Below are 230,686 nucleotides of genomic sequence, written 5' to 3' on the forward strand. Positions count from 1 at the left end.
TCATTGAAAAGGATTTACCTGCCCCGCGTTGATCCCAATTAATAACGATAAAGTGTTTCTCTAATTCTTTTTGAAAATGGCGAATAAATCCGATTTGTGCCATGCCAGGTCCGCCGTGACAGCATAATAAAATAGGCTGTTCTATGTTTTGCCCACGCATAAGGAGAGATTGTTTTCGATTATTAATCATAACGCTTTCCATCGTAGCGATACTATTAGGAATGAGTTGTTTATTTTCATTATAGAACTGTGGGGTATAGCTACGAAAAAGCATATTGAAAACCTCCTTTTCTGAAATCGTATGAATCGCACAGGCTATTTATTTTGCATATACTGTTAGAAAATCATTGTAACATACCATACTAGTGTCATTTCAACATGGGAGGAGGGGAAATTGTGACGATTGGAGAAATTATAGATTGTTTAAATAGACGTGAATCAATCGCTATTATAGCGAAACGCCTTGAAATAAGTCCATATACACTATCGAAGAAATTAAGATTAATTGGATATGAATATGACGGAGAGCAGAAGAAACGTATTTTTGTAGGAGATGGAGAAGAACCACGTCACTTACAACTCCAAGAAGCGACCGCCCTTCAACATGAGAAAACAGATTATCAATTATTAATTTATGAGCAATTACAAAGCATTTATGAATTACTAAGAAAAAGAGAAGAAGTAAGTGCACCAATTATGAGTAAAAGTACAGAGAAAAAGAAACGAACCTTTTCTATTAATAAAGAAGTATTAGCAAGATTAGACGTTATATCAGAATCGAAAGGAGTTCAAAAATCTAAACTTGTCGAAGAGGCACTCCAGCAATTTTTACAGCAATATGACTTTAGCAAAACATCACATTTTGATAACTAAAGAAAAGGATACTATGTTCATTGGAAGAACGAGTATCCTTTTCTTTGTTTCATGTATATTACGGATAAAATAAAGGGTAAGTGCATATCCTTTGCAATGAAAAATATGGATCGATTGTTAGGAAAATACTTAATTCACTTTTTGAATCCTTCCATCAATAACTGGTTGAATTGGCTCTTTTACTTGTTTTACATAATCGACTAGCGCTTCAAAGTCATTAGGGCCAGTTTCTGCATTTTTCCCATTTTTAAATGATACGAATCCATCACCACCAGAGGCTAGGAAAGCATTTGCAACTACGCTATACGTTTTAGATGGTGATAACTCTTCTCCATTTGTTAAGCGTATATCCGTAACCTTTTCACCGTTTGGTTTATTTGCATCCCAAGTGTATTGAATACCTGAAATTTGAAGCATTCTTGTCGTTCCTTTTTGCCATTGTTGATTTAAAATATCGCGAATGTCTTGACCTGTTAAATCTACTTTAATCAATTGATTTCCAAAAGGCTGAATGCCGTATAATTCGCCCCATGTAATGTCGCCAGCGTCTAAGTCATTACGAATGCCGCCAGGGTTCATAAGTGCGATTTGAGCTTGCATCGTTTGGCGCTGTGCATCGGCAATTAAATTTCCGAGAGTAGACTCACCAGCATCGTTTTGTTTACGATCGATAGGTGCTGTAGACTTTCCGATTACTTCATTTACAAGTGGTGCAATTTTTTCTTTATATTGATTTAACTTTTGTTGTACCTGTTTATCGGGCTCTACGCCTTCATGATATGTTGTAATAACTTCTGCTTGTTTCTTTACAATATCTTTTGTTTTACGATCAATTGTTACATCTACATCTGAGAAAGCCGTTCCGTAAGAGTTCGCTTGGACGATAAGTTTATTATTAACGGTACCATTTACATACGTATGACTATGTCCACCAAAAATAACATCAACTTCTGGATCTGTTTCATTTGCAATTCTAGTGAGGTCTCCATTTGTTACACCAGACTCATCAGTTGTTCCGCCAACATGAGCAAGGACGACGATGGATTTAACGCCGAGACGCTTTAATTGTTGCGTTGATTTATTAATAGCTTCAACTTCGTCAGTGATTTCTACATTTTTAAGCATAGTAGGCATAACGACATTTGGTGTATCAGTTGTAACAACCCCGATGAATCCTACAGGAACACCATCTACCATTTTTACAGTAAATGGTGGTAAAAATAAGCGACCAGTGGATTTGTTATAGAAGTTTGCAGCGACATATGGGAAGTTAGCACCTTTGAAATTCCCTGTTTTTTCGTGATAACCACCGTAAATGAGGCGTTTCATTTCATCGATGCCTTCATCAAATTCATGGTTTCCAATTGTACCAACATCAAATTTTAAGTCATTTAAAAATTCAATAGTCGGTTCATCTTGTAACAATGCTGAAACTGGTGGACTAGCTCCGACGACATCGCCAGCATGCACGAGAAGTGTGTTAGGGTTTTGTTTTTTACGCTCTTTTAAATAAGTAGCTAAGTAATCAGCGCCACCAGCTTCTTTGTTACTAATTTTTTTAACGGTATCTAGTTGTCCATGAAAATCATTAATACCAAGCATTTGTACGTCTATGTAGCGGTTTTGTTCAGCTGGAGTCTGAGATGGGGGAGCTGCGAATACGTTTGAAAAGGTAATGGTACTTAAAATAGCAACAGCAGGAATAATTTTTTTCCACATAATTTATTTCTCCTTTTTTTATAATCTGACATCATACGACATAATTTTAATAGATTCATAGGATTATATCTATATAAAAATTTAGTTTTTTCGAAAAATTAACATATTTACAAAAGATAAATAATAGAGTAAAGAGCCTTTTTTATTGTCGAGTTCATTGTGTATCTACTATAATGGAGAAAAAAGTAAAAGGTGAGTAGCATGAAGAAAAAGAAACAAAGACAATCGCAAGTGAATAAATCAGAGAAAGAGTCGCTTACATTAGGCGATCAATTAAATGATTCGTTAATGCAGCAATTAAAGAATAAGAAAAAAGAGTTGCAAGTGAGAGAAGAGAAAAAAGAGGCAGCGGAGCAGGAAAGAAAGCGCCAGGAACAAAAAGAACGTGAAAAGAATAAATCATTTGAAGAACTGTTAAGTGAAAGTAACCTTACTTGGAAAGACTTTAAATAATAATAAAAATGATCAGTGAATACCGCTGATCATTTTTTTGACGAGCTTGTAAGAAAAGGGGAGTTAGAATGAGAAAAATTGTAGTCGTTCCGCATGAAAATCATTGGAGTGAAAAATTTCAAGCGGAAGCCGAAAGATTAAAATCGGCGATGCCAGAAACGGTGAAAATGCATCACATTGGCAGTACATCAGTGCCAGGGCTGGCAGCTAAACCTATTATTGATATGATTATGGAAGTAGAAAGTATCGATAGAGTAGATTATTGGAACGAACGATTTAAAGAGCTTGGTTACATCGTAAAAGGGGAAAATGGTATTTCAGGACGCCGTTTTTTTATTCATGGAACTGAGGAAAAACGTTCGTATCACTTACATGTGTTTGAAAAAGGAAATCCTGAGATAGTAAGGCATTTAGCATTTCGTGATTATATGATGGCACATTGTGAAGAAGCAGAGGCATATGCAACTCTAAAAAAAGAATTAGCCGAAAAATATACATATGATGGCACTTTATATACGGAAGGGAAAAATGAGTTTGTACGTAATGTTGATGAAAAAGCGAAAAAATGGATAGAAAATAACGTGAATGAATGAGTTCACGTCATTTTTAATTTGTATAAAATTATTATGTAAACTGTACGTATGTTTTGACTTTTTAGATGAATCTTGTTGAAATAAAGTGGTGGTTTATAAAAAATGTAACAATGAAAGGGCGAACGACTGTGCATATTCCAACAACTACACTTCATAATGGCGTGAAAATGCCGATGATTGGTTTAGGCGTTTATAAAGCGAAAGAAGGCGACGAAGTAAAACAAGCAGTAAAAACAGCGTTAGAAGTTGGGTACCGTTCGATTGATACAGCGACTGTATATGAAAATGAAAGCGGTGTCGGAGAGGCAATTCGTGAATCAGGTATCCCACGAGAAGACTTATTTATTACGACAAAAGTTTGGAATGACGATCAAGGATACGAGGAGACACTCGAGGCGTTTGAAAAAAGTTTAAAAAAATTACAAATGGATTACGTAGATTTATATTTAATCCACTGGCCAATTAGAGGAAAGTATGTTGATACGTACCGAGCTTTAGAAAAATTGTACGAAGAAGGTAAAGTGCGTGCAATTGGTGTTTCTAATTTTCATAAACATCATTTAGAACTGTTATTACCAAATTGCAAAGTGAAGCCGATGGTAAACCAAGTGGAACTTCATCCAATGTTAGCGCAATTTGAATTGCGTAACTTCTGTCAAAGTGAGCAAATTCAAATGGAGGCGTGGAGTCCATTAATGAGAGGCGGGGAAGTGTTCCAGCACCCAATCATTCAAGCTATTGCGAAAAAATATGAAAAAACACCGGCGCAAGTTATACTACGGTGGGATATTCAAAGTGGGATAGTGACGATTCCTAAATCTGTTACACCATCTCGTATTAAAGAAAACTTTACTATTTTTGATTTCTCACTAACTGAAGAAGAGATGAATCAAATTAATACGTTAAATCGTAATTTACATGTAGGAACGAATCCTGATAAATATGATACGTTATAAAAAGACGCTACCAGTACTGGTAGCGTCTTTCTAACGATGCAAAGCATATGTATCATATTTAACAATTTTTTGAAGTTGTACATATCTTTCTTTTGTTAAAGGCGACTGTTGGCTAGCTTGTACATTTACCTGTAGTTGTTGAATAGAACTTGAACCAGGTATAACGGCTGCGATAGTTTCGTTATGTAAGCAATATTGAATAGCTGTTCCTGTTAAAGAGTTTTCTCCGATAACTTCTTTTATACTCCCGAGTGTTGTATTTAATTCATTGTAAGAATAGGAGAGATAATCCTTTTCTTTTACTTTCTCTACCTTTCTTACATTGTTGTCAGTTAAAATTCCTTTTGCGAGTGGTCCGCGAGCAATAACGCTTATTTGATGTTCATTAAGCATCGGGAACCATTCTTCAGGGCGGCGATTTAAGATGCTATATTCCATTAGTACACTTACGATATTGGAACGTTTTGCATACTCACGGATGACATTTGGGCGTATAGAAGAGATACCGTAATGGCGAATAATACCTTCTTTTTTTAATTCTTCAAAAGCGTCTATTGTTTCATCTATAGGATCTTCAATTGTTCCGCCATGCAGTTGATATAAATCAATGTAATCCGTTTGAAGTCTACGTAAACTTTCTTTTACTTCAGCCTTTATGTAAGCTTTGGAAGGATCCCAAGCCCAGCCGTTTTTTTCTTTTGTCCAACGATTTCCGACCTTTGTTGTAAGAACAATTTGGTCTCGTTTTCCTTTCAAGGCTTTTCCTACAAATTCTTCATTTAATCCATAATCATATAAATCCGCTGTATCAAAAAAATTGATTCCTAAATCGATTGCTTCATCGATAATGCGTATAGCTTCTGTTTCAGATGTACCGAGAGACATGCAGCCAAGGCCCATTTCTGTAACAAACAAATCTGAGTTTCCTAATTGACGTTTTTTCATAGGTCAACCTCCTTCCCTTTATTGTACGAGAGGGGAAAGAGGTTGACAAACGTTTACTTTTTATTTGCTGCAATCCACTCTTGTACAGTTGTATACTCTTTGCCATATTGTTTTAGTTTATGGCGAATTTGCCATGCTTTTCCGACTAACGTAACGCGATTTGGTAAAATATAGACTTTCATTTCTATCACGCTCCTTTCAATGTGGTAAAATGTATGAAGAAAGAATAGGAAATAGAACAGGGAGATGAAGTAGTATGAGTAATCTTGCAGAGAGAACAGTAAAAACTGAACCGATTTTTGATGGTAGAGTTATAAAAGTTCGTGTTGATGATGTAGTATTACCAAATGGAGAAATGAGTAAACGTGAAATTGTAAATCACCCTGGTGCAGTTGCTATTATTGCTATTACTGATGAAGGGAAAATTGTGCTTGTTGAGCAGTACCGTAAAGCGCTTGAAAAGGCGATTATAGAAATTCCTGCTGGGAAGTTAGAACCTGGGGAAAAACCAGAAGTAACAGCAGTTCGAGAATTAGAAGAAGAAACAGGATATGTATGTGAAAACATGGAACTTATTACATCTTTCTATACATCACCTGGTTTTGCAGATGAGATTTTATATGTATATAAAGCAACAGGATTAAAACAAAAAGAAAACAAAGCGGCTTTAGATGAAGATGAATTTGTGGAATTAATGGAAGTGTCATTAGAAGAAGCGATTGATCTTATGAAAGACCTTCGCATTCATGATGCAAAGACGATGTTTGCAGTACAATATTTACAACTACAAAAATAAACACTCGCCAAAGGCGAGTGTTTTTTAATTGATTTTTGCATATACACGTGCATCACGTAAGCTACCATCTGGCGCTAAGAAATCATTTTCCATTGTACCTTCTAAAATAAATTCTAAACGTTCTGCTAAGTTACATGCATTCGTATTTGTTGCATCAGTACGGATTTCAATTCTTCTAGCACCTAACTTATCAAAGGCAAATTGAATGGCACCTTTAATCGCTTCGGTCATATAGCCTTGTTTTGTATAGGCGCTATGCAGCCAGAAATGAAGTGAAAACTTTGGAATATCCCAGTTTTCAGGCTTGAGCGTTATAGCACCGATGAATGTACCAGCTACTTTATCGTATAAGTGAAAATCAAGTGTTTCGCGAAGTAAAAACTGTCCGTGAGCGTTACGAACAATTTCTTCAGCACTCTCTTCTGTTTCAGCGTCAATTGACATCCACGGTACTAAGTCTTCTAGAGAAGCTTGGATTGCTTCATATACTTCTGCACCATCACCTGGAAATGGTTTACGAACTTGTAAGCGTTCAGTTTGAAATAATGTTGGAAAATCTAATAATAATGGTTTCAAGAGAAATCCCTCCTATTCTCTACTTTTTAGTTTAGCAAAGTAGAGCGGAATTTCAATGTTAATTCGTCATACTTTTTTTCTTTCTTTCATACATTTTTAGTAATAGTGTGAACGGAGGGAAGAAAAATGTGGCGAAAAACTTGGCAAGACCGCGTAATGTCTCACATACAGGAAAACTCTTCATTATATATATTTAACGCTGTTTTATTATTGATGGGAGTAATATTTGGAGCAATTCTTGTGAATAGTTTACAAATAAATCAAAAACAAGATTTATCATTTTATTTACAGCGTTTTTTTGGACAAGTTTCTAAAGGAGAATTTGCTATCGCGGGCGAAATGTTTCGAGAAAGTTACTTTTCGCAGTTAAAATACATCGGCTTTATTTGGATTTTAGGGATTTCAATTATTGGATTGCCACTTATTTTTATTTTATTATTTGTAAAAGGAGTAGTTGTTGGATTTACAGTAGGCTTTTTAGTAAGTCAGCACGGATGGAATGGACTATTACTAGCATTTGTATCTGTATTGCCGCAAAATTTAATTATTATTCCAGTCTTTCTCGTTATGACAACAATTGCTGCAAGTTTTTCTTTACGGATGATTAGGCACCAATTTATCAGGAAAATAACCGAGCCACTATTACCATTATTAATTCGCTATACATGCTTCTTTCTTGTAATTGGAGTGGTATTAGCACTTGCTTCTAGTGTGGAGGCCTACGCATCACCAGTTTTAATGAAAGAAGTTGTTGAGGCTATTAATAAAAAATAAATACTTTTTGAGAATAATTATCAATTTGTTTTTATTGTTTTTTCTTTTGACAGAAGCCCTTCTTCTGATATAATGGTGTAAGAGTGGCGAGGAGGGAGTAGTACCGAATGGAAGAAAGAATTGAACGAATTAAGAAGCAATTACATGCAGCGAGCTATAAATTAACACCGCAACGTGAAGCAACAGTTCGTGTGCTGCTAGAAAATGAAGAAGATCATTTAAGCGCAGAAGATGTTTACCTCCTTGTAAAAGAAAAGTCGCCAGAGATCGGATTAGCAACCGTCTATCGAACTTTAGAGTTATTATCTGAGTTAAAAGTTGTCGATAAGATTAACTTCGGAGACGGTGTTTCACGCTATGACTTACGCCAAGAAGGTGCACAGCGTTTTCACCATCATTTGATTTGTACACAATGTGGTGCTGTACAAGAAATACAAGAAGATTTACTTGGTGAAGTGGAGAAAAAAGTAGAACGAGACTGGAGCTTTAAGGTGAAAGATCATCGTTTAACATTCCATGGGATTTGTAAAAATTGTCAAGAAAATGAAACGGATGAAAAATAACCTTTTCCTATTTATCTAGGAAGAGGTTTTTTATTTGAATAAGGTATAAATTGGTGAAAGCTTGGCATATGTTGTAATAACTTATATTTTGGAGGAATTTACAATGCGCCGAGCTTTAAAATTAACTTTTGATGGAATAAAAGTATTTTTATTATTTACAAGTTGTACGATTTTGTTTTATTTCGCTATACTATGGGTAAATGAAGAATACGAAAGCTATCATCGTTATGAAAAGCCAAAAGAAGAGACTGTAGAAAAAGTATCAGGGAATGAAGAACCGGCAAAGGATGCTTTCGTAAATAGAATGATGTTTTTCTATGAAAATGGGGAGTAGTGTAGATTGGAAGATCAATTAAAAGATTTTATTCATTATATGGTTGTCGAAAAGGGATTAGCGAAAAATACAGTAGTATCTTATGAACGTGATTTAAAAAGCTATGTAAAGTATTTGCAAAACGTAGAACAGGCGAAAACCTTTCATGAAGTGACACGTTTGCACATTGTTAACTTTTTGCAGTATTTAAAAGAAAATGGGAAATCTTCGAAAACATTGGCACGCCATATTGCATCGATCCGTTCGTTTCATCAATTTTTACTACGTGAACGAGCGGTAGAGCACGATCCATCAGTACATATTGAAACGCCGCAAGGAGAACGGAAATTACCAAAAGTATTATCAGTCGATGAAGTAGAGGCGTTGCTTCAAACACCTAAAATGACAAGTGCTTTTGGAATTCGTGATAAGGCAATGCTAGAGTTACTGTATGCAACAGGGCTTCGTGTTTCAGAATTAATCGCATTAAATTTAGAAGATGTACATTTAACGATGGGATTTGTTCGTTGCATAGGGAAAGGGAATAAAGAAAGAATTATTCCACTTGGAAGTTTAGCGACGGAAGCGATTCAAAAGTATATTGAAAAAGGAAGAAGCGAATTGATGGGTAAAAAAGTAGTAGATGCACTCTTTTTAAACCATCATGGTAACCGATTATCAAGACAAGGGTTTTGGAAAATTTTAAAACGATTAGCGAAAGAAGCGAATATTGCAAAAGAGCTGACACCTCATACGTTGCGTCACTCTTTTGCTACGCATTTATTAGAAAATGGGGCAGACTTACGTGCTGTACAAGAGATGCTTGGACATGCAGATATTTCAACGACGCAAATCTATACGCACGTTTCAAAAACTAGATTAAAAGATGTATATAAACAGTTCCATCCAAGAGCGTAGTCATAGTTACTATGCTCTTTTTTCATAGATTTAAAGCCTTTTCACAAAAACTTCACAAACATTTCGTACATTGTTTTCAGTGGAAGGCTGGAATATTACAATGTATTTCCTCTATACTAAAGAAAGTATGAAGGAGGAAATGATGATGAAAAAACTTATTATGACGTTATTTATCGCGATGCTAGCATTGGCTGGCTGTAATACAAACAAAGAAGAACCTAAAAAAGAACAGAAACTGGAAGCTGTAAAAGTAGCAGTTCAAACGAATCCGAAAGAAATTAAACCTGGTGAAAAAACAGAAGTACAAGCACTTGTTACACAAGGAAAAGAAAAAGTAACGGATGCTGATGACGTAAAGTTTGAAATTTGGAAAGATGGCGACGAGAAACACGAGATGTTAGAGGGTAAGCATAAAGGAAAAGGTGTTTATGCAGTAGAGAAAACATTCGAAACGGATGGAGTATATCATGTTATTGCTCATACAAATGCGCGTGAAATGCATGTTATGCCAGAAGTAAAAGTGGCTGTAGGAAATGCAAAAGTAGAGGATACGAAAAAAGAAAATGGTGATCACAGTGCAGGACACGGTGAGCATAAAAGTGACACAATGATTCATCTTATGGCTGGTGACATAAAAGCAAATGCTGAATCAACTATGAAAGTTCATTTGAAGCAAAAAGAAGAAGCATTAACTGGTGCTGAAGTGCAACTTGAGATTTGGAAAGATGGAGTTGAAAAACACGAATTTATTCCAGCGAAAGAAGGGAATAAAGGAGAGTATGAAGTTAAACATACTTTTAAAGAAAACGGTGCTTACAAAGTGAAAGTACATGTAAGAAAAGGCGAACTGCATGAGCATAAAGAAGAAACAGTAGAAGTAAAATAAAAAGTAGCTCTTTAGAGCTGCTTTTTTATTTTTATATTACGAAATAAATCATAAAATAATTAGCACTTCTTTGCATAATGAATTACAATAGAAGTGTGAAGAAAATGAGAAATTCTACGAAAATGTATTAAAAAGAAAGCGTAAACATGTTATGATATCAATATCAGATGTCTGACATCTGACTTAGAAAAAACTAGAAATGTTTTTGAATCGTTTAGAGAAAACGAAATAGGTTAGAGAATGATTTAAAGAAGCACTGTTTGACAATGAGAACGAAAGATAATTCTTATGGATAACAGTTTCACTTTATAGCGTTTTGAACATACTACAAGAAGTAGAACTGAACTTATAGGAGGTCGCAGTTATGAATAAATATAAACGTATTTTCCTAGTCGTAATGGACTCTGTGGGGATCGGTGAAGCGCCAGATGCTGAACAATTTGGTGATTTAGGTTCTGACACAATTGGCCATATTGCTGAACATATGAATGGATTACAAATGCCAAACATGGTGAAGTTAGGTCTTGGTAATATTCGTGAAATGAAAGGAATCTCTAAAGTAGAGAAGCCGCTTGGATATTATACAAAAATGCAAGAAAAATCAACTGGTAAAGATACAATGACAGGTCACTGGGAAATCATGGGCCTTTACATTGATACACCATTCCAAGTGTTCCCAGAAGGTTTTCCGAAAGAGTTACTTGATGAGTTAGAGGCAAAAACAGGCCGAAAAATTATCGGGAATAAGCCAGCTTCTGGAACAGAGATTCTTGATGAGCTTGGTCAAGAGCAAATGGAAACAGGTTCTTTAATTGTTTACACTTCTGCTGATAGCGTATTACAAATTGCAGCACATGAAGAAGTAGTACCGCTTGAAGAGTTATATAAAATTTGTAAAATTGCACGTGAATTAACATTAGATGAGAAGTACATGGTAGGACGTGTTATCGCTCGTCCGTTCCTTGGAGAGCCAGGAAACTTCACACGTACACCAAATCGTCATGACTATGCATTAAAACCATTTGGTCGTACAGTAATGAATGAATTAAAAGATAGTGACTACGATGTTATTGCTATCGGTAAAATTTCTGATATTTATGATGGCGAAGGGGTAACGGAATCACTTCGTACGAAGTCTAACATGGATGGAATGGATAAGCTTGTAGATACATTAAACATGGACTTTACAGGTCTTAGCTTCTTAAACTTAGTTGACTTTGATGCATTATTCGGTCATCGCCGTGATCCACAAGGATATGGAGAAGCTCTGCAAGAATATGATGCACGTCTTCCAGAAGTATTCGAAAAGCTAAAAGAAGATGATTTACTATTAATTACAGCAGACCACGGTAATGATCCAGTTCACCACGGTACTGATCATACACGTGAATATGTACCGTTACTAGCATATAGCCCAAGCATGAAAGAAGGCGGACAAGAATTAGCACTTCGCCAAACATTTGCTGACATTGGTGCAACTGTAGCAGAAAACTTCGGTGTTAAAATGCCAGAATACGGAACAAGCTTCTTAAACGAGCTAAAGAAATAGGGGGATAAACAGATGAATCGTGAACTTATTACAAAATCAGCTTCATACTTAAAAGAGAAATTTCAAGAAACACCACAAGTAGGACTAATCCTTGGATCTGGACTAGGTGTATTAGCAGATGAAATCGAGAACGCAGTAACAGTACCTTACAGTGAAATCCCTGAATTCCCAGTATCAACTGTAGAAGGTCATGCAGGTCAATTAGTATTCGGTACACTTCAAGGTGTTACTGTAGTAGCAATGCAAGGGCGCTTCCATTTCTACGAAGGATATGACATGCAAAAAGTAACATTCCCAGTTCGTGTTATGAAAGAACTAGGTGTAGAAACAGTTGTTGTAACGAATGCAGCTGGTGGTGTAAATACATCATTTGAGCCAGGTGATCTTATGTTAATTTCAGATCACATTAACTTCATGGGTACGAACCCATTAATCGGACCAAATGATTCTGAAATGGGTGTACGTTTCCCTGATATGTCTACATCATATACGACAGAACTTCGCGAAATGGCGAAACAAGTTGCAGCGGACTTAAATATTAAAGTTCAAGAAGGTGTGTACGTTGGAATGACAGGTCCTGTATATGAAACACCTGCTGAAATTCGTATGCTTCGTACACTTGGCGGCGATGCAGTTGGTATGTCAACAGTACCTGAAGTAATTGTAGCTCGTCATGCAGGTATGAAAGTACTAGGTATTTCTTGTATTTCAAATATGGCCGCTGGTATTTTAGATCAGCCACTTCACCACGATGAAGTAATTGAAACGACAGAACGTGTTAAAGCTAATTTCTTAGCATTAGTAAAAGCAATTGTAAAACAAATGAAGGGGTGACTTCACGATGAGAATGGTGGACCTAATTGCAAAAAAACGTGATGGACATGCATTAACGACAGAAGAAATCAACTTTATCGTTGAAGGATATACAAATGGTGATATTCCTGATTATCAAGTAAGTTCACTTGCAATGGCAATTTTCTTCCAAGATATGAACGATCAAGAGCGTGCTGATTTAACGATGGCAATGGTAAATAGCGGTGATACAATTGACTTATCAGCTATTGAAGGGGTAAAAGTAGATAAGCATTCAACAGGTGGCGTTGGTGATACAACAACACTTGTATTAGGTCCATTAGTAGCTGCTTTAGGTGTACCAGTAGCGAAAATGTCTGGACGTGGTTTAGGGCATACGGGTGGTACAATTGATAAATTAGAAGCAGTTCCAGGATTCCATGTGGAAATTGAAAATGATGAATTCATGCGTCTTGTAAATGAAAATAAAATTGCTGTTATCGGTCAAAGTGGAAACTTAACACCTGCTGATAAAAAGCTATATGCGCTTCGTGATGTAACAGCGACAGTAAACTCAATTCCGCTTATTGCAAGCTCGATTATGAGTAAAAAAATTGCTGCTGGTGCAGATGCAATTGTTCTTGATGTAAAAACTGGAGCAGGTGCATTTATGAAAACGGATGAAGATGCAAAACGCTTAGCAGAAGCAATGGTACGCATCGGTAATAACGTGGGTCGTAATACGATGGCAGTTATTTCTGATATGAGCCAACCGCTTGGTGAAGCAATCGGTAACGCATTAGAAGTACAAGAGGCAATTGATACATTACAAGGTAAAGGACCAAAAGATTTAGAAGAGTTATGTTTAACGCTTGGAAGTCAAATGGTATACCTTGCTGGACAAGCTTCATCTTTAGAAGATGCACGTGAAAAGTTAATTGAAGTAATGAACAACGGTAAAGCGCTAGAATCATTTAAAACGTTCTTATCAGCGCAAGGCGGCGATGCATCTGTTGTTGATGATCCTTCTAAATTACCACAAGCACAATTTAAAATTGAAGTGGAAGCGAAAGAAGACGGATATGTATCAGAAATCGTTGCAGATGAAATCGGAACAGCAGCAATGCTTCTAGGAGCAGGACGTGCGACGAAGGAATCTGAAATTGATTTAGCGGTTGGTTTAATGCTTCGCAAAAAAGTAGGAGATAGCGTGAAAAAAGGTGACTCTCTTGTTACAATTTACGCAAACCGCGAAAATGTTGAAGACGTAAAAGCGAAAATTTATGAGAACATGAAAATCGCTAAAAACCATGTAGATGCGCCGACATTAGTGCACGGCATCGTTACTAAATAATAAAGATGAGCCAAGGAGTATTTCTCCTTGGCTTTTTTTACTATTTTTTGTTTATAATAATAGTGGGTGAAATTATGATTAGAATTTGTGCAATAACGAAAAACAATGAAGTTTTATATGACGTTTCGCTAGAAGAAACACAAAAAGAAAACATCGTATGGTATTGGCTTGATTTATATAAGCCGACGAAAGAAGAGTATATATATATTTTACAAGATCACTTCAAATTCCATCCCCTTGCGATTGAAGATTGTGTAGAGTATGTACAGAGGCCAAAGGTAGATTTTTATGATGGATATAACTTTTTAGTTCTCCATGCATTCGGAGAAGACGGATTAGAACCGCATGAAATCGATTTATTTGTTAGTGATCGATATATAGTCTCTTTCCACTTTTCTCATAACAATGCGATTGAAAGAGTATGGAAAACGCTCGGTGAGAAGAAACGTATTAAGAAGAGTCCTTTACATGTGGCACATACAATTATTGACCAAATTGTAGATGACTATTTTGCACCTGTTTATTACATTGAAGACCATTTAAATGCAATTGATGATAATTTAACTGGTGAAACAGCAGGAAGCGTATTAGAAGAGGTATTTGATATACGTGCAGATTTATCTAAGCTAAGGCGTACGATTATTCCAATGCGTGATTTATTATACCGTATTTTAAATTCAACTCGATTTTACGGTATAAGTGATCATGAGATTTATTTTAAAGATATACATGATCATTTACTTAAACTGACTGAAATGATTGAAGCGAGCCGAGAGTTAACGGCAGATATTAGAGATAGCTATTTTTCATTAAACTCGCACCATATGAATAATATTATGAAAACATTAACTGTTTTCTCAACTATTTTCATGCCATTAACATTTATTGCGGGAGTATACGGAATGAACTTTTCACATATGCCAGAGTTAGGCGGACAGTATAGCTATTTTATTTGCCTACTTATCATGGCACTAATTGGCGGCGGAATGATGGCTTGGTTTTATAAAAAAGGATGGTTTAAGTAAAAAAACACCGAGGAAAATCCTCGGTGTTTCTTACTTAACCAATAGCGTGTAATACAAACATGGCTAAGAATAAGCATGTAATGATATACATAGACGGTGCGACTTCTTTACGCTTTCCAAGAGCAACTTTTAAGATAGGATAAGCAATAAATCCGAACGCAATGCCATCAGCGATACTATATGTGAGCGGGATCATAACGATAATTAAAAACGCTGGAAATCCTTCTGAAAAGTCGTTCAGAGGAATTTGTTGAATGCTTGTAATCATCAGACCGCCAATAATAATTAAGATAGGTGCAATGGCACTATCAGGAATTAATTTGACAAACGGAAGTGCAAACAGTGATGCGAAGAATAACAACCCTGTAACGATAGACGTCAGACCTGTTTTTCCGCCTGCAGTAATACCTGCGGCACTCTCTACTGTTGAAACGGTAGGGCTTGTGCCAAATAGACCACATGTCATTGCTGAAATTGCATTTGCTTGGTAAGCACGTGGGAATTTACGGTCATCTTCTAATAAGCCGTGCAGTAGTCCCATGTTCTCAAAAATAAGCACCATGCTTAAGGAGAATGTTGCAATCCAAAATGGTAAGGAAGAAAGTTTCCCAAATGACATAGCTCCAAACACATCGCCGTAATTAGCGAATGAAAACGAACTCTGTCCCACTTGACTCGTATCAACAAGACCAAACAGCCATGCTATACCAGTTCCAATTGCAATTGTCCATAAAAAGTTTCCACGTACGTTACGCACAAATAGCACAAGTGCAATGATAAGAGTAAGTAATGTCGCAAGAACGACAGGACTACTTAATTTCCCCATTGCAACAGCAGTATTTGGATTCGAAACGACTAAACCACCTTTTTGCAATCCGATAAAAGCTAAAAACAACCCGATACCGACAGTGATCGCTTCCTTTAAAGACTTTGGAATCGATACCGAAAGTACGCGAGCAATCGGTGTAAAAGCAGCAATTGAAAAAATAATACCGGCGATAAAAACAGCTGCCAATGCTTCTTGCCAAGTTAAACCAAGCGTATGCACAGCAGTGTACGTGAAGAATGCATTTACACCCATACCAGGGACAAGAATAGCAGGTGCATTTGCCCAAAATGCCATTAATAGACATCCTACAAATGAACTAAAAACAGTTGCTAAAATTCCAGCTTCAAGCGGAATGCCAGCATCTGATAAGATTGACGCATTTACAATCATAATATATACGATTGTGAAAAATGACGTGACTCCAGCTAAAACTTCTTGTTTTGGTGATGTTTGGTGTGAATCTAATTTAAATGTTCTTTCAAGTATTCCTTTCATGTTAAACCTTCTTTTTCATATCCCTCTCCCACCCGTGATATCTCTTCTGTAAGAGCTCACCGACCTTTATTATATCAGAACATCATGTTTTTACAACAATAAAAATGATAACGGTTACTTACAAGTGAAATTACTTATAAATACGTAAAAATAGCTCGGATAGAAGATATGATTTCTAATTCTCCCGATTGAATGGGCGGGGCTGCTTGTGCATGTAAAGTAGCATAGGATGCAACCTCCCGTGGTAATTGAGCAGATTCTTCAACGAGTGAGAGGGGAACAGGATTAATGTTTAAATTGTATGTACTCGCAATAGCACGAGCTTTTTCAACTGCCTGGTGCAGAGCTTGGATGAGCGCTTGTTCATAATATTTATTTGGATGAGATATTCGAAAGCGTAATCCTTTTGCTACATTTGCACCATTTGAAACAGCTATATCATATACTTCCCCTGCCTTTTGTACATTTAAAACGGTAATTTCATACAAATGCTCCACGCGGTATCCCTGTAGTAATGCTTTATCATTTACATATTCGTATTGAGGAGTAATTGTATACGAAATGGTTTCGATATCTTTGTCGGCAATACCTAGTTGTTTCAGTGCATCCAGCAATTGTTTTGATTGCACTGCATTTTCTTCTTGCGCTTGTTTTACATTTTTACTATCTGTTCGAATTCCGAGTGTTAATATGACAACATTTGGCTTTGCTTTTACAATTCCTTCTCCTTGTACAGTAATAGTCGCTTCTTTACCGGTATTTGCCGTACGCACATTATGTAAGTACGGATTCATTCCACTTTGCATTTTCCATCACCATCCTTTTTTATATGTATATGTGTGAACAAAAAAGAAATTTGTATGAAAAAGTTACATAAATGCGAATGTTAAGGAAAGAAAGCATATACAACATGGGTATTTATAGATTATAATATGTGTAAATATGATAAAAAAGGGACGAGGCTAGTGAACGAAAACAGAGAAACACTGATTTTAGATTTATCCGTATCATTTAGAAAGATGATACGTTTATTACAAAATGATATTAATACACGTTTTTCAGAGCATATGCCATATAACGAATTCTCTGTATTACGTGCGTTATTTTTAAAAAGTCCACAGATGGCTTCGCAAATTGCGAGTGAAGTAAACGTAACCTCCAGTCATATTACAGCTGTAACAGATCGTCTTGTACGAAAAGGGTTTGTAGAAAGAAAACGTTCAAATTCAGACCGTCGTATCGTGTATCTAGAAATTACAGAACACGGAAGAGAAGTGACTGAGAAACTTGAAGCTGTGCGTAAAGAATATTATAAAGAGAAATTTAAAGGTTGGAGCGACCAAGAGATAGAAATGGTATTAGAACTATTTGGTCGCGTATTATAATAAATGAGGATAGGAAGCGAGGGCTTTCCTATCCTTTTTCTTTTGAATAAAAACATTTTGAAACTCCGATACTTTAATTAAACAGATCGGAGGAAAGATTATGAAATATATTGTTGCACTTACCATTTTTCTTGGAAGTTTTTTCTGCTTTCATACATTCATGTACGCCGATACCCCTATCCAAGTCGTGCAAAAAGAAGTGAAGTATATTGAAAACGATAATACTGTCTTATATTCGAAATTATGGGTCCGCTCCATGCAAAATGCAGTATTATTCCACCATAGCGATAACATTCGTAATCAAGACACATTGCGTAATGTAACAAGTTCATCGCTCGTTAAAGCGAAGCAGCTGCCTTTTAAGAAAGCATCCCTGTATATTCCAAGATTATCGCAATATGTATCAAAAACAGGAAAAGAAAATATTCAAGTGTATTACATTGCGGTGCGCTATAATGTGAAAAAAGAAAATGCGTATCAACTAAATGGCATGAACTATTTTCTGCAAGTGTTTCTGAAAGAGCGTGGGGAATGGAAAATTGCTGAAAGTGTAGTTGCACCGACAGAGCAAATTGTGAAAAATGGAGATGGATTTGGGATGAAAGAAGAGATGGTGTATGGAGATAGGAGAGAGAATGTGAAATAACCTCCTCATGGGGAGGAGGTTATTTTATTTGAAGTTCCAAGAGACCTTCAATTTTAATATTTTATATAGAAGGAAATAGCTAATTATGCTTGTTCCGAACAAACCAACGTAAAAATTAAGCAACGAATGGGTCCCGCCAATTATTAAACCGCCGCTAATTCCAATACAGAAAATAGCGCAGAACATAAATGTTTTTTGAAGCTTTGGATATAGTAAGAAACTCCCATTACGCTCATTGACTGAACGAACATATAAATATATACCGAGTGGTAATAAAAGAATTATATTAGCAATAGGTCCAATCAATGTTTTTGCCGGTGGAACCTTTGTAAAGTTTGGTCCGTTATGACGCACTCCATCTGAATCGGTATAAGGACTTTGTGGATCATAATTAAAGTGAATATCAAATTCTTCTGCTGGACTAGAGATACGTATGTTTTCCATCACATCATGTATATGGCCATTGTTCTCATGAAAGTCAGTGTTTGAGTGAACAGCAAAGACTCCTGATATAAGTGATGGAAGTAAAGCTGGGAAGATTAATATAGCTGCAGTGAGAAATCCTTGCGATATAATATTCCCTGTAATTGTACCTACACATAAGGCAAGTGTATAAATAGCGATTAATACAATTAACATGTATATAAAGTAACTATGAAATGGGGAGAATACTTGATATTTATTATGAAAAGTCAACTTTTTCATAATAGCAAATAGTCCCCAGTTTAAAACGACAACAGCGGCGATATTACAGATTCCAAACAACCATTTTGTTATATAAAGGTGTGAACGTTTAAATGGCATAGACCATAACAAGTCGCTAGAGTTATTTTGTCTTTCCCATCCGATTAACGTACAGGCCAGAATGATAAGTGCACCACCTTGAAAGATGACAGGGTCCATAAGTGATAAACCAAAATTGTAATGATATACATATTCACCTTCTTTTTGCATCTTCATAAGGGATTGTTGTTCAATCGATGCCAAATAGTATTTGTACAACAAATTGTAGAAGCTAACGAGCCAAAACAGCCACACAACATATTTACTTTGTTGATACGTTCTTAACCATAATGCTTTTTGAAACATAGGATCTCTCCTTTAAAAAACTTTATAATTTGTTAGTCGTGATAATACAACATAAGTAATGATTCCAGCGAGAAACAAACCGATATAGTAGTTAAATACGAAACTAAATTGATTTATTTTATAGCCGCCTAGTAATGCAAAGTAAATGGTTGTCCCCCATACCCATATTTTTAAATGTTTTTGGAAAATAAATATTTTTTGAGTGTTTTCATTTGGCGATCGTGTATATAAATATGTCCCAAGTAGTAAATAAAATATTGTATAGAAAATAGGGACTAACATTGATTTGGCTGAATAATACGTATAAGATGCTGGATCTCTTAAAGTAGTTGAATCGTTGTCCTGCTTTCGGTATTCTAGATCATAGTTATAATGAATAGAAAAGCGATAAATTGGTGCAACTACATTTGTTTTTTGATTGATTTCATAAAGTTGGTCATACAAGTTGTGATTTTTAATATCTGTAGCCTCTAAATGGTTTATCGTAAATGTGTACACTAGTGGAATAAATGTAAGCCCCATTAGTAGCCATGGAATACAAAAAGCGACTTGTGACACGATGCTTCCAGTAAAAGTACCGATGCATAGTGCGGCTGTATAGACTGCGACATAAGAAACAATTGCATAAAGAAAGTATCGGTGAAATGGACTAAATGATTGATAATCAAAATGAATAGTTGTTCTATAAATAACATACATAAGAATCCAATTGATAAGTAACGAGCTCACAATACAAAAGGAACCGAAAGCCCATTTAGATAAGAAGACATTCTTTCTTTTAAAAGGCATCGTCATAAGTAGTGTATTAGATTGGTTGCTACGTTCCCATCCTATCAATAAGCAGGCTAAAGCAATGATAAGAACAGTTAACCAAAAACTATTACCTTCCCCTGGCGAAAAGGCATAAAAATAATAATACTGTTTCCCTTTCTCTTGTAATTCGTAATATTCAGCGAGTTCCATCTGAGCACTTCTATAGTAGCCAAAAGATAACAAGTAAAGCGAACTAAAGAAGAAGAGTAAAACAGCATATTTCCCGCGCTTCCAATTCCACATCCACAACGCCTTATGAAACATACCCATCCTCCTCAAGTGTCGTAACGAAGACATCTTCAAGCGACATTGTTAATTCTTCAATGAGTATTGGTTGCTCTTTATAAAACTTCTCAAGCGTTGTAGCAACATTTCCTTCGATTAAGATTGTATATACTTTTCCTGTTTGATTTAATATTTTAATATTGCTTAAGTTTTCTAGTTTTTGAGGTAGTGATCGCTCATAAGCGACTTGAATTTTAGCAAATTGTGATTTTGCATCGTCTAGTGATGTAATAGAAGATATGGTATGGCCTTTTAATATAATGATTGTATCTGCAATTTGTTCAACTTCATCTAAATGATGAGTTGAGATGAAAATAGTAATCTCTTTTTCAGCAACTTCTCCAACGAGAAATTGGAGGATTTGTCTTTTAACGATAGGATCCAATCCGTTTGTCGGTTCATCTAAAATGATATATTCTGCTTTTGCAGCAACGGCTAAAATGATCGCAAGTAGTGCTTTCATTCCTTTTGAGTAACTACGAATTCGCTTGTTTGGTAAGTTGAAACGTTCTAGCAGTTCGTAGAAATAGGATTCATCAAATGCTGTATAAACAGCTTTATAAAACTTTACAATTTCTTTTACTGTATATCCGTTCAGTATGTTAGTAGAATCCGGAACATATACGATTTTTTGTTTCGTTTCAGGATGCTGATGAATATCTGTATCTTCGTATGTAACCGTTCCTACATCAGGGTCCAAAATGCCGACCATCGTTCGTAATAAAGTTGTTTTCCCCGCACCGTTTCTTCCGAGTAATCCGACGATACTACCTTTTTGCAATGTGAAAGAAACATTATCTAAAATCGTTTGATTATCAATTGTTTTCTTCAGGTTTGTTACTTTCAACATCTGTATTTCCTCCAATCTCTTTATAGTATGAATCTATCCAATCGTGAATTTTATCTTTCGTAATCCCAAGATAAGAGGCTTCTAGTAGTAATTGATGAAATTGCTTTTCAACCATAGCGATTTTCCTTTCGTCTAATGTTGGGGTAATCGATTGGGCTACAAATGTTCCTTTGCCTCGTAATGTTTCAATAATCCCTTGTCGCTCTAATTCTTGATACGCTTTACTAACTGTGTTTGGATTTATAACGAGTAAAGAAGCAAGCTCGCGTACAGAAGGAAGCTTATCACTTGGAGCTAACATGTTTTTTAATACGAGTTCTTTTATGTTTTGAACAATTTGTTCCCATATCGGAGTGTTGCTTCTTGGATCAAGTTGAATATGCAAGAGCAATGTCTCCTTCCTGATGAATATTAAGTGTACTAATGTGTGTAATACACTTAATACAATATCGGCAATGAATTTATTTGTCAACTGAAATTAATAGAAAAATATGGTATTAAAAATTATTAAATTGGAAAAAATAGGTTTGATATAGAATGGAGGGTTAGTCATGAAGCGAGTTTTTGGAATACTTGTTTGTTTCATGTTATTGCTTTCTGGTACTTCAGTTAGTTTTGCACAATCTGAGAAAACGAAGCAGGAGAAAACAGAAGGAACCGCGCCGAAGTTAGCGGAACAAGCGTCGTCAGCAATTGTAATTGAGCAAGATACCGGTAAAGTTTTGTTTGAGAAAAATCCGAATGAAAAGTTACCACCTGCTAGTATGACGAAGATTATGACAATGCTATTAATTATGGAACAAGTTGAAAAAGGAAAATTAAAACTGACCGATAAAGTTAGAGCGAGTGAACACGCAGCTTCAATGGGTGGATCACAAATCTTTTTAGAGCCTGGGGAAGAGATGACCGTAAATGAAATGCTAAAGGGCATTGCAATTGCATCTGGAAATGACGCGTCTGTTGCAGTAGCAGAGCATATCGCTGGTTCAGAAGAAGGCTTTGTAAATATGATGAACAAAAAAGCGAAAGATTTAGGATTGAAAAATACTCATTTTCAAAATCCAACAGGTCTTCCAGCAAAAGATCATTATTCCACAGCAAACGATATGGCTATTATGGCGAAAGAATTGATGAAATATCCTCTTATTCGCAAATATACAGGTAAATATGAAGATTATTTACGTGAAAATACGGATAAGAAGTTTTGGCTCGTTAACACGAATAAGTTAGTACGTTTTTACCCTGGAGTAGATGGAGTGAAAACGGGCTTTACGACAGAAGCGAAATATTGTTTAACAGCATCAGCTGAAAAGAATGGAATGCGTGTTATTTCAGTTGTTATGGGTGCACCTACATCAAAAGAGCGGAACAATCAGGTGACGAAGCTGCTTGACTATGCATTTGGACAATATATGACAAAGAAATTGTATACGCGCGGTGAAAAAATTAAGACTGTACAAGTAGGAAAAGGTAAAAAAGAAAAAGTAGATTTAGTTGCGTCAGACAATGTGTCTCTTCTTATGAAGAAGGGCGAAAATATGGACAAAGTAAAACAAGAAGTAGTCGCTGAAAAGAAAGTAAAGGCACCGATTAAAAAGGGTGATGCACTTGGTACACTTGTTATTAAAAAGGACAAAGATGTTTTATTAAAACAAACAATTGTAGCCAAAGAAGATGTTGACGCAGCGAGCTGGTGGGAGTTATTTAAGAGAAGTTTTGGGATGTTTTCAACATCAAAATAGCGGCAAAAAATTTGCCGCTTTTCTGTTCGTATGTAACGGAATAATTGCTGAAAGGTTTCACATTATGGCGAAATAGTACTTCTTTTGTCAGTAGGAAGGATTCTTATTTCCTGTCACGAAAATCTATATGTATGCTAATGAGTAAAGTTTGAGCATAAGGAGGAAATCGTGTGAGTCTTTCCATGCAATTAGAAGTAAAGCGTGACGTCTTATGTGTGAGGCTAGCGGGTGAATTAGATCATCATACTGCTGAAGAGTTGCGAACGAAAGTAACAGATATGATTGAGACCCATGGTGTTCATCATATTGTTTTGAGCCTAGAGAACTTATCATTTATGGATAGTTCTGGTTTAGGTGTTATATTAGGCCGATATAAACATGTAAAGGGATTAGGTGGAGAAATGGTTGTTTGTGCAATTTCACCGCCTGTTAAGCGTTTGTTTGAAATGTCAGGTCTATTCAAAATTGTTCGTTTAGAAGAAAGTGAAGCGCATGCGCTCGCGACGTTGGGGGTGGCATAAATGAGAAATGAAATGAACCTTCAATTTTCAGCATTAAGTCAAAATGAATCATTCGCTCGTGTTACAGTAGCTGCTTTCATTGCACAATTAGATCCAACAATGGAAGAACTAACAGAAATTAAAACGGTTGTGTCTGAAGCGGTTACAAATTCAATTATTCATGGATACGAAGGAAATGCAGAAGGTGTTGTTTATATTTCGGTGATTTTGGAAGAAGCAATGGTGAAACTCACGATTCGAGATGAGGGGATTGGTATTTATAATTTAGATGAAGCAAGACAACCCCTTTTTACAACTAAACCTGAATTAGAGCGTTCGGGAATGGGATTTACTATCATGGAAAATTTTATGGATGAAGTAGAAGTTATTTCAAACGAATCTTTCGGGACAACAATCCATTTGACAAAATACTTATCAAATAGTAACGCTCTATGCAATTAAGGAGAATAGCCTATGGACATAGAGGTCAAAAATGAGAAGAAGAAACCTCAGTTAAAGGACCACGAGCTAAAAGCGTTAATTCAAAAAAGTCAAGATGGAGATCAACAAGCAAGAGACACAATCGTTCAAAGTAATATGCGTCTCGTATGGTCGGTTGTGCAGCGGTTTTTGAATCGAGGATACGAACCAGACGATTTATTTCAAATTGGATGTATTGGGCTCTTAAAATCGGTAGATAAATTTGATTTATCTTTCGACGTGAAATTTTCAACCTATGCAGTTCCAATGATTATTGGAGAAATTCAACGATTTTTACGTGACGATGGATCAGTGAAAGTAAGTAGATCTTTAAAAGAAACAGGAAACAAAGTTCGAAAGATGAGAGATGAGCTTTCGAAAGAATTCGGAAGGGCACCAACGATTAATGAAGTAGCAGAGGCGCTAGAACTAACGCCAGAAGAAGTTGTTCTGGCGCAAGAAGCGAGTCGTGCACCTTCATCTATACATGAAACTGTGTATGAAAACGATGGAGATCCAATTACCATTTTAGATCAAATTGCAGATCAATCTGAAACGAAATGGTTTGATAAAATTGCTTTAAAAGAAGCGATTAGAGAATTGGATGAGCGAGAACGTTTAATTGTATACTTACGTTATTATAAAGACCAAACGCAATCAGAAGTAGCAGAGCGTATTGGTATTTCACAAGTACAAGTTTCCAGACTTGAAAAGAAAATATTAAAACAGATGAAAGATCGAATAGATGAATGATTATCTATTCGATTTTTTTATGATTTTAATAGGTAGATTTTTAATTTTCATAAAAAATAACAGAATTTATTGAAAATTTAGTAATTTTAAAATATAATCCAAGTATGAACTTGTCACAAAGGGGGAAGGAAACATGGAGGAAACAAGGCAACAATGGGGAACGAGGGCCGGATTTATTTTCGCAGCGGTCGGCTCTGCAGTTGGATTAGGGAATATATGGCGTTTTCCTTATACAGCGTATGAAAATGGAGGAGGCGCATTCTTTTTACCGTACTTATTTGCATTATTAACGACTGGTATTTCATTGTTAGCATTTGAGTTTGCTCTTGGGCATCGTCATCGTGGTTCAGCGCCACTTACATTCTTCCGAATTAATCCACATGCTGAATTTATTGGATGGTGGCAAATGTGTGTAACGTTTATCGTTTCAACATATTATGCAGTAATTATTGCTTGGTCTATTTCGTATACGTACTTTGCAATTACTGGAGCATGGGGGAAAGACACGCAATCATTTTTATTTAAAGAATATTTACATGTTGCAGATAAGCCAGGGCAGTTTGGAGGACTTGTGCCAGAAGTATTAATTCCATTAGCGCTCGTTTGGATTATTGTGCTGGGTGTTGCATTTAAAGGCGTTAAGAAAGGAATCGAAGTTGTTAACCGCATTTTTATTCCGTTATTAGTTGTTATGTTCCTTATTATCGTTGTTCGTGCAGTGACAATGGAAGGTGCGATGCAAGGATTAGATGCATTCTTCAAACCAGATTGGAGTCGTATTTTTGATGGGAAAGTATGGCTTGCTGCTTACGGTCAAATTTTCTTTAGTTTATCGTTAGCATTCGGAATTATGATTACTTATTCTAGTTATTTACCGAAAAACTCAGATACAACAAATAATGCCTTTATTACTGGATTTGCAAATTCAGGATTTGAATTATTAGCAGGTATTGGTGTCTTTGCAGCTCTTGGGTTTATGGCAAATAACATGGGTGTACCGGTTGATAAAGTAGCTAGTGCTGGTGTAGGGCTTGCATTTGTTGTATTCCCGCAGATTATAAATGAGTTACCGATGTCATCGTTATTTGGCGTATTATTTTTCTTATCTTTAACGGTTGCTGGAATTACATCACTCATTTCACTTGCGGAAGTATGCTTTGCCGCTGTATCTGAAAAATTCAGCTTAAGTCGTCAAAAAACGATTGGAATTATGGGAACGCTTCTCGTGTTAGTTTCTCTTGTATTTGCAACACGTGGTGGACTTATGTTCCTAGATGTTGTTGATTATTTTGCTAACAATTTTGGATTGATTTCAATAGCACTTGTTGAAGTAGTGACAATAGGACTTATCTTGCGCCGTTTACCAGTTTATCAAAATCACGCAAACTTTGTATCTGATATAAAGTTAGGGACGTTTTGGAGAGTGAGTTTACTCGTTATTACCCCGCTTATGTTAGGGTATATGTTAATTGATGGCACAATCCAAAATATTAAAAAGAACTACGGAGATTATCCAACCGAGTTTGTTGTAACTTATGGTTGGTCAATTGCAGCGGCATTCCTAATAGTTGCAATAATCATTAGTCTGAAAAAATGGGATGCACAAATACATTCAGATTCTGCTAAGCTTGAAAAAGAATGGAAAGATCGAGGTGTTTCATGATGAGTGGATCAGCGATTATGATGATGGTGATTGGAATGGTAGTCATTTGGGGAGGACTTGCATTAAGTATCGCAAATTTATTTAAGAAAAAGGCATAAGCTAAAAACATCTGTACCGAAACGGTACAGATGTTTTTTTATGAAAAAATTGTATTAGAAAAAAATTCAATAACCATACTACAACTACGAGGAAGATTGAAGAGGTGAATGGAAATTGGAACAAACAATTTATATTAAAATGCGTAATCGCTTAAAAGTTTCTCCTACGTATGAAGTAAAGCTGGGTGATGTTGCTCAACTTGTAGGAGATTCTTTAGTAGTTGAGTCGTTACAAAATGAGATAGTTTACAACATAACAGCGCATGATAAGACACATGTTGTAATTGATGTTATGAAAGTAGTTGAGATTATTCAACAAAAAGCGTCTCATATACAAATTAATTTACTTGGTTCTGGACAAACTCTTGTTGAAATTATATATGAAAAAAAGAAAGTGCACCCAGTTTTCTTCGGACTTGTATGGTTGTTGCTTTTTATTGGAGCGGCCCTTGCGATTATATATTTCCATGAAGATGTAAGTATGCAACAAGTGCACCAACGGTTATATTACATGATTACTGGAGAATTTAAGGCGCAACCACTTTTATTTCAAATCCCATATTCATTAGGTCTTGGATTAGGTATGGTCTTGTTTTTTAATCATGTGTTTCAAAAGAGAATTAATGAAGAGCCGAGTCCGTTAGAAGTTGAAATGTTTCAATACCAGCAGTCGCTTGATCAATATGTAATTGTTCATGAAAACAAGGATAATATGAAACAACTTGCCGATGATTGAGTCTGGATTCGTTATTTTGATTGGTTTAGCCGGAGGGATTGCAGTAGGTAGCGGATATGTCGCATTTTTAGCCGTACTTGGTATAATCCCTCGTTTAGCTCAATTAACGAGAAGCGGAAAGCATATTCAATATTTGGAGTTGGCTGTTATTGCGGGTACTTTAACAGGGGCTTGGTGTAGTTTGAAAAATATTACGTTTCAAACGTCACAATATTGGCTCGTAATATTAGGGTTATTTTGTGGCACATTCATTGGAATGCTCGCTGCGGCATTAACGGAAGTGCTCAACGTTTTACCTATTTTAGCGAAACGAGTTGGAGTAGAGGGGAAAATTGTTGTTTTACTCGTTGCTCTTGTACTTGGAAAAGTAATAGGCTCGCTATTTCACTGGATTTATTTCGTAAAGTAGGAGGCAATATATAAATGACACCAAAAAAACTAAAGGATGACTACATAAATAAAGTGAAGGAGTACCATCCAAAACCAAACTATTTACTAAATTGTGTCAAGGCATTTCTTGTAGGTGGACTTATTTGTACAGTCGGAGAAGTAGTGACGAAATTTTATATACATTATTTTCATTTCAGTGAACAAGAGGCAGGAAATCCGACAGTTGCAACTCTTGTTTTATTATCGGCGATTTTAACTGGGTGTGGTGTATATGATAAAATCGGCCAGTTTGCTGGAGCGGGATCGGCAGTACCAGTTACTGGATTTGCGAATTCCATGGCGAGCGCTGCGCTAGAGCATCGGAGTGAAGGGATTGTTCTTGGGATTGCTACAAACATGTTTAAGCTTGCAGGAAGTGTTATCGTTTTTGGAGTTGTTGGTGCATACATTATTGGGTTAATAAGATATACCTTTAAAATATTTATGTCTTAAAGGAGGGGCTAGTATGAGGTTGACAGGAAAACAAACGTGGGTATTTCAAAATAATATTTACGTAAACGCAACAGGTACTGCTGTCGGTCCAAAAGAAGCTGAAGGCCCCCTTGGGAAGGATTTTGATATTTCGTATGCAGATTTGCATTGCGGAGAGGAAAACTGGGAACTTGCGGAACGAAGATTAATGTCAGACTCAATTCAACAAGCAGTGCAAAAAGGGAATATAAAACCATCGGAAATTGATTTCTTTTTAGCTGGCGATTTATTAAATCAAACAGTGACGGCAAATTATGTTGCTAGGGAGTTTGGCATTCCTTTTTTAGGAATGTTTAGCGCTTGTGCGACGTCAATGGAAACTTTAGCGATTGGATCAGCCTTTATAGACGGTGGATTTGCGAATCGTGTCTTAGCTACAGTAAGTAGTCATAATGCAACGGCTGAAAGGCAATTTCGTTTTCCAACAGAGTATGGAGGACAGAAGCCAGGAACAGCAAATTCAACTGTTACAGGTGCAGGATCCATATTAATTAGCAATGAAAAAAGTGCAATTAAAATTACGGCTGCTACGATTGGAAGAGTACAGGATTTAGGTATTGCGAATCCGTTAGATATGGGATCGGCAATGGCACCAGCTGCAGCTCATACAATTCAGCAACACTTTGAAGATTTAGGGAGAAGTGCAGCTGATTATGATTTGATTGTTACTGGTGATTTATCAGCTGTTGGGACACCGATTGCGAAACAGCTTTTACTTGAAGAAGGTTACGATCTCGGCCATATATACAATGATTGTGGATTAATGATCTACGATTCAAGTCAAGAAGAAGTGTTTGCAGGTGGTAGTGGCTGTGCTTGTTCAGCTGTTGTCACATATGGTCATTTATTACGCGAGATGCAAAAAGGGAATTTACAACGAATTTTTGTCGTTGCTACTGGTGCATTATTAAGTCCGATGATGATGCAACAGAAAGAAACGATTCCGACAATCGCGCACGGTGTTGTGTTTGAAAGAGTTAAAGGAGAGTGAATTGTGGATTTTGTATATGCATTTCTTGTAGGCGGAGCTATTTGTGTAATTGGCCAAGTATTGCTAGATTTTGCAAAGTTAACACCGGCTCATTTAATGGCAACTTTTGTAGTCATCGGAGCAATTTTAGATGGATTCGGATTGTACGATAAGCTTATAAAGTTTGCAGGTGCTGGGGCAACAGTACCTATTACAAGTTTTGGTCATTCACTATTACACGGAGCAATGCATGCGGCAGAAAAGCACGGATATTTAGGAATTGGTATTGGTATGTTTAGTTTAACGTCTGCGGGCATTTCTGCAGCGATATTATTTTCATTTTTTGTAGCACTTATATGTAAACCGAAAGGATAAATCAGATGAGACGAAGGGTTGTTTTGGTCACAGATGGAGATGAATATGCAAAGCGGGCAATTGAGCTGTTAACAAAGGAATTTGGGGGAAGGTGTATTTCAGCATCGCAAAGTAATCCAACCAAATTGACAGGGAAGAAAGTTGTTGAGCTTATTATGCAAACGCCATATGACCCTGTATTTGTCATGTTTGATGACAGCGGATTTATTGGAGAAGGATCTGGTGAAAAGGCTTTAAAATATGTAGCAACACATAAACAAATTGATGTACTTGGTATTTTAGCAGTAGCGTCTAATACACACCATTGGGAATGGGCACGTGTAGATGTAAGTGTAGATCGGAACGGGAATTTAACCGAATACGGTGTTGATAAATTTGGGCTTCCAGATGGTGAAATTGGCAGGATTAGTGGAGATACAATTTATTGCTTAGATGACTTGAATGTTCCCGTCATTGTTGGCGTTGGTGATATCGGCAAGATGTGTGGAAATGATGAATGGGAGAGAGGATCACCTATTACTAAAAAAGCAATTCAATTAATTTTGGAAAGGAGTGGTTTTTATGACGAATCCTAAAAAAGTAAATATCCCGATTTCATCTTTTTTAAGTGATAATGAAAATTACTTAAAGCAAACAGTTGGATTGGGTGTCACATACGATGTTGGTATTCGTAAATTTCAAATTTTAAACAAAGAAATTGGTGTGTTATTTGTAAATGGACTTTGTGATACGAACTATATAATCCCTATTTTAGAAGAAGCAGTGGATACAAATGAAATAAGGGATGTAGAAGAAGATACAGTAAAGTTGTTAGAGAATCGTTTAATTCATCAACAAGTAAGTAAAGTAAAAACGATGGACGATGTGATGCTCCAAGTGTTATCAGGACTTATTGTTATCTTTGTGGAAGGTGAAACGGAAGCCTTCGCAATAGATGTTCGTAGTTATCCAGGGCGGACACCGACAGAACCAGATACAGAAAAGGTAGTACGTGGTGCAAGGGATGGTTTTGTTGAAAATATCGTTGTAAATACAGCGTTAATTCGTAGAAGGATACGCGATCCTCGTCTTCGAAACGAAATGATTCGAGTGGGAGATAGATCACAAACTGATATTTGTATTACATATGTACAAGATGTTGCAAATCCGGATTTAGTGAAGATTATAAAGCAAGAGCTAAATAATATTGAAGTAGATGGAGTTACGATGGCGGATAAAACAATCGAAGAATTTGTAGTCAAACAAAGTTATAATCCATTCCCGCTTATTCGATATACAGAAAGGCCAGATGTAGCAGCGAATCATCTGTTAGAAGGACATGTGTTAGTACTTGTTGATACATCACCAAGTGCTATGATCACTCCAACAACATATTTCCACCATTTACAGCATGCAGAAGAGTTTAGACAAAATCCAGCTGTTGGCACATTTTTACGTTGGGTACGTTTTTTAGGTGTAATATTTTCGTTATTTTTACTACCGTTTTGGTTAGTTTTTGTATTTGATCCAACTCTTTTACCGGAAAACCTTGCTTTCATTGGACCAAATAAGATGACGCATTTACCGATTTTATTACAAATTTTGATGGCGGAAATCGGCCTCGAATTTTTAAGGATGGCTGCCATTCATACACCGACATCATTGTCGTCAGCAGCAGGATTAATTTCTGCCATATTAATTGGTCAAATTGCAATTGATGTAGGTTTGTTTGTACCAGAAGTTATTTTGTATGTAGCGGTTTCTATGATTGGATCATTTGCAACGCCGAGTTATGAACTAGGGCTTGGGAATAAGATTGGGAAATTGTTTGTCATTATTTTGACAGGTATCTTTCATGAAATGGGATTTGTAATAGGAATGACGATATTAATTCTATTTTTAACGTCTATAAAAAGCTTACAAACACCGTATTTATGGCCGTTTTTACCGTTTGATTGGGGTGCGTTAACGAAAATTTTACTCCGTCCAACTATGTCTAGTTTAAAAGTACGTCCTAGTATTGTACGACCTCAAAATGTAAAAAGACAAAAATAAGCGGGATTATGCTCCCGCTTATTTTTTTATCCCGCTATTTTCGGGCAGTAAGGCTCCCACTTCAAAAATCGACGTATGCGAGGATGTTAGGTGGGAGACAACTGCCCATAAAAGCCCAATTGGTGTGGGTTAATAATCAGCGGGGGGATGAACAAAACCCCTGTTGATTAAAGTTTCAATTTATCAAAAATTTATTGTTTTTTTAACAAAAATCAAACATTTTTTTTGTACAATTAGAGTAGATATTGTGTATGAAAGGGGAAGAGGACATGATTAAATTATTTGTAAGTGATTTAGATGATACGCTCGTTTACAATGTGAATGATATGAAAAAAGAAGATGAACGGGCACTTTGTTGGCTAGCTGAAAAAGGGACAAATATTTGTTTTGCCTCTGGCCGTTTCACACATCGAATTAATGAAGTCGTAAAAAGGTTTGCATTCCCGTATTACACAACTGGTTTAAATGGAGCAACAATGTTGCTACCGGATGGAAACGTGTTTCATGAATCAAATTTTGAAGATGGAGTTGCCCAGGAAATATATCGATATATACATGAAAAGAGACTAGCGGATATTGTTTGTGCAAATGAGCAGCGATATACAAAAAGAAAGAATGAACATCATCATACTTTTGAAGAGTATATGGGAGTGCATATTGCTGAAATCGAAGAACTAGAAGAGGAATTTGGGAAGACTGTACATCCTGCGAAATTGTTTGTTTTTGGAGAAGAAGCAAAAATTGTAGCATTAGATCAAGAGTTGCGAGACACATTTCATAGCGAAGCGGAAGTTTTTATATCGGGTAAGCGCTATGTTGACATTATGCCAAGAGGTGTAAGTAAAGGAAGCGCTTTGAAGCGATTAATGGAACATTTACAAATTGAAGCAAATGAAGTTGCATGTATTGGAGATTCTTTCAATGATATTTCTATGTTTGAAGTAACCCCGCACTCCTTCACACTCCATCATGCTCATCCGTATGTGAAGGGGAAAGCAAATCATGTTGTTCGTTCGGTTGAAGAAGCTGTTATGAAATTACCGTTACTTGTATGAAAAAAGAAGCTCGTCAGCGCGAGCTTCTTTTTTTACTTGAATAAAGATTTAACGAAATCAATGATACTAGAGAAGAAATCTTTTACTTTATCTAGGAAACTTTGTCCTTCTTCAGATCCTAAGAAGGCAGACACATGGTCTTTGGCTTTATCTAATTGGCTACCAACTTGGTTCCAATCGATATTAAGATTTTTCATTTTATCAAATAACGCTACTAAGTTATCTAGTTGTTCATCTGTTAATGTAATGCCGAGTTGATCAGCAATTTTTTTAATTAATGAACGTAAATCTTCAGTCGTTTTTGGCTGTTCTTTTGCAATTTCTTCTTTAACTTTTGCAACAAGTTGAACTGCTTTTTCTTCACCAATTTTATCACCGAGCTGTGCTGTTTGGACCATTTCTTCATTCGCTACTTTTTTTACTTCCTCGGGAATCTCTTTATTTGATGTTGTTTCATAAGCTTTCATTAAACCTGTTAAAGCAGCAGTTCCTGAAACTTTAAATGGTGCAGTAATTTGAATCTCTGCATCTTTTACACCAGCTGTAATAAGTGCATTTGTGTACATTGCATCTGTTATGGAATTAATGTTTTTTGAACGTACAATGAGACCAGATCCTGGCTTTGTGTATGTTATCATAGAAGAGGAAATTGCTCGCGTACCAATTTGTGCTTTTGGAACAATTCCGTCTAGAAATTTATGTTCTTCCGCATTAGACACAGTAATGATTGTAGCATCTTTTGGTGCTTTCATTTCTTTTAACAGATCTTGTTTTTGTTGTTCAGATAAGTTTTCTCCTAGTGTAACAATTGATTCTCCCTCAATGATGTCTGCAAATGAAGCTGTTGGCATCATAAACACCGTTACAGCTAATAGCAGAGCTAGTAATTTCGCTTTCACGAAAAATCGCTCCCTTTCTCTTTATGAAATTTTCGGGCAACACAGTTATTATAGTATATATTTCTTATTTGTCACCTAGCTTTTGCCACATTTCAAAAAAGAACGGTGTAGATTGTCGGATTCTTTTTGTTTCTAGTCATGAATGTGGTAATATAGTGCTGAGATAGTTGAAAGGAGACATATACGTATGAAAACTTTAGGATACATATTAATGGAAAATGGTGAAAAAATCGATTTAGAATTCTTCCCAGAGGAAGCGCCAAAAACAGTAGAAAACTTTAAAAAATTAGCAGAGCAAGGATTTTATGACGGTGTGACATTCCACCGTGTTATTCCTGGTTTCGTAAGCCAAGGTGGAGACCCAACAGGTACAGGTGCAGGTGGCCCAGGCTACTCTATTCCGTGTGAAACTGATGGAAACCCTCATAGACACCTTGTAGGATCACTTTCTATGGCTCATGCTGGCCGTAACACAGGTGGCAGCCAGTTCTTTGTTGTTCATGAGCCACAACCACATTTAGACGGTGTACATACTGTATTCGGTAAAGCAACAAGCGGTATTGAAACAGTATTAAACATGCGTCAAGGTGATGTAATGAAAGAAGTTAAAGTTTGGGAAGAATAAGTTATGAAAAAAGAGAGCTTTTGCTCTCTTTTTTATATTTAAAATAGGAATGGGTATTTCCATTGCAGTACACGGTACAAGTAGCACTTTGATTATCGTTAAAATATAGTGCGTATGAGAACAAACTTTTAACAAATTACATAGAATACATTAGATTATATGCTTCAAAAAATATTTATATTATATGGGCTTTGCTAGAATTACGTTGTTCTAAGGTGATGAGTATAGCAAATGTTTCTACTAATTTTCATAATAGCGTTGTCTCCTTTTTGGAAAATCTACTTAGAAAGAAATAGTGAGGAAACATGTATTTGACTTTCTTCTTTTCACTTTGTATGATTATCAAGTTGTTTTAAGCCCTTCTCACTCTGTTGAAAATATTGTAAAATGAATGTGATATGAAAAGAGTGGTTGAGGGGATTAATGGTTTGTAACTTTTGTAAGAAGGGATAAGGGTTATGTTAATTCGTTTTAAAAAAAGTTATGAAAAAATCGCAATGGGGCTTCTTTCGTTTATGCCAACTGAAAAAGATGTGAAAACATTACAATTGACAATGAAAGAGTATGAAGCGAAAGAGGATTGGCAATTGTATTTGTGGAAGCAAAATGAAGATTTTGTTGGAATAATGGGGATTGTAAAGAAAGAGAATCAAGTATTAGAAATTCAGCATTTGAGTGTGAACCCGTCTCACCGTCATATGGGGATTGGGACAAAGATGGTTCAAGAGTTAAAGAGTAAATTTCTTGAGTTTACAATTTGCGGAAATGAGCAAACAGCAAGTTTTTGCGAAAAGTGTAAAGGGCTTGAACAAAATATACATTCGTGAAAGCAGAGATAAGTAGTTTATTATCTCTGCTTTCTTTTTTGTAATTGTTCGTTTCGTTCAGTAATGACTTCTGTTCGATCGCGTAATGTGTGCTTATGAATGATATATTCACTAGGAGTAGCATTTACGTTTTTCCAAAGGAGGTTTTGCTTCTGACATAACTGTACGCAGTGTTTTTCTAACGATGCATCCGATAACGGTAAAAATAACGGAGTAAAGCTTTCTTTTTTATGTATAGATTGCAATCTTTTATTGAGTAAGAATAGAAGTTGTGTTTGATCTATTCCTAAACGAAGTAGAGGTATACTGTTTTTTTCTAAAAGTGTTATTGCGCTTTTCATCATCTTCTCTGCGCCATTCCAGTTAGAACGTCTTTGATGGTATAAGGACACTGCAATTTGAATGAGACCAACTAAGTAATTATCACGATTTCCTCTAGGTTTTGTTTTCCAATACTCTTCCAATATTTCATGACATTCAAAATAATCATAATCTCCGTGAAAGTGAATTAAAAATTGTATGTATTCGGTAGGATACATGTTTTTCGCCCCTATCTAACGGTTATAAATACAAGTGTATCATAGAAATATGAACAATAAACGACTAGGGAATTTCCCCTAGCCGTTATTGTTCATATTAGCAGAAGCAAGCTGCCCCTACAATAATTAGTAAAATAAACAGTACAACAAGTAATGCGAACCCACCGCTAAAACCACAATCAACGTGACCCATAGTTTTTTGACCTCCTACGTTGTTCTTACTACACTGTTATCATATGAAGCGGTGGGCATGATGACATAGGCATAGGTCTATTTTTAATTAAATTTCTTAAAAAGGTTGGATAGAACATGAGTATGCTCTATACTTATGTTGTTATAGAAAAAATGTGGTGGGATGCTTTGTGCAGTATAATTTTAAAGTAGAGGCTTTTGAAGGGCCTTTAGATCTATTGTTACATTTAATACATCGTTATGAAATCGATATATATAATATTCCTGTAGCGGATATTACAGAACAATATTTGTCCTATGTTCATACGATGAAGGAACTACAATTAGATGTTGCGAGTGAATATTTAGTAATGGCTGCAACGTTATTACAAATTAAAAGTAAAATGTTGTTGCCGAAACATGAAGAAGATGTAATTGATAACGGTGATGACTTTATAGATGACCCTCGTCAAGAGCTGATGGAGAGGTTAATTGAATATAAGAAATATAAGCAAGTTGCTACTGAGTTAAAAGAAAGAGAACAAGAAAGAGCACAGCTATATACACGTCCGCCAATTGATTTTACATCATTACAACAAGAAGAGGAGACAAACTTGCCTCTTGATGTTACGTTATATGATATGCTAGCGGCATTTCAAAAATTAATGCGCCGTAAAAAAGCAAAGCAACCTGTAACAACACGTGTTACTCGTCAAGAAATACCAATTGAACAGCGAATGACTGATATTCTAAAACAGTTAGAAATAAAAGGTGGTCGTCAAAGTTTTTATGATTTGTTTGCTGATGAAGAACGTGAAATAATGGTTGTAACATTTTTAGCAGTTCTTGAGCTTATGAAAAATCAACAAATCATCATTGAACAAGAACATAATTTTGATGAAATTTTTGTATCAAGCTCTAATAAATCCGCATAGAGCTGGTATGGGGAAATGGGATAGAAACATTTTATCTCATGTTAGGTTTTAATGAATCGTTTGGAACAAGAGAAGAAATATTGAACCGAACGCATTGACTGTGATTCGGTTTTTTGATGTGTATTTTTACTGGGAAAATAGGAGGAAGGAGCTCGAAAAATGGATAGAAAAGAACAAAAATCAATCATTGAAGGGCTTTTGTTTGTTTCTGGTGATGAAGGGATTTATCCAGAACAAATAGCGAAAGTTCTTGAAATTGAAATGAAAGAAGTAATTGATACTTTAGAAGAAATGCAAAAGGACTGTGAAGAGTCACATCGTGGTTTGCAAATTGTACAGTATGCAAAAGTATATCGATTTGCTACAAAGAAAGAACATGCTTCGTACTATCAAAAATTAATAGATATTCCAACGGCTGCCTCACTTTCTCAAGCTGCTCTTGAAACGTTAGCAATCGTTGCATATCGTCAACCGATTACAAGGACAGAAATGGAAGAGATTCGAGGGGTAAAAACGGACAAGGCGTTACAAACGTTAGTTTCACACTTACTTATAAAAGAAACTGGACGAGCAGAAGGTCCAGGGCGACCTATTTTATATGGGACGACAAAAGAATTTTTGGACACATTTGGATTGAAAACATTAGATGATTTACCACCACTTTCGGAAGAGAGTGAACAAATGAATGAAGCGGATTTATTCTTCGGTTCTTTACAAGAAATATCGAAATAAAAGCTTAGCATTTTGCTAAGCTTTTTTTGTATATCAATTATTTACAGTGCCATACTAAATGAAAAAAGGAGACGAGTTATGAGAGGTATGAGAAGTATTCTATTATTAGTTTCTGTTTTGTTATGCTTTTCTTTAAATAGCGCATCGGCTAAAAGATATATGATGTCCATTCATACTGCGTCTCCTTTACATATGCATCGGCTACATCTCAGTAAAATGAAAGTGAGTTTTTTGAAAGTGGGACAAGGTGATGCGACACTTATCATACTACCCAATGGACAAACAATGTTAATTGATGGAGGACCTTATGAAGCAGGAGAGGTTATTATTCAGAAATTAATTGAAAAAGGGATTAATCATTTAGATGTTATTGTCAGTACACATCCTGATATGGATCATATTGGAGGGCTAATTCCAATTGTAGAACAAATGCCAGTATCACTTATATTAGATAGTGGAAAAACATATAGTTCTTTTACTTACCATACGTATCGGAACAATATTAAGAAAAGGGGAATACCCTTCGTTTCAGTAAAAGAAGGACAATATATACCGCTAGATCCGCATGTTTCTATACAGGTATTAAACAATGGGAAATCGAAAGATGAAAATAATGAATCCTCAATCATTTTAAAGGTTCGATATGGAAAGGCAGATTTTTTATTAATGGGTGATGCTGATGTACGTACGGAACATGAAATATTAAAACAATTTGATGTACATGCTGATGTATTAAAAGTTGGTCATCATGGTTCATATACTTCAACAAGTGAAACATTTATAAAAAAAGTGGAACCGCAGTTCGCTATTCTGTCGTACGGGAGTAGCAATCCGTATGGACACCCTCACCAAAGTGTAGTAAGACGTTTAAAGCGACACGGTATAATGATATATGGAACTAATAAACGTACAGTGGAAATGGAAACAGATGGTGAACATATGACGATAGAGTCTAGCGGGTTAATGCCATTATTGAAATAATTCATATATTAGAGATGGATTGTTTCTTTTTGGAAAAAACGAATAATATATATTATAATTATGAGAGACGCAATAAATTTCCTTTTTTGTTAAACAAAAAAGGAAATTTCATTAGAATGTATAGACAACTACTCGTGTGTATATTAAGATGGAATTAGGCGAATAAGGTAATAATAACAAGTAGGTATTTCATGGGAAAGGATCGATGAAAATGAAAACGCAAATTGTCATCAATGCCAAAATTTATACAGGTCAAGAAGTAGTGGAAAACGGATTTATTCGTTACGCAGAAACAATTAAAGAAATTGGTTTGATGGCTCAATATGTACCACAAGAAAATGAAACTGTTTTTGATGCTACAGGGAAGCTTGTAATTCCGGGCATGATTGATGTTCATATTCATGGTGGATACGATATTGATGCGATGGATGCAAATAGCGATGGGTTAGTAACTCTAGGTAAAGAAATGTTAAAAGAAGGAGTTACAACTTACTTCCCAACAACAATGACACAAGCTCCAGAGGCGATTGAAGCAGCACTAATTGCTGCGAAGGAAGCAAAAGAAAAAGGAGCACATTTCGAATACGTTCACTTAGAAGGACCGTATGTTTCCAAGAAACGTGCAGGGGCACAACCGCTTGAAAATATCGTTCCTGCGAATATTGAGCAATTTAAACAATGGCAAGAAGCAAGCGGAAATTTGATTAAATTAGTAACATATGCACCAGAAGAAGAGGGAGCATTAGAGTTTGAACAATATCTTGCTGAAACTGGTGTAGTTGGCACAATGGGGCATACAGATGCAATTGATGCGCAACTAAAAAATAGAAACATTACACATGCGACACATTTATACAATCAAATGCGTGGATTACATCACCGTGAACCAGGAGTTGTTGGTCATGTGTTATTAAATCCAGATGTAATGGTTGAAGTAATTACAGATGGTATTCATATTCACCCTGATATGGTGAAATTAGCATATAAACTAAAAGGTCCGAAAAAAGTAAGTGTTATTACTGACGCAATGCGTGCAAAAGGTCTTGAAGATGGATTATATGAGCTTGGCGGACAGCCAGTACATGTAAAAGATGGTAGTGCTCGATTAGAAGATGGAACGTTAGCTGGTAGTATTCTAAAAATGGATCAAGCTTTCCGAAATGTAATTGAATTTACAGGTTGTTCAATCGAGGATGCAGTACTGATGACATCAGTGAACCAGGCAGAAGAATTTGGATTAAATAATAAAGGTGCACTAGTTGTAGGAAAAGATGCAGACTTTGTTGTGATGACTGAAGAATTACATGTATATGATACGGTTCGTTTAGGAATTCATATGAAGGAAGGGAAGTAATTAAATGAATATTCTTGTTATAAAAACTCAAGAAGAATTAGCAGAAGCAGGTTATAAATTAATTGAAAAAGTAGTAAAAACAAAAGAAAATCCAACATTAGGAATGGCTACAGGTAGCTCTCCATTAGGTATTTATGCAGAAATGCGAAAAAATAAACTTGATACAAGCCATGCAACCACTGTAAACTTAGATGAGTACGTAAATTTACCACATGAAGATAAAAACAGCTACCATTATTTCATGCAAGAACAGTTGTTTGATCATCTTCCATTTAAACAAACTTATGTACCAAACGGGATGGCAAGTGATTTAGAGGAAGAGTGCAAACGTTACGAGGGCATTCTAGCTGCTAACCCAGTTGACCTACAGATTCTTGGAATCGGTGAAAACGGTCACATCGGATTTAACGAGCCAGGAACACCGTTTAATTCTCCAACTAACATTGTAGAATTAACAGAATCTACACGCCAAGCAAATCTTCGCTTCTTCGAGAATGAAGAAGATGTGCCAACTCATGCGATTACAATGGGAATTGGAAGCATTATGAAAGCAAAACAAATTCTACTTGTTGCTATGGGTCCTAAAAAGGCAGAAGCTGTTAAAGAGTTATTGCAAGGTGAATATAGTGAAGCGTGTCCTGCTACAGTTTTACAACATCATCCGAATGTAACCGTAATCGCTGATCAAGAAGCTCTATCTTTATGCAGTGAGGCGATTGCTGATGAACATCGACAAGTATTCACCATTTCCGATCTATTATCAGATTCAAGAGTGGGTGAAACAGCTAATTGAGGGCGGCGAATGGAAGCCGGGAGATAAAATCCCATCTGAGAATGAACTTTGTGATAAGTTCGAAGTGAGTCGTATGACAATCAGACAGGCGATTAATAATTTAGTGGAACAAGGCTATTTATATCGGAAACGTGGAATTGGAACTTTTGTCCAACTTCCGAAAGTGGAGCAGAAATTGCAAGGAATGACGGGATTCACGGAAGATATGATATCTCGTGGGATGAATCCAAGTAGTCAATTACTTAGTTTCCGTCTAGTTCCAGCTACTGCTAAAATAGCAGATCGGCTGAGAATACAAGAGGGAGAATCGGTTTATGAAGTGAGGCGTATTCGCTTAGCAGATGATGAACCGATTGCTTTTGAGACGACATATTTGTCGCCAACTCTTGTAAAAGATATTAATGAAGAAATATTGCAACAATCTTTATATGAACATTTAGAGAAAAAACTAGGCTTTAAACTCGTTAGCGCTACTCAATCAATTGAAGCTTCTATTGCAACGGATAATGAAGCTGAACATCTGCATATTCCTAAAAAGGCGCCTGTACTTGTAATGCGTCAATGGTCATATTCAGAAGGTGAGATGCCGTTAGAGTACGTGAAATGTATTTATCGTGGGGATCGTTATAAATTTATTACGAACATCGCACGTAACAAATAATATATTTCAGCTTGTGAAGTATAGTGGATTTTTAATTGTTTAACATGTAAAGAAATAAAAATACGACTCATCCTTATAAGGAGTGAGTCGTATTTTTATTATGAGCAATAACGTGGTTAACAGCATCTTTAACCGTATCTACTACATAGTGAGCATGTTCTTTTACTGCTTTATCTGCTTGAGACATAGCAAAACTATGAGGAGTTAAAGAAAACATTGGAATATCATTGTAAGAATCCCCTATACAAGCAACTTCCTCTGGTTGTATTTGAAATTCTTTTAATAGAATAGAAATAGCAGAACCTTTACTAATATTCGGCGGCATTACATCTAAACATTGTTCTGCTGAAATGAACGTACTAACTTTTCCATGGAATTTTTCATCAATCTTTTTCTGAAGGAGTTGTAAGCTTTCTTTTGTTCCTCCAACAGAAATTTTATTTGGAAAAATTGTATCATCTATTTTCTGTAATAAATTAGGTTCTTCAACAGAAGTCATCGTTACTTGTTGTTCAAGCTCATGAATAAACGGTGTTTTCTCTTCAATGTAATAATTATGCTCATCACTAACGTAACGGAAATAAGGATCTTCATTTGTCATTGCTAATAAATCAGGTAAAATACTAGAGTCAAATGTAGCAGATAGTAGTTGTTTATTATCGTTTGTATATACAAATACACCATTCACACTAATGCGGTGGAAATTTGTATTAACTGCTTTCATTAAATCTGCAATTTCATTATCAAGTCTTCCTGAAGCGAAACAAAGAATTACATTTTGTTCAGCTAAACTGCGTAAAGCCATAACATCCTGCTCGTCGATAAGACCTCCGTGTTGCATCATTGTACCATCGATATCACTTACAAACATTTTAATCATGTTGTTATCTCCTTTCTATGTACAGTTGCTCTTACATTATACGCATCATATATAAACATGTCTAAAAAATGAATTTTTATTAAATGGTAGATGTTTTACATTGACGACAAATAAGAATGTTCTGTAACATAAAAGTAGGCTATTCAAGTACGAGGGTGGTGTTATATGAATAATTATCTAGAAATTAAAAAAGTTTTAAATAATAATGTCATCATTGCTAGCCATTCTGAACATGAGGAAGTAGTAGTGATTGGTAAAGGAATTGGATTTGGGAAAAAAGCGAACGATGTGCTAGGACAAGAACAAATTGAAAAAATGTTTGTTTTAAAAAACGAACGCGATCGTGAACAATACAAACTATTAGTGCCACATATTAGTGAAAAATTAATTGAATTGATGAACGATATTATGTTGTACATTCAAGAAAAAGCGATATCTCCACTAAATGAACATATTCATATTGCGTTAACAGATCATATTTCTTTTGCGATTAAAAGGCTAAAACAAGGTCTTACAATAGATAATCCTTTTTTAGTTGAAACGAAAATGTTGTATCCAGAGGAATATGAAATTGCTGAAGGTGTTGTAGAACTTTTAAATTCTCGTTTGCAGATTACATTGCCAGAAGGAGAAGTTGGTTTTATTGCACTCCATATTTACAGCTCGCTTACAAATTCAGATGTATCTTCAGTTAGTCAAAACTCCCGTCTCATTGCACAGCTTGTATCTTTAATTGAGACAAACTTACAAATTACATTAGATCAAGAAAGCATTCACTATTTACGCCTTATTCGTCATCTTCAATATGCGATTGAACGTGTGAAAAAAGGAGAGAAAGTAGAGGAATCAGAAAGTTTTGCGGACTTATTAAAGGCAGAATATCCAGTATGTTATAATTTAGCTTGGAAGCTAGTTAAGGTCATGCAAAAAGAATTACAACTTCCTGTATATGAAGCTGAAAGTATTTATTTAACGATGCATTTGCAACGCCTGGTGAAAGCAGAGCATGTGTAAAAAGACATATATTTTTGTCTAAAATGAAAACGTTAAAAAAAATGATTGAATCGCTTACAATAGTTATGTATAATAACTATTGCAAAGTTATACAAATTTCGACAAACACATTGAGGGAAATCACGAAAACGTTTGCCTTCATTATAGTGAACTTATACGTAAACCTATTTTTGACACGTGTTACTGATTCGATCAGGCATGAGTGGAGAAAAGTAAGGAATGTAAGCTAAAGAAAGGGATATACTACCCTTTGTATAGCTATCGTTCTATCTTTTTTTCCTCATGCCTTTTTGGCGTTTGTCGAAATGTATCAATATAGATAAGAGAGGAAGGGTTTCCATGTTTAAGAAGATCTTTGGTGTTCTTCAAAAAGTCGGAAAAGCGCTTATGCTTCCAGTAGCGATTTTACCGGCAGCAGGTATTTTACTTGGATTTGGTAATGCATTTCAAAATCCACAGTTAACAAATGTTATTCCTGCTTTAAAAGCAGATTGGTTCGTAATGGTTGCAAAAATTATGGAACAATCTGGTGATATTATTTTCGCTAACCTTGCATTATTATTCGCAGTTGGGGTGGCAATTGGTTTAGCTGGTGGTGACGGAGTAGCTGGTTTAGCAGCATTCGTTGGTTACTTAATTATGAACAAAACGATGAGTGTGTTCTTAGAAGTAGATAAGCTAGTGAAGGTAACAAGTACGGGTACAGACCCAGTAAAAATTGGATTTGCAGATCCTGCATATGCCAATGTATTAGGAATTCCAACACTGCAAACCGGGGTATTTGGTGGTATTATCATCGGTATAGTAGCGGCATATTGCTATAATAAATACTTCAATATTGAATTACCATCATACTTAGGTTTCTTTGCAGGTAAGCGTTTCGTACCGATCGCAACTGCAACATTCTCTTTAGTAGTAGGTATTATCATGTGTTTCGTTTGGCCATACATTCAAGGCGGCTTAAACACGTTCTCACATCAAATGATTGATGCAAATAGAACGTTAGCAGCATTTATATTTGGTTTAATTGAACGTTCATTGATTCCATTCGGATTACATCACATTTTCTATTCACCATTCTGGTTCGAGTTCGGTCAGTATACAAATGCAGCTGGCGAATTAATCCGCGGTGACCAAAAAATCTTTATGGCACAGTTAAAAGATGGTGTAGAATTAACAGCAGGTACATTTACAACTGGTAAGTATCCGTTCATGATGTTCGGTCTTCCAGCAGCAGCATTAGCAATGTACCATGAAGCACGTCCAGAAAATAAAAAATTAGCAGCAGGTATTTTAGGTTCTGCTGCATTAACATCTTTCTTAACAGGTATTACAGAACCACTTGAATTTTCATTCTTATTCGTAGCACCAGTATTATTCGGAATTCACGCTGTATTTGCTGGTCTATCATTTATGACAATGCAAATTTTAGGTGTTAAAATTGGTATGACATTCTCTGGTGGCTTAATCGACTTTATCTTATTCGGTGTACTACCAGGCCGTACAGCATGGTGGTGGGTAATTGTTGTTGGTCTTGTACTAGCAGTTATTTACTACTTCGGATTCCGCTTTGCAATCCGCAAGTGGGATTTAAAAACACCTGGTCGTGAAGTAGCAAATGCAAATGACGGCGCAGGGAAAGCAGAAGCTGGTGAACTTCCACGTGAAGTATTAGTAGCACTTGGTGGTAAAGAAAACATTGCGTCATTAGATGCTTGTATTACTCGTTTACGTGTTCAAGTTAACGAACAAAAAAATGTAAACAAAGATCGTTTAAAAGAGCTTGGTGCAGCCGGTGTACTTGAAGTTGGAAATAACATTCAAGCAATCTTTGGACCGAAATCTGACACATTAAAATCACAAATTCATGATATTATGTCAGGTCGTACACCTCATGTTGAAAAAGAAGAGCCGGTAAAAGTGGAAGAAGCTCCTCAGCAAGTTGATGAAAACGAAACAATCGTTTCACCAATCGAAGGAAAAATTTTACCGATTACAGAAGTACCTGACCAAGTATTCTCAGGAAAAATGATGGGAGACGGATTTGCAATTGAGCCAACTGAAGGAACAGTAGTTGCTCCAGTTAACGGTGAGATTGTCAATGTATTCCCTACAAAGCATGCGATTGGTATTCAATCTGAAGGCGGAAAAGAAATTTTAATCCACTTCGGTATCGATACTGTAAAATTAAATGGTGAAGGATTTGAGGCACTTGTAGCGCAAGGCGACAAAGTGAAACAAGGACAACCATTATTAAAAGTAGATCTTGCATTTGTAAAAGAGAATGCACCATCTATCATTACACCAATTGTCTTTACGAATTTACAACAAGGACAACAAGTTGAATTGAAAAAAGATGGAAATGTTAAGAAGGGCGAAAACGCTATTATTGACATTCAGTAGGAATTTGACGCAAAATGTTTATAATTATAGTAGGCGATGTGGTTGACCGAATATCGCCTATTATATACAATAGATGATGTAGTACTCACGTCTATACAACTAAAAAAAACTGTAATTTAAAGGAGATAAATTATCATGGAAAAAATCTTTAAAGTAACTAGCGATTCAGGAATTCATGCTCGTCCAGCAACTCTACTTGTAAACACTGCAAGCAAATTTGGTTCTGACATTAACTTAGAGTATAACGGAAAAAACGTTAACTTAAAATCAATCATGGGCGTTATGTCTTTAGGTATTCAACAAGGCGCGGAAATTAAGATCACTGCAAATGGTGATGATGCAGCTCAAGCACTAGCAGCTATCGAAGAAACTATGAAAAACGAAGGATTAGGAGAATAATGACTCTTAACATTCAAGGGATCGCTGCATCAAGTGGGATTGCTATTGCGAAGGCTTTCAGACTTGAAAATCCTGAATTTAACATTGAAAAGAAATCGATTACAAACGAAGCTGCTGAAATTGCACGCTTAGACGCTGCGCTTGAGAAAGCAAAATCTGAACTAGAAGCTATTAAGGACCACGCTTTTGCTGAGCTAGGTGCTGATAAAGCTGCTATCTTTGAAGCACATTTATTAGTATTAAACGATCCAGAATTAGTAAATCCAGTAAAAGATAAAGTAAACAGCGAAAAAGTAAATGCTGAATTTGCAATGGATGAAGTTGCATCAATGTTTATTTCTATGTTTGAAAACATGGATAACGAATATATGAAAGAACGTGCTGCGGATATTCGTGACGTAACAAAACGTGTTCTTGCACATTTACTAGGAATTAACTTCTCAAATCCTGGTACAATTTCTGAAGAAGTAATTATTATTGCTGAAGATTTAACACCATCTGATACAGCTCAGTTAAACCGTAAGTACGCAAAAGGTTTCACAACTGATATCGGTGGACGTACATCTCACTCTGCAATTATGGCTCGTTCTATGGAAATTCCAGCTGTTGTTGGTACGAAAGTTGTAATGGAGAAAATCCAAAATGGCGATATCGTAATCATCGACGGTTTAGATGGAGAAGTAATTGTAAACCCATCTGAAGAAACTCTTCGTTCTTTTGAAGAAAAGAAAGCGAAATTTGAAGAGCAAAAAGTTGAATGGGCAAAGTTAAAAGACCAAGCTACTGTAACAAGCGATGGACATCACGTTGAGCTTGTTGCTAATATCGGAACACCAAATGATGTACAAGGTATTATCGATAATGGCGGAGAAGGCGTTGGTTTATACCGCACAGAATTCTTATACATGGGCCGTGACAATCTTCCAACAGAAGAAGAACAGTTCGAAGCGTATAAAGCAGTTCTTGAAGGTGTAAAAGAAGGTCAACCTGTCGTTGTTCGTACACTTGACATCGGTGGAGATAAAGAGCTTCCATACTTACATTTACCAAAAGAAATGAATCCATTCTTAGGATACCGTGCAATTCGCTTATGTCTTGATGAGCAAGATGTGTTCCGTACACAACTTCGTGCATTACTTCGTGCTAGCGTATACGGTAACTTAAAAATTATGTTCCCAATGATTGCAACTCTTGATGAGTTCCGTCAGGCAAAAGCAATCTTATTAGAAGAGAAAGCAAAACTTGTAGAAGCGGGTACAACTGTTTCTGATTCTATTGAAGTAGGTATGATGGTTGAAATTCCAGCTTCAGCAGTATTAGCAGATCAATTCGCAAAAGAAGTTGATTTCTTCTCTATCGGAACAAATGACTTAATCCAATACACAATGGCTGCAGATCGTATGAACGAACAAGTATCTTACTTATACCAACCATATAACCCATCTATTTTACGTCTTGTAAAAATGGTTATCGATGCTGCTCATAAAGAGGGCAAATGGGCTGGTATGTGCGGTGAGATGGCGGGAGATTCACTTGCTATCCCATTACTATTAGGATTAGGCTTAGATGAGTTCAGTATGAGTGCAACATCTATCCTTCCTGCAAGAACACAACTAAGCAAGTTGTCAAAAGCAGAAATGGAAACATTAGCAGAAAAAGCATTAATGATGTCAACTGCTGAAGAAGTTGTTGAATTAGTTAAAAGCATATAATCATAAAAAAACCTGAGTCGATTTGAAATCGGTCTCAGGTTTTTTTTATGAGAAAAGTAAATCTTATTTTCTTACTATAGAGGATAAGGAACAGAATTAGATAGCGATTGCAACGATATCAGTTGGGCATACACGTAAAATACCAGTAAAAGTATTTTGATTTTGATTGTTCTTATCGTCTTTATTGTTATCTTTGTTGTTATTAGCTAAAGCAGAGAAAAGAGCAACTCCGTTAGCAAATCCTTCAAAAATTACGTTGCGGAATGTTCCGTTGCCTCTAATGCTTAAAAGAGAAAGCTCTGTTCCAACTGAAATGCTAGCAAGTACGTTACATACAGCAGGTCGTTGTTGTTTAACTTCTTCTCTCTCTTTCTCGCGATGGTCGCGATGGTCACACTCTCTTTCACGATGATGACAGTCTCTAAAGTTATCACAGCATCCAAATGATCCAAACATAATCCTCATCACCCCCTTCACACTTATAATCTATGTAAGTTCGACTGTTGGTGACTGGACAGAGAGTGGAAATTTTTCTAGGGGATTTTCTCATTTTAAAAGACTAGATGGGTGTTTATTACGAAATGATGTTTAAAATAGGGCAAATATCACAAAAAAATGTAAAGACCACCGAAATGAATGAAATAGGTAGCCTTTACACTTTTTTGCTTTTATATAAAACGATGATATATACAGGAAGAGCTAAGAGTAGTGGTGCAATGGATCGTGCAGTATGTTTTTCTGCTTCTAATTGGAACGCTTCTTCTTTTGGGAATTGTAACACTGATATGTTTGCAGCATCGCCAATAAAATATAGAAGTAGTACAGTTACTATGTAACTTAAAATTGCGATAAAGCTTCCGTATGAACTCAATGAAAATCCCTCTCTTGTTATCTATTTGTTATCATTGTATCACAATTGTAACAAAAATACACGGTTATATTCCGGTATTTTAACAAAATTCGACATGAAACGCCATGTGTGTTTATGATTATGGCATAAACTTTACTATACATCTATGTATAGATGTCGAATGAAATAATGTAATATTACGGATGTGTGACAGAATATAAAAAAACGAAGGTAATTTGATTACCTTCGTTTTTTTATTATTTTGCCCATTCACTCACTTGCTCTACGCTCATTCGTGGCGCAGGGTGCCCTTTTAGAGTTGATTCACCAATTGTAATAAGCATAATTGGTACGTAACGAGATGAAACATTGAATTCTTCTGTAAGTGCTTGTGGGTTGAAACCACCAATAGCGCAAGTGTCCCAGCCAGTTGCTTTAGCTGCAAGCATAAGTTGCATTGCTGCTAAAGATGCATTTGAAAAGGCTGCATCTCTTGGGAATTGTTCACGAGTATATGCAGATTCAATGTTTTTAGCTAAGCGCTCTTTTGCTTCTTCTTTCATAAAGCCTTGTTCTACAATTGGACCATAAACTGATTCAACGTTTTTATAAGCTTCTAAATCACCTAAAACAGCGACTACTGCAGAAGCATCAAGAATTTGTTGTTGGTTATAGGCAATTGGATGTAGTCGTTTTTGTACATCTTCTCCTTGGAAAACAAGGAATTTCCAGTGTTGCAGGTTCCAAGCAGAAGGTGCTTGTGCAGCTGCTGTTAAAATTTCATGTAATTCTGTAGATGAAATTTCTTTGTCTGGGTTGAATGCACGTGTAGATGTGCGTTCATATAGAACGTTAAAAAAGTTATCGTTTGTCATTATATATCCTCCAAATTACATATCAAAGTATTAAAAAATAAATGTAATATATTCTACTTACATTTTGTAAGTTGTCGAGTTTAAGAATATAATATCTTTATTTTAATTGTCAAGTTTTAGAGAGTAAGTTAGGGCATTCATACAAACGATACAACTCCTATCATCATACACTAAAAAAGGAATTTATAGAGTGAAACAGCGAAGATAACATTCTCAATTAGCTTGTTACTATATATCCCTCACTAATTAAAGTTTTGAGAACAGCTATTTATAAAACAGTTGTGAGGAATTCTGTAGAACAAGATATATGAAGTGAGTGAAGACTAGTGATGAACATACTACATTTTTTATTAGAGAATACGGTTTTCCAAAATGTATTACAAGATCTTCAGTTAAATGTCCTTTATATAGAAAACGGATGCACACATCAACAAACGATAGAAAATATTCATCCAAAATGTATGTTTATAGCAAATAGTTTTGAAGAAGGAGAACTATTGTTTCATAAAACTAAACCACATATTGTAATTATGTATGTCACAGATTTTTCTCAAATAAAATATATAAAGAATATGTATAATCCGCATAGTACATTCATTGTCATTTGGGATCAACAGATAACAAACGAGTTTACAGAGGTGCTTACGTTAGGAATACGTAATATTGTGATAGCGCCCGTAACTCCACAAGTCGTGTTAGAGGAAGTAAATAAAAGTTTGTATCAACTTTCTTTAGTGCGGCAAGTAAGTGTGCAACAAGAACTACTTCAGATGATGTTTGATTTTCGAGATGATCTATTATTTATAGTAGAAGATGATGAGATTGTTGATTGTAATACGAATTTTTTAGAGTTTTTCGGATATGAAAATTTGTTTGATTATCGTGAGCAACATTTAGTATTTGCTGAACATTTTATTAGAGAAAACGGATACTATTCGACGACTCATGATATAACCTGGTTAGACGACACATTATCATATGATAGAAGAATTAAGATGTCCAATTATGAAGGTGTAGTATCAACCTTTTTATTGCGTGCGACACCACTCCCAGAAGATTTATCGAGATTTATTGTAAAGTGCACAGAGATTACAGAATTAGATGAAATCTATCAAGAACAAGAAAGGCTTGCTATGATAGATTCGTTGACAGAGATTTATAATCGTATGAAGTTCCAACAAATACTAGAGGTAGAGTGGGACAATGTAATACGTAACGGTGAAAAAATAGCACTTGTTTTATTTGATATAGATAATTTTAAGAACGTAAATGACACATATGGCCATGATTTTGGTGACTTAGCATTAATACAACTTGCAGAGCTTATGAAATCTAAAGTGGAGCAGCAACATGTATTTGCAAGATGGGGAGGGGAAGAATTTATTATATTAGTGACAAATACAGTGGAAAAAGAAGCATTTCAAGTTGCAGAGTCATTACGATTTTTTATTGAAACAAAACAATTCTCTGGTATTTCAAAATTAACGGCGAGTTTTGGAGTGGCACTATATGAGCAAGGGATTACAAAAGAAGAATTAATGCAACGAGCGGATATTGCATTATATGAAGCGAAAAAAAATGGGAAAAATCAGGTGTGTATATATAGAAAAGAAAAAATGTGATTTTTCGCAACTAACTGTTGCGATTTTTTTTTATTGGCTGATAATAGAATATAGAAGGATCATTTTTCATGAGGGGATTATGGGGGAACAATATGATAAAAAAAAGAATGATGATTGCTGCACTATGTACTGTAGTTTGCGGTGGAGTATACTATTTTCTCTATAATCCGAATATAAAGGAAAGTACTGTGTTAACAACTAAGATGACTCCAGCAATTGAATCAGAAATACAAGAGAATATAGAAGAAAAAGAAAAGCAACAAATTGATTATGCTAGTATATCTCAAAAATTAGATCAATATTTAGTAGGAAAGCAATTTAATGGGACAGTTTTGGTGGCAGATAAAGAGCATGTTATATTGAATAAAGGATATGGATATGCTGATGTTCACAATAAAATAGAAAATACGCCTCAAACAAAATATCGTATCGGTTCTATTACGAAAACTGTTGTTGCTACATCTATTTTACAGCTACAAGAACAGGGGAAATTAAACATTCAGGACAATGTAAATAAATATATTCCTTCATTTCCAGCAGATAAAAATATTACTTTATATCATTTATTAACGCATACATCAGGTTTACCAGAGAACGGAAAAGGGAAAGTTAATGTAACTTCACGTATACAGCTAATAAATTGGATTGGAAGTCAAAAATTAGAGTTTCCACCAGGTGCAGGTTGGAAGTATACAGATTATAATTATATGGTGCTTGCTTATATTATAGAAAATATAACGAAAAAGCCTTTAGGAGATTATATAAAAGAAAATATATTTACTAAAGCAGAGATGAATGAATCAGGTATGGGAAATACCGTACCTGAAGATAAAAGTGTTACGAAAGGTTATGTGAAGAAAGATCAAGTGCTTGTACCTGCACAAGAAGTAAATATGGCCTGGTTATATGGTTGTGGTGAGATGTATACGACAGTTGGGGATATGAAAAAATTAGATGAAGCGATTATAAATGGAAAACTTCTATCAGAACAAAGTATACAGGTGATGTTTACACCTTCACCAGAAAGAAAATATGCTTTTAGTTTTTACATATATCCAGATTATATTCATAATCATGGGGTACTCTCTGGTTGGAATACGTTTAATAACTTTAATAAGGAAAAAGGAACATTTGTTATACTATTTTCAAATGTAAAAAATGGTTTGGATGATGATTTTAATAAAGAATTCCGAAAGATGGTAAGTGATTTATTAGAACAAAGGGGATGAGAATATGGAAAACAAAATTTTATCAATAGGTTTTATCGGTATTGGTGTAATGGGAAAAAGTATGGTTCATCATTTAATGCAAGACGGTCATAAAGTATATATATATAATAGAACGAAAGCGAAGACAGATTCTTTAGTGCAAGATGGTGCAAATTGGTGCGATACACCGAAAGAGTTAGTGAAGCAAGTGGATGTTGTAATGACGATGGTTGGATATCCTCATGATGTAGAAGAAGTGTACTTTGGGATAGATGGAATTTTAGAACATGCAAACGAGGGTACAATAGCAATAGATTTTACGACATCTACACCAACATTGGCAAAACGTATTAATGAAGTTGGTAAAAGAAAGAATATATATACGTTAGATGCGCCTGTATCTGGAGGAGATATCGGTGCTAAAGAAGCAAGACTCGCAATTATGGTCGGTGGAGAGAAAGAAATATATGACAGGTGTTTACCGTTATTTGAAAAACTAGGAACGAATATTCAGTTACAAGGACCAGCTGGGAGTGGTCAACATACAAAAATGTGCAATCAAATTGCGATTGCTTCCAACATGATTGGAGTATGTGAAGCTGTTGCTTACGCGAAAAAGGCTGGACTGAATCCAGATAAAGTATTAGAGAGTATTTCAACAGGTGCAGCAGGTAGCTGGTCATTAAGTAATTTAGCTCCTAGAATGTTAAAGGGTGACTTTGAACCAGGGTTTTATGTAAAGCATTTTATGAAAGATATGAAAATTGCTTTAGATGAGGCTGAAAAATTACAATTACCAGTACCAGGTTTAAGCTTGGCGAAAGAATTGTATGAAGAGTTAATTATGGATGGCGAAGAAAATAGTGGAACACAAGTGTTATATAAAAAATATATAAGGGGGTAAACATGATGGATCTTCAAACGTTTGATGAGATGATTGATGCTGTACAGCGAGCAACTTGTATACAAATAAATGAAAAACAAAAAGAAGCTTTTAAGAAAAAATATGATTTTGAGCCAAACTTCGAATATGGAAGAGATGAGAAGGAACATTATGTCATTCGAACTTCAAAAAAGATGTTAGAAGAAATGGAGTTTTATTTGGCATTAAAATATGATCGTGATGGGGTTGATCTTTATATGCAAGCTGAAATTGAAGGTATATGTCATGTCTCTGTTAGCTATAGTGAAGATGCACTACATCTACAAGAATTATTTCAATTTCTAGAAGAAAATAAATAAAAGTCCTCATTTGAGGACTTTTATTTATTTGTTTAATTTGTATCATTATAAGCTAGAAGCCCGGCGGCATCGTTCAATTGGGAATGGAATAACTTGTGCAAGATGGTTAGGACCGAATTGTTTTGCACGAGCATGGCGTAATATATAAAATGCACACAGAATCGAAACAGGAATAGCGCCGTACAAACCAAAAAATAAAGCGCTTACACAAGATGCAACAAATCCTAAAACACCAACTTCTAACTCTTCCATAATAGCTCCTAAAATAACAGGAATAGCTCCGCATGTAACTCCAAGTATAAGTGCAATAAGTAAACTCATGATTATCCCCCTCTGTTTGCGATATTATTTTCCTTATTAGTAATTGTAGTATATCATATATAAAACAGAATTTTCAGAAAAAATTTAAAAAAAGTTCAATAAATGTTCAAAAAATGTTAAAAAATCGAAGAGGATAATTCTCCCTTAAAAAGGAAGAAAAGAAGTTTTTGAGTAAATAAAAAATCAGACTTATTTCAGAAAATGAAATAAGTCTGTTCCATAGGAGGATGTATATATGTAGAGTGAATAAAGGGTTGGAAAAGGGGATCCAATTCCTTTTATTCAACTAACTACCTTAATAGATCGGAACCCAGCCTTCAGTTGTAACGAAAATACGAATAGCTACAACTTGACGATCATCTTGCAAGGTAAAATAATGTCTTGCATTTTCAGGAACAGATATTAGATCGCCAGGCTCAAGTTCAACGTCAAAGAATGTCCCATCTTTACCTTCAATAGCAAAGATGCCATGACCACTGACAATAAAGCGAACTTCATCATCTGTATGATGGTGTTCTTTTTGGAAATTAATTAATAATTCGTCAAGGTTAGGTGTACTATTTGAAAGTGAAATGACGTCATGTGCTTTATAACCTCGGCGTGCTGAAACATCAGCAATCTCTTTTGAAAACACCGCTAATATTTCAGCTTTGTTTTCATCTGTTAACGAATAATTTTCATTTAAATGAGTAGGAAGTTTAGAAATATTCCATTTCTCATATAAAACGCCTTCTTCTTGTAGAAATTTTGATACTTCCACCTCATTTTCAATGCGAGTATTTCCTTCATGAATACGAATTTGCGCCATTAGAAACGCCTCCTTGAATTGATAATAGTTTTATATGAAATTGGAATAAAAACTCATAAGCTTCTAATCTTTTCTTTGCATCAAAGCTATCTCGGCCCCATACAGTAATGCCATGGTTTCGAATTAATACTGCCCCTGAATCTCCTTGTATATGTTTTCGGAAGTTCTCACCAAGCGTTGGAATATGAGCATGGTTTTCAATAATAGGAATGTGAATTGTTGCATCTTCTTCCCAAATATCAAGAGCTTTAATAATTTCTTGATTTTGAAGGGTGACTGCATCATCATACAAATTTGTGATGACATTGTTATCAGTTGTATGAACATGAAGTACGCACCCGGCATTCGTATTGTTATAAACATGCGTATGCAATATTGTTTCTGCTGAAGGGCGTAGTTCAGTCTCTAAAACGGGAACTCCTAAATGATCTACTAAGAGAAAATCATCTGGAGTGGTTTTTGTTTTATCTTTACCGCTTGCTGTAATAAGGAAAGTAAGTGGCTCATGACTAACTTTTATGGAAATATTGCCACTTGTTGCTGGAAACCAATTTCGAGTTGTTAATTCTTTTTTTATTTCGCTTAAGTCATACCATTGACGAAAAAGTTGTTTCATGATTTCACCTCCAACAAATGTTTTAATTCAACTTGAACATCGTGAAATGTTTCAAACGGTGTATAAGCAATATGGTTTTCTTCACACTTTGTAATAAGAAAGTCACGAGCGAATACTTTATCTGCTTGTTTCGCAGCTTGTAAATCAGTAATAGAATCTCCGATTACAATATGGAAGTCATTTGTATCACTTAATTTACGGATTAAAGATGATTTACATAATCCACAATGATTTTGACAGTGATGATCACACGGATGAGGCCACTTAACTGTAATATATTCATTTGAAAAGTCTGTTTCATTACAGTAAATTTGCTCTTTTGGAATGATCCCCTGTAAGAGTGGATAGACGAAGAAATCCATTCCACCGGATATAACGTAAAAAGAAATATTATTGTCATTTGTAAATTGTATAAATTCATGGAAGCCACTACGGATTTCGGCAGTTTCTTTTAAAAACTGAATGATATCATCGTGCAAATTAGTTGGTAGCAATTGAAATAATTGAAAAACACCTTCTTGAATAGAAAGTTCTTGTGATAAAATTCTTTGCTTTACTTCTTCTGCTTCTGGTGGTGCGAATTTTTCCATAATGGACATAATGTTATCGTTATTTGTAATCGTACCATCGAAATCACAAAACACTTGAATACTCATAACTTCACCTCATGAGAAGGATTTCCCCATATTTGTAGTGCGCTATGCAAATTTATGTCATCTACTTCATGGAGTGGTTTACTTTGCAAAGTTGCTTCAATTGCAGCACGGAATGCTTTACCACCGCCTTGTGCTCCGTTCGGATGACCATGAATCCCACCGCCAGCATTAATAACAGAATCTTTACCGAAATCTCGCAAGATAAAGGGAACGAAACCAGGGTGAATACCAGCAGACGGAACAGAAAAACTCTTCTTGAAAAATGCATCGTCTTCAGTTAAATGTTTTGAGATGGCAAGAGCCTCTTCCTTTTCTAACGCAACACTTCCATATGGAGACGGGAATAAAGAAAAATCAGCGCCAGCATAACGTAGTAGCTTTCCAAGTAATAATGGAGATGAAATGCCATATAACTGTGATGCTGAATAAGCACCACTTACAGCAGGGTGTGCCATAATAGGAACTGGGATTTCATCATCTTCTGCAAGTGATTGTAGTACATCTAGTCCGTAAGCAAATACGTTAAATAATAGAATATCAGCCCCAGCTTGCACTGCGCGTTTCGCATTTTCTTTTAAATCAAAAGTTCGTCCTGTTAAATTTACGGCATATAACGTTTTATGGCCGTATGTTTCATATACGGATTGTAAAACTTCTTTTCCAGATACAATTCGCTTCGTTAGTGGTGTTAAGGGATTCTCAAATAAAATTTCATCATCTTTTACGATATCCACGCCACCAATCGCTTGATCGCGTAATTGAGTTTTTAAGTATCCAATGTTTCGTCCAATCATTCCTTTAAAAATGCTCATTAAAAGGGGACGGTCATACACTTGTATAAGGTTTCGAATACCATCTATGCCGAACCTTGGACCAGGGAAATGCTCTTTTAACTCGTCTGAAAAAGTTAAGTCAATTAATTTCACTTCGCCATCAAGTGATAGCTTCCCGAATGTAGTTGTTAAAATTGCTGGTAAGTCTGGACTGAAATTTAATAATGGGTATTCGATTTCAATGATCCCGCGTTTTACTTTTTTACCTAGATACGAATTGATATGTTCCTGTTCATCTAATTCCTCAATATGAATAACATTGCCCTTATGTTGTTTTAATTGTTCTTGCAATAAGTGTGGCAAATGAGTCCAAGAGCCAATTGTTAAACCGAGTGCAATTTGCTCAGCTTTTTTTTCTAAGTTATGTGAATCGTCATGGATTAAATACGTCGCTATAATTCTGCTCATTGTAAAACCTCCTAGTTAAATAAAAAAACCTCTCAGCTAAGGAGAGGTTTTTTTACAACCAGCTCCTTATCTGTCAGCGTAATGCTGCGAGAATTAGCACCGTGTCTACAATTGTAGATCGGTTGCCGGGTTTCGTCGGGCTCGTCCCTCCACCTGCTCTTGATAAGAAGTATTTAGAAATGTTTAAATTTTTAAGATAACTGAATTTTGTCAGATATTTTTCATGTTGTCAATTACTTTTTGAAAAAATTTAATTTATCAATTCGATTAATGGCTTCTCGTAATCTATCTTCTGTATGCAAGAGACCAACACGTACATACCCCTCGCCATGCTCACCAAATCCAACACCAGGAGCAACTGCAACGTGTGCTTTTTCTAGTAAAATATCAGAAAATTGCTCAGATGTATATCCTTCTGGTACAGGAAGCCATGCGAAGAATGATCCTGTTGGAATATCTACATTCCAACCAATTGAGTGACAAGCTGAAATAAGAGCGTTTCTCCTAGATTCGTAACTATTTACAAGATTTGTTACACAAGACTGTGAACTTAATAGTGCTTCGCGGGCTGCGTCTTGAACTGCACCAAAAATACTAACATACATATGATCTTGCAATAGGTTAATTGTTTCAATGACACTTTCATTCCCGACCGCAAAAGCAATACGCCACCCAGCCATATTGAAAGTTTTTGATAATGTGTAAATTTCAATGCCTGTATCTTTAGCGCCGTCTGCTTGCAAGAAACTAACAGGTTTTTGGCCATCAAACCCAATAGCGCCGTAAGCAAAATCGTGAACAACTAATATATTATGTTTATTAGCAAAACAAATGGTTTTATCAAAAAAATCTTTTGATGCAGTAGCACCCGTAGGATTATTTGGATAGTTTAAGAACATTAACTTTGCTTGCTCGGCGATAGAGTCATCAATTGTTGTGTAATCTGGTAAAAATTTATTTTCTGCAATAAGCGGTATTGTTTCAAAGTGTGCTTTTGCTAAAGCAACCCCTGATAAATAATCTGGATAGCCTGGATCTGGAACGAGAATAGTATCACCGGGGTTTGTAAAACAAATTGGTAATTCTACTAATCCGGCCTTTCCACCAAACAAAATAGCAACTTCAGTTTTGGGATTTAATTCTACGCCGTATTCACGTTTATAGAATGTTGCCACGGCTTCTTTTAAGCTTTCATGTCCGCGAAATGGCGGATATTTATGATGAATGGTCTTTTCGGCAGCATCTTGCAAAGCTTTTACGATATGCTGCGGGGTTGGTTGATCTGGATTACCTTGACCTAGATTAATAACATCGTGACCAGCTGCAACGACTTTGTTAACTTTTGCAACAAGTGAAGCGAAAAATTGCGTTGGCAATGATGTTACTATATCAGAAGGTTGAAATAATTTCATACTTTCCACCTCTTTTGAAAGTTGTTACAATTCTAGTGACAAATGATATAATCTTTCCAGTATTTTGTAAAGAAAAAAATTAAGAATGGGGCTGAAAACATGAAAGTCGCATGTATTCAAATGGATATTGCTTTTGGAGATGTAGAAAAAAATATTGAGAATGCTAAAAATAAAATAAGCGAAGCGATGAAGGAGAGACCCGATGTTGTCGTCTTACCAGAACTATGGACAACAGGATATGATTTAACGAGGCTTTCTGAAATTGCAGATATGGATGGGGTGGAAACGAAAGAAAAATTGAAAGAGTGGTCGAAGCAATATGGTGTACATATTGTTGGTGGTTCCATAGCAAAGCAAACAGAGCAAGGTGTTACAAATACAATGTATGTAGTAACTAATAAAGGCCAGCTAGTCAATGAATATAGTAAAGTACATTTATTTCAGCTGATGGATGAACATAAATATTTAGTAGCGGGTAATGAAACAGGTGAATTTAAGCTAGATGATGTAGAGTGCGCTGGCACAATTTGTTATGATATTCGTTTTCCGGAGTGGATGCGTGTTCATACTGCTAAAGGTGCAAAAGTTTTATTTGTTGTAGCAGAATGGCCATTAGTTCGTTTAGCACATTGGCGCTTGCTTTTACAGGCGAGGGCGGTTGAAAATCAGTGTTATGTTGTTGCGTGTAATCGAGCAGGAAAGGATCCGAACAATGAGTTTGCAGGTCATTCTTTAATAGTGGATCCTTGGGGAGAAGTTGTAGTAGAGGCAAATGAAGAGGAAGCTATTTTATTCGGAGAGCTTAAATTTGAGAAAATAAAAGAGGTTCGTAAAGGAATTCCAGTTTTTGCAGATCGTCGTCCAGAATTATACAAATAAAATATTGACAAGTGATTTTTATTCTTGGTATAGTCTTCAACATAAAGTTAAAAATTCAAAAAATTATACAACTCTTATCAAGAGCAGGTGGAGGGATTTGGCCCGATGAAGCCCAGCAACCGACCGTAATACCATTGTGAAATGGGGCGTTTATGACGCCAAAAGGCACGGTGCTAATTCCAGCAGAAAGTAAAATTTCTGGCAGATAAGAGGGGAGAAGATAAACTTCAAACCTCTTTCTCAGTGGAAAGAGGTTTTTCTGCGTCAGAAAAACCTCTGAATTTAAAAAGGGGGAGAAGACGATGGGATATTATTCATTAACAGAAATAACAGCTGTGCAATATGCGAAAGAACATGGCTATTTTGAAAAGAAAGCAAATGTAGTTTGTCATGAAATTGGAGATGGAAACTTAAATTACGTGTTCAAATTAGATGATGGAGAGAAGTCAATTATAATAAAACAGGCACTCCCATATGCGAAAGTAGTTGGTGAGAGCTGGCCGTTGTCTATAAAAAGAGCAACGATTGAAAATAAGGCATTACAAATTTTTGAGAAGTATGTACCAGAATATGTTCCGGTAGTATACAGTCATGATGAAGAGTTAGCAGTAACAGTAATGGAAGATTTATCAAGGTTAATCATTACAAGAAGAGGATTGATAGACGGAGAAGAGTATCCGCTTTTATCGCAGCATATCGGTCGTTTTCTAGCCCATGTTTTATTTTACACTTCGGATTTTGGTTTACAGTCAGAAGAGAAAAGGGTACTAGAGGGGACATTTGTAAATCCGGATCTTTGTAAAATTACAGAAGATCTAGTGTTTACAGATCCGTTTGGATATTACGATACGAACGATTATGAACCGGATTTACAGCTAGATGTTGATGAACTTTGGAGTGATAAAACTTTAAAACTAAAAGTAGCGCAGTATAAATATAAATTTTTAACGAGAAAAGAAACGCTTATTCATGGGGATTTACATACTGGTAGTATTTTCTCATCACCTTCTGAAACAAAAGTGATTGATCCAGAATTTGCAACGTATGGTCCATTTGGATTTGATCTTGGTCAATTTATTGCAAATTTATTATTAAATGCGTTATCACGTGAAGAGGAAAAAAGAAGTGTGCTATTTTTCCATATTGAGAAAACATGGAGTTATTTTGTAGAAGCTTTTACGAAGTTATGGATTGGAGAAGGTGTAGAAGCATATACGAAAGAGAAACAATGGTTGCCAATTATTTTGCAAAATATTTTTGCAGATGCCGTTGGATTTGCCGGATGTGAGCTTATCCGTAGAACAATTGGCTTAGCGCATGTAGCTGATTTAGATGAAATAACAAATAAAGAAATGAGAATTCAAGCTAAGAAACAAGCGATATCTTTAGGTAAACAACTAATAAAATATGAATCTAAGAGTGCTGATATTCAACTATTCCAAGCATTATTTCAACAGACAGTTTCTGGAGGCGTAAAAGCATGAGTATAATTGTTACTGTTCCGAGATCTGTAAGTTGGAAAGGTGATGCAATTGCGTTGTTAAATCAAACAAAATTGCCGCATAGTACAGAATATAAAACATTAACGACTATTGAAGAGGTATGGAAAAGTATCATAATGTTAGAAGTACACGGAGATTATAAACGAGAAATTGCATCATTATTTGAAAAACAAGCTAATAAATAATAGCTTGTTTTTTTATGCCTAAATTGCCTATTCTCTCTTATTTATATAATGAAAGGAGGTGAAAAATATGGAAGAGTGGATCAGGATGATAGGTAATGTGGGATTTCCAATTGTTGTAACATTATATTTACTCCATCGTATTGAAAGTAAATTAGATGGGGTAATTGTTGCAATAGAAAAGTTACCGCCGCAATTACTAAAGTACGACGATCCTCGTGATAAAAAATAAAGTTTGCTCTTCGTGAGCAAACTTTATTTTTATCCCGCATTAATGGGCAGTAAGACCCCCACCTCAAAATTCAGCGAAAGCAAAGAAGTTAGGTGGGGGATCAACTGCCCATAAAAGCCCGATTGGTTCAACTAATAATCAGTGGGGGATGAAGAAAACCCCCACTGATTAAAGTTTCACTTTATTGGGCAGTATACCCACCATCGATAACGACAGCTTGACCCGTTATACCTTTAGCTTTTTCACTCGCTAAAAACATAGCATAATCAGCGATTTCTTGTACTTGTAATAAGCGTTTTTGTGGTACAAGTGGATAAATGACATCCTCTAAAACATTTTCAAGTGGTACATTTCGTGTTGTAGCTAAATCTTGCAGCTGATTACGTACAAGGAGGGTATCGACATAGCCAGGACAAAGTGCATTAACAGTAATTCCGTGGGTAGCACCTTCTAAAGCCGCAACTTTTGTTAATCCAATTACACCATGTTTTGCGCTATTGTAAGCGGATTTCCCTGCAAATCCAACAAGACCATTAATGGAAGCGACATTAATAATCCGGCCATACTTTTGTTTTTTCATAATCGGAAAGGCATGCTTAATTGCGATAAACGGAGCGATTTGCATAATTTTAATTAGCAACTCGAACTTTTCAGTTGGAAAATCTTCAATTGGTGAGACATGTTGCATTCCTGCGTTGTTAATCAACACATCTAATGCACCAAAATGACTAACTGTTTGAGAAATTGCAGCTGTAATTTCTTCTTCAGATGTAACATCACATTTTAAGCCGATAGCTTGAAATCCTTCTTTTTGTAATTGTTCAGCAGCTTCTTTCGCACGCTCTTCAAGTCGGTCACTAATAACAACTTTTGCACCTTCTTTTGCAAAAGCGTTCCCCATTTCATATCCAATACCACTCGCAGCACCTGTTAAAAAGACAACTCGATTTGTAACCATGATGAAAAACACTCCTTTATATAAAAATTCTCGTATTGCTCTATTTAGAGGAAGAATCATAAAATTCCTGCAAACATTTGGAAAAAACATAACTAGCTATCTTGTTTTGCAAAATAGTCTCTGCTATACTATTTTGTAAAGCAAGATACTTACGCTTTTCTATCTTGTAAAACAAGATAGTGGGAGGATTTGAAATATGTCGACAAGTCAAATGCTGAAAGGGATTTTAGAAGGATGCTTACTTGCTATTATTTCTGAAGGTGAAATATACGGTTATGAAATGAGTGAAAAATTAGCGAAGTATGGTTTTACGATGGCAAGTGAAGGAAGTATTTATCCCTTATTAATAAGAATGCAAAAAGAAGGATTAATAACAAGTGTAATGAAGGAATCTCCATCTGGTCCAAAACGGAAGTATTATACGTTAACAGAAAATGGCGAGGATGCACTGGATGAATTTATAGGCCGCTGGGAAGCGATGCAAAGTAGTGTGGAACGTCTACTTGAAGGGAAGGGGAGAAAAAAATAATGCTATCGAATGAAGCACGTAAGTTTTTATTAGATATGAGATTGTTTTTGACTGCAAAGAGTGTGAAAGAAAGCGACATTGAAAGCTTTTTAGAAGATGCGGAGTTGCATTTAATAGAAGGTGAGAGTGAAGGGAAAAGTGTAGAAGATATTTTTGGAGGCTCACCGAAAGAATATGCAAATGAACTTGTAAAAGTAATGGAAAGGGATAGACAGGAAACGTGGAAGCAAATTGGTTTTACGGTAATGAATATCGTAGCATTTTGGATTATTGCTTCTATCTTAGTAGTGAATAATGGGATTTTACAGCTTTCACTTATGCAGTGTATTGGTTATAGTTTCACATTAATGTTAGCTGTTATAGGTCCTAATTTTTTGCTCCGCAAAATGACCTTTGTAACAAGCTTTACAAAAACATGGTTTTCTATGTGGTCTTTAGTCATGATCGCGCCAATGTTTTTAATAGGGGCTGTTACGATATTAGACATGATATATCCTACAAAAATGCTTACATTCACCGAGGTGCAAAGTTATATATTAGCTGGTGCGATTTTTATTATCACAGTAGCGATAAATATATATTTTGAAGGATGGTTTAAAAACTTATATTTAATTGTTCCGCTTTCTATTATGTTAGTGTTTAAAACATTTACATCGGAAGATCTCATGCCAATGTTATTTCAAATTATATGTTTATACGGAAGTTTGTTTATTTTAATTTTCGTTGAAATTATGATGAAGGCGAATAGAAGAGAAGCGGTTAAATAAGGGAGGGGCTATAATGAAAGTTTCTAAAGAAGGCGAAAAGTTTTTAATCGATACGAAAGTATATTTAATAACAAAAGGGATTAAAGAAGAAGATGTGGATGCCTTTTTAGAAGATGCAGAACTTCATTTAATAGAAGGAGAAAAAAAGGGGAAGACGGTAAGCGATATATTTGGTGATTCACCGAAAGAGTATGCAGAAGAGTTAGCTAAAGAGATGGAGAAGGATAAAAGCGGGAGTATAAAAAGTATTCTTGCAATGATAATTGGTATTGGTGGGTATTGGTTACTTACAAATATTTTATTTGAAAGTCCTAATCAGCAATTTACGTTAACAAATGTACAGTTAATCGGTTATCCCATCGTCTTGATCATTACGATTATTGGAACAATTGTCGCTTTTAGAATGTCTTCTTTTAAAAGTAAGTTAGTAGAGTTTGGAATTATTTATGTAATAGTAATGGTTCCTATTTTACTATTAGTATTATTAATGTTTATGAATAAATGGTATGGTACACCGATCTTACAATTGTCAACAATACAAACGTATATATTAGCAGCAATTATCTTTTTGTTACTTCTTATTGGTGAAGTGTATGTTCTTGGTTGGATGGGTGTTTTGGCGCTAATTGTTCCTCTAACAATTATGTTTTTATTTAAAGACTTAGAAGAAAGAAGTGTATTTGGGGGAATTGCAAAGATTCTACTTCTGTATGGAAGTATATATGGATTAATGAAATGGTATTTAAAAATTGAAGAGCGAAAAAATGTGAACTAGGAATTCAATAGGAAAGCGGCTACTCTGGATATACAAAAATTATTTCCAAAGAAATATTATATTATGATTTTCAGAGGATCTGAGTTTTCTGTTCATAATATGTTGTTATTTCTAGCAGCCGATATTTGATTTGCTAAATACAATATATTGTTTTAAACAGTAACACGACAGTTACTGTTTTTTTCTTTGCAATAAGGGACTTTGTAAAGAGAGTGCTTTTTGTTCGTTCGTTAATAGGGATTGAATATGGACATTTTCAGGACGAGGTACGATCGGATACATAAGATTTGCTGGAGAAGGGTGGTGTTCCGAGCTAGTTGGAGAATGAGGATCTGCGTGAGTAAGTTTTCCATGAACACGCCTTGTAAATAAAATATGACCAATTTCGTGAGCGAGCGTATATATATTTTTCATAGGAGCTGCCGAGTTTGTTAAAACGATGTAACCAGTAAGTTGTTGTTGTTTTGCTAAAGAGTAAGCGCAGGCAATTACTGCTGTTTCTTTGAAATAATCACTGCCAATATAACAAATATAAAGATCGCATTCTGGAGCTTCATTTACACACGTTTGGAAAAAGGATGCTAATTTTTCCTGACTTTGAATGGAATTTTTATAACTAATTTCACGGTCAGAAAAACGGAAAAGCTCATTTAACACAATTACTTCTTGAATTTGAAAGGTAATAGGGTGCCAAATTGATTCTGCAACAGCTAAATCTTTTGCAATACGGTCGTCAGAAATATTAGCGCCTGGAGTAATGCAAATACATATATTGACGTATGGATTCATAAGGAACACCTCAAATGAAGAAATTCTTCCTATAATATATGTGAGGAAAAGGGCCTATGTATGGATAAACGCCTTGTTTATTTCACGAATATACAGACTACAAGTCGAAAAAAATTCATAGTTCTATAACGTAGTATGGTTATCTTTTTGATATAGTAAAGGAAAGGGGGAGAATATATGTATACATTAAAAATCGTTTCAGACAGAGAAGCTCTTTATCAATTTGCAAGTTATGTTAGAGTTGTGCAAGGGGTTGAAGATGTATATGTAGAGGTGGGAGAACCTTTATATGAACATCCGTTAATGAAGTTTTATGTACATATTACGCTTAAAGAAACATATGAGCAGCATAAAGCGTTACAAGAAATAGCAAGATTAGTAGAATTGGGTCGTTTTACATATGTCCATTATCGTAATGATGAAATTGAGGAAGCTTTTGAAGCTGTAAAATATGAAAGTTTTAAGAAATAAAAGATGAAAAAAGGAGGCGAAAGCTTCCTTTTTTTCTTTAAAATTACATCAACAAAAGGAGAAGAATTTTGTTATGATAAGGAAGGGTGAGGAAAGGAGAGTTTACATATTGGGGTATATTGAAGAGTTACGTAAAGTCGTTGGTACAAGACCACTTATTCTAGTAGGATCAGCAATCATTATATTAAATGAAAAGCAAGAAGTATTACTTCAATATCGTTCAGATACATATGATTGGGGTGTACCTGGTGGGGCGATGGAATTAGGAGAGACGACAGAAGAAACCGCTCGTAGAGAATTATTCGAAGAGACGGGGTTGCATGCAAAAATAATGCAATTTCTTGGTGTCTTATCAGGAAAAGAAGTATACTTCCGTTATCCTAATGGAGATGAAATTTTTAATGTTATTCATCTGTATCAGGGACATTATGTGAGTGGAGAATTAAAGCTCGATCATGAAGGATTGCAACTCCAATATTTTCAGGTAGATAAGTTGCCAAAATTGAATGAAACGACAGAGAAAATTTTGCAAAAGTTTTTATATGCGTTAACAGAATAGAAGGGTAATTCCTTCTATTTTTATTATATTAAATATTTTGATTTTTTAGTATGTTTATAGTATGATAGTTGTAGATATACATCTTATGGAATTTCACCTAAAAACTGAGTAGGGTACATAAGAGAGGGGCAAGTACAAGATGCATAATGTTGTTATTACAGCTGCAGTTCGTTCGCCAATTGGAACTTTTGGGGGAGCGCTAAAAAATGTAACACCAGTGGAATTAGCTGTTCCTGTACTTCAGGAAGCTGTAAAACGAGGCGGAGTGGAACCACATGAAGTTGATGAAGTGATTTTAGGTCATTGTATTCAAAGAACTGATGAAGCAAATACTGCAAGAACAGCTGCATTAGCAGCAGGATTTCCTGACACAGTTACTGGTTATACGATTCAACGTCAATGTTCTTCAGGTATGCAAGCAATTATGTCCGCTGCAATGCAAATTCAATTAGGTGTAAGTGATATTGTTGTTGCAGGTGGAGTAGAAGCAATGAGTTCAAGCCCTTATGCATTAAAACAACACCGCTGGGGACAACGTCTACAACATGGAGAAATCCGTGATACAGTGTGGGAAATATTAGAAGATCCATTGCATCATATTATGATGGGTGAAACAGCGGAAAATTTAGTTGACCAATATGAAATTACAAGGGAGGAACAAGATGAAGTTGCTCTTCGCAGTCACACACTAGCACTACAAGCGATTGAGTCTGGATACTTTGACGATCAAATTGTTCCTATTACAATAAAAGAACGTAGAAAAGAAGTTGTATTTTCGAAGGATGAACATCCGCGTGCAGATATTACAGCGGAAAAATTAGCAGGATTAAAACCAGCTTTCCGTAAAGATGGATCTGTAACTGCAGGGAATGCATCTGGTCTGAATGACGGAAGTGCGGTTCTAGTATTAATGAGCGAAGAAAAAGCGAAAGAAAAAGGCTTACAACCGTTAGCTAGAATTGTTGGATATTCAGTAGCTGGAGTAGATCCGAAAATTATGGGTATTGGGCCAGCACCAGCAATTCGTAAAGGATTAGAAAAAGTAGATTGGTCATTAGAAGATGCAGACTTACTTGAAATTAATGAAGCTTTCGCTGCACAATATTTAGCTGTAGAAAAAGAATTAGGTTTAGATCGTGAGAAAGTAAATGTAAACGGTAGTGGTGTAGGACTTGGGCACCCAATCGGTTGTACAGGAGCTCGTATTACGGTAAGTTTAATTCACGAATTAAAACGACGTGGCTTAGAAAAAGGAATTGCTTCTCTATGCGTCGGCGGCGGTATTGGGGTAGCATTATTTATAGAAGCATTATAAAAAAGAAGCAGCAATCGCTGCTTCTTTTTTTTACGACTCGAATAAGTGATGAAATAATCGATCTCGGTTTTCAAAGAAAAGTTTCGTCGTTTGGTAATGCTCTGTTTCTTCCAATGTAGATTCATGAATTCCTTCTTGCGTTAAAGAGTATATAGTAGATTCAGGATAAGCCATTAAAATAGGAGAATGCGTTGCGATAACAAATTGTGAACCTTGCTTAGCTAATTCATGCATCCGAATGAGCATGGAAAGTTGCCTCATCGGGGATAAAGCTGCCTCAGGCTCATCTAAAATGTATAAGCCTTGTCCTGAAAAACGGTTCATGAATAATGAGAAGAATGATTCACCGTGTGATTGTTTGTGAAGTGAGATACCACCATAGGAGTTGATAACTGGATTCCCACGTGCTTCTCTATCAGCATCTATTTCATCGATATAAGAAGCAACATTATAAAATGATTCAGCACGAAGAAAGAAACCGTCGTTTGGTGTATTGAAACTTTTGGAAATTCGAAGATATTTATGCAAAGATGAATGTGAATCGTTTGTGCTAAAGCGGAAATTCTTCGTTCCACCTTCTGCGTTAAAACCTAAAGCAACTGCAATCGCTTCGAGTAATGTTGATTTACCTGTCCCATTTTCTCCGATAATGAATGTTACATTTGGATGGAAAAGGAGCGATTGTAACGTTCGAATAGCGGGTAAACAGTAAGGATATGCGGAAAAGCTAGGGATATTTTCTTTTTTTAATGTGACACTTTTTAAAAAGGGTACGTCAATCAATATATAAACCTCGATTCATAACGGATTTTGATTCTAAAAAAGCAGCAAATACAAGTGTAAGACAACTTGCTATTAATAATGTATATTGAAGTGCGCCAGCCGAATGTCATTCTCTTCCATAGAAAAATCCGATGTATGTACTTACAAACAAGATAAACAGAACAAGAAAAAAAGACCAGTGAATCCTTCCTTGTTTTCTGAATATTCCATGTGGATTATAACACGTAAAATATCATATTCCAATGTGAAAATAAATATTGCATTAAGATCAATGCTCTCGTTATGATAGATGGTATTCTATTGAAAATATGAAAAGGAGTAAACATATGCCGTTTACATTCGCACATCCAGCAGCAGTTCTTCCTTTTGCGAAAAAGCATTCTACATATATTTCAGTAACGGCTCTTATATTAGGTAGTATGGCGCCTGACTTTGAATATTTTTTACACTTTAGACCGTATGGTGTTATTGGGCATACATGGCTTGGGTTTCTATATTTAAATCTGCCTCTTGTCTTACTGTTAGCGTACGGGTACCATTACATTTTAAAAAAGCCTTTTATAACGCATTTACCTAAACCGCTTGCTGGCTACTATACATATGTAGTAGATGAGAGGTGGGGGATTCATACATGGAAAAATCTTTTTGTATTTTGCTATTCTGCATTATTTGGTATGCTCACGCATGTCGTTTGGGATGCGTTTACGCATAAGACAGGCTATTTTGTTATGAAAATACCACTGTTGCAACGAGAATTGCATAGTATCCCAGTTTATAAATATATGCAGCATGGGAGTACATGTATTGGTTTTCTATTACTATTCTGGGTATTATGGAAGTATAAAAATGAAATGGGGAAAGATCTTATTGTAGCTTCGGAAAAAAGAAAGTATTGGATTTCAGTAATTGTTGTGGCAGCTATTATATTTATTGTGCACGCGTTAGTAGATCCCTATTTTCATATTTCCCAAATTGGAGGTATAATAGTATCTGGACTGACAAGTTCATTTTGTGGACTTCTCATTGTTTCTATAGTTTACAAAGCAAGGGACTAATTTATATTCATGAATGATAGTGTTAGGAGAAATTAAATGATGAAAGCATGGAAAAGTATTTTTGTATTATGTAGTTTTCTTCTTATGTTAAGTGGTTGCTTCCATCAAGAAGAAAAGAAAGCTGAACCGAAGAAGAAAGAAGCTATTCCTGAAACGAAAGAATATGGTGGGCGTGAGCTGAAAAAAGTAGGACAACAAGTGAAAGAAACAGGGTGGGGTACTTTCAAGTTAGAGCAGATTCATTCTGTGAATCAAACATTTGAAGTAGCGCCAATGAAAATTCATGTACAAGATGTGAAAGTGATCTCTTTATCACAGATGAGTGAAGATGCAAAAAATACATTAAAAGTATATACGGCATTAACTCCTGAAGAAGTAAAGCGTAGATTAGGAGATAAGGTAAGCCAAGAAGACGCGGAATTATATGCATCGCTAAGTGGAACAGAGATTAGCGATACGATTCGTTACGTTGAGATTACATATAAGGTGGAAAATAGCGGGAATAAAAACATGCAATTTTTCTCTATGAATGATGTTACGGTTAATGATAAGCAACATTTTAAAGTAGCGACTCAAAACTTTTTATATGATGAAGATACGCTCGTTGGTACAAAAAATGTATCAAGAGAAGACTATAAGCCTGGTGAAACAAGAGATGGAATTATCGGTTTAATACTTGATGACGGAAAAGAAAAGGTAAAAGATATTAAGTTTACTACGGATGATTTAATGGCAGGAGACTCAGAAACACAAGAGGTTGTTAAAGAATCACAAACTTTTAATATCTCACTTTCTGAGTAAGGTGTTTTTTTAAATGTAAGCAAAAACAGTCAGCGTTCAAAACATTATGCTGACTGTTTTTTTATTTCTTTTATGTATGCATCTACATTCTGAAAAGGTACTTTAATTTTAAACGCATCTTTTTGTTCATTAAATTGCTTTTCATTATAGGGACCAAAACGTTTATTGTGCTTTACGTCAATAATCCAATAGTGTTCACTTTTTTTATTTGCTATTGCTCCGTCAGGATTATTCGGATCAGACTTTTCTTCAATTTGTTTTGCAATAATGTATTTATCGTCCCAACCGATGTCTGTAATTTTTGCAGGGATGTATTGTGTGGCATATACAGCATCTTGCGAGGGGAAAAGTTCAAATGCATTTCCAGAAGTACGTATGAGTTCGTATTCATCGTTTATCGTATAAGTTAAGTGACTTGTATTTCCTGTACAACCAGTTAATAGGAAGGCGATGAATAGGATTATCCATTTTTTCAATATGGGAACCTCCTTTACAATGCTGTTGTAACACATTGTACAAGAAAAGTAAGAGAAACGCTAGTTTACAATGTTTTTTAGAAGTGGTACGATGAAACGGGTAAAGAAGGATACGAAGGAGTCGACATAAAATGAAGTTGAAGATGCATCGTCCAGCGTTTGTAATGAATCGCATAGGTGCTTCCCTAATTGACATGTTTTTAATCTCGGTTATGTATGGTGCAATAGTAGCTATTATGACCGGAAACTATAGTTCTATTTTTAATCGCTTTAATATAAGTTTTGGTGACTTTAGATATGATCTCACATTAGCTTTCATATTAATGGCGCTATATTTTATTTTGTTACCTTTTATTTGGAACGGTGCTACACTTGGTAAGAAGGTAACTAGAACAAAATTAATTTCATTGAAGAATGAAAGACTAACTTTACAAACATTAATTTTACGATTTTTTGCATTGTTATTACCAAACATATTGCTGCTTGGAATTCCATTATTATGTAACATATACATGATGTTGTTCCGCAAAGATAATTGTGGTTTTCATGATTTAATTGCAAAGACGAAAGTGATCAGTCTTGTATAATAAAAAAAGCCCTTTTTATTTCTAAATAAAAAGGGCTTTTTTTTATCCCGTTATTTGTGGGCAGTAAGACTCTCACCTCGAAATTCAATGAATGCGAGGAAGTTAGGAGGGAGGTAAAGGTTCATATTCTTAATTCTAATAGATTGAAAATTAAGAAAATGATATAATGATTAAAAATAATATCTTTATATAATAAGGGGGAAGTTAAAATGACAGGAGGTAGCATAATTTTTTGGGGGATATTAATATGTATTGGTTTAGTGTTTGATCAGCGTAATAGTAAGAAAAAAGAAGGAGTAAAAAAGTGATCGCTTACAAGTTGTGGAGTGAACTTTTCTTGCTTGCAGACTAATCTAATCTTATAAAGGAGTACAGATAAAACAATTAACGTCATCTTTTATGAAACAGCAAGAAGAAATGGTGCTAAGTGATTTACCGATTTTTGGTGTTATCAGCACAAAAGGACAATCATTTCATACAGTAGAAGCCTAGTATAATAATGAAAACCGCCCTCAGTATATATGTGGACGGTTTTTTTGTATGTTATATAGAAGAAATATATTTTTAGCGAATACGTTGTTCTGTTTGAGTGTCAAAGAAATGCGCTTTATTCATATCAAATGCCAGTTTAATTTGGTCACCAGGTGAAAATATATGTCTTGCATCAACACGTGCTGCAAAATCTTGATTGCCAAGTTTCATATATAAAATAGATTCAGCGCCTAACAATTCAGCAACTTCGATTTTTGTTGTGAAGGCAGTAGATTGTGAAGCTTCTAAAAATAATAGTTCATCATGAATGTCTTCAGGACGAATACCTAAAACAATCTCCTTATTTACATAGCCTTGTTCACGTAATAGCTTCATTTTTCCTTCAGATACTTTGACTTTTATTGCGTTGTCTATAACGAAATCGGTTTCAGTTAATTTACCACGGAAGAAATTCATCGCTGGAGAGCCGATAAATCCACCAACGAAAATATTTTCAGGTGTTTCATATACTTCTTTTGGAGTTCCGATTTGTTGGATCTTTCCGTCTTTCATAACAACAAGACGGGAAGCCATTGTCATCGCTTCAGTTTGATCATGTGTTACATAAATTGTTGTTGTTCCAAGGCGGTGGTGTAACTTAGAAATTTCTGATCGCATTGCAACACGGAGTTTTGCATCTAAGTTTGATAAAGGTTCATCCATTAAGAAAACTTTCGCGTCTCGAACGATTGCTCTACCTAACGCAACACGTTGGCGTTGTCCACCTGATAATGCTTTCGGTTTTCTATCTAAATACTGTTCAAGTCCTAAAATTCGCGCTGCATCTTTCACACGACGATCGATTTCATCTTTTGGTATCTTTCGAAGTTTTAATCCAAAGGCCATATTATCATATACACTCATATGTGGATAAAGAGCATAGTTTTGGAAGACCATTGCGATATCTCGATCTTTTGGTGGGACATCGTTCATTAACTTACCATCTATTGAGAACTCTCCTTTTGAAATATCTTCAAGGCCAGCTACCATTCGTAAAGTTGTAGATTTTCCGCAACCAGAAGGACCGACAAATACGATAAACTCTTTATCTTGAATGTGTAAATTAAAATCTGTTACAGCTGTTACGTTATTATCATATATCTTATAAATATTTTCTAATTTCAGTTCTGCCATGGTATTTCCCCCTAGAAAAAATTATGCAAACGTTTTCTTTGAGTTCATTATAAACTAATAGATTCAAAAAATAAATAAAAAAATAAAACGTTTTCATTAATTAGAGGAATACGAGTGATTTGCGCATGTTTTATTAGAAAAAGAAGAATAAAAATTGTAAGCGCTATTTTAAATTGAGATAGAATCTGTTATCATTCATTAATGAAAACGTTTGCGCCTTGAAAAATAGAGAAAATCGAATTATTAATGAAATGGGGTAGCATAATGGAAAAACAATGGTGGAAAGAAAGTGTAGTATATCAAATTTATCCTCGTAGCTTTATGGATAGTAATGGTGATGGTATAGGTGATCTTCGTGGTATTATCTCAAAGCTAGATTACTTAAAAGAATTAGGGATTAATGTAATTTGGTTATCGCCGGTCTATGAATCTCCAAATGATGATAACGGTTATGATATAAGTGATTATTGTAAAATAATGAATGAGTTCGGAACAATGGAAGATTGGGATGAGCTATTACATGAAATGCATGAACGTAATATGAAGCTTATGATGGACTTAGTTGTTAATCACACTTCTGATGAACATAATTGGTTTATTGAATCACGCAAATCGAAAGAAAATAAATATAGAGATTACTATATATGGCGTCCTGGAAAAGAAGGGAAAGAGCCGAATAACTGGGGAGCAGCTTTTAGTGGATCTGCATGGCAGTATGATGAAATGACAGATGAATATTATTTACATCTGTTTTCTAAAAAACAGCCAGATCTAAACTGGGATAATGAAAAGGTAAGAAAAGATGTTTATGAAATGATGAAGTTTTGGTTAGAAAAAGGAATTGATGGATTCCGTATGGATGTAATAAATTTTATTTCTAAAGAAGAAGGTTTACCAACTGTTAAAACGGATGAAGAGGGATATGTTTCAGGGCATAAGCATTTTATGAACGGACCGAATATTCATAACTATTTACATGAAATGAACGAAGAAGTATTGTCTCACTATGATGTTATGACAGTTGGTGAAATGCCGGGTGTAACAACGGAAGAAGCCAAATTGTATACAGGGGAAGACCGTAAAGAATTACAAATGGTATTCCAATTTGAACATATGGATTTAGATTCAGGAGAAGGGGGGAAATGGGATGTAAAATCATGTTCACTTCTTACTTTAAAAGAGAATTTAACAAAGTGGCAAAAAGCATTAGAACATACAGGTTGGAATAGTCTATATTGGAATAACCATGACCAGCCTCGCGTTGTATCTCGTTTCGGTAATGATGGAATGTATCGTACTGAATCTGCAAAAATGTTAGCAACAGTTCTTCATATGATGAAGGGAACACCGTATATTTATCAAGGAGAAGAAATCGGAATGACTAACGTTCGATTTGAATCAATTGATGAATATCGAGATATTGAAACTTTAAATATGTACAATGAAAAAGTGGTAGATCGTGGTGAAGATAAGGAAAAAGTGATGCGATCTATTTATATAAAAGGTCGAGATAATGCTAGAACACCGATACAGTGGGATGATAGTGAACATGCTGGATTTACAACGGGTGAACCATGGATTGCGGTAAATCCAAATTACAAGGAGATTAATGTGAAACAAGCAATGCAAGACGAAAACTCAATTTTTTATTACTATAAAAAATTAATTGAGTTACGTAAAAATAATGAGATTGTTGTGTATGGATCATATGACCTAATATTAGAGAATGACCCATCTATTTTTGCTTACGTAAGAACATATGGGGAAGAAAAACTTCTTGTTATTGCAAACTTTACTGCGGATGAGAGTGTATTTAAATTGCCTGAAGACATTATTTATAGTGAATCAGAGTTATTAATACACAATTACGACGTGGAAATCGAATCAATAGACAACATTACATTATGTCCGTATGAAGCAATGGTATTTAAATTAAAATAAAAAAAATCCTTATGCCATCTTGGCATAAGGATTTTTTGATTACCACTTTAATATTGAGAATCCGTACGGAGGAAGTGTAACTTGTAATACACTTGCTTCTGCTGAAAATTCTTCGTTTGTATATATATTGACTATTTTCTTCCCTGTAATATGGATAGGGAGAGAAGCTGTAATTTCATCGTTAGTAGGATTTAAAACGAAAAAGATAGTTTCATCTTCATATGTTTTCGTATAAGAAATATAATTATGCTCATCATTTGCTTCGATGAATTGGAAAGTACCATGCCCTCCAAATGCTTTATACTGTTTCCGTAATGAAAGTAATGTTTGTATATGTGTAAATAACAGATGGTCTTGTTCTTTTGGATCCCAAATCATACATTTGCGGCAACCAGGGTCCATTCCGCCATCCATACCGATTTCGTCTCCATAATAAATACAAGGAGAACCGATGAATGAAAGGTGAAATACATAGAGCAACTTTAACTTATTTTTATCACCGTTACATGTTGTTAAAATTCTTGGTGTATCATGGCTGTCTAATAAATGAAATGCAGCCTCGTTTACATTCATAGAGTAGGAATGTAAAGAGTCTGTAATTTGTTTCATAAATTCACTTGCTTTAATGGAATCGTTAGCAAAGTAAGAAAGTAGAGCGTTTGTAACTGGATAGCTCATGACAGCATCAAATTGATCTCCTTGTAGCCATGGGAGGGCATCGTGCCAAATTTCGCCTAAAATATATACTTCCGGATTTAATGTTTTTATTTCACTTCGGAATTCTCTCCAAAAGTTGTGATCCACTTCATTTGCTACATCAAGGCGCCAACCATCTATATGGAATTCTCTTACCCAATAACGACCTACTTCAAGTAAGTATTCTTTTACATCTGGGTGTGCTGTATTTAATTTAGGCATATACGGTGTAAATGCGAAAGCATCATAATTAGGAAGTGGGTCGGTTATAATCGGAAATTCATGAATGTGGAACCACTCTTTATAAATTGATTTCTCGCCGTTTGCTAGTACGTCTTGGAATTTATCGAAAAAGTATCCGCTATGATTAAAGACGGCGTCGAGCATAACTTTTATACCATGTTTATGGCATGCCCCAACAAGTTCTTTAAAAGTTTCTTTCGTTCCGAATTGTGGATCGATTTCCATGTAGTCAATTGTGTCATATTTATGGTTTGAATGAGCTTTGAAAATAGGTGTGAAATATATTCCTGTAATGCCAAGCTTAACAAGGTAATCAAGATTTTGAATAATACCAGCAAAATCTCCGCCGAAAAAATTAGTTGGAGTTGGCTCAGCACTTCCCCAAGGAAGGGTATTTTCTGGATTTAGCGCGCAATCTCCATTTGCGAATCGTTCTGGGAAAATTTGATACCATACTGTTTCTTTAATCCAGGCCGGTGCTTTGAATACATCATTTGCATGAATAAATGGAAAACAGAAAAAGTTACCAACGTCATCATTTGGAATGGTAGAAAAAAATCCTCGCTCTGCATAAATAAGAGTTTCGGTATCATTTTTCAATTCAAACCCATAACGTAAGCGTTTAAATTTTGGCTCGATTGAAATGGACCAATAATCAAATAATGCAGTAGAACCAGTTTTTTTCATCGGTGTACTTGATGAAATCCATTTCCCGTCTTTCCATTCGTAAGGATCCCCGTAAATAAGGGTGGTACTGTGAACGTCGTCTTTCTTTGTGCGCATGCGGATGTGAATTGTTTTTTCATCGTAAGCGTATGCATAATTATCTTTCGGTCTATGATAAATCGCCTCTTTAAACATATAGAAAATCCCCCTTTAATATCTCTATACATATTATTACCTTAAGTGTAATAATAAAGACTATATTGCAAACGATTGCCTTTCTCTTAGCTTTAATATTGCTTATAAGAGTAGTATTCATTTCATATAAAGTCAATGTATAAAGAGTATAATGATATTTTTTTTAAAATTAATATTTGCAAAATGAATAAAAGAATGTATAATGATAGACAAATAGCGCAAACGTTTTCATAGATTGAGATAATGTTTGCGCTTCTATTTAAATATTAAATGCAAACGTTTTCAATCAGTAAGGTACATAGACAATTTAGGGAGGTTTTTTGGGATGAAGAAAGCATTATCATTATTAACGGTTTCAGCACTATCAATTGGTATGTTATCTGCATGTGGACCGAAAGATTCAGGGAAAAAAGAAGAAAGCAAATCGAAGAAAGACTACGATCTTCTTGTTTGGGAAGATGAGAAAAAAGGCGTTGGTTTAGAGCCGGCAGTGAAAAGTTTTGAAAAGAAATATAATGTGAAAGTAAAAGTTGAAGAGGTTCAGATGACGAAACAAATTGAAAAACTTCGTCTCGACGGTCCAGCTGGTACAGGGCCAGATGTTGTAACATTGCCACATGATCATATTGGTAATGCGGTAACAGAAGGGCTACTTTCAGAGGTGAAAGTGGATGATACAGTAAAAAGTAAATTTACAGATTTATCAATAGAAGCACAAACATATAATGGAAAATTATATGGTTTACCAAAAGCAATTGAAACACCAATCTTTATTTATAATAAAAAATTAATGCCAAAAGCACCAGAAACGATGGACGAGTTGTTTAACTTCTCAAAAGACTTTACGAAAGATGACAAGTACGGATTTTTAGCACTTGGAGATAACTTCTACTTCGCTAATGCATTTATGGCAGGTATGGGCGGCTATGTATTTGGTGAGAAAGACGGAAAGCCAAATGCAAATGATATTGGATTAAATAATAGCGGTGCAGTACAAGGTGCTGAATATATTCAAAAATGGTACAAAGAAAAGCTATTCCCAAAAGGTATTATCGGTGAATCTGGTGGTTCAGCTGCAGATGGATTATTTAATGAAGGAAAAGCAGCATCTATTATGAATGGTCCATGGGCATTCCAAGCGATGGACAAGGCTGGAATTGATTATGGTGTTGCTCCAATGCCAAAATTACCAAATGGTCAACCGATGAAAACGTTCGTTGGTGTAAAAGGATGGCATGTAACAAGCTTCTCTAAACAAAATGATTTAGCTACAAAATTCACTGAGTGGGTTACAAATGAAGAAAATGCGAAAATTCGATTTGAGAAAACGAAAGAAATTCCTCCAGTAAAATCAGTAATGGAAGATCCAATGATTAAAGAAAATGAGGCTGCAAAAGCGGTTGCGACTCAATCGGAAAATGGAATTCCAATGCCAAATATTCCAGAAATGCAGGAAGTTTGGAAACCAGCTGGGGATGCGCTTCAATTAGTTGTATCAAATAAACAAGAGCCAAAAGCAGCACTTGATAATGCAGTGAAACAAATTAAAGGTAATATTGAGGCAAATCATAGTCAGAAAAAATAAGGTGAAATTCGTGCCTCTAAATATGAGAGGCACGAATTCTCTCCCTTCCAAGTAGGAAGGAAAAAGGGGGAAGGAACATGCAAACATCTATGGAACCAGCGAAAGAGTTAAACGGTTCAAAGCATAGGAAAATGGCGACTATGTTATCGATCATTCCAGGTATTGGTCAGCTATATAATAAACAATATGTAAAAGGTCTTATTTTTCTAGTATTAACAGGTTCATTTATTGTAGCATTTGCTGATTTATTAAATATAGGATTATGGGGAATTGTAACGCTTGGTACAGAAGTTCCACGTGACCATTCGGTCTTTCTATTAGTAGAAGGGATTTTGGCACTTATCGTTATAGTATTCGGACTAGGAATATATGCATTTAACTTATATGATGCATACCAAAATGGGAAGAAACGTGATATAGGGACACCACTAAACTCTGTAAAAGAGCAATATCGTAACTTATTAGATCAAGGTTTCCCATATTTAATGGTTTCACCAGGATTTCTATTACTTATTTTTGTTGTTGTATTTCCAATCATTTTTGTTATCTTAATTGGATTTACGAATTATGATTTATATCACTCTCCTCCAGCTAAATTAGTAGATTGGGTGGGCTTTAAAAACTTTATTGATATTTTCACATTACCAATGTGGAGAGATACATTTTTAAGTGTATTTTCTTGGACTGTCATTTGGACATTCGTTGCAACGACATTACAAGTTGCACTTGGTATATTTTTAGCGATTATCGTAAATCAGCCTGGTATTAAAGGTAAGGCAATTATTCGAACAATCTTTATTTTACCGTGGGCTGTTCCAGCATTCGTATCTATTCTTGTATTTGCTGGTATGTTTAATGAAACATTTGGAGCGATTAACAATCAAGTATTAGCTTTATTCGGAATTGAAAAAGTTGCTTGGATGACAGATCCATTTTGGTCGAAGATTGCTTTAATTATGATCCAAACGTGGCTAGGCTTCCCGTTCGTCTTTGCAATGACAACAGGTATATTGCAATCGATTCCAGGAGAATTATATGAAGCGGCTAAAGTAGATGGAGCAACTGCTTGGCAACAGTTCCGCAAAATTACATTGCCACTTGTTTTATATGCAACAGCGCCAATATTAATTACGCAATATACGTTTAACTTTAATAATTTTAGTATTATTTATCTATTTAATAGCGGGGGACCTGCTGTGTCTGGACAAAATGCAGGTGGAACGGATATTTTAATTTCATGGATTTATAAGCTAACGATGACTTCGGCTCAGTACGGCAAAGCAGCAGCTCTTACAATGATTTTATCGTTAATCGTTATTACAGTTGCGTTATGGCAATTTAAGAGAACAAAATCATTCCAAGAAGAGGATATGATGTAAATGAATATTAAACGACAAAAGATGTTACGTCTTTCATTAAGTTATTTAGTTATCTTCATAATGTGTGCGATTATTTTCTATCCATTACTATGGATAATTGGCTCATCGTTTAATCCAGGAGATAGTTTGTCTGGTTCTAGTATTATTCCGAAAAATGCCACGTTAGATCATTATCGCAAGCTACTTGATCTCGATTCAAGTAATTACTTACTTTGGTATAAAAATACTTTAAAAGTTAGCGTTATGACGATGATTTTTTCTGTGTTAGCCATTAGCTTTACTGCTTATGCATTTTCGAGATATCGTTTTGTTGGAAGGAAGAATGGTTTATTAACATTTTTAATTCTCCAAATGATCCCGAATTTTGCAGCGTTAATCGCGCTATATATATTAGCTCAGTTAACAGGATTAATTGATACACATCTTGCATTAATTTTAATTTATGTGGGCGGAGCAATTCCGATGAATACATGGCTTATGAAAGGGTATTTTGATACGATTCCAAAAGAGTTGGATGAATCAGCTCGAATGGATGGAGCGGGGCACTTTCGTATTTTTTGGCAAATTATTATGCCGCTTGCGAAACCAATCATAGCGGTTGTAGCGTTATTCACTTTCATCGGTCCATTTACAGATTTTATTTTAGCAAGTATTATTTTACGCTCACCAGAAAATTATACTTTAGCAGTTGGGCTATATGAAATGGTAGCGAAAAAATTTGGTAATGAATTTACAACATTTGCAGCTGGATCAGTATTAATTGCAATTCCGATTTCTATTTTATTCTTATCGCTACAAAAATATTTTGTCTCCGGTTTAACAGCTGGAGGTACGAAAGGGTGAAAATGGGACATTACGTCCCATTTTTCTTTTCATCTCCCTATAAAAAATTGTAGGGAGATGAAAAGAGATTTGACATCACATGCGAAAAGATGTGAAATAAATAGTATATTATAGTATAGGAAAATAAAGCTATATCCCTTACAATACATGGAGAGGGAGAATATGATAAGTTTTGCAAGATAGAATAAATGAAAGTTTACGACTTCTCCTATTACTTGCAACGGGTGCAAGATAAAAATATATGAAATATGGCAGAGAAGTGAAAGGAGGAGATTTTTATGACAGTTACAATTAAAGATGTGGCGAAGAAGGCGAACGTAGCACCATCGACAGTTTCCCGTGTAATTGCTGATAATCCAAGTATAAGTGAAAAAACAAAGCGCCGTGTTCGGAAAGTAATGAGTGAACTAGGGTATCACCCCAATTTAAATGCAAGAAATCTTGCGAACCAAACGACGAAGACGCTTGGTCTTGTTATGCCGAGTTCTGCAAGTAAAGCTTTTCAAAATCCATTTTTCCCGGAAGTTATAAGAGGGATAAGTTCGTTTGCACACGTGGAAGGCTATGCGCTTTATATGTCGACAGGTGAAACGGAAGAAGAAATTTTTAATGGCGTTGCAAAAATGGTACAAGGGCGTCAAATTGGTGGCATTATTCTTCTATATTCAAGAGAGAACGACCGGATTATTCAATATTTGCATGACCAAAACTTCCCGTTTGTATTAATTGGAAAACCATATGATCGAAAAGATGAAATTACATATGTAGATAATGACAATTATTCAGCGGCAAGAGAAGTAGCAGAATATTTAATTTCACTAGGCCATAAGCAAATCGCGTTCATTGGTGGTGGCTCAGACTTACTTGTAACGAGAGAGCGTTTAGCAGGTATGAGTGATGCTTTAAAACTGGCAGACATTGTATTACCAAAAGAGTATATTTTACATTTTGATTTTTCGAGGGAAAGTGGTCAACAAGCAGTTGAGGAATTAATGGGACTGAAGCAACCGCCGACGGCAATTATGGCAACGGATGATTTAATCGGACTTGGTGTGTTAAGTGCTCTTTCTAAAAAAGGATTTGTTGTACCGAATGATGTTTCTATTGTAAGCTTTAATAATGCTTTATTATCAGAAATTTCGAGTCCGCCGCTTTCGACAGTGGATGTGAATATATATCAGTTAGGTTATGAAGCAGCAAAAGCTTTAGTTGATAAAGTAGAGAATACTGAGTCTACTGCAAAGTGTATCATTATTCCGCATAAATTACTGAAGCGTCAAACTTGCGAGCATTACGCATAAAAAAAGCTAAGAGTTCAACTCTTAGCTTTTTTGTGTTAGAAAGGCTTCTAATCGATCGCAGCCTTCTTTTAAAGTTTCGATACTATACGCATAAGAAAGGCGGAGATACCCTTCACCATATTCAGAAAATGCTGTTCCAGGAACAACGGCTAACCCAGCTTCTTTTACAAGATCAAGTGCAAAATCAAATGATGAAGATGTTAAATGGCCGACATATGGGAATAAGTAAAATGCACCTGTTGGCTTTTCAACTTTTAATCCCATTTGAATGAGTCTATTATAGACGTAATCACGGCGCTTTTTGTATTGGTGGCGCATCATCTTTGGTGCGTCTTTAGCAGCTGTTAATGCTTCGATTGCAGCATATTGAGCGATTGAAGTAGCGCACGTGACATTGTACTGATGAACTTTTAATATATGTCCTGCTAAATAGCTTGGTGCGAATAATAGACCGATACGCCAGCCAGTCATAGAATGAGATTTTGATAAACCGTTAATGACGATAGTCTTATCACGCATTTCTGGGAAATGAGCGATAGATGTGTGTGTTTGTTCATATACAAGTTCGCTGTAAATTTCGTCAGAAAGAACAAAAATATTTTTATTTTTTAATACATCTACAATATTTTTTAGCTCTTCTCTTGATAAAGTTACACCAGTTGGATTAGAAGGATACGGCAAAACAACACATCTTGTTTTTTCTGTAATAGCATTTTCTAGCGCTTCGGCTGTTAAACGGAACCCAGTTTCACGAACATCTATAAAAATAGGCGTTGCACCGCATAATCGAATAATAGGCTCGTATCCAGGATAAATAGGGGCAGGTAAAATTACTTCCGTTCCTGGCTCTAAAATTGTTCGGAATGCAACATCAATTGCTTCGCTAGCACCGATTGTAACGATGGTTTCGTTTTCAGGTGAATAGTGTAAATCGTAGTTAGCTTTTACAAAATTACAAGCTGCTTCGCGTAATGCTAGTAAACCAGCGTTATGTGTATAGCTTGTATAATTTTCTGTAATGGCCCGTTTAGCAGCTTCTTTTACTAAAGAAGGTGTAGGGAAGTCGGGTTGCCCAATTGTTAAAGAGATGAGATTATCATAGTTTTGAATCATGTTAGAGAATTGACGGATTCCAGAAATTTGGATGTCCTTCACTCTAGGATTAATGAATTGTTCCATTATATCTCCCTTTCTTCCGTTTGAAAATTAAGTTCATTTTATCATATTTTCTATGATTACGCTTTGTATATGTTATTTAGAAAGAGAGAGAAAAGAGAAAAGAGAAAAAAAGCCGCTGTAAGCGACTTTTTAATATCCGTATTCCCAATCTATTTCATCTTCATTCCAAAGTACAGAGGATACTTTGCCAAGGTGAACAACTGACTCGTTCACAGCACATGTGCAATTTTCTTCTCCTGTTTTATGCTGTAACTCCTCATACACTGATTTTTCAACATTTTCTAGAACAACCAAATTTTCTTCTTTTAAAACAAGCGTAGTACCCGCCATATTTATCTTCCTCCTACTAAAGTAATGATCACTTATTTGTAAACATAGATAGTATGGATTATATGCTGTATTTTGCTATAGTTGTCCGTATCGTGAAGTGTTTTTATATTTTCTTTGTAATCCGTATTCATTGTATACCGCCCGAAGGAAATTTGGTACAGGGTTTACAATCATTTCGAAAATCTGTAACAATTATTCTGGGACGTTAACAAAGAATTAACAAATATGTTAAGAAAAATCAAAATTTTAAAACAAATACACTTGTAAAATGATATAATCATATCAAAATACATATAGGGGATGAGAGGCTATGGAGCTTATCCGTGATTTAATGATCCAAATTGCCATCATTATTTTACCGCTCTTTTTATATGAAGCCATTCGTTTAAATCGTTATCAAGAAATGCTTCCGAAGCCGAATCGCTACTTTATTATGTTTTTATCTAGTGTTACACTCGTTCTCTCCATGACATACTCTATTTGTTTTGGTGACGTTTGCGGGTATAACTTTCATCCAATCCCAATTGTTAGTGGTCTTCTATATGGTGGGATTGTTGGCTTAATTCCAGCTATTATCTTTGTTGCATATGAATGGTTTTTAAAGGGAATTAATTGGCTTCCGGTGGTAGAAGTAATATTTTTATTGGTAGTTCCATTGTTTCTATCAAAGAAATGGTCTCTCTTTTCTAGAGATAAGAAGTTAATTTTAGCATTTATGATTTCATCATTTTATGTACTTGTATCCTTAGTATTTGGTATGGTGAATGTTCTATTAGAAACAGGTTTTACACCGTATATTTCTTATTTGTATAGCGGATTTATATTTGCTTCGATTACTATGGTTATGACTATGGTGTTTCAGGTGTATTTAACGGAATATTTAAACGAAAATGCATTACTACGTACAGAGATGCAAAAATCGGAAAAACTTAATATTGTAAGTGAATTAGCAGCAAGCGTTGCACATGAAGTACGAAATCCCCTCACTGTTGTAAGAGGATTTATCCAATTGCTAGAAAGTACAGAAGATGTGAAGAATAAGGATTATATGCGTCTCGTATTAGCTGAATTGGATCGGGCGGAGCAAATTATTTCAGATTACTTGAATTTAGCAAGGCCACAAATTGAGAAAAAAGAACACATCTGTTTATCCGCGCAATTAATAGAAATGACCACTCTTATGTCATCATTTGCAGCGATGCAAGGTGTATATTTACAAGTTGAGATTTCGGAGAGTCTTTATACGATTGGTGATAAGACGAAATTGAAGCAAGCTATTATGAATGTTGTTAAAAATGGTATTGAAGCAATTCAAGGAAATAAAGGATATTTAAAAGTAACGGCCATTCAAAAAGATGAAACAATTGTAATAAGGGTTAAAGATAGCGGTGTTGGAATGACAAAAGAACAGTTAGCGAGACTCGGACAACCATATTATTCTTTAAAAGAAAAAGGGACAGGATTAGGACTTATGGTAACATTTAGTATTTTACAAGCGCATAATGGTACACTGGAATATAAAAGCGAAAGTGGAAAAGGGACTGAAGCGATTATTATATTGCCAGCTGTAAGAAATAAGGAATAAAAGTTACCGATGGAAGGTAACTTTTTATTTTATATAGGAAATTTTATTCATTTGTTTTCTCTTGTTTTGTTCGGCTAAATAAACTTCTAAAAGATTGAAAGAAGCTTTGTTCTTTTGAGGCGGCGACTAATCTCTTTGTTTCTTGAATTTCACGGATAACTTGCATAAGTTGTGCATCACGGTTGCTGTCTTTATTATAAAATTGATTTACGAGTTTATTCATTTTTTCTTCTTGCTTGGATTCTCGTTTATACATATGATTCATTAATAAGTCCATCTTTTCTTTTTGCAAGGCATCTGTTTGAGCAGCATGATCAACTAATTCTTGTAGCATTTTCTCTTGAGAACCTTCTTTTACATAAACTTGTTGCATCAATTCATCTAATTTTTCATCTTTCAAACGATTTTGTGTAATAAGAGTAGAATTTTGATGAATAATTGCTTCGTTTAATTGAGCGAGCATTTCAAGTTTTAACATGAACTCCTCAAAGTTCCGTCCATCTTCTTTTTCTTTTGGTTGTACTTCTTGCTTATCTTGAATAATTGGTACAGGTGGGGCCTCTTTTTCTTTTAAAATAATAGGAATCGTTTCTGAAATATCCTCTTGTAATGTAGCAGCTCTTTCATGTATAGATTTCAATAGTTTTAAATCATCCAGTTTATAAATACGAGCATCAGCTGTTTTTGAAATGATATACCCATGTTCCTCTAATAGTTGGCTATATTTTCGAACTATATGTTTTGGGATGCCTGTTTTATTTGTAACATCTTTCGTTTTATAAATAGCTTCCATGAGATTTCCTCCCCAAAAAGTATCGTATATATCATTTCAATCTTTTATGAGGACTTCCTTTGAAAAAGAATGTCGGAAGGTTATTAGTTTTCTACAGCATTAGCGAAATGATGAGGAAAAATGAGTGTTTTTGGCGAAATAGCAAGGCTGCGCGAAAATAATGTCTGAAAACATATACAGGAGAAGTTTGTTATAATAACTGAGGAAAAGAAACTGGTAAAAACATGGAGGTATACATGAAGCAATTAAAAGGTATTATCATTTCAATTATTGCAATTCTGTCTATTTTAGTAGCGGTCTATGAAGTACTTGTGCCAGAGGATACAAGTGTAAAAAAAACAAATACATATGATCAAGTGTTAGAATTTCCGAAAGAACGTTATCCAGAGACAGGAAAACATATTACGGATGCTATAAAAGAAGGACATTCAGAAGTTTGTACAATCGACCGTGGTGGTGCTGCGGATAGAAGAAAATTGTCATTAGCTCCATACCCATCAAAAAAAGGGTATGATCGTGATGAATGGCCTATGGCAATGTGCAAAGAAGGCGGAAAAGGAGCACATATTGAATATATAAGTCCATCAGATAATCGCGGAGCAGGTTCTTGGGTAGGAAATAAGTTGGATAAATACCCAGATGGCACGCGTGTGAAATTTGATGTGAAGTAGTAGTTGCATATTTCATAATGAAGGAGAATGGGAACTATGGAGTTAACAATTTCTTATTCGCAATTAATGTTGATGAACTATAACGGTGAGCAGCCTTACGTAGACTGGACAGATGAAGATTTTGAAAGGGGCTATGCTAAGGCGGATGGAACTGTTATTTTTGAAGCACTTTCTGATTATACTTGTGAAATAAAAGTGACTTGCGGGAAACATATTGAGAAAAAAGAAGTGATTAGAACGGTAACGGTTCCTTTTACAGTTGAAAATGAAAGTATCGTTATAACGAGTATTCTTTCAAATAAATTTCAAATCACTATTCCAAATGGTGAATATACAGTGGTATTACAGGCAATTCCTCTTGAAGAGCCAACGGATGATGAATTATATAAAATACAATATGAATTCTTTTTTGAAAGTAAAGAATAAAAAATGGGTTATCCTCAAGAAGGATAGCCCATTTTTGTTATGCGTTTGTTTTTAAAAGGGAACGAGCATCTTTTGCTGCTTGCACCATGTGTTCTAAAGCTGGAATAACTTCTTCTGTTTTTCTAGTTTTTAAACCACAGTCAGGATTAATCCAGAAATATTTAGGATCACATACTTGTAAAGATTGTTCTACGATTTTAAACATTTCATCTTTACTTGGTACACGCGGGCTATGAATATCGTATACCCCTAGACCGATACCTTTTTCATATGTTGTGTGTTTTAATGTATCGATAAATTCTCCGTGACTTCTTGATGTTTCGATAGAAATTACATCCGCATCTAATGCGCGAATTGCATCTACAATATCTTCGAAGTTACTGTAACACATATGCGTATGAATTTGCGTTTCATTGGTTACAGAAGATGTTGCTAAAAGGAAGGATTGAACTGCCCATGTAATATATGCATCCCAATCTTTTTCTTTTAGTGGCATTCCTTCCCGAAGTGCTGGCTCGTCGACTTGGATCACTCTAATTCCAGACGACTCAAGTAATTCAATTTCATGACGAAGAGCTAATGCAATTTGATACGAAACTTCTTTTCTTGGAATATCATTTCGAACGAAGGACCAATTTAAAATTGTAACAGGTCCTGTTAGCATTCCCTTTACAACTTTGTCCGTTAGACTTTGTGCATAAACAGTTTCTTTAATAGTCATTCCGTTAATAAAGGCTACATCACCATAAATAACAGGCGGTTTCACGCAACGAGAACCGTATGATTGTACCCATCCATTTTTAGTGAATGAGAAACCAGCAAGGCGCTCACCAAAATATTCGACCATGTCAGTTCTTTCAAATTCACCATGGACAAGAACATCAAGACCGATTTCTTCTTGATAACGAATCCATTTTTCAGTCTCTTTTTTAATAAATTGCTCATATTGTTCGTTTGAAATAACGCCGTTACGCCATTCTTTTCGGGTTTGGCGAACTTCAGTTGTTTGCGGGAAGCTACCGATAGTTGTTGTTGGTAACAATGGTAACTGCAGGGCAACTTGTTGTAATTCGTATCGTTTTTCAAATGGAAGAGGACGAGAAAAATCTTCTTCTTGTAGTGCTGTTCGTGCTGCTTTGACGTCTTCTCGGTTACGTGCAGCAGATGAACGAATTGTATGATGTACATTGCGATATGTTTCCAGTTCTTTACTAATGCTTTCTGTACCTTGAGTCAGAGCAGAATGAATAAGAACTAGCTCTTCTAATTTTTGATTTGCAAATGCTAGTGCATCAAATAGCTCGGTTGATAAGTGTGTTTCTTCGGTTTTATCGATTGGTGAATGCAATAAGCTACAAGAAGGCTGAACAATGAAATCTTTTGTTTGGACTTGATTTTGTAACGTTGTAAACAACGTAAGAACTTCATCAAGGTGAGCTCTCCAAATGTTACGTCCATCTATACAACCAACCGCTAAAGTTTTGTTAGATGGGAATCCATATTTTGAAATAGCATGTAGGTTACCGGCTTTACCGTGAACGAAATCTAATCCAATACCTGATACTGGGAATGTAATAATCTCTTCATAGTTTTCTTCTACACTATCAAAATATGTTTGTAAAAGAAGATTCGCGTTTGGAACTTCTTTACGAATAGCTTCATAAATTTCTTTAGCTTGTTGAATCTCTTCGTTTGTTAAAGAGGCAAAAATTGGTTCGTCGATTTGAATAATTTGAGCACCAGCTGCATGTAGTTCTGAAAGAAGTTGTACATAAGGTGCAACTAACTGTTTTAAAATCGTAGTAAATTGATCTTGTTTATAGCCTTTTGCTAATTTTAAGAAGGTATATGGTCCTAAAATAACAGGTTTTCCGTCTACTCCTAATTCTTGCTTTGCTTCTTCATATAAACGAAGAGGACGATTATCTTTTAAAGAGATTTGCAATCCTTCTTCATATTCAGGAACGATATAATGATAGTTTGTGTTAAACCATTTGGTCATTTCAGAAGCAACGTGATCTTTAGAGCCACGTGCCATCGCAAAATATACATCAAGGTAAGATGTAAACTCTGAAAAACGCGACGGTATGAATCCTAACATGTAAGCCGTATCCAGAACGTGGTCATAATATGTAAAATCGCCTACTGGAATTAATTCAATTCCTTTTTCTTGCTGTACCTTTACGTGTTGAAGGCGAATTTCTTTCATTGTCGTTAAAAATTGCTCTTCATCAATTTTATTGGACCAAAAAGCTTCTAATGTTTTTTTCCACTCTCGTTGTAGTCCGATACGTGGATAACCTAAGTTACTTGTTTGAATTGCCATTTCAAATTCCTCCCTAATTGAAAGTAAGCATTTCCGTTTACTAGGAAATACCTATAACAAAAAGCATAAAGGCATAGAAAAATAAGCCTTCCTTTTTGTCCTTAACACCTCATCATCATCCGTGAGTCTATCAGTGTTGTTAAAATAGGCAGGTCTCCTGACTTATGCTTCATATAATTTCTTTCACCTTCCCGTTTTCACAGTGGCACAAAAAAAGAAATCTCAGCATTTACAGTGGCGGGACCGTGTTGGAGTTTCACCAAACTTCCCTTTTAAACACGAAGCGAAATGTTCGTGTACCTATTTTCCTTTTGAAAGGAATTTAACAAGCGATATGATATTGAAACAAATTCTAACACAATTTTTAGAATTTTGTCTACTGTTTTAAAATAAGAAAATTCCAAAGTTTTTATTTCTTATTTTTTCATTTTTCTGTTTTTTATAAAGTGAAGAGTGAGCTGCAAAGGTGAAATAAAATGAGGATTAATCCTATAAAGAAGAGGGATATCTTCTTTATAGGATTAATTTTTATCTATATCAATTTCTGAAAGGCGTCCTGCAACGGCATCTGTAAGGAGAGTGTTTAACCATTGTAATTCCACGGTAATATGTTCAATAACGCTTTGTAAAATATATAGTTGTGCACGTGGGATTTTTCCTTTACTACAATCATATATAGTTTGCATTTTATGTAAATATTGAACGGTGTCATTTTTCTTTTTTTCTAAAATAGGGACTAACTCTTGATCATCACCAAAGTGAGTGAAAGAGAGTGCTGAATAGATTGGTTTATATATTTGGTTTTTTGCTTCGAACTGTTTTAATAGTAATGTGTGAAATATCCGTTTACCTTCTTCGGTTATATGAAAGATTGTTTTATCTGGTCGATTTGTATCTCGAACAACGGTTGTAATGTTAATCGCGCCTTGCTTTTCTAATTGCTCGAAGGCGTAGTAAAGTGATCCTTTTGCATATTTAATATAACAATCCATTTGTCGTTCTTTCATGATGTGCTGCACTTCATATGGATGTTTATCTCCTTCGAGTAGCAAGCCGAGAATGACTAATTTCATGCTCATTCTGTCTCAACTCCTGTATATAAAAACTTTATACATATTATAAACGGCATATCCTTTTTCATAAAGGGATATGCCGTTCCTTTTTTTATTCTAACTTACTTGTTTTTGTTTCGTTTTTGGTCCTGTAAATAGGCGTTCATTTCCCATAAGTAAAATACAAATAATACTTAGTACAGCCGGGATAAGTGCCCAGAAGAATGTATTGGCAATAGATGTAGCAAGAGCTTCTTTAATGCCAGTTAATATTTCAGCGGGTATTTTATCTGTAGCACCTGGTGATAATAAGAAACTTGTGTCGCCACCTTTTGGGGCTAATTTTGCTAGTTCAGGAGGGAACACAGCGTTTAGTTTATCCGTAAAAATATGACTTTGAATTGTACCAAAAATCGTTACCCCAAGAGTCATACCGAGTGAACGGAAGAATGAGTTTGTTGATGTAGCAGCACCACGGTCTCTCATTTCTAATTTGTGGATAGAAGACATACTTAAAACTGAGAACGAGAATCCAACACCGAGTCCAGCGAGAATCATAAATAGTGTTACGAGTACACGAGGTGTGTCCATTGTTAAAGTGCTTAGTAAATAAATACCAAGAACGAAGAAAACGCCAGACACTATCATAATGTTACGATAGCTTGTTCGTGAAGCTAACTGTCCACCTGCTTGACTTCCAATTACAGAGCCGACCATCATTGGTGTTAAAATTAATCCAGCATTTGAGGCAGAACCACCTAGAACACCTTGAATGAAGATTGGAATATAAACTGTACAGATGATAAAAGCGGCACCATAGAAAAAGGCAACGCCTTGGCTAGCTGCGAATAAAGGTTTTTTAAATAGATGGAAAGAAATGATAGGCTCACTTGCTTTTCGTTCTACGAAGAAGAAAATAATAAGCATAATAACAACAGTTGTAAATAAACCGATAATTACATTAGAGTCCCATGCATACGTTTTTCCACCAAGTTCTAGTGCAAACATTAAACAGATGATACTAATGACAAGTGTAATGGCACCAGCCCAATCAATTTTTTGTTTTCTAAATTCTAGAGATTCACTGTAGTATTTAGTAATGAAGAAGAAGGAGATAAGTCCTAATGGAATATTAATATAAAAAACCCAATGCCAACTTATATAGTCTGTAATATAAGCACCTAATAAAGGCCCAAATACACTAGATGTACCGAATACAGCACCAAATAACCCTGTCATTTTTCCACGTTTTTCTGGTGGGAATATGTCGTACATAATTGTGAAGGCGATAGGCATAAGGGCGCCACCACCGATACCTTGAATTGCTCTATAAATACTTAGTTGCTCAATACTTGAAGCTGTTCCACAAAGTGCAGAACCGAATAAGAAAAGAATGAGCCCGCCAATATAAAAACGTTTCCGTCCGTACATATCAGAAAGTTTTCCGAAAATAGGCATCCCTGCCATTGTTGCTACCATATATGCTGATGTGACCCAAACGAATTTGTCAAATCCTCCTAAGTCTCCGACAATCGTTGCCATTGCGGTTGCAACGATTGTATTATCCATTGCGGCCATTAAAATACCAAGTAGTAAACCAGCAACAACGAACTTTATATTGTTGGAATCTTTTTTTGATAGTTGAGTTTCCAAATATAACCCTCCTTTAATAATAAGTAAACTGCATAAAGCATTAGGTACAGTGCATAAAAGCTGTATGTATAGTTTCTTTCGAATCATTTTACATAAGTGCACTGATATGCCATAAAGAATATTATAGTCAAACTTGACTAAAAGGCAAACTTTTTCTTCCGTCAAAATATTCTTTTGTATGGACAGCAAACGAGTGAGTAATACTTAATATTGTTATAAGGTCAATGAAGGAAATTGTAAAAAAATATTTCAGTAAGAATACGCCCTGTTAACAGATCAAAAATGGTTTTTTCTTTATATTGTCGAATAGGATAAAAGGAAGAGAAATATTAAATATCGTTTGTAACAAGCGTTAAGAATTTTTGGAGTTTATTGTGTAAAGAGGAAGAATAGGATTGTATGGATGGTACATCTGAAATGAGGTGAATATATATTATGAAAATATGGGAGCAAATTTCGGATCAAGGAAGGGATTCGATACCGCTACAGCCAGTATTGTGGATTGATGGCTCAAAAAAGGAAAGCGAACTTCCTAATGTAGCAGTTACATTACAAATCCGTAGTATGTATCAAGAGAAATTTTCATATGAATTGATCTATGATGTAAATGACATACTTATTATTCGAATTGAAGTTGAAAATAAAGGAATTGAAGTGATTTCGCGAGTGGTTGTAAGTCATATGATTCGAGATTATTTTGCATATATTCCAAATTCATTGAAGGTAAATAAGGGGATGAGCGAGTTTTTATTCCAGCTTGTAAGATGGCGAATTGATAATTTATTACCGAATGAGAAGGTGGAACTAAGTTGTAAAATAAAAGTAAATAAAGATAAAGCTCTCAAAAATGCTTTATTTCAGGCTACATACACATTTCAACATAAAGAAGTCTTATATGGTCCACTGCAAACAAATGAAGTTGTCGTGCGGCAATGATAAAAAGGAACCTGTGTGAAAGGTTCCTTTTTTAATGAAGGTTGTGTTTCTTGAGTATTTTCTTTTGTTCTATTCCTTTTTTTCCTACATAGTTATTTTTATAGCCAAAATATAAAATAAATAGAAATGAAGCAACGTTTACAATAGCGTCGATTTGATCGTTTGTAATAAAATTTATTCCGAAAGAGGTAAATAGTAATTTTAATGATAACAAAAAACCAGCTAGTAAACGAATAGCATCTGATAGATTTTCTTTTTGTAGCATATAGGTCACTCCTCTCTATAAACGATATATAGTATATATATGAAATAAAATAGAAATGGTATACAAGCTTAAGCAGAAATGTACATTGAATATGTACATTTTTTATTTGGTAGAAAAACATTATTAATATAGAAGCATATATTGGTATAGAAAGGAGGAGAAGTATGAAATATAAAGGAAAAATTAGTGGATTATTATTTGGGAATACTGTTGCGGTTACAGAATGGATTGCGCTTCAGGATGTAATTGCAAAATTAGATTCGCGATCATTTTATACTGTCTTTATTATTTATATTTTGCAATTGTTGCTAAGCTTTTATTTTGGCCATTGGTACGATAAAAGGGCAAACGGACGTGTGAATATGGAAGTAGGAGGAATGGCAAGTAATGATTTTGTTGTTGATTTTTTTGGGAAAGTAGCTGCTTTATCTGAACGAGATTCTCGTAATATTACAGTGTACATTCTTTCAGTTAAAGAGTGGGAAGGATTAAAGGAAACAGTGCAAGAAAAAAAGCTAGAAGTGTTAGTACAAAGATTGGAGCGTACCATTGTAAATACGATTCGAAAGGGTGATGTCGTTACAAAATGGGATGAAAATAAATATGTTATTGTAGCGATTGATAATGGACATGAAAAATCAACAATAACAAACAGATTAATAAAAAATATTGAGAGTGAAATAGAAAGTGGTTTACTAAGTATAACATTATTATTTGGGGCGGCTAGTTATCCAGTAGAAGGAAAAACTTTTGAAGAATTGTTAAGAAAAGCACAGAATCAATTGTATCAGTATAGAAATTTACAAGGTGAGGAGTAAAACTTTGAGTTAAAGAAGTATGATATAAAGAAGTTTTGAATGTAACATTTTTTTGACTTTTATTACAAAAAGAACTTTCATTGTAATAAAAGTCTTTAAAAATATATGAAATAGGCATATAATTATGATGGATGTGTCAATGCATTTGCACAATGTGTTTCATTTTAAAAGTGTAGGGGAAAGCATACTCTACACTTTTCCTTTTTAGGGAATAAAAAGAATATTTGTAAGTTGTTGCGAGGTAGTAGTTGTGCTGTGTAAAATGAACTAAGAGATTATTTGATAGAAAGCCAGAAAGGGAATGATAGACGTGAGAGACCAACGATCATCTTTTATCAGGTGAAATATTACAGTTGTTCTTCTAATTATGATGGATTTGGTGAATTTCGTTGTACTTTAAGTTAATACATAGTGTAAAAAATACCAAGTAAAATATACTTAAAAGATGGATATGAAACTGCTAAATAATTCAAAGAGAATAACGTAAAATGTAATTTCAAGTAATAAATGTATACAAGCATTATAAATAATATTGATGATCTTCGTAAAAAAGATGCGAGTGTGAAGTGTATAGAAGGATTACATGATTTTCATAGCTTTTTTACACAATGGTCGTTTATAAGTAGGAGGAAAAGATGTTGAAATATAGTAAATTAGCAATTGTAACCGCGTTATCAATGATTTTATTAGCTGGTTGTTTTGGACCGAAACCAGAAGAGGAATTATATGTTGCGTTTGAAAATGCTGCCAAGCAAGAAAAGACAATGTTTGAAGATGCAAAAAAACTTGAAACTTTAGAGAAAGAAGGACAAGAATTATATAACCAAATTGTTCAAGAAGGAAAAGATAATAATCAGGTTGTTAAAGAAAAGCTTAATCAAGCAGTAAAGAATACAGATGAAAGAGAAAAAGTGCTTACAAAAGAAAAAGAGGCTTTAAATAAAGCACAAGAAGAAGTGAAGTCAGTTGATAAGTATGTGAATAAAATTGAAGATAATAAATTAAAAGACCAAGCAGATAAAGTTAAAAGTACGTATGAGAAAAGACATGAATCATTTAACAAGATGTTTGATAGCTATAATAAATCTTTAAAGCAAGAAAAAGAGTTATACACAATGTTACAAGATAAAGGTACTAAATTAAAAGATATTAGTGAAAAAGTAAAAGTAGTAAATCAATCTTATAAAGATATTGAGTCAGAAAAAGATAAGTTTAATGAATTCACAAAGTCTTATAATGCAGAAAAAGTAGCTTTCTATAAACAAGCAAATATTAAAATTAAAGAAGAGAAAAAATAAAACAGTTTGGCNNGCCAAACTGTTTTATTTTTTTGTATAAGTACGGCTATACCATGGAACAGGTTCACTTAATTTTTTTTCTTGTTTCAATGCTTCAGGACCAATATAATCTTGAAGTGTTTTTTTTGCTACTGTTAAAGATAAGGTTGTTTTCGGGTTTCGATAGGAGGATTCAAGATGACCAAGGTGTGGTAAAATTCGAAAATCTTCTTTCGTAGGAGGGATATGGAAAAAATAATCGCCTAAACGTATAAGAACATCAGATTGTTGTTGACTAAAACGTGGATTTCTAGAAAAATGTAATCCTTCTTTAATTGCTTTTTTTTCAGCGATTAGACGTTCTAAAGCAGCCTTTTTTAACCAGTATAAGTACTTGGGATTAGTTGCAGCTTTGGCATGACGATTCACAACGAAAACAGATTGAGCTAGTCGATTAATAGAATGTTGGTTGTGTAATTGAGATTGTGGTTGTGAAGGTTTCATATTGAATCTCCTTTCAATTTTTCATTATTATACCATAAATAAAAGAGGTTTTTATTATATGCAAAAAGTGATTGTATATATTTTCAATATTAAAGCAATATTGTTACAAAAAACAACTATTTTGTATAATAGTAATAGAATGTGTTTTAGAAATTTGATAATGAAAGAGTGAGAAGTTTGAAAGAAATATTAAAACAACAATATGCCATTATTGACATTGGCTCTAATACAATGCGTTTAGTAATTTACGAAAAACAAAATGGGAAGTTTTATAAAGAGATTGAAAATACGAAGGTAGTTGCTAGGTTAAGAAATTATTTAGTTGATGGTGTATTAATTGATGAGGGAATAGAAGTGTTGTTACAAACGTTATTTCAATTTCAAGAAAGTACACGGTTTCATAAGTTGCATCATGTACTTTGTGTTGCAACAGCGACAATTAGACAGGCTGAGAATCAAGATGTAATTAAAAAACTTGTTGAAGGACAAACAGACTTTACTCTTAGAGTATTATCAGAATATGAGGAAGCACGTTATGGCTATATAGCAGTTATGAATTCTACGTCGTTTTCAGACGGGGTTACAGTTGATATTGGTGGGGGAAGTACGGAAGTTACATATTTCCGAAATAGAGAGATTTTACAGTACCATAGCTTTCCTTTTGGAGCGCTTTCTTTAAAGCGACAATTTATTCAAGGTGATATTCCTACAACAGAAGAGATAGAGAAAATTCAAGAGTATTTAGAGCAGCAATTCAGAACGTTACCTTGGTTAATCGGTAAAAAATTGCCGCTTATCGCAATTGGTGGTAGTGCAAGAAATATGGTGAAAATCCATCAGAATTTAATTTGTTATCCTATAGCAGGAGTACATTTATATAAAATGAAAGAAGAAGATATTCGAAGTGTGAAAGATGAATTAAAAGAATTATCGTTCATAGAACTTCAAAAATTGGAAGGATTAGCAAAGGATCGAGCAGATACAATTATCCCAGCAGTCGAAGTATTTCATACACTTGTTAATGTTATAGAGGCACCGGCATTTGTATTAAGTAGAAAAGGATTAAGAGAAGGGGTTTTCTATGAAGAATTGACGAAAGATTTAGGGATTTCATATTATCCGAACGTAGTCGAAGAAAGCTTGCATTTATTATCACATGAATACGAAATGGATATGGAATTCGTCATTCAACTTATTAAACATGGGAGATTAATTTGTCAACAGCTTGAAGAAGCGGGGCTTATTTCTATGTCAGCTAAAGAATGGGAAGTATTCCATCGAGCAGCGAAAGTATTCAATATAGGAAAATATATAGACGAAGAAGCGAGTCGTTTACATACGTTTTATTTATTAGCGAATAAAACAATTGATGGTATGATGCATAAAGATCGGGTTAGGTTAGCGCTTATTGCATCTTATAAATCAAAAATGTTATTTAAACAACATCTATCTCCATTCGAAGGTTGGTTTGATAAAAGCGAACAAAAAAAAATTCGCCTATTAGGGGCTGTCTTACAATTTTCAGCTGCTTTAAATGTAAGACAAAGATTGCTTGTTGACACGATATCCATAACAGAAAACAAGGAAGGATTAACGTTTAGAATTTTATGTGAGCAATCGGCATTAGCAGAAAAAATGCAAGCTGAAAAACAAAAAAAACAGCTAGAAAGAGTATTAAAAACGAATATTCACTTGTCATTTGAATTAAAATGATGCGTTGTACGGATGTCTTTACAAAAAATTAACACCTTGGAATATTGTAATTTGATAAAATAAAAATAATTAAATTATATTAAAAAAGTTTCAAGGGGAAGTGTGAAGAAAATGGAATTGCTAAAGGGGAATGTAGTGAATTTAAATGATACAGCTTACTATAATAATCGCGAGTTAAGTTGGTTAGCTTTTAATGAACGTGTACTACAAGAAGCGCAAGATGAAAGTAATCCACTTTTGGAAAGATTAAAGTTTATTAGCATTTTTAGTTCGAACTTAGATGAATTTTTTATGGTGCGCGTGGCAGGTTTGAAAGATCAAGTAAGCGCAGGATTTAACCAACCAGAAAATAAAGCGGGGTTAACACCGAAAAAGCAGTTGAATAAGATTGCGGTAAAAGCTCATGAACTAATGACGGTACAATATAATACATTTAAAAATTATGTATTACCAGCACTTGAACTAGAGGGGATTGAACGTCTAACATTTCATGATTTGACGAAAGAGCAAAGAGAATTTATTGAAGAATATTTCGATGAACAAATTTTCCCAGTGTTAACTCCTGTAGCAATTGATGCGTACCGTCCATTTCCAATGTTGTTAAATAAAAGTTTGAATTTAGCTACTATTTTATATGATGAGAAGCAAGCGGAAGAAGAAAATCGTACGAAGTTAGGGATTGTACAAGTGCCTTCTTTACTAGAGCGTTTCATCTTTTTACCGAGTGAAGGACAAAAGCATAAATTTATTTTATTAGAAGATGTCATTAGTGGTTTTACCCATAAATTATTCACAGGATATAAAGTATCATCTGTTACTCGTTTCCGTATTACACGTAATGCGGACTTAACAATACATGAGGAAGGTGCACGTGATTTATTAAAAGTAATTGAAAAAGAATTGAAAAAACGTAAGTGGGGAGCTGCTGTTCGTTTAGAAGTTGGGAAAGAACACATCGATGAAAGGGTATTGGCGTTATTGTATGAGGTGTTAGAAGTAAAAGATGAAGATGTATACATGATGGATGGACCGTTAGATTTAACATGCTTATTCTCTTTATATAAAAAATTAGCACCACTATATGAGCATCTTGTATACCCAGCTCTTATTCCACAGCCTCCTCAAGATTTAAGTGATGAGGAAGATGTATTTGAAAAAGCGCTAGAACATGATATTTTATTACATCATCCTTTTGAGTCATTTCAGCCAGTCGTTGATTTTGTTCGTGATGCAGCAGATGACTCGAATGTACTTGCAATCAAACAAACATTATATCGTGTGAGTGGAGATTCTCCGATTATTCAGGCGCTAAAAGTAGCGGCTGAAAAAGGAAAACAAGTGACAGTGTTGGTGGAGTTAAAAGCAAGGTTTGATGAAGAGAACAATGTTCATTGGGCTAAAGAATTAGAACAGGCTGGATGTCACGTTATTTATGGTGTGAGTCACTTGAAGACGCATAGTAAAATCACGCTAGTTGTAAGAAGAAAAAACGGAAAAATCGAAAGGTTCGTACATCTTGGGACCGGAAATTATAATGATGCAACAGCGAAGCTATATACCGATTTTGGCTATATTACATCACGAAAAGACTTTGGAGTCGATGCAACAAATTTCTTTAATTATTTGAGTGGTTATACAACGAAACCACATTTTCATCATTTATCGGTTGCACCATTTGATATAAGAGAGCAATTTATGGATTTAATAGATGAAGAAATTCGTTATCATAGGCAATATGGAAATGGATATATTATTGCTAAGATGAATTCATTAACAGATAAACCATTAATAAAAAAAATGTATGAGGCATCACAAGCGGGAGTAAAGGTAGAACTCATCGTTCGAGGAACATGTTGTTTAAGACCTGGTATTCCAAATGTAAGTGAAAATATTCGTGTAGTTAGTGTAGTTGGAAGGTATTTAGAACATAGCCGAATTTATTATTTCCATCACAATGGAGATGAGAAAATATATTTATCTTCAGCTGATTTGATGACGCGAAATATGGAAAAAAGAGTAGAAATATCTTTCCCTATTTTAGATATTGAAATGAAAGCAAGAATAAAGGCGATTTTACAGCTTATTTTAGCTGATAATGTGAAAACAAGGGAACAAAATAAAGATGGTGACTATTATTATATTATTAATGGTAGTACAGAAGAAATTGATAGCCAAGTGAATTTGTTTAAGATGGCATATCAAAATACAGACGCTGAATAATAAAAAAAAGTAAAAACCTCTTATTGAAATGAAGAGGTTTTTACTTTTTTCTACTCATATGCTCCAAAAATGGGAGGATAGGCAGAAATAATAGTTTTTATTATAAGCGTGTAATGAGGTGGTTCGTTGAGTGAATAACATTTGAAAGAATCGTTATTTTAAATTAGTAATAGTATGGTTGTTGACAAGGTCCACCATAACAAGGATAAGGTGCTGGTGGTGGGAAAGGTGGTGGATAAGGCGGATAAAACGGTCTAGGACCGAAAGCTAATGCACCACCGAGTAATCCGCCAGCAATTCCAGCTAGAAATGGAACGCCGAAAAATGGAAAGAATCGTGAGTCGCCTACTGGGCCAATAGGTGCTGAACGAACTGGGAATGGTTGATAATATGGATACATGAATAAACCTCCTTTATTGGACTCACTTTTATCATATGGTAAACGAAACGTGGATGAGCGCGTACAAGAAAGGATATGTAAGAAAATAGGCGAATTATTACGAATGTTGTAGGGTGAAGAGTGTAATTTCAGGTTTTGACATAAACCGGAATGGGACACGTGTTCTTCCAAGTCCGCGATTAACATAGAGAGTTAAATCTTGAATGTTATAGAAACCTTCAACGTATTGTTGTGCAAGTGAAGGGGTAATGATAGCACCTAAAAACGGAATTTGTACTTGTCCGCCATGGCTATGTCCAGAAAGTTGAAGATCGATTGGGTATGTAGCGATTTGTGAGGCAATATCTGGTTCGTGAACAAGAACAATTGTATAAATATTTTGCTGCGCATGTCGTAATGTTTCCCTTATTCTCGGTTTACCGAGTAGTATATCATCAAGACCGAAAATAGAAATTTCACTATTATCTAGTAAACGAATTCGTTTTTCGCTATTTTGTAATAGTTCAAATCCAGATTCACGCATGATGTGATCATAGTATTCAGTTCCATATCCGCCGTGATCATGGTTACCATAAATAGCAAATTTACCGAAGGGTGCTTGTATATTCTTTAAAATGGATGCAACGAAAGGAGTGTCAGTATATGTTTGGTAATTATCAATGAGATCACCAGTAAAAAGGACAATATCTGGGTTTGCAGCATTAATCTTAGAAATGATTTGAGATAAATGTTGGAGCGAGAAATAGTATCCGAGATGTAAGTCGCTAAACTGAAGAATCTTCATACCGTGAAAACTTTTTGGTATAAGCTGTGATTTAAGTGTGTGCTGTGTAAAAGAGAGCATATAGGGTTCGATGTATTTAGCGTAATAATAACCGATACTAGTGGTTATAAATGAATATAGACAAGTGCGCATGCCAACTTTTAAAAAATTTCTTCTTGTAATTTGCTTCATAAAAGTATGAGTATACCTATTTGGTTTATATCATGTGTTTTTGTTCCATATACAGGTTACTCAAATCTCCTTTCAGTTTTATTTAAAATATATTTTAAATAATAAAGTAGTAGTATAGATTATAGAGAAAATGAATGAAAAGAAACCTCTTTACGTTAAAATATCAGAAAACTTAAAAAATATAAAGATTTCTATCAAATAAAGTGATAAAATGAATGTGTATTCATTTTTGGGAGGGATATATGTGAAAGAGAAGGTAGTAATTATAACAGGTGGATCGAGTGGAATGGGAAAAGGAATGGCAACTCGTTTTGCAAAAGAAGGGGCACGAGTTGTTATTACAGGGCGTACAAAAGAAAAATTAGAGGAAACAAAGTTAGAAATTGAACAGTTTCCAGGGCAAGTATTGCCTGTACAAATGGATGTACGAAATACTGAAGATATTCAGAAAATGATTGAACATATTGATGAAAAGTTCGGACGAATTGATATTTTAATAAATAATGCAGCTGGCAACTTTATTTGTCCAGCAGAAGATTTATCTGTGAATGGCTGGAATTCGGTCATTAATATTGTGTTAAATGGTACATTTTATTGCAGTCAAGCTGTCGGAAAGTATTGGATTGAGAAAGGTATAAAAGGAAATATCATTAACATGGTAGCGACATATGCATGGGATGCAGGTCCAGGAGTTATTCATTCAGCTGCAGCAAAGGCTGGAGTATTAGCAATGACGAAAACGCTTGCTGTTGAGTGGGGACGTAAATATGGAATACGAGTTAACGCGATCGCACCAGGGCCGATTGAACGTACGGGCGGTGCCGATAAATTATGGATTTCAGAAGAAATGGCTAAGCGTACACTACAAAGTGTGCCACTTGGAAGACTAGGTACGCCAGAAGAAATTGCGGGTCTAGCTTATTATTTATGTTCAGATGAAGCTGCGTACATAAATGGAACATGCATGACAATGGACGGAGGACAACACTTGCATCAATATCCATTTTAAGAGGGATGACCAAATGAATGTTTGATTCATTTTTCGTGGTAAAATGTGACGGAATTGTGACATGTGAAAGAAAGGTATTTACAAGAGGTCATATATACGGTATATTTAAGACCTCTTTTTTCTTCATAGTAGAATTGCTAATTCCCCTTAGCATTTTACCCCTCTAATCCCTTCAGGAGAACTGAAGGGATTTTTTATTATTTTTCCGTAAATATCGTGTTATAATTTTTGAAAAGTAAAGGGAGGGAAGCACGTTGATAGATGCATTAGATGTAATGAGTAACTTGGATAAAGTCCTTCCTTATTATCAAGCTATTTTTAGTGCTGATGAACATACAGTAATTGGATATGAAGTAGTAGGACGTATTCAAACAGAAGAGGGCATACAAAGTTTAGCTTCGTTCTTTCATGATGATTCTATTCCAAGTGAGTTTCAACTGGAAGCGGATAACATCATAGTAGAAAAAGCTTTAAACCGTTATTTAGAAAGTGATCAAAAATTATTATTATTTATACATCGGAATGCTAATGTATTAATGAATGATGAAGATGAAAGTTTACTTCAACTTTTATTAATGTATGAAAAACAAGGTTTGAATTTGAAACATATTGTTTTAGAAATAACAGAGCATGAATGCAAAGAAGATATAGAACAATTTAATCATTTGCTTATGTATTATCGTACATATGGTATTCAAATTTCGATTAATAAAGTTGGAACGGGTACAAGTAATTTAGAACGTATTAGCGTGTTAGCGCCTGATATTTTAAAAGTAGATTTAACAAACTTAAGGCAAACTGCACTTATACAATCTTATCAAGATATTTTATATTCCTTATCTTTACTTGCTAGAAGAATTGGTGCGACATTGTTATATGAAGAAATAGATGCTTTTTATCAACTACAATATGCTTGGAAAAACGGTGGTAGATACTATCAAGGTAATTATTTAAAAGAATGTTTACCTGATTTTATTGAAACGAATGTTTTAAAAGAGCGACTTGGTAATGAGTGTCATCAATTTATTCAGCATGAGAAAAAGAAGTTGCAAAAAATTTATCATTTAACAGAGATGTTACGTGATCGAATTGGTGATGTTCTGTCAAAACAAAAAAAGAATGAAGATATAAATGATTGGTTATTACAATTTAGCCAAAGTATATCACAATGTAGTTTTCGCATATTTATTTGCAATGAAGATGGTTTTCAACAATCAGGTAATATTATGAAAAAAGATGGGGAATGGATTGTGATGCCGGAGTATTATATGAAGAACTGGAGTTGGCGTCCGTATTTTCTTGAGAATATTATGAAAATGCGTTTTGAAAATAAGGCGAGACTTTCAGATTTATATGCCGATATTGAAACTGGTGAAATGGTACGGACATTTTCTTTCCCGATTGATGATGAAAACTTTTTATTTATAGATTTATCTTATGAATATTTATATGAAGAAGATGTTTTATTTTAATGCACGAAGAGATTCGTGCATTTTTTGTTTGTTTTTATCAGAAATTGGTAATAGTGAAAATGGTGATGAAAATGCTGTCTATCGTTGTAAAGATTTTACGAACGAAACCATCCCTTTCTTTGCATAATCATTGTTACAATGATTACTACAAAGACAAGTTCTTTTAAAAGGAAGGTGAAAAAATGAGGAAATATGGAATATGGTTTGTTCTATTTGTTTGTGTTGCCTTTCTCGTTGGTTATAGTGTCACAACTGTTTTAGGGAAAGAAGAAGTGAAAGTCGATCGGAAAGAAGTGTTTACAACGATACAAAAAGGCTATGAGACCCAATTTTCAATTCGTGGGAAGCGTTTGCCGATGAACAAGATGATAGAGACGTTATCACCGTATTTTACAGATAATTTCCTTCAAGTATTTACAGATGAAAATAGTAGAAGTGATAAGCAAAGTGGTGAATATTTACTTCCAGCAAAAGCAGCGCCGTTTTCTTTTAATTCAGAAACGAAAATGTCGTATGATGAAGAGCATAAAAATTTATATGTATATGAGCGGGCGAAAAGTGGTCAATATCAAATTATAACCTTGCAAAGGGATCAAGGGAAATGGAAACTAGCAGGGTATCATGAAAGTCAGGAACTTTTAACTGAAATAAAAAGGTTACAACAATTATAAGAATAGGAATAGGTAGAAACCTATTCCTATTCTATATTGAGTAGCTGTTGTAATTTTTCGATTTGAAAACCTGCAACCACTTCTCCATCGATTATAACTGTTGGAGTTGAATAGGAATCATAGTCGTATAAAAGACGATTGCGAGCAGCAGCGTCTTTTTTTACGTCAAATTCTTCATATGCAACGTTATTATGCTTTAAAAATTCTTTCACAATGACACATGGCGGACAATCGGGTTGTGTGTAAACCTCAATTTTTTTCATTGTAATTCCTCCTTTTTTCTGTTTTTTATTATATTCTTCTAGTATAAAAATCGCAATAAAGAGGGGAAAAGATGTTCTTTCTATTTTTTCCTTCGAATTTCGACAAATTTTTAGTTGAGTTTCTTGCCAAGAACCTTTATCCTAGAGTGTGGAACATTTTTTCTGTTATGACGGATAGAATGAGTATAGCTGTAAAACCTATTGGTAGGCAGATTAGAGAAAGGAGAGATTTCATGTCTCTACTCCAAGGAATTTTAACTCGACTTGTTAGTCTACAAGAACAAGCTGTAAGCGGTGAAGTAGCACAACGCTACTTTGAAGTGAACGGTGAACGCAAATGTAGCGTGAAATTTTTCGATAAAAGTGAAATGTATGAGTTAGAAGTGTATCAACAAGGTGAAAAACCTCAAGTGTATCAATTCGATAATATCGATATGGTTGCAATTGAGATTTATGACATCATTTCTTGATACATATAAAAAAGGTACTGCCATATGGCGGTACCTTTTTTAGTTCTATTACTTCCCAATATATGTATAGGAGTTTGTCGTTTTTCCTACAATGGTAATAAAGTGAAATTTTAGTCGGTGAGGGTTTGTCTATCTCACCGGATTAGTAGCACACACCAATCGGTCTGCTTGCAAATAGCGGAATAAATATAATAAGGAGGTTTGTAGTATGGAGCGTTTACCAGTTGTGGTTTGCCCTAATTGCCAAAATTCTGATGAGATTATTCATGTATTAACAGCTCAATCTAATCAAAATGTAATTTATACGTGCCAAGTATGCCATTATGTAATTCGAAATATTGAAACGAATAAAGGATAGTAAGTTATAATTTTTATTTTTGTCCCATACAATGAGAATACGAAAAGTCTGTCTAATTGAAAGGACGTGACTATGTGGACGGTGAACATAAATTTTATAATGTTTCAGAGAGACATTTGAATTTTGATATGGTCTTTAACCGCATTTGTAGTTTCATTGAAAAGGATCCACGAAATTTATATCGATTATCTATTGGGACAGACTCACAAGCACATCAAAAGGATACGAGATTTATTACGGCAATCCATATTCATCGTGTTGGAAAAGGAGCCTGGGGATGTTTACACCACAGGTCAGTAAAAGATAAGCCGGAAACATTACGGGAGAAAATATATTTAGAAACGCAGTTTAGTCAAGAAATCGCATGCCTATTTACTCCTAATCATATACAAACAATATGGGACTTATTGCATCCATATGCTCAAGATGGGGCCGGATTTATAATGGAAATTCATTTGGACATAGGGAATGATGGCTTAACAAAAGAATTTATTTTAGATATGACAGCGAAAATTCAAGCGATGGGATTAACTGCAAAAATTAAGCCGGATGCTTATGCGGCATTTAGTTATGCAAATCGATATACGAAATAACAAGAAATACATTCTATATGTTTATGTTACATGTTTCTTGTTTGAAACTGAATATTACATCTATTAAATAGGTCGAAGATTGTATATAATGAAGATAACGATGCGAGTATAAGGAGAGGGGTATATGCAAGGGGAACTTGTTTTAACGAAAGAAGAACAAAGTTTGTTACTAGATATTCTATTTCAGCAAAATTATGCGAGTGAAATTTTAGCTGTGGAACTTACGGATATTGAGAATGGTTTAAAACAGACAGATGTGACGCAATATAAAAAAATCACAAGGTTATTTTACAGATTGAAAAATAAAGGGTATTAAGAGCTACCGGAATGGTAGTCTTTTTTTTGTGTTGTATGCTAAAATAACTGTGTAATTGTATTTTTATTGAAATAAATTTAGGACAAAATAATAATATGAAAACGCTGTCATAAAATATGAATAGAGTCGGTGAATATAAGCAGGAAAAGGGAAAATGGGGGATGTAACATGATTAGTATTCCGAAAGACGAGTTTCAACAAATTCTTGTGAAGGATTTAATGATTTCATCAGAAAAGGTAGCGCATGTCCAAATCGGGAATGGTTTAGAGCATGCTTTACTTGTTCTTGTAAAATCTGGATATTCGGCGATACCTGTTTTAGACCCAACGTATAAACTGCATGGGTTGATTAGTACTGCTATGATATTAGACGGTATGTTAGGTTTAGAGCGTATTGAATTTGAAAGGCTTGAGAATATGAAGGTGGAACAAGTGATGAAAGAAGATATTCCGGTTCTTAAGTTAGAAGATTCATTTGCTAAAGCTTTGGAAATGACAATTGATCATCCTTTTATTTGCGCTGTCAATGAAGATGGCTATTTTGAGGGTATTTTAACACGCCGAGCTATTTTAAAATTGTTGAATAAAAAAGTGAGACAGCATAATCGATAACATGAGAAAAGTGGCTTCATAGAAACGGAGAAGTCACTTTTTTTTTCGTGCATATCAGTGGTGTATGTATTATATTTAAAAAGATAAAAAACATAAGAAAAGTTTGAACGGAAAAATCATATTTTCTGTATAAAAGTATTTCGTTAAATTAAGGATGAAAAGCTTATTGAAATAAGGTGTATGGAAGCTAAGGAAAGAGGGAGAAAGTTGCAAATTGATGATTTTCAAATGATGGTTGTGTTAGCTCAGGAATCAAATATGAGAAAAGCGGCGGAACGTTTATTTGTTTCCCAACCTGCGCTTAGTCAACGATTACAATCTATGGAGAAACAATGGGGAATGAAGTTTTTTATTCGCTCACAAAAAGGATTGACAATTACACCTGAAGGGGAAAAAGTTGCGAATTATGCAAAGGAAATGTTGCAAAGGGAAGAGGATATTAAAAGTGAGTTAGCTGTTTTTAGAACAGAAACTCACGGAACGTTAAAAATAGCTGTCGCATCGGTTATTGGTCAATATTGGCTTCCGCCGGTATTGAAAAAGTTTGTACATAAATATCCGTCTGTGAAGATATCTCTGTTCACTGGTTGGAGCAGTGAGGTACAAAAACAATTTTATGAGGGCGACGTTCATGTTGCTATATTAAGGGGATCACAGGAATATAAAGGGCAAAAGACGCAATTATTTGAAGATGAATTATATTTAGTTGATAAAGAAATAAAAGATATTTCGATGCTAAAAGAAACAAATAGACCATTTATTCAATTTAAAAGTGATTCGACTTATTATGGACAAATACAAAATTGGTGGTACGGGTTATTCTCTAATCCGCCTAAGCGAACAATTGTAGTTGACCAAATTGAAACGTGCAAACAACTTGTTTTAAATGGTATAGGTTATGCTCTATTGCCTTCTACTGTTTTAAAAGAAGTGCAGGGAAATATGTATAAAACACCTGTTCAATTAACAAGAGAAACATGGTTATTGACGAGTGAATCGGCAAGACAATTGAAGCAAGTACAAGCATTTTTAGAAATTATAGAAGAAATTCAAATGGAAAAATAGGATTATTATCTTGCTACTCGCTCTATCGTTTGGTAGAGTAACATTATAAATGGATTTAGGAGGCAACAAGAATGAAAATGATGGACGCTAACGAAATTATTTCGTTTATTCAAAAAAGTGAAAAGAAAACTCCTGTAAAGGTATACATAAAAGGGGATTTAAAAGAAGTAACATTCCCTGAAACAGTACAAGCATTTGTAAATAAAAAGTCTGGTGTATTATTTGGGGAATGGTCTGAAATTAAGACAATTCTTGATGAAAATAACAAGTACATCGTTGACTACGTTGTAGAAAACGATCGTCGTAATTCTGCAATTCCAATGCTTGATTTAAAAGGTATTAAAGCTCGCATTGAGCCAGGCGCGATTATTCGTGACCACGTTGAAATCGGCGACAACGCTGTTATTATGATGAATGCAACAATTAACATCGGTGCTGTAATTGGTGAAGGTTCTATGATCGACATGAATGCAGTACTTGGTGGACGTGCAACTGTTGGTAAAAACTGTCACGTAGGTGCAGGTGCTGTACTTGCAGGTGTTATTGAGCCACCTTCAGCAAAGCCAGTTATCGTTGAAGATGATGTTGTAATTGGTGCAAACGTAGTTGTATTAGAGGGCGTTACAGTAGGTAAAGGGGCAGTTGTAGCAGCAGGAGCTGTTGTAACAGAAGATGTTCCTCCATATACAGTTGTTGCAGGTACTCCAGCACGTGTAATTAAAGAAATTGATGAGAAGACAAAAGCAAAAACTGAAATTAAACAAGAGCTTCGTCAATTAAACCCAGAGAAATAAAAACAAAAAAGCGTAAGAGCATAAATGAGCTCTTACGCTTTTTATAGATAGAGGTGCAAAAATGACAGTGAGCAAATTCGTCCAAATTCGTAGAGACTTACACAAAATCCCGGAAATTGGATTTAAAGAGTGGAAAACACAACAGTATATTTTAGATTATATAGGAACGCTTTCGAATGAATATGTGGAAGTGAAAGTATGGAAAACGGGTGTCATTGTTAAAGTAAATGGAAAAAATCCAGAAAAAATTATAGGTTATCGTGCAGATATAGATGGTTTACCAATTACAGAGGAAACTGGATATGAGTTTACTTCTATCCATGAAGGCATGATGCATGCATGCGGACATGATTTACATACAACAATCGGTTTAGGCCTTCTAACAGCAGCTGTAACGGAAAGAATAGATGATGACCTTGTATTTCTATTCCAACCAGCAGAAGAAGGGCCAGGGGGGGCTCTTCCTATGTTAGAAAGTGAAGAGTTAAAAGAATGGAAACCGAATATAATTCTAGGCCTTCATATTGCACCTGAATACGCTGTAGGAACAATTGCCACAAAAGAAGGTCTGTTATTTGCGAATACATCAGAATTATATGTTGATTTAAAAGGAAAAGGTGGACATGCTGCTTACCCGCATACTGCAAATGATATGATTGTTGCAGCGAGCCACCTTGTTACACAACTGCAATCTGTTATTAGTCGTAATGTGAACCCTCTTGACAGTGCGGTAATTACAATTGGAAAAATCACAGGTGGTACAGTTCAAAATATTATAGCAGAAAAATCTCGCTTAGAAGGCACAATCCGTACATTATCAGTAGAATCAATGAAGCGTGTGAAAAGCAGAATTGAGGCAATTGTTGCAGGTATAGAAGCCTCCTTCCAATGTGAAGCAGTTATTGACTACGGAGCGATGTATCACCAAGTGTATAATCATGAAGAATTAACGAAAGAGTTTATGCAATTTGTACGTGAACAAACTGATATGAATGTAATTACATGTACTGAGGCAATGACAGGTGAAGATTTTGGTTATATGCTTCGAGAGATTCCTGGATTTATGTTTTGGCTTGGAGTAAATTCAGAATATGGTTTACATCATGCGAAATTAAAACCAGACGAAGAAGCGATTGAAAAGGCGATTCTATTTATAGACCAATATGTAAAGTGGAAAGGGAATAGAAATTAACAAATTCAATTGGTTGTCTAATAATGAGCAGGGGTTTTTAGCCACTGCTCATTATTAATTGTCGGTCATTAGAAGTAACTATTGTATATCTGTTTACTTTTCGTGTGAAAAATGTGTAAAATCAATGTGAAACATAGAAAAAGGGTGGGGAATTACGTGCAAATTAGCAGTGCAATTTTGTGTTGCGTCTTATATGCTTATGTTATTATTGCTGCGGTTTATTTTGGGATAAGTTTTTATGCTTACCGTTTAGCTGATAATAATGAGTATGGCGAAACATATAAATGGGTGAAGAGATATTTATCGCCTGTACTAGAAATTATGAATGGGTTTGTACTCTTTTTATTTATTGGATTAATTGCTTTCTCAACGAGTTTAGTTGGGAATAAAACTACGTTATTTGTATTAGGTATCATTATTTTTATGTTGTTAGGCATCAGGATTGGTAATACGGTGTTTTGGAATGAGAGAAAAGTAGATGGTTGGACGGGAATGTTGATCCCTTGTATGCTAGCTGCAATCGTGACAAATATAGAACATGAATATTATCAATTGCATTTTTGGCTTATTATCGTTTTAACAATTCTTTCTGTTTTATATATAAGTACAGTAGTACTAACATACATTGCACATGAAAAAGGAGATGTTAAAGGTACTCGCTTCTTTAGAGGGCGAGCACTATTTTGGAGTGTGCCAACGATGGCGGTTATAGGGATTATTGCGATATTAGTAAATGGATATCAATTTTCTAATTGGCAACTGTTTTTAGAAAATTGGTGGGGTTTCATCCTATCACTTATTGCTTTTTTAGGTGCAACGCACTATTTATTCCATCAACATCATTACATATGGGCGCTGTTATTTGCATTTACGCAGCTTCTATTTGCTTTTTTTGGTCAAGAAACACTATTGTTCGTTTTTGAAACATTTAGTTCATTTGGAAATATATTTGTATTTGGCATGTTACTTGTTGGTATCACCTTTTATTTACAACAATATTTTTATATACAAAAACAAAAATAAATGCGATCTACAGGTTTTTGTGACGTATATAAAGTATGTTACAATGAAAATACATAGTACTTGAAGTTATTGGAGGAGTTCCTGTGAGTGAGAAAGAAAAAGAATTTGCTGTCATTGGGCTCGGGCGTTTCGGTGGAAGTATTTGCCGAGAACTAGCTCAATTAGGTATGGAAGTAATGGCAATTGATTCAGACGAGGATAAAATTAATGAATTTGCAAATATAGCTTCGCATGCTGTAATTGCAGATTCAACAGATGAGATGGTATTAAAAAGTCTAGGTATTCGTAATTTTGATCATGTAGTTGTTGCTATTGGAGATAATTTAAATTCAAGTATTTTAACAACGTTAATTTTGAAAGAGTTAGGTGTAAAAAATATTACTGTAAAAGCTCAAAATGATTATCATGAAAAAGTATTAAGTAAGATAGGTGCAGACCATATTGTGCATCCAGAACGTGATATGGGAAAACGGATTGCTAATAACATTGCATCAAGTAATGTGTTAGACTATCTTGAGCTTTCAGATGAGCATAGTATTGTAGAAATTATTGCAAATAAAAAAATTGATGGGCATTCTTTGATCGAATTAGATATCCGTGCGAAGTTTGGATTGAATATTGTAGCAATTAAACGCGGTAAAGAAGTTATCGTCTCTCCTCGAGCTACGGAAAATATTCAAACGGGGGATATATTAATTGTAATTGGTCATGATGATGAAGTAGATCGCTTTAAACACTTTTTAAGATAAGAAAAAAGGACAATGTCATGAAGGCATTGTCCTTTTTTTTTATATTTCCATAATGATTGGTAAAATCATTGGACGACGTTTCGTTTTCTCGTATAGGAATGGTGCCAATGTATCTGTAATTTCATTTTTAATTTCAGACCATTGTGTTGTTTTACGCTCCATTACTTTTTCTAAATGAGTTGTAATTAATGTTTGTGCATCATTGATTAAATCGCTGCTTTCGCGCATGTACACGAAACCGCGGGAGATGATATCAGGTCCTGCTGCAACTTTAAATTCTTTCATATCAATGCTTACAACTACAATAACAAGTCCCTCTTCAGAAAGGATACGACGATCGCGTAATACGATATTACCGATATCTCCAATACCATTTCCATCAATGTAGACAGAGCCAGATGGAATTTTTCCAGCTACGCTTGCTTCATCTGAACGTAAAGCAAGAACATCTCCATTATCCATGATGAAACAGTTTTCTTCTGGAATGCCACAATCATTCGCTAATTTCATATGCATACGTTGCATACGATACTCACCATGAATTGGCATGAAATACTTCGGTTTAATTAGACGCAGCATTAGTTTTTGCTCTTCTTGTCCACCATGTCCACTCGTATGGATGTTTGAAAGTTTACCATGAATTACATCAGCGCCAGCGCGATACAACATATTAATTGTACGGCTTACACTAATTGTATTTCCTGGAATTGGTGAAGAAGAAAATACAACTGTATCGCCAGGGATAATTTGAATTTGACGGTGTGTCCCGTTTGCGATACGTGAAAGTGCTGCCATTGGTTCACCTTGACTACCTGTACATAGAATAACAACTTTATTAGCTGGTAGGCGGTTTAATTGAGATGCATCTATGAATGTATCTTTTGGACAACGGATGTAACCGAGATTCTGTCCAATCTCAATAGCTGCTTCCATACTTCGACCAAATACAGCCACTTTACGATTGTTTTCAACGGCAGCTTCAATCACTTGTTGTAGACGATGGATATTTGATGCAAAGGTTGCGAAAATGATACGGCCGTCAACCTTGCGGAAAATATCTTGAATGCTATCACCAACGCGGCGTTCAGACATTGTAAAGTTTGGAACTTCACTATTTGTACTATCAGATAAGAGACAAAGTACACCGTCTTTTCCGATTTCAGCCATTTTTGTTAAGTCCGCTGGTTCACCGACTGGTGTGAAATCAAATTTGAAATCACCAGTATGAACAACTTGTCCTTGAGGTGTTTTCACAACAACTCCGTATGAATCTGGGATACTGTGAGTTGTACGGAAGAAGGAAACAGATGTCTTTTTAAATTTAATCACATCATCTTCTTGAATTTCATAAAGTTTTGCTTTACGAAGTAATCCGTGCTCTTCTAATTTGTTTTTGATTAGTGCAATTGCTAATTTTCCACCATAAATCGGAATGTTCACTTGACGCAATAAGTAAGGAATTCCACCGATATGATCTTCGTGACCATGTGTAATGAATAATCCTTTGATTTTATCTTCATTTCGCACAAAATAAGTGTAATCTGGTATTACATAATCGATTCCGAGGAGTTCGTCTTCTGGAAACTTAATTCCAGCGTCGATTATAATAATTTCATCTTGAAATTGAACAGCATATGTATTTTTACCGATTTCACCAAGTCCACCTAAAGCAAAAACGGCAGCCTGATCATTCTTTAGAAATTTCATATGACTATACGATCTCCGCTAATGTTAAATCAGCGTTTTGTTTTTCATATTCAAGATGAGCACCAGTAACAGACTGAACAAACTCGATATTATATGCGAACTTATTTAATTTTTTACGAACATCCTTTTCAGACGTAGCCTCTAAATATAAAACTTTTGTATTTTCACGTACTGGAACCTCAGTCATTTTTTCTTGATAAAATACTTTAAAAATCATTGGGAAAACCTCTCCTTGTCTATGTTTTGCATTATCTGTTACTTATTATAAAGCAAACAGTCACGATTTTCATGTTTTTTCGAATGAGAATGAAGAAAAAGCCCGAAATGGGCACAATTTAAGCGATTGTCTTTTTACGGACTAGATCGTTTAAATAACGCTTGAGCTTTTTCTTCAGCTTCTTCAGCATGATTACTCCTTCCTTTCCTTATTTTAAACATGCATATTACTAGTGAAAACTCCGTCTCTAGTATAAGAAAGAGGACAAAAGTGAATTGTGAATTTTGTCCTATCTCATATAGTGAAAGTTATTCTATAGTAACGTTTAGTAGCCGTTAGTTATAGGTATAGTATGAGAAAGAATGGAAAAGAAAATTCATACGAACAAGTATCCACATTTTTTACTAATATATATATGCAGGTTTCATAAATAAGGTTAGAAAGTGAACGCTTTCTTCACAGATGTTTAATATGTTATACTTTTTTTTAGAATTTGAAAAGCGATAATCAAAATGGGAATGTAAAGTGCCAGAGAGGATTTTGACAAATGAATGATAAAATTGTCTTTTTTGATATTGATGGAACATTATTAGATCATGATAAAAAAATACCGCAATCTACACGGGATGCAGTAAAACATTTACAAGAAAAAGGTGTGCATGTAGCAATTGCGACAGGACGTGCGCCGTTTATGTTTGAAGATATTCGTAAGGAACTTAATATACATAATTATGTTAGTTTTAATGGACAATATGTTGTCTTCGAAGATGAAGTAATATTTAATAATCCGCTACATCCAGATGCTCTACATAAGTTTACTCAGTTTGCAAAACAAGAAGGATATCCACTTGTATATCTTGATCATCAAGATATGAGAGCATCAGTGGAATATCATGATTATGTGAAAGAAGGATTCGGAAGCTTAAACTTTGAGCATCCAGCATATGAACCTGATTTTTATGAGAAACGTGATATTTATCAGACACTTCTTTTCTGCGAAGTAAATGAAGAGGAAAAGTTTATTAATCAGTACCCAGATTTTCATTTTATTCGTTGGCATGCGTATTCAATGGATATCATTCCAAATGGTGGTTCTAAAGCGAAAGGGATTGAGAAATTCATTGAGAAATTAGGATTTAACCGTGAACAAGTGTATGCATTTGGGGATGGTTTAAATGATTTGGAAATGATTGAAGCAGTTGGGACAGGTATTGTGATGGGAAATGGTCATGAAGATTTGAAAAAACTTGCGAATCATGTGACAAAGGATGTTAGTGAAGACGGTATATACCATGGATTAAAATGGGCTGGATTGCTATAAGTATATATGGGACCCATTTCATAAAATAAAAAGGCGGGAGATTAACTTCCGCCTTTTTTTGTGGGCTAATAAATCAGAGGGGATAGTCCACACTGATTAAAGTTTCACTTTATTATTATCGCTCTAGAGGTTTTGAATCATCGGGAGCAGTAAATGGATTTTCTTTATTAATATGGTCATAGAACATAACACCATTTAAATGATCAATCTCATGTTGGAATACGATTGCGGGTAAACCTTTTAAACGTAATTTTACTTCTTCGCCGTTAATAGATGTCGCTTTCACTGTAATTCTTGTGTAGCGAGGGACATAGCCAGGTACTTCACGGTCTACAGATAGACAGCCTTCACCGCTTGGTAAATATGTACGTTCAACAGAATGACTAATGATTTTTGGATTGAATAATGCATGGCTATATAACGTACCATTCGTATCAGTTACATGAACCGCGATCATTTTCTTAGAAATACCAATTTGCGGAGCTGCTAATCCGATTCCAGGGCGTAAACTGTATTTTTCAGCCATTTCAGGATCTTGGCTATTTATTACAAAGTCAATCATTTCTTTAAGGGTATTTGTATCTTCTTCACTCGCCGGTAACGACACCTCTTCTGCAACATCTCGCAAAATTGGGTCTCCTTCGCGAATTACATCATTCATTGTAAGCATATGTAATCTCTCCTTTCCTCTTTAGTCTACCAAAGGAGATGGAAAAAGTCATCGGCAAGTAAGGGGGGCTATTTGCAAAGCGTTCTTCTATAGATGAGTTATGTGCGTGATAAAAAGAAAAGACGGCAAAGCCGTCTGTTTCTTTCCATAGTTGTTTCATTTTACATTAGCGAATGCAAGCAGCACCAACGATAATTAAAAGGATAAACAACACAACGATTAAGGCAAAGCCGCGTCCAGATCCGCCACAAGAACCGCCATAACCGTAGGAAGGATATGAACAAGTTGGATAGCAATATGAGTATCCGTACATGAGATGACCTCCTTTATCATTTCCCGCTAATACTGCGGTTACTATAATGTATGGAAGAGGGTGTGGAAATGTATAGGTGTTTACCTAAAAAAGGAAGAAGAGTTTGTATATTTTTGTGGAGAAGAGAGAAAAACTAAAGAGAATTAAATCGTTTACATATTATTCTAAGAGCAAAAACAAGTTAAAAAGGGAATAATATAACAGTAGGTTAATGCTTACTAATACAGATGTGAAAAATAAAAACACGTTTGTGGAGAAGAAACCTGCAGATTATTTATAAAAAAACGTATTCAAAGTAATTGACATCGCAATTAGAATAGTTGTAAACTAAAAAACGTGATCAAGATTGTATTAATAAGTTTTTGAAAAAACATTAGTACAGATTGTTAGGTACACAAAATTATTCTCAACCGACAGATAAATTTGTTGGTTTACATTGTTGCGTTTTCAGTTTAGCTAATAGCTGGTGAAAGCGTTTCAGAATATGGTTCAAGAGAGGAAGAGGTGAACGGAATGGGTACTAAAACAAAAAAGACCCTATTTAATGTTGATGAGCAAATGAAAGCTATCGCAGCTCAATTTGAAACATTACAAATTTTAAATGAAAAAGGCGAAGTTGTGAATGAAGCAGCTATGCCTGAATTATCTGATGATCAATTAAAAGAATTAATGCGCCGTATGGTGTATACTCGCGTACTAGATCAACGTTCTATTTCTTTAAACCGTCAAGGACGTTTAGGTTTCTACGCACCAACAGCTGGACAAGAGGCTTCTCAATTAGCGAGTCATTTCGCACTTGAAGCAGAAGATTTCATCTTACCAGGATATCGTGATGTGCCACAATTAGTATGGCACGGTTTACCATTATACCAAGCATTCTTATTCTCTCGTGGACATTTCATGGGTAACCAAATGCCTGAGAATGTAAATGCACTTGCTCCACAAATCATTATCGGTGCGCAAATCATCCAAACTGCTGGTGTTGCGTTAGGTATGAAACTACGTGGTAAAAAATCTGTTGCAATTACTTACACTGGTGACGGTGGTGCTTCACAAGGTGACTTCTACGAAGGTATGAACTTTGCGGGTGCATTCAAAGCTCCAGCAATCTTCGTTGTACAAAACAACCGTTATGCAATCTCTACTCCAGTAGAAAAGCAATCTGCAGCTAAAACTGTAGCTCAAAAAGCAGTAGCAGCAGGTATTTACGGAATTCAAGTAGACGGTATGGATCCATTAGCTGTATACGCAGCAACTGCTTTCGCTCGTGAGCGCGCAGTAAACGGCGAAGGCCCTACTTTAATCGAGACTTTAACATTCCGTTACGGTCCACATACAATGGCTGGTGATGACCCAACTCGTTACCGTACAAAAGATATCGAAAACGAATGGGAACAAAAAGATCCAATCGTACGCTTCCGTGCATTCTTAGAAAACAAAGGCCTATGGTCTCAAGAAGTTGAAGAGAAAGTAATCGAAGAAGCAAAAGAAGATATCAAACAAGCAATTGCTAAGGCTGACCAAGCTCCAAAACAAAAAGTTACTGATTTAATGGAAATCATGTACGAAAAAATGCCTTACAACTTAGCTGAACAATATGAAATTTACAAAGAAAAGGAGTCGAAGTAAGCCATGGCTCAAATGACAATGATTCAAGCAATCACTGATGCTTTACGCGTTGAAATGAAAAATGACCCTAACGTACTTGTGTTTGGTGAAGACGTTGGTGTAAACGGCGGAGTATTCCGTGCTACTGAAGGTTTACAAGCTGAATTCGGTGAAGATCGTGTAATGGATACTCCACTTGCAGAGTCTGGTATTGGTGGACTTGCAGTTGGACTTGCACTTGAAGGTTTCCGTCCAGTTCCAGAAATCCAATTCTTCGGTTTCGTTTATGAAGTAATGGATTCAATTTCTGGTCAATTAGCTCGTCTGCGTTACCGTTCTGGTGGACGTTGGACTGCTCCAGTAACAGTTCGTTCTCCATTCGGTGGTGGTGTTCATACTCCTGAACTACATGCTGATAGCTTAGAAGGATTAGTGGCTCAACAACCTGGTCTAAAAGTTGTTATTCCATCTACTCCATACGATGCAAAAGGTCTTTTAATTGCTGCGATTCGTGACAACGATCCAGTTATCTACTTAGAGCATATGAAATTGTACCGTTCATTCCGTCAAGATGTACCAGAAGGCGAATACACAATTGATTTAGGTAAAGCTGATATCAAACGTGAAGGTACAGATGTATCTGTTATCGCTTACGGTGCTATGGTTCATGCTGCATTAAAAGCTGCTGAAGAACTTGAAAAAGAAGGTATCTCTTTAGAGGTTGTTGACTTACGTACAGTTCAACCATTAGATATCGAAACAATCATCGCTTCTGTTGAAAAAACAGGTCGCGTAGTTGTAGTTCAAGAAGCTCAAAAACAAGCTGGTATTGCAGCTAACGTTGTAGCGGAAATTAACGACCGTGCAATTTTAAACTTAGAAGCTCCAGTTGTACGTGTTGCAGCTGCTGATACAGTATTCCCATTCTCTCAAGCTGAGAGCGTATGGTTACCAAACCACAAAGATATTGTTGAAGCTGTTAACAAAGTAATGAACTTCTAATTTTTAGCTTTTCATGTGCAAAAGAAATCAGCACATGCTGGTTTCTTTTGTACATATTCCATAATAATGAAATGAATCAGGGGGCTGAATTCCGTGGCATTTGAATTTAAACTACCAGATATCGGTGAAGGTATCCACGAAGGTGAAATCGTAAAATGGTTTATTAAACCAGGCGATGAAGTAAATGAAGACGATGTACTTCTTGAAGTACAAAATGATAAAGCAGTAGTAGAAATCCCTTCTCCTGTTAAAGGTAAAGTACTTGAAGTACTTGTAGAAGAAGGAACAGTTGCAATCGTAGGAGATACATTAATTAAATTTGATGCTCCTGGATACGAAAACCTTAAATTTAAAGGTGACGATCATGATGCAGCTCCAGCTGAAGAAGCAGCAGTAGAAGCTCCAGCAGCGGAAGCTACTCCAGCAGCAACTGCAGAAGTAGTAAATGAGCGCGTAATCGCTATGCCATCTGTTCGTAAATATGCTCGTGAAAAAGGTGTAGACATTCATAAAGTAGCTGGTTCTGGTAAGAACGGTCGCGTTGTGAAAGCTGACATCGATGCATTTGCAAATGGTGGACAAACTGTAGCAGCAACTGAAGCTCCAGCAGCAGTAGAAGCTACTCCAGCAGCAGCGAAAGAAGAAGCACCAAAAGCACAACCAATCCCAGCTGGTGAATATCCAGAAACTCGTGAGAAAATGAGTGGTATCCGTAAAGCGATTGCGAAAGCAATGGTTAACTCTAAGCATACAGCTCCTCACGTAACATTAATGGATGAAGTTGATGTAACTGAGCTTGTTGCTCATCGTAAGAAGTTCAAAGCTGTTGCAGCTGACAAAGGTATTAAATTAACTTACCTTCCATACGTTGTTAAAGCTTTAACATCTGCATTACGTGAATTCCCAATGTTGAACACTGCTTTAGACGATGCTTCTCAAGAAATCGTTCACAAACATTACTTCAACATCGGTATCGCAGCTGATACAGACAAAGGTCTATTAGTACCAGTTGTTAAAGATACAGATCGTAAATCAATCTTCACTATTTCTAACGAGATCAACGATCTTGCTGGTAAAGCACGTGATGGTCGTTTAGCTCCAGCTGAAATGAAAGGTGCTTCTTGCACAATTACAAACATTGGTTCTGCAGGTGGACAATGGTTCACTCCAGTTATCAATCACCCAGAAGTAGCAATCCTTGGTATCGGCCGTATCGCTGAAAAACCAGTTGTGAAAAATGGTGAGATTGTAGCAGCTCCAGTATTAGCATTATCTCTAAGCTTTGACCATCGTTTAATTGACGGCGCAACTGCTCAAAAAGCATTAAACCAAATTAAACGTCTATTGAATGACCCACAATTATTAGTAATGGAGGCGTAATAACAATGGTAGTAGGAGATTTCCCAATTGAATTAGATACAGTCGTTGTTGGTGCAGGTCCTGGTGGATACGTTGCGGCAATTCGTGCAGCACAATTAGGTCAAAAGGTAGCAATTATCGAAAAAGCTAACCTTGGTGGCGTATGCTTAAACGTTGGATGTATTCCTTCAAAAGCGTTAATCAATGCAGGTCACCGTTATGAGAATGCAATGCATTCTGATGACATGGGTATCACTGCAGAGAACGTAAAAGTTGACTTTACAAAAGTTCAAGAATGGAAAAACGGCGTAGTTAAGAAATTAACTGGCGGTGTTGAAGGCCTTCTTAAAGGTAACAAAGTTGAAATCATTCGCGGTGAAGCTTACTTCGTAGATGCTAACACATTACGCGTAATGACTGAAGATGCAGCTCAAACTTATACGTTTAAAAATGCTGTTCTTGCAACTGGTTCTACACCAATCGAAATTCCTGGATTCAAATACTCTAAACGTGTTATCAACTCTACAGGCGCTCTAAGCTTACCTGAAATTCCTAAAAAACTTGTTGTAATCGGCGGCGGTTACATCGGTATGGAATTAGGTACTGCATATGCTAACTTCGGTACAGAAGTTACTGTAGTAGAAGCTGGCGACGAAATCTTAGCTGGTTTCGAAAAAGCAATGAGCTCTGTTGTTAAACGTGCCCTTCAGAAAAAAGGCAATGTAAATATCCATACAAAAGCTATGGCTAAAGGCGTTGTAGAAACTGAAACTGGCGTAACAGTTAGCTTCGAAGTTAACGGCGAAGTGAAAACTGTAGAAGCAGATTACGTATTAGTAACTGTAGGTCGTCGTCCAAACACTCAAGAAATCGGTCTTGAGCAAGTTGGAGTTAAAATGACTGACCGCGGTATCATCGAAATCGATGAGCAATGCCGTACAAACGTATCAAACATCTATGCAATCGGTGATATCGTTCCTGGACCACCATTAGCTCACAAAGCTTCTTACGAAGGTAAAGTAGCTGTTGAAGCAATTAGTGGCCATGCATCAGCAATCGATTACATCGGAATTCCAGCAGTATGTTTCACTGATCCAGAATTAGCATCTGTTGGTTACACTAAGAAACAAGCAGAAGAAGCAGGAATGACTGTAGCTGTATCTAAGTTCCCATTCGCTGCAAACGGTCGTGCATTATCATTAAACAGCACTGACGGTTTCCTACAACTTGTAACACGTAAAGAAGATGGTCTTCTTGTAGGTGCTCAAGTTGCAGGCGCAGGCGCTTCTGATATTATTTCTGAGATTGGTTTAGCTATCGAAGCTGGTATGACAGCAGAAGATATCGCTCAAACAATCCACGCTCACCCAACATTAGGTGAGATCACAATGGAAGCAGCTGAAGTTGCTCTTGGAATGCCAATTCACATTGTAAAATAATTTAAGTAATGCAAATAACCCACCTCTTATTTTAAGAGGTGGGTTATTTTTATAAGCTGATTTGTAAAGGTCTTTATATGTACTTGTCGAATGAATAATACTTTAATGGACTGTTACGAATATATGCTACTTCAAAAGAAGTATAAATACTATCGTATAATATGTAATTGATTCAAACTAAATCCCATATATTAATAAAATAGAGCATGTCAAAGGAGAAGGTTCCATGAAAATTTTACATGTTATATTTTATCATTTTTTACTATGGAGTGGTTTTGCCGTTGTCTTAACATTATCGAATGGTGATAAGTTTCATTATAAAGTGATGCTCTTTTTCGTATTTCTTTATTTAGCATATGTGATTGCATGTTTTGTATTACATGTAAGGAAACAGGCTTTATTTCTTACGTGTTCGAATTGTATACTCTTTTTAATTATATTTTCCATTTTTTAAACTAACGTTTATAGAAATACATTGTCCTTCCATTAAATAATTGTAATTCTCCTTCTAATTTCTTCGCTAGAAAACGGCAAAATTCATTTGCTTTTCCTTTATCACCAAATGTTGCATTAGGTGGTAAAGAAATTTGAATGAAAGATTGCTCATTTTCTGTTCCAACACCAACATAAATTGAGTCATATCGATCATGACTGGATTGAAGTTTTAGTGTTGTTGCTGATGTATCTAAAATTTCATAAGGAAAAGCGGTATTTGTATAAGCATAATTAATTTGAACGCCGGTTTGGGAAGTAACTGTTTTATAGTAATGAAAAAGTTGTTTTATATCATCTATTGAAACAGATTGTTGATTGGATTTAGGTACAAGCGTAATAAAGGCATGTTGCATATAAGTTCCCCCTAACTTAATAGAATAATATCATTCTACATCCTACTGAATTTTTTGACAATTAAAAGGAGTATTACTTTTTTTGTTTAATATATTATAAGTAGGAAAGGTGATTTAGAAAGGTGGAAGCCCATGTTTGAAAAATTGTATGATGAGCATGAAAGTGTGAAGGTACGATTTTTAGGATTTATGACACATGATACTCGTTATGATTTTGGGGTTATTTATACAAATATGTTTTTTGGAAAGCCACTTATTGTTTGCATGCAAACGGGAAGGTCTACTTTACTTGGACAAGATGATGTGGAGAATGTTCAATATATACAGGAAATTTTTAAGTTAGGAACGGAAGAGGAAGCAGCGGAGTTAGCTCAGTTTTTTAAATTTCTTGTTCCGTCTACGTCATTGCATGCAGAATTTGAAGAATAATTAATGTGAAACAGTCGTACGTATGGATATGGCTGTTTTTTTATGTGAATATCGCATACTAATTAAAATCAAAAATATTTAATGTGTTATACTAAAAACCTATTGACGTAAAAAGTATAACATATTAAAATAAAGACAGAAAGTTAAGCGGTTACAAAAGTTTTTGGGATTATAAACTTAGGGGGAAATGAAAAATGGGAACAATCGTATGTCAAGATTGTGAAGGTACAATTGCACACTTCGAGGATGAGAAAGTAACGGTACTTTACGGGAAATGTGGATCTTGCGGATGTGATCACACAGAGCATACAAAAGCCCAATAATTGATAGGAATGGACAACTAAAAGTTTTTAGGACCATAAACTTAGGGGGAAATTGAAAATGGGAACAATCGTATGTCAAGTATGCGAAGGAACAATCGCGCATTTTGAAGATGAGAAAACGACAGTACTTTACGGAAAATGTGGTACAAATTGTGACTGTGCTAGTAGAGATAATGCGAAAGCTTAATGATAAATAAGTAGATTACTATTAAAACTTAGGGGGAAATGAAAAATGGGAACAATCGTATGCCAAGTATGTGAAGGAACAATTGCACATTTTGAAGATGAAAAATCAACAGTACTATATGGGAAATGTGGGTCTCATTGCGAATGTGACCATAAAGATCATACAAAAGCTTAATAATAAGAAAAAGCGCCTACATGTGTGGGCGCTTTTTTTTAATAAATTGTAGTTGTATGGCCAACTGTTGCAACGATTGCATCATCTCTAATTGGAATAAACCCTATGGCTGTTTGAGGTGTGTTTGGAGAAGCATAATGGCTCATAATACGGCTATCAATACGGGTAATGGTATCGGTCAAAAAAGCTGAAATGAAAGCGTAAGGGACTCGTCGTTCATTTAGAGAGTAGATAATTTCTTCTTTTGTTTTTACACCTACACCATGTCCGTAAAAAAAGAAATTTCCTAGATAGATTGTGTTTTCTCCTTGCCACTCAATCGTAGCTGGATTCACTTGTGGGTTTTTAAAGTAAACGAGATCGCCAGGAACAAGATCACCACCTGTTTTTGTTATGAGCTTTAAATCTTGATCGTAGTCCCATGTATAAAGTAAAAGGTTTGCAAATAGACGGTTGAAAGTTTCTTCTTCGTACAATGATAGTAAAGCTTTATAAAAAATAATTATCATAGCAGTGGCGCATTCGGTCCCATATAGTTTCCCATTTTTGAAAATATCTTGGATGGCAATAGAAGGTGATTTGTTTGGAAGGAGCTGGAATCCCCCTAGTGATGTTCTTTCCCAAAACTGAGGGTTGCAAAAGGATTGTTGAAACGTACGAAACTGAAATCCACTTTGAAAAAGTTCTAATGCAGAAGTAATAATGTTAACTCGCAAATTTAAATCAAAGCTGAGTTCGTCAGCTGTTCGGAAGGAATAAACTTCTTGATTTCCCGCCATTATGGATAAAATTTGTTGCTTCTCAGCTGCAAATGGCTCATATTCATTTGTGATATAAGGGTGTACAATAGAACGGCCTATTACAATCATAATGGTATCCCCACCTATTACATTACATTCTTTAGTATCGTATGAAGAAAGAGAAAAAAGGTGAAAGAAAAGCCTATCAACTGATAGGCTTGTACTCTTTAATAACACGTAATGTTTGTAATGTCATATCTTCAGGACCTTGTACAGGTAAACCTGCTTCTAAATTTTTACGAATATACTCTAAATTATCTTGTGTAATAATTTCCCCCGGAGTAAAGATTGGAATCCCTGGTGGATAAACCATAACAAAATCAGCTATAATACGACCCGCTGCATTTTCAAATGGAATGACTTCTGTTTCCGAATAAAAAGCATCTCGAGGAGAAAGTGCTAGCACCGGTATTTCTGGAATTTCTACTTGTACTTGAACACCTTTATCCGCCCTATTTTTAAATGTTGTTGCTAAATCTTGTAATGCTGCAATAAGTGTATTTGTATCACTTTCTGTATCTCCCAAAGTGATAAGACATAGTATGTTGTATAAATCTGAGAGTTCTACTTCAATATTATATTGCTCTCTAAGCCATACTTCAGCCTGATGACCGGTAATACCTAAATCTTTCACAGATACAATTATCTTTGTAGGATCATAGTTAAAAGTAGCGTCTGTACCTAACATTTCTTTTCCAGGACAGTAAAGGTGCTCAATAGCATTTATAGCATCACGAACATGTTCAGCTAATTGTATTGTGTGTTCTATGAGCACTTTACCCTCTGTAGCAAGACGTTTTCTTGCTACATCAAGAGATGCTAATAAGATGTAAGAAGTTGATGTAGTCGTAAGCATGCTAATAATAGATTGAACATGTTTTACGTTCACAAGACCTTCTTTCACATTAAGAATAGAACTTTGAGTTAAAGAGCCTCCTAATTTGTGAACACTTGTTGCTGCCATATCTGCACCCGCTTGCATCGCTGACATCGGCAATTCATCGTGAAAATGAATATGAACGCCATGAGCCTCATCGACTAGTACAGGGATATCGTAAGAATGTGCTAATTGTACGATCTGTTCTAAGTCTGCAGCAAAGCCAAAGTATGTTGGATTAATAACAAGTAAGCCTTTCGCATCTGAGTGCTCTTCAAGTGCCTTTTTGACAGATTGAATTGTGATTCCGTGAGAAATACCAAGTTTTGGATCGATTTCAGGATGCATGAAAATAGGTTTCGCACCTGAGAAAATAATAGCTGACATTACTGATTTATGCACGTTTCGTGGCACTAGGATTTTGTCACCAGGACCGCAAACGCTCATCACCATTGTCATAATAGCACCACTTGTACCTTGAATAGAAAAGAAGGTATGATCTGCACCAAATGCAGCAGCAGCTAAATCCTGCGCTTCTTTAATCATACCTTTTGGATGATGTAAATCATCGAGTGGCGCAATATTAATTAAATCAATTGCTAACGCATTATGCCCAATAAATTCGCGAAATGTAGGATCCATGCCCTGTCCTTTTTTATGACCAGGAATATGGAATTGAATTGGATTTCGCTTACTGTGTTCAACTAAAGCGGTAAACAATGGTGTTTCGTATTGGGACAATCTATACACCCCTTCTTCTTCATAATATTTAGTGTAATTTGTTTTATATAATCCTGTTTTAAAAAAGGGGAAGTCCTTTTTTAAAATGAGGCTTGTTTTTCTGCCATTCACAAAAGTGTTTTTGAGATGGGAGGTTCACTTTATTTTCTATAAAACAAAAGCATTATATCACCAATAATTATAGATGTATAGAAAAAAATATTTTTATGGTGAGTATGTTTAATAGTTAGGCTCAAATAATTAATAGAGGAAGACAATTCCATCAAAATGAATAAATAGTGTATAATGCAAAGTGGCTATAGTAAAGAAGGAAAAAACCTCTTTAAGATAGCATATTGAAACAAGAAGAAATGATAAATGAGGTGCAAAATGGAATATCAATATCCGTTAGATTATGATTGGTCAAATGAGGAAATGGTTACAATTGTAAAGTTTTATGAAGCCATTGAGAAAGCACATGAAAAAGGGATAATAAGAGAAGAATTAATGGGGTTATATCGTCGCTTTAAAGAGATTGTTCCGTCGAAAGCAGAAGAAAAGAAAATTGATAAAGAGTTTCAAGAGGTAAGCGGATATTCAATATATCGTGCCATTCAAAGGGCAAAAGAAGTCGAAGAACAAAAGATTGTAAAAATGTAAAAAATATTTTGAAAAATAAAAACTGAAGTGATATAATGTGATAACAACTAAAAACGGACAATATAAATTGTCCGTTTTCTACTATCGATTACAAAGTGCATATAAAGGAAGGAGTGATTGCATCGTAGATTCAATCTTAGCAAGGAATTGTTCGTTGGTCATTGCTGAAAACTCCTCTGGTGATATATGAATACCAACTAATAATTCTGCTTTTTTTACAGTAGCTAAACGTTCAATCATCTTTTGTAAGTCTTCTGTTTCAAGTATTTTATGTAATTTTACACTTGGTTTAGTATGGTCAATGGACCAAACGAAGTCATTTGGAATATTTGTTTTTAAATCATTTAAATGTTCTAAGAAGGCGTGAGCCGTCTCCACTTTTTGTGGACACTCATAGATTAAACCAAAGTATATGAAGGCATGAGTACCCCATAACCCAATTTGGAAATGTGGTAACATTTTATATCCCCGTTTATTTGTTGAAAAAGCAACCCAAGTATCGTTTGGTGGATTGACTTTGCGACGTGCATGTTTTGCAACATGATAAAAAAAGTTTTCATCAGTTTGTTTGGATAAATACTCTGCAAACTGTTCCCCTAAAGCTTCTAGCTTAGGATGAATATTCGTTTTAATTGCACTCATTCGTTCTTCGAGACCATCAACTGTAAAGACCTCAAAATCAGTTGATTTGAATGTTTGTAGTGTCATGATTGTTCCTCCAACTCCTATTTTGCTTTTATTTTAGCATAGCTTGTACTATTCATAAAAAAAACAGCACAAAAAAATTTAAATAAAAAAATATAATTTTGTTGCATAGATGATTTATCCAACATAGTATAGTATAAAACAAAAAATCAGAAAATTGAATTAATTCTAGTCCGAGGGCAGACGAATATTGGGAGGAGGCAAATAATATGAGACAGGTGATTAATGCGTTAAAGAGAACAGATGCTGAAAAGAGAATTCCGGTGCTACGTTTGGAGCTAGATTATGAATTAGCAACTTTATATGATGCGATGATGGAAAACGATAAACAGAAAAAAGAAGAGTGTGTACAAAAGTTAGAAGTGTTAAGACTTGAAATGATTCGTTTAGAAGCGTAATAATAGTATATGTATAAAAAATTAGTTGGTGCGAACCTTATAAAGGGTTCGTTTTTTCTGTGAACAGTAAAGATCGGAGTGTTTAAACATGCACGAGGTATGGAAAGACATCGATACACACGCGAAACAATGGATTCGAGACGCAGGAGAGCGTTTAATGGTATCAATGAAAAAAGCCCTTATTATAGAGACGAAATCAAATGCAGCGGATTTAGTAACGAATATGGACAGAGAAACGGAGCAGTTTTTAATTGGGAAAATTAAAGAAACATACCCGGACCATTATATTTTAGGCGAAGAAGGTTACGGAGATGAGGTTACTTCATCTGATGGGGTTGTTTGGTTAATTGATCCAATTGATGGCACGATGAACTTTGTTCATCAAAAAAGAAATTTCGCAATTTCAATTGGGATTTATGAGAACGGTATCGGAAAGATTGGCCTTATTTATGACCCTGTTCATAATGAATTATATCATGCGGTAAAGGGGGAAGGGGCTTTTTGTAATGATGTATCTATTCCGATGCTGGAAGAAGGGACAGTAGAGCAAGGGATCATTGCTCTAAATGCAATATGGCTTACCGACAACCCGTTGCTTAATATGGAAAAAATGATGACGCTTGTTAAGAAAGCGAGAGGCACTAGGTCATATGGTTGTGCAGCATTAGAAATGGTATACGTTGCAACAGGAAGAATAGATGCATATGTAACACCGAGATTATCACCATGGGATTTTGGTGGCGGACAAATAATAGTAGAGGAAGTTGGGGGAAAGGTGACAACATTCTCCGGAAATCCACTTTCTATCGTAGAGAAGAGCAGTGTGTTAGTTGGAAAACCAAGGGTATATGAAGAAATATTACCATTCGTATCGCAATAACAAAAAAAGTAAGAGGCTATGAAAGAAGCTTCTTACTTTTTAACGTTATTGCGATTTACGCATTTTTCTTTTTGTTACAAAACCGTATCCAACTGTAACAAATGTGCCGATAATGCAAATAATAATACCGATGGGACTATTTTCAGCAATCATAATGCCGATACCAATTAAGAAAATCACACCGATAATTGCGGTTAATAAAAAGCGATATTGAATGTGTTCCATTTCTTCACCCTCCAATCTCATTTTACTTTCACAAAAGTAAGAATACAACTATATTTTCATTCTTGCTCTTATTTTGATTGCCATTGTATCCCCTTCGCTCTTATAATAGAGAAGGATTAAAAAGACACTAGGAGTTGGACATGTTGAAAAAACGACAAGATTTACGTAACATAGCAATTATTGCCCACGTTGACCATGGTAAAACAACACTTGTTGACCAGTTATTACGTCAAGCGGGAACGTTCCGTGCGAATGAACATATTGAAGAACGCGCAATGGACTCAAATGATCTAGAAAGAGAACGTGGTATTACGATTTTAGCGAAAAATACTGCGATTCACTATGAAGATAAACGAATTAACATTTTAGATACACCTGGTCATGCTGACTTCGGTGGAGAAGTAGAACGTATCATGAAAATGGTTGATGGTGTTCTACTTGTTGTTGATGCATATGAAGGTTGTATGCCACAAACACGATTTGTTTTAAAGAAGGCTCTTGAGCAAAACTTAACTCCAATCGTTGTTGTAAACAAAATTGACCGTGACTTTGCTCGCCCTGACGAAGTAGTTGATGAAGTTGTTGACTTATTCATCGAGCTTGGTGCAAACGAAGATCAATTAGAGTTCCCTGTTGTATTTGCATCAGCAATGAACGGAACAGCAAGCTTAGATTCAAATCCAGCAAATCAAGAAGAGAATATGAAATCATTGTTTGACACAATTATTGAACATATTCCAGCACCAGTTGATAACAGTGAAGAGCCACTTCAATTCCAAGTAGCACTTCTTGATTACAATGACTATGTTGGTCGTATCGGAGTTGGACGCGTATTCCGCGGTACAATGAAAGTAGGACAACAAGTTGCATTAATGAAGGTTGACGGAAGTGTAAAACAATTCCGTGTAACGAAATTATTTGGTTACATTGGATTAAAACGTCAAGAAATTGAAGAAGCAAAAGCTGGAGATTTAGTAGCTGTTTCAGGTATGGAAGACATTAACGTTGGTGAAACAGTATGCCCAGTTGAGCATGAAGAGGCTTTACCATTATTACGTATCGATGAGCCAACACTACAAATGACATTCCTTGTAAATAACAGCCCATTTGCAGGTCGTGAAGGTAAATACATTACATCTCGTAAAATTGAAGAGCGTCTTCGTTCACAATTAGAAACAGATGTAAGTTTACGTGTAGATAATACAGATTCTCCTGATGCATGGATTGTATCTGGACGTGGAGAATTACATTTATCTATCTTAATCGAAAACATGCGTCGTGAAGGTTATGAGTTACAAGTATCTAAGCCGGAAGTAATCATTAAAGAAGTTGATGGCGTAAGATGTGAGCCTGTAGAACGTGTGCAAATTGATGTACCTGAAGAATACACTGGTTCTATTATGGAATCTATGGGTGCTCGTAAAGGTGAAATGTTAGATATGGTGAATAACGGAAACGGTCAAGTTCGCCTTACTTTCATGGTTCCAGCACGTGGTTTAATTGGTTACACTACAGAATTCCTAACATTAACTCGTGGTTACGGTATTTTAAACCATACATTTGATAGCTACCAACCAGTACATGCTGGACAAGTTGGTGGACGTCGCCAAGGTGTTCTAGTTTCACTTGAAGCAGGAAAAGCATCACAATACGGCATTATGCAAGTTGAAGACCGTGGTGTAATCTTCGTTGAACCAGGTACAGAAGTTTATGCTGGTATGATTGTCGGAGAACACACTCGTGAGAATGATTTAACAGTTAACGTTGTAAAAATGAAACAACAAACTAACATTCGTTCTGCGACGAAAGATCAAACTTCAACAATGAAAAAACCACGCTTAATGACTTTAGAAGAGTCATTAGAGTACTTAAACGAAGACGAGTTCTGTGAAGTAACTCCAGAATCAATTCGTCTACGTAAAAAGATTCTTGATAAGAGTGAGCGCGAAAGAGCTGCTAAGAAAAAGAAATCTGTAGAAGCGTAAAATATTAGAACAGCTACCTTTGATTAAGGTAGCTGTTCTTTTTGTGTGCATTTTTTAGAAAATTTACTCTTTTTTTGTGGACAGTAATTTTTTCGCGGGTTACTCTTGTATTAAGTACAGACATAAGTTTTGTTTTTTATGAGAAGGGGGGATAAATAGTGTTAGAAAGAATGTCGTTTTTTGCGAAATTGTGTAAAGTTGACGAAAATCCAGAACTAGGGATGTGGTTATTGTATGGCATCATGATTATATTAAGTGCACTTGTGTATAATTTGGGGTTCGCAAGAAAATTATCGATAATAAAAAATATAGTGATATATATATCATTAGCGATCGGATGTACGGTTTTAACTTTCTTTGCAGTTTTTTTACCTGTTGGCGAGGGGCTTGTTGTGGCGGCAATTGTACTTGGGATTTATAGGCTACGTTTACGCCAAGTGAAACAACAAAAAGTAGGATAAGAAGGGAGAGAGAGTTCATGCGTTCAGTACAAGATGCGCTATATAATTGGTTAACAATTAAAACAGTTGCGGAAGCACGTCCAGATGATCGTGCTGCAGAAGAAACGTATTTGTTATTTCAAAATATGATATATGAAGAACATAAATTGAAGAATGTGGAAGTTAAAAAGAATGAGGAAATGTACTTAATTACATATGAAATTGATGGGGAAAGAAAATCTGCAAGATTTCCGTTAGAAGCTATTGATTGTTTCTTGGATCAGATGAATCGGGAACCCGAAAAATATAAATAAGTCCTTATCGATATGATTAAGGACTTATTTATATTTTACCAATCGTCTTCTACTTTTTTATCACGATATAGTCGGAAATTACCACTTGCATGACGTTCCATCGTACGCTCTGCAATTCGTTCTGAACATTCCATGCACATATATGTATGAATAGGGCGATTACGCAGTTTTTTTGCCATAGGATTTTCATCATCTAACATATCTTTTTTATCACAAATCATACATTTGACTCTCATTTCGTCACCTCAATACGAATTCTATCAGTATAAGTATATCATGGAAGTGTAATGTTTTTGAATAATAGCAGGAAAAAATAATATTTTCGCAATTCGAAAAATAAGTTATGATAAGGATATATTAAGTATATTTGGAGGTGGAAATATGGCGAATGTAGTAGAGCCTACATTAACAGATGATTTAGTACAAACATTACGTAAAGAATGTATTGTTATGGTAGCAACAACAGATTTCGAAAAACAAGTTCCTAACGTAAGTGCTATTTCTTGGGTGTATGCAGTGAGTGAAACTAGTATTCGATTTGCAGTAGATCAACGTTCACGTATTGTGGAAAATATACGGCATAGTACTGGAGTGGTATTGACTATAATGGCGAATGGATCCGTATTTTCCATAAGTGGTGCAGGTGAAATTTTGACAGATAAAATGGAAGGCATTCCTCTAAAATTAACTGTAATAGAAGTAAATGTGCAAGAAGTACGTGATGTTATGTTTTATGGAGCAAAACTTGCAATTGAACCAACATATGAAAAAACATACGATCTTCGGGCAGCAAAAAAACTGGATAACCAAGTGTTGGTAGGGATGAAAGAGTTATAAATGAGATGAATAAGGGAATCGTTCATTAACTTTGGGAATCAGTTATTGTGATTTAACGTTAATATTTAAAATTAAAAGTAATATATTGAATAGAAATGAATAAAAAATAAAGAAAAGGTTTAATTGCTATAATTTTCGATTCTACCTCGTTTATACGGTACATATAATTATAACAATGGTTCGTCCATATTATATGGATGAAACCCTTGTTCTACAAATTTAAAAGTGGAGTCAGGGGGTAACAGGTTGGATAAAATTTATGTGTTAGATACGAATGTACTTTTGCAGGATCCTTTATCTATTTTTTCATTTGAAACCAATGAAGTAGTGATTCCAGCAGTTGTATTAGAAGAGGTTGATTCGAAGAAACGTTATATGGACGAAGTAGGAAGAAACGCTCGTTATGTATCTAAGTTAATAGATAAATTTCGTGAAATAGGAAAGCTGCATGAAAGCATTCCGCTAGAAAACGGCGGTACATTTCGTATTGAATTAAATCATCGTTCATTTGTTCAACTACAAGATATTTTTGTAGAAAAAACAAATGATAATCGAATTTTAGCAGTAGCAAAAAATCTATCTTTAGAAGAACAAGAAAAAGAGGACGGGAAGTCTGTTATTTTAGTAAGTAAAGATGTGCTCGTAAGGGTAAAAGCTGATGCAATTGGATTGAAGGCTGAAGATTATTTAAGTGATCGCGTAATTGAGGTAGATAATATATACTCAGGATTTTTAGAAGGATATATATCAAAAGAACAATTGGATTATTTTTATGAAAAAGGTGAATTACCTTTATCTGAAATTGCAAATCATCCTTTTTATCCAAATCAGTTTGTAGTAATGAAAGATGCACTAGGGGGTTCTAGTTCTGCACTTGGAATTGTGGATCACTTAGGTAAGAAGGTGAAGAAGCTTATTTTTCATAATGAGCAAGTGTGGGGGATACGACCACGAAACGTGCAGCAAATAATGGGATTAGAATTGTTACTTCGCGAAGATATTCCGCTTGTAACGTTAACAGGGAAAGCTGGTACAGGAAAAACGTTACTTGCATTAGCTTCGGGATTAATGCAAACGGAAGATTTAGGATTATATAAAAAATTACTTGTTGCAAGACCAATTGTTCCAGTCGGAAAAGATATCGGTTATTTACCAGGAGAAAAAGAAGAAAAGTTAAGACCATGGATGCAGCCGATTTTTGATAATCTAGAGTATTTATTTAATACGAAAAAGCCAGGGGAATTAGATGCTATTTTAGCTGGAATGGGTTCGATTGAAGTAGAAGCACTTACTTATATACGCGGCAGAAGTATTCCAGACCAATTCATTATTATTGATGAGGCACAAAATTTAACGAAGCATGAAGTGAAGACGATATTAACGCGAGTAGGAGAGAAAAGTAAGATCGTATTAATGGGAGATCCCCAGCAAATCGATCACCCTTATTTAGATGAATATAATAATGGTTTAACATATGTTGTAGAGAAGTTTAAAGAACAGCGTATCAGTGGTCATGTAAAGTTTGTTAAAGGAGAGCGTTCTAATTTAGCTCAACTAGCAGCGGATTTATTATAAAAAGGAGTGAGCTTAAGCTCACTCCTTTTTTACCTTTTAATGATACAGTTTAAATGATGGTAAATTTACGGATGTTACGGATTGGATTTTGTCTATTAGACCCATCATTAAAATATAAATGAACGGGTCCATCCTCTTTTAATGGTTTTCCTTCTTTTGAAAAGCCAAGAATAGCTTTTTCGACGGTTTCTAATGGAAGTGTAATGGTAGTATCTACTGTTTCAATTTCAACTTGCATAGCGTCTTCTAGAATTTCAGCGTTAGTAAGGAAAGGATGAAATGGTATACCAAATGTTCCAGTAATCAATTGCTCTTTTTTATATTTCTTAACACTTTGCTGTATTGGTGGAAAAGCAGCCCCATCACGAATTTCGCGATCCCAATGTTCTGAGGTGTGTTTTAAATAAGTCTCCATTTCTGACGGTTCTTCTCTAGTTTCATCAAAGAAAGTTGTTAAATCTACTTTTCGGTCATCAAAAATCCAAACAGTTGGATCGATAGTGATTGGAAAACGAACTTTCCCATTAATAAATAAAATTTCGCTCATTGTTGTTCCCCCATTTGTGTTATACTCCCACTTTTCAGTATAATAGTATTAGACACTGTTGTCACAAAAAATGTTTCTATTGCAATTTATTAAAACTATCGCTAATATTAATAGATAGGAGAGAGTAGGACGGAAACGGAGGGAATCAATTTGGCGTCTGAGACAGTATCAAATCATCAGGAAAAGGCACTAGCCCTTCTACGAGCGGATGCAGAGAAGATTTTAAGACTTATTAAGGTGCAAATGGACCATCTTACAATGCCGCAATGTCCATTATATGAAGAAGTGTTAGACACGCAGATGTTTGGACTATCCCGCGAGGTCGATTTTGCAGTTCGCCTTGGTCTTATTGCAGAAGAACAAGGGAAAGCAATGTTAGGTGAGCTCGAACGTGAGTTATCTGCACTTCATGAAGCATTTACAAACAAACAACAATAACGGGTTCAAATAAGGGGGCTCAAACTAAATTAGTTTGAGCTTTTTATTTGTATAATAAAGCAGGAAGAATCTATGTACATATGGAATAAAACAATAATTAAATTGAAACAGAGAGAGGAAATGAAATGAAAAAAGTATGGAAATCGATGGATTATTCATTATTACTTCCTCTTGTTATCTTATGTGTGTTGGGAGTTATAATGGTATATAGTTCAAGTTCCATTGTTGCGATTTCAAGGTTTGATAAACCAGCAAATTTCTTTTTTAAAAGACAATTAATTACTTTAATTGCTGGGACAATGGTATTAATCATTATTTCTATTATCCCATATAAAGTTTGGAGAAAACGAATTTTTTTGTTGGGGAGCTACGGTGCTAGTGTTGCCTTATTAGCCGCAGCAGCCTTTTTCACTAAGTCAGTGAACGGTGCAAACGGATGGGTATTTGGAATACAGCCTGCGGAATTTGTGAAGATAACTGTTATCCTCGTGTTAGCTCATTTTTTTGCAAAAAAACAAGAAACGAATACACCTGTTTTTAAAGGATCAGGCCCGGTACTTATTGGTGTTGCTATAATCATGTTTTTAATATTAAAGCAAAATGATTTAGGTACTGATTTGCTAATTGCAGGAACAGTAGGAATTATGTTTCTTTGTTCGGGAGTACAAGTTAACTTATGGATTAAACGAATTGTTTTAACTTCTATAGTATGGGTTCCGGCATTATATTTTCTTGGTAAGTATGCATTAGATCCGTATCAAAAGGCACGTTTTTCAGTTTTTCTTGATCCGTTTAATGACCCTCAAAAAGATGGATTCCAATTAATAAATTCTTTTATTGGAATTGCATCAGGAGGATTAAACGGTCGAGGGTTAGGGAACAGTGTGCAAAAGTATGGATACTTACCAGAACCACAAACAGATTTTATTATGGCGATTATATCTGAAGAACTAGGCTTTATAGGTGTAGCTATCATTTTAATCTGTTTATTACTTATTATTATTCGGGCGTTTAGAATTGCACAAAAATGTAAAGATCCATTTGGAAGTTTAATTGCAATTGGAATTGCAAGTTTGTTTGGAGTTCAAACCTTTATTAATGTCGGTGGTATGTCTGGGTTAATACCGCTTACAGGGGTGCCTTTACCGTTTGTTAGTTACGGTGGTAGTTCTCTGTTAGCTAACTTACTTGCGATGGGGATATTATTGAATATTGCTAGTCATGTAAAACGACAAGAGAAACAACAGAAACAACAGAATGAGGTAATGAAAGAAAGAGAACAAGATGGACCACGTCTTGTAGTTGTAAAATAAAAAAACACATTGTGCTCTAGAGTGCGATGTGTTTTTTATTTTTTAGAAATATTAAATATGATGCATTAATTAGTGTTAATAATAAAAAATATATCACATTTAATTAAATGTGATATACAATTAAGTTGTTAGCAAAGTAAGAGGTATGCTATACTATTTTTGTGAAACAAATTGATCAGAAAACTTATCATTTGTTAAAAAATAAGGTATGATGGATAAAAATAAAGTGAAGCTTTCTAAGTATAATATAATGTGGAAAGTGAAGAACTTCACGCTCTTTAGGGCGTGTACATATTTTATCTCTAGAGTGGTAGGAAAGTAGAGGGGGAAAATCATGACAAAGCTGCAACGTATTCAAAAAGTATTGGTAGCTAACCGTGGAGAGATTGCAATTCGTGTGTTTCGAGCTTGTTCGGAACTTGGATTAAAAACAGTTGCAATCTATTCTAAAGAGGATAGCGGTTCTTATCATCGTTATAAAGCCGATGAGTCCTATTTAGTTGGGGAAGGGAAAAAGCCAATTGATGCTTATCTAGATATTGAGGGCATTATTGAGATTGCGAAAGGTAATCATGTAGATGCAATCCACCCTGGATATGGTTTCTTGTCAGAAAATATTCAATTTGCGAAACGTTGTGAAGAAGAAGGGATTATCTTTATTGGTCCAAAAAGTAAGCATTTGGATATGTTTGGAGATAAAGTGAAAGCAAGAACACAAGCGCAGCTAGCACAAATTCCGGTTATTCCTGGTAGTGATGGCCCGGTAGATTCAATAGAAGAAGTTGAAGAATTTGCTGAAAAGTATGATTACCCGATTATTATTAAGGCGTCCCTTGGTGGTGGCGGTCGAGGTATGCGTATTGTGCGTACGAGTGAAGAATTAAGAGAATCGTATAATCGAGCGAAATCAGAGGCTAAAGCAGCCTTTGGTAATGATGAAGTGTACGTTGAGAAATTCGTTGAAAAACCTAAACATATAGAAGTACAAATTTTAGCAGATGAAGAGGGCAATGTTGTTCATTTATATGAGCGTGACTGTTCTGTACAACGTCGTCACCAAAAAGTTGTCGAAATTGCACCGAGTGTGTCTCTTTCAAACGATTTGCGTGAGCGTATTTGTGAAGCTGCTGTTAAATTGACAAAGAATGTGAATTATTTAAACGCAGGAACAGTAGAATTCCTTGTAAAAGATAATGAGTTCTATTTCATTGAAGTAAATCCACGTGTTCAAGTAGAACATACGATTACAGAGATGATTACAGGAGTGGATATCGTTCAATCACAAATTTTAATAGCTGATGGACATGCATTACATAGTAATATAGTAGGTGTACCTAAGCAAGAAGAAGTGGTTGTACATGGATTTGCAATCCAATCTCGTGTAACGACTGAGGATCCACTAAATAATTTCATGCCGGATACAGGAAAAATAATGGCGTACCGATCAGGCGGTGGTTTTGGTGTGCGTCTTGATACAGGTAATAGCTTCCAAGGTGCAGTTATTACACCTTACTATGATTCTTTACTTGTAAAAGTTACAACTTGGGCGCTTACTTTTGAACAAGCTGCTGCAAAAATGGAACGTAACTTAAAAGAATTCCGTATTCGTGGTATTAAAACAAATATTCCATTCCTAGAGAATGTAGTAAAACATAAAAACTTCTTATCAGGAGAATATGATACTTCGTTTATTGATGTGTCACCTGAACTATTCTTGTTCCCGAAACGTAAAGACCGTGGAACGAAAATGTTAAATTATATTGGTTCAGTAACAGTAAACGGTTTCCCAGGAGTAGGGAAAAAAGAGAAGCCAATTTTCCCTGATGCTCGCATACCAAGCATAAAACACTCAGAGCCAATCCAAAATGGAACGAAACAAATTTTGGACGAGCGTGGAGCGGATGGATTAGTAAAGTGGGTACAAGATCAAAAACGTGTACTTTTAACGGATACAACATTCCGTGATGGACATCAGTCATTACTTGCAACTCGTATTCGTACAAAAGATTTACATCAAATTGCAGAGCCAACAGCGAGAATGTTACCAAACCTATTCTCAGCTGAAATGTGGGGCGGTGCAACGTTTGATGTTGCGTATCGCTTCTTAAAGGAAGATCCATGGGAACGATTACTAGATCTTCGTGAAAAAATGCCGAATGTTTTATTCCAAATGTTACTTCGTTCTTCAAACGCAGTAGGTTATAAAAACTATCCAGATAATTTAATTCAAAAATTTGTGGAATGTTCTGCTCAAGCTGGAATTGATGTGTTCCGTATTTTTGATAGCTTAAACTGGGTTGAAGGTATGAGAGTTGCGATTGATGCAGTACGAGATACTGGCAAAATTGCAGAAGCTACAATGTGCTACACAGGAGATATTCATGATCCGTTACGTAGTAAATATGATTTAAATTACTATAAAAACTTAGCAAAAGAGTTAGAAGCATCAGGAGCTCACATTTTAGGTATTAAAGATATGGCGGGCTTATTAAAACCAAACGCAGCATATGATCTAGTTTCTGCATTAAAAGAGACGGTATCGATTCCGATTCACCTGCACACACACGATACGAGTGGAAATGGTATATTAACGTATACGAAGGCAATTGAAGCAGGAGTTGACATTGTCGATGTAGCAGTGAGCTCTATGGCGGGTCAAACGTCGCAACCAAGTGCGAACACACTATACTATGCATTAGGCGGAAACGAAAGACAACCAGATGTTAATATAGATTCATTAGAAAAATTATCTCATTACTGGGAAGATGTACGTAAATACTATGCATCGTTTGAAAGTGGTATGAATGCACCTCACACAGAGGTATATATGCACGAAATGCCGGGCGGGCAGTATAGTAATCTTCAGCAACAAGCGAAAGCTGTTGGTTTAGGAGATCGCTTCGATGAAGTAAAAGTAATGTACCGTCGTGTGAATGACATGTTTGGTGATATTGTTAAAGTAACGCCATCATCTAAAGTTGTCGGTGATATGGCATTATTTATGGTTCAAAATCATTTAACAGAGCAAGATGTTTTAGAGCGTGGGCATTCTATGGACTTCCCAGGATCTGTTGTTGAAATGTTCTCTGGTGATTTAGGTCAACCGTACGGTGGTTTCCCGAAAGAATTACAAAAGATTATTTTAAAAGGGAAAGAGCCGTTAACAGTAAGACCAGGAGAATTACTAGAGCCAGTAGATTTTGACGCATTAAAAGAAGAGTTATTCCATAAACTTGGACGCGAAGTAACGATTTTTGATGTAGTTGCGTATGCCTTGTATCCAAAAGTATTTATGGACTATGAAAAAGTTGCTGAGCTTTATGGAAATGTATCTGTGCTTGATACACCGACATTCTTCTATGGTATGAGACTTGGCGAAGAGATTGATGTGGAAATTGAACAAGGTAAGACATTGATGGTTAAACTAGTATCAATTGGAGAACCTCAGCCGGATGGAAATCGTGTTCTTTACTTGGAATTCAACGGTCAGCCACGTGAAATTGTTGTGAAAGACGAAAGTGTGAAAGCAACAGTTGCCCAACGTATGAAAGGAAACCGTGAAAACCCAAACCATATTAACGCAACGATGCCAGGAACGGTTATTAAAGTAGTTGTAAAAGAAGGCGATGAAGTGAAAAAAGGCGATTCTATGGCAATTACGGAAGCGATGAAAATGGAAACGACAGTTCAAGCACCATTCAATGGTAAAGTGAAGAAAGTATATGTAAATGATGGTGATGCAATTCAAACGGGTGACTTACTCATTGAATTAGATCATTAAAATAAAGAAAAAGAGCTGTGAGAGAACAGCTCTTTTTTCATTACAAATAATACCTTGCCGAATTGGCAAGGTATTAAAGTTTTACTTTATTTTGTTTTGTTTAGAAGTTGTTCCAGCTTCTCTTGCATTGAAGGTACTTCTTGTACCTAACATAACTAAATAGCATAGTACAGCAAACAAGCAAGAAATGAAGAGTGAATGTAATAATGCCATTGATAAGCTAGCATTTGTAAATACGACTAAAACTCCCACTACGGCTTGAAGTGTAACAAGGATAAATGAAATGATCCATCCCCAGTATACTACACGTTGCTGTTTGTAATGGCGAATAGCGATAATCATCGCGTATAGTATCCAAGCGAAAATCAACATCGCTGCAAATCTATGTCCCATTTGAACCCATTCATGTAGTTGAGTTGGCATAGGTCTATTTTTGCTACATAAGGGAAAGTCTGGACAGGCTAAGCTAGCTCGTTCGTGACGTACTAAAGCCCCTGTATAGACAACAATATAGCAGTAAATTGTTACACCATAAATATGAAATTTCATTTTTTTGTCCATAATAAGTGAACGTGCATCAAATTTCTGATCAATTTCAAAGATAAGACACGTTAACAAAATGACAGAAGCGAATGAAATTAAGGAAATACCGAAATGGATAGCAAGTACAGCTGGTATTTGTCCCCAAACAACTGCTGCTGCTCCCATTAGTGCTTGGGCAACTAAAAACACGAAGGATAAAATTGCTAACGTTTTTGTTTCGCGCACATGTTTATAATATTTCCAGGACAAGATACAAAGAAGAGTAACCAGGATTCCTGCTGATCCCGATGTTAAGCGGTGACTTAGTTCAATAATAGTTTCCATTGATAAATTAGATGGAATAAGTTCACCGTTACAAAGTGGCCATGATTTACCGCAACCTTGTCCTGAACCTGTTTTTGTAACTAAAGCGCCTCCTAGTAAAACCATTAATAAATCGAGACTTGTAATGACTGCTAACCATTTAATAAAGCGTTGCAATCTCTTTCACCATCTTTCTGCTATGAAGTTATTGCGAAATATTTTCATTCCATTATGTATAGAATAAAAGGTACTACAGTCCTATGATATATAAAAAATAATAAAATAGCAAAGAAATGAAGGGAAAGAGTAAAGTGTGTAGTATAAAGAAAAAAATGGGATTTTAAATACATATTTTAGGTAAAAATGAGGCTATTTTGAAAAGAAATGGGGAGAATACATGCTAAATATGACAAAATAGTTTATTATAGAAGATAACATCATGTTATGATAAGGATAGGTTAGAATAAAGTTTTTTATTATTCGACACAAAAAGTTCATGTTTTCTTCACAAATTGTTCGGGAAATATGATTTAATATATTGGAGTATGGGCGTAGATTAGTAGTAGAATGGTTTAACAATATTTCTACTGTAATAATATTGCTATATAGAAGCGAAATATTTCGCTTAGAAAGATGATAGGTTTAAGAGGGGGTTAAAGTGATGAACCATGCAACAAGTGAGCTGCATGATGAGTCAGCTGTTTCAAGTGTACCGGAAACAACTCGGTTACAAGATTTATCAGCGCTCGTTAAAATGGGGATTGTAAACTCAAATACACTTACTGTATTTACAGGATTTTGGTTGGCTTTACATTTTAATGGATTGAGTGTTATGGACCATCTAGATAAGCTGTTTTTCACAATCGTTGGTTCGGCATTAATTATGGCAGGGGTATGTTGTTTAAATAACTACATTGACCGAGATATCGATCCATTAATGGAAAGAACAAAAAACCGTCCAACGGTAACAGGTAAATATAAACCTGGTTTTGCACTTGCATTTGGACTTGTAATTTTACTTCTCGGCTTTGCATTTTTATTACTTACGACACCAATGGCGGTGTTAATTGCATTTATTGGTGCCTTCACATATGTAGTCTTATATACATTATGGACGAAGAGAAAATATACGTTAAATACTGTTGTAGGTAGTATATCAGGAGCAGTTCCACCTTTAATTGGATGGGCGGCAATTGATCCGTCTTTAGGTCATCCAATTGCTTGGATGTTATTTTTAATTATGTTTATTTGGCAAATCCCACATTTCCTTGCGTTAGCGATGAAACGTGTTGATGAATATCGAAATGCAGGAATCCCAATGCTTCCTGTTGTACAGGGATTTGATATTACGAAACGTCAGATTATGATTTGGACAGTATGCTTATTACCACTACCATTTTATATGAGTGGGCTTGGAGTAACATTCATGGTAATTGCAACATTGCTTAACATCGGATGGATCGCATTAGGGTTTTATGGCTACCGTAAGCAAGATGACATCAAATGGTCCGTAAAAATGTTTGTTTACTCCCTGAATTACTTGACAATCTTATTTGTGTCAATGATTGTAGTTACATTCTTCTAAGACAACGACATAATTGGATTTCTTTACGTTGAGATTTACTTTACTTAACTATAAAGTACAATCTAATTCACAAAGAAAGTGGGGGTTGTTTGTATGAAGAAACAGTGGCGACTGCTTTCGTTCGTTTCACTGCTGGCTTTACTGCTAGGGGGATGCGGTAAAGCCTTTCAATCTACTTTAATTCCGCAAGGGGAAGTAGCAAAAATGCAATATGATCTACTCTTACTAGCGAGTGCAATCATGGTAGGAGTAGTATTAGTAGTTACTATTATTTTCTTATATGTAATTGTGCGTTTCCGACAAAAGAAAGGTCAGGAAGATTATATTCCAGAGCAAGTTGAAGGGAACCACAAACTAGAAATTATATGGACAGTTATTCCGATTATACTTTTATTAATCTTAGCTGTTCCGACGGTTACATATACATTCAAACTTGCTGATGTAAGTGCGATGGAGAAAAAGAATATTGATAAAGATACTATCGTTGTTGATGTAACAGCGAATCTTTATTGGTGGGAATTTTCTTACAAATCAGAAAAAATAGTAACTTCTCAAGATTTAGTCATCCCCACAGGTAAGAAAGTGTATTTGAATTTGAAGGGTGCCGATATTAAACATTCATTTTGGGTTCCATCTTTAGCTGGGAAAATGGATACCAACACAGATAATGTGAACAAAATGTGGTTAAAGGCAGATAAATCAGGCACTTATAATGGTTTTTGTACAGAATTTTGCGGCCCATCACATTCTTTAATGCAATTTAAAGTGAAAGCTTTAGATGAAAGCGAGTACAAAAAATGGCTTGCTGATATGAAAAAGATTGATGGGAAAAAAGAAGTAGCTTCAACAAAAGCACAAGAGGGCCAAGAAATATTTAATAAAAGTTGTATTGGTTGTCATGCAGTTGGATCTAATGATAGTAGACCACCTTCCGCTCGTATCGCACCAAACTTAGCGAACTTTGCTGATCGCGATATGGTTGCCGGTATTGCCGAAAACAATGAAGAAAATTTGAAAAAATGGCTTAAAGATCCTGAAAATATGAAGCCAGGAAATAAAATGACTGGTAAATATGGCAACTTAACGGATGATCAAATTGATGCATTAAATGCATATTTACAAACGTTAAAAGTTGAAAAGTAAAGAGGGATTATTCGCGAAGGGGAGGTTGAAGACGTGAGTTCTGTAGCAAAAAAACAGGGGATGGGTGCTGTCATATGGGATTATTTAACGACAGTAGACCATAAAAAGATTGCCATTCTCTATTTAATTGCAGGTGGATTGTTTTTTATAGTAGGCGGACTAGAAGCATTATTTATTCGCCTTCAATTAGCGATTCCTAACAATGCCTTTCTTGTTGGGGATGCTTATAATCAAGTATTAACGATGCACGGTACAACAATGATTTTCCTCGCAGCTATGCCACTCGTGTTTGCATTTATGAACGCCGCCGTACCGCTTCAAATTGGTGCGCGTGATGTAGCGTTCCCGTTTTTGAATTCACTTGGATTTTGGTTATTTTTCTTTGGTGGAGTATTTTTAAATTTAAGTTGGTTTTTAGGTGGAGCACCAGATGCAGGTTGGACATCTTATGCATCTTTAGCTTTAGCCTCTAAAGGACATGGTGTTGATTTTTATGTACTTGGTTTGCAGATATCAGGTATTGGTACATTGATTGGAGGTATTAACTTCCTTGTTACGATCATTAATATGCGTGCACCAGGAATGACATATATGCGCATGCCGATGTTTACATGGACAACATTTGTAACATCTTCACTTATATTATTTGCATTTCCACCGTTAACTGTAGGGTTAGGGCTTCTAATGTTAGATCGTTTGTTTGGCACAAGTTTCTTTAATCCAGCATTAGGTGGGAACACAATTATATGGGAGCATTTATTCTGGATCTTCGGTCATCCAGAAGTATACATTCTTATACTCCCAGCTTTCGGAATATTCTCAGAAATCTTCGCTACATTTTCGAAGAAACGATTATTTGGTTATTCATCGATGGTGTTCGCGACTGTATTAATTGGATTTTTAGGCTTTATGGTATGGGCGCATCATATGTTCACCGTCGGTCTTGGTCCTGTTGCAAATGCTATCTTCTCAGTTGCAACAATGGCGATTGCAGTTCCGACAGGTATTAAAATATTTAACTGGCTCTTTACAATGTGGGGCGGAAGTATTCGATTCACAACACCTATGATGTGGGCAGTAGCTTTTATTCCATCATTCGTAATGGGTGGAGTTACCGGCGTTATGCTTGCGTCTGCACCAGCTGATTATCAGTTCCATGATAATTATTTCGTAGTAGCACACTTCCATTATGTAATTGTCGGCGGTGTTGTATTTGGTTTACTTGCAGGTGCGCATTATTATTGGCCGCTTATGTTTAATAAAGTATTAAATGAAACGTTAGGAAAGATAACGTTTTGGTTATTCTTTATCGGTTTCCATTTAACGTTCTTTATCCAACATTTCCTTGGTTTAATCGGTATGCCTCGTCGTTACTACACATATTTAGAGGGGCAAGGATTGGAAATGGGGAATATGATAAGTTCTATTGGAGCTGTGTTTATGGCCCTTGGAACGATTGTTCTTTTATTCAATGTAATTAAAACGACAGTGTCAAAAGAGAAGGCTGGACGTGATCCATGGGATGCACGTACATTGGAGTGGACAATGCCGGCACCTACACCGGAATATAATTTCAAACAATTACCATTTGTTCGTGGGTTAGATCCATTTTGGATTGAAAAACGCGAAGGTAATAAAGAGATGACAGCTGCGGAACCAGTTGGTGATATTCATATGCCGAATGCTTCATTTTCACCGTTTGTTATTTCTCTAGGTCTATTTATAGCCGCTTTTGGTGCGATGTATATGCAAGGTGGCAAAGATAAATTTTGGTTATTAGTAGCAATTATAGGTTTAATCATTACATTCGGTACAATGTTCCTTCGCTCAGTAAAAGATGATCATGGATATCATATTCATAAGGAAGACTTAGAAGATAAGGGGGGCAAGGCATAATGCATGTAGATGAAAAATTAACGAATGAAACATTTCCAGCAGAGCCTGAAAAAGCAACCCTTGAGGGGAAAAATAAGTTTGTTGGTTTTTGGTTATTTCTTGGAGGCGAAACAGTGTTGTTCGCTTCCTTGTTTGGCACATATCTAGCGTTAAAGAATTCTACAAATGGTGGGCCGACATCTCAAGAGATGTTTCAAATGCCGCTTGTTTTCATCATGACGATGCTTTTGTTAACAAGTAGTTTGACGAGTGTGTATGCAATGTATCATATGAAAAATTTCAACTTTAAGAAAATGAAACTGTGGCTACTTATAACAGTGTTGCTTGGCTTAGGATTTTTGGGATTTGAAATATATGAGTTTTATCATTATACACATGAATTTAAGCATACTATGAGAAGCAGTGCATTTGGTTCTGCATTTTATGCTCTTGTTGGTACACATGGACTCCACGTATTGTTTGGATTGTGTTGGATATTGACATTAATCTTTAGAAATGCGAAGCGGGGCTTAAATTTATACAATGCACCAAAGTTTTATGTTGCATCAATTTATTGGCACTTTATTGACGTAGTTTGGGTGTTTATTTTCACTGTAGTATATTTGATGGGAATGGTGGGATAAACAATGGCAATTAAGCAAACGAATAATCCTAAGGTTGATCTTGTTTATCGGAAAAGAAAAAGTGCAGAGGAAATGAAGCACCAAGTTATTACGTTTGCACTAATGATATTCCTAACATTAGTTGCATTTGTAGCAGTGGCATATCCAAAAACTTTTAGTCCGATGTTCTCTGTTCCGTTTATTTTACTATTAGCAGTGGTGCAAGTAATTTTTCAATTGTATTATTTTATGCATATGAGCCATAAAGGACATGAGGCGGCGAGTTTCTTTCTCTATTCGGGCTTGTTAATAGGTCTAATTACAATATTAGCTTTCATGACAATTGTGTGGATTTAAAAAGTGAAAAACCGGGGACTTGTGCTATCACAGTCCCCTCTTCACGTTAAGTGAAAAGAGAAAACAGTTTTTAGAAGGTAGGTGTGGAAAATGGGTAACTTATGGATATTCGGTTTTCAAGCTTTATGGAGTCCTATATTTATGTTGTTTATGATCTCTATTTTAATAGGGTACTTTTTAATTATTGGACCGTATAGAGAACGATTTGAAAATGCGACTAAAGTGAGTAAAAAACAGATTTTTTATTTTACGGTTGGAATTGCTCTTTTGTATTTTGTAAAGGGGGGGCCGATCGATTTAATAGGACATATTGTATTTAGTGCACATATGTTTGAAATGGCGATTATGTATATTGCAGTACCACCTTTATTACTACTTGGTATACCAGTTTGGTTGTATCGTTATGTTACTTCTTTTAAGTTTATTCAAGTTATGTTGAAAATCTTTGCAAAACCACTGATTGCTTTGTTGGTATTTAATGGTTTATTTTCCTTGTATCATTTGCCAGTTGTATTCGATACTGTAAAACAAAATCAAATTGCACATCCTATTTGCCTTGCTATTTTGTTTTTTGCAGCAATGATGATGTGGTGGCCGATGTTAAATCCGCTGCCGGAATATCAAACATTAAGTGATATAAAGAAACTTGGTTACATGTTTGCTAATGGTATTTTATTAACGCCAGCTTGTGCGTTAATCATTTTTGCGACTGCTCCATTATTTGCAACATATACAGATCCGGCTGCTTGGATGAAGGCGATGGAGCTTTGTGTGCCGGCTGGTACTTTATCAGATTTAAATATTACTGGACCAGAATTTTTACATTGGATGCCGATAGTGCAAGACCAACAAACAGGTGGTATCATTATGAAAATTGTCCAGGAAATAGTATACGGTACAATTATCGGCTATGTATTCTTTAGATGGGCACGTAGAGAGCGTGAAAAGGATAAAGAGCAGTTGCAACAATTACCACCTTATTTGCAGACGAAATAAAGTGAAACTTTAATCAGTGGGGGGACATCCCCCGCTAATTATTAGCCTTCACCAATCGGGCGTTTATTGCCCGATAAATAGCGAAATAAAAAACGAGCGCATCATATTGATGCGCTCGTTTTTGGTTACTCGATAATTTGAAATTCCTTTAACTCTTTTTCGACATTTTGTAGGAGTTGTTCGCATTTTTGGAGTACATTCGTTGGGAAAGTCTCATCATCACCATATTCAACGCCGTGAGGATAATAATGTTTTCCTAGTAAGGGAGGGAGTAGTTTTACTTCAGCGTGCCTGCTACCGATGTCACCTTCAGCAGCAAAACCTTGCACCCGTAAATAATAAACATCCTTTAAAATTTCAAATTTATAATCGTATGTAACCCGTTCATAATCCCACTGTCCAGCAAGTACAAAATGGTTCTTTTCCATAATTTCAGTTAAAAGTGTTAAATCAACGACGGCCCCATTAAATTTTGTATTTGTAAATTGCATATAATACCTCCTTTTTTAATGTTACATCATTATTTTTATAATAGTATGAATAATAAGAAAGTGCAATTCATATTGAGAGAAAAGGGATAATCCAGACTTTTTTTGCGAAAATATGATATAGTGAAAAGAGTACGGTACACACAAAAAAGGAAAGAAAAGGATTTGTGTATATCTCAATTTTATGTTTTGTGCAGGAGGTATATCGTTTGAAAAAAATATTGCGTATCGTAATGATTACATTTTTAATTTTAGCTATTGATTTATACGGGAAATTACTCGTGTCACAATATATATTAACCCCATCTCAATCAAAGCAAGAAAATAAAATTGTGAAAAAGAAAAAGCAAGTTAATGAGGACTCCTCAGACACTGTGTTAAATATGATTGGTGGGGACTCTGAAATTTTATTAGCAAAGTGGGGAGAACCATCTCGAATAGAGCCATCTGCTTACGGATATGAATGGTGGGTGTACAATCAGGATTTAGCTCAGTATGTTCAATTTGGAGTTGCTGAACGCAAAGTTGTAACAGCGTATGTTGCTGGTGAACAAGTTAAGGTACCACCTTATTATATAAATGAAAAATATGAAGATGTATACAAAAAGAATCCACTATCGCATGAGATTTCATTAAAAAGAGGAAAGAATAGTTATCAATTTGAGTTATCGGATACTGAAGTAATGGAACAACCATTAATACCTGTAGAAGGTGGATGGGCACAATTATATTTTGATCATTTTACTCATGAGCTTGTTGGTGTTCGTTATATGGATGATGAAACCTTATTACGTCAAAGACCGTATCAGCTTGTTTATTCAGGTGAATTAATAGCAGAACAACCATTGACACCAGAAAAAATGAAACAAGTAGAGAATGGAAATATGCAACAAATTTTTGATTTAACAAACATTATTCGAAGTCGTCATGAACTACCATTGTTAACGTGGGATCAACCAACAGCAGATGTTGCTATTGGGCACAGTAAAGATATGAAAGACAATAATTACTTTTCACACGATTCACCTACATTAGGTACGTTAGGAGATCGTTTGCAACGTGGACAAGTAGGGTTTCAACTTGCTGGTGAGAACATAGCGGCACAACATAGTGATGGAATTGCGGCGGTGCAAGGTTGGTTAAATAGTGAGGGCCATAGAAAAAATATATTAAATGAACAATTTACTGGATTAGGTGTTGGGGTATATGATAAATTTTATACGCAAAACTTTATTCGAAAATAAAGTGGAGTTTTAAGCTGTAGGATGTACATCTTACTGCAAGTCATTAGCTCTTACTAATCGGGTATTTATAGCTAATTATTCTCTCATTTGTGAACAAGTGGGATAAAAAGGTGCATGAATCGTCTAAAAATAGGCGAACCATGCGCCTTTTTTTTCTTACAATATAGTAGATATATATGAAGAGGTGAGGAGTATGCCAACAACAAAAGGGCCGTTACATCCATCGATTCAACAGTTTAAAGAATTTGTAAATCATCACCCTAAAATGGTTCATGAGGTTAGAAGTGGGCAAAAAACTTGGCAACAATTTTATGAGGAATGGTACTTACTTGGTGAAGAAGATCCAATATGGGCGACTTATAGACCTGATGGAGCACCTGCTTTTTCTTCAGTAAAAGAAAATAAAAAGGAAAAAGAAAAAGATAATCGAACTGAAGAGGAAAAAACTGCTGATGTGATGGGACAAATGCTTTCTTTCTTTAAAAAGTTAGATGTAGAACAAATGCAACATCATTTAGCTAATGTTACGAGTGCTATTGGTAGCGTGCAACAAGTTATTCAACAATTTCAAGGAAAACGCACGCAGCAAGAACACAGTACTTCAGAAAATAATCCGTTTTTCTTTCAGAAGGATTAGGGGGAAAGAGGATGAGAGCAGAACTTATGGAGTTTATAAAGGCGGATGAGGATTTATCTCGCTATATTCGCGAGCAGCCATACTGGTATAGAAAATTAGCGCGAAACCCTGAAGAAAAAGAGGCTTTTGAACTAGCGGCAATGCAACATTTCAAAAAAACGATACCAGATAAAGTGGAAAAATTTCAAAATCAATTGGCAGTTGCTTCGATTATGATTGATATGTTTCAGTATATGAAGCAGCAAAATGCGACATAATTGGAAGGGAAAACTATGTCCGTCATGCAGAACTTTTGTTACAATAGAAACGGATTATTTAAAAAGGAGTTGCAGCATGACGGAAATTTGTTTAGTACGACATGGACAAACTGATTGGAATTTTCAAGAGATTATTCAGGGGCGTGAAGATATTCCACTAAATGAAGTTGGAAAGAAGCAAGCGAGTCAAAGTGCAGCTGCTTTGCAAGCAGAATCATGGGATATAATTATAAGTAGCCCGTTAATTAGAGCACAAGAAACGGCTAAGGAAATCGCAGAGGCTGCTGGATTACATTCGATTTTATTAGATGAGCGATTTGTTGAACGGAATTTTGGAGAGGCTTCAGGCAAGCCGGTTGCGGATGTAAGGGGGTTAATTGCAGAGGGTAAAGTAGAAGGTATGGAGCAAGATGAGGAAATTGTAGCTCGTTGCTTTGCAGCTTTGAAAGATGTTGCAGCAACCCATACTGGTAAACGTATTATCATTGTTGCCCATTCACATGCGATAAAAGCAATTTTACATGCAATAGCACCAGATGAAGTTTCGTTTAAAACGCCATTAAAAAACGCATGTATTAGTTATGTGAAAGAAAATATTGGGAAATGGGATGTTCTGAAATATAATATAGCAGAACATATTAATGCATAAGTTTGTATGAAGATTGTGTGAAAAAGAGTTACGATTATATCTGTCTTTTAAGTTAGGTACTTCCATTAGTAGTTCTACTCTAAATGTGTTATGATGAATACTCGGAGGTGTCTCTCATGATTGTAGCGACGCTGGAAAGCGTATTAATATTAGATAAGGCAGAGCAGCTTGCAAAAGCGATCATCTGTTCAGATATAGCAGAAGATTATCGTAAGTGTTATAAAGAATTGCATGAAGATATGGAAGTTCAGACGTTAATTCAGCAATTTACAGCGATGAAAGAACGATATGAGGAAGTGCAGCGTTTTGGTAAATACCATCCTGACTATACTTATGTATCGACGAAAATGAGGGAATTAAAGCGTTCTATAGACTTGCATGATAAGATTGCGGCCTTTAAACAAGTAGAAAACGCTTTGCAAAAGTTATTAGATGAAGTTAGTGTAGCAATCGGTTCGGAAGTATCTTCTTCCATTAAAGTTCCAACAGGAAATCCATTTTTCGATGCTGGTGGCTGTGGTGGAGGTTGTGGTACTGGCGGCGGTTGCGGTTGTAAAAAAACGGGGTAACTTACCCCGTTTTTTAGAAGATGGAAGAAAACGTATACAGAGTTTGTCCTATAATGTCATAAATTTCTGATTGGTTTTCATAAAATATAAAAATATAAGTTTTTAAAAGGAGAAGATGGAGAAGATTATGTTCGGGCAACGACAAAGTATGATTGTTTATTTACATTCATTGAAACATGCCAAGATTTTAAGGAAATATGGTAACATACATTACATATCAAAACGATTAAAGTATGCAGTTGTATATTGTGATATGGAACAAATTGAGCATATGATGCATAAATTGAACAAGCTTCCTTTTGTGAAAAAGATAGAACAGTCGTACCGCCCGTTTTTAAAAACGGAATTTGAAAATTCACGTCCTGATCGGGCAAAAGAATACGATTATAGTTAAGTAAAAAATCCCCCGCTAAATTTAACGGGGGATTTTTTTGGTTGAATAATGTGTTATTTCATTGGAGGAATGAAATTGTTCATTCGTAAAATACCAATGAGGTGATTGAAAAACAGTTCTTTTTCAGGGAAAGTGGTTGACGGCTTTACGGTAAAGGTAGTAACTTTTTTTCCGAGTTGATCTGCTGTTTCTTCAAATAAAACGACACGTTTACTTTTTTTATTTTCAAGTACAGGAATGCCTTCGCGACATATGTATAATGGCTGGAAATCACCAGTAGTTGTCGGTTTTAATATTACAGCAAGTGAGCACACTTTTTTATCGTTTTTTATCGTTTCAAATTGTAACATATGTGTGATGCGTTCTTGATTTGCTTTAGCAATCTCAAGTAATTCATATATATCAGAGTAACCTTCTCCGAGTTCTATAAAGCGTTGAATCATATTTATTCCTCCTCTTTCTTTTACTGTACCATCTCACTTTTTAAATGAAAAGTGGACAAAGAAAAAAACCCTGCAAAGCAGGGCCCTTCTTATACTAGTATGTACTAGTAAGAAGGCAAAGGGAGAGGAGAAACCGGAGGAAGAACTTATGGGGAAACGTAAGTCTTCTCCGCGGTTGGCAACAACATCGAAGGTGATGTTGTTATATTTATTTATGTCCAATCTAAATGAAGATATACATAATGAAATTAAAATTTATGTTTGGCTTTTTATTTTTCTTTTTTTTATTTTATGATAGGATAAAAAAGGTAAAGTAGAGTTGCTGTACATAAAGGGTTCTTGTTCGCAAATAGTGAGATGAATATGTAAGAAATAGCGAACTGTTATTTTAACTAAAGTTCTCTATTGGTTAAGTAACGAATTAGTGAAGAATAGTACGGTTTGGTAGCGATTACCGAATTGTGAAGGGCTTTCTGTAATCGCACGATAGATTGAAATAAAGGTAGTGACAACAGATGAGAGTAGTTTCAGGAAAATGTAAAGGACATCCACTTAAAGCGGTTCCTGGTAATACAACACGTCCAACGACAGATAAAGTAAAAGAATCTATTTTTAATATGATAGGCCCTTATTTTGATGGTGGTACCGCTCTTGATTTATTTGGCGGTAGTGGTGGCCTTGGGATTGAGGCTATAAGTAGAGGGATTGATAAAGCGATTTTTGTTGATCGAGATAGTAAAGCGATAAAAGTAATTCATCAAAATTTAGAAAGTTGTAGGATACAAGAACAAGCTGAAGTGTATCGAAATGATGCAGAGCGTGCGGTGAAGGCACTAATAAAGCGTGAAATATCATTCGATCTTATACTAATCGATCCTCCATATAAAGATCAAAAAATTGTATCTTTAATAAGTGTGATGGATCAACATGGATTGCTACACAGAGATGGTTTAATTATGTCAGAGCATGGAAATGATGTGGTTTTACCTGATTCTATAGGAGACCTTGTAAAAGTACGAGCTGAAAATTATGGGATTACAGCAATATCGATTTATAAGTATGAAGGTGAGGGGACAGAATGACAAGTATAGCTATTTCTTCCGGAAGTTTTGATCCAATTACCCTTGGACATTTAGATATTATTAAAAGGGGAGCGAAAGTATTTGATGAGGTGTATGTAGTTGTTTTGAACAATTCATCAAAAAAACCGTTCTTTTCAGTTGAAGAGCGTTTAGAGTTAATTCGAGAAGCAACAAAGGAAATCCCAAATGTAAAAGTGGATTCGCATAGTGGTTTATTAGTGGAATATGCAAAAATGCGTAATGCAAATGCAATTTTACGTGGTTTACGAGCGGTCTCTGATTTTGAATATGAGATGCAAATTACTTCTATGAACAGAAAATTAGATGAAAATATTGAAACCTTCTTTATTATGACAAACAACCAATACTCATTTTTAAGCTCGAGTATTGTGAAAGAAGTTGCGAGATATGGAGGAAGTGTAGTAGATCTTGTTCCCCCTATTGTTGAGCGTGCGTTAAAAGAAAAGTTTCAAACCCCGTTAAAGTGAACGGGGTTTTTCTTTATTACTGCGTAAAAATAATAAGATAACATATAAATATAAACAAAATAATGTGAATATCGGTCCGTAGTGTACAAAAGATGACCAAACCTTATTTAGTACAAAAGAATGATTTGATAAAAAAACGGGAATATCTTTTTGCATAGGCGAAAAAGAACTCACTTTTTCATAAAAGGGTCCCCAAAATATAACGGTAAAAATAGGGGCAAGAATACTTTGGATAATTCGTGCGAAAAAATATGGTTTAAATCGGATGTCTGTTTCGGCTAAAATGCTGGCAACTTGGGCCTGAATAGAAAGACCGCTGAATGCTAAAATGAAGCTTGTTACCATGGCTTGTTGAAGAAGTTGCGTTTCATTTATTTGACTAATCATTTGGCTTCCAAGTGTCATTTCAAAAATGCCAGATAATATCGGAATACTAAATTCAGTTGATAGTTGGAAGAATAATAAAATATGTTGCATAATAAAAGAAAATGCTGCTGTGATATGAAAAACAGTAATCATTTTATTTAAAACAGAGAATAAAATAATAAACCCGCCAATCATAAGCAAGGTTTGAACAGAAGAAACGATAGCATCCCCGAGTAATTTTCCTATTGGCCTTTTTTCTTGCATACGTGTTTGGTGGAGGACTGAAAAAGGGTTTTGAAAGGGACGTTTTTTAGTAGTGTGTTTGTCGTTTGTGTGAGTAGTGTTATGACCATAAAAACGCATAAGTAGTCCGACGGCAAAATTACTTAAATAATGTGCAGCAGCTAATACGATTCCTAATTTCGGATTATTGAAAAAACCGATAGAAACAGCTCCGAAAATAAAAAGTGGGTTCGAAGAGTTAGTAAAAGATACAAGGCGCTCTGCTTCAATTTGTGTTAGTTGATTACTTTTACGTAGTCTAGCGCTTAATTTTGCGCCAGCAGGGAATCCTGAAGCCATTCCCATTGCCCAAACAAATCCGCCTATCCCTGGAACACGGAACAGTGGCCGCATTAATGGTTCTAATATAACGCCGATAAATTTCACAACACCAATACTAATTAGAAGTTCCGCAATAATGAAAAACGGTAATAGTGAAGGGAATACAACTTCCCACCATATATTTAACCCTCGAATGGAAGCTTGCAAAGCAGCTTGGGGGTGGAGTACAAGAGAAAAGGTCAAAAATAATGTTGATATGGTAAGGAAAGCGGTTTTCCATTTTTCATACATGTAAGTAAATCCCCCTTTGTCCCAAAAACGTTCATTTCAGTATACGTGGATACGTGGTGAATTTAGACCATAAGTATGAAAAAGGGATGAAAAAAATTAAAGGGTGAGAAAAATGAAAGAACCGAAGATTGGCTTAGCGCTTGGATCTGGGGGAGCAAAAGGATTTGCTCATATTGGCGTTATAAAAGTTTTAAGGGAAAATGGTATACCGATTCATATGATTGCAGGGAGTAGTATGGGGGCTTTAATAGGGACCTTTTACGCAGCTGGCTGTAACGTCGAAAGATTGTATAAACTAGCGACTGTTTTTAAAAGGAAATATTATTTAGATTTCACAGTCCCCAAAATGGGATTTATTGCTGGAAAACGTGTCAAAGATATGATTAAAATGTTTACATATAATAAAAAATTAGAAGAGTTAGATATCCCGACGGCTGTTGTGGCTACTGACATCTTGAAGGGGGAAAAAGTGGTTTTTACAAGTGGTCCGGTTGCAGAGGCAGTGAGGGCTAGTATATCTGTACCTGGAGTGTTCGTACCAGAGAAAATAGATGGGCGATTATTAGTGGATGGCGGAGTTATTGATCGCATTCCTGTTTCGGTTGTGAAAGAGTTAGGTGCTGATATTGTTATTGCTGTTGATGTATCTCCAATTAAGGTCAATGGTGAGGTTACGTCTATTTATGATGTAATTATGCAGAGTATTGAAATTATGCAACATGAGCTTGTAATGAATCGGGAAATTGCATCGGATTTAATGATGCGACCAGCTGTAGAACAATTTAGTTCACGTGCTTTTACAAACATTGAAGACATTATTCGAGTCGGAGAAGTAGAAGCGGAAAAACATGTTGCAAATATTAATTTATTAATCGAGCAGTGGAAGGAGAAACATAATGTTTAAGCGTTTTCGGTTTATATATGCAATTTTAATAGGTGTTATATTGGCGATGTTACTTGTTTATGTGCGTTTGCCATATTATGTAACAAAACCAGGGATGGCAGCGAAATTAGAGCCATACGTTCAAGTTGAGGGTGGCACAAAAGAATCCGGTGATTTTATGCTTGTTACGGTTTCGATGGGACCGGCAAATGTGGTGAATTTAATAGCAGCGCAGTTTAACAAATATACACATGTATCGAAAGCGGAAGAAATACTACAAAGAGGCGAGAGTGATGAAGAATATCAATTTCGCCAAAATTATGCAATGAAAGATTCGCAAAATGCAGCGATTTACAATGCTTATAAACGTGCGAATCGTTCGGTTTCTTTTGAAAATAAAGGTGTATTAGTAGCCGGAGTCTCGAAGGGGATGCCGTCAGAAGGAAAGCTTAAACTTGGAGATGTCATCGTAGCTGTAGATGGAAAAACATTCGAAAAGGCGGAGCAATTTATTGAATATATGACAGGGAAAAAAGAAGGCGATACAGTAAGTATTGAGTACAAAAGAGGCGAAAAACAACTTAAAGAAAATTTAAATGTTAAGACAATCCCGAATGGAAATGGGCGTGTTGGTATAGGTGTCGCCATCGTTACGGAAAGGGAATTAGTAGTAGATCCGAAAGTGAAAATCGACTCTCATGAAATAGGAGGCCCATCAGCAGGTTTAATGTTTACATTAGAAATATATAATCAACTTGTGGAAGAAGATTTAACGAAAGGACATGAAATAGCTGGAACGGGTACAATCAATGAACAAGGGGAAATTGGTCCAATTGGTGGTATTCAGCAAAAAGTGGTAGCTGCTAGCGATGCTGGGGCTGAAGTGTTCTTTGCACCAAATGAAAAAGGTGCGGAGAAATCGAATTATAAAGATGCCCTTGAGGCCGCGAAAGACATTAAAACAAAAATGAAAATTGTACCAGTGGATACACTGGATGATGCGTTGAAGTATTTGGAAAAAATGGATGCGAAAAAATAAACCTCTCTGAAATAGAGAGGTTTTTCTTATAGAAATGTTGTAGTTGTTTCATCGTAACGAATTGGATGGTGTGTTACGTCTTGTTTTAATAATTGTGTGCGTAATGGTTCGTGCATTATGGAGAAATATATAGCATTTGCTTTTCGCTCTATATCTAAAGTAGGATGGTCAAATGTTTTTGTATGGGTAAGGATTGGGAGCTCGATTTTTTTCTTGTTTTTTGAAAGGTAAGTTTGTCCTTTTTGTGACATACCAAGTAGACGAATATACGGTGCATGTTGATCTATATTTGCGCTATGTATTTCTTCTTTTGTTGTGTTTGTTAAAATGTGTGTACAAGCTCTTTGTAATCTAGTCCACGTATAACGTTTTGTTTTTAAGGCTTCCATGAATGAGTGGAAGGAGGAACTGTTTTGTATTTTTGATAAAATACGATGCTCTAAACCTTCTTCTATTTCATATATATGTCGTAAGTCCCTAGGAGACATCGTCATGAGTTTGTATTTGAAAAATGAAAAGTATTGTTCCCAATTATGTAATATCCCGTAGTTCTGTTTATAGTTTGCTAAAAGAGAAGCAGTTGCTTTTGGGATAAAAGGAGCAATTTCTGTAAATGAACCATTCTCGCTAAAAAGTTGTTTGCGAATACTCGTTGCGCTTGCGATATGTTGGTCATTAAACGTTTCATCATGATAATGAGAGGCGAATCTTTTTATAGTTTGCGATTGCATAGAACTATTTTGCGTCAGAATCGCTTTTATGTATTGAAAGCCTAAAATGTTATTCGGTTGTGACATATCGATGTTTTTTTCGGATGGTAAAATGTGTAGAAAGGCTTCAGATGTAGCTTTTGCATAGCTATTTCCTGCGTCCATAAATTGCTTGACAAGACGATTGAAATTTTCTTCTTCGTTTTTTTGTACAGAGATGGTATTATAAAAATTTTCGATTTGGCCATCTTCACTACCGAAACAAATTTCAGAAACGTGTAAGGCGTTTAAAATGGAAATAGCACCATTTGCAAAGGTTTCAGCTTTTTGTGTTGCAAATGCGTATGGAAGCTCTACAACAAGGTCTACACCGCTTGCTAAGGCCATCTTAGTACGATACCATTTGGAAATGAGTGCGGGCTCACCACGCTGTAAAAAAGGGCCACTCATAACGGCAATTAATATGTCAGAGTGTGTTAACTTTTTTGTTTGTTGCACATGATAATCATGACCGTTATGAAAAGGGTTATATTCAACAACAATACCACTAGCTTTTATGGTAATCTCTCCTTTCGATGTAGCATCTTTTTGAAAAACGTGATACTCTATATATTATTTACTATGATGACTTCATTATAGTGTAAAGAAAAAACATTGACAAATATAAAATGGCTAGCTATAATTTTGTTTGTTGCCTTGAGGTGATATGATATGAAATGGTCCATCCATCAATTGAATAAATTGAGAAATAAAGGATTGACATTGGATGAGATGGTAGATGTAAGTGAGCTAAAAGAGGTCGAGAAAGATATTCGTGAAATTAATCCTGTTCATGTAACAGGAAGAGTTGATTTTGGCTCCGGGAAGTTTACGTTCCATCTACATATAACTGGAAGCATGGTTTTACCATGTTCTCGCTCTTTAGTAGATGTGACATTACCATTTGACATTAAAACAACTGAGGTGTTCCAAACTTCAGAAGAAGAGTTTGAAACAGATGCTGAAATTCATTGTTTAGAAGGAGAAGTACTTGACTTACTGCCCGTAATCAAGGAAAATATACTTTTGGAGATTCCAATGCAAATTTTCAGTGATGATGTTTCTGGTGGAGCACCGATGCAAGGTCAAGACTGGCAAGTGATTTCGGAAGAAAACAAAGAAAAGCCTGTTGATCCAAGATTGGCGGGACTTGCAAAGTTTTTTGACAAATAATCGGAAGACTGGTTTAGGCCTTCATATGAAAATAACTATTTCTTTTAAGGAGGTGGGAAGAATGGCTGTACCTTTTAGAAGAACTTCTAAAACAGTAAAAAGAAAGCGTCGTACGCATTTCAAATTATCAGTACCTGGTATGGTAGAGTGCCCAAGCTGTGGTGAAGCGAAATTAGCTCACCGTGTATGTAAAGCATGCGGTACTTACAAAGGTAAAGAAGTAATCAGCAAGTAATTGCGGGGAAATAAACGTAGAAGATATCTTCTACGTTTATTTTTTTTGTCTTATTCTTTAGTTGTTATATTCTATCTTTTCTAGTAACTGCATATGCTTAATAAAAAATGCATAGGGAGGACTAGAGAGATGGCGACAACAAGACAAGATGCTTGGACTGATGATGAAGATTTGCTTCTGGCAGAAGTAGTACTCCGGCATATTCAAGAGGGTGGAACGCAACTTTCTGCCTTTAAAGAGGTGGGCAGACATTTGTCTCGTACACCAGCAGCATGCGGATTTAGATGGAATTCTTACGTGAGAAAGCAATATAAAGAACGCATTGAAGAAGCAAAACAACTTCGTAAAGTAGAGAATTATGAAGTGAAAGAGACAAAGGTATTAGAGCCTATGTCAATTACGCTGAATGATGTTATTGATTTCTTGCAAAATTATAAAGATGAAAACTCTTTAATGGTGTTGCAACAACAAGTTGAATCATTACAAACAGAGAGAGAACGACTTCTGGAGCGATTATCAGTATATGAGGAAGAGTATCGAACGTTGCTTGATTATATTGATCAAAAAAGAAGTGTAATGGTAGCGGAAAGAAATAGTGCTCGTTCGAATGGAAAGTTAGAGAAGTTAAAGAAATAAAAAAACAGCTGTTACGCAGCTGTTTTTTTTATTTTCTTATGCAGACTCTTCGTTTGTAACCGCATTCAAATTTGTTTCTGGATGCCAAATATAAAAATCACCATCAGGTACTGATACGGGTTGGAAATTTAATTTATCCCAAAAACCAGCCGAATGGATACGTGCTATCGTCTTAACTGGGAATTGTAGTTGTTTTGCATAATCCACAAGCATTTGTCCGAATCCTTGTTTTTGAAAAGTCGGTAACACTTCAAGTTTATAAAGTTCTAGGTAAGGACCAGTAATTTCAAATGGTTCTCCACCATTCCTTTTCATATATAGACTCATACGTGCGATTAGCGATCCACCATAATAAATACCATAAAATGGAGATTCACTATCATTTTCAATAATGTTTGCTTGTAACTCTTCCAACATAGAAAGTTCTAGAGCTCCGCAACCTTTAAATTTTTTGAATTCATCTAATGTTTTATAATTGATGAGCAAGCGCTCAACTTTTGGGAATCCCATTACATCACATCCTTTTCTTATCTTGTTGAATCCAGAAAAGTAAAAATATTTATAATAATATTATAACTCATTTTTTTATTTTTATGAAGAAGATAGTATATTTCTTTTATTATTTTTTTAGGGATTTGCTAAACTAAGAGTAAAAGTATGTTAATAGGTAGTATATACATAGTGAAAGAAGAGATTCCATTTGTTTGTTAGGAGACAGTGCAATCGCAGGTTGTGTTCATGTAATTTAGGAAGAGATAAAGGGAGGAAAGGCAAGGAAATTTAATATAAATTCCTTGGATGAAAATGAAAATTGGAATTGTTGGATCAGGGGCTATCGGCCTATTGTATACATTTTATTTACAAAAAAGTAATCAAGATGTTACGTTGTTTACAAGGACAGCTGAGCAGGCTGAAGAATTGAATGAAACGGGTGTAACTTGTATTAGAGATGGGAAACGTGAAACGGTATTTCCGTCCGTTTTACCGATAGAAAGTATGTTAGGTCAGAAGTTAGATTATACATTTATTGCAGTGAAGCAATATCATATAATTGACATATTACCGTTTGTGCAGGGAGAATCATCATTAATCTTTTTGCAAAACGGAATGTCGCATCTTCATGCTATGCAAAAAATTAGGAATGAGAATATAGCTGTTGGTATTGTAGAACATGGTGCGAAAAAAGAAGAAAGGCATACGGTCCATCATACCGGAATAGGAGTAACAAAGTTTGGGATAGTGCGTGGTTCATCTGTATATTTTAAAAAAGTATTCAATTGTTTTTCTTTTGCTCATTTTCCAATTCAAATAGAAGATGATTGGAAAGGCGTTATGTACAAAAAATTAGTAGTAAATGTATGTATTAATCCATTGACAGCATTACTGCGAGTTCAGAACGGTGAGTTGATTACGAATCCGTTTTTTTATCAAATGATGGAGCAAGTATTTAGGGAAGTTGCATTTCTTGTTAAAGAAGAACAAGAAATGGTATGGGAAATGGTACGAAGTATATGTGAAAGAACGTCTCATAATACATCATCTATGCTGGCTGATGTAAGAGCGGCTAGACAAACGGAAATTGATGCGATTGTTGGATATGTATTAGAAGAAGCTAAGAAACAGCGACGACCGGTTCCGACACTTCAATTTTTATTCGATGCAATAAAAGGATTAGAAGCAAGGGTATAAGTGTTATTCTTTGCTTTTACGTGTAACATTGACTACAATGTGGATTGGTGAGAGAACTGGATACGAAAGGAAGAATTATATGGAGATAAAAGAAATCTCTGTTCCGCAACAAGGTGTTGTAGCGGACTATATGAACGGTAAAAAAGAGATACAGTCGTGTTTTGATTATATGTTAACAGAAGATGCCTTTAAACAACGTGTACATGATTTGCGCGAAAGGGAGTTTTTTCGTCAAGATTTAGTAGCGCATTTATTAGAATATAATACAAAATTGCAAGCGGGAGAATCTACAATTCGAAATGTAAAAGCGCTTGGAGATGAAAATACATATGTTGTTATAGCTGGACAACAAGCAGGGTTATTAACTGGACCGCTTTATACAATTCATAAAATCATTTCGATTTTACAGCTTGCGAAGGAAAAGGAAGAAAGTTTAGGTGTAAGAGTTGTTCCTGTCTTTTGGATTGCTGGTGAAGATCATGATATGGATGAGATTAACCATACTTTTGTGACGAAAAATGAAAAAATAAAAAAGACTATTTTTCATGATCGTAATCCGAAAAAGGCGAGTGCTTCTGAATCTGAACTTTCTGTTGAAGACTGTAGGAAGTGGATTGAAGACATTTTTAAAACATACCCAGAAACGAATTTTACAAAGGATGTATTAAGATTTGTTGATGACGCTTTGAATAAATCGAATACGTATGTAGATTTCTTTGCGTACCTTATTACGAAAATGTTTGCTAAGTCTGGTTTAATTCTTGTCGATTCGCATCATCCTGAATTAAGAAAGTTAGAAGTTCCCTTTTTCAAACGAATTATAAGTAAGTATAAAGAAGTGCAAGAAGGGCTTCATAATCAACAGGAAGTAATTAAAGAATTAGGGTATAAGCCAATTATTGAAACAAAGTCTAACGCAGTGCATATATTCATGGAAATTGATAATGAGCGAGTGTTACTTGAAGACATTCAAGGGAAGTTTGTTGGGAAAGATGGAGCACATTCCTTTTCATATGAAGAATTGATTGAAGAGATAGAGAAAAGTCCAGAACGTTTTAGTAATAATGTTGTAACACGTCCTCTTATGCAAGAGTATGTATTTCCTACGCTCGCATTTATTGGAGGACCAGGAGAGTTAGCCTATTGGAGTGAATTGCAACAAGTATTCCATACTGTCGGCTTCCAGATGCCACCTGTCGTTCCTCGTCTTACAATTACTTATGTAGAGAGAGCTATAACGACAGATTTAACCGATTTACAGTTGCAAGAGAGTGAGCCGTTTTTAAATAATATTGATAAACTGCGTGAAAATTGGTTGTCTAATCAAATAGAGGAACCGATTGATGATCGTTTTACAGAAGCGAAACAAGAAATCGTTGCTATTCATACATCGTTACAGCAGTTTGTGAAGAAAATAGATCCAGGATTAAGTGAGTTTGCAGGGAAGAATGAGTTGAAAATCAATGAACAAATTGAACTGTTGGAAAGAATGTTGAAAAGAAATGTTGAGAAAAAACATGAAGTCCAGTTAAATAAATTCCGCCGTATACAATTTGCACTTCGTCCGTTAGGAGCGCCGCAAGAACGTGTGTGGAATGTATGTTATTATTTAAATCAGTTTGGTTTGGATTTTGTTGATCGAGTAATGGAAAATTCATTTTCTTGGGATGGAAAACATCATGTTATAAAACTATAGAATCTTGCTCTTTGGAGCAGGATTTTATTTTTACTCCGTTGAATTTACTGTGAAGTGAAATTTTTCTGAATTATCATTTTATGTCCAATGGAGATTGTATGTATGCAGGATACTTAAATATATGACAAAATAGCACAAAATGTAAACGTATTATTCTCTTTTTCGACAGTTTTTTATTTAAATTCCCGCAAAAGATGATAAAATTTAGTATATAATAAAAGAAAATAGCGATTTGTATAGTATACTGCCTTTGTTGGTAAGTTAACTGAGTCGTTCTTTAGTAGTATTTCGTTCTCTAATCGTGAGAAATGCGTTTAGAGGAAGAAATGCATTTAACATAAATTAATTGGAAAAAGAGTAGGTGCAACAATGTTTAAACACGTAACAGTGCTTTTGAAAGAAACAGTAGACGGCTTAGATATAAAGCCAGATGGTACATATGTAGATTGTACACTGGGGGGAGGAGGACACAGTTCTTATTTATTATCCCAATTAACTGATGGCGGAAAATTAATAGCGTTTGATCAAGATGAGATAGCGATTCAAAACGCGAAAGAAAAGTTCTCTTCATACGGTGAACAGTTTATAACGGTAAAGAGCAATTTCCGTTATTTATCTGAAAAACTACAGGAATTAGGTATAACAGAAGTAGACGGTATTTTATTCGATTTAGGTGTTTCATCCCCACAATTAGATACACCAGAGCGTGGCTTTAGTTATCATCATGATGCACCGTTAGATATGCGGATGGATCAAGATGCCCCATTAACAGCATATGATGTTGTAAATAGCTGGTCATATGAACAACTCGTAAGAATTTTCTTCCAGTATGGTGAAGAGAAATTTTCAAAGCAAATAGCAAGGAAAATTGAAGCGTATCGTGAGAATAAAGCTATTGAAACGACAGGAGAATTAGTGGAACTAATTAAAGAAGGTATTCCGGCTCCTGCGCGTAGAACTGGTGGACATCCTGCGAAGCGAGTGTTCCAGGCAATCCGTATTGCTGTAAATGATGAATTGAAAGTATTTGAAGAAGCGTTGGAATCTGCAATCGAGATGGTCAAGCCTGGTGGAAGAGTTAGTGTTATAACATTCCATTCTTTAGAAGACCGTATTTGTAAAACAACGTTTAAGCGAAATAGTACAACGCCACAATTGCCGCCAGGATTACCAATTATTCCTGATGAATTTAAGCCGAAATTAAAGCTTATTACAAGAAAACCGATTTTACCTTCTGATATAGAGTTAGAAGAAAATAATCGAGCGCGTTCTGCGAAGTTGAGAATCGCTGAAAAACGATAAAAAGGAGAGAGAGGTATGACTAACTTAGCTGTAAAGTACAAACAACAAGCGCAAGAAGAGGTACAGATTCAAACGCCCCCACAGCAGATGGTTAAGCCGAAGGTTAAAGCAAAGATTACAAGGATCGAAAAAGTGATGTATGTAGCGTTTATTGGCTTTTTATTGTATGCCTGTGTGGCTTTTATTGGGAATAAAGCGGGCCTTTATCAAGTTAATGTAGAAGCAGCGACGATCGAAGAAAAAATTGTACAGCAGCAAAAAGAAAATCAAGAATTGCAGGCTGAAGTAGAGAAGTTAAGTCGCTATGAACGAATCGCTGAAGTTGCAAAAAAACACGGGCTAGAAATTAATGCGAATAATGTGAAAGGCCTCAAGTAAGGCAATAGGTGTGAAGGAAAGATGAAGACAAATATGACCAAATTTCATACCAATAAGGGAGCAGGTTATTTTATGATATTTTTCCTCCTGCTCTTTTTGCTATTATTAGCCCGATTTTTTTACATACAAGCAACCGGAACAGTGCATAATCATGATTTAGATGAACTTGCGAAGCAAAAACATAGTAAAACAGGAGTTCTCGAAGCGAATCGAGGAACGATTTATGACCAAAATGGTCATGTGTTAGCGCAAGACGCAAACTCGTATAAACTTGTAGCGGAATTAAAAGGTGCTAACCCCGTTAAGAATAAAGAGGATACCGCAAAGAAAATTGCGGGAGTACTCGGAAAAGGCGAAGAGGAAATTTTAGCTGCGTTAAATAAGGAAGGCAGAAGTCAAGTCGAATTTGGAACGATAGGTAAGGATTTGACGAAAGGACAGAAGGAACAAATAGAAGCGTTAAAGTTGCCGGGAATATCTTTTATTACAGAAAATGCAAGAGTCTATCCAAACGGTGATTTTGCATCTTACGTCATAGGTCATGCGAAACCAAATGATAAGGGAACCTCGGTAGGTCAATTTGGCCTAGAAAAAAGTTTGGATAAATATTTAAGTGCTTCTAACGGAGAAGTAGCTTATACAGGTGATCGTAAAGGCGTCTCTCTTGATGGTGGAAAAGTAAATGTAAAGGCACCTAAAAATGGAGATAACGTGTATTTAACAATTGATCAACGTATCCAAAGTTATTTAGAAGATGCGATGAAAGCGGCAAGTGAGCAATATGATCCAGAAAGTTTAATAGGGATTGTTGCAGATCCGAAAACTGGAAAAATATTAGCGATGTCTACTAAACCTAGTTATGACCCTAATGATCGTCAAATTAAATATTTCTTTAATGATGCGATTTCAAATGCATTTGAACCTGGATCAACAATGAAGATTTTCACATTAGCGGCAGCTATTAATGAAGGTGTGTACAAGGGACAAGATTATTATCAATCTGGTACATATCAAGTCGGAGATCGGAAAATAAAAGATCATAACGGCGGTGCTGGATGGGGTTCTATTACATTTGATGAAGGGGTAGAGCGCTCTTCAAACGTAGCTTTTGCAATTTTAGGGGATCAAAAACTTGGTCCAGAACGGTTCCGTAAATATATCCATGCTTTTGGTTTAGATGAAAAAACGAATATTGATTTACCTGGTGAAGGTTCGAATACAATTTTATTTGATCAGCAAATACAGCAAGTAACAACAGCTTTTGGTCAAGGTTCTACTGTAACGCCAATTCAGCTTGTGCAAGCTGCAACAGCCATTGCGAATGATGGGAAAATGATGAAACCATATACAATTGACAAAATTGTAGATCCGATAACAGGGAAAGTGCAATTAGAACATAAGCCAGAAGAAGTTGGAAAACCTGTTACGAAAGAAACAGCAGCGCAAGTAAGAGAGTTGTTAGAACGTGTTGTTACATCTCCGAAAGGAACAGGAACTGCTTATAAAGTTGATGGATATTCGGTTGGTGGTAAAACAGGGACAGCACAAATTCCGGATGGGAAAGGTGGCTATATGACAGGAAGAGAGAATTATATATTCTCATTCTTAGGGATGGCACCAATGGACGATCCGCAACTTGTTGTGTACTTAGCTGTTAAAAAGCCGAAATTGAAAGATGATGAGAGCGGCGCACAGCCTATAGCTGATATTTTTAAATATGTAACAAAAAATAGTTTAGAGTATTTAAAAATTAAGCCAACTGAAGTGAAAGATCCGAAAAAACATTTGAAAGAGCAACAAACTGCTGTCCCAGATGTAACTGGAAAAACGATGGCTGAAGCGGGAAAAGCGATTGATAAAGCAAAACTACGTCCAATCGTATTAGGTGAAGGGAAAGTGCAACAACAAGTACCGAAAGCGACTGAACAGACATTAAAAGGTGATCGGGTCTTCTTAGTGGGAGATAAGCCTACAATGCCAAATATACAAGGATGGGCATTGCGTGATGTTATGAATTTAGCAAAAACATTACAGCTTAACTTAAAACCGTCTGGTACCGGGTACGTAACCGAACAAAGTATAGCAGAAGGGACGTTACTGCAACCGGGTACAGAATTAGGAGTAACACTTGTACCACCACTCGAACCACAACAAGAAGCTGAACAACCGTAACGGTAATAAGTAAAAAGTTCTAATTAAATAAGTACAAGCATATATTGGAACAAGCTAGGCGTAAAGGAGGCTTGTTCCAATATGCGTGTATCAAATGTAACAGTTAGAAAACGACTTATTTTTATACTCATATCAGGTATACTTATTTTCACTATCATCGATATTCGTCTTGGATATGTGCAGTTTTTTCTTGGGAATATGTTGACAGATCGTGCGAAGGATTCGTGGAGTCGTAACATTACTTTTGAACCAGAGCGTGGGAAGATTTTAGACCGAAATGGTGTGGAACTTGCCACGAATAAAAGTGCGCCAACTGTCTTTGTTGTACCGAGGCAAATTGAAAAACCAGCAGAGACTGCAGAGAAGTTAGCTGCAGTATTAGGTGTGGAAAAAGACGAGATTTACAAGAGGATTACAAAAAAAGAGTCGATTGTAAGGTTAGATAAGGGCGGAAGAAAAATATCACATGACAAAGCAAAAGAGGTACGAGGATTAAGTTTGAAGGGTGTGTATATCGCAGAGGATTCTATCCGGTACTATCCATTTGGGAACTTTTTATCACACGTATTAGGTTTTGCGGGTAGCGATAACCAAGGTCTTATGGGACTAGAAAAATATTATGACAAAGAGTTAAATGGGGATAAAGGTCATGTGCGTTTTTTTGCAGATGCGAAAGGTCAAAGGATGCCAAATATTGGTGATGACTTCAAAAAACCAGAAGCGGGTCTGAATTTAGGATTAACAATCGATGCGCGTATTACAAGAATTATGGAAAGAGAAATGAATATCGCGGAGTCAACGTATAATCCAGATGGTATGATTGCAATTGCAATGAATCCAAAAAACGGTGAAATTTTAGGAATGTCGAGTCGGCCGAGTTTTGATCCTGCAGATTTTCAAAGTGTTTCTCCAGAAGTTTATAACAGAAATTTACCTGTATGGAGTACCTATGAGCCTGGTTCAACATTTAAGATCATTACGTTAGCGGCCGCTTTGAATGAAAATTTAGTAGACTTAGAGAAAGATACATTTTATGATGATGGAGCAGCTGAAGTTGGTGGGGCTAGATTAAAATGTTGGAAAGCAGGAGGTCATGGTAGCCAAACGTTTTTAGAGGTAGTTCAAAACTCGTGTAACCCAGGATTTATTGAACTGGGGGATCGTCTTGGCAAAGACCGATTGTTTAAGTATATTCGAGATTTTGGTTTTGGACAGAAAACTGGAATCGACTTGCAAGGTGAAGGTAGCGGGATTTTATTTAATTTAGATAAAGTCGGTCCAGTTGAGCAAGCAACAACTTCATTCGGTCAAGGTGTTTCTGTTACACCAATACAACAAGTAGCAGCAGTAGCGGCTGCTGTAAATGGTGGAACGTTGTATCAACCGTATATCGCTAAGGAATTTATTGATCCGAAAAATAATCAAGTTGTAAGTAAAAAGACACCTGTTGAGAAAAGGAAAGTTATTTCCAAGGAAACTTCAGAAAAAGTTCGTTATGCATTAGAGAATGTTGTAGCGAAAGGGTCTGGTAAAGGTGCATATATTGATGGATATCGCGTAGGTGGAAAAACAGGAACCGCTCAAAAAGTAAAGGATGGGAAATATTTAGAAAATAACTATATTGTATCCTTTATCGGTTTTGCTCCAGTAGACGATCCACAAATTGTTGTTTATGTTGCTGTTGATAATCCAAAAGGAGTCACGCAATTTGGTGGAGTAGTAGCGGCTCCGATTGTTGGGAATATTCTTCGGGATGCACTTCCTGTTATGGGAGTGAAGCCGAGAAAAGAACAAGTTGAGAGAGAATATAAATGGGGCGATATACCAACTGTGGAAGTCCCTAATTTAATTGGTATGAAAAAGAAAGATTTACAGACGCAACTTGTCGATTTGAAGCTCGATATAAGTGGTGATGGTGAGAAAGTAATTAAACAATCACCGGAAGCTGGAGCTAAAGTAAAGGAAGGCTCAAAAATTAGAATTTACTTCGGGAATTAAAGGTAACATAGTACGTTTTATGGTACAATTGGTGGAAGTGAGTTCTTTGTAGAAGAGTTACTTAATTTGAGATAATAAGTGTCTCATTAATAAATAGGTCTATCTATTAGACGAAGTAGCACTTACCTCCTATTTTAAATAACTAGGAGGTAACGTGTTGCTTACTAAAAAAGAGATAAATAAACAATGTAGAGAGGGTTTAGTGAAATGAAGTTGCATACACTTGTATCATGTTTGCATGATTTTCCAGTTGTTCCAAAAGAAAATCCAGAAATCACATCTATTGAAGCTGATTCACGTAAAGTGAGAGAGGGAAGCTTATTTGTATGTATGAAAGGATATACGGTTGATAGCCATGATTTTGCTAAGCAAGCAGCGGCACAGGGAGCGGCTGCTATTGTTGCGGAAAGACCAATTGATGTTGACGTTCCAGTTGTACTTGTGAAAAATACTTTTCGTTCGTTAGCGGTTCTAGCTGATTATTTTTATGGTCAACCAACACACAAGTTACATTTAATTGGAATTACAGGTACAAATGGAAAGACAACAACATCGCATATTATGGATGAGATTATGCGCGCACATGGTCATAAAACAGGGCTAATTGGAACGATTAATATGAAAATCGGTGATGAAACATTTGAGGTGAAAAATACAACGCCAGATGCACTAACACTTCAACAGACGTTTTCAAAAATGGTTGAACAAGGTGTGGATAGCACAGTAATGGAAGTTTCGTCTCATGCTTTAGATCTTGGGCGTGTACACGGATGTGACTACGATGTTGCAGTGTTTACGAATTTAACGCAAGATCATTTAGACTATCATAAAACGATGGAAGAATATAAACATGCAAAGGGACTGCTATTTGCACAGCTTGGCAATAGGTATAATCATAATCGTGAAAAGTACGCTGTATTGAATAATGATGATGCCGTAGCCGAGGAGTATATGAGAAGTACTGCGGCAACGGTTGTAACGTATGGTATTGATACAACGAGTGACATTATGGCGAAAGATATCATTATGACGAGTGGCGGGACTACATTTATGCTTGTAACACCTTATGAAAGTGTAAATGTTACGATGAAACTGATCGGTAAATTTAATGTATATAACGTACTGGCAGCAACAGCTGCAGGACTTGTTTCTGGCGTAAGTTTAGAAACAATCATTAATGTTATAAAGAATCTTGCTGGGGTTCCTGGACGTTTTGAAGTTGTTGATAGTGGACAAAATTATACAGTTATTGTTGATTATGCACATACACCAGATAGCTTAGAGAACGTGTTGCAAACAGCGCAGCAGTTTGCAAAAGGGGATGTATATTGTATTGTTGGTTGCGGTGGTGATAGAGATCGAACGAAGAGACCAATAATGGCAAGTGTTGCAACAAAATATGCAACTTATGCTATTTATACATCAGATAATCCAAGAAGTGAAGATCCAGCGGCTATTTTAGATGATATGGTCAATGGTGCAAATGGGAATAATTATGAAGTAATTACTGATAGAAAAGAAGCGATACACCGTGCAATTGCGAAAGCGAAGGCTGAAGATATCATTATTATTGCGGGTAAGGGACATGAAACGTATCAAATTATTGGTAAAGAAGTGCATCATTTTGACGATCGTGAAGTTGCTAAAGAAGCAATTGCAGGGCGTTTAAACAACGAAGAGTAACAACGTGAGAGGAGGACTACATGTGCTTGAGCAAGGTTTATTAGTAACGGCTGGGGTAGCATTCTTAATTTCTGTTGCCCTTTCGCCATTATTTATTCCATTTTTAAGAAAATTAAAGTTCGGACAGAGTATTCGTGACGAGGGACCAAAGTCACATCAAAAAAAATCAGGGACACCGACGATGGGTGGTATTGTCATATATGTATCTATGATGGTGACTACTCTTATTATGGCGATTAAGTTTAACCATTTAGGTGCAGAAGTTTCTTTATTATTATTGGTGACATTTGGTTACGGATTGATTGGATTTTTAGATGACTACATAAAGGTAGTTAAGAAAAGAAATCTTGGTTTAACATCAAAACAAAAGTTAATAGGGCAGCTTATTATTGCTATTGCTTTCTTTTTAATTGGAAAAGGGCAAGCATTTCACACATACATCATGATTCCAGGAACGGATGTTAAGTTTGAATTAGGTTGGGCTTATTTTGTTCTTGTATTATTTATGCTTATTGGTGGATCAAATGCGGTGAACTTAACAGATGGTTTAGATGGTTTATTATCAGGAACAGCTGCTATTGCATTTGGAGCATTTAGTATTATTGCAGTCGCACAAGAGCAATTTGGAGTAGCGATATTCTGTATGGCAGTTGTAGGAGCTGTACTTGGATTTTTAGTATTCAATGCGAATCCAGCGAAAGTATTTATGGGTGATACAGGTTCTTTAGCTTTAGGTGGTGCCATCGCAGCTGTGGCGATTTTGTTAAAACAAGAATTGTTACTTGTTGTTATTGGCGGCGTATTCGTAGCGGAAACTTTATCTGTTATTATTCAAGTTATTTCGTTTAAAACAACAGGAAAACGTGTCTTTAAAATGAGTCCATTACACCATCATTATGAATTATGTGGTTGGTCAGAGTGGCGCGTGGTTGTAACGTTTTGGTCTGTAGGATTTTTATTAGCTGTGTTAGGAATTTATATCGGGGTGTGGATGTAATTGAAAACTGTAACTGAATTTCAAAATAAAAATATTCTTGTATTAGGCATTGCAAAAAGTGGTTATGCAGCAGCTACCTTGTTACAAAAATTAGGGGCGAATGTTATTGTAAATGACGGAAAGCCTTTAGCTGGAAATGTGCTCGCTGCAGAATTGCAAGCAAAAGGAATGGACGTTGTATGCGGTGGGCATCCTTTAGAATTGTTAGAGAGAAACATTTCTCTTGTTGTAAAAAATCCAGGTATCCCGTATTCTAATCCAATATTAGTTGCTGCGAAAGAAAAGCAAATTCCAATTGTTACAGAAGTCGAATTAGCATATCGTATTTCAGAAGCGCCATTTGTTGGAATTACGGGGTCTAACGGTAAAACGACGACGACAATGCTTACATTTGAAATGTTAAAAGAAGGACAAAAGCATCCTGTTATTGCAGGGAACATAGGGACTGTAGCTTGTGAAGTAGCGCATGATGCAAAAGAAAATGAAGTTGTAGTTACAGAACTTTCATCGTTCCAATTGATGGGAGTAGAATTGTTCCAGCCTAAAATTGCTGCGTTTTTAAATTTATTTGAAGCCCACTTAGATTACCATGGAACGAAGAAGGAATATGGTTTAGCAAAAGCAAATATTTTTAAAAACCAAACAGAAAACGATTATAGTGTAATGAATGCAGATGATGCAGATGTAATGGCTTTATCTGCGGATACTAAAGGTCAAAAAGTACTGTTTTCGACAACGAAAGAAATTGAAGATGGTGCATGTATAAAAAATAATGCTCTTTATTTTAAAGGTGAAAAAATTGTTGAAGTAAGCGATATCGTTTTACCAGGGCAGCATAATTTAGAAAATATTTTAGCGGCGATGAGTATTGCGAAATTGTTAGGTGTTTCTAACGAAGCGATTACGGTAGTATTAAAGCGTTTCACAGGTGTAAAACATCGTTTAGAATATGTAACAACGATTAACAATCGTAAATTTTATAATGACTCAAAAGCAACGAATATGTTAGCAACTGAGAAAGCTTTATCTGCGTTTACACAACCGATTGTGTTATTAGCAGGTGGACTTGATCGTGGAAATGAATTCGATGATTTAATTCCATATTTCAAAAATGTAAAAGCGATTGTAACATTTGGACAAACGGCACCAAAATTAGTAAGAGCGGCAGAAAAAGCGGGATTAGGTATAATTGAAAGTGTCGATACTTTAGATGAAGCAGTAGTGAAAGCTTACGCTCATTCTACAGATGGCGATGTAATTCTTCTTTCTCCAGCATGTGCAAGCTGGGATCAATTTAAAACATTTGAAGAAAGAGGAGACATTTTTATACAAGCTGTGCATAAACTTATATAAAGTAAAACAAAACATCAGTAGGTTAACACCTACTGATGTTTTGTTACATAGGGCAAATGTTTCTGTCCAAAGAGGTGGTGTTCATGGGTAATGAAGAAAACGCCTGATTTTATTCTCATCATCGTTACACTTGTGTTGTTGACAATCGGAATGATTATGGTTTATAGTGCGAGTGCGGTTTGGGCCTCTTATAAAATGGGGGATTCATTCTTTTTTGCAAAAAGACAATTGCTGTTTGCAGGTATTGGTGTAGTGGCTATGTTTTTAATCATGAAAATTGATTATTGGGTGTGGCGCAAATATTCAAAAGTAATCTTGCTAATTTGCTTCATTCTTCTTATTCTCGTTCTTATCCCAGGGGTAGGTCTTGTTCGTGGTGGGGCGCGAAGTTGGATTGGAATTGGAGCATTTTCTATTCAACCGTCAGAATTTATGAAGTTTGCGATGATTATTTTCTTAGCAAAATTTTTAGCGGAACGACAAAAATTAATTACATCTTTTAAACGTGGTTTACTACCAGCTCTTAGTTTTGTGTTTCTTGCTTTTGTGATGATTATGTTACAGCCGGATCTTGGTACAGGAACGGTAATGGTTGGGACATGTATCATTATGATATTTATCTCGGGAGCAAGGGTTTTTCACTTTGCAATGTTTGGTTTGCTTGGTGTAGCAGGATTTGTAGGGTTAATTGCATCAGCACCGTATCGAATGAAACGCATAACATCATATTTAGATCCGTGGTCAGATCCGCTTGGAAGTGGATTTCAAATTATTCAATCGCTACTCGCAATTGGACCTGGTGGGTTATTCGGGCTTGGACTTGGACAAAGTAGACAAAAATTTCTTTATTTACCTGAACCACAAACAGACTTTATATTTGCAATCTTATCCGAGGAATTAGGTTTTATTGGTGGTTCATTTGTGTTATTATTATTTAGTCTATTATTATGGCGCGGGATTCGTATCGCATTAGGAGCGCCAGATTTATATGGTACGTTTTTAGCAGTAGGTATTGTGGCGATGATTGCGATTCAAGTAATGATTAATGTTGGTGTTGTAACAGGACTCATGCCTGTTACGGGGATTACTTTGCCGTTTTTAAGTTATGGTGGATCAAGTTTGACATTAATGTTAATGGCAGTAGGTGTATTATTAAATATAAGTCGCCATTCTCGCTACTAAACCCTGTTTATAAGACAGGGTTTTTCGTATGTGTGTGTGAAAATACAATATGTATATAGAAATAAATACAATTGAAATAAAAAAAGAGAAGCGGAGGAGTTAGTAGTGCGTGTATTAGTAAGTGGTGGGGGCACTGGAGGGCATATTTATCCGGCTCTTGCTTTAATTAGAGAAATAAAAAAATTAAATCCAGAGGCAAGATTTTTATATATTGGTACGGAAAATGGATTAGAGAGTACAATCGTTCCAAAAGCAGGTATACCGTTTCAATCTATTGTAATAAGTGGATTTAAACGTAAAATATCTTTAGACAATGTGAAAACGGTGATGCGTTTTCTAAAGGGTGTACAAGATAGTAAACGATATATTCGTCGTTTTAATCCGGATATTGTGATTGGTACAGGTGGATATGTATGTGGACCGGTTGTATATGCCGCAGCAAAATTAGGTATTCCAACTATTGTACATGAACAAAATAGTGTACCAGGTGTAACGAATAAATTTTTAAGTCGTTACGTTGATAAAGTTGCTGTTTGTTTTGAAGCAGCTACAGAACATTTTCCGCAGTCAAAAGTGGTAATGACAGGTAATCCACGAGCATCAGAGGTAATGGATCAAAATGGAATGAAAGGGAAACGCTCAGTTGGGCTATCTCTTCCTAAAAAGTCCGTACTTATTTTTGGTGGGAGCCGTGGAGCTAGACCGATAAACGACGCTTTCGTAGAAGCGATTGAACAGTTTGGGAACAAAAGCTATGAAATATTGTATGTAACAGGTGAAGTACATTATGACAAAGTGATGGAAGCTGTGAAGCAAAAAGGGAATCCGAATAATGTTATTATTAAGCCATTTATTCATAATATGCCAGAGGTACTAACTGGCGTAGACCTTGTTGTTTCAAGAGCGGGGGCAACAACACTTGCAGAATTAACGGCGTTAGGTAAGCCAAGTGTGTTAATCCCAAGTCCGTACGTAACAAATAACCATCAGGAAAAGAATGCACGTTCAGTTGTTGATAAAGGAGCGGCAAAAATGTTGCTTGAAAAAGATTTAACAGCTGAAACGCTTATTCGTGATATTGATGAGATTTTATTAGATGCACAAACATTACAAAATATGAAGCTAGCTGCTAAACAACTAGGTATTCCAGATGCAGCGAATAAGCTGTATGAAGTAATGAATAAGCTTGTTAAAAAATAACGTTAGGTGAACGCCCTGCATATTACTGTAATAAGGAGACTTAATATGGGGGAGAGCGTCTATGGAACAATTAGTAAATGAGCTTATAGAAGCAAATGTTGGTCGCGTGTTAGTTAACGAGCCGTTAGCACGTTATACAACTATGAAAATAGGTGGACCAGCTGATATTTTAATTGTGCCAAACCATGTTGCCGGTATTGAGAAAACATTGCAGTTAGTAAAGCAATATAAAACAAAGTGGACTGTAATTGGTCGTGGTTCAAACCTTCTTGTATCTGATCAAGGTATAGAAGGCGTTGTTATTCGTTTAGGAGAAGGATTAGACCACTTAGAGGTCGAAAAACATAGGGTAAGAGTTGGTGGTGGATATCCCCTTATTAAATTGTCAACATTACTTAGTCGCCAAGGGTTAGCCGGACTGGAATTTGCAAGTGGTATTCCAGGAAGTGTCGGTGGTGCAGTATATATGAATGCAGGTGCGCACAAATCAGATATATCAAATATATTATCAAAGGCTCTTATTCTCTTTGAAAACGGAACAATTGATTGGTTAACGAATAGAGAAATGGAGTTTTCGTATCGTACATCTGTATTGCAAACGAAACGTCCTGGTATTGTTTTGGAAGCGGAGTTTCAATTGCAGGTAGGAGAGCGTGAGAAAATCGTAAGAAACATGCAAAAGAATAAAGATTATCGCCGTGAAACACAACCATGGAATCATCCTTGTGCAGGAAGTGTATTTCGGAATCCTATCCCATATTTTGCAGGAGAGTTAATAGAAAAAGCAGGGCTTCGTGGTTATAAAATAGGTGGAGCTCAAATTTCTGAAATGCATGGGAATTTTATTATTAATACTGGGGGATCCTCAGCACAAGATGTAATAGACTTGATTGCATTAATAAAGCATACAATTAAGGATAAATTTGGTGTAGAAATGCATACAGAAGTAGAAATCATTGGAAGATAACGGTTATTCGTTCCGCTCATTATCATTTATGTTATAATAAGAAGATAAGAACGGCATGAGGAACATGCCGTTCTTTATGTTACATAGGGGGATCGTACATGAAAAATAGTAAAGTGATTAAACTACAAGATCGTGTACCAAAATTAAAAAATCAAAAGAAAAAAAACAAAAAAAATGTTAATCATCGGCTGATTTTATACATATCAATTTTATTTTTATTAGTACTCTTTTTAATTTATTTTCGGTCTCCGCTTAGTAATATAAAAAAGATAAGTGTGTATGGAAATCATTATATGACAGATGAACAAGTAATGAAGGAATCGGGTGTGACATATGATACAAGTTATTTCCGAGTAACAGCACATAAAGCAGAAGAAAACTTAACGAAACGAAAAGAAATTAAAGCGGTAAATGTAAAAAAACGTTTTCCAAACAAAATCGATGTTCATATTGAAGAATATTTAACGATTGGTTATATAAACAAAGATGGAAAATTACAACCGTTATTAGAAAATGGGAAAACACTTGATGTACTCCCAAATGGAAAACTTCCTGTTGCGGCACCAATTTTTGAACCTTTTAAAGAGCAGAAAATGAAGGAGTTAATTGCGGAACTAGAAAAATTAACACCGACTATTTTAAGGTCTATTTCTGAGATTCATTATTCACCGACGAACGCGAATGAAGACCATCTTACTTTATATATGAATGAAGGATATGAAGTGAGCACTACGATTCAAAACTTCGCAAAGCGTATGGAAGCTTATCCGCTTATATTAAAAACAATTGATCCAGGTAAAAAGGTATTAATTGACTTAGAAGTAGGGGCATATACGAAAGAGTTAGGAGCGGAGGGAAAAAAAGAATAGAACGATAGTTTTTACTCCGTTATTTATAGAAAAAAACAAAACGAATGTTCTGTTGTCTGCATGTGAATTTACAAGAATGGTTCATTTGATGAAAAATATGTAAAAATTCTTAGATTCATACTAGGATTGGTACAAGTTTCACTTTTCTATGAGTACATCTTAGTGTAGACTTATACTTGGCGGTAATCTTTACACTTGAAATAGAATTATTTCAAGATACGCAATTATTCACATTTTACTGCGATATTCTTAAATGAATGTTAAATAAAAATAAGAAAAATATAGGGTTAAAAAAGGGAAACGTATAAAGACGTTGAATATTTTTCTTATAAATAGTAAAGTTGCGATTGTTGTTCCATATATTGAGTTGTATGGTATAAATAAAGAAGGAGGTGCCAAAGAATGAACAGCAATGAAATATATGTTAGTCTTGACATCGGTACATCCAATGTTAAAGTCATCATTGGTGAAATGGTTAATGACAGCTTAAACATAATAGGTGTTGGAAATGTAAAGTCAAATGGTTTAAAGAAGGGATCGATAGTCGATATAGATGAGACTGTTCGATCAATTAAAAAAGCAATTGAACAAGCTGAGCGCATGGTGGGAATCCACATTGAGCAAGTTGTAGTAGGTGTCAATGCAAACCAGGTACAGCTACTTCCTTGTCACGGAGTAGTCGCTGTTTCAAATGAAGATCGTGAAATCGGAAATGAAGATGTCTTACGCGTTCTAGATGCAGCACAAGTTGTGTCAATTGCTCCTGAACGTGAATTTATTGATGTGGTACCTCGACAGTTCATTGTAGACGGTCTTGACGAGATTAACGATCCACGCGGGATGATCGGTGTAAGATTAGAAATGGAAGGTACACTTATTACAGGCTCGAGAACTTTACTACATAACCTACTTCGTTGTGTAGAAAAAGCAGGTCTTGAAATTGTTGATATTTGTCTTCAACCTTTAGCGGCTGCAACAGTTGCTATATCTTCAGATGAAAAAAATAGAGGAGTGGCCCTTGTTGATATTGGGGGAGGCTCAACAACTTTATCTATTTTTAAAGATGGAGAGTTACAAGCAACGAGCGTATTGCCATTAGGTGGAGACCATATAACGAAGGATATTGCGATTGGGTTGAAAACTTCGACAGAAAATGCAGATCAAATTAAGTTGAAATATGGACATGCTTTTTATGATACAGCATCTGAAGAAGAAATGTTTACAGTTCCTATTATGGGAAGTGATCAAACAGAACAGTATTCACAATTGGAATTATCGGATATTATCGAGGCTCGTGTAGAGGAAATTTTAATGTTTGTTCAAGATGAAGTGCGTAAGTTAGGAATAAAGCAAGTTGCTTCTGGCTATGTACTAACTGGCGGAATTGCTTCTATGCCAGGTGTTCTTGATCTTGCATATGATATCTTACATGAAAATGTTCGTATAGCAACTCCTGATTATATTGGTGTGCGTGAGCCACAATATACAATTGGAGTTGGTTTAATTAAACACTCATATCAAAAAGCTAAATTACGTGGAAAAAACGTGCAGGAAAAGCAAGAGCATTTTGAACCAGTACCAGCACCAATGCCGGTACAACAGCAACCTGCGAAACAAAAAACTCGTAATCAAAACAATAATAATCAAAATGATGACCGTATGATGTCAAAAGTAAAACGTGTATTCCGTTATTTATGGGATTAAAATTGGACACGAAAAATGAGGTTCTAGGGGGATTTCGACATGTTAGAGTTTGATACTACTCAAGATCAATTAGCGAATATAAAAGTTATCGGTGTCGGCGGTGGCGGAAACAATGCTGTAAACCGTATGATCGAACACGGTGTACAAGGTGTAGACTTTATCGCTGTGAATACTGATGCACAAGCATTAAATCTATCAAAAGCTGAAACGAAAATGCAAATTGGTGGAAAATTAACGCGTGGACTTGGTGCGGGCGCAAACCCTGAAGTAGGGAAAAAAGCGGCAGAAGAAAGTAAAGAACAGATCCAAGAAGCACTTCGTGGTGCAGATATGGTATTCGTAACTGCTGGTATGGGTGGCGGTACTGGAACTGGTGCAGCTCCAGTTGTTGCTCAAGTTGCAAAAGAATTAGGTGCGTTAACAGTTGGTGTGGTAACACGTCCATTTACATTTGAAGGACGTAAGCGTGCAACACAAGCTGCATCTGGTATTGCGGCATTTAAAGAAAATGTAGATACACTTATTGTAATTCCAAACGATCGCTTATTAGAGATTGTTGATAAAAATACACCGATGTTAGAAGCATTCCGTGAAGCTGATAACGTATTACGTCAAGGTGTTCAAGGTATTTCTGATTTAATTGCTACACCGGGTCTTATTAACTTAGACTTTGCAGACGTAAAGACAATTATGTCTAATAGAGGTTCTGCTTTAATGGGTATCGGTTCTGGTAATGGGGAAAATCGTGCTGCTGAAGCTGCGAAAAAAGCGATTTCTAGTCCATTATTAGAAACATCTATTGATGGAGCTCAAGGTGTTATTATGAACATTACGGGTGGAGCTAACTTAAGCTTATACGAAGTGCAAGAAGCGGCAGATATTGTAGCTTCAGCTTCAGATCCAGAAGTAAATATGATTTTCGGTTCTGTAATTAATGAAGGATTAAAAGATGATATCGTTGTCACTGTAATTGCAACTGGTTTTGATGATAGCGCTGCGACTCAGCCACCAAAACCAATTATCCGTCCGACTGCGAATCATACACAACAACCAGTAGCTCAACCTTCAAAACAACGTGAAGTAAAACGTGAAATGAAACGTGAAGAGCCGGCTGTACAGGAACGTCATTCAGATTCAGATGATATCGATATTCCAGCATTTTTACGTAACCGTCGTAGACGATAAGGAAAGGAGCTTTCATGCTCCTTTTTTTTGTTGTCTAAATGGAAGAGATCTGCTAAGCAGGTCTTTTTTTATTTTTTGATGGAGAGCTTAATATTTTGAGATGTAGGTTGTGAAAAGTAGTTAATAACGTTCTGTACATATAGTTCACCTAATATGTATATAAATAAGAAATTCATATTATTCTATGAAAAATAAACTTTTATTTTTTACCGACAGATTATGTCTAGAAATCACAAAATAACAAAAAAACCCCTCCGCAAATTGACACACTTTCCTATTGGATATGCATTATACTAGTCTCAACTTAAAAAAAGAGGTGAATTGTTTGGTTGTTTACGCCGACGTCGTTTGGTTGTTAAACGCCTGCATTGATTTTCTTTTACTTTTATTAACGGCTACCGTGTTAAAAAAGAGGATCAAAAGATGGAGGCTCGTGTTAGGGGCATTTATAGGTTCAACCATTGTTATTTTCGCCTTTACTCCTTTTGCTTCTATGATGACACATCCAATTATGAAACTGCTATACTCGTTACTTATTGTGTATGCAGCATTTGGGTTTTCGACGTTTAGGAATTATACACAAACTGTTTTTACTTTTTACTTTGTAACCTTTATGGTTGGCGGAGGGTTAATGGGAACTCATTTCTTTTTGCAAACGAATGAAATGGTAAATGGATTAGTTCAATCTCAATCAATTTCTTACGGTGATCCAATTAGTTGGTTGTTTGTTATTTTCGGTTTTCCTGTGATTTACTATTTTTCTAAAAAGCGTATTGAAAGCGTAGAAATCACGAAAATACACTATGACCAAATTGTGAAAGTGAAAATTCAATTAGCTGGAGAGGAACTAGAACTAGCAGGGCTCATTGATAGTGGGAACCAACTTTACGACCCGTTAACAAAAACACCCGTTATGATAATGCATATTTCATCATTAGAACATTGTTTGCCAGATTGGTTAACAGAACAAATTTATTCCAAAACAGAAATTCCTCAAATACCAGAAAATGATTCTGGATGGGCGACAAAATTGCGTTTAATTCCTTTCCGAGCAGTGGGGGTAGAGAATCAATTTTTATGGGCAATTAAGCCAGATAATGTGCAAGTTTATCATGAAGGCAGTTCTATTGTTGTAAACAAAGTATTGATAGGATTAAATACACAACAATTGTCTACCAATGGAGAGTATCAATGTATTGTACATCCAAAAATGTTGATTTCGCAAAAGATGGTAATCGCTTAATTATGGGAGGCGGGATAATATGATGAAATTTAAATTTTATTTAGTATACCTTTGGTATAAAGTATTGCTGAAATTAGGAATTAAGACCGATGAAATTTATTACATAGGTGGAAGTGAAGCGTTGCCACCGCCGTTAACGAAAGAAGAAGAGGAAGTTCTTTTGAATAAATTGCCAAAAGGGGATCAGGCAGCAAGGTCATTACTTATTGAACGTAATTTACGGCTTGTTGTATATATAGCAAGAAAGTTTGAAAATACAGGGATAAATATTGAGGACTTGATTAGTATAGGAACAATTGGACTAATTAAAGCAGTAAATACATTTAATCCAGAAAAGAAAATAAAATTAGCAACATATGCATCTCGTTGTATAGAAAATGAGATATTAATGCATTTGCGTCGAAATAATAAAAACCGTTCGGAAGTTTCTTTTGACGAACCACTTAACATTGATTGGGATGGGAATGAACTGTTGTTATCAGATGTTTTAGGTACTGATGATGATATTATTACAAAAGATCTGGAAGCTACTGTAGATCGTCATCTTCTAATGAAGGCATTGCATCAATTAAATGATCGTGAAAAACAAATTATGGAGCTTCGGTTTGGGCTAGCTGGTGGAGAAGAAAAGACACAAAAAGATGTGGCTGATATGCTTGGGATATCACAGTCCTATATTTCTCGCTTAGAAAAAAGAATTATAAAAAGGTTACGAAAAGAATTTAATAAAATGGTGTGAAGAATAAGACCAGTCGGTATCTAGACTGGTCTTATTCTCTTTTGGTGCGTTAGGAAATGCAATATTCGTGAAAAATGATAGGAAAACTACATGCATAAAATCTCCTTCAAAGGAAATACTTTACACTGTACAGCAACTCCCGATAGGAGGGAACACTTTGACGAGAAACAAAGTAGAAATTTGCGGTGTTGACACAGCTAAACTTCCAGTACTAAAAAATGAAGAGATGCGTAAATTATTTCGTGAAATGCAAAGTGGAGAGATAAGCGCAAGAGAGAAATTAGTGAATGGAAACTTACGTCTTGTACTGAGCGTCATCCAAAGATTTAATAACAGAGGAGAATATGTTGATGATTTATTTCAAGTTGGCTGTATTGGACTTATGAAATCCATTGATAACTTTGATTTAGGTCAAAATGTAAAATTTTCAACGTATGCTGTGCCGATGATTATCGGAGAAATACGCAGATATTTGCGTGATAACAATCCGATTCGCGTATCTCGCTCATTACGAGATATTGCGTATAAAGCATTGCAAGTAAGAGAGAAATTAATTGCTGAAAACTCGAAAGAACCAACAGCAATGGATATTGCGAAAGTTCTTGAAGTGACACATGAAGAGATTGTTTTTGCACTAGATGCCATTCAAGACCCGGTTTCATTATTCGAACCGATTTATAATGACGGAGGAGATCCGATTTTTGTTATGGATCAGTTAAGTGATGAAAAACAAAAGGACGAGCAGTGGGTTGAAGAATTAGCGTTGAAAGAAGGGATGAAGCGTTTAAATGATCGTGAGAAAATGATTATTCGAAAACGTTTTTTCCAAGGAAAGACACAGATGGAAGTTGCCGAAGAAATTGGGATTTCTCAAGCACAAGTATCACGTTTGGAGAAGTCTGCTATTAAGCAAATGAATAAGACGATTCAAGGATAAGGTTCTCACCAGTTATGGTGAGGCCTTTTTATATGTCATATAGTTTTCATAGTAGGGAGAACGTGTTCATATAATGAAAATAGTATGGGTCTTAGCATGTTACTTCCTGTGATTATGAGAAACTTTGGTGTGTGTATTTCCAATTCGCCATATAAGGGAGAGGATGAAATTGATACAAATTTCGGAGTTACAGATGAAGGATGTTATAAATATTTCAGATGGAAAAAGACTTGGAAATATTGGAGATGTTGAAATTGATATGAACACAGGAAAGGTTCAGGCTATTATTATTTCTAAACAGGCACGTATGCTAGGGATGTTTGGGAAAGACGTAGAGATTGTAATTCCTTGGAAAGAAATTGTGAAAATTGGGGAAGATGTCATACTTGTTAGAGTAAATCCTGTTAATTCTGTAACAGAACCAATACAAACACCGACAATTTCATAAAGAATATTACAAATTCCTCTTTTTTTTCTGTTGGCATTATGAAAAAATAAAAGTATGGTAAAATAGACAGGAAGTACCATGCTTTTTTATGTTATTTTAATTAAAAGGGGCCGCTTTGTTATGAGAGAACCATTTAAATATGTGGACGGTATACTGTATTTACAAGCGTGGAAAGAACTTGGAAACATTACTGTTGGATTTACAACAAAAGATGGTGGGGTAAGTACGGGCTCCTTTCATGCGATGAATTTAGGATTACATGTGAATGATATCGTGGAGAACGTTCATGAAAACAGACGCATTTTAGCAAATAAGTTACAAAAACCATTAGAGAACTGGATTTGCTCTGAACAAGTTCATGATCACCGTGTTGAAAAAGTAGGACAACAGGAAAAAGGAAGAGGCGTCTATTCATATGAGGACGGCATTTCAAAAACAGATGGCATTTATACGAGTGATAAAGAGGTTCTTTTAACGTCTTGTTACGCGGATTGTGTTCCGCTCTATTTTTATGCGCCATCACATGGTATGATAGGACTTGCGCATGCTGGCTGGAAAGGGACTGTAAAAGAGATTGCAAAGGAAATGATTCAACAATGGAATACAGAAGGGATTTCAAGTGATGAAATTCATGTTGCAATCGGACCGGCAATCGGGTCTTGTTGTTATGTTGTTGATGATCGAGTGTTAACAGCAGCACAGCAAGTAGTAAAGGGTTCTGTTCCTTATGAAAAAGTTTCTGATGGGCAGTACGCAATTAATTTAAAAGAAATTAATCGTATATTATGTGTACAAGCAGGCATAAAAGAAGAGCATATTGTAATGTCATCTCTTTGTACAAACTGTGAAGAACAACTATTTTTCTCTCATCGCCGCGATCAGGGGAAGACAGGAAGAATGTTGAGTTTCATAGGTTTTAAGGAGGAAGGAAACAAGTGACAGTACAAGAAAACTTAGCAATTGTAAATGAAGCTATTAAAGAATCGTGTGCACGAGCTGGACGTTCGTTGCAGGATATTAAACTTGTTGCAGTTACAAAAACTGTAGGTATTGAAAAAACAAACGAAGTAATTGAAGCCGGAATTGTCGATTTAGGTGAAAATAGAAATGAAGGTTTTTTACAGAAATATGAGCAATTTGATTCAAAAGTAAAGTGGCATTTTATTGGATCATTACAAACGAGAAAAGTAAAAGAAATTATAAATCAGATTGATTATTTACATTCGTTAGATCGCCTTTCACTTGCAAAGGAAATTCAAAAACGTGCTGAAAAGAAAGTTAAATGCTTTATTCAAGTAAAAACATCATCTGAAGAATCCAAGCAAGGATTGGCAAAAGAAGAAACTGTTTCTTTTATTCAAAGTTTGCAAGAATTTGATAAGATTGAAGTGATCGGTCTAATGACAATGGCTCCGTTTACAGCGGAAGAAGAAGAAATCAGACGTTGTTTTAAGGACTTGCGTATTCTACAAACAGAAGTACAGGAGCTAGAATTATTACATGCGCCATGTAAAGAATTATCAATGGGGATGTCCAATGATTACATGATTGCAATTGAAGAAGGTGCTACATATATTCGTTTGGGGACGATTTTAGTAGGGAAAGCGTAAAAGAAAGGAGAATCTTATTATGAGTTGGTCGAAAGTAAAATACTTCTTTTTTGATACACCGGAAGAAAAAGAAGCAGCTCAATATAGTTATGAAAAGGAGCAAACAGACATGAAAAAGCAGCAAGATCCGCCAGAACAACAAGATGTTACGTTTGCGAAAGCACAACCGAAACAAAATGTTGTGAGCATCGAAACAGCAAAGCAACCTTCAAAAGTTGTTTTATTAGAACCGCGCACATATTCTGAAGCACAAGGGATTGCGGATCATTTAAAAGGTAGACGAGCTGTTGTGATTAATTTGCAAAGAATGTCTACTGATCAAGCAGTACGTATCGTTGACTTTTTAAGTGGCACTGTATACGCTATAGGCGGGGACATTCAAAAAATAGGACCGAAAACATTTATGTGTACGCCTGAAAATGTAGACATTGTTGGTGCAATTTCAGAGTTATTCGGTGAAGAAGAAGAAACAAATATAAAGAGGTGGTAATACGCCATGGTAACAGTTTTAAACGTTTTACTTTCTGCTATCGAGATTTACTCGTGGGCACTTATTATTTACATTCTCCTATCATGGTTTCCTGGTGCAAAGGAATCAACTTTTGGAGATTTTCTTGCACGTATTTGTGAACCGTATTTAGAACCATTTCGCAGATTTATTCCGCCGCTTGGTATGATTGATATTTCTCCACTCGTTGCGATTTTTGCGCTAAAACTTGCTAAAATTGGTCTAGTAAGTTTATTCAACTATTTCTTATAGTAAGAGGTTAAATACATGAGCATCTACGAGCATTTCAGGCCTGATGAAGAGGTCTTTGTGGATAAAGTGTTAGAGTGGAAGCGAACGGCGGAGTACCATCAAGTGAAATTAACAGATTTCCTTGATCCAAGGCAGCAACAAATTGTTTCTATGGTAATAGGGCAGGGTGATGTTGCTGTGCGATTTGATGGTGCAACGCCTCACGCGGAGCGTAGAAGAGCAATCATTTATCCAGACTATCTAGAATTAAATGAAGAAGAATTTCAAGTAGAAGTATTAGAAATTGACTATCCTTCCAAGTTTTATACGCTAGAACATAGGCAAATATTAGGTACATTTATGTCACTTGGTTTAACGAGAGAAAAATGTGGTGATATTTTGCTTCAAGAAAATCGTGCCCAAATTGTAGTTGCAAAAGAAATCGTATCGTATATTGAGATGAACTTACAATCAATAGGGAAAGTAAAAGTCTCCTTATCATCAGTGCAAGGAGAACAAATTCTACAGATTAATGAAACGTGGGGAGAGAAATCTGGAACGGTTTCTTCACTTCGTTTAGATGTTATGTTAGCTGAAATGTTACATCTATCCAGACAGAAAATACAGCCTTTAATAAAAAATGGTTTAGTAAAAGTCAATTGGAAAACCGTAGAACAAACTTCTTATGAATGTTATCCAGGAGATGTTTTTTCGGTGAGAGGATATGGACGAAGTAAATTATTTTCTGTAGAAGGTAGAACAAAACGCGACAAATGGAGAATTTTGTATGGTATACTAAAATGATTGGTTTTTTAGAAGGAAATCCTCCTATTTTGTCGAAGAAAAGATATAATTGAAAGAGGAAATTTAGATAATTACTTGGAGGTGGCGTTGTGCCGTTAACACCATTAGATATTCATAACAAAGAATTTGGTCGCGGATTCCGTGGCTATGATGAAGATCAAGTAAATGAGTTTCTTGATCAAATTATCAAAGATTATGAATTAGTCATTCGTGAGAAAAAAGCTTTAGAAGAAAAAGTTGCGCAATTAGAAGGAAAGTTAGATCATTTCTCTAATATTGAAGATACGTTAAACAAATCTATCGTTGTTGCACAAGAAGCAGCGGAAGAAGTAAAACGTAATGCGCAAAAAGAAGCGAAATTAATTGTACGTGAAGCTGAAAAGAATGCAGATCGTATCATTAACGAAGCTTTAGTAAAATCAAGAAAAGTTGCTTTTGATATTGAAGAGTTAAAAAAACAAGCAAAAGTATTCCGTACACGTTTCCGTATGTTATTAGAAACACAGCTTGAAATGCTAAATAACGATGATTGGGACAAACTAATTGAGTTAGAAGACGAAGTGGACGAGCTGTTGAAAAAAGAAGAAACAGTGTAAGCTTGACGTTTTTCTCATTATTACATATAATTTTAAAACAACATATTTATTAAGAAAAACGAAGATAGGGATAAGTACCTTTTCAAACCTTATATAGCGAACTGAGGATAGTGTAAGCTCAGGATAAGGAGATATGGGAATATCACCCTGGAGTTCCGCGCTGAACAAACCGAGTAAGCGTAGGCGTATATTCGCGTTAAGAATATAAAGAGGATCTTATACATACGTATATGGTCTACTAGGGTGGTACCGCGGGAGACTTTCTCGTCCCTTTTTGGGATGAGAAGGTCTCTTTTTTATTCCGTTTTTTAAGTATTTCTTTTATACATGTAAGGAGGAATTTAGCATGGAGTACAAAAATACATTACTGATGCCAAAAACAGAGTTCCCAATGCGTGGGAATTTACCAAAACGTGAGCCTGCAATGCAAGAAAAATGGGCTGAAATGAATATTTATGAAAAAGTGCAAGAGCATACAAAAGGTCGTCCTTTATTTGTATTGCATGATGGACCTCCATATGCGAATGGTGACATTCATATGGGACATGCATTAAATAAAGTATTGAAAGACTTTATTGTTCGCTATAAATCAATGACTGGTTTCAATGCACCATATGTACCAGGCTGGGATACGCACGGTTTACCAATTGAACAAGCTTTAACAAATAAAGGCGTAAAACGTAAAGAAATGACAGTTGCTGAGTTCCGTAAGTTATGTGCAGAATATGCATATGAACAAGTAGAACGTCAACGTGAACAATTTAAGCGTCTAGGTGTACGCGCAGATTGGGATAATCCATATATTACTTTAGAGCCAGCTTATGAAGCACAACAAATTAAAGTGTTTGGTGATATGGCGAAAAAAGGTTATATCTATAAAGGACAAAAACCAGTTTACTGGTCTCCAACGAGTGAATCAGCTTTAGCTGAAGCTGAAATTGAATACCAAGATAAAAAATCAGCATCTATTTACGTAGCATTCCCTGTAAAAGACGGAAAAAACGTATTAGAAGGTGATGAGAAATTTATCATTTGGACAACAACACCTTGGACGTTACCAGCGAACTTAGGTATTTCTGTTCACCCAGAACTTGAATACAGCATCGTGAAAGTGAATAATGAAAAATATATTATTGCTTCTGAACTATTTGAGACAGTTGCAAAAACGTTAGAGTGGGAAAACACTGAAGTTGTGAAAACGGTAAAAGGTAGCGAACTTGAGTATACAGTTGCAAAGCATCCATTCTACGATCGTGATTCATTAGTTATGCTAGGAGATCACGTAACAACAGATGCAGGTACAGGTTGTGTTCATACAGCACCAGGACACGGGGAAGATGACTTCATTGTTGGTAAAAAGTATGGATTAGAAGTACTTTGCCCAGTTGATGATAAAGGTGTATTAACAGAGGAAGCACCTGGATTTGAAGGCTTATTCTATGATAAAGCTAACAAGCCAATTACAGAAAAATTAGAAGAAGTAGGCGCGTTACTGAAACTAACATTCATTACGCATTCATATCCACATGATTGGAGAACGAAAAAACCTATTATTTTCCGTGCGACAGCACAGTGGTTTGCATCTATTGAAGCATTCCGTAAAGAGTTATTAGAAGCTGTTGCGGAAACAAAATGGGTACCAGCATGGGGCGAAACTCGTCTTCATAACATGGTTCGTGACCGTGGTGACTGGTGTATTTCTCGTCAGCGTGCATGGGGTGTGCCAATTCCTGTATTCTATGCTGAGAATGGTGATCCAATTATTACGGATGAAACAATTAACCACGTAGCAGATTTATTCCGTGAACACGGTTCTAACGTATGGTTCGAGCGTGAAGCGAAAGATCTATTACCAGAAGGATTTACACATCCAGGTAGCCCAAATGGTGAATTCCGTAAAGAAACAGACATCATGGATGTATGGTTTGATTCAGGTTCTTCTCACCAAGCAGTATTAGAAGAGCGCGATGACTTACAACGTCCAGCTGATTTATATTTAGAAGGATCTGACCAATATCGTGGTTGGTTTAACTCTTCATTATCAACAGCAGTTGCTGTAACAGGTAAAGCACCATACAAAGGCGTACTAAGCCATGGTTTCGTATTAGATGGTGAAGGACGTAAAATGAGTAAGTCGATTGGAAACATCGTCGTACCGAAGAAAATTATGGATCAATTAGGCGGAGACATTTTACGCTTATGGGTATCTTCTGTTGACTATCAATCTGATGTACGTATTTCAGATGATATTTTAAAACAAGTAGCAGAAGTATATCGTAAAATCCGTAACACATTCCGTTTCTTATTAGGAAACTTAGATGACTTTAAGCCAGGTGAAAATACTGTGGCGGTAGCTGAACTTCGTGAAGTAGATCGTTATATGCTAGTGAAATTAAATGACTTAATTACAAAAGTAAAAGAAGCATATGAAACATATGACTTTGCTGCTGTGTATCATGCAATTCACAACTTCTGTACAATCGATTTAAGTTCATTCTACTTAGACTTTGCAAAAGACATTTTATACATTGAAGGTGCAAACCACGAAGATCGCCGCGCGATTCAAACTGTATTATATGATGTTCTTGTTGCGTTAACGAAACTTGTAACACCAATCTTACCGCATACAGCAGATGAAGTATGGCCATACATCCCAGGTGTAACAGAAGAAAGTGTACAATTAACTGATATGCCAGAAGCTGCAGAAATAGATGGTGCGGAAGCATTAAAAACAAAATGGGATGCATTTATGACACTACGTGATGACGTATTAAAAGCGTTAGAAGTAGCACGTAATGAAAAAGTAATTGGTAAGTCATTAAATGCAAGCATTACGCTATATCCGACTGTAGAAATGAAGGCTATGTTAGAGTCTATTAGCGAAGACTTAAAGCAATTATTCATCGTTTCTGAGTATAAACTTGGTGGTATGATGGAAGAAGCTCCAGCAGATGCGCCGAAGTATGAACATACAGCGGTTGTTGTTGCTCAAGCAACTGGTGAAACATGTGAACGTTGTTGGGTAGTTTCAGAAACAATTGGTAAGGATGCTGAACATGAAACATTGTGTGAGCGTTGTGCAACAGTTGTTAAAGAAAACTATGTAAAATAATAAAAAAACTGACTGCTATTGATGGCAGTCAGTTTTTTTATTGATGATATATCAAAGTAACTTTCAGGCTCTTTCCTGTGAAGGAAAAATGTGTGTGAGGTAAGCAAATAGATTTCGGACACACTAACTGTACATTACAGCTAGGAGGAATGTACACGTGAATGAAATCTACATGGAGATAAAAGAAGAATTGCAATTGATGAGAAAAGAGTTGCAAGAGAGACTAGCTAAAGAAGTAATGCACAAATATGATACGGAGTTCAGCCAAGAACTTGGATATGAAATTAAGGAAGAGATAAAGAAAAAACTACTATTACATGATATAAAAGAGGATTTAAAAGATGTAGAACGTGCATTATTTAAAATGGAAATAGATATGTACGGTATTTGTGAAGAGACGGGGAGAGTAATTCCAGCGAAACAAATGAAAACAATGCCCACTGCTCGTACGATTCATGAATTTTTCTATGAAAAGGTAAATGTATGAATACGCACAACGATATTATATTACCTTTTTTTAATTTATTTTATTCTTCTATAAAGGTTCATTGTGAAAAGGTAGCAGCTATGCTAAAATTTTGAGGTACACTGTCTTTATGGGGGAAATGAAAATGATATATTATGTAATAGCGTTATTTGTCATTGCCATCGATCAAATATCGAAATGGCTAATTGTAAAGAACATGGAATTGGGTACGAGCATTCCGATTATCGATAATGTATTATACATAACATCACATCGAAATAGAGGAGCTGCCTGGGGTATTTTAGAAAATAAAATGTGGTTCTTCTACATTATTACAGTTGTTTTCGTAGTATTTATCGTATTTTATATGAAAAAATATGCAAAAACAGACAAACTTCTAGGTATTTCATTAGGTCTCATTTTAGGCGGAGCAATTGGCAATTTTATTGATCGTGTATTTAGACAAGAAGTAGTGGATTTCATTCACGTGTATATTTTCTCGTACAACTATCCAGTATTCAATATAGCTGACTCAGCATTATGTATTGGAGTTGTATTAATTATTATTCAAACAGTATTAGAAGGAAAGAAAACGAAGGAGTAATTGGATGAGTGAAGTAGTACAAGTAACAGTTGCAGAAGAGCAAAAAAGCGAGCGAATTGATAAATTCGTGGCAGAAATAAACAGTGAATGGTCACGTTCACAAGTGCAGCAATGGATTAAAGATGCTGTTGTAACAGTAAATGGGAAAGCGGTTAAAGGGAATTATAAAGTAAAAGGAAATGATGAAATTACAGTAACGATTCCTGAACCAGAAGCGTTAGATATTCAACCAGAAGATATGAATTTAGAAATTTATTATGAAGATGCAGATGTACTTGTTGTAAATAAGCCACGTGGTATGGTTGTGCATCCAGCACCAGGGCATACAAGTGGTACACTTGTAAACGGACTTATGCATCATTGTACAGATTTATCAGGTATTAACGGTGTAATGCGTCCAGGTATCGTGCATCGTATCGATAAGGATACATCTGGATTATTAATGGTTGCTAAAAATGATATGGCACATGAATCCCTTGTAAATCAGCTTGTAGCAAAAACAGTAACGAGACGCTACAAAGCGATTGTACACGGCGTGATTCCACATGATAAGGGAACTATCGATGCTCCAATTGGTCGCGATAAGAAAGAACGTCAAAGTATGACAGTTGATGAAAATGGTAAGAACGCTGTTACGCACTTCCAAGTGTTAGAACGCTTTAAAGACTTTACACTTGTAGAATGTCGCTTAGAAACGGGGCGTACGCACCAAATTCGTGTTCATATGAAATATATTGGCTATCCACTTGCAGGAGATCCAAAGTATGGTCCAAAGAAAACGTTAGATATGAATGGACAAGCACTTCACGCAGGTATTTTAGGATTTGACCACCCTCGTACTGGTGAATATATTCAGTTCGAGGCACCGATTCCAGAAGTATTTGAAGAAGTATTAAATATTTTACGGAAATAGTATTGACAAATCATAAGAAAACTGAGATACTGACAACAGTTAAATAATGATCCTTTAACACAGCCCCGTGAGGTTGAGAAGGTAACGGTTTGAAATACTTAGGGTATGCTGTACCCTTTTTTCAAAAGTCCTCTCGCACACGCTGAGAGGACTTTTTTTATACCATTCCTCTCACGCAAGAAAAAAAGCTTGGAGGTGTAGAGCATGCAAGAGAAAGCTGTAGTTTTAGATGACCAAATGATTCGCCGCGCTTTAACACGAATTAGTCATGAAATCGTGGAACGAAATAAAGGTGTCGATAATTGTGTTCTTGTCGGAATTAAAACACGTGGAATTTTTATTGCACAACGTTTGGCAGAACGAATTGGTCAAATTGAAGGAAAAGAGATGGAAGTAGGAGAGTTAGATATTACGTTATATCGTGATGATTTAACACTACAATCAAAGAATGAAGAACCGCTAGTAAAAGGTTCAGATATTCCTGTAGATATTACAAAGAAAAAAGTAATCCTTGTAGATGATGTATTATATACAGGGAGAACAGTTCGAGCAGCAATGGATGCTCTTATGGATTTAGGTAGACCATCACAAATTCAACTGGCTGTTCTTGTTGATAGAGGTCATCGTGAGTTACCAATTCGAGCTGATTATGTAGGAAAGAACATTCCAACATCAAGTGAAGAGCGTATCGAAGTTGATTTGCAAGAGACAGATCAACAAGATCGAGTAAGCATATACGATAAGTAAAGCCCTTTTAAATGTAGTCCTGTGAGGCTGCCAAAGGGTCTTGGCTTTCATATGTCAAATTTGGCATACGAAAGTGTAGGACTCTTTGTGCACAGGCACAAAGAGTTTTTTTATTGCAAAGATTATAACTGAAGGAGGATGTAACAATGGAACAAAAGCCAGTGTTAGACATTAATGAAGTACCGAAACCGGGAAAATGGTTATTTTTAAGTATACAACATTTGTTCGCGATGTTTGGATCAACAGTGCTTGTTCCGTTTTTAACAGGATTGAATCCGTCAGTAGCTTTAATATCAAGTGGATTAGGAACGCTAGCGTTTCTTCTTATAACGAAAGGGCAAGTACCTGCATACTTAGGTTCATCATTCGCATTCATCGCACCAATTATAACAGCGAAAACAGCAGGTGGCCCAGGAGCGGCGATGCTTGGTGGTTTACTTGCAGGACTTGTGTACATCTTAATTTCAATCGGAATTAAGAAGTCTGGATCAGCATGGATTATGAAATTACTTCCGCCAATCGTAGTTGGCCCAGTTGTAATGGTAATCGGTTTAGCTTTAGCGCAAACTGCGGTAAATATGGCGATGAACGGCGCAGATGGAAAGTATAGCTTTACACACTTTTCAGTAGCTTTAGTAACATTAGCAATTACAATTATCTGCTCCATATTCGGAAGAGGATTCTTCAGCATCATACCAGTTTTACTTGGAATCATCGGCGGATATATCTTCGCTTACTTCCAAGGGCTAGTAGACTTAAAGCCGGTAGCTGAGGCAAAATGGTTTGTTGTACCTGATTTCACAATACCATTTGTAACATATACACCAGAGTTTTCATGGAAGATTGTACTCTTAATGGTACCAGTTGCACTTGTAACAATTTCAGAACATATCGGACATCAAATTGTACTTGGAAATGTTATTAAAAGGGATTTAATTGAAAAACCAGGTTTACACCGTTCGATCTTTGGGGATGGAGTAGCAACATTAATCGCATCACTAATAGGTGGACCACCGAATACAACATACGGTGAAAACATCGGTGTGCTAGCAATTACGAGAGCGTACAGTGTATACTTATTCATCGGTTCAGCAGTATTCGCAATCATATTCGGGTTTGTCGGTAAGATTTCCGCACTGATCCACTCCATACCAACACCAGTTATGGGCGGTGTATCAATCTTACTATTCGGTGTAATCGCATCAAGTGGATTACGCATGATGGTAGATGATAAAACAGACTTAAGCGACAAACGCAACTTAATGATTGCATCAGTAATACTAGTAATCGGCATTGGTGGAGCGGTACTTAAAGTAGGAGAATCGTTCCAAGTAGAAGGAATGGCACTAGCAGCAATTGTAGGTGTACTGTTAAATCTACTACTACCAGAAACAAAACAAGCAAAAAATACAAAACAATCTAAGCAGATTGCTTCATAAAAACAACCTTTTAAATCAGTCCTGTGAGACAGAAAAGGGTGGCTTCTTCCTTGCACCCTAGTCTTACATGACTAGGGTATTTTTATACAAATGTTGTTATAAAAATTCATAAGTGCTATCATAAAAATCAGAAAGATGAGGGATGACGATGAGCCATTTGTTAACGATGAGTGAATTATCGGAGCAAGAAATTTCAGAAATCCTAAAAGACGCAGAAGATTTTGCGAATGGAAAAGAGAAAAAAACAACAGAGCAAACATTTGTAGCAAACTTGTTCTTTGAAAATAGTACGAGAACGAGATTTAGCTTCGAAGTTGCTGAGAAGAGATTAGGGCTTGACGTGTTAAACTTTTCAGCAGATTCATCTAGCGTACAAAAAGGAGAAACGTTATACGATACGATAAGAACACTAGAATCAGTCGGAACAAAAGCGGTAGTCATTCGCCATGAGCAAGATCGCTACTTCGATGAGCTGAAAGATCAAGTGAACATTCCAATCTTAAATGCTGGAGACGGATGTGGAAATCATCCAACGCAGTGCTTACTAGACCTTTTAACGATTAAACAAGAGTTTGGAAGTTTTGAAGGTTTGAAGATTGCGATAGTTGGGGATGTTCGTCATAGCCGTGTAGCACGTTCTAATGCAGAAGCGTTAACGAAGCTAGGTGCGACAATTTACTTTGCAAGTCCAGAAGAGTGGAAAGATGAAGAGAACACATTTGGAACATACAAAGCACTAGATGAGCTTGTTCCAGAAGTGGATGTGATGATGTTACTCCGTGTACAACATGAGCGTCATGATCATTATGAAACAGACATTATGAAAGAATATCATGAGAAACACGGATTAACAGTGGAAAGAGAAAAGCGTATGAAAGAAGGAAGCATTATTATGCATCCAGCTCCAGTAAATCGTGATGTTGAAATTGCAAGTGAACTTGTTGAGTGTGAGCGTTCACGCATATTCAAACAAATGGAAAATGGAGTTTACGTAAGAATGGCTGTACTAAAACGCGCCTTACCAAATGTATTAGGAGGAATGAAACATGAATTACTTGTTTAAAAATGGTCGTTATATGAATGAAGAAGGAAAAATCGTAGCAACAGATCTTCTCGTACAAGACGGTAAAATCGCTAAGGTAGCAGAAAATATTACGGCAGATAATGCTGAAGTAATCGATGTGAACGGAAAGTTAATTGCACCTGGATTAGTAGATGTACACGTACATCTTCGTGAGCCAGGTGGTGAACATAAAGAAACAATTGAAACAGGTACACTAGCAGCGGCAAAAGGCGGATTCACTACTATTTGTGCAATGCCAAATACACGCCCTGTACCAGATTGCAGAGAACATATGGAAGACCTGCAAAAACGTATTCAAGAAAAAGCGCATGTCAACGTCCTACCATATGGAGCAATTACAGTACGCCAAGCAGGTTCTGAAATGACAGATTTTGAAACGTTAAAAGAACTTGGAGCATTCGCTTTCACTGATGACGGTGTAGGCGTACAAGATGCGAGCATGATGTTAGCTGCTATGAAGCGTGCAGCGAAGTTAAATATGGCGGTTGTTGCACACTGTGAAGAAAATACACTTATTAATAAAGGTTGTGTACATGAAGGGAAGTTTTCTGAGAAACACGGACTAAACGGTATCCCATCAGTATGTGAATCTGTACATATTGCAAGGGACATACTGCTTGCTGAAGCAGCAGATTGTCACTATCACGTATGTCACGTAAGTACGAAAGGATCTGTACGTGTCATCCGCGATGCAAAACGTGCTGGCATTAAAGTAACAGCAGAAGTAACACCGCATCACTTAGTGTTATGTGAAGATGATATCCCATCAGCTGATCCTAACTTCAAAATGAACCCACCGCTTCGTGGAAAAGAAGATCACGCAGCGTTAATTGAAGGATTATTAGATGGAACAATTGATATGATCGCAACTGACCATGCACCGCATACAGCGGAAGAGAAAGCACAAGGAATTGAAAGAGCACCATTCGGAATCACTGGTTTTGAAACAGCATTCCCGCTTCTATACACAAACCTTGTGAAAAAGGGAGTTATTACATTAGAACAGTTAATTCAGTTCTTAACAGAAAAGCCAGCTGATACATTCGGCTTAGAAGCAGGTCGCCTGAAAGAAGGTAGAACAGCTGATATTACAATCATTGATTTAGAACAAGAAGAAGAGATTGATCCAACAACATTCTTATCAAAAGGAAAAAATACACCATTCGCAGGTTGGAAATGCCAAGGATGGCCGGTAATGACAATCGTTGGTGGTAAGATCGCATGGCAAAAGGAGAGTGCATTAGTATGAAAAGACAACTTATCTTAGAAGATGGAACAGTATTAATTGGAAAAGGTTTCGGGGGAGAAATCGAAAAGTCAGGTGAGGTTGTATTTACAACAGGAATGACTGGATATCAAGAAACATTATCTGATCCATCATATTGCGGTCAAATCGTAACATTTACGTACCCATTAATCGGAAACTACGGCATTAACCGAGACGATTTTGAATCTATTCACCCATCTGTAAATGGTTTAATCGTAAACGAAATTTGTGATCACCCATCAAACTTCCGTAATGAAATTTCGTTAAATGATTACTTGAAAGAAAGAAATATCCCAGGATTAGCAGGGATTGATACGAGAAAATTAACGAGAAAAATTCGTCAATACGGTACATTACGCGGACGTCTTTGTAACATGGATGCAGATGTAGAGGACATTGTGAGCCAATTGAAAGCAACTGTCTTTACAGATCATGTAAAACGCGTATCAACAAAAGATCCATACCCAAGTCCAGGCCGTGGTCATCGCGTTGTACTTGTAGACTTCGGAATGAAACATGGTATTCTGCGAGAATTAAATAAGCGTGACTGTGATGTAATTGTAGTACCTTACAATACAACAGCAGAAGAGATTTTACGCCTTAGCCCAGATGGAATTATGTTAAGTAATGGACCTGGGGATCCAAAAGATGTACCAGAAGCAATTGAAATGTTAAAAGACATTATCGGTAAAGTTCCTTTATTCGGAATTTGCCTAGGGCATCAACTATTTGCTCTAGCATCTGGTGCAAATACAAGTAAGTTAAAATTCGGTCACCGTGGTTTAAATCATCCAGTGAAAAATCTTGCAACTGGAAAAGTAGCAATCACTTCTCAAAACCATGGTTATGCAGTAGAAGAAGAGTCAGTTGAAAATACAGAGCTTGAAATTACACATGTTGCTTTAAATGATGGAACAGTAGAAGGTCTTCGTCATACGAAGTTCCCAGCATTTACAGTACAATATCATCCAGAAGCTTCAGCAGGACCAGAAGATGCAAATGATTTATTCGAAGATTTCTTAGAAATGATTGAAAACTTCAAGAAAGAAGGGGAAGAGTTATGCCAAAACGCCTAGACATTAACACAATTTTAGTAATCGGATCAGGACCAATTGTAATTGGGCAAGCAGCGGAGTTTGACTACTCTGGTACACAAGCTTGTCAATCTCTAAGAGAAGAAGGTTACAAAGTAATCCTTGTTAACTCTAACCCAGCAACAATTATGACAGATACTGCGACAGCAGATAAAGTATATATAGAACCATTAACATTAGAATTCGTAAGCCGTATTATTCGTAAAGAACGTCCAGATGCAATCTTACCAACATTAGGTGGTCAAACAGGCTTAAATATGGCGGTTGAACTTGCGAAATCAGGCATACTTGAAGAATGCGGAGTTGAAATTTTAGGAACAAAATTATCAGCAATCGAGCAAGCTGAGGATCGCGATTTATTCCGTACATTAATGCAGGATTTAAATGAACCAATTCCATCTAGCACGATCATTCATACGCTAGAAGAAGCACATGAATTTGTAAAAGAAATTGGTTATCCAGTTATTGTTCGCCCAGCATTTACAATGGGAGGAACAGGTGGCGGAATCTGTAGTAATGAAGAAGAACTAATTGAAATCGTATCAGGTGGATTAAAACATAGTCCAGTAACACAATGTTTATTAGAAAAGAGCATTGCTGGTTGTAAGGAAATTGAATATGAAGTAATGCGTGATTCGAATGATAACGCGATTGTAGTATGTAACATGGAAAACATTGATCCAGTTGGGGTTCACACAGGTGATTCTATCGTAGTAGCACCGAGCCAAACATTAAGCGACCGTGAATATCAAATGTTACGAAACACTTCATTACGAATTATTCGCGCATTAGGAATTGAAGGTGGATGTAACGTTCAGCTTGCACTTGATCCACATAGCTTCCAATACTATGTAATCGAAGTAAACCCGCGTGTAAGTCGTTCATCTGCACTAGCATCTAAAGCAACTGGATATCCAATTGCGAAGCTAGCGGCAAAAATTGCAGTCGGTTTAACATTAGATGAAATTATAAATCCAGTAACACAAAAAACATACGCTTGCTTCGAGCCAGCATTAGACTATGTGGTTTCAAAAATTCCACGTTGGCCATTTGATAAGTTTGAATCAGCAAACAGAACACTTGGTACACAAATGAAGGCGACTGGTGAAGTTATGTCGATCGGACGTAACTTAGAGCAATCGTTATTAAAAGCGGTTCGTTCTTTAGAACTGGGCGTTTATCACTTAGAGTTAGACCACTTAAAAGAGCTTGATAAAGAAACAATGAAAAAGCGTATTATAAAAGCAGATGATGAGCGACTGTTTATTGTAGCAGAAGCGATCCGTCAAGGTGTAACGAAAGAAGAAATTAACGAATGGTGTGAAATGGACTTCTTCTTCTTACAAAAAGTTGAAAACATTGTAAATATGGAACGTGAAGTAAAAGCGAATGTAGGAAATATGGAAGTGTTACAATCTGCGAAAGAAATGGGCTTCAGTGACCATTACATTGCAGCTGCTTGGAACAAAACAGAGCGCGAAATTTACGATATGCGTAAAGAAAGCAATATTACGCCTGTGTATAAAATGGTAGATACTTGTGCGGCGGAGTTTGAATCTGCAACACCATATTACTACAGCACGTATGGTGATGAAAATGAATCGGTTATAACGGATCGTAAGAGTGTGGTTGTACTAGGGTCTGGTCCAATCCGTATCGGTCAAGGTGTTGAGTTTGACTACGCAACAGTTCACTCTGTATGGGCAATTAAAGAAGCTGGATATGAGGCAATCATTGTTAATAATAACCCAGAAACAGTTTCAACAGACTTCAGTATTTCTGACAAATTATACTTTGAACCATTAACAATAGAAGATGTAATGCACATCATTGATTTAGAAAAACCAGAAGGTGTTATCGTACAGTTCGGTGGACAAACGGCAATTAACTTAGCTGCTAAATTAGAAGCACACGGTGTGAAAATCTTAGGAACATCACTTGAAGATTTAGACCGTGCGGAAGATCGTGATAAATTCGAAGCTGCTTTAACAAAGCTTGGTATCCCGCAACCAGTTGGTAAAACAGCAACGACTGTAGAACAAGCGGTAGCAATCGCTGAAGAAATTGGTTACCCAGTATTAGTAAGACCATCTTACGTACTAGGTGGACGTGCGATGGAAATCGTATATCGTCAAGAAGAACTGCTGCACTACATGAAAAATGCAGTTAAAGTTCATGCAGATCATCCGGTATTAATCGACCGTTACATGGTTGGTAAAGAAATTGAAGTAGATGCAATTTCAGATGGTGAGAATGTATTCATTCCAGGTATTATGGAACATATTGAACGCGCTGGAGTTCACTCTGGGGATTCAATTGGAGTATATCCACCACAAAGTTTATCTGAAAAACTAAAAGAACAAATCATTGAACATACAATTGCACTTGGAAAAGGATTAAACATTGTTGGATTACTAAATATCCAGTTTGTAGTATTCAAAGATCAAGTGTACGTAATTGAAGTAAATCCACGTGCGAGCCGTACGGTACCGTTCTTAAGTAAAATTACAGGCGTACCGATGGCGAATGTTGCAACGAAAGTTATTTTAGGTCAAGACCTAGTAGAGCAAGGATACGGAACTGGTTATCACCCAGAAGAGAAAGAAGTATATGTAAAAGCTCCGGTATTCTCATTTGCGAAACTACGCTCAGTTGATACAACATTAGGACCTGAAATGAAATCAACAGGGGAAGTAATGGGTAAAGACTTAACGCTTGAAAAAGCATTATACAAAGGTCTAGTTGCTTCTGGAATTAATATTCCAACGCACGGATCAGTAATCATCACAGTAGCGGATAAAGATAAAGAAGAGGCAATGGAAATTGCAAAACGTTTCCACGAAATTGGTTATAACTTATTAGCAACAGCTGGAACAGCACAATCGTTAGCAGAGCAAAATATTCCAGTGCAAGTTGTAAACAAAATTGATTCTGAAGAATACAACTTACTAGATATTATCCGTCAAGGAAAAGCACAGTTTGTCATCAATACATTAACAAAAGGTAAACAACCAGCGCGTGATGGTTTCCGCATTCGCCGTGAGTCAGTAGAAAATGGTGTAGCTTGCTTAACATCACTTGATACAACGAGAGCAATCTTACGAGTATTAGAATCTATGACATTCTCAGCTCATTCAATGAAAGAAATTACGCAAACAAAGCGTCACGAGGTGGTACATGCATGATGCAAAAGCAAAATATGATCGTCGTTAACCAAAAAGAAATCGCAAAAAACATTTACGAATTAGTGCTTCAAGGAACGTTAGTACAGCAAATGAACGAACCAGGGCAGTTTGTACACATTAAGGTAGCAGAGGGCATTGCGCCCCTTCTGCGCCGCCCGATTAGTATTTGTAATGTAGATCAAGAGAAGAACGAATTTACAATGCTATACCGTGCAGAAGGACAAGGGACAAAAACATTAGCAACTAGAAAACAAGGTGAAATGGTAGACGTTCTAGGACCATTAGGACACGGTTTTCCTGTAGAAGAAGCAGAAGCTGGACAAACAGCTTTATTAGTAGGCGGGGGAATTGGTGTACCACCACTTTATGAATTATCCCAGCGCCTTGTTGCAAAAGGTGTACGTGTGATTCACATCTTAGGTTTTCAAACGAAAGATGTTGTTTTCTATGAAGAAAAATTTGCAGAACTTGGTGATACGTATGTTGCGACAGTAGACGGTACACACGGTACAAAAGGGTTTGTCACAGATGTAATTGATAATTACGGAATTGACTTTGACATTCTTTATTCATGTGGCCCGTTAGCGATGCTTCGTGCATTAGAAGGACGTTACAAAGAGAAAAAAGCCTATATTTCATTAGAAGAACGTATGGGCTGTGGTATTGGAGCTTGTTTCGCATGTGTATGCCACTTACAAGAAGATCCAAGTGGACATTCTTACAAGAAGGTGTGTAGCGACGGACCAGTATTTCCAATCGGGGAGGTTGTACTATGAACAGATTGCAAGTTGAATTACCAGGATTATCATTAAAAAATCCAATTATACCGGCATCTGGATGCTTTGGATTTGGTCGTGAATATGCACAGTTTTACGATTTAAGTGTACTAGGATCAATCATGATTAAAGCGACGACAGAACAACCACGTTATGGAAATCCGACGCCTCGTGTTGCTGAAACACCAGGCGGCATGTTAAATGCCATCGGGCTTCAAAACCCAGGGCTAGAAAAAGTAATGAATTCTGAATTACCTTTTCTCGAGCAATTTGACCTTCCGATTATTGCGAACGTTGCAGGCTCACAAGCTGAGGATTACGTAGCGGTTGCAAAGGAAATTTCTAAAGCACCTAATGTTCATGCACTAGAGTTAAACATTTCTTGTCCAAACGTAAAAACAGGTGGTATCGCCTTTGGTACAAATCCTGAAATTGCTGCTGATTTAACGAAGCGAGTAAAAGAGGTTTCTGAAGTACCTGTATACGTCAAATTGTCACCGAACGTGGCAAACATAGTGGAAATTGCGAAAGCGATTGAAAATGCAGGTGCAGATGGTTTAACGATGATTAATACATTGCTTGGTATGCGTCTAGATTTAAAAACAGCTAAACCAATTTTAGCAAACCGTACAGGCGGACTATCAGGACCTGCGATTAAGCCAGTAGCAATTCGTATGGTACATGAAGTAAGTCAAGCGGTTAACATTCCAATTATCGGAATGGGTGGTATTGAAACAGCTGAAGATGTAATTGAATTCTTCTACGCTGGCGCAAGCGCAGTTGCAGTAGGTACAGCGAACTTTATCGATCCGTTCGTATGTCCGACAATTATTGAAGAGTTACCAGCACTATTAGATGAACTAGGATTTGATCACATTTCGGAATGTCAAGGAAGGAGCTGGAAGCAAACATGTCACAGTCGTTAATCGTTGCACTAGATTTTCCAGGGAAACAAGAAGTAGAGCAATTCTTACACCACTTTGAAGGGGAAGAGTTATTTGTCAAAGTAGGTATGGAGTTATTCTACAAAGAAGGCCCTGCGATTATTACGTACTTAAAAGAAAAGGGACATAAGATCTTCCTAGATTTAAAACTTCATGATATTCCGAATACAGTAAAAAGCGCTATGCGTAGCCTAGCTAGTCTAGATGTTGATATGGTAAATGTTCATGCTGCTGGGGGAAGTAGCATGATGAAAGCTGCGATTGAGGGATTAGAGGAAGGTAAGCAAGAAGGAAAAGAGAGACCGATTTGTATTGCAGTTACACAACTAACAAGCACTTCGGAAGCTATGATGAAAAAAGAGATCGGCATTGAGAAAACGTTAGAAGAAGCGGTTGCTCATTATGCAAAATTAACGAAAGAAAGTGGACTTGATGGAGTTGTTTGTTCAACACTTGAAGTTCCAAAATTACGTGAAGTATGCGGAAATGAATTTGTAACAGTAACACCGGGGATTCGTCTTGCAAGTGATGATGTAAATGACCAGGTGCGCGTAGCAACACCGAAACGTGCGAGGGAACTTGGTTCAAGTTATATCGTAGTTGGACGTAGTATTACAAAAGCAGAAAATCCGCTTGAAGCGTATAAAACAGTAAAACAACAGTGGGAAGGTGTAACAGTATGAAAAAAGAAATCGCATCGCATTTATTAGAAATTGGAGCAGTATTTTTACAACCGAATGATCCATTCACTTGGTCTTCTGGTATGAAATCACCAATTTATTGTGATAATCGTTTAACTTTATCTTATCCAAAAGTACGCCAAGCGATTGCAGCTGGATTAGAAGAGTTAATTAAAGAGCACTTCCCAACTGTAGAAGTTATTGCAGGAACAGCAACTGCTGGTATTGCGCACGCTGCATGGGTAAGCGATCGTATGGATTTACCAATGTGCTACGTGCGTAGTAAAGCAAAAGGCCACGGTAAAGGGAACCAAATCGAAGGAAAAGCTGAAAAAGGTCAAAAAGTAGTAGTAGTAGAAGACTTAATTTCAACTGGTGGTAGTGCAATTACATGTGTAGAAGCACTTCGCGAAGCTGGCTGTGAAGTATTAGGTATCGTATCAATCTTCACATACGAGCTTGAGTCAGGAAAAGAGAAACTAGAAGCTGCAAACGTAGCGTCATATTCTTTAAGTGACTACAGTGCATTAACTGAAGTTGCAGCAGAAAAAGGTATGATCGGACAAGCTGAAACGAAAAAATTACAAGAGTGGCGTAAAAATCCAGCTGACGAGGCTTGGGTTACAGCGTAATACGAGAAAAGACGACTGCGGGGGAACGCGGTCGTCTTTTTATATTATTGTTAGAAAATCATATGACAATCTCCTTACTAATAACTACTTAGCGTTTTCTGCAACTTCATATCCTCTCACAAACAATAGCGTCATATAAGAAACAATAAACGAGAAGATGCTATACATGCCAACCCAAAAGAAAAATTTTGGAGTGAAGGCGATAACACCTATTATTAAAAAACTAGCAAACGTTACAATCGGCATTACGTAATACGTTTTCGTTCTACGTGTTCCAATAACAGAAACGATAAAGATAAGTAATGGACAAATTAATAAGACGAAAATCAATTCATTCATAGTTATGTCCCCTTTTCTAATTGCAGTAATCTGTTTTTCGTAAACGTTTTGAAAGAAATACTCTCCTAATATAATTTCGCTAAGTAATAACGAATTCCTTTTGAAAGTCAGTACATTATGATGAATTGTACAATAAAAAAACGTAAGCAAGAGAATAGTTGCTTACGTTATAGGATAAACATCGCAACGATTGTGGTGACAATTAAACCAATCACAACTGGTAAAAAGTTGCGGCGTGCAAGTTCAAATGGATCTACTTTACAAATTGCAGCGGCAGGAATAAGTGCCCAAGGAATTAAGGTTCCGCCCCCGGTCCATATAGCAGCGATTTGTCCGAGTGCTGTTAGGGTAGCTGTTCCATGACCAAGTGCTGTACCGAAAAGATTTGCAATCGAACCAGCAAGTGAAATGCCGGAAAATCCTGATCCATCTAAACCGGTAATGACACCGACGATAGTTAATGTACCAGCCGATACGTATTGATTTAACGGAACAGTTTGAGATAAGGCGATCCCTAAGTCGTTAATGATTCCATGTGAACCTTTCGGTAAATAGTCTCCAATAATTTTTACAAAGCCACTATCCCCTAAATAAAAGAGTGCAGCAATTGGAATAACTGGACCAAAAATTTTAAATCCAAATTGGAGCCCTTCTATAAAATAATCGGTCGTTTTATTCAGGCCATTTCCTTTGTAGGCGATGAGAGAAATGATAATAATCATAATAACTGTCGTTCCGCCGATTAGTGCTGTAGCATCGCTTCCTTGCAGTTTAAACTGCATCATACAAAGGATATCAATGATATATACGATAGGGATACATATAGCGAGCCATTTCTTTATGCGAGGAGATAATAAAATAGTAGTTTTAGATGATTCAGTTGATGAAGAAGAGTCTTGCAACGATAATCCTGTATGAAATTCTTTCCGTAAGAAGAAAAAAGCGACAGAAGTTGTAACAACGCCCATAACAATAACGAGGGGAACACTTGCAGATACGACGCTGGAAACAGGGAGACCAGCAGCGTCCGCTGTTAATTTCGGAGCGCCCTGAATAACGAAGTCGCCTGACAAGGCGATGCCGTGTCCAAATAAGTTCATAGCAATTGCGACTCCAATTGGAGGAAGGCCGACGCGTACAGCGACTGGTAATAAAATAGCTCCCATTAAGGCTACAGCTGGAGAAGGCCAAAAGAAGAAAGAAATTGTCATCATTAAAAGGCCGATAATCCAGTAGGCGAGGGTAGGGGTACGAATCATTTTTGTAAATGGTGAAATCATCGTATCATTTATGCCAGTATGAACGAGTAGATTGCTCATTGATACGATAATGGAGATGATTAATATAGTTGGTAATAATTCAGTAATGGCGTAAATGAAGCTTTGGAAAATACCGCTAATGGCAAGAGGGATAGAACTTGTTGCGGTAAGTGCTAACAAAAAGATAAAAACGATACAAATGATCGTTGTATCTTTTCGCAGAATAAAAAAGGTAATGATAGTCAGTAAACAAAGAACATAGAGAGCGTGTAAAAGCGTTAATTCAACTCCCATAACATTCACATCCTTTAGGCGTTCGTGTAGTTCATTGTATGAAAGCAATGAAAGTATGTGAGTATAGGAAAAAGAAAAAAATGAAATTTCATGTACTGTAATGGTCAGGAGTAAAAATGGATGGTAAAATACAATTAATCCTAAAAATGGAATTAAAGGAGAGGTAGAATGGGGGAGTACGAATGAGAGAGAAAATAGGATATTATGGTGTGCTCATTTGTTTACTATTATCGGTTATTTCAGGGCAATTTCTTAAAAGTGAATGGGTACCAGTTATATTATGTATAGGAGTATTGATTTTTGCCCCTATGTATCGCTGGAATGAATGGAAAGCGTATAGTCGAAAAAAGAAAATGGTTTTCAGCATCGAGTTTGTCATTATAATTAGCACGATACCGTTTTTGTTATTGAAAGGAAATAAGATAATAGATGGAATTGTAATGTTTCAAGAGTGGTTGTTTATTGCGAAATTGCTATATTTAATATGCATTCTCATAGCAATAGTAGTGATTGCTAAAAAAGTAAATAAAATAATATTTGCTAATGAATAGAAGAAAGTGCCACCGAATAAGGTGGCACTTTCTTACTTCACTGAATGAGCTTTTTGCATCTTTTTAATTAAACGAATTTGTCCGCGATGATTGATTTCATCTTCAAATACGTGAAACCACTTAAAGTAGTTATTTGCTGGTTTGTCATACCAAAAAGCTGTCGTTTTAAATAACCATTCATCAGGTAACGATTGAAAAGTTTCGATCGTTTTGGAACGTACTTCTTGTAATGTATGGATGTAAAATTCGATCGAGTTTCCTTTTATTTTCTCGCGTCCAAGATCACCTAACTCAATAGCAGGTAACCACCGTTCTAATTCAGCCTCCGTTGGTTCACGGTCTTCAAAAGTATGAATTTGGTAGTAAAATTCAACAGCAGCCATATGGTACAATAACATGCCAATTGAATTTGCTTCATCATCATATAAATAATCAAGTTCTTCAATTGTTAAATCTTCCACCGCTTGCATCGTTGTGTAACGAGCGTAATTCATCATGGAAACAAGTTTTGAAAATTCTACATGTAAACCATCTATTTTATCGATTACAAAGTTCAATTAAAATTCCCCCTCTTTAGACGAATACTCCAGAGAAAGAATTCTATGTGCAGAGAAAAAATCCTGTTAAAAATTTTATAATATTAACAAGGAATCACAATTAGCTCTCTATTTGATTTTGTAATAACTTCATATCCGTCTTTTGTAATGACGATATCGTCTTCAATTCTACAACCGCCCCAGTTTGGTATGTAAATACCTGGTTCTACTGTAACGACCATACCTTCTTCTAAAGTAGCTTTACTTTCTTGAGATAGGCGAAGAGGTTCATGTATTTCTAAGCCAAGACCGTGCCCGGTAGAGTGACCAAAATATTGACCGTATCCATGTTCTGTAATGTAATCTCTCGTTACATCATCAATACTTTTCGCAGTTTCTCCAGGCTTAATTGCTTCCGTTCCGCGTTTTAATGCTTCCCGTACAACATTGTATATTTTTTTGAATTCCTCTGACGGCTCGCCGATGGCTACAGTACGTGTTATATCGGAACAATAACCATTGTAAAGTGCACCGAAATCTAATGTAACGATATCGCCAGGCTCGATTATTTTATTAGATGCAACTCCATGAGGAAGTGACGAGCGAACGCCAGAAGCTACAATGATTTGGAACGATGAAGATGTAGCCCCTTTTTTTCGCATGAAAAATTCTAATTCATCTCGTACATCAGTTTCGCTTATTCCTGGTTTTAGAAATGTAAGAATGTGGTGAAATGCTTCGTCAGCGATGGTAGCTGCAATTTTCATTGTTTCTATTTCAGGTGTGTCTTTAATGAGGCGAATATTTTCAATGATTTCGCAAACTGGAACCATTTCCGTATGTATATATTTTTGTAGTTTCTTAAATTGTTGCAAAGTTATATTGTTTTCTTCAATGCCAAGTTTTTGGATATTTAATTTTGATACTTGATTTGCAACTTCTTTTTCTAAATTCCCATTATGCATAATGATTTCAGCTTCTTTTATTTGTGATTTTGCTTGATCTACATAGCGGAAATCAGTTATAAAAACAGCCGTATCCGTAGAGATTAAGACGACGCCAGCACTACCTGTAAAGTCTGTTGCGTATTGGCGATTTTCTTTCTTTGTAATGAGTAACCCGTCAATCCCATAGTTTTGTAGTTGTTTTTGGATTTTATTAATTTGTAAAGTCATGTTAATTCCTCCCCCTATTCACAGTATTGAATAAAGCAAATAGCATGCCAAAAAATATCTTTAGAGAAAAGATAGTGAGAATTACATATGTTTTAGAGAAAATAAGCAATTTAGCCCATTATTTGTGGACGGTGGGCTGCCCGTGAAATACATATTCCTTCAATTAGCAGTGGGAGAATGAAAAAAACATCAACTCAAGACTCAATTTCTTTACACACTGTAAAAAAATTTATACAAATATGAGATAGTACTGTCAAAAGTTTTGATAATATTGAAGTTAGGAAAAGAAAGTATAAGCAACTTTTAGATTGTATATTTGGAAAAATAGTATATTATTTGTTTTATTTGAATATAAAATTTAACATATAAATACATGATGATTATTGATATAATAGGTAATTGTTGGATTTCCCTCGAAGATAGGGATACGTAACGAATATGAAAGGGATAAGGATTGTGAGTACATGAAGAAATTAAATAAAGTGATGTCATTTTGCTTGGTAGCTAGTATGTTCGTTGTAACAGGCTGTGAAAAAAGTAATAACAATGCTCAACTAAGTGAAAAAATTGAGCAGCTGGATGAAGCACCAGAAGTGACAGAGAAGGAAGCTAAAAAAATTGTAAGAAAGAGTGTAGATAAAATTGCAAACTCTTTTAGTGAAATGGAAAAAGAGAATGGCTGGAGTCGAAATAATCCTGGAGATTTGGGTACAGCTAAAAAAGGAGTTAAGGGATTAGTTTCAGATAAGTTTGTGGAGAAACAGCTTCCAGGATTGCTTGATACATTTAATAGGTCAAGGGAAACGGATATGTTGCCATTTCCAATTCATATTGAGCCAGACGTGAGGATAACGTATTCACAGAAAAATGATGTTTTAAAGATTGAGACGCTTACCCTTGCAAATGATATGGGGAATGAAGCGGAGACGTGGGAATTTATTTTTGTTTATACAGATGGAAAATGGTTAATGGATGGATGGTCATCGAATACACCAGCAGATTTAAAGTTAACGAAAGAAGAAGCTAACGAAATTCTTAGAGTTCAAGGTTTCAAGAATGTCTCTTTTGTTAGAGAAGAGAATAGTGGCAATAAGAAATATATTTTTAAAGAAAGTAACGGAGTAGTTGCTGTGGATGCCCAAACATCTGTTATTACTAAGGTAGAGGATAAAGAACAAGAAAAGGTAACGAAACAAGATTCTATTCAAGAGAAAGAAACAGCTAAGGGAAATGATTCCAGTATGTATACTAGTTCAAAAGAAGAAAAGCAGCCCCAAAAAGAATCTTCTTCAGTAGTAGGTAAAACTAAGGTTCTAAATGAGTTAGCTGCTCTAGAAAACCAAGAAAAACATACAAACGTTGTGTCAACAAATGACATAGTAAATGAAATAGAAGGAAATTATCAACTGTGGGATAATAAACTAAATGAAATTTATAGTACATTAAAGAGTACTATGTCAGCTGACGCGTTTCAGTCGTTGAAAACGAAACAAGTTGCATGGGTTAAAGAAAAGGAAAGTAGAGTGCAAGCAATTGCTACAGATGAAAATAATGGAACGATGAGATATATCGAAGCTGCAGATGAAAAATATAAGATGACAAAAGAAAGATGTTATGAATTAGTGAATGGATATATGAACTAAATTGAAACATAAAAAAATGCGTTGCTTGCAAGCAACGCATTTTTTTATGTTTATGCTTTTAATTTCATTACAGTATCAGCATCCGGTGTTACATATACAGTTTGCTGATTGTCATATGTAACAAAACCAAGTTTTGCACCACTCGGTTTTTTGACATGACGTATTTTTGTGAAATCAACGGGTACAGAGCTAGACTCTTTTGCTTTACTGTAATAAGCGGCAAGTTTTGCTGCTTCTAGTAAAGTTTCTTGAGCAGGTTCTAAAGAACGAATGACAACGTGAGAACCAGGTATGTCTTTCGTATGTAACCAAATTTCATCACGACGGGCAAATTTCGTTGTTAAATAATCATTTTGCTTATTGTTTTTACCAACAAAAATCTCTGTACCATCACTAGCTAAATATTTATCCAATACTGGTTTTGTAGGCTTTTTCTTTGCATTTTTCGTCTTACGATTACGCACATAGCCTTCTTCAGCTAGCTCCTCACGAATTTCTTCAATATCTTTTGAAGAAGCAGCTTCCATTTGTTGAAGTAAGCTATCAAAATAAAGAATTTCTTCATTTGTTTTTTCGATTTGTTCTTCTACCACAACAACTGAATTTTTCGCTTTTTGGTACTTTTGGAAATAGCGTTGTGCATTGTCAGATGGTGTTTTTAAAGGATCTAATGTGATCTTTACAGTGCCGCCATTTTCATCGTAATAGTTAACGACTTCAATATCTTTATCACCTTTTTTTAAAGCGTACATATTGGCTGTAAGAAGCTCTCCAAATAATTGATATTTATCTGCTTTTCCAGCATCTTGTAATGTTTTTTCAAGTTTAATAAGTTTTTTCTCATTTTTGTTTTTTTCGTTTTGCATAAAGCGTTCTAAATCATGAGCTTGTTGTTTTACACGGTCTCGCTCTGCTTTTCCGAAAAAGAAACGGTCTAGCAATTCGCTTACAGATGAGAAAGTTTTTTCTTCCCCGTGCAAGTGTGTAAGTGAGAAAAGATAAAAGAATTCTTTCCCGTTTGCAGTAATCATTGTTGGTGTATATGTATGAGTTAGTAATGGTTTTTGTATGGAGAAAAATGCTTCAGATAAAGCTTTTTCATTTACCATACCTGCTCTTTTCACAACTTCTTTTGCGAATAACGGTGATATTCCTGTAAAAGTGCCGACAAGCTGTTTATCCATGTTTCCAGATAGAAAGTCTAGAGGTCTAATAAATTCATCATCTGTTTCAATCTGAATCGGGTTAATTTTATGTTGTGCTGGCGGTGCAATATATTCAGCTCCAGCGTATACAGTTCGATGTCGGTTTACTGCTAAAGAAACGTGTTTTAAGCTATCTAAAATATTATTTGTTTTTGTATCTACTAAAATGATGTTACTATGTCGTCCCATTATTTCAATTACTAATGTTTTTTGTGATTCATCACCAATTTCATTTCTGCTGCGCACTGTGATTTGAATAATACGCTCTAAATCGATTTGTTCTATTTTTTCAATGAAACCACCTTCTAAATGCTTACGAAGAAGCATGCAAAACATTGGCGGAAGTGCAGGTGAATCGTAATTTTGATTTGTTAAGTGTAACCGCGCATATGTCGGGTGAGCGGAGAGAATCAGTTTTTGGTTCTTTCCGTTTGCTCGAATATGTAATAAAATCTCATATTTTGAAGGTTGATATATTTTCGAAATTCGTCCCGTGTAAAGAGAATTTGCAATTTCATGTGTAATCGCTCTTGTAAATAATCCATCGAATGACATGATAAAACACTCCTTTCTAACTAAAAGTTAATTATAGCATTTTTTTGGACGAGGCTGAATAAGCTTTCAATAGAGTATGTCTGGAATCAGGAGGTCGATAGCAGGATGAACTGGTATGGAATGCGGGCACATGAAGTGGAAGAAAGAACGAATACAAATGTGAAGGTGGGACTTACAGAGAAAGAAGCAGAGGGCCGAATCAAGAAATTTGGTGCAAATGAATTAGATGAAGCAAAAAGGCCTTCTGCACTCATGGTATTTTTAGCGCAATTTAAAGATTTCATGGTACTTGTTTTGTTTGGAGCAACAATCGTTTCTGCATTTTTAGGTGAATATATTGATTCTATTGCTATTGTTGCCATTGTTATTATCAATGGTATTCTCGGCTTTTTCCAAGAGAGAAAGGCTGAAAAATCATTAGAGGCTTTAAAGGAACTAGCCGCCCCACAAGTTACTGTAATGCGGAATGGAAAGTGGGTAAAGGCACCATCTAAAGCACTTGTTTTAGGTGACATCATTAAATTTTCCAGTGGTGATCGTATTGGGGCTGATGTACGTCTCGTTGAGGCATCGAGTTTATATATCGAAGAATCTGCTTTGACAGGAGAGTCAGTACCAGTGCAAAAGAAGGTAGAAGCATTGCAGGGGCAAGACGTTTCAATTGGTGATCAAAAAAATATGGCTTTTATGGGTACGATGATTACGCGAGGGTCTGGAACAGGAGTCGTTGTGGCAACTGGTATGAATACAGCGATGGGCCAAATTGCAAATATGTTACAAAATGCAGAGCAAATGGAAACGCCGCTACAAAGAAGATTAGAGCAACTCGGAAAAATATTAATTATTGTGGCGCTTATTTTGACAGCGCTTGTTGTATTAGCAGGTGTGTATCAAGGGAATGAAGTATACCATATGTTTTTAGCAGGCGTGTCACTAGCAGTTGCTGCTATTCCAGAAGGGTTACCAGCAATTGTTACAGTAGCTTTATCGCTTGGTGTACAGCGCATGATAAAAAAGAGAGCAATTGTAAGAAAGCTACCAGCTGTAGAAACGTTAGGGTGTGCTTCTGTTATATGTTCTGATAAAACAGGAACAATGACGCAAAACAAAATGATGGTAACACATATGTGGTCAGGTGGAGAATTGTGGAAAGTGACAGGTCAAGGATATGAACCTAATGGGGCTTTTATGAAAGGTGAAAAAGAAATAGATCCAGGTAAGACGAAGGCGCTTTATCAATTACTTACATTTGGTTCACTATGTAACAATGCAAATATTATTCAAAAGAAAAAAGCGTATGTATTAGATGGAGACCCAACAGAGGGGGCATTAGTAGCTGCCGCAATGAAAGCAGGGATAACACGTGATGCGCTGAAAGGGAAGTTCGAAATTATTCGTGAATTTCCATTTGATTCGACCCGAAAAATGATGAGTGTAATTGTGCGAGATCGAGAGGGGAAAAAGTTTGTTGTGACAAAAGGAGCACCAGATGTCCTTTTGCAAATGAGTCAAACGATCTTATGGGCGGATAAGCAGCAACCATTAAGTGAGTTGTATAGAAAAGAAGTACAGGCGGCTATTCATAGTTTAGGGAGTCAAGCACTTCGAACAATTGCAGTTGCATTTAAGCCATTAAAAGCAACGGACTCTATTGAGCATGAAAGAGACGTTGAAAAAGATTTTATGTTAGTCGGGATACAAGGAATGATTGATCCGCCAAGGCCAGAGGTAGAACAGGCGGTAAAAGAGTGTAAAGAAGCTGGTATTCGAACAGTGATGATTACAGGAGATCATAAAGTGACAGCAATGGCAATTGCGGAACAATTAGGGGTTTTACCACCAGGTGGACGCGTTGTTGAAGGAGTAGAACTTGCGAATATGGATGTCGAGGAACTAGAAAATATTGTAGAAGATACGTATGTATTTGCTCGTGTATCACCTGAACATAAATTAAAAATTGTTAAGGCGCTGCAAAATAAAGGGCATATAGTAGCGATGACAGGTGATGGAGTGAACGATGCCCCGGCCATAAAAACAGCAGATATCGGGATAGCGATGGGAATTACAGGGACAGATGTTGCGAAAGAAGCTTCTTCACTTGTTTTGCTAGACGATAATTTTGCTACGATAAAATCAGCAATTAAAGAAGGCAGAAATATATACGAGAACATACGTAAGTTTATTCGATACTTACTAGCGTCAAACGTTGGAGAAATTTTAGTAATGTTATTTGCAATGTTACTTGCATTACCGCTGCCGATGGTTCCAATTCAAATTCTATGGGTGAATTTAGTTACTGACGGTTTACCAGCGATGGCATTAGGCTTGGATAAAGCTGAAGGAGATGTGATGAAGAGAACGCCGCGCCATCCGAAAGAAGGAGTATTCGCTAGAGGGCTTGCGTGGAAAATTATTAGCCGAGGATTTCTCATTGGGGCAGTGACTTTAGTGGCGTTTATTATTGCATATAATCAACATCCAAATGAACTGAAATATGCGCAAACTGTAGCATTTGCGACGTTGGTGCTTGCGCAACTTATTCATGTGTTTGATTGTCGTAGTGAACATTCTGTCTTCCACCGCAATCCATTTGGGAACGTGTATTTAGTTGGAGCGGTTATCATTTCTTTACTGTTAATGCTAGTGGTTATATATTATCCACCGTTACAACCGATCTTTAGCACAATGCCAATACAAGCAAGAGATTGGTTGTTAATTGGAGGGTTGTCATCAATTCCGACCTTCTTACTAGTAGGATCTTTATTAACAGGGAAAAAAGGGAAGAAGAAAAAGCCAGTATTATATAAGAAGGGATTAAACTTCAAATAGTCAATGAAATGAAAATGTGATATAATTTACAGAAGGTAGTAGAGCCTTGTCTCTATTACCTTTTTCATTGAGTTATTTCATGGCTTGGATGTGATAAAGATGATTTGTAGTATGACGGGATTTGGAAGGTCAAAAGTAGAGAATGATACTTTTCAAATTACAGTAGAAATGAAGTCGGTGAACCATCGTTTTTTAGAAATGAGTATTCGACTTCCGAAGCAAATGATAATGTTTGAAGACAAAATTCGTAAAATAATTGCAAAGCAAGTTCGCCGTGGACGTATTGAAGTGTCCATTAGCATAGTGGGTGAAGGGCTTGTTGAAAGAAAATTAAGTGTGAATTGGGCGCTTCTCGAGCAGTACCAATCCATTATGGAAGATATAAAAGGAAAATTTCAATTACAAGATCCTATTACATTGCAACAACTAATGGCAATGCCAGAAGTAACGGCAATTGAAGAAGTAGAAAATGTAAATGAACAATTTGAGAACAGTTTATATGAGGCTGTTCGCCAAGCCGCTCAAATGTTAAAAACGATGAGAGATGGCGAAGGAGAACGATTACATAAAGATATAGCGTACCGTTTACAAGAGATTCACAATTGTGTAAATGCAATTATTCCACATGCACCAATTGTTACACAAAAATATCGTGAACGATTAGAAAATCGCTTAAAAGAATTACATAATCAAGATTTAGATGAACAAAGATTGTTAACAGAAGTGGCAATATTTGCAGAACGTTCTGATATTCACGAAGAATTGGTTCGTTTACAAAGTCATATAGAGCAATTTCGTGAAGCGTTGCAAATTGCAGAGCCCGTTGGAAGGAAAATGGACTTCATCGTGCAAGAAATGCATAGGGAAGTGAATACGATTGGTTCGAAGGCAAATGACTTAACAATTTCAAAATATGTTGTAGAAATGAAAAATAACCTTGAAAAAATTCGTGAACAAGTACAAAATATTGAGTAGCTTTCAAAAAATATATAAAGTTATACGTGGTGGAGAAATCGGATAGACTTACTAGGAGGCGCAAACTATGGCCATGCGGTTTTTAAATATTGGATACGGAAATATTGTATCTGCTCATCGAATTATTGCTATTGTAAGTCCGGAGTCAGCTCCTATTAAACGAACAGTACAGGAAGCACGTGAACATAATGCTTTGCTTGATGCTACGTATGGGAGAAAAACAAGGGCGGTTATTGTTATGGATGATGGGCATGTTGTATTAAGTCCAATTCAGCCAGAGACGATTGCACATCGTTTGAATAATAAAGAAGATTTAAGTGAGGAAGGGTAGGTTTTACATATTTATGAGAAGTAGAAGAGGATTGCTCATCGTTCTTTCAGGACCTTCTGGGGTTGGGAAAGGAACGGTTCGAAAAGAGCTATTTAGCCATGAGGATACACGTTTTCAGTACTCTATTTCAGTAACGACACGTAAACCGCGTGAAGGTGAAGTAGATGGTGTAGATTATTTCTTTAAAGAGAGAGAAGAATTTGAAGAAATGATTCGTAATGAAAAATTACTTGAGTGGGCTGAGTTCGTAGGTAATTATTACGGAACACCAATTGACTATGTTGAAAAAACATTACAAGAAGGAAAAGATGTATTCTTAGAAATTGAAGTGCAAGGAGCAATTCAAGTTAAGAAAGCTTTCCCAGAAGGTGTATTTATTTTCTTAGCACCTCCAAGTTTATCTGAACTAAAGAACCGAATTGTTGGTCGTGGTACAGAAACTGAAGATGTTATTGAAAATCGTTTAACTGTAGCGAAAGAAGAAATCGAAATGATGGACGCTTATGACTATGTTGTAGAAAACGATCAAGTTGAATTAGCTTGTGATAGAATTAAAGCAATTGTGGTTGGGGAACATTGCCGCCGCGAAAGAGTAGCAAAATATTATAAAGAAATGACGGAGGGTCTATAATTATGTTAAATCCATCAATTGACTCATTATTAACAAAAATCGATTCTAAATATACGCTTGTAACAGTAGCTGCAAAGCGTGCACGTGAGATGCAACTTGCGGACAATTGTGTTATTGAAAAGCCTGTTTCTCATAAATGTGTAGGTAAATCATTAGAAGAAATCGATGCAGAAGTATTAAAATATGTACCAAGTGAAGATAAAGTATCTGAATAAGACTTTGCCTTCGACAATTTAAAACATAGACTTTATAATTTTCTATGTAACGGTAACAACCTATTTACAAGTAGGTTGTTATTTTTTTATGATAGGGACGAAATGTTGGTACTGACGAGCTGGAAATTCTATTTCAGTGTTATAAGTTTGAAAAAGAAAGAGGACGAGTCATATGCTAAAAGGGAAAAAGATACTTCTATGTGTAACAGGAGGCATTGCGGTTTTTAAAGCGGCTGCGTTAACGAGTAAATTGACACAAGCGGGTGCTATTGTAAAAGTAATGATGAGTGAGTCGGCAATGAAGTTTGTTACGCCTCTTACATTCCAAGCACTTTCTCGCCATGATGTATATACGGATACATTCGATGAGAAAGACTCAGCTGTTATTGCTCATATCGATTTAGCAGATTGGGCGGATGTAGTACTTGTGGCACCTGCTACAGCCAATTGTATTGGGAAGTTGGCTGTAGGTATTGCGGATGATATGATTACAACTACTTTGTTAGCTACTACAGCTCCAGTGTGGATTGCACCCGCTATGAATGTGCATATGTATGAAAATAAAATTGTTCAAAAAAATATGATGACGTTAAAAACGCTAGGATATACATTTATTGAGCCTGGGGAAGGCTTTTTAGCGTGTGGATATGTAGCGAAGGGCAGACTAGAAGAACCTGAAGCAATTATTGCGCGTTTAGAGGAAGCTTTCTCAGAACAAAAACCACTGCAAGGAAAGAGAATATTAATAACTGCTGGCCCGACGCGTGAAAAGGTTGATCCAGTTCGTTTTATGACGAATTTTTCTTCTGGAAAAATGGGGTATGCGATTGCAGAAGTGGCAGCGAACCTAGGTGCTGATGTCATACTTGTTTCAGGACCGACAGCATTAAATCCGCCAGTACATGTAACAACGATACAAGTGGAATCTGCACAAGATATGTTAGAAGCAGTTCTTCAACATTATCCAAATGTAGATGTTGTCATTAAAACAGCGGCGGTTGCAGATTATCGCCCGAAATATGTTCATGATAATAAAATGAAAAAACAAAATGGTGATGCTGTAATTGAATTAGAGAGAACAGTAGATATTTTAAAAACGTTAGGTGAGAAGAAGGACAAACAGCTACTTATCGGATTTGCTGCGGAAACGACAAAAGTAGAGGAGTACGCAACGAGAAAGTTATGTGAGAAAAATGCGAATATGATTGTTGCGAATGATGTAAAAGCGCAAGGAGCCGGATTTGGTACAGATACGAATATTGTAACAATGTATAGAAAAGATGGAGAAGTTATTGGGTTGCCACTTTTAACGAAGAAAGAGGTAGCTCGTGAAATATTAAAGCAAATTGAAATGATGTTAGAAGATGATCGTTTATGAAATTTGCAAGTGTAATTGTTGATGTACCTGCCCGTCAGACGGATCGACCGTTTGATTACATTATCCCTAAAAAATGGGAAGATATTGTACAGACAGGAATGCGTGTAGTAGTTCCATTTGGTCCAAGGAAATTGCAAGGTTTTATTGTTGGAATCAAAGGCTCGGTTGACGTAGAAAGTAAGAAGTTAAAGACGATCCATGAAATATTAGATGTAACACCGGTTTTAAATGATGAATTATTAAAGCTTGGATATTGGCTTACAAGTGAAACGTTATGTTATATGATTTCGGCTTTTCAAGTGATGCTTCCAACAGCGATCAAAGCAACGTATAAAAAGCGTCTACAACTTTGTAAACAAGAAGAAGTAGCACCTGAAATAGTATATTTATTTCAGGATAAGGAAGCGATCGATTTTGAAGCAATTGCGGCACAACCACATTTATACCGGACTATTCAACAAGAAATAAAAAATGGAACGATTGAAGTCGTTTATCAAGTGAAAGATAAAGTACAAAAGAAAAAACAAAGAGTCGTTCAGCCGGAGTTACCGGAAGAGAAATTAGAATTAGCAGCATTTGAACTGAAAAGTAAAAAACAACAAGATGTACTTTATTATTTTGTGGAAAATTATAAAAGTGTACCGTTGAAAGTAATAACAGAAGAATTGCAAATAACAGACGCTCCAATAAAAGCACTTGTTAAAAAGGGGTTACTCTCAGAAAAGTATGTGGAAGTATACCGAAATCCGTATGACGATGATGATTTTGAACAAACGAAACCATTTCCACTTACGGGGGAACAAAAACAAGTCATTACACCGATTTTATCATCAATTACAAATGAAACTTACAATCCATTTTTACTATATGGTGTTACAGGAAGTGGAAAGACGGAAGTATATTTACAATCTATAGCAGCGGTGCTCAAGAAAGGGAAAGAAGCTATTGTACTTGTTCCTGAAATTGCGCTAACGCCTCAAATGGTAGATCGCTTTAAAGGTAGGTTTGGCTCACAAGTTGCAGTTCTTCATAGTGCGCTGTCTGTTGGAGAAAAATATGATGAATGGCGTAAGATTTTAAGAAAAGAAGTGAAAGTGGTAGTTGGTGCACGATCAGCTATTTTTGCTCCTTTTGAAAATTTAGGAATTATCATTATTGATGAAGAGCATGAATCGAGTTATAAGCAAGAAGATAATCCGAAGTATCATGCAAGGGATGTAGCAGTGTGGAGGGGACAGTATCACAAGTGTCCTATTGTTCTTGGCAGTGCAACACCGACACTTGAATCGTTTGCAAGAGCGAAAAAAGGTGTTTATGAATTACTAACGATGGAAAAACGTATGAACGAACAAGCTTTACCGACAGTAGAGATTGTTGACATGCGTGAAGAACTTCGTGATGGTAATCGTTCAATGTTTTCGAAGGCGCTACATGAAAAAATAGCAGATCGATTAGAAAAGAAAGAACAAATGGTTCTTTTTTTAAATAGAAGAGGTCACTCTACATTTGTAATGTGCAGAGATTGTGGATATGTCGTACAGTGTCCGCATTGTGATATTTCGTTAACCTATCATAAAATGAATCATCGTTTAAAATGTCATTATTGCAGTCATGAAGAAAATATGCCAACTGCGTGCCCTGCTTGTAATAGTACTCATATTCGTTTCTTTGGTACGGGAACACAAAAGGTAGAAGAAGAAATCACAAAATTATTCCCAGAGGCGCGAGTTATTCGAATGGACGTGGATACAACAAGCCGTAAAGGAATGCATGAAAAATTATTAAAGGCATTTGGTGAAGAGAAAGCAGACATATTACTTGGAACACAAATGATTGCTAAAGGACTTGATTTTCCGAAAGTGACGCTTGTTGGAGTGTTAACGGCAGATACAATGCTGCACTTACCAGATTTTCGGGCGAGTGAAAAGACATATCAATTATTGACGCAAGTCAGTGGGCGTGCTGGAAGACATGAATTGCCAGGGGAAGTTGTAATTCAAACGTATACACCCGAGCATTACAGTGTAGAATTAGCAAAGAATCAACAATATGATGTGTTTTTTGAACAAGAAATGCAAATGAGGCGAACAAGACAATACCCACCGTATTATTACGTTGTGCTTGTAACGGTGTCTCATCCAGAATTATTAAAGGCAGTCCAAGTTACAGAAAAAATCGTCGGACATTTACGAACGCATTGCACGGAGCAAACAATGGTGTTAGGGCCAGTTGCTTCAGCAATTCCAAGGATAAAAGATAGATATCGTTACCAATGCATGATAAAATACAAACGGGAACCAAACTTAAAGAACGTGCTCAAAATGGTAAATGAACATTATCAAGCAGAAATGCAAAAAGAGCTACAAATCTCAATTGATTTTAATCCAACAATGTTAATGTAGCGGAGGGAAATATGGCAGTTTTAGAAATAGTAAAGCATCCAAATGAAGTGTTAGAAACACCATGTGAAAGAGTAATTAACTTTGATAAAAAGTTAGTGAAATTGTTGAAAGATATGCATGAAACAATGTTAATTGCGGACGGGGTCGGTTTAGCTGCGCCTCAAGTAGGTGTGAGCTTGCAAGTAGCGGTTGTTGATATTGATGATGATACTGGGAAAATCGAGTTAATCAATCCATCAATACTAGAAAAACGTGGTGAACAATTAGGTCCTGAAGGGTGTTTAAGCTTCCCAGGACTTTACGGTGAAGTGGAACGTGCCGATTATATTAAAGTAAGAGCGCAAAATCGCCGAGGTAAAATATTTTTATTAGAAGCGGAAGGCTTCTTGGCGCGTGCGATTCAGCATGAAATCGATCATTTACACGGTGTTTTATTTACATCGAAAGTGACGAGATATTATGAAGAAGGCGAATTAGAATAGGTTTAAAAGGAGCGGTTTTTGAATGATGAAAGTAGTATTTATGGGAACACCGGACTTTTCTGTTCCGGTGCTTCGTCGTCTTATCGAGGACGGATATGACGTAGTTGGTGTTGTAACACAACCTGATCGTCCAGTAGGCAGAAAAAAGGTTTTAACACCTACTCCTGTTAAAGTGGAAGCAGAAAAACATGGTATTCCAGTATTACAGCCATTAAAAATTCGTGAAAAAGACGAATATGAAAAGGTATTGGCACTAGAGCCGGACTTAATCGTAACAGCAGCATTTGGGCAAATCGTACCGAATGAAATTTTAGAAGCGCCAAAGTACGGATGTATTAATGTCCACGCGTCATTACTTCCAGAACTACGCGGTGGTGCACCGATTCATTATGCGATTATGGAAGGCAAAGAAAAAACAGGTATTACAATTATGTATATGGTGGAAAAATTAGATGCTGGCGATATATTAACGCAAGTAGAAGTAGAAATTGAAGAGCGTGAAACAACAGGTTCATTATTTGATAAGTTAAGCGAAGCAGGAGCACACCTTTTATCTAAAACGGTTCCTTTACTAATTCAGGGTAAACTAGAACCAATTAAACAAAGTGAAGCTGAAGTGACGTTTGCATATAATATTAAACGCGAGCAAGAGATAATTGATTGGACAAAAACAGGCGAGGAAGTATACAATCACATTCGCGGATTGAATCCATGGCCAGTTGCTTATACGACTTTGGCAGGACAAGTTATTAAAGTATGGTGGGGAGAGAAGGTCTCTATTACAAAGAAAGCTGAACCAGGTACAATAGTAGCTCTTGAAGAAGATGGGTTTGTTGTTGCAACAGGGAATGAGACAGGTGTTAAAATCACTGAATTGCAACCATCTGGCAAAAAGCGTATGAGTTGTTCACAATTTTTACGTGGAACAAAACCTGAAATTGGTACGAAGTTAGGAGAAAATGCATGAGACAAAATGTTCGTGAGTTAGCTCTTGATGGCTTAATTCAAGTAGAAAAAAGTGGTGCATATAGCAACTTACTTTTAAATAACCTAATTGAAAAAAGTACAATTGATAGAAAAGATGTTGGTTTGTTAACGGAGATTGTATATGGAACGATTCAGCGCCGTGACACACTAGATTATTATTTGCAACCATTTTTAAGAAAAAAGGTTGAGGCGTGGGTAAGAGTATTACTTCGTCTATCTTTATATCAAATGATATATTTAGACCGAGTTCCAGAAAGAGCTGCTATTCATGAAGCAGTTGAAATTGCAAAACGTCGTGGTCACAAAGGTATTTCCGGTATGGTGAACGGTGTGTTGCGTTCAATCCAAAGAGAAGGTGTACCTTCTTTAGACGAAATTAAGGATCCAGTAGAACGTCTTGCAATTGCAATGAGTCACCCAGTTTGGCTTGTACAAGAGTGGACTTCTGAATATGGCTTAGAGACAGCAGAGAAAATGTGCGAAGTAAACATGTTACCACCTGTACCTACAGCACGTGTGAATGTAGATAAGGTAACAGTAGAAGAAGCAATTGAGTTACTGGCAAATGAGGGAATAGAGGCAAAACGCGGCGACTTGTCAGATGATGCAATTCAAATTGAAAAAGGAAATGTGGCGCATACAGAGGCGTTCAAAAAAGGATTCCTTTCTATTCAAGATGAAAGCTCTATGCTTGTAGCACGTGCCTTAGAACCGGATGAGGGAGATGTAGTTCTTGATAGTTGTGCTGCTCCAGGCGGAAAAACAACGCACATTGCAGAACGATTAAAAGGAACTGGTAAGGTCATGTCTCTTGATTTACATGCACACAAAGTACGTTTAATTAAACAACAAGCAGATCGACTTGGTCTAGAAAATGTAGAAACAAAGGCATTAGATGCTAGAAAAGTGCAAGAACACTTTGCAAATGAAAGTTTTGATAAAATATTGGTAGATGCACCATGTTCTGGATTTGGTGTTATTAGACGTAAACCTGATATTAAGTTAGGTAAAGATAAGGGCGATAGTGAAAGATTATCGACGATTCAACTTGCGATACTAGAAAAAATAGCACCATTGTTAAAACAAGGTGGTCGCCTTGTTTATAGTACGTGCACAATTGAAAAAATAGAAAATGAACAAGTAATAAAGCAATTTTTACAAGAGCATCCTGAATTTGAATGGGATACTACGATAAAAGATCGCATGCCAGAAAAGTTAAGTCCGTATATTGATGAAGGTCAAGTACGAATTTTACCGCATTATTTTGCAACAGATGGCTTTTATATTGCTTGTTTAAGGAAGAAGGTGTAGCATCATGGAAACGACTGTAAAAAAACAAAAGAAAAATCTAGAAACAAAAAAACCATCAATTTACTCTTTACAACTTCATGAAATGCAAGATTGGTTAAAGGAACAAGGAGAACCTAAGTTCCGTGCAGGACAAATTTTTGACTGGCTATATAAAAAACGTGTGAAAAATTATGAGGATATGTCAAACCTTTCTAAAGGATTGCGTGATAAATTGTCGAATTCCTTTGATATTACTACTTTAAACACGTTAGTAAAACAAACGTCTTCGGATGGGACAATTAAGTTCTTATTCCAGTTATATGATGGATACTCTATTGAAACGGTATTAATGCGACATGAATATGGAAATTCCATTTGTGTAACAACGCAAGTTGGTTGCCGCATTGGCTGTACGTTCTGTGCATCTACACTTGGTGGGCTAAAACGAAACCTAGAAGCTGGAGAAATTGTAGCGCAAGTAGTAGAAGTGCAACGTGCGCTTGATGAAACGGAAGAACGTGTAAGTTCTCTTGTTGTTATGGGAATTGGAGAACCATTTGATAACTACGATAATTTAATGGGATTTTTACGCATCACTAACCATGAAAAAGGACTTCATATTGGTGCGAGACATATGACAGTTTCAACAAGTGGAATTGTTCCAAAAATTTATAAGTTCGCTGAAGAAGATATGCAAATCAATTTTGCGATTTCATTGCATGCTGCAAATACAGAGTTACGTTCAAAATTAATGCCGATTAACCGTGCTTATAAGCTACCGGATTTAATGGAAGCTGTTAAATACTATGTAAATAGAACAGGGCGTCGTATTACATTTGAATATGGCTTATTTGGAGGAGAAAATGACCAAGTTGAGCACGCTGAAGAACTTGCTGCGCTCTTAAAAGGTGTAAAATGTCATGTGAACTTAATTCCGGTAAACTACGTGCCAGAACGTGATTATGTACGTACGCCACGAGAGCAAATTTTCTTATTTGAAAAGACGCTAAAAGATCGTGGAGTGAATGTAACAATTCGCCGTGAACAAGGTCATGATATTGATGCAGCCTGCGGTCAGTTGCGTGCAAAGGAGCGCAAAGAAGAGACGAGGTGACGAGATGAAAGCCGTGTTTCTATCGGATAAAGGGAAAGTTCGCCAACATAATGAAGATAGTGCAGGAGTTTTTCGCAATTTAGATGGAAATATTTTAGCGGTAGTAGCAGATGGAATGGGAGGTCATCGGGCTGGCGATGTAGCTAGCTCGATGGCTATTCAATTATTCCATGATTATTGGAAGCAAACGCATAATATGAATGAGCCTAAAAAGGTAGAAGAGTGGTTACATAAGAGTGTTGGAATTATTAATGAACGTATTTATGAATATTCTAAACAACATATAGAATGTAATGGTATGGGAACAACGATTATCATAGCAATTTGTACGGCTAATTTTGTAACAATTGGTCATATAGGAGATAGTCGTTGTTATATGGTATCAGAGGGAGTAATATCGCTTGTAACGGAAGATCATTCCCTTGTAAATGAACTTGTGAGACATGGTGAAATTTCAAAGGAAGACGCAGAATATCACCCGAAAAAGAATGTGTTGTTAAGAGCGCTAGGAACAGAAGAAAAAGTCGGATTAGATGTTAAAACATTGGTGCTGGAGGAAGATGATCAGTTACTTCTTTGCTCTGATGGATTATCTAACAAAGTTTCTATTACTGATATGCAACAAATTTTACAGTTAAATGAACAGCTCGAAGCTAAGGGGCAAAGTCTCATTCAATTGGCGAATGATCGTGGTGGAGAGGATAATATTACCCTTGTTCTTATTGATTATGCGGATTCGACAAACGAAAGTAGGTGAAGTGCAACGTGCTGATTGGAAAACGCTTAAATGACCGTTATAAGCTGCTGAAAATGATTGGCGGCGGAGGAATGGCCAATGTATATTTAGCTCATGATGACATACTCGGCCGAGATGTAGCGGTGAAAATATTAAGACTCGACTATTCAAATAACGAAGAGTTTATTAAACGTTTCCATCGAGAAGCGCAATCTGTTACAACGTTGTCGCATCCAAATATTGTGAATATGTATGATGTTGGGGAAGAGGATGGTATATATTATCTTGTAATGGAGTATGTACCTGGACAAACATTGAAGCAATACATAATTGAGCGAGGGATATTACCTATAGGTGAAGCTCTTGATATTATGGAGCAGTTAACATCCGCTATGGCACACGCTCATCATTTTGAAATTGTGCATCGTGATATAAAACCGCACAATATATTAATTCGAGCTGATGGAGTAGTAAAAGTAACAGATTTTGGAATTGCGACAGCTACAAGTGCAACAACAATTACACATACGAATTCGGTGCTCGGTTCGGTGCATTATTTATCACCAGAACAAGCGCGTGGTGGTATAGCGAATAAACAGTCAGATATTTATTCACTTGGTATAGTTATGTTTGAATTGTTAACAGGAAGACAGCCATTTTCAGGTGAATCTGCTGTTGCTATAGCTTTAAAACATTTACAAAGTGAAATACCATCTCCAAAAAGATGGAATGAAAATATTCCACAAAGTGTTGAAAATATTATATTAAAGGCAACTGCGAAAGATCCGTTCCATCGGTATCAATCCGCTAATGCGATGAAGAGAGATATTGAAACAGCGCTATACCCTGAACGGATAAATGAACAACCATTTTACATACCGGAAGATATGGAAGCAACAAAAGCGATTCCGATTATTCAACAAGAACAATTATTTGAAAATGTAAGTGATGAAACAATTGTTTTAAAAGGAAGTAAAGTGGATGAACAAGTAAGAAAAGAAGCCGCTGAATTAGATAAGAAGAAAAAACGAAGCAACAAATGGCTCAAAGTTTTAATTACAACATTTTTACTTTTAGCAATTGGAATCACATTAGCGCTTACTGTTATCCCGGGATTCTTCATTCCAAAAGATGTAAAAGTTCCTGATGTAGCTGGTATGAAATATACGACAGCTGTAAATACATTAGTAGAAAAGGGGTTTGAGGTGGCGGAACCCAATATTGTATATACAGATGATGTTGAAGCGGGGGATGTAATAAAAACAGACCCTGTAGCAGGTAGAGTAGTGAAAGAAAACTCTAAAATTACTATCTATCAATCAGGTGGAAAAAAGAAAAGTAAGATGAAGGATTTCACTGGACAAAATTTCGAGAGTGTAAAACCTGAGTTAGAAGAAAGATATAAGCAGGTTACAGAAAATTATATTGAAAATGATAAACCTAAAGGTGAAATTGTAGAGCAAATACCATCACCTGATCAAATGATTATAGAAGGTGAACAAGAAGTAAAGATTTGGATAAGTAAAGGTCCTTATCAAATTAGACCGGGTGATTTTTCAAGATGGACTGAAAATAGTGTAACTAGTTATTTGAATGAGAGAAAACTAACTCCAGATATAAAACGAGAGTATTCAGATACAGTTGATAAAGGTCTTGTAATTTCGCAATTTCCAAAGCCAGGAACACCGTTAAAAGAAGGAGATAAAGTGACGATTATCATATCTGATGGTCCTAAGCCGAAAGTAACGAAAACGGTGAAAGTGGATAACATTTCTATCCCGTACGAGTCTTCTGTAATTGGTGAGAAAAAACCGCAAACCATAGAAATTTATAAAGAAGATATGCAACAAAAAATGGATAGACCGGTTGAAACGAGAACGATTACTGAGTCAGCGACTATTTCTTTAGAATTTGTAATTCAAGAAGGTGCAAAGGGACACTATAAAATTGTGCGAGATGGAGTAACGATTATCGATAAAGAAGTACCATATCCAAATCAATAATAGTGAACGTCATTGCTTTTTTACTTTTGCCTGTTATGCTGTCTACGAAGTGGACGGTATAACAGGCAAAAATATATGATTCAAAAAGCTATTAAAGTGGATGCGGCCGTAAATATTATTTTTCATTTGATGGGTTTTGAAATAATTGTTTGAAGAGTATAAATCCATTCATTTTTAATTACAGCATCACTTTATACAAAATAAAGGAGAATTATATGCCAGAAGGAAAAATTGTAAAAGCTCTAAGCGGGTTTTATTATGTGCAGCATGAAGAGGGGATTACACAATGTCGCGGGCGTGGTGTATTTAGAAAGAATAAAATTACGCCACTTGTAGGAGACCAAGTCGTTTTTCAAGCAGATAACCCAACGGAAGGCTACGTGCTTGAAGTATTTGATCGGAAAAATGAACTTGTTAGGCCTCCTATTGCTAATGTTGATCAAGCGATCCTCGTTTTCTCTGCAGTAGAACCAGATTTTAATCCGGGACTGTTAGATCGATTTTTAGTGCTGATTGAATACCATAACATTAAGCCGATTATTTGTATTAGCAAGATGGATTTAGTAGATGAAAAGATGAAAACAACCGTTGAAGCTTATGCGAATGATTATCGTGAAATGGGTTATGATGTATTGTTTACTTCTATAAATACATCTGAAAGTATTGATATTTTAAAGCCATTTTTAGAAGGTTGTGTTTCTGTGGTTGCAGGCCAATCAGGTGTTGGGAAATCTTCCATGTTAAACGTATTACGTCCAGATTTAGAACTGAAAACTAATGATATTTCCTCACATTTAGGACGCGGGAAACATACGACAAGACATGTGGAATTAATCGCAGTTGGAAGTGGACTTGTTGCAGATACGCCTGGTTTTAGTTCACTTGATTTCATAGATATAGAAGTAGAAGATCTTACATATTGTTTTCCAGAGTTGAAAGAAGCGAGCCAATATTGTAAATTTAGAGGGTGTACACATCTTTCTGAACCGAAATGTGCGGTGAAAGCTGCGGTTGAAGAAGGGAAAATTACTGAATATCGTTACAAGAATTACAAACAATTCGTGGAAGAAATTAGAGAGAGAAAGCCGAGGTATTAGTCATGATTAAAATTGCACCATCGATTTTATCAGCAGATTTTTCAAGACTAGGGGAAGAAATTAAAGATGTAGAAAAAGGTGGAGCAGATTACATCCACGTTGATGTAATGGATGGACATTTCGTGCCGAATATTACAATTGGACCGTTAATTGTAGAAGCTATCCGCCCGATTACATCATTACCATTAGATGTACATTTAATGATTGAAAATCCTGATAACTACATCCCTACTTTCGCAAAAGCGGGAGCAGATATTATTACTGTTCATGTAGAAGCTTGTCCTCATCTGCATCGTACAATTCAATTAATTAAATCTCATGGAATTAAAGCTGGGGTTGTACTAAATCCGCATACGCCAGTTTCAGCGATTGAACATGTATTAGAAGATGTAGATATGGTATTACTTATGACTGTAAACCCTGGATTTGGTGGGCAGAAATTTATCCATTCTGTACTACCGAAAGTTAAACAAGTTGCAGAAATGGTTAAAGAGCGAAATCTAGACGTGGAAATTGAAATTGATGGTGGTGTTAACGCTGAAACGGCAAGACTTTGCGTTGAAGCAGGGGCGAATGTTCTTGTAGCTGGTTCAGCGGTATACAATCAAAAAGACCGCGGTGAAGCAATTCGTGTAATTCGTGGATAATGAATGAATCTTTATCTTAGCCTAGTGAAGCTTTTAGTGTAGTAAGATTTCACTATTTACACAGGATAGAGAAAAATATGTAAAAAGGCAATCTACCGAATGGCAGATTGCCTTTTTACAATAGAAGGGGAAGAAAAAATGATTATTCATATTTTAGCAGGAGGTCCTGCAGAATATTGCGCAGATTTTTCTCGATATGAAAATGAGCAAGTAGTGTGGGCAGCGGTTGATAGAGGAGTATATCGTTTATTAAAAAAAGGGATTACTCCAGCTGTTGCGTTCGGTGATTACGATTCAGTTACGGAAGAGGAATTAATATGGATGGGGCAGCAAACGAATGAATTACATATTGTTCCGCGTGAAAAAGATCAAACAGATTTAGAGATTGCAATTAATTGGGCGTTAGAACAGAAACCGGCACTCATTCGTATTTTTGGTGCTACCGGTGGAAGGCTTGATCACGGCTTAGCGAATATACAAATGCTTTTAAAAGGGTTAGAAGTAGAGGTAGAAATGTGTATTGTAGATAATAAAAATGAAATAACAGTTAAAAAAGTTGGTATACATATAATTGAAGAAAATGAAGATTTCCCTTATGTATCTTTTGTGCCAGTTACTGAAATAGTGGAGGGTATTACTTTACTTGGTTTTAAGTATCCTCTTACAAATAGAACTATAGAGTGGGGATCGACACTTTGTATTAGTAATGAACTCATTGAGGAAAAAGGTACTTTTTCATTTACTTCCGGCATATTAATGATGATAAGAAGCACTAATTAAAGAAACAATTTTGCTCCTTACATCATATGGTAAACAAGTGGAGTAATGGGGATTAGGAGGGAAACCATGAGATTTTATACAATTAAGTTACCTAAATTTCTTGGTGGAATTGTTCGAGCGATGTTAAATACCTTCAAAAAAGACTAAAAAAGCACCTATTACCGGTGCTTTTTTCAATGGTATAGTAAAAAAAGAGCCTATCGGCTCTTTTTTTTATTATTAAACACGTTCGATTTTGCCAGATTTTAATGCTCTAGCAGAAACGTAAACACGTTGAACTTTTCCGTCGATGCGTACGCGAACTTTTTGAAGGTTAGCGCCCCATTTACGTTTTGTAGCGTTCATTGCGTGAGAACGAGAGTTACCAGAACGAGCTTTTCTTCCAGTGATAGCACAAACACGAGCCATTTATATTTCCCTCCCTTGATACCTTACCATACGTAATTTTTCAATGTTAGTCTTTTTTGCGATGCTAAAAACACTACTATAATTTAACACAACTAAAAAGAGAATGCAACACCGTAGAAAAAAGAAATCAAGAAAAATTACTTGACACCCTATGTCAATGAGGAAAAGTTGAAATCAAGAAAAATTGCTTGACATACTATAGTGGTACATGTTGTATAATAACAATGGACTATTTTGCTCATCATAGAAAAGTGTAGTATAAAACATAAAATATGTGAGTGAAAAGAAAGAACGATGGAATTTTCTTTGAAAAGATTATATGATAGTAACTAAAGTAGTCTAGCTCACTTTCACCATTTATGAAGGGGGAAACGAGATGTCAATTGAAATTAAAACGAAGTACGGTCAAATTGATATTAGTACAGATGTAATTGCAACAATTGCTGGAGGTGCCGCAGTAGATTGCTACGGTATCGTAGGTATGGCATCAAAAAATCAGTTAAAAGATGGACTAACAGACATTTTGCGAAAAGAAAACTTCACTAGAGGCGTAATTGTTCGTAAAGATGAAGATGAAGTACATATTGATATGTATATTATTGTGAGCTATGGTACGAAAATTTCAGAAGTAGCACATAACGTGCAGACGAAAGTGAAATATACATTAGATCAAACTGTAGGACTAGCAGTAGATTCTGTAAACATCTACGTACAAGGAGTTAAAGTAATAAACTTGTAATGTGCATTAAGGAGGAAAATCTGTGTCAATTCAAAAAATTGATGGAAAACGTTTATCACAAATGATCATGCAAGGAGCGAATAATTTAACAAATAATGTTCAGCTTGTTGATGCATTAAACGTATTTCCAGTTCCAGATGGCGATACCGGTACAAACATGAACTTATCAATGACTTCAGGCGCACGTGAAGTGAAAGCAAATCCTTCACAGCACGCTGGTAAAGTCGGTGTAAGTTTAGCCAAAGGATTATTAATGGGAGCTCGTGGTAACTCTGGTGTTATTTTATCTCAGTTATTCCGTGGTTTTTCAAAATCCATTGAACAAAAAGAAGAATTAACAACAGTTGATTTTGCTGCAGCTTTAGATGCTGGGGTAGAAGCGGCTTACAAAGCGGTTATGAAACCGATTGAAGGAACGATTTTAACGGTTGCAAGAGAAACGGGTAAATATGCAGTGACAGTTGCGAAAAAACAGCGCGACTTTGTTTTGTTTATGGAAGACG

The 230,686-nt window shown here is 35.9% G+C and carries 249 protein-coding genes, 3 pseudogenes, 3 riboswitches and 1 other annotated feature (2 of these 256 only partly in view); of the genes and pseudogenes, 188 read left to right on the top strand and 64 right to left on the bottom strand.

What is annotated here, in order from left to right:
- A protein-coding gene (locus COI75_RS11940; protein ID WP_000898980.1) for an alpha/beta hydrolase crosses the window boundary here: on the bottom strand, nucleotides 1–274 show its start. Its footprint begins 725 nt before the window's first position; 274 of the gene's 999 nt are visible here — the first part of the coding sequence; its start codon is at nucleotides 272–274; its stop codon lies off the left edge, out of view.
- A 122-nt stretch (nucleotides 275–396) separates the two neighbouring features.
- Between COI75_RS11940 and COI75_RS11945 the strand changes: the two genes are divergently transcribed.
- Nucleotides 397–873 carry a ribbon-helix-helix domain-containing protein gene (locus COI75_RS11945; RefSeq protein ID WP_000151908.1) on the top strand — a complete coding sequence of 159 codons (477 nt, stop codon included), beginning with the start codon at nucleotides 397–399 and terminating at the stop codon, nucleotides 871–873.
- Between the two features lie 129 nt (nucleotides 874–1,002).
- Here the strand turns inward: COI75_RS11945 and COI75_RS11950 are convergent, their stop codons facing one another.
- Nucleotides 1,003–2,592 (bottom strand): bifunctional metallophosphatase/5'-nucleotidase, encoded by a 1,590-nt coding sequence (locus COI75_RS11950; protein ID WP_000265543.1) that lies wholly within the window; start codon nucleotides 2,590–2,592, stop codon nucleotides 1,003–1,005.
- A gap of 201 nt (nucleotides 2,593–2,793) precedes the next feature.
- On the opposite strand from COI75_RS11950, the gene COI75_RS11955 reads away from it, so the two are divergent.
- From COI75_RS11955 to COI75_RS11965, 3 genes are all read left to right on the top strand, one after another.
- Entirely contained in the window at nucleotides 2,794–3,045 is a 252-nt protein-coding gene (locus tag COI75_RS11955; protein WP_000727566.1) for a YqkE family protein, read from the top strand.
- A 68-nt stretch (nucleotides 3,046–3,113) separates the two neighbouring features.
- On the top strand, nucleotides 3,114–3,638 hold the full coding sequence (locus COI75_RS11960) for a GrpB family protein (RefSeq protein ID WP_001227182.1): 525 nt from the start codon (nucleotides 3,114–3,116) through the stop codon (nucleotides 3,636–3,638).
- Nucleotides 3,639–3,766: 128 nt separating this feature from the next.
- On the top strand, nucleotides 3,767–4,594 hold the full coding sequence (locus COI75_RS11965; protein WP_033657129.1) for an aldo/keto reductase: 828 nt from the start codon (nucleotides 3,767–3,769) through the stop codon (nucleotides 4,592–4,594).
- 30 nt (nucleotides 4,595–4,624) lie between these two features.
- Here COI75_RS11965 and COI75_RS11970 read toward each other — a convergent pair whose 3' ends face one another.
- Together COI75_RS11970 and mciZ are read right to left on the bottom strand one after the other, a co-directional pair.
- Nucleotides 4,625–5,539: an aldo/keto reductase gene (locus tag COI75_RS11970; RefSeq protein WP_000747197.1), complete on the bottom strand. Its 915-nt coding sequence runs from the start codon at nucleotides 5,537–5,539 to the stop codon at nucleotides 4,625–4,627.
- A gap of 53 nt (nucleotides 5,540–5,592) precedes the next feature.
- A complete protein-coding gene (gene mciZ, locus COI75_RS11975; RefSeq protein WP_000870293.1) occupies nucleotides 5,593–5,721 on the bottom strand; it encodes a Z-ring formation inhibitor MciZ in 129 nt (42 codons plus the stop codon).
- Between the two features lie 74 nt (nucleotides 5,722–5,795).
- Here mciZ and COI75_RS11980 point away from each other — a divergent pair, with 74 nt between their 5' ends.
- Nucleotides 5,796–6,335: an NUDIX hydrolase gene (locus COI75_RS11980; RefSeq protein WP_000067045.1), complete on the top strand. Its 540-nt coding sequence runs from the start codon at nucleotides 5,796–5,798 to the stop codon at nucleotides 6,333–6,335.
- 24 nt (nucleotides 6,336–6,359) lie between these two features.
- On the opposite strand, the gene COI75_RS11985 is transcribed toward COI75_RS11980, so the two are convergent.
- On the bottom strand, nucleotides 6,360–6,911 hold the full coding sequence (locus COI75_RS11985) for a GNAT family N-acetyltransferase (RefSeq protein ID WP_000803495.1): 552 nt from the start codon (nucleotides 6,909–6,911) through the stop codon (nucleotides 6,360–6,362).
- Between the two features lie 126 nt (nucleotides 6,912–7,037).
- Here COI75_RS11985 and spoIIM point away from each other — a divergent pair, with 126 nt between their 5' ends.
- From spoIIM to corA, 9 genes are all read left to right on the top strand, one after another.
- Entirely contained in the window at nucleotides 7,038–7,685 is a 648-nt protein-coding gene (gene spoIIM, locus COI75_RS11990) for a stage II sporulation protein M (protein ID WP_000269100.1), read from the top strand.
- A gap of 107 nt (nucleotides 7,686–7,792) precedes the next feature.
- Complete coding sequence (gene fur / locus COI75_RS11995) at nucleotides 7,793–8,248, top strand: ferric iron uptake transcriptional regulator (RefSeq protein WP_000392653.1); 456 nt, start codon at nucleotides 7,793–7,795, stop codon at nucleotides 8,246–8,248.
- Nucleotides 8,249–8,351: 103 nt separating this feature from the next.
- Nucleotides 8,352–8,582: a YqzK family protein gene (locus COI75_RS12000; protein WP_001250434.1), complete on the top strand. Its 231-nt coding sequence runs from the start codon at nucleotides 8,352–8,354 to the stop codon at nucleotides 8,580–8,582.
- Nucleotides 8,583–8,588: 6 nt separating this feature from the next.
- Nucleotides 8,589–9,479, top strand: a complete 891-nt coding sequence (xerD, locus tag COI75_RS12005; RefSeq protein WP_000390085.1) for a site-specific tyrosine recombinase XerD — start codon at nucleotides 8,589–8,591, stop codon at nucleotides 9,477–9,479.
- Between the two features lie 142 nt (nucleotides 9,480–9,621).
- On the top strand, nucleotides 9,622–10,365 hold the full coding sequence (locus tag COI75_RS12010) for a FixH family protein (RefSeq protein ID WP_002095340.1): 744 nt from the start codon (nucleotides 9,622–9,624) through the stop codon (nucleotides 10,363–10,365).
- Between the two features lie 364 nt (nucleotides 10,366–10,729).
- A complete protein-coding gene (gene deoB / locus COI75_RS12015; protein ID WP_001046071.1) occupies nucleotides 10,730–11,914 on the top strand; it encodes a phosphopentomutase in 1,185 nt (394 codons plus the stop codon).
- A gap of 12 nt (nucleotides 11,915–11,926) precedes the next feature.
- A complete protein-coding gene (locus tag COI75_RS12020) occupies nucleotides 11,927–12,748 on the top strand; it encodes a purine-nucleoside phosphorylase (RefSeq protein WP_001078444.1) in 822 nt (273 codons plus the stop codon).
- A gap of 7 nt (nucleotides 12,749–12,755) precedes the next feature.
- Entirely contained in the window at nucleotides 12,756–14,060 is a 1,305-nt protein-coding gene (locus COI75_RS12025) for a pyrimidine-nucleoside phosphorylase (RefSeq protein ID WP_001243076.1), read from the top strand.
- 62 nt (nucleotides 14,061–14,122) lie between these two features.
- Nucleotides 14,123–15,085 carry a magnesium/cobalt transporter CorA gene (gene corA, locus COI75_RS12030; protein WP_141532073.1) on the top strand — a complete coding sequence of 321 codons (963 nt, stop codon included), beginning with the start codon at nucleotides 14,123–14,125 and terminating at the stop codon, nucleotides 15,083–15,085.
- A 34-nt stretch (nucleotides 15,086–15,119) separates the two neighbouring features.
- Here corA and COI75_RS12035 read toward each other — a convergent pair whose 3' ends face one another.
- A complete protein-coding gene (locus COI75_RS12035; RefSeq protein ID WP_000676231.1) occupies nucleotides 15,120–16,409 on the bottom strand; it encodes an NCS2 family permease in 1,290 nt (429 codons plus the stop codon).
- Between the two features lie 134 nt (nucleotides 16,410–16,543).
- On the bottom strand, nucleotides 16,544–17,215 hold the full coding sequence (locus COI75_RS12040) for an SIMPL domain-containing protein (RefSeq protein ID WP_001190570.1): 672 nt from the start codon (nucleotides 17,213–17,215) through the stop codon (nucleotides 16,544–16,546).
- A gap of 159 nt (nucleotides 17,216–17,374) precedes the next feature.
- Between COI75_RS12040 and COI75_RS12045 the strand changes: the two genes are divergently transcribed.
- Nucleotides 17,375–17,794, top strand: coding sequence for a MarR family winged helix-turn-helix transcriptional regulator (locus tag COI75_RS12045; RefSeq protein ID WP_001004996.1), 420 nt, complete (start codon nucleotides 17,375–17,377; stop codon nucleotides 17,792–17,794).
- 100 nt (nucleotides 17,795–17,894) lie between these two features.
- Complete coding sequence (locus COI75_RS12055) at nucleotides 17,895–18,440, top strand: hypothetical protein (protein WP_000875263.1); 546 nt, start codon at nucleotides 17,895–17,897, stop codon at nucleotides 18,438–18,440.
- A 24-nt stretch (nucleotides 18,441–18,464) separates the two neighbouring features.
- Here COI75_RS12055 and COI75_RS12060 read toward each other — a convergent pair whose 3' ends face one another.
- The 4 genes from COI75_RS12060 to COI75_RS12075 are packed head-to-tail and all read right to left on the bottom strand — an operon-like array spanning nucleotide 18,465 to nucleotide 21,862.
- Entirely contained in the window at nucleotides 18,465–19,529 is a 1,065-nt protein-coding gene (locus tag COI75_RS12060; protein ID WP_000486537.1) for an ABC transporter permease subunit, read from the bottom strand.
- A 12-nt stretch (nucleotides 19,530–19,541) separates the two neighbouring features.
- A complete protein-coding gene (locus COI75_RS12065) occupies nucleotides 19,542–20,606 on the bottom strand; it encodes an ABC transporter permease (protein ID WP_000468544.1) in 1,065 nt (354 codons plus the stop codon).
- Nucleotides 20,596–21,477, bottom strand: a complete 882-nt coding sequence (locus COI75_RS12070) for an ABC transporter ATP-binding protein (RefSeq protein ID WP_000922114.1) — start codon at nucleotides 21,475–21,477, stop codon at nucleotides 20,596–20,598. Before COI75_RS12070 ends, COI75_RS12065 begins: the two co-directional genes overlap by 11 nt.
- Entirely contained in the window at nucleotides 21,443–21,862 is a 420-nt protein-coding gene (locus tag COI75_RS12075) for a GntR family transcriptional regulator (protein ID WP_000548023.1), read from the bottom strand. Before COI75_RS12075 ends, COI75_RS12070 begins: the two co-directional genes overlap by 35 nt.
- Before the next feature lie 166 nt (nucleotides 21,863–22,028).
- Between COI75_RS12075 and dacF the strand changes: the two genes are divergently transcribed.
- From dacF to COI75_RS12150, 14 genes are all read left to right on the top strand, one after another.
- Nucleotides 22,029–23,219, top strand: coding sequence for a serine-type D-Ala-D-Ala carboxypeptidase DacF (dacF, locus tag COI75_RS12085; protein ID WP_000832005.1), 1,191 nt, complete (start codon nucleotides 22,029–22,031; stop codon nucleotides 23,217–23,219).
- A gap of 170 nt (nucleotides 23,220–23,389) precedes the next feature.
- Nucleotides 23,390–23,740 (top strand): anti-sigma F factor antagonist, encoded by a 351-nt coding sequence (spoIIAA, locus tag COI75_RS12090; protein ID WP_000059133.1) that lies wholly within the window; start codon nucleotides 23,390–23,392, stop codon nucleotides 23,738–23,740.
- On the top strand, nucleotides 23,741–24,181 hold the full coding sequence (gene spoIIAB / locus COI75_RS12095) for an anti-sigma F factor (RefSeq protein WP_001243402.1): 441 nt from the start codon (nucleotides 23,741–23,743) through the stop codon (nucleotides 24,179–24,181).
- A 12-nt stretch (nucleotides 24,182–24,193) separates the two neighbouring features.
- A complete protein-coding gene (gene sigF, locus COI75_RS12100; protein ID WP_000350730.1) occupies nucleotides 24,194–24,952 on the top strand; it encodes an RNA polymerase sporulation sigma factor SigF in 759 nt (252 codons plus the stop codon).
- A gap of 133 nt (nucleotides 24,953–25,085) precedes the next feature.
- Nucleotides 25,086–26,615, top strand: coding sequence for a sodium-dependent transporter (locus tag COI75_RS12105; RefSeq protein WP_000393187.1), 1,530 nt, complete (start codon nucleotides 25,086–25,088; stop codon nucleotides 26,613–26,615).
- Nucleotides 26,615–26,713, top strand: coding sequence for a methionine/alanine import family NSS transporter small subunit (locus COI75_RS12110; protein WP_000016829.1), 99 nt, complete (start codon nucleotides 26,615–26,617; stop codon nucleotides 26,711–26,713). Before COI75_RS12105 ends, COI75_RS12110 begins: the two co-directional genes overlap by 1 nt.
- A 115-nt stretch (nucleotides 26,714–26,828) precedes the next feature.
- A complete protein-coding gene (locus tag COI75_RS12115; RefSeq protein ID WP_000438371.1) occupies nucleotides 26,829–27,449 on the top strand; it encodes a stage V sporulation protein AA in 621 nt (206 codons plus the stop codon).
- The gene (gene spoVAB, locus COI75_RS12120; protein WP_000572944.1) at nucleotides 27,442–27,858 is read left to right on the top strand and encodes a stage V sporulation protein SpoVAB; all 417 of its coding nucleotides are present in this window, start codon (nucleotides 27,442–27,444) and stop codon (nucleotides 27,856–27,858) included. The genes COI75_RS12115 and spoVAB overlap by 8 nt, the downstream gene beginning before the upstream one ends.
- A gap of 14 nt (nucleotides 27,859–27,872) precedes the next feature.
- A complete protein-coding gene (spoVAC, locus tag COI75_RS12125) occupies nucleotides 27,873–28,331 on the top strand; it encodes a stage V sporulation protein AC (RefSeq protein ID WP_000187978.1) in 459 nt (152 codons plus the stop codon).
- Nucleotides 28,332–28,344: 13 nt separating this feature from the next.
- A complete protein-coding gene (gene spoVAD / locus COI75_RS12130; RefSeq protein WP_001241171.1) occupies nucleotides 28,345–29,361 on the top strand; it encodes a stage V sporulation protein AD in 1,017 nt (338 codons plus the stop codon).
- 3 nt (nucleotides 29,362–29,364) lie between these two features.
- Entirely contained in the window at nucleotides 29,365–29,715 is a 351-nt protein-coding gene (gene spoVAE, locus COI75_RS12135) for a stage V sporulation protein AE (protein WP_000348324.1), read from the top strand.
- Between the two features lie 5 nt (nucleotides 29,716–29,720).
- Nucleotides 29,721–30,290: a stage V sporulation protein AE gene (locus tag COI75_RS12140; RefSeq protein WP_001254411.1), complete on the top strand. Its 570-nt coding sequence runs from the start codon at nucleotides 29,721–29,723 to the stop codon at nucleotides 30,288–30,290.
- The gene (spoVAF, locus tag COI75_RS12145; protein ID WP_000184144.1) at nucleotides 30,277–31,749 is read left to right on the top strand and encodes a spore germination protein SpoVAF; all 1,473 of its coding nucleotides are present in this window, start codon (nucleotides 30,277–30,279) and stop codon (nucleotides 31,747–31,749) included. The genes COI75_RS12140 and spoVAF overlap by 14 nt, the downstream gene beginning before the upstream one ends.
- A gap of 251 nt (nucleotides 31,750–32,000) precedes the next feature.
- Entirely contained in the window at nucleotides 32,001–32,804 is an 804-nt protein-coding gene (locus tag COI75_RS12150) for a Cof-type HAD-IIB family hydrolase (RefSeq protein WP_002095345.1), read from the top strand.
- A gap of 32 nt (nucleotides 32,805–32,836) precedes the next feature.
- Here the strand turns inward: COI75_RS12150 and COI75_RS12155 are convergent, their stop codons facing one another.
- The gene (locus tag COI75_RS12155) at nucleotides 32,837–33,703 is read right to left on the bottom strand and encodes a DUF1002 domain-containing protein (RefSeq protein ID WP_000644931.1); all 867 of its coding nucleotides are present in this window, start codon (nucleotides 33,701–33,703) and stop codon (nucleotides 32,837–32,839) included.
- A gap of 187 nt (nucleotides 33,704–33,890) precedes the next feature.
- Between COI75_RS12155 and COI75_RS12160 the strand changes: the two genes are divergently transcribed.
- On the top strand, nucleotides 33,891–34,328 hold the full coding sequence (locus COI75_RS12160; protein WP_000853785.1) for a peptidylprolyl isomerase: 438 nt from the start codon (nucleotides 33,891–33,893) through the stop codon (nucleotides 34,326–34,328).
- 458 nt (nucleotides 34,329–34,786) lie between these two features.
- Nucleotides 34,787–35,155: a GNAT family N-acetyltransferase RibT gene (gene ribT / locus COI75_RS12170; RefSeq protein ID WP_000908404.1), complete on the top strand. Its 369-nt coding sequence runs from the start codon at nucleotides 34,787–34,789 to the stop codon at nucleotides 35,153–35,155.
- Between the two features lie 20 nt (nucleotides 35,156–35,175).
- On the opposite strand, the gene COI75_RS12175 is transcribed toward ribT, so the two are convergent.
- Together COI75_RS12175 and COI75_RS12180 are read right to left on the bottom strand one after the other, a co-directional pair.
- A complete protein-coding gene (locus COI75_RS12175; protein ID WP_000283604.1) occupies nucleotides 35,176–35,694 on the bottom strand; it encodes a DUF309 domain-containing protein in 519 nt (172 codons plus the stop codon).
- A gap of 97 nt (nucleotides 35,695–35,791) precedes the next feature.
- Nucleotides 35,792–35,887 (bottom strand): YjcZ family sporulation protein, encoded by a 96-nt coding sequence (locus COI75_RS12180; protein WP_000510194.1) that lies wholly within the window; start codon nucleotides 35,885–35,887, stop codon nucleotides 35,792–35,794.
- 169 nt (nucleotides 35,888–36,056) lie between these two features.
- Here COI75_RS12180 and scpA point away from each other — a divergent pair, with 169 nt between their 5' ends.
- The 6 genes from scpA to COI75_RS12215 all read left to right on the top strand — a co-directional run bounded on the left by scpA (nucleotide 36,057) and on the right by COI75_RS12215 (nucleotide 41,321).
- Complete coding sequence (gene scpA / locus COI75_RS12185; RefSeq protein ID WP_001199745.1) at nucleotides 36,057–36,800, top strand: segregation/condensation protein A; 744 nt, start codon at nucleotides 36,057–36,059, stop codon at nucleotides 36,798–36,800.
- A 159-nt stretch (nucleotides 36,801–36,959) separates the two neighbouring features.
- Complete coding sequence (gene scpB / locus COI75_RS12195) at nucleotides 36,960–37,532, top strand: segregation/condensation protein ScpB (protein ID WP_000375164.1); 573 nt, start codon at nucleotides 36,960–36,962, stop codon at nucleotides 37,530–37,532.
- A 78-nt stretch (nucleotides 37,533–37,610) separates the two neighbouring features.
- Complete coding sequence (locus COI75_RS12200; protein ID WP_001214835.1) at nucleotides 37,611–38,513, top strand: ComEC/Rec2 family competence protein; 903 nt, start codon at nucleotides 37,611–37,613, stop codon at nucleotides 38,511–38,513.
- Between the two features lie 211 nt (nucleotides 38,514–38,724).
- The gene (nagA, locus tag COI75_RS12205; protein ID WP_002095347.1) at nucleotides 38,725–39,867 is read left to right on the top strand and encodes an N-acetylglucosamine-6-phosphate deacetylase; all 1,143 of its coding nucleotides are present in this window, start codon (nucleotides 38,725–38,727) and stop codon (nucleotides 39,865–39,867) included.
- Between the two features lie 4 nt (nucleotides 39,868–39,871).
- Nucleotides 39,872–40,660 carry a glucosamine-6-phosphate deaminase gene (nagB, locus tag COI75_RS12210; protein ID WP_001024108.1) on the top strand — a complete coding sequence of 263 codons (789 nt, stop codon included), beginning with the start codon at nucleotides 39,872–39,874 and terminating at the stop codon, nucleotides 40,658–40,660.
- Nucleotides 40,590–41,321 (top strand): GntR family transcriptional regulator, encoded by a 732-nt coding sequence (locus tag COI75_RS12215; protein ID WP_080013148.1) that lies wholly within the window; start codon nucleotides 40,590–40,592, stop codon nucleotides 41,319–41,321. Before nagB ends, COI75_RS12215 begins: the two co-directional genes overlap by 71 nt.
- A 73-nt stretch (nucleotides 41,322–41,394) precedes the next feature.
- Here COI75_RS12215 and COI75_RS12220 read toward each other — a convergent pair whose 3' ends face one another.
- Entirely contained in the window at nucleotides 41,395–42,201 is an 807-nt protein-coding gene (locus tag COI75_RS12220; RefSeq protein ID WP_000594255.1) for a Cof-type HAD-IIB family hydrolase, read from the bottom strand.
- Between the two features lie 165 nt (nucleotides 42,202–42,366).
- Here COI75_RS12220 and glcT point away from each other — a divergent pair, with 165 nt between their 5' ends.
- The 4 genes from glcT (at nucleotide 42,367) to ptsP (ending at nucleotide 47,729) form a co-directional block, all read left to right on the top strand.
- A complete protein-coding gene (gene glcT, locus COI75_RS12225) occupies nucleotides 42,367–43,215 on the top strand; it encodes a glucose PTS transporter transcription antiterminator GlcT (RefSeq protein WP_001067324.1) in 849 nt (282 codons plus the stop codon).
- Nucleotides 43,216–43,554: 339 nt separating this feature from the next.
- The gene (gene ptsG / locus COI75_RS12230; protein ID WP_000473210.1) at nucleotides 43,555–45,618 is read left to right on the top strand and encodes a PTS glucose transporter subunit IIABC; all 2,064 of its coding nucleotides are present in this window, start codon (nucleotides 43,555–43,557) and stop codon (nucleotides 45,616–45,618) included.
- Nucleotides 45,619–45,753: 135 nt separating this feature from the next.
- Nucleotides 45,754–46,017, top strand: coding sequence for a phosphocarrier protein HPr (gene ptsH, locus COI75_RS12235; protein WP_000411079.1), 264 nt, complete (start codon nucleotides 45,754–45,756; stop codon nucleotides 46,015–46,017).
- A complete protein-coding gene (gene ptsP / locus COI75_RS12240; protein ID WP_000174204.1) occupies nucleotides 46,017–47,729 on the top strand; it encodes a phosphoenolpyruvate--protein phosphotransferase in 1,713 nt (570 codons plus the stop codon). The genes ptsH and ptsP overlap by 1 nt, the downstream gene beginning before the upstream one ends.
- A gap of 96 nt (nucleotides 47,730–47,825) precedes the next feature.
- On the opposite strand, the gene COI75_RS12245 is transcribed toward ptsP, so the two are convergent.
- From COI75_RS12245 to COI75_RS12255, 3 genes are all read right to left on the bottom strand, one after another.
- The gene (locus tag COI75_RS12245; protein WP_000468028.1) at nucleotides 47,826–48,185 is read right to left on the bottom strand and encodes a DUF3915 domain-containing protein; all 360 of its coding nucleotides are present in this window, start codon (nucleotides 48,183–48,185) and stop codon (nucleotides 47,826–47,828) included.
- A gap of 196 nt (nucleotides 48,186–48,381) precedes the next feature.
- Nucleotides 48,382–48,600: a hypothetical protein gene (locus tag COI75_RS12250; RefSeq protein ID WP_000100484.1), complete on the bottom strand. Its 219-nt coding sequence runs from the start codon at nucleotides 48,598–48,600 to the stop codon at nucleotides 48,382–48,384.
- Between the two features lie 236 nt (nucleotides 48,601–48,836).
- A complete protein-coding gene (locus tag COI75_RS12255; protein ID WP_000180377.1) occupies nucleotides 48,837–49,454 on the bottom strand; it encodes a nitroreductase family protein in 618 nt (205 codons plus the stop codon).
- Nucleotides 49,455–49,783: 329 nt separating this feature from the next.
- Here COI75_RS12255 and COI75_RS12260 point away from each other — a divergent pair, with 329 nt between their 5' ends.
- From COI75_RS12260 to COI75_RS12275, 4 genes are all read left to right on the top strand, one after another.
- Nucleotides 49,784–51,076, top strand: coding sequence for a GGDEF domain-containing protein (locus tag COI75_RS12260; RefSeq protein ID WP_001023196.1), 1,293 nt, complete (start codon nucleotides 49,784–49,786; stop codon nucleotides 51,074–51,076).
- A 92-nt stretch (nucleotides 51,077–51,168) separates the two neighbouring features.
- On the top strand, nucleotides 51,169–52,305 hold the full coding sequence (locus tag COI75_RS12265; RefSeq protein WP_000592621.1) for a serine hydrolase domain-containing protein: 1,137 nt from the start codon (nucleotides 51,169–51,171) through the stop codon (nucleotides 52,303–52,305).
- 4 nt (nucleotides 52,306–52,309) lie between these two features.
- Entirely contained in the window at nucleotides 52,310–53,188 is an 879-nt protein-coding gene (locus tag COI75_RS12270; protein WP_000428219.1) for an NAD(P)-dependent oxidoreductase, read from the top strand.
- 5 nt (nucleotides 53,189–53,193) lie between these two features.
- Nucleotides 53,194–53,526: a DUF3909 family protein gene (locus COI75_RS12275; RefSeq protein ID WP_000365727.1), complete on the top strand. Its 333-nt coding sequence runs from the start codon at nucleotides 53,194–53,196 to the stop codon at nucleotides 53,524–53,526.
- Between the two features lie 45 nt (nucleotides 53,527–53,571).
- Here the strand turns inward: COI75_RS12275 and COI75_RS12280 are convergent, their stop codons facing one another.
- From COI75_RS12280 to COI75_RS12305, 6 genes are all read right to left on the bottom strand, one after another.
- Nucleotides 53,572–53,847: a hypothetical protein gene (locus COI75_RS12280; protein ID WP_000054665.1), complete on the bottom strand. Its 276-nt coding sequence runs from the start codon at nucleotides 53,845–53,847 to the stop codon at nucleotides 53,572–53,574.
- Nucleotides 53,848–54,142: 295 nt separating this feature from the next.
- Nucleotides 54,143–54,655, bottom strand: a complete 513-nt coding sequence (locus COI75_RS12285; RefSeq protein WP_000057301.1) for a 1,2-dihydroxy-3-keto-5-methylthiopentene dioxygenase — start codon at nucleotides 54,653–54,655, stop codon at nucleotides 54,143–54,145.
- Nucleotides 54,633–55,271, bottom strand: coding sequence for a methylthioribulose 1-phosphate dehydratase (locus tag COI75_RS12290; RefSeq protein WP_000811335.1), 639 nt, complete (start codon nucleotides 55,269–55,271; stop codon nucleotides 54,633–54,635). Before COI75_RS12290 ends, COI75_RS12285 begins: the two co-directional genes overlap by 23 nt.
- Nucleotides 55,268–55,927: a 2-hydroxy-3-keto-5-methylthiopentenyl-1-phosphate phosphatase gene (locus COI75_RS12295; RefSeq protein WP_000027489.1), complete on the bottom strand. Its 660-nt coding sequence runs from the start codon at nucleotides 55,925–55,927 to the stop codon at nucleotides 55,268–55,270. The genes COI75_RS12290 and COI75_RS12295 overlap by 4 nt, the downstream gene beginning before the upstream one ends.
- On the bottom strand, nucleotides 55,924–57,168 hold the full coding sequence (gene mtnW, locus COI75_RS12300) for a 2,3-diketo-5-methylthiopentyl-1-phosphate enolase (RefSeq protein WP_000086677.1): 1,245 nt from the start codon (nucleotides 57,166–57,168) through the stop codon (nucleotides 55,924–55,926). The genes COI75_RS12295 and mtnW overlap by 4 nt, the downstream gene beginning before the upstream one ends.
- Nucleotides 57,169–57,231: 63 nt before the next feature.
- Nucleotides 57,232–57,337: riboswitch (SAM riboswitch) on the bottom strand.
- Between the two features lie 64 nt (nucleotides 57,338–57,401).
- Complete coding sequence (locus tag COI75_RS12305; RefSeq protein ID WP_000765502.1) at nucleotides 57,402–58,580, bottom strand: pyridoxal phosphate-dependent aminotransferase; 1,179 nt, start codon at nucleotides 58,578–58,580, stop codon at nucleotides 57,402–57,404.
- 99 nt (nucleotides 58,581–58,679) lie between these two features.
- On the opposite strand from COI75_RS12305, the gene COI75_RS12310 reads away from it, so the two are divergent.
- From COI75_RS12310 to COI75_RS12325, 4 genes and pseudogenes are all read left to right on the top strand, one after another.
- On the top strand, nucleotides 58,680–59,459 hold the full coding sequence (locus COI75_RS12310) for a carbon-nitrogen family hydrolase (protein WP_002095350.1): 780 nt from the start codon (nucleotides 58,680–58,682) through the stop codon (nucleotides 59,457–59,459).
- A 71-nt stretch (nucleotides 59,460–59,530) separates the two neighbouring features.
- A riboswitch (SAM riboswitch) is annotated at nucleotides 59,531–59,671 on the top strand.
- Nucleotides 59,672–59,761: 90 nt separating this feature from the next.
- Nucleotides 59,762–60,943 (top strand): S-methyl-5-thioribose kinase, encoded by a 1,182-nt coding sequence (mtnK, locus tag COI75_RS12315; protein WP_000542689.1) that lies wholly within the window; start codon nucleotides 59,762–59,764, stop codon nucleotides 60,941–60,943.
- A pseudogene (locus COI75_RS12320) lies at nucleotides 60,940–61,095 on the top strand (methylthioribose-1-phosphate isomerase); the annotation flags it as partial. The gene mtnK and the pseudogene COI75_RS12320, both read left to right, overlap by 4 nt.
- Before the next feature lie 118 nt (nucleotides 61,096–61,213).
- Entirely contained in the window at nucleotides 61,214–61,375 is a 162-nt protein-coding gene (locus COI75_RS12325) for a YvrJ family protein (protein WP_000393343.1), read from the top strand.
- Between the two features lie 181 nt (nucleotides 61,376–61,556).
- Here COI75_RS12325 and COI75_RS12330 read toward each other — a convergent pair whose 3' ends face one another.
- A complete protein-coding gene (locus COI75_RS12330) occupies nucleotides 61,557–62,333 on the bottom strand; it encodes a 3-hydroxybutyrate dehydrogenase (protein WP_000258432.1) in 777 nt (258 codons plus the stop codon).
- Nucleotides 62,334–62,529: 196 nt separating this feature from the next.
- Between COI75_RS12330 and COI75_RS12335 the strand changes: the two genes are divergently transcribed.
- From COI75_RS12335 to COI75_RS27290, 4 genes and pseudogenes are all read left to right on the top strand, one after another.
- Nucleotides 62,530–62,862 carry a PadR family transcriptional regulator gene (locus COI75_RS12335; RefSeq protein ID WP_000107990.1) on the top strand — a complete coding sequence of 111 codons (333 nt, stop codon included), beginning with the start codon at nucleotides 62,530–62,532 and terminating at the stop codon, nucleotides 62,860–62,862.
- Nucleotides 62,862–63,629, top strand: a complete 768-nt coding sequence (locus COI75_RS12340) for a DUF1129 domain-containing protein (RefSeq protein WP_000950451.1) — start codon at nucleotides 62,862–62,864, stop codon at nucleotides 63,627–63,629. Before COI75_RS12335 ends, COI75_RS12340 begins: the two co-directional genes overlap by 1 nt.
- A gap of 13 nt (nucleotides 63,630–63,642) precedes the next feature.
- Nucleotides 63,643–64,404, top strand: a complete 762-nt coding sequence (locus COI75_RS12345; protein WP_000868633.1) for a DUF1129 domain-containing protein — start codon at nucleotides 63,643–63,645, stop codon at nucleotides 64,402–64,404.
- A gap of 7 nt (nucleotides 64,405–64,411) precedes the next feature.
- A pseudogene (locus tag COI75_RS27290) lies at nucleotides 64,412–64,533 on the top strand (DNA-binding protein); the annotation flags it as partial.
- Between the two features lie 42 nt (nucleotides 64,534–64,575).
- Here the strand turns inward: COI75_RS27290 and COI75_RS12350 are convergent.
- Nucleotides 64,576–65,193, bottom strand: a complete 618-nt coding sequence (locus tag COI75_RS12350; RefSeq protein ID WP_001070511.1) for an ImmA/IrrE family metallo-endopeptidase — start codon at nucleotides 65,191–65,193, stop codon at nucleotides 64,576–64,578.
- 177 nt (nucleotides 65,194–65,370) lie between these two features.
- Here COI75_RS12350 and COI75_RS12355 point away from each other — a divergent pair, with 177 nt between their 5' ends.
- The 3 genes from COI75_RS12355 to COI75_RS12365 all read left to right on the top strand — a co-directional run bounded on the left by COI75_RS12355 (nucleotide 65,371) and on the right by COI75_RS12365 (nucleotide 67,538).
- On the top strand, nucleotides 65,371–65,664 hold the full coding sequence (locus COI75_RS12355; RefSeq protein WP_000288334.1) for a DUF3928 family protein: 294 nt from the start codon (nucleotides 65,371–65,373) through the stop codon (nucleotides 65,662–65,664).
- Nucleotides 65,665–65,773: 109 nt separating this feature from the next.
- Nucleotides 65,774–66,223, top strand: a complete 450-nt coding sequence (locus COI75_RS12360) for an NUDIX hydrolase (protein WP_000540533.1) — start codon at nucleotides 65,774–65,776, stop codon at nucleotides 66,221–66,223.
- Between the two features lie 139 nt (nucleotides 66,224–66,362).
- The gene (locus COI75_RS12365; RefSeq protein WP_000552065.1) at nucleotides 66,363–67,538 is read left to right on the top strand and encodes an acetyl-CoA C-acetyltransferase; all 1,176 of its coding nucleotides are present in this window, start codon (nucleotides 66,363–66,365) and stop codon (nucleotides 67,536–67,538) included.
- A gap of 30 nt (nucleotides 67,539–67,568) precedes the next feature.
- On the opposite strand, the gene COI75_RS12370 is transcribed toward COI75_RS12365, so the two are convergent.
- A complete protein-coding gene (locus tag COI75_RS12370) occupies nucleotides 67,569–68,321 on the bottom strand; it encodes an AAA family ATPase (protein WP_000567991.1) in 753 nt (250 codons plus the stop codon).
- A 326-nt stretch (nucleotides 68,322–68,647) separates the two neighbouring features.
- On the opposite strand from COI75_RS12370, the gene COI75_RS12375 reads away from it, so the two are divergent.
- Nucleotides 68,648–69,376 (top strand): DUF4184 family protein, encoded by a 729-nt coding sequence (locus COI75_RS12375; protein ID WP_001116871.1) that lies wholly within the window; start codon nucleotides 68,648–68,650, stop codon nucleotides 69,374–69,376.
- Between the two features lie 36 nt (nucleotides 69,377–69,412).
- Nucleotides 69,413–70,177: a hypothetical protein gene (locus tag COI75_RS12380; protein ID WP_000973884.1), complete on the top strand. Its 765-nt coding sequence runs from the start codon at nucleotides 69,413–69,415 to the stop codon at nucleotides 70,175–70,177.
- 44 nt (nucleotides 70,178–70,221) lie between these two features.
- On the opposite strand, the gene COI75_RS12385 is transcribed toward COI75_RS12380, so the two are convergent.
- On the bottom strand, nucleotides 70,222–70,653 hold the full coding sequence (locus tag COI75_RS12385) for a DUF3997 domain-containing protein (RefSeq protein ID WP_000758769.1): 432 nt from the start codon (nucleotides 70,651–70,653) through the stop codon (nucleotides 70,222–70,224).
- Between the two features lie 131 nt (nucleotides 70,654–70,784).
- On the opposite strand from COI75_RS12385, the gene COI75_RS12390 reads away from it, so the two are divergent.
- The 3 genes and pseudogenes from COI75_RS12390 to COI75_RS12400 form a co-directional block, all read left to right on the top strand.
- Complete coding sequence (locus COI75_RS12390) at nucleotides 70,785–71,240, top strand: RDD family protein (protein ID WP_000769074.1); 456 nt, start codon at nucleotides 70,785–70,787, stop codon at nucleotides 71,238–71,240.
- Between the two features lie 209 nt (nucleotides 71,241–71,449).
- Nucleotides 71,450–71,548: a hypothetical protein gene (locus COI75_RS12395; RefSeq protein ID WP_000145634.1), complete on the top strand. Its 99-nt coding sequence runs from the start codon at nucleotides 71,450–71,452 to the stop codon at nucleotides 71,546–71,548.
- A gap of 61 nt (nucleotides 71,549–71,609) precedes the next feature.
- Nucleotides 71,610–71,732 (top strand): annotated as a pseudogene (locus tag COI75_RS12400) (SDR family NAD(P)-dependent oxidoreductase); the annotation flags it as partial.
- A 72-nt stretch (nucleotides 71,733–71,804) separates the two neighbouring features.
- Here COI75_RS12400 and COI75_RS12405 read toward each other — a convergent pair.
- Nucleotides 71,805–72,905, bottom strand: a complete 1,101-nt coding sequence (locus COI75_RS12405) for an ABC transporter ATP-binding protein (protein WP_000818936.1) — start codon at nucleotides 72,903–72,905, stop codon at nucleotides 71,805–71,807.
- 264 nt (nucleotides 72,906–73,169) lie between these two features.
- On the opposite strand from COI75_RS12405, the gene COI75_RS12410 reads away from it, so the two are divergent.
- Complete coding sequence (locus COI75_RS12410; protein WP_000415214.1) at nucleotides 73,170–74,846, top strand: glycoside hydrolase family 13 protein; 1,677 nt, start codon at nucleotides 73,170–73,172, stop codon at nucleotides 74,844–74,846.
- Between the two features lie 39 nt (nucleotides 74,847–74,885).
- Here COI75_RS12410 and COI75_RS12415 read toward each other — a convergent pair whose 3' ends face one another.
- A complete protein-coding gene (locus COI75_RS12415; RefSeq protein WP_000471772.1) occupies nucleotides 74,886–76,646 on the bottom strand; it encodes an alpha-glycosidase in 1,761 nt (586 codons plus the stop codon).
- A gap of 325 nt (nucleotides 76,647–76,971) precedes the next feature.
- Between COI75_RS12415 and COI75_RS12420 the strand changes: the two genes are divergently transcribed.
- The 4 genes from COI75_RS12420 to malR all read left to right on the top strand — a co-directional run bounded on the left by COI75_RS12420 (nucleotide 76,972) and on the right by malR (nucleotide 81,754).
- The gene (locus COI75_RS12420) at nucleotides 76,972–78,231 is read left to right on the top strand and encodes an extracellular solute-binding protein (RefSeq protein WP_000709932.1); all 1,260 of its coding nucleotides are present in this window, start codon (nucleotides 76,972–76,974) and stop codon (nucleotides 78,229–78,231) included.
- A 77-nt stretch (nucleotides 78,232–78,308) separates the two neighbouring features.
- A complete protein-coding gene (gene malC, locus COI75_RS12425; RefSeq protein ID WP_001194981.1) occupies nucleotides 78,309–79,610 on the top strand; it encodes a maltosaccharide ABC transporter permease MalC in 1,302 nt (433 codons plus the stop codon).
- Nucleotides 79,611–80,453 carry a maltosaccharide ABC transporter permease MalD gene (gene malD / locus COI75_RS12430; protein WP_001022598.1) on the top strand — a complete coding sequence of 281 codons (843 nt, stop codon included), beginning with the start codon at nucleotides 79,611–79,613 and terminating at the stop codon, nucleotides 80,451–80,453.
- A gap of 278 nt (nucleotides 80,454–80,731) precedes the next feature.
- Entirely contained in the window at nucleotides 80,732–81,754 is a 1,023-nt protein-coding gene (gene malR, locus COI75_RS12435; RefSeq protein ID WP_000219048.1) for a maltose operon transcriptional repressor MalR, read from the top strand.
- Between the two features lie 21 nt (nucleotides 81,755–81,775).
- Here the strand turns inward: malR and COI75_RS12440 are convergent, their stop codons facing one another.
- Nucleotides 81,776–82,933 (bottom strand): aminotransferase A, encoded by a 1,158-nt coding sequence (locus tag COI75_RS12440; protein ID WP_000434555.1) that lies wholly within the window; start codon nucleotides 82,931–82,933, stop codon nucleotides 81,776–81,778.
- A gap of 129 nt (nucleotides 82,934–83,062) precedes the next feature.
- Nucleotides 83,063–83,263, bottom strand: coding sequence for a hypothetical protein (locus COI75_RS12445; protein ID WP_000929285.1), 201 nt, complete (start codon nucleotides 83,261–83,263; stop codon nucleotides 83,063–83,065).
- A 310-nt stretch (nucleotides 83,264–83,573) separates the two neighbouring features.
- Here COI75_RS12445 and kinB point away from each other — a divergent pair, with 310 nt between their 5' ends.
- A complete protein-coding gene (gene kinB / locus COI75_RS12450; protein WP_000420375.1) occupies nucleotides 83,574–84,848 on the top strand; it encodes a sporulation sensor histidine kinase KinB in 1,275 nt (424 codons plus the stop codon).
- 43 nt (nucleotides 84,849–84,891) lie between these two features.
- Here kinB and COI75_RS12455 read toward each other — a convergent pair whose 3' ends face one another.
- The gene (locus tag COI75_RS12455) at nucleotides 84,892–85,641 is read right to left on the bottom strand and encodes a DUF3967 domain-containing protein (protein WP_000387499.1); all 750 of its coding nucleotides are present in this window, start codon (nucleotides 85,639–85,641) and stop codon (nucleotides 84,892–84,894) included.
- Nucleotides 85,642–85,877: 236 nt separating this feature from the next.
- Between COI75_RS12455 and nucA the strand changes: the two genes are divergently transcribed.
- Together nucA and COI75_RS12470 are read left to right on the top strand one after the other, a co-directional pair.
- Complete coding sequence (gene nucA / locus COI75_RS12465; protein ID WP_000811491.1) at nucleotides 85,878–86,312, top strand: DNA-entry nuclease; 435 nt, start codon at nucleotides 85,878–85,880, stop codon at nucleotides 86,310–86,312.
- A gap of 36 nt (nucleotides 86,313–86,348) precedes the next feature.
- Nucleotides 86,349–86,738, top strand: coding sequence for a competence protein ComJ (locus tag COI75_RS12470; RefSeq protein ID WP_000424037.1), 390 nt, complete (start codon nucleotides 86,349–86,351; stop codon nucleotides 86,736–86,738).
- A gap of 37 nt (nucleotides 86,739–86,775) precedes the next feature.
- Here the strand turns inward: COI75_RS12470 and metE are convergent, their stop codons facing one another.
- The 3 genes from metE to COI75_RS12485 all read right to left on the bottom strand — a co-directional run bounded on the left by metE (nucleotide 86,776) and on the right by COI75_RS12485 (nucleotide 91,769).
- Nucleotides 86,776–89,064, bottom strand: a complete 2,289-nt coding sequence (gene metE / locus COI75_RS12475) for a 5-methyltetrahydropteroyltriglutamate--homocysteine S-methyltransferase (RefSeq protein WP_001007625.1) — start codon at nucleotides 89,062–89,064, stop codon at nucleotides 86,776–86,778.
- A 130-nt stretch (nucleotides 89,065–89,194) separates the two neighbouring features.
- Nucleotides 89,195–89,383: riboswitch (cobalamin riboswitch) on the bottom strand.
- 202 nt (nucleotides 89,384–89,585) lie between these two features.
- The gene (locus COI75_RS12480; protein ID WP_000062068.1) at nucleotides 89,586–90,143 is read right to left on the bottom strand and encodes a PadR family transcriptional regulator; all 558 of its coding nucleotides are present in this window, start codon (nucleotides 90,141–90,143) and stop codon (nucleotides 89,586–89,588) included.
- Nucleotides 90,144–90,233: 90 nt separating this feature from the next.
- The gene (locus COI75_RS12485; protein WP_000449888.1) at nucleotides 90,234–91,769 is read right to left on the bottom strand and encodes an MDR family MFS transporter; all 1,536 of its coding nucleotides are present in this window, start codon (nucleotides 91,767–91,769) and stop codon (nucleotides 90,234–90,236) included.
- Between the two features lie 435 nt (nucleotides 91,770–92,204).
- On the opposite strand from COI75_RS12485, the gene COI75_RS12490 reads away from it, so the two are divergent.
- A complete protein-coding gene (locus COI75_RS12490; RefSeq protein ID WP_000707101.1) occupies nucleotides 92,205–92,705 on the top strand; it encodes a hypothetical protein in 501 nt (166 codons plus the stop codon).
- Between the two features lie 31 nt (nucleotides 92,706–92,736).
- On the opposite strand, the gene COI75_RS12495 is transcribed toward COI75_RS12490, so the two are convergent.
- The gene (locus COI75_RS12495) at nucleotides 92,737–92,970 is read right to left on the bottom strand and encodes an SPP1 phage holin family protein (RefSeq protein WP_000939444.1); all 234 of its coding nucleotides are present in this window, start codon (nucleotides 92,968–92,970) and stop codon (nucleotides 92,737–92,739) included.
- Nucleotides 92,971–93,134: 164 nt separating this feature from the next.
- On the opposite strand from COI75_RS12495, the gene COI75_RS12500 reads away from it, so the two are divergent.
- On the top strand, nucleotides 93,135–93,788 hold the full coding sequence (locus COI75_RS12500; RefSeq protein ID WP_000875435.1) for a diguanylate cyclase domain-containing protein: 654 nt from the start codon (nucleotides 93,135–93,137) through the stop codon (nucleotides 93,786–93,788).
- A gap of 635 nt (nucleotides 93,789–94,423) precedes the next feature.
- Complete coding sequence (locus COI75_RS12505) at nucleotides 94,424–95,086, top strand: YkyA family protein (RefSeq protein WP_000922486.1); 663 nt, start codon at nucleotides 94,424–94,426, stop codon at nucleotides 95,084–95,086.
- A gap of 24 nt (nucleotides 95,087–95,110) precedes the next feature.
- Here COI75_RS12505 and COI75_RS12510 read toward each other — a convergent pair whose 3' ends face one another.
- Nucleotides 95,111–95,569, bottom strand: coding sequence for a YkyB family protein (locus COI75_RS12510; protein WP_000804856.1), 459 nt, complete (start codon nucleotides 95,567–95,569; stop codon nucleotides 95,111–95,113).
- Between the two features lie 168 nt (nucleotides 95,570–95,737).
- Here COI75_RS12510 and COI75_RS12515 point away from each other — a divergent pair, with 168 nt between their 5' ends.
- Both COI75_RS12515 and COI75_RS12520 read left to right on the top strand, forming a co-directional pair.
- On the top strand, nucleotides 95,738–97,282 hold the full coding sequence (locus tag COI75_RS12515; protein ID WP_002095364.1) for a Ppx/GppA family phosphatase: 1,545 nt from the start codon (nucleotides 95,738–95,740) through the stop codon (nucleotides 97,280–97,282).
- 111 nt (nucleotides 97,283–97,393) lie between these two features.
- On the top strand, nucleotides 97,394–99,502 hold the full coding sequence (locus COI75_RS12520) for a polyphosphate kinase (protein WP_000421693.1): 2,109 nt from the start codon (nucleotides 97,394–97,396) through the stop codon (nucleotides 99,500–99,502).
- 163 nt (nucleotides 99,503–99,665) lie between these two features.
- Here COI75_RS12520 and COI75_RS12525 read toward each other — a convergent pair whose 3' ends face one another.
- Both COI75_RS12525 and COI75_RS12530 read right to left on the bottom strand, forming a co-directional pair.
- Complete coding sequence (locus tag COI75_RS12525) at nucleotides 99,666–99,902, bottom strand: hypothetical protein (RefSeq protein WP_000283733.1); 237 nt, start codon at nucleotides 99,900–99,902, stop codon at nucleotides 99,666–99,668.
- 97 nt (nucleotides 99,903–99,999) lie between these two features.
- Entirely contained in the window at nucleotides 100,000–100,857 is an 858-nt protein-coding gene (locus tag COI75_RS12530) for a metallophosphoesterase (RefSeq protein ID WP_002095365.1), read from the bottom strand.
- 244 nt (nucleotides 100,858–101,101) lie between these two features.
- On the opposite strand from COI75_RS12530, the gene fadH reads away from it, so the two are divergent.
- From fadH to COI75_RS12545, 3 genes are all read left to right on the top strand, one after another.
- Nucleotides 101,102–101,866 carry a 2,4-dienoyl-CoA reductase gene (gene fadH, locus COI75_RS12535; RefSeq protein WP_000660915.1) on the top strand — a complete coding sequence of 255 codons (765 nt, stop codon included), beginning with the start codon at nucleotides 101,102–101,104 and terminating at the stop codon, nucleotides 101,864–101,866.
- 254 nt (nucleotides 101,867–102,120) lie between these two features.
- Nucleotides 102,121–103,338 (top strand): EAL domain-containing protein, encoded by a 1,218-nt coding sequence (locus tag COI75_RS12540; protein WP_000564308.1) that lies wholly within the window; start codon nucleotides 102,121–102,123, stop codon nucleotides 103,336–103,338.
- A 182-nt stretch (nucleotides 103,339–103,520) separates the two neighbouring features.
- A complete protein-coding gene (locus tag COI75_RS12545) occupies nucleotides 103,521–104,009 on the top strand; it encodes a DUF3993 domain-containing protein (RefSeq protein WP_001233800.1) in 489 nt (162 codons plus the stop codon).
- Between the two features lie 26 nt (nucleotides 104,010–104,035).
- On the opposite strand, the gene COI75_RS12550 is transcribed toward COI75_RS12545, so the two are convergent.
- Complete coding sequence (locus COI75_RS12550) at nucleotides 104,036–104,272, bottom strand: glutaredoxin family protein (RefSeq protein WP_000717874.1); 237 nt, start codon at nucleotides 104,270–104,272, stop codon at nucleotides 104,036–104,038.
- A 233-nt stretch (nucleotides 104,273–104,505) separates the two neighbouring features.
- Between COI75_RS12550 and COI75_RS12555 the strand changes: the two genes are divergently transcribed.
- The 10 genes from COI75_RS12555 to COI75_RS12600 all read left to right on the top strand — a co-directional run bounded on the left by COI75_RS12555 (nucleotide 104,506) and on the right by COI75_RS12600 (nucleotide 111,444).
- Nucleotides 104,506–104,742, top strand: coding sequence for a YkuJ family protein (locus COI75_RS12555; RefSeq protein ID WP_000055152.1), 237 nt, complete (start codon nucleotides 104,506–104,508; stop codon nucleotides 104,740–104,742).
- Between the two features lie 208 nt (nucleotides 104,743–104,950).
- Nucleotides 104,951–105,100, top strand: a complete 150-nt coding sequence (locus tag COI75_RS26905) for a hypothetical protein (protein ID WP_000440543.1) — start codon at nucleotides 104,951–104,953, stop codon at nucleotides 105,098–105,100.
- 74 nt (nucleotides 105,101–105,174) lie between these two features.
- Entirely contained in the window at nucleotides 105,175–105,693 is a 519-nt protein-coding gene (locus tag COI75_RS12565) for a ribonuclease H-like YkuK family protein (RefSeq protein ID WP_000348521.1), read from the top strand.
- Between the two features lie 124 nt (nucleotides 105,694–105,817).
- Nucleotides 105,818–106,009, top strand: coding sequence for an antirepressor AbbA (abbA, locus tag COI75_RS12570; protein ID WP_001161203.1), 192 nt, complete (start codon nucleotides 105,818–105,820; stop codon nucleotides 106,007–106,009).
- A gap of 168 nt (nucleotides 106,010–106,177) precedes the next feature.
- Entirely contained in the window at nucleotides 106,178–106,621 is a 444-nt protein-coding gene (gene cbpB / locus COI75_RS12575; protein ID WP_000623578.1) for a cyclic-di-AMP-binding protein CbpB, read from the top strand.
- Nucleotides 106,622–106,801: 180 nt separating this feature from the next.
- Entirely contained in the window at nucleotides 106,802–107,686 is an 885-nt protein-coding gene (locus COI75_RS12580) for a LysR family transcriptional regulator (RefSeq protein WP_033657067.1), read from the top strand.
- A gap of 71 nt (nucleotides 107,687–107,757) precedes the next feature.
- Complete coding sequence (gene dapD / locus COI75_RS12585; RefSeq protein WP_000783243.1) at nucleotides 107,758–108,480, top strand: 2,3,4,5-tetrahydropyridine-2,6-dicarboxylate N-acetyltransferase; 723 nt, start codon at nucleotides 107,758–107,760, stop codon at nucleotides 108,478–108,480.
- A 61-nt stretch (nucleotides 108,481–108,541) separates the two neighbouring features.
- Nucleotides 108,542–109,672, top strand: coding sequence for an N-acetyldiaminopimelate deacetylase (locus tag COI75_RS12590; RefSeq protein ID WP_000218666.1), 1,131 nt, complete (start codon nucleotides 108,542–108,544; stop codon nucleotides 109,670–109,672).
- Between the two features lie 156 nt (nucleotides 109,673–109,828).
- Nucleotides 109,829–110,695, top strand: a complete 867-nt coding sequence (locus tag COI75_RS12595; protein WP_001167308.1) for a hypothetical protein — start codon at nucleotides 109,829–109,831, stop codon at nucleotides 110,693–110,695.
- An 83-nt stretch (nucleotides 110,696–110,778) separates the two neighbouring features.
- Nucleotides 110,779–111,444, top strand: a complete 666-nt coding sequence (locus COI75_RS12600; RefSeq protein ID WP_001290443.1) for a potassium channel family protein — start codon at nucleotides 110,779–110,781, stop codon at nucleotides 111,442–111,444.
- A gap of 39 nt (nucleotides 111,445–111,483) precedes the next feature.
- On the opposite strand, the gene rnjA is transcribed toward COI75_RS12600, so the two are convergent.
- Together rnjA and COI75_RS12610 are read right to left on the bottom strand one after the other, a co-directional pair.
- A complete protein-coding gene (rnjA, locus tag COI75_RS12605) occupies nucleotides 111,484–113,151 on the bottom strand; it encodes a ribonuclease J1 (protein ID WP_000670366.1) in 1,668 nt (555 codons plus the stop codon).
- 4 nt (nucleotides 113,152–113,155) lie between these two features.
- Nucleotides 113,156–113,368: a DNA-dependent RNA polymerase subunit epsilon gene (locus COI75_RS12610; protein WP_000576442.1), complete on the bottom strand. Its 213-nt coding sequence runs from the start codon at nucleotides 113,366–113,368 to the stop codon at nucleotides 113,156–113,158.
- A 547-nt stretch (nucleotides 113,369–113,915) separates the two neighbouring features.
- Here COI75_RS12610 and COI75_RS12620 point away from each other — a divergent pair.
- The gene (locus COI75_RS12620) at nucleotides 113,916–114,689 is read left to right on the top strand and encodes a Cof-type HAD-IIB family hydrolase (protein ID WP_000998264.1); all 774 of its coding nucleotides are present in this window, start codon (nucleotides 113,916–113,918) and stop codon (nucleotides 114,687–114,689) included.
- Nucleotides 114,690–114,804: 115 nt separating this feature from the next.
- On the opposite strand, the gene def (COI75_RS12625) is transcribed toward COI75_RS12620, so the two are convergent.
- Both def (COI75_RS12625) and COI75_RS12630 read right to left on the bottom strand, forming a co-directional pair.
- Nucleotides 114,805–115,359: a peptide deformylase gene (def, locus tag COI75_RS12625; protein ID WP_000957069.1), complete on the bottom strand. Its 555-nt coding sequence runs from the start codon at nucleotides 115,357–115,359 to the stop codon at nucleotides 114,805–114,807.
- 166 nt (nucleotides 115,360–115,525) lie between these two features.
- Complete coding sequence (locus tag COI75_RS12630; protein WP_000274562.1) at nucleotides 115,526–115,672, bottom strand: YjcZ family sporulation protein; 147 nt, start codon at nucleotides 115,670–115,672, stop codon at nucleotides 115,526–115,528.
- A 513-nt stretch (nucleotides 115,673–116,185) separates the two neighbouring features.
- On the opposite strand from COI75_RS12630, the gene pdhA reads away from it, so the two are divergent.
- The 5 genes from pdhA to COI75_RS12655 all read left to right on the top strand — a co-directional run bounded on the left by pdhA (nucleotide 116,186) and on the right by COI75_RS12655 (nucleotide 121,534).
- Nucleotides 116,186–117,301: a pyruvate dehydrogenase E1 component subunit alpha gene (pdhA, locus tag COI75_RS12635; protein WP_000536893.1), complete on the top strand. Its 1,116-nt coding sequence runs from the start codon at nucleotides 116,186–116,188 to the stop codon at nucleotides 117,299–117,301.
- 3 nt (nucleotides 117,302–117,304) lie between these two features.
- On the top strand, nucleotides 117,305–118,282 hold the full coding sequence (gene pdhB / locus COI75_RS12640; protein ID WP_000068164.1) for a pyruvate dehydrogenase complex E1 component subunit beta: 978 nt from the start codon (nucleotides 117,305–117,307) through the stop codon (nucleotides 118,280–118,282).
- A gap of 93 nt (nucleotides 118,283–118,375) precedes the next feature.
- Nucleotides 118,376–119,662 carry a pyruvate dehydrogenase complex dihydrolipoyllysine-residue acetyltransferase gene (gene pdhC, locus COI75_RS12645; protein WP_000863411.1) on the top strand — a complete coding sequence of 429 codons (1,287 nt, stop codon included), beginning with the start codon at nucleotides 118,376–118,378 and terminating at the stop codon, nucleotides 119,660–119,662.
- Between the two features lie 5 nt (nucleotides 119,663–119,667).
- A complete protein-coding gene (gene lpdA, locus COI75_RS12650; protein ID WP_000260110.1) occupies nucleotides 119,668–121,080 on the top strand; it encodes a dihydrolipoyl dehydrogenase in 1,413 nt (470 codons plus the stop codon).
- A gap of 226 nt (nucleotides 121,081–121,306) precedes the next feature.
- Nucleotides 121,307–121,534, top strand: coding sequence for a hypothetical protein (locus COI75_RS12655; RefSeq protein ID WP_000697467.1), 228 nt, complete (start codon nucleotides 121,307–121,309; stop codon nucleotides 121,532–121,534).
- A gap of 1 nt (nucleotide 121,535) precedes the next feature.
- On the opposite strand, the gene COI75_RS12660 is transcribed toward COI75_RS12655, so the two are convergent.
- A complete protein-coding gene (locus COI75_RS12660) occupies nucleotides 121,536–121,928 on the bottom strand; it encodes a DUF1885 family protein (RefSeq protein ID WP_001163311.1) in 393 nt (130 codons plus the stop codon).
- A gap of 132 nt (nucleotides 121,929–122,060) precedes the next feature.
- On the opposite strand from COI75_RS12660, the gene COI75_RS12665 reads away from it, so the two are divergent.
- The 4 genes from COI75_RS12665 to COI75_RS12680 all read left to right on the top strand — a co-directional run bounded on the left by COI75_RS12665 (nucleotide 122,061) and on the right by COI75_RS12680 (nucleotide 123,041).
- Entirely contained in the window at nucleotides 122,061–122,357 is a 297-nt protein-coding gene (locus COI75_RS12665) for a DUF3055 domain-containing protein (protein ID WP_000462034.1), read from the top strand.
- A 194-nt stretch (nucleotides 122,358–122,551) separates the two neighbouring features.
- On the top strand, nucleotides 122,552–122,680 hold the full coding sequence (locus COI75_RS12670; protein ID WP_000536778.1) for a GapA-binding peptide SR1P: 129 nt from the start codon (nucleotides 122,552–122,554) through the stop codon (nucleotides 122,678–122,680).
- Nucleotides 122,681–122,738: 58 nt separating this feature from the next.
- Nucleotides 122,739–122,867 (top strand): GapA-binding peptide SR1P, encoded by a 129-nt coding sequence (locus COI75_RS12675; RefSeq protein WP_000536789.1) that lies wholly within the window; start codon nucleotides 122,739–122,741, stop codon nucleotides 122,865–122,867.
- A 45-nt stretch (nucleotides 122,868–122,912) separates the two neighbouring features.
- Nucleotides 122,913–123,041, top strand: coding sequence for a GapA-binding peptide SR1P (locus tag COI75_RS12680; RefSeq protein ID WP_000536784.1), 129 nt, complete (start codon nucleotides 122,913–122,915; stop codon nucleotides 123,039–123,041).
- 38 nt (nucleotides 123,042–123,079) lie between these two features.
- Here COI75_RS12680 and COI75_RS12685 read toward each other — a convergent pair whose 3' ends face one another.
- Both COI75_RS12685 and speA read right to left on the bottom strand, forming a co-directional pair.
- On the bottom strand, nucleotides 123,080–123,910 hold the full coding sequence (locus COI75_RS12685; protein ID WP_000635346.1) for a protein-glutamine gamma-glutamyltransferase: 831 nt from the start codon (nucleotides 123,908–123,910) through the stop codon (nucleotides 123,080–123,082).
- 76 nt (nucleotides 123,911–123,986) lie between these two features.
- The gene (speA, locus tag COI75_RS12690) at nucleotides 123,987–125,459 is read right to left on the bottom strand and encodes an arginine decarboxylase (RefSeq protein WP_000084894.1); all 1,473 of its coding nucleotides are present in this window, start codon (nucleotides 125,457–125,459) and stop codon (nucleotides 123,987–123,989) included.
- A 369-nt stretch (nucleotides 125,460–125,828) separates the two neighbouring features.
- On the opposite strand from speA, the gene COI75_RS12695 reads away from it, so the two are divergent.
- On the top strand, nucleotides 125,829–126,098 hold the full coding sequence (locus tag COI75_RS12695) for a UPF0223 family protein (protein ID WP_000456548.1): 270 nt from the start codon (nucleotides 125,829–125,831) through the stop codon (nucleotides 126,096–126,098).
- Nucleotides 126,099–126,179: 81 nt separating this feature from the next.
- Here COI75_RS12695 and COI75_RS12700 read toward each other — a convergent pair whose 3' ends face one another.
- Nucleotides 126,180–126,806: a YktB family protein gene (locus COI75_RS12700; RefSeq protein WP_000175085.1), complete on the bottom strand. Its 627-nt coding sequence runs from the start codon at nucleotides 126,804–126,806 to the stop codon at nucleotides 126,180–126,182.
- 206 nt (nucleotides 126,807–127,012) lie between these two features.
- On the opposite strand from COI75_RS12700, the gene COI75_RS12705 reads away from it, so the two are divergent.
- Both COI75_RS12705 and COI75_RS12710 read left to right on the top strand, forming a co-directional pair.
- The gene (locus COI75_RS12705; RefSeq protein ID WP_001250168.1) at nucleotides 127,013–127,201 is read left to right on the top strand and encodes a hypothetical protein; all 189 of its coding nucleotides are present in this window, start codon (nucleotides 127,013–127,015) and stop codon (nucleotides 127,199–127,201) included.
- 88 nt (nucleotides 127,202–127,289) lie between these two features.
- Nucleotides 127,290–128,081, top strand: coding sequence for an inositol monophosphatase family protein (locus COI75_RS12710; RefSeq protein WP_000545248.1), 792 nt, complete (start codon nucleotides 127,290–127,292; stop codon nucleotides 128,079–128,081).
- A gap of 45 nt (nucleotides 128,082–128,126) precedes the next feature.
- Here COI75_RS12710 and COI75_RS12715 read toward each other — a convergent pair whose 3' ends face one another.
- Complete coding sequence (locus COI75_RS12715; RefSeq protein ID WP_000400127.1) at nucleotides 128,127–128,306, bottom strand: DUF5325 family protein; 180 nt, start codon at nucleotides 128,304–128,306, stop codon at nucleotides 128,127–128,129.
- Nucleotides 128,307–128,446: 140 nt separating this feature from the next.
- Here COI75_RS12715 and typA point away from each other — a divergent pair, with 140 nt between their 5' ends.
- The 3 genes from typA (at nucleotide 128,447) to COI75_RS12730 (ending at nucleotide 131,045) form a co-directional block, all read left to right on the top strand.
- Complete coding sequence (gene typA / locus COI75_RS12720) at nucleotides 128,447–130,291, top strand: translational GTPase TypA (RefSeq protein WP_000914754.1); 1,845 nt, start codon at nucleotides 128,447–128,449, stop codon at nucleotides 130,289–130,291.
- 158 nt (nucleotides 130,292–130,449) lie between these two features.
- Entirely contained in the window at nucleotides 130,450–130,752 is a 303-nt protein-coding gene (locus tag COI75_RS12725) for a YlaH-like family protein (RefSeq protein ID WP_000893659.1), read from the top strand.
- 17 nt (nucleotides 130,753–130,769) lie between these two features.
- On the top strand, nucleotides 130,770–131,045 hold the full coding sequence (locus COI75_RS12730) for a hypothetical protein (protein ID WP_001258130.1): 276 nt from the start codon (nucleotides 130,770–130,772) through the stop codon (nucleotides 131,043–131,045).
- Nucleotides 131,046–131,080: 35 nt separating this feature from the next.
- Here COI75_RS12730 and COI75_RS12735 read toward each other — a convergent pair whose 3' ends face one another.
- A complete protein-coding gene (locus tag COI75_RS12735) occupies nucleotides 131,081–131,281 on the bottom strand; it encodes a YlaI family protein (RefSeq protein ID WP_001995040.1) in 201 nt (66 codons plus the stop codon).
- Between the two features lie 145 nt (nucleotides 131,282–131,426).
- Between COI75_RS12735 and COI75_RS12740 the strand changes: the two genes are divergently transcribed.
- Nucleotides 131,427–131,882 (top strand): pyridoxamine 5'-phosphate oxidase family protein, encoded by a 456-nt coding sequence (locus COI75_RS12740; RefSeq protein ID WP_000024586.1) that lies wholly within the window; start codon nucleotides 131,427–131,429, stop codon nucleotides 131,880–131,882.
- 246 nt (nucleotides 131,883–132,128) lie between these two features.
- Nucleotides 132,129–133,457: a PhoH family protein gene (locus tag COI75_RS12745; RefSeq protein ID WP_000358079.1), complete on the top strand. Its 1,329-nt coding sequence runs from the start codon at nucleotides 132,129–132,131 to the stop codon at nucleotides 133,455–133,457.
- Nucleotides 133,458–133,506: 49 nt separating this feature from the next.
- Here COI75_RS12745 and COI75_RS12750 read toward each other — a convergent pair whose 3' ends face one another.
- A complete protein-coding gene (locus tag COI75_RS12750) occupies nucleotides 133,507–134,004 on the bottom strand; it encodes a hypothetical protein (RefSeq protein ID WP_001289783.1) in 498 nt (165 codons plus the stop codon).
- Nucleotides 134,005–134,154: 150 nt separating this feature from the next.
- Here COI75_RS12750 and COI75_RS12755 point away from each other — a divergent pair, with 150 nt between their 5' ends.
- The 3 genes from COI75_RS12755 to pyc all read left to right on the top strand — a co-directional run bounded on the left by COI75_RS12755 (nucleotide 134,155) and on the right by pyc (nucleotide 139,536).
- Entirely contained in the window at nucleotides 134,155–134,442 is a 288-nt protein-coding gene (locus COI75_RS12755) for a YlaN family protein (RefSeq protein WP_000135699.1), read from the top strand.
- 125 nt (nucleotides 134,443–134,567) lie between these two features.
- On the top strand, nucleotides 134,568–135,755 hold the full coding sequence (locus COI75_RS12760; RefSeq protein WP_000758400.1) for an FtsW/RodA/SpoVE family cell cycle protein: 1,188 nt from the start codon (nucleotides 134,568–134,570) through the stop codon (nucleotides 135,753–135,755).
- A gap of 334 nt (nucleotides 135,756–136,089) precedes the next feature.
- Nucleotides 136,090–139,536 carry a pyruvate carboxylase gene (gene pyc / locus COI75_RS12770; RefSeq protein ID WP_000164044.1) on the top strand — a complete coding sequence of 1,149 codons (3,447 nt, stop codon included), beginning with the start codon at nucleotides 136,090–136,092 and terminating at the stop codon, nucleotides 139,534–139,536.
- Nucleotides 139,537–139,617: 81 nt separating this feature from the next.
- Here pyc and ctaA read toward each other — a convergent pair whose 3' ends face one another.
- Nucleotides 139,618–140,559 (bottom strand): heme A synthase, encoded by a 942-nt coding sequence (gene ctaA / locus COI75_RS12775; protein ID WP_001188750.1) that lies wholly within the window; start codon nucleotides 140,557–140,559, stop codon nucleotides 139,618–139,620.
- 484 nt (nucleotides 140,560–141,043) lie between these two features.
- Between ctaA and cyoE the strand changes: the two genes are divergently transcribed.
- From cyoE to ctaG, 6 genes are all read left to right on the top strand, one after another.
- Complete coding sequence (gene cyoE, locus COI75_RS12780) at nucleotides 141,044–141,967, top strand: heme o synthase (RefSeq protein WP_001015050.1); 924 nt, start codon at nucleotides 141,044–141,046, stop codon at nucleotides 141,965–141,967.
- Nucleotides 141,968–142,060: 93 nt separating this feature from the next.
- Complete coding sequence (gene coxB / locus COI75_RS12785; protein ID WP_000745268.1) at nucleotides 142,061–143,110, top strand: cytochrome c oxidase subunit II; 1,050 nt, start codon at nucleotides 142,061–142,063, stop codon at nucleotides 143,108–143,110.
- Between the two features lie 60 nt (nucleotides 143,111–143,170).
- Complete coding sequence (gene ctaD / locus COI75_RS12790) at nucleotides 143,171–145,006, top strand: cytochrome c oxidase subunit I (protein ID WP_170958491.1); 1,836 nt, start codon at nucleotides 143,171–143,173, stop codon at nucleotides 145,004–145,006.
- The gene (gene ctaE, locus COI75_RS12795) at nucleotides 145,006–145,629 is read left to right on the top strand and encodes a cytochrome c oxidase subunit III (RefSeq protein ID WP_000557857.1); all 624 of its coding nucleotides are present in this window, start codon (nucleotides 145,006–145,008) and stop codon (nucleotides 145,627–145,629) included. Before ctaD ends, ctaE begins: the two co-directional genes overlap by 1 nt.
- 3 nt (nucleotides 145,630–145,632) lie before the next feature.
- A complete protein-coding gene (gene ctaF, locus COI75_RS12800; protein WP_000985702.1) occupies nucleotides 145,633–145,965 on the top strand; it encodes a cytochrome c oxidase subunit IVB in 333 nt (110 codons plus the stop codon).
- 90 nt (nucleotides 145,966–146,055) lie between these two features.
- The gene (gene ctaG / locus COI75_RS12805) at nucleotides 146,056–146,961 is read left to right on the top strand and encodes a cytochrome c oxidase assembly factor CtaG (protein ID WP_000527645.1); all 906 of its coding nucleotides are present in this window, start codon (nucleotides 146,056–146,058) and stop codon (nucleotides 146,959–146,961) included.
- 125 nt (nucleotides 146,962–147,086) lie between these two features.
- Here the strand turns inward: ctaG and COI75_RS12810 are convergent, their stop codons facing one another.
- Complete coding sequence (locus COI75_RS12810) at nucleotides 147,087–147,452, bottom strand: YugN family protein (RefSeq protein WP_001160936.1); 366 nt, start codon at nucleotides 147,450–147,452, stop codon at nucleotides 147,087–147,089.
- A gap of 206 nt (nucleotides 147,453–147,658) precedes the next feature.
- Here COI75_RS12810 and COI75_RS12815 point away from each other — a divergent pair, with 206 nt between their 5' ends.
- The 6 genes from COI75_RS12815 (at nucleotide 147,659) to COI75_RS12840 (ending at nucleotide 151,199) form a co-directional block, all read left to right on the top strand.
- Nucleotides 147,659–148,693 (top strand): CAP domain-containing protein, encoded by a 1,035-nt coding sequence (locus tag COI75_RS12815; protein WP_000722769.1) that lies wholly within the window; start codon nucleotides 147,659–147,661, stop codon nucleotides 148,691–148,693.
- Nucleotides 148,694–148,886: 193 nt separating this feature from the next.
- Nucleotides 148,887–149,330 carry a YlbD family protein gene (locus COI75_RS12820; protein ID WP_001143325.1) on the top strand — a complete coding sequence of 148 codons (444 nt, stop codon included), beginning with the start codon at nucleotides 148,887–148,889 and terminating at the stop codon, nucleotides 149,328–149,330.
- 11 nt (nucleotides 149,331–149,341) lie between these two features.
- The gene (locus tag COI75_RS12825) at nucleotides 149,342–149,587 is read left to right on the top strand and encodes a YlbE-like family protein (RefSeq protein ID WP_001200997.1); all 246 of its coding nucleotides are present in this window, start codon (nucleotides 149,342–149,344) and stop codon (nucleotides 149,585–149,587) included.
- A gap of 76 nt (nucleotides 149,588–149,663) precedes the next feature.
- Nucleotides 149,664–150,236, top strand: coding sequence for a histidine phosphatase family protein (locus COI75_RS12830; protein ID WP_000134942.1), 573 nt, complete (start codon nucleotides 149,664–149,666; stop codon nucleotides 150,234–150,236).
- 116 nt (nucleotides 150,237–150,352) lie between these two features.
- Nucleotides 150,353–150,805, top strand: coding sequence for a YlbF family regulator (locus COI75_RS12835; RefSeq protein ID WP_000634356.1), 453 nt, complete (start codon nucleotides 150,353–150,355; stop codon nucleotides 150,803–150,805).
- Between the two features lie 127 nt (nucleotides 150,806–150,932).
- Nucleotides 150,933–151,199: a YlbG family protein gene (locus tag COI75_RS12840; protein ID WP_002093356.1), complete on the top strand. Its 267-nt coding sequence runs from the start codon at nucleotides 150,933–150,935 to the stop codon at nucleotides 151,197–151,199.
- 53 nt (nucleotides 151,200–151,252) lie between these two features.
- On the opposite strand, the gene COI75_RS12845 is transcribed toward COI75_RS12840, so the two are convergent.
- Nucleotides 151,253–151,642, bottom strand: coding sequence for a DUF7147 family protein (locus tag COI75_RS12845; RefSeq protein WP_000616003.1), 390 nt, complete (start codon nucleotides 151,640–151,642; stop codon nucleotides 151,253–151,255).
- A 515-nt stretch (nucleotides 151,643–152,157) separates the two neighbouring features.
- Between COI75_RS12845 and rsmD the strand changes: the two genes are divergently transcribed.
- Both rsmD and coaD read left to right on the top strand, forming a co-directional pair.
- Nucleotides 152,158–152,724, top strand: coding sequence for a 16S rRNA (guanine(966)-N(2))-methyltransferase RsmD (gene rsmD / locus COI75_RS12850; RefSeq protein ID WP_001266983.1), 567 nt, complete (start codon nucleotides 152,158–152,160; stop codon nucleotides 152,722–152,724).
- The gene (gene coaD / locus COI75_RS12855; protein ID WP_000200602.1) at nucleotides 152,721–153,212 is read left to right on the top strand and encodes a pantetheine-phosphate adenylyltransferase; all 492 of its coding nucleotides are present in this window, start codon (nucleotides 152,721–152,723) and stop codon (nucleotides 153,210–153,212) included. The genes rsmD and coaD overlap by 4 nt, the downstream gene beginning before the upstream one ends.
- Here coaD and ylbJ read toward each other — a convergent pair.
- Nucleotides 153,204–154,433: a sporulation integral membrane protein YlbJ gene (gene ylbJ, locus COI75_RS12860; protein WP_000273090.1), complete on the bottom strand. Its 1,230-nt coding sequence runs from the start codon at nucleotides 154,431–154,433 to the stop codon at nucleotides 153,204–153,206. The genes coaD and ylbJ overlap by 9 nt on opposite strands.
- 112 nt (nucleotides 154,434–154,545) lie before the next feature.
- Between ylbJ and COI75_RS12865 the strand changes: the two genes are divergently transcribed.
- Nucleotides 154,546–155,337: a patatin-like phospholipase family protein gene (locus COI75_RS12865; protein WP_000662599.1), complete on the top strand. Its 792-nt coding sequence runs from the start codon at nucleotides 154,546–154,548 to the stop codon at nucleotides 155,335–155,337.
- Complete coding sequence (locus COI75_RS12870; protein WP_000476318.1) at nucleotides 155,330–156,355, top strand: SepM family pheromone-processing serine protease; 1,026 nt, start codon at nucleotides 155,330–155,332, stop codon at nucleotides 156,353–156,355. The genes COI75_RS12865 and COI75_RS12870 overlap by 8 nt, the downstream gene beginning before the upstream one ends.
- Nucleotides 156,356–156,381: 26 nt before the next feature.
- On the opposite strand, the gene COI75_RS12875 is transcribed toward COI75_RS12870, so the two are convergent.
- On the bottom strand, nucleotides 156,382–157,623 hold the full coding sequence (locus COI75_RS12875; protein WP_430794631.1) for a nucleotidyltransferase: 1,242 nt from the start codon (nucleotides 157,621–157,623) through the stop codon (nucleotides 156,382–156,384).
- Between the two features lie 153 nt (nucleotides 157,624–157,776).
- On the opposite strand from COI75_RS12875, the gene COI75_RS12880 reads away from it, so the two are divergent.
- The 3 genes from COI75_RS12880 (at nucleotide 157,777) to COI75_RS12890 (ending at nucleotide 159,148) form a co-directional block, all read left to right on the top strand.
- The gene (locus COI75_RS12880; protein WP_000872141.1) at nucleotides 157,777–158,277 is read left to right on the top strand and encodes a YceD family protein; all 501 of its coding nucleotides are present in this window, start codon (nucleotides 157,777–157,779) and stop codon (nucleotides 158,275–158,277) included.
- Nucleotides 158,278–158,338: 61 nt separating this feature from the next.
- A complete protein-coding gene (rpmF, locus tag COI75_RS12885) occupies nucleotides 158,339–158,512 on the top strand; it encodes a 50S ribosomal protein L32 (protein ID WP_001984764.1) in 174 nt (57 codons plus the stop codon).
- A 129-nt stretch (nucleotides 158,513–158,641) separates the two neighbouring features.
- Nucleotides 158,642–159,148, top strand: coding sequence for an RsfA family transcriptional regulator (locus COI75_RS12890; protein ID WP_000246461.1), 507 nt, complete (start codon nucleotides 158,642–158,644; stop codon nucleotides 159,146–159,148).
- A 36-nt stretch (nucleotides 159,149–159,184) separates the two neighbouring features.
- Here the strand turns inward: COI75_RS12890 and COI75_RS12895 are convergent, their stop codons facing one another.
- A complete protein-coding gene (locus COI75_RS12895; RefSeq protein ID WP_000506684.1) occupies nucleotides 159,185–159,658 on the bottom strand; it encodes an N-acetyltransferase in 474 nt (157 codons plus the stop codon).
- 288 nt (nucleotides 159,659–159,946) lie between these two features.
- Here COI75_RS12895 and panE point away from each other — a divergent pair, with 288 nt between their 5' ends.
- From panE to pyrE, 39 genes are all read left to right on the top strand, one after another.
- Complete coding sequence (gene panE / locus COI75_RS12900; protein ID WP_000782378.1) at nucleotides 159,947–160,837, top strand: 2-dehydropantoate 2-reductase; 891 nt, start codon at nucleotides 159,947–159,949, stop codon at nucleotides 160,835–160,837.
- 79 nt (nucleotides 160,838–160,916) lie between these two features.
- Nucleotides 160,917–162,533 carry a bacillithiol biosynthesis cysteine-adding enzyme BshC gene (bshC, locus tag COI75_RS12905; protein ID WP_000403049.1) on the top strand — a complete coding sequence of 539 codons (1,617 nt, stop codon included), beginning with the start codon at nucleotides 160,917–160,919 and terminating at the stop codon, nucleotides 162,531–162,533.
- A 369-nt stretch (nucleotides 162,534–162,902) separates the two neighbouring features.
- Nucleotides 162,903–163,835, top strand: coding sequence for a 16S rRNA (cytosine(1402)-N(4))-methyltransferase RsmH (gene rsmH, locus COI75_RS12910; protein ID WP_000472507.1), 933 nt, complete (start codon nucleotides 162,903–162,905; stop codon nucleotides 163,833–163,835).
- A 15-nt stretch (nucleotides 163,836–163,850) separates the two neighbouring features.
- Nucleotides 163,851–164,213: a cell division protein FtsL gene (gene ftsL / locus COI75_RS12915; RefSeq protein ID WP_000182808.1), complete on the top strand. Its 363-nt coding sequence runs from the start codon at nucleotides 163,851–163,853 to the stop codon at nucleotides 164,211–164,213.
- Between the two features lie 21 nt (nucleotides 164,214–164,234).
- Nucleotides 164,235–166,385, top strand: a complete 2,151-nt coding sequence (locus tag COI75_RS12920) for a penicillin-binding protein (RefSeq protein WP_080020262.1) — start codon at nucleotides 164,235–164,237, stop codon at nucleotides 166,383–166,385.
- A gap of 81 nt (nucleotides 166,386–166,466) precedes the next feature.
- Nucleotides 166,467–168,383 carry a stage V sporulation protein D gene (locus COI75_RS12925; RefSeq protein ID WP_001266233.1) on the top strand — a complete coding sequence of 639 codons (1,917 nt, stop codon included), beginning with the start codon at nucleotides 166,467–166,469 and terminating at the stop codon, nucleotides 168,381–168,383.
- A 207-nt stretch (nucleotides 168,384–168,590) separates the two neighbouring features.
- Nucleotides 168,591–170,066 carry a UDP-N-acetylmuramoyl-L-alanyl-D-glutamate--2,6-diaminopimelate ligase gene (gene murE / locus COI75_RS12930; RefSeq protein ID WP_000766325.1) on the top strand — a complete coding sequence of 492 codons (1,476 nt, stop codon included), beginning with the start codon at nucleotides 168,591–168,593 and terminating at the stop codon, nucleotides 170,064–170,066.
- 22 nt (nucleotides 170,067–170,088) lie between these two features.
- Nucleotides 170,089–171,063 (top strand): phospho-N-acetylmuramoyl-pentapeptide-transferase, encoded by a 975-nt coding sequence (gene mraY, locus COI75_RS12935; RefSeq protein ID WP_000893063.1) that lies wholly within the window; start codon nucleotides 170,089–170,091, stop codon nucleotides 171,061–171,063.
- Nucleotides 171,064–172,416 (top strand): UDP-N-acetylmuramoyl-L-alanine--D-glutamate ligase, encoded by a 1,353-nt coding sequence (murD, locus tag COI75_RS12940; RefSeq protein ID WP_000860134.1) that lies wholly within the window; start codon nucleotides 171,064–171,066, stop codon nucleotides 172,414–172,416.
- A gap of 90 nt (nucleotides 172,417–172,506) precedes the next feature.
- On the top strand, nucleotides 172,507–173,598 hold the full coding sequence (spoVE, locus tag COI75_RS12945) for a stage V sporulation protein E (protein ID WP_000753523.1): 1,092 nt from the start codon (nucleotides 172,507–172,509) through the stop codon (nucleotides 173,596–173,598).
- A gap of 105 nt (nucleotides 173,599–173,703) precedes the next feature.
- A complete protein-coding gene (gene murG, locus COI75_RS12950) occupies nucleotides 173,704–174,798 on the top strand; it encodes an undecaprenyldiphospho-muramoylpentapeptide beta-N-acetylglucosaminyltransferase (RefSeq protein ID WP_001265418.1) in 1,095 nt (364 codons plus the stop codon).
- Between the two features lie 61 nt (nucleotides 174,799–174,859).
- Complete coding sequence (gene murB, locus COI75_RS12955; RefSeq protein ID WP_000437056.1) at nucleotides 174,860–175,765, top strand: UDP-N-acetylmuramate dehydrogenase; 906 nt, start codon at nucleotides 174,860–174,862, stop codon at nucleotides 175,763–175,765.
- 98 nt (nucleotides 175,766–175,863) lie between these two features.
- On the top strand, nucleotides 175,864–176,634 hold the full coding sequence (divIB, locus tag COI75_RS12960; protein ID WP_000798218.1) for a cell division protein DivIB: 771 nt from the start codon (nucleotides 175,864–175,866) through the stop codon (nucleotides 176,632–176,634).
- Between the two features lie 402 nt (nucleotides 176,635–177,036).
- Nucleotides 177,037–178,338 (top strand): cell division protein FtsA, encoded by a 1,302-nt coding sequence (ftsA, locus tag COI75_RS12965; RefSeq protein WP_001087545.1) that lies wholly within the window; start codon nucleotides 177,037–177,039, stop codon nucleotides 178,336–178,338.
- 39 nt (nucleotides 178,339–178,377) lie between these two features.
- Nucleotides 178,378–179,523, top strand: a complete 1,146-nt coding sequence (ftsZ, locus tag COI75_RS12970; protein ID WP_000888979.1) for a cell division protein FtsZ — start codon at nucleotides 178,378–178,380, stop codon at nucleotides 179,521–179,523.
- A gap of 325 nt (nucleotides 179,524–179,848) precedes the next feature.
- Nucleotides 179,849–180,766, top strand: coding sequence for a sigma-E processing peptidase SpoIIGA (spoIIGA, locus tag COI75_RS12975; RefSeq protein ID WP_002095380.1), 918 nt, complete (start codon nucleotides 179,849–179,851; stop codon nucleotides 180,764–180,766).
- A 19-nt stretch (nucleotides 180,767–180,785) separates the two neighbouring features.
- The gene (sigE, locus tag COI75_RS12980) at nucleotides 180,786–181,505 is read left to right on the top strand and encodes an RNA polymerase sporulation sigma factor SigE (protein ID WP_000975305.1); all 720 of its coding nucleotides are present in this window, start codon (nucleotides 180,786–180,788) and stop codon (nucleotides 181,503–181,505) included.
- A 157-nt stretch (nucleotides 181,506–181,662) separates the two neighbouring features.
- A complete protein-coding gene (sigG, locus tag COI75_RS12985; RefSeq protein WP_000197755.1) occupies nucleotides 181,663–182,442 on the top strand; it encodes an RNA polymerase sporulation sigma factor SigG in 780 nt (259 codons plus the stop codon).
- Nucleotides 182,443–182,605: 163 nt separating this feature from the next.
- The gene (locus COI75_RS12990; RefSeq protein WP_033657070.1) at nucleotides 182,606–182,890 is read left to right on the top strand and encodes a YlmC/YmxH family sporulation protein; all 285 of its coding nucleotides are present in this window, start codon (nucleotides 182,606–182,608) and stop codon (nucleotides 182,888–182,890) included.
- A gap of 120 nt (nucleotides 182,891–183,010) precedes the next feature.
- Nucleotides 183,011–183,829, top strand: coding sequence for a peptidoglycan editing factor PgeF (gene pgeF, locus COI75_RS12995; RefSeq protein WP_033657988.1), 819 nt, complete (start codon nucleotides 183,011–183,013; stop codon nucleotides 183,827–183,829).
- Complete coding sequence (locus COI75_RS13000) at nucleotides 183,826–184,500, top strand: YggS family pyridoxal phosphate-dependent enzyme (RefSeq protein ID WP_000217998.1); 675 nt, start codon at nucleotides 183,826–183,828, stop codon at nucleotides 184,498–184,500. Before pgeF ends, COI75_RS13000 begins: the two co-directional genes overlap by 4 nt.
- A gap of 19 nt (nucleotides 184,501–184,519) precedes the next feature.
- Nucleotides 184,520–184,990: a cell division protein SepF gene (locus COI75_RS13005; RefSeq protein WP_000119133.1), complete on the top strand. Its 471-nt coding sequence runs from the start codon at nucleotides 184,520–184,522 to the stop codon at nucleotides 184,988–184,990.
- Nucleotides 184,991–184,996: 6 nt separating this feature from the next.
- Nucleotides 184,997–185,260: a YggT family protein gene (locus COI75_RS13010; RefSeq protein ID WP_000259083.1), complete on the top strand. Its 264-nt coding sequence runs from the start codon at nucleotides 184,997–184,999 to the stop codon at nucleotides 185,258–185,260.
- Nucleotides 185,261–185,275: 15 nt separating this feature from the next.
- Nucleotides 185,276–186,043 (top strand): RNA-binding protein, encoded by a 768-nt coding sequence (locus COI75_RS13015; RefSeq protein WP_000029715.1) that lies wholly within the window; start codon nucleotides 185,276–185,278, stop codon nucleotides 186,041–186,043.
- Nucleotides 186,044–186,132: 89 nt separating this feature from the next.
- A complete protein-coding gene (divIVA, locus tag COI75_RS13020; RefSeq protein ID WP_001131611.1) occupies nucleotides 186,133–186,639 on the top strand; it encodes a septum site-determining protein DivIVA in 507 nt (168 codons plus the stop codon).
- Between the two features lie 52 nt (nucleotides 186,640–186,691).
- Nucleotides 186,692–186,914, top strand: a binding site (T-box leader).
- A gap of 71 nt (nucleotides 186,915–186,985) precedes the next feature.
- A complete protein-coding gene (ileS2, locus tag COI75_RS13025; RefSeq protein WP_000455937.1) occupies nucleotides 186,986–189,751 on the top strand; it encodes an isoleucine--tRNA ligase in 2,766 nt (921 codons plus the stop codon).
- 157 nt (nucleotides 189,752–189,908) lie between these two features.
- Entirely contained in the window at nucleotides 189,909–190,238 is a 330-nt protein-coding gene (locus COI75_RS13030) for a hypothetical protein (RefSeq protein WP_001002954.1), read from the top strand.
- 124 nt (nucleotides 190,239–190,362) lie between these two features.
- Entirely contained in the window at nucleotides 190,363–190,821 is a 459-nt protein-coding gene (gene lspA / locus COI75_RS13035) for a lipoprotein signal peptidase LspA (protein ID WP_000642182.1), read from the top strand.
- A gap of 4 nt (nucleotides 190,822–190,825) precedes the next feature.
- Nucleotides 190,826–191,734 (top strand): RluA family pseudouridine synthase, encoded by a 909-nt coding sequence (locus COI75_RS13040; protein WP_000005844.1) that lies wholly within the window; start codon nucleotides 190,826–190,828, stop codon nucleotides 191,732–191,734.
- Between the two features lie 204 nt (nucleotides 191,735–191,938).
- Nucleotides 191,939–192,481: a bifunctional pyrimidine operon transcriptional regulator/uracil phosphoribosyltransferase gene (gene pyrR, locus COI75_RS13045; protein ID WP_001156490.1), complete on the top strand. Its 543-nt coding sequence runs from the start codon at nucleotides 191,939–191,941 to the stop codon at nucleotides 192,479–192,481.
- Between the two features lie 146 nt (nucleotides 192,482–192,627).
- Nucleotides 192,628–193,920 carry a uracil permease gene (gene uraA / locus COI75_RS13050; protein ID WP_000435913.1) on the top strand — a complete coding sequence of 431 codons (1,293 nt, stop codon included), beginning with the start codon at nucleotides 192,628–192,630 and terminating at the stop codon, nucleotides 193,918–193,920.
- A 148-nt stretch (nucleotides 193,921–194,068) separates the two neighbouring features.
- Nucleotides 194,069–194,983: an aspartate carbamoyltransferase gene (gene pyrB / locus COI75_RS13055; RefSeq protein WP_000018841.1), complete on the top strand. Its 915-nt coding sequence runs from the start codon at nucleotides 194,069–194,071 to the stop codon at nucleotides 194,981–194,983.
- Nucleotides 194,967–196,253 (top strand): dihydroorotase, encoded by a 1,287-nt coding sequence (pyrC, locus tag COI75_RS13060; protein ID WP_001108369.1) that lies wholly within the window; start codon nucleotides 194,967–194,969, stop codon nucleotides 196,251–196,253. Before pyrB ends, pyrC begins: the two co-directional genes overlap by 17 nt.
- Complete coding sequence (locus COI75_RS13065; protein ID WP_000828664.1) at nucleotides 196,250–197,347, top strand: carbamoyl phosphate synthase small subunit; 1,098 nt, start codon at nucleotides 196,250–196,252, stop codon at nucleotides 197,345–197,347. Before pyrC ends, COI75_RS13065 begins: the two co-directional genes overlap by 4 nt.
- The gene (gene carB, locus COI75_RS13070; protein ID WP_001126130.1) at nucleotides 197,332–200,550 is read left to right on the top strand and encodes a carbamoyl-phosphate synthase large subunit; all 3,219 of its coding nucleotides are present in this window, start codon (nucleotides 197,332–197,334) and stop codon (nucleotides 200,548–200,550) included. Before COI75_RS13065 ends, carB begins: the two co-directional genes overlap by 16 nt.
- Entirely contained in the window at nucleotides 200,547–201,326 is a 780-nt protein-coding gene (pyrK, locus tag COI75_RS13075; protein ID WP_000983359.1) for a dihydroorotate oxidase B electron transfer subunit, read from the top strand. Before carB ends, pyrK begins: the two co-directional genes overlap by 4 nt.
- A complete protein-coding gene (pyrD, locus tag COI75_RS13080) occupies nucleotides 201,323–202,252 on the top strand; it encodes a dihydroorotate oxidase B catalytic subunit (RefSeq protein ID WP_001081053.1) in 930 nt (309 codons plus the stop codon). The genes pyrK and pyrD overlap by 4 nt, the downstream gene beginning before the upstream one ends.
- Nucleotides 202,237–202,953, top strand: coding sequence for an orotidine-5'-phosphate decarboxylase (pyrF, locus tag COI75_RS13085; RefSeq protein WP_000083510.1), 717 nt, complete (start codon nucleotides 202,237–202,239; stop codon nucleotides 202,951–202,953). The genes pyrD and pyrF overlap by 16 nt, the downstream gene beginning before the upstream one ends.
- Nucleotides 202,950–203,582, top strand: a complete 633-nt coding sequence (gene pyrE, locus COI75_RS13090; RefSeq protein WP_000711455.1) for an orotate phosphoribosyltransferase — start codon at nucleotides 202,950–202,952, stop codon at nucleotides 203,580–203,582. The genes pyrF and pyrE overlap by 4 nt, the downstream gene beginning before the upstream one ends.
- 84 nt (nucleotides 203,583–203,666) lie before the next feature.
- Here the strand turns inward: pyrE and COI75_RS13095 are convergent, their stop codons facing one another.
- Both COI75_RS13095 and COI75_RS13100 read right to left on the bottom strand, forming a co-directional pair.
- Nucleotides 203,667–203,921, bottom strand: coding sequence for a YbeF family protein (locus COI75_RS13095; protein WP_001003944.1), 255 nt, complete (start codon nucleotides 203,919–203,921; stop codon nucleotides 203,667–203,669).
- A gap of 167 nt (nucleotides 203,922–204,088) precedes the next feature.
- Nucleotides 204,089–205,474, bottom strand: a complete 1,386-nt coding sequence (locus COI75_RS13100; protein ID WP_000537919.1) for a hypothetical protein — start codon at nucleotides 205,472–205,474, stop codon at nucleotides 204,089–204,091.
- Between the two features lie 182 nt (nucleotides 205,475–205,656).
- Between COI75_RS13100 and COI75_RS13105 the strand changes: the two genes are divergently transcribed.
- A complete protein-coding gene (locus tag COI75_RS13105) occupies nucleotides 205,657–206,025 on the top strand; it encodes a YoqO family protein (RefSeq protein WP_001208247.1) in 369 nt (122 codons plus the stop codon).
- A 32-nt stretch (nucleotides 206,026–206,057) separates the two neighbouring features.
- Here the strand turns inward: COI75_RS13105 and COI75_RS13110 are convergent, their stop codons facing one another.
- Both COI75_RS13110 and COI75_RS13120 read right to left on the bottom strand, forming a co-directional pair.
- Nucleotides 206,058–206,582, bottom strand: coding sequence for a DinB family protein (locus COI75_RS13110; protein ID WP_001012022.1), 525 nt, complete (start codon nucleotides 206,580–206,582; stop codon nucleotides 206,058–206,060).
- Nucleotides 206,583–206,665: 83 nt separating this feature from the next.
- Nucleotides 206,666–207,736: a M24 family metallopeptidase gene (locus COI75_RS13120; RefSeq protein ID WP_000174957.1), complete on the bottom strand. Its 1,071-nt coding sequence runs from the start codon at nucleotides 207,734–207,736 to the stop codon at nucleotides 206,666–206,668.
- A 464-nt stretch (nucleotides 207,737–208,200) separates the two neighbouring features.
- On the opposite strand from COI75_RS13120, the gene COI75_RS13125 reads away from it, so the two are divergent.
- Nucleotides 208,201–209,379 (top strand): lysozyme inhibitor LprI family protein, encoded by a 1,179-nt coding sequence (locus COI75_RS13125; RefSeq protein ID WP_000735882.1) that lies wholly within the window; start codon nucleotides 208,201–208,203, stop codon nucleotides 209,377–209,379.
- 50 nt (nucleotides 209,380–209,429) lie between these two features.
- On the opposite strand, the gene COI75_RS13130 is transcribed toward COI75_RS13125, so the two are convergent.
- The gene (locus tag COI75_RS13130; RefSeq protein ID WP_000006765.1) at nucleotides 209,430–211,139 is read right to left on the bottom strand and encodes an Rqc2 family fibronectin-binding protein; all 1,710 of its coding nucleotides are present in this window, start codon (nucleotides 211,137–211,139) and stop codon (nucleotides 209,430–209,432) included.
- 105 nt (nucleotides 211,140–211,244) lie between these two features.
- Between COI75_RS13130 and COI75_RS13135 the strand changes: the two genes are divergently transcribed.
- The 17 genes from COI75_RS13135 to spoVM all read left to right on the top strand — a co-directional run bounded on the left by COI75_RS13135 (nucleotide 211,245) and on the right by spoVM (nucleotide 229,183).
- Entirely contained in the window at nucleotides 211,245–213,968 is a 2,724-nt protein-coding gene (locus COI75_RS13135; protein ID WP_001104742.1) for a calcium-translocating P-type ATPase, SERCA-type, read from the top strand.
- A 99-nt stretch (nucleotides 213,969–214,067) separates the two neighbouring features.
- Nucleotides 214,068–214,943, top strand: coding sequence for a YicC/YloC family endoribonuclease (locus COI75_RS13140; RefSeq protein ID WP_000563109.1), 876 nt, complete (start codon nucleotides 214,068–214,070; stop codon nucleotides 214,941–214,943).
- A 67-nt stretch (nucleotides 214,944–215,010) separates the two neighbouring features.
- Complete coding sequence (gene remA, locus COI75_RS13145) at nucleotides 215,011–215,274, top strand: extracellular matrix/biofilm regulator RemA (protein WP_001251456.1); 264 nt, start codon at nucleotides 215,011–215,013, stop codon at nucleotides 215,272–215,274.
- Between the two features lie 13 nt (nucleotides 215,275–215,287).
- The gene (gene gmk / locus COI75_RS13150) at nucleotides 215,288–215,905 is read left to right on the top strand and encodes a guanylate kinase (protein ID WP_001257739.1); all 618 of its coding nucleotides are present in this window, start codon (nucleotides 215,288–215,290) and stop codon (nucleotides 215,903–215,905) included.
- Between the two features lie 2 nt (nucleotides 215,906–215,907).
- Nucleotides 215,908–216,120, top strand: a complete 213-nt coding sequence (gene rpoZ, locus COI75_RS13155; protein ID WP_000933963.1) for a DNA-directed RNA polymerase subunit omega — start codon at nucleotides 215,908–215,910, stop codon at nucleotides 216,118–216,120.
- A gap of 172 nt (nucleotides 216,121–216,292) precedes the next feature.
- A complete protein-coding gene (gene coaBC / locus COI75_RS13160) occupies nucleotides 216,293–217,498 on the top strand; it encodes a bifunctional phosphopantothenoylcysteine decarboxylase/phosphopantothenate--cysteine ligase CoaBC (protein WP_098448358.1) in 1,206 nt (401 codons plus the stop codon).
- Nucleotides 217,495–219,900, top strand: a complete 2,406-nt coding sequence (gene priA, locus COI75_RS13165) for a primosomal protein N' (protein ID WP_000666738.1) — start codon at nucleotides 217,495–217,497, stop codon at nucleotides 219,898–219,900. The genes coaBC and priA overlap by 4 nt, the downstream gene beginning before the upstream one ends.
- 11 nt (nucleotides 219,901–219,911) lie before the next feature.
- Nucleotides 219,912–220,382 carry a peptide deformylase gene (def, locus tag COI75_RS13170; RefSeq protein ID WP_000279464.1) on the top strand — a complete coding sequence of 157 codons (471 nt, stop codon included), beginning with the start codon at nucleotides 219,912–219,914 and terminating at the stop codon, nucleotides 220,380–220,382.
- A gap of 22 nt (nucleotides 220,383–220,404) precedes the next feature.
- Nucleotides 220,405–221,349, top strand: coding sequence for a methionyl-tRNA formyltransferase (gene fmt / locus COI75_RS13175; protein WP_000978790.1), 945 nt, complete (start codon nucleotides 220,405–220,407; stop codon nucleotides 221,347–221,349).
- Nucleotides 221,346–222,680: a 16S rRNA (cytosine(967)-C(5))-methyltransferase RsmB gene (rsmB, locus tag COI75_RS13180; protein WP_001249689.1), complete on the top strand. Its 1,335-nt coding sequence runs from the start codon at nucleotides 221,346–221,348 to the stop codon at nucleotides 222,678–222,680. Before fmt ends, rsmB begins: the two co-directional genes overlap by 4 nt.
- 4 nt (nucleotides 222,681–222,684) lie before the next feature.
- Nucleotides 222,685–223,773, top strand: coding sequence for a 23S rRNA (adenine(2503)-C(2))-methyltransferase RlmN (gene rlmN / locus COI75_RS13185; protein ID WP_000450534.1), 1,089 nt, complete (start codon nucleotides 222,685–222,687; stop codon nucleotides 223,771–223,773).
- A gap of 4 nt (nucleotides 223,774–223,777) precedes the next feature.
- Nucleotides 223,778–224,530: a Stp1/IreP family PP2C-type Ser/Thr phosphatase gene (locus tag COI75_RS13190; protein ID WP_000648713.1), complete on the top strand. Its 753-nt coding sequence runs from the start codon at nucleotides 223,778–223,780 to the stop codon at nucleotides 224,528–224,530.
- Between the two features lie 8 nt (nucleotides 224,531–224,538).
- Nucleotides 224,539–226,512 (top strand): Stk1 family PASTA domain-containing Ser/Thr kinase, encoded by a 1,974-nt coding sequence (pknB, locus tag COI75_RS13195; protein ID WP_000904740.1) that lies wholly within the window; start codon nucleotides 224,539–224,541, stop codon nucleotides 226,510–226,512.
- 215 nt (nucleotides 226,513–226,727) lie between these two features.
- On the top strand, nucleotides 226,728–227,609 hold the full coding sequence (gene rsgA, locus COI75_RS13200; RefSeq protein ID WP_001113942.1) for a ribosome small subunit-dependent GTPase A: 882 nt from the start codon (nucleotides 226,728–226,730) through the stop codon (nucleotides 227,607–227,609).
- A gap of 2 nt (nucleotides 227,610–227,611) precedes the next feature.
- On the top strand, nucleotides 227,612–228,256 hold the full coding sequence (rpe, locus tag COI75_RS13205) for a ribulose-phosphate 3-epimerase (RefSeq protein ID WP_000589978.1): 645 nt from the start codon (nucleotides 227,612–227,614) through the stop codon (nucleotides 228,254–228,256).
- Nucleotides 228,257–228,355: 99 nt separating this feature from the next.
- Nucleotides 228,356–229,036, top strand: coding sequence for a thiamine diphosphokinase (locus tag COI75_RS13210; RefSeq protein ID WP_141535103.1), 681 nt, complete (start codon nucleotides 228,356–228,358; stop codon nucleotides 229,034–229,036).
- A 66-nt stretch (nucleotides 229,037–229,102) separates the two neighbouring features.
- Complete coding sequence (gene spoVM / locus COI75_RS13215; RefSeq protein ID WP_001213599.1) at nucleotides 229,103–229,183, top strand: stage V sporulation protein SpoVM; 81 nt, start codon at nucleotides 229,103–229,105, stop codon at nucleotides 229,181–229,183.
- A 72-nt stretch (nucleotides 229,184–229,255) separates the two neighbouring features.
- Here spoVM and rpmB read toward each other — a convergent pair whose 3' ends face one another.
- Entirely contained in the window at nucleotides 229,256–229,444 is a 189-nt protein-coding gene (rpmB, locus tag COI75_RS13220; protein WP_000124776.1) for a 50S ribosomal protein L28, read from the bottom strand.
- A 376-nt stretch (nucleotides 229,445–229,820) separates the two neighbouring features.
- On the opposite strand from rpmB, the gene COI75_RS13225 reads away from it, so the two are divergent.
- Nucleotides 229,821–230,183, top strand: a complete 363-nt coding sequence (locus COI75_RS13225; protein WP_000021109.1) for an Asp23/Gls24 family envelope stress response protein — start codon at nucleotides 229,821–229,823, stop codon at nucleotides 230,181–230,183.
- A gap of 22 nt (nucleotides 230,184–230,205) precedes the next feature.
- Nucleotides 230,206–230,686, top strand: the 5' portion of a protein-coding gene (locus COI75_RS13230) for a DAK2 domain-containing protein (protein WP_000027126.1). It continues 1,196 nt past the right edge of the window; the window shows 481 of its 1,677 coding nt (coding positions 1–481); the start codon lies at nucleotides 230,206–230,208; its stop codon lies beyond the right edge, outside the window.

Source organism: Bacillus cereus, assembly GCF_002564555.1.
GTDB classification, from domain to species: domain Bacteria; phylum Bacillota; class Bacilli; order Bacillales; family Bacillaceae_G; genus Bacillus_A; species Bacillus_A cereus_K.

Bases quoted from the DNA above. Each gene is read 5' to 3' on its own strand.
- COI75_RS12055 (WP_000875263.1), top strand. From the start codon at position 17,895: ATGAAATATATTGTTGCACTTACCATTTTTCTTGGAAGTTTTTTCTGC.
- COI75_RS12680 (WP_000536784.1), top strand. From the start codon at position 122,913: ATGGGAACAATCGTATGCCAAGTATGTGAAGGAACAATTGCACATTTT.
- COI75_RS12380 (WP_000973884.1), top strand. From the start codon at position 69,413: ATGATGAAAGCATGGAAAAGTATTTTTGTATTATGTAGTTTTCTTCTT.
- COI75_RS12870 (WP_000476318.1), top strand. From the start codon at position 155,330: ATGTTTAAGCGTTTTCGGTTTATATATGCAATTTTAATAGGTGTTATA.
- COI75_RS12255 (WP_000180377.1), bottom strand. From the start codon at position 49,454: ATGACAAACGATAACTTTTTTAACGTTCTATATGAACGCACATCTACA.
- rpe (WP_000589978.1), top strand. From the start codon at position 227,612: ATGATTAAAATTGCACCATCGATTTTATCAGCAGATTTTTCAAGACTA.
- pyrR (WP_001156490.1), top strand. From the start codon at position 191,939: ATGCAAGAGAAAGCTGTAGTTTTAGATGACCAAATGATTCGCCGCGCT.
- cyoE (WP_001015050.1), top strand. From the start codon at position 141,044: ATGAACCATGCAACAAGTGAGCTGCATGATGAGTCAGCTGTTTCAAGT.
- COI75_RS12740 (WP_000024586.1), top strand. From the start codon at position 131,427: ATGGCGAATGTAGTAGAGCCTACATTAACAGATGATTTAGTACAAACA.
- COI75_RS12445 (WP_000929285.1), bottom strand. From the start codon at position 83,263: ATGGCGGGTACTACGCTTGTTTTAAAAGAAGAAAATTTGGTTGTTCTA.
- def (WP_000279464.1), top strand. From the start codon at position 219,912: ATGGCAGTTTTAGAAATAGTAAAGCATCCAAATGAAGTGTTAGAAACA.
- coxB (WP_000745268.1), top strand. From the start codon at position 142,061: ATGAAGAAACAGTGGCGACTGCTTTCGTTCGTTTCACTGCTGGCTTTA.
- COI75_RS13100 (WP_000537919.1), bottom strand. From the start codon at position 205,474: ATGGGAGTTGAATTAACGCTTTTACACGCTCTCTATGTTCTTTGTTTA.
- pyrC (WP_001108369.1), top strand. From the start codon at position 194,967: ATGAATTACTTGTTTAAAAATGGTCGTTATATGAATGAAGAAGGAAAA.
- pyrB (WP_000018841.1), top strand. From the start codon at position 194,069: ATGAGCCATTTGTTAACGATGAGTGAATTATCGGAGCAAGAAATTTCA.
- panE (WP_000782378.1), top strand. From the start codon at position 159,947: ATGAAAATGAAAATTGGAATTGTTGGATCAGGGGCTATCGGCCTATTG.
- ftsZ (WP_000888979.1), top strand. From the start codon at position 178,378: ATGTTAGAGTTTGATACTACTCAAGATCAATTAGCGAATATAAAAGTT.
- ptsP (WP_000174204.1), top strand. From the start codon at position 46,017: ATGACTCTTAACATTCAAGGGATCGCTGCATCAAGTGGGATTGCTATT.
- pdhB (WP_000068164.1), top strand. From the start codon at position 117,305: ATGGCTCAAATGACAATGATTCAAGCAATCACTGATGCTTTACGCGTT.
- cbpB (WP_000623578.1), top strand. From the start codon at position 106,178: ATGATTAGTATTCCGAAAGACGAGTTTCAACAAATTCTTGTGAAGGAT.
- COI75_RS12695 (WP_000456548.1), top strand. From the start codon at position 125,829: ATGGAATATCAATATCCGTTAGATTATGATTGGTCAAATGAGGAAATG.
- COI75_RS11960 (WP_001227182.1), top strand. From the start codon at position 3,114: ATGAGAAAAATTGTAGTCGTTCCGCATGAAAATCATTGGAGTGAAAAA.
- rsmD (WP_001266983.1), top strand. From the start codon at position 152,158: ATGAGAGTAGTTTCAGGAAAATGTAAAGGACATCCACTTAAAGCGGTT.
- ptsG (WP_000473210.1), top strand. From the start codon at position 43,555: ATGTTTAAGAAGATCTTTGGTGTTCTTCAAAAAGTCGGAAAAGCGCTT.
- ctaE (WP_000557857.1), top strand. From the start codon at position 145,006: ATGCATGTAGATGAAAAATTAACGAATGAAACATTTCCAGCAGAGCCT.
- kinB (WP_000420375.1), top strand. From the start codon at position 83,574: ATGGAGCTTATCCGTGATTTAATGATCCAAATTGCCATCATTATTTTA.
- COI75_RS12890 (WP_000246461.1), top strand. From the start codon at position 158,642: ATGGCGACAACAAGACAAGATGCTTGGACTGATGATGAAGATTTGCTT.
- COI75_RS13225 (WP_000021109.1), top strand. From the start codon at position 229,821: ATGTCAATTGAAATTAAAACGAAGTACGGTCAAATTGATATTAGTACA.
- COI75_RS12845 (WP_000616003.1), bottom strand. From the start codon at position 151,642: ATGATTCAACGCTTTATAGAACTCGGAGAAGGTTACTCTGATATATAT.
- COI75_RS12220 (WP_000594255.1), bottom strand. From the start codon at position 42,201: ATGATTAAAATGTTTGTAAGTGATATCGATGGTACAATGATGCAACAC.
- malC (WP_001194981.1), top strand. From the start codon at position 78,309: ATGCAAACATCTATGGAACCAGCGAAAGAGTTAAACGGTTCAAAGCAT.
- COI75_RS13140 (WP_000563109.1), top strand. From the start codon at position 214,068: ATGATTTGTAGTATGACGGGATTTGGAAGGTCAAAAGTAGAGAATGAT.
- COI75_RS12735 (WP_001995040.1), bottom strand. From the start codon at position 131,281: ATGAGAGTCAAATGTATGATTTGTGATAAAAAAGATATGTTAGATGAT.
- ribT (WP_000908404.1), top strand. From the start codon at position 34,787: ATGTTAATTCGTTTTAAAAAAAGTTATGAAAAAATCGCAATGGGGCTT.
- COI75_RS12025 (WP_001243076.1), top strand. From the start codon at position 12,756: ATGAGAATGGTGGACCTAATTGCAAAAAAACGTGATGGACATGCATTA.
- nagA (WP_002095347.1), top strand. From the start codon at position 38,725: ATGAAAACGCAAATTGTCATCAATGCCAAAATTTATACAGGTCAAGAA.
- sigF (WP_000350730.1), top strand. From the start codon at position 24,194: ATGGACATAGAGGTCAAAAATGAGAAGAAGAAACCTCAGTTAAAGGAC.
- COI75_RS12840 (WP_002093356.1), top strand. From the start codon at position 150,933: ATGTTCGGGCAACGACAAAGTATGATTGTTTATTTACATTCATTGAAA.
- COI75_RS12410 (WP_000415214.1), top strand. From the start codon at position 73,170: ATGGAAAAACAATGGTGGAAAGAAAGTGTAGTATATCAAATTTATCCT.
- COI75_RS12895 (WP_000506684.1), bottom strand. From the start codon at position 159,658: ATGGGATTCCCAAAAGTTGAGCGCTTGCTCATCAATTATAAAACATTA.
- ileS2 (WP_000455937.1), top strand. From the start codon at position 186,986: ATGGAGTACAAAAATACATTACTGATGCCAAAAACAGAGTTCCCAATG.
- COI75_RS13010 (WP_000259083.1), top strand. From the start codon at position 184,997: ATGGTAACAGTTTTAAACGTTTTACTTTCTGCTATCGAGATTTACTCG.
- COI75_RS12715 (WP_000400127.1), bottom strand. From the start codon at position 128,306: ATGGAACACATTCAATATCGCTTTTTATTAACCGCAATTATCGGTGTG.
- mciZ (WP_000870293.1), bottom strand. From the start codon at position 5,721: ATGAAAGTCTATATTTTACCAAATCGCGTTACGTTAGTCGGAAAAGCA.
- COI75_RS12530 (WP_002095365.1), bottom strand. From the start codon at position 100,857: ATGAAGCAAATTACAAGAAGAAATTTTTTAAAAGTTGGCATGCGCACT.
- ptsH (WP_000411079.1), top strand. From the start codon at position 45,754: ATGGAAAAAATCTTTAAAGTAACTAGCGATTCAGGAATTCATGCTCGT.
- COI75_RS12345 (WP_000868633.1), top strand. From the start codon at position 63,643: ATGAAAGTTTCTAAAGAAGGCGAAAAGTTTTTAATCGATACGAAAGTA.
- deoB (WP_001046071.1), top strand. From the start codon at position 10,730: ATGAATAAATATAAACGTATTTTCCTAGTCGTAATGGACTCTGTGGGG.
- COI75_RS12365 (WP_000552065.1), top strand. From the start codon at position 66,363: ATGCATAATGTTGTTATTACAGCTGCAGTTCGTTCGCCAATTGGAACT.
- COI75_RS12340 (WP_000950451.1), top strand. From the start codon at position 62,862: ATGCTATCGAATGAAGCACGTAAGTTTTTATTAGATATGAGATTGTTT.
- pyrK (WP_000983359.1), top strand. From the start codon at position 200,547: ATGATGCAAAAGCAAAATATGATCGTCGTTAACCAAAAAGAAATCGCA.
- COI75_RS13005 (WP_000119133.1), top strand. From the start codon at position 184,520: ATGAGTTGGTCGAAAGTAAAATACTTCTTTTTTGATACACCGGAAGAA.
- COI75_RS12285 (WP_000057301.1), bottom strand. From the start codon at position 54,655: ATGGCGCAAATTCGTATTCATGAAGGAAATACTCGCATTGAAAATGAG.
- ctaF (WP_000985702.1), top strand. From the start codon at position 145,633: ATGGCAATTAAGCAAACGAATAATCCTAAGGTTGATCTTGTTTATCGG.
- COI75_RS12035 (WP_000676231.1), bottom strand. From the start codon at position 16,409: ATGAAAGGAATACTTGAAAGAACATTTAAATTAGATTCACACCAAACA.
- COI75_RS12545 (WP_001233800.1), top strand. From the start codon at position 103,521: ATGAGGAAATATGGAATATGGTTTGTTCTATTTGTTTGTGTTGCCTTT.
- COI75_RS12415 (WP_000471772.1), bottom strand. From the start codon at position 76,646: ATGTTTAAAGAGGCGATTTATCATAGACCGAAAGATAATTATGCATAC.
- dapD (WP_000783243.1), top strand. From the start codon at position 107,758: ATGAAAATGATGGACGCTAACGAAATTATTTCGTTTATTCAAAAAAGT.
- COI75_RS12325 (WP_000393343.1), top strand. From the start codon at position 61,214: ATGGAAGAGTGGATCAGGATGATAGGTAATGTGGGATTTCCAATTGTT.
- lspA (WP_000642182.1), top strand. From the start codon at position 190,363: ATGATATATTATGTAATAGCGTTATTTGTCATTGCCATCGATCAAATA.
- COI75_RS12150 (WP_002095345.1), top strand. From the start codon at position 32,001: ATGAAAGGGGAAGAGGACATGATTAAATTATTTGTAAGTGATTTAGAT.
- pyrE (WP_000711455.1), top strand. From the start codon at position 202,950: ATGAAAAAAGAAATCGCATCGCATTTATTAGAAATTGGAGCAGTATTT.
- COI75_RS12760 (WP_000758400.1), top strand. From the start codon at position 134,568: ATGAAAAAAGTATGGAAATCGATGGATTATTCATTATTACTTCCTCTT.
- metE (WP_001007625.1), bottom strand. From the start codon at position 89,064: ATGGCAATTCAAACAAGTAACTTAGGTTATCCACGTATCGGACTACAA.
- fur (WP_000392653.1), top strand. From the start codon at position 7,793: ATGGAAGAAAGAATTGAACGAATTAAGAAGCAATTACATGCAGCGAGC.
- COI75_RS12350 (WP_001070511.1), bottom strand. From the start codon at position 65,193: ATGAATCCATACGTCAATATATGTATTTGCATTACTCCAGGCGCTAAT.
- COI75_RS13135 (WP_001104742.1), top strand. From the start codon at position 211,245: ATGAACTGGTATGGAATGCGGGCACATGAAGTGGAAGAAAGAACGAAT.
- COI75_RS12200 (WP_001214835.1), top strand. From the start codon at position 37,611: ATGAGAGGTATGAGAAGTATTCTATTATTAGTTTCTGTTTTGTTATGC.
- COI75_RS12175 (WP_000283604.1), bottom strand. From the start codon at position 35,694: ATGTATCCTACCGAATACATACAATTTTTAATTCACTTTCACGGAGAT.
- COI75_RS12810 (WP_001160936.1), bottom strand. From the start codon at position 147,452: ATGCAATTTACAAATACAAAATTTAATGGGGCCGTCGTTGATTTAACA.
- rsgA (WP_001113942.1), top strand. From the start codon at position 226,728: ATGCCAGAAGGAAAAATTGTAAAAGCTCTAAGCGGGTTTTATTATGTG.
- COI75_RS12305 (WP_000765502.1), bottom strand. From the start codon at position 58,580: ATGAAATTATTTCAACCTTCTGATATAGTAACATCATTGCCAACGCAA.
- murE (WP_000766325.1), top strand. From the start codon at position 168,591: ATGAAGTTGCATACACTTGTATCATGTTTGCATGATTTTCCAGTTGTT.
- gmk (WP_001257739.1), top strand. From the start codon at position 215,288: ATGAGAAGTAGAAGAGGATTGCTCATCGTTCTTTCAGGACCTTCTGGG.
- spoVAF (WP_000184144.1), top strand. From the start codon at position 30,277: ATGACGAATCCTAAAAAAGTAAATATCCCGATTTCATCTTTTTTAAGT.
- abbA (WP_001161203.1), top strand. From the start codon at position 105,818: ATGCAAGGGGAACTTGTTTTAACGAAAGAAGAACAAAGTTTGTTACTA.
- rlmN (WP_000450534.1), top strand. From the start codon at position 222,685: ATGGAAACGACTGTAAAAAAACAAAAGAAAAATCTAGAAACAAAAAAA.
- dacF (WP_000832005.1), top strand. From the start codon at position 22,029: ATGAAGCGAGTTTTTGGAATACTTGTTTGTTTCATGTTATTGCTTTCT.
- pdhA (WP_000536893.1), top strand. From the start codon at position 116,186: ATGGGTACTAAAACAAAAAAGACCCTATTTAATGTTGATGAGCAAATG.
- spoVAD (WP_001241171.1), top strand. From the start codon at position 28,345: ATGAGGTTGACAGGAAAACAAACGTGGGTATTTCAAAATAATATTTAC.
- COI75_RS12440 (WP_000434555.1), bottom strand. From the start codon at position 82,933: ATGGAACAATTCATTAATCCTAGAGTGAAGGACATCCAAATTTCTGGA.
- COI75_RS12265 (WP_000592621.1), top strand. From the start codon at position 51,169: ATGATAAAAAAAAGAATGATGATTGCTGCACTATGTACTGTAGTTTGC.
- COI75_RS12590 (WP_000218666.1), top strand. From the start codon at position 108,542: ATGACAGTGAGCAAATTCGTCCAAATTCGTAGAGACTTACACAAAATC.
- carB (WP_001126130.1), top strand. From the start codon at position 197,332: ATGCCAAAACGCCTAGACATTAACACAATTTTAGTAATCGGATCAGGA.
- COI75_RS12710 (WP_000545248.1), top strand. From the start codon at position 127,290: ATGCACGAGGTATGGAAAGACATCGATACACACGCGAAACAATGGATT.
- COI75_RS12390 (WP_000769074.1), top strand. From the start codon at position 70,785: ATGAAGTTGAAGATGCATCGTCCAGCGTTTGTAATGAATCGCATAGGT.
- COI75_RS12555 (WP_000055152.1), top strand. From the start codon at position 104,506: ATGTCTCTACTCCAAGGAATTTTAACTCGACTTGTTAGTCTACAAGAA.
- coaBC (WP_098448358.1), top strand. From the start codon at position 216,293: ATGCTAAAAGGGAAAAAGATACTTCTATGTGTAACAGGAGGCATTGCG.
- coaD (WP_000200602.1), top strand. From the start codon at position 152,721: ATGACAAGTATAGCTATTTCTTCCGGAAGTTTTGATCCAATTACCCTT.
- COI75_RS12495 (WP_000939444.1), bottom strand. From the start codon at position 92,970: ATGCTACAAAAAGAAAATCTATCAGATGCTATTCGTTTACTAGCTGGT.
- COI75_RS11950 (WP_000265543.1), bottom strand. From the start codon at position 2,592: ATGTGGAAAAAAATTATTCCTGCTGTTGCTATTTTAAGTACCATTACC.
- COI75_RS12630 (WP_000274562.1), bottom strand. From the start codon at position 115,672: ATGTACGGATACTCATATTGCTATCCAACTTGTTCATATCCTTCCTAC.
- fmt (WP_000978790.1), top strand. From the start codon at position 220,405: ATGATGAAAGTAGTATTTATGGGAACACCGGACTTTTCTGTTCCGGTG.
- typA (WP_000914754.1), top strand. From the start codon at position 128,447: ATGTTGAAAAAACGACAAGATTTACGTAACATAGCAATTATTGCCCAC.
- ylbJ (WP_000273090.1), bottom strand. From the start codon at position 154,433: ATGTATGAAAAATGGAAAACCGCTTTCCTTACCATATCAACATTATTT.
- COI75_RS11970 (WP_000747197.1), bottom strand. From the start codon at position 5,539: ATGAAAAAACGTCAATTAGGAAACTCAGATTTGTTTGTTACAGAAATG.
- murB (WP_000437056.1), top strand. From the start codon at position 174,860: ATGGAACAATTAGTAAATGAGCTTATAGAAGCAAATGTTGGTCGCGTG.
- COI75_RS12245 (WP_000468028.1), bottom strand. From the start codon at position 48,185: ATGTTTGGATCATTTGGATGCTGTGATAACTTTAGAGACTGTCATCAT.
- COI75_RS12110 (WP_000016829.1), top strand. From the start codon at position 26,615: ATGAGTGGATCAGCGATTATGATGATGGTGATTGGAATGGTAGTCATT.
- remA (WP_001251456.1), top strand. From the start codon at position 215,011: ATGGCCATGCGGTTTTTAAATATTGGATACGGAAATATTGTATCTGCT.
- rpmF (WP_001984764.1), top strand. From the start codon at position 158,339: ATGGCTGTACCTTTTAGAAGAACTTCTAAAACAGTAAAAAGAAAGCGT.
- COI75_RS12010 (WP_002095340.1), top strand. From the start codon at position 9,622: ATGATGAAAAAACTTATTATGACGTTATTTATCGCGATGCTAGCATTG.
- COI75_RS12040 (WP_001190570.1), bottom strand. From the start codon at position 17,215: ATGCAAAGTGGAATGAATCCGTACTTACATAATGTGCGTACGGCAAAT.
- COI75_RS12105 (WP_000393187.1), top strand. From the start codon at position 25,086: ATGGAGGAAACAAGGCAACAATGGGGAACGAGGGCCGGATTTATTTTC.
- COI75_RS12750 (WP_001289783.1), bottom strand. From the start codon at position 134,004: ATGAGCGAAATTTTATTTATTAATGGGAAAGTTCGTTTTCCAATCACT.
- COI75_RS13125 (WP_000735882.1), top strand. From the start codon at position 208,201: ATGAAGAAATTAAATAAAGTGATGTCATTTTGCTTGGTAGCTAGTATG.
- COI75_RS12670 (WP_000536778.1), top strand. From the start codon at position 122,552: ATGGGAACAATCGTATGTCAAGATTGTGAAGGTACAATTGCACACTTC.
- COI75_RS12020 (WP_001078444.1), top strand. From the start codon at position 11,927: ATGAATCGTGAACTTATTACAAAATCAGCTTCATACTTAAAAGAGAAA.
- COI75_RS12880 (WP_000872141.1), top strand. From the start codon at position 157,777: ATGAAATGGTCCATCCATCAATTGAATAAATTGAGAAATAAAGGATTG.
- COI75_RS12525 (WP_000283733.1), bottom strand. From the start codon at position 99,902: ATGTATCCATATTATCAACCATTCCCAGTTCGTTCAGCACCTATTGGC.
- priA (WP_000666738.1), top strand. From the start codon at position 217,495: ATGAAATTTGCAAGTGTAATTGTTGATGTACCTGCCCGTCAGACGGAT.
- COI75_RS12215 (WP_080013148.1), top strand. From the start codon at position 40,590: ATGAACATCGACAAGTATTCACCATTTCCGATCTATTATCAGATTCAA.
- COI75_RS12500 (WP_000875435.1), top strand. From the start codon at position 93,135: ATGAAATATAAAGGAAAAATTAGTGGATTATTATTTGGGAATACTGTT.
- COI75_RS12705 (WP_001250168.1), top strand. From the start codon at position 127,013: ATGAGACAGGTGATTAATGCGTTAAAGAGAACAGATGCTGAAAAGAGA.
- COI75_RS12830 (WP_000134942.1), top strand. From the start codon at position 149,664: ATGACGGAAATTTGTTTAGTACGACATGGACAAACTGATTGGAATTTT.
- spoVAB (WP_000572944.1), top strand. From the start codon at position 27,442: ATGATTGAGTCTGGATTCGTTATTTTGATTGGTTTAGCCGGAGGGATT.
- COI75_RS11955 (WP_000727566.1), top strand. From the start codon at position 2,794: ATGAAGAAAAAGAAACAAAGACAATCGCAAGTGAATAAATCAGAGAAA.
- COI75_RS12505 (WP_000922486.1), top strand. From the start codon at position 94,424: ATGTTGAAATATAGTAAATTAGCAATTGTAACCGCGTTATCAATGATT.
- COI75_RS13040 (WP_000005844.1), top strand. From the start codon at position 190,826: ATGAGTGAAGTAGTACAAGTAACAGTTGCAGAAGAGCAAAAAAGCGAG.
- COI75_RS13190 (WP_000648713.1), top strand. From the start codon at position 223,778: ATGAAAGCCGTGTTTCTATCGGATAAAGGGAAAGTTCGCCAACATAAT.
- COI75_RS13065 (WP_000828664.1), top strand. From the start codon at position 196,250: ATGAAAAGACAACTTATCTTAGAAGATGGAACAGTATTAATTGGAAAA.
- lpdA (WP_000260110.1), top strand. From the start codon at position 119,668: ATGGTAGTAGGAGATTTCCCAATTGAATTAGATACAGTCGTTGTTGGT.
- COI75_RS13015 (WP_000029715.1), top strand. From the start codon at position 185,276: ATGAGCATCTACGAGCATTTCAGGCCTGATGAAGAGGTCTTTGTGGAT.
- COI75_RS12060 (WP_000486537.1), bottom strand. From the start codon at position 19,529: ATGTTTCAAAAAGCATTATGGTTAAGAACGTATCAACAAAGTAAATAT.
- COI75_RS12925 (WP_001266233.1), top strand. From the start codon at position 166,467: ATGCGTGTATCAAATGTAACAGTTAGAAAACGACTTATTTTTATACTC.
- COI75_RS11980 (WP_000067045.1), top strand. From the start codon at position 5,796: ATGAGTAATCTTGCAGAGAGAACAGTAAAAACTGAACCGATTTTTGAT.
- COI75_RS12375 (WP_001116871.1), top strand. From the start codon at position 68,648: ATGCCGTTTACATTCGCACATCCAGCAGCAGTTCTTCCTTTTGCGAAA.
- spoVM (WP_001213599.1), top strand. From the start codon at position 229,103: ATGAGATTTTATACAATTAAGTTACCTAAATTTCTTGGTGGAATTGTT.
- nagB (WP_001024108.1), top strand. From the start codon at position 39,872: ATGAATATTCTTGTTATAAAAACTCAAGAAGAATTAGCAGAAGCAGGT.
- rsmH (WP_000472507.1), top strand. From the start codon at position 162,903: ATGTTTAAACACGTAACAGTGCTTTTGAAAGAAACAGTAGACGGCTTA.
- COI75_RS12180 (WP_000510194.1), bottom strand. From the start codon at position 35,887: ATGGGTCACGTTGATTGTGGTTTTAGCGGTGGGTTCGCATTACTTGTT.
- COI75_RS12675 (WP_000536789.1), top strand. From the start codon at position 122,739: ATGGGAACAATCGTATGTCAAGTATGCGAAGGAACAATCGCGCATTTT.
- sigE (WP_000975305.1), top strand. From the start codon at position 180,786: ATGATGAAATTTAAATTTTATTTAGTATACCTTTGGTATAAAGTATTG.
- spoVE (WP_000753523.1), top strand. From the start codon at position 172,507: ATGAAGAAAACGCCTGATTTTATTCTCATCATCGTTACACTTGTGTTG.
- pyrD (WP_001081053.1), top strand. From the start codon at position 201,323: ATGAACAGATTGCAAGTTGAATTACCAGGATTATCATTAAAAAATCCA.
- COI75_RS12825 (WP_001200997.1), top strand. From the start codon at position 149,342: ATGAGAGCAGAACTTATGGAGTTTATAAAGGCGGATGAGGATTTATCT.
- nucA (WP_000811491.1), top strand. From the start codon at position 85,878: ATGAAGCAATTAAAAGGTATTATCATTTCAATTATTGCAATTCTGTCT.
- ctaD (WP_170958491.1), top strand. From the start codon at position 143,171: ATGGGTGCTGTCATATGGGATTATTTAACGACAGTAGACCATAAAAAG.
- COI75_RS12280 (WP_000054665.1), bottom strand. From the start codon at position 53,847: ATGAGTTTACTTATTGCACTTATACTTGGAGTTACATGCGGAGCTATT.
- COI75_RS12620 (WP_000998264.1), top strand. From the start codon at position 113,916: ATGAATGATAAAATTGTCTTTTTTGATATTGATGGAACATTATTAGAT.
- COI75_RS12070 (WP_000922114.1), bottom strand. From the start codon at position 21,477: ATGTTGAAAGTAACAAACCTGAAGAAAACAATTGATAATCAAACGATT.
- COI75_RS12290 (WP_000811335.1), bottom strand. From the start codon at position 55,271: ATGAAACAACTTTTTCGTCAATGGTATGACTTAAGCGAAATAAAAAAA.
- COI75_RS12270 (WP_000428219.1), top strand. From the start codon at position 52,310: ATGGAAAACAAAATTTTATCAATAGGTTTTATCGGTATTGGTGTAATG.
- rpmB (WP_000124776.1), bottom strand. From the start codon at position 229,444: ATGGCTCGTGTTTGTGCTATCACTGGAAGAAAAGCTCGTTCTGGTAAC.
- COI75_RS12660 (WP_001163311.1), bottom strand. From the start codon at position 121,928: ATGCAACATGCCTTTATTACGCTTGTACCTAAATCCAATCAACAATCT.
- COI75_RS12160 (WP_000853785.1), top strand. From the start codon at position 33,891: ATGAAAACTTTAGGATACATATTAATGGAAAATGGTGAAAAAATCGAT.
- COI75_RS12510 (WP_000804856.1), bottom strand. From the start codon at position 95,569: ATGAAACCTTCACAACCACAATCTCAATTACACAACCAACATTCTATT.
- COI75_RS12990 (WP_033657070.1), top strand. From the start codon at position 182,606: ATGAAATTGATACAAATTTCGGAGTTACAGATGAAGGATGTTATAAAT.
- COI75_RS12455 (WP_000387499.1), bottom strand. From the start codon at position 85,641: ATGGAAGCTATTTATAAAACGAAAGATGTTACAAATAAAACAGGCATC.
- COI75_RS12665 (WP_000462034.1), top strand. From the start codon at position 122,061: ATGTTTGAAAAATTGTATGATGAGCATGAAAGTGTGAAGGTACGATTT.
- rpoZ (WP_000933963.1), top strand. From the start codon at position 215,908: ATGTTAAATCCATCAATTGACTCATTATTAACAAAAATCGATTCTAAA.
- COI75_RS12920 (WP_080020262.1), top strand. From the start codon at position 164,235: ATGAAGACAAATATGACCAAATTTCATACCAATAAGGGAGCAGGTTAT.
- COI75_RS12420 (WP_000709932.1), top strand. From the start codon at position 76,972: ATGAAGAAAGCATTATCATTATTAACGGTTTCAGCACTATCAATTGGT.
- COI75_RS12275 (WP_000365727.1), top strand. From the start codon at position 53,194: ATGGATCTTCAAACGTTTGATGAGATGATTGATGCTGTACAGCGAGCA.
- COI75_RS12610 (WP_000576442.1), bottom strand. From the start codon at position 113,368: ATGATTTTTAAAGTATTTTATCAAGAAAAAATGACTGAGGTTCCAGTA.
- COI75_RS12260 (WP_001023196.1), top strand. From the start codon at position 49,784: ATGAACATACTACATTTTTTATTAGAGAATACGGTTTTCCAAAATGTA.
- mtnK (WP_000542689.1), top strand. From the start codon at position 59,762: ATGGGATATTATTCATTAACAGAAATAACAGCTGTGCAATATGCGAAA.
- COI75_RS12140 (WP_001254411.1), top strand. From the start codon at position 29,721: ATGAGACGAAGGGTTGTTTTGGTCACAGATGGAGATGAATATGCAAAG.
- COI75_RS12065 (WP_000468544.1), bottom strand. From the start codon at position 20,606: ATGTTTCATAAGGCGTTGTGGATGTGGAATTGGAAGCGCGGGAAATAT.
- COI75_RS12000 (WP_001250434.1), top strand. From the start codon at position 8,352: ATGCGCCGAGCTTTAAAATTAACTTTTGATGGAATAAAAGTATTTTTA.
- COI75_RS13105 (WP_001208247.1), top strand. From the start codon at position 205,657: ATGAGAGAGAAAATAGGATATTATGGTGTGCTCATTTGTTTACTATTA.
- malD (WP_001022598.1), top strand. From the start codon at position 79,611: ATGAATATTAAACGACAAAAGATGTTACGTCTTTCATTAAGTTATTTA.
- spoIIM (WP_000269100.1), top strand. From the start codon at position 7,038: ATGTGGCGAAAAACTTGGCAAGACCGCGTAATGTCTCACATACAGGAA.
- ctaG (WP_000527645.1), top strand. From the start codon at position 146,056: ATGGGTAACTTATGGATATTCGGTTTTCAAGCTTTATGGAGTCCTATA.
- mtnW (WP_000086677.1), bottom strand. From the start codon at position 57,168: ATGAGCAGAATTATAGCGACGTATTTAATCCATGACGATTCACATAAC.
- COI75_RS12820 (WP_001143325.1), top strand. From the start codon at position 148,887: ATGCCAACAACAAAAGGGCCGTTACATCCATCGATTCAACAGTTTAAA.
- COI75_RS12580 (WP_033657067.1), top strand. From the start codon at position 106,802: ATGGAAGCTAAGGAAAGAGGGAGAAAGTTGCAAATTGATGATTTTCAA.
- bshC (WP_000403049.1), top strand. From the start codon at position 160,917: ATGGAGATAAAAGAAATCTCTGTTCCGCAACAAGGTGTTGTAGCGGAC.
- COI75_RS13130 (WP_000006765.1), bottom strand. From the start codon at position 211,139: ATGTCATTCGATGGATTATTTACAAGAGCGATTACACATGAAATTGCA.
- scpB (WP_000375164.1), top strand. From the start codon at position 36,960: ATGGATAGAAAAGAACAAAAATCAATCATTGAAGGGCTTTTGTTTGTT.
- COI75_RS13120 (WP_000174957.1), bottom strand. From the start codon at position 207,736: ATGACTTTACAAATTAATAAAATCCAAAAACAACTACAAAACTATGGG.
- COI75_RS12490 (WP_000707101.1), top strand. From the start codon at position 92,205: ATGAAAATATGGGAGCAAATTTCGGATCAAGGAAGGGATTCGATACCG.
- divIB (WP_000798218.1), top strand. From the start codon at position 175,864: ATGAAAAATAGTAAAGTGATTAAACTACAAGATCGTGTACCAAAATTA.
- spoIIAB (WP_001243402.1), top strand. From the start codon at position 23,741: ATGAGAAATGAAATGAACCTTCAATTTTCAGCATTAAGTCAAAATGAA.
- COI75_RS12335 (WP_000107990.1), top strand. From the start codon at position 62,530: ATGTCGACAAGTCAAATGCTGAAAGGGATTTTAGAAGGATGCTTACTT.
- COI75_RS12395 (WP_000145634.1), top strand. From the start codon at position 71,450: ATGACAGGAGGTAGCATAATTTTTTGGGGGATATTAATATGTATTGGT.
- COI75_RS12480 (WP_000062068.1), bottom strand. From the start codon at position 90,143: ATGAGCATGAAATTAGTCATTCTCGGCTTGCTACTCGAAGGAGATAAA.
- malR (WP_000219048.1), top strand. From the start codon at position 80,732: ATGACAGTTACAATTAAAGATGTGGCGAAGAAGGCGAACGTAGCACCA.
- COI75_RS12330 (WP_000258432.1), bottom strand. From the start codon at position 62,333: ATGGTTACAAATCGAGTTGTCTTTTTAACAGGTGCTGCGAGTGGTATT.
- def (WP_000957069.1), bottom strand. From the start codon at position 115,359: ATGCTTACAATGAATGATGTAATTCGCGAAGGAGACCCAATTTTGCGA.
- COI75_RS12685 (WP_000635346.1), bottom strand. From the start codon at position 123,910: ATGATTGTAATAGGCCGTTCTATTGTACACCCTTATATCACAAATGAA.
- COI75_RS12310 (WP_002095350.1), top strand. From the start codon at position 58,680: ATGAAAGTCGCATGTATTCAAATGGATATTGCTTTTGGAGATGTAGAA.
- COI75_RS12730 (WP_001258130.1), top strand. From the start codon at position 130,770: ATGCGTTCAGTACAAGATGCGCTATATAATTGGTTAACAATTAAAACA.
- COI75_RS26905 (WP_000440543.1), top strand. From the start codon at position 104,951: ATGGAGCGTTTACCAGTTGTGGTTTGCCCTAATTGCCAAAATTCTGAT.
- COI75_RS12520 (WP_000421693.1), top strand. From the start codon at position 97,394: ATGGAATTGCTAAAGGGGAATGTAGTGAATTTAAATGATACAGCTTAC.
- pyc (WP_000164044.1), top strand. From the start codon at position 136,090: ATGACAAAGCTGCAACGTATTCAAAAAGTATTGGTAGCTAACCGTGGA.
- pyrF (WP_000083510.1), top strand. From the start codon at position 202,237: ATGTCACAGTCGTTAATCGTTGCACTAGATTTTCCAGGGAAACAAGAA.
- rnjA (WP_000670366.1), bottom strand. From the start codon at position 113,151: ATGAAATTTCTAAAGAATGATCAGGCTGCCGTTTTTGCTTTAGGTGGA.
- COI75_RS13095 (WP_001003944.1), bottom strand. From the start codon at position 203,921: ATGAATGAATTGATTTTCGTCTTATTAATTTGTCCATTACTTATCTTT.
- COI75_RS13210 (WP_141535103.1), top strand. From the start codon at position 228,356: ATGGCAGATTGCCTTTTTACAATAGAAGGGGAAGAAAAAATGATTATT.
- COI75_RS12655 (WP_000697467.1), top strand. From the start codon at position 121,307: ATGAAAATTTTACATGTTATATTTTATCATTTTTTACTATGGAGTGGT.
- ftsA (WP_001087545.1), top strand. From the start codon at position 177,037: ATGAACAGCAATGAAATATATGTTAGTCTTGACATCGGTACATCCAAT.
- COI75_RS12295 (WP_000027489.1), bottom strand. From the start codon at position 55,927: ATGAGTATTCAAGTGTTTTGTGATTTCGATGGTACGATTACAAATAAC.
- spoVAC (WP_000187978.1), top strand. From the start codon at position 27,873: ATGACACCAAAAAAACTAAAGGATGACTACATAAATAAAGTGAAGGAG.
- uraA (WP_000435913.1), top strand. From the start codon at position 192,628: ATGGAACAAAAGCCAGTGTTAGACATTAATGAAGTACCGAAACCGGGA.
- rsmB (WP_001249689.1), top strand. From the start codon at position 221,346: ATGAGACAAAATGTTCGTGAGTTAGCTCTTGATGGCTTAATTCAAGTA.
- COI75_RS12835 (WP_000634356.1), top strand. From the start codon at position 150,353: ATGATTGTAGCGACGCTGGAAAGCGTATTAATATTAGATAAGGCAGAG.
- COI75_RS12355 (WP_000288334.1), top strand. From the start codon at position 65,371: ATGTATACATTAAAAATCGTTTCAGACAGAGAAGCTCTTTATCAATTT.
- ftsL (WP_000182808.1), top strand. From the start codon at position 163,851: ATGACTAACTTAGCTGTAAAGTACAAACAACAAGCGCAAGAAGAGGTA.
- COI75_RS12550 (WP_000717874.1), bottom strand. From the start codon at position 104,272: ATGAAAAAAATTGAGGTTTACACACAACCCGATTGTCCGCCATGTGTC.
- COI75_RS12865 (WP_000662599.1), top strand. From the start codon at position 154,546: ATGAAAGAACCGAAGATTGGCTTAGCGCTTGGATCTGGGGGAGCAAAA.
- COI75_RS12700 (WP_000175085.1), bottom strand. From the start codon at position 126,806: ATGACACTACAAACATTCAAATCAACTGATTTTGAGGTCTTTACAGTT.
- glcT (WP_001067324.1), top strand. From the start codon at position 42,367: ATGAATAATTATCTAGAAATTAAAAAAGTTTTAAATAATAATGTCATC.
- pgeF (WP_033657988.1), top strand. From the start codon at position 183,011: ATGAGAGAACCATTTAAATATGTGGACGGTATACTGTATTTACAAGCG.
- COI75_RS12470 (WP_000424037.1), top strand. From the start codon at position 86,349: ATGGAGTTAACAATTTCTTATTCGCAATTAATGTTGATGAACTATAAC.
- COI75_RS12405 (WP_000818936.1), bottom strand. From the start codon at position 72,905: ATGGCAGAACTGAAATTAGAAAATATTTATAAGATATATGATAATAAC.